Annotated in this window: 206 protein-coding genes, 1 tRNA gene, 1 other RNA gene and 3 pseudogenes (2 of these 211 running past the window's edge); 119 read left to right on the top strand and 92 right to left on the bottom strand. The window is 71.6% G+C overall.

The features are described from left to right. On the bottom strand, positions 1 to 453 hold the start of the coding sequence (locus tag ACWDGI_RS17345; RefSeq protein WP_450759838.1) for a peptidoglycan recognition protein family protein. The gene continues 651 nt to the left of window position 1, outside the view; 453 of the gene's 1,104 nt are visible here — the first part of the coding sequence; it begins with the start codon at positions 451 to 453; its stop codon lies beyond the left edge, outside the window. A gap of 190 nt (positions 454 to 643) precedes the next feature. Between ACWDGI_RS17345 and ACWDGI_RS17340 the strand changes: the two genes are divergently transcribed. Beyond that, entirely contained in the window at positions 644 to 1,828 is a 1,185-nt protein-coding gene (locus tag ACWDGI_RS17340) for a MarP family serine protease (RefSeq protein WP_450759836.1), read from the top strand. A gap of 17 nt (positions 1,829 to 1,845) precedes the next feature. On the opposite strand, the gene ACWDGI_RS17335 is transcribed toward ACWDGI_RS17340, so the two are convergent. Then, positions 1,846 to 2,334, bottom strand: coding sequence for an N-acetyltransferase family protein (locus tag ACWDGI_RS17335; protein ID WP_450759834.1), 489 nt, complete (start codon positions 2,332 to 2,334; stop codon positions 1,846 to 1,848). 72 nt (positions 2,335 to 2,406) lie between these two features. Here ACWDGI_RS17335 and ACWDGI_RS17330 point away from each other — a divergent pair, with 72 nt between their 5' ends. Both ACWDGI_RS17330 and ACWDGI_RS17325 read left to right on the top strand, forming a co-directional pair. Then, positions 2,407 to 3,300, top strand: a complete 894-nt coding sequence (locus ACWDGI_RS17330) for a TIGR01777 family oxidoreductase (RefSeq protein ID WP_450759832.1) — start codon at positions 2,407 to 2,409, stop codon at positions 3,298 to 3,300. 160 nt (positions 3,301 to 3,460) lie between these two features. Then, entirely contained in the window at positions 3,461 to 4,819 is a 1,359-nt protein-coding gene (locus ACWDGI_RS17325) for an NAD(P)/FAD-dependent oxidoreductase (protein WP_450759830.1), read from the top strand. A gap of 229 nt (positions 4,820 to 5,048) precedes the next feature. Here ACWDGI_RS17325 and ACWDGI_RS17320 read toward each other — a convergent pair whose 3' ends face one another. Then, complete coding sequence (locus tag ACWDGI_RS17320) at positions 5,049 to 6,518, bottom strand: regulator (protein ID WP_450759828.1); 1,470 nt, start codon at positions 6,516 to 6,518, stop codon at positions 5,049 to 5,051. Positions 6,519 to 6,766: 248 nt separating this feature from the next. On the opposite strand from ACWDGI_RS17320, the gene lipB reads away from it, so the two are divergent. From lipB to ACWDGI_RS17290, 6 genes are all read left to right on the top strand, one after another. Next, on the top strand, positions 6,767 to 7,564 hold the full coding sequence (lipB, locus tag ACWDGI_RS17315) for a lipoyl(octanoyl) transferase LipB (RefSeq protein WP_450759826.1): 798 nt from the start codon (positions 6,767 to 6,769) through the stop codon (positions 7,562 to 7,564). 127 nt (positions 7,565 to 7,691) lie between these two features. Then, the gene (gene lipA, locus ACWDGI_RS17310) at positions 7,692 to 8,657 is read left to right on the top strand and encodes a lipoyl synthase (RefSeq protein WP_450759824.1); all 966 of its coding nucleotides are present in this window, start codon (positions 7,692 to 7,694) and stop codon (positions 8,655 to 8,657) included. Positions 8,658 to 8,895: 238 nt separating this feature from the next. Further along, positions 8,896 to 9,093, top strand: coding sequence for an SCO2195 family GlnR-regulated protein (locus ACWDGI_RS17305; protein WP_351732150.1), 198 nt, complete (start codon positions 8,896 to 8,898; stop codon positions 9,091 to 9,093). 69 nt (positions 9,094 to 9,162) lie between these two features. Next, entirely contained in the window at positions 9,163 to 9,864 is a 702-nt protein-coding gene (locus ACWDGI_RS17300) for a DUF4191 domain-containing protein (protein ID WP_450759822.1), read from the top strand. Positions 9,865 to 10,011: 147 nt separating this feature from the next. Next, positions 10,012 to 11,115 (top strand): right-handed parallel beta-helix repeat-containing protein, encoded by a 1,104-nt coding sequence (locus ACWDGI_RS17295; protein ID WP_450759820.1) that lies wholly within the window; start codon positions 10,012 to 10,014, stop codon positions 11,113 to 11,115. A 43-nt stretch (positions 11,116 to 11,158) separates the two neighbouring features. Continuing rightward, positions 11,159 to 12,223 (top strand): methyltransferase, encoded by a 1,065-nt coding sequence (locus ACWDGI_RS17290; protein ID WP_450759818.1) that lies wholly within the window; start codon positions 11,159 to 11,161, stop codon positions 12,221 to 12,223. A gap of 78 nt (positions 12,224 to 12,301) precedes the next feature. Here the strand turns inward: ACWDGI_RS17290 and ACWDGI_RS17285 are convergent, their stop codons facing one another. From ACWDGI_RS17285 to ACWDGI_RS17255, 7 genes are read right to left on the bottom strand one after another with little or no spacing between them, the layout of a single operon-like run. Continuing rightward, positions 12,302 to 12,634, bottom strand: a complete 333-nt coding sequence (locus tag ACWDGI_RS17285) for a TcmI family type II polyketide cyclase (RefSeq protein ID WP_450759816.1) — start codon at positions 12,632 to 12,634, stop codon at positions 12,302 to 12,304. A gap of 34 nt (positions 12,635 to 12,668) precedes the next feature. Then, positions 12,669 to 13,148 (bottom strand): SRPBCC family protein, encoded by a 480-nt coding sequence (locus ACWDGI_RS17280; protein WP_450759814.1) that lies wholly within the window; start codon positions 13,146 to 13,148, stop codon positions 12,669 to 12,671. A gap of 1 nt (position 13,149) precedes the next feature. Then, complete coding sequence (locus ACWDGI_RS17275; RefSeq protein ID WP_360493705.1) at positions 13,150 to 13,401, bottom strand: acyl carrier protein; 252 nt, start codon at positions 13,399 to 13,401, stop codon at positions 13,150 to 13,152. A 46-nt stretch (positions 13,402 to 13,447) separates the two neighbouring features. Next, positions 13,448 to 14,692 carry a ketosynthase chain-length factor gene (locus tag ACWDGI_RS17270; protein WP_450759812.1) on the bottom strand — a complete coding sequence of 415 codons (1,245 nt, stop codon included), beginning with the start codon at positions 14,690 to 14,692 and terminating at the stop codon, positions 13,448 to 13,450. Next, complete coding sequence (locus tag ACWDGI_RS17265; protein ID WP_360493699.1) at positions 14,689 to 15,957, bottom strand: beta-ketoacyl-[acyl-carrier-protein] synthase family protein; 1,269 nt, start codon at positions 15,955 to 15,957, stop codon at positions 14,689 to 14,691. Before ACWDGI_RS17265 ends, ACWDGI_RS17270 begins: the two co-directional genes overlap by 4 nt. Then, on the bottom strand, positions 15,954 to 16,370 hold the full coding sequence (locus ACWDGI_RS17260; protein ID WP_450759810.1) for a cupin domain-containing protein: 417 nt from the start codon (positions 16,368 to 16,370) through the stop codon (positions 15,954 to 15,956). Before ACWDGI_RS17260 ends, ACWDGI_RS17265 begins: the two co-directional genes overlap by 4 nt. A gap of 40 nt (positions 16,371 to 16,410) precedes the next feature. Then, entirely contained in the window at positions 16,411 to 17,475 is a 1,065-nt protein-coding gene (locus tag ACWDGI_RS17255) for a SchA/CurD-like domain-containing protein (protein WP_450759808.1), read from the bottom strand. Positions 17,476 to 17,687: 212 nt separating this feature from the next. Here ACWDGI_RS17255 and ACWDGI_RS17250 point away from each other — a divergent pair, with 212 nt between their 5' ends. Next, positions 17,688 to 19,331, top strand: coding sequence for an FAD-dependent oxidoreductase (locus ACWDGI_RS17250; RefSeq protein ID WP_450759806.1), 1,644 nt, complete (start codon positions 17,688 to 17,690; stop codon positions 19,329 to 19,331). Between the two features lie 143 nt (positions 19,332 to 19,474). Here ACWDGI_RS17250 and ACWDGI_RS17245 read toward each other — a convergent pair whose 3' ends face one another. After that, positions 19,475 to 19,945, bottom strand: a complete 471-nt coding sequence (locus tag ACWDGI_RS17245) for an RDD family protein (RefSeq protein WP_450759804.1) — start codon at positions 19,943 to 19,945, stop codon at positions 19,475 to 19,477. Positions 19,946 to 20,156: 211 nt separating this feature from the next. On the opposite strand from ACWDGI_RS17245, the gene glnA reads away from it, so the two are divergent. From glnA to pspAB, 4 genes are all read left to right on the top strand, one after another. Further along, complete coding sequence (gene glnA / locus ACWDGI_RS17240) at positions 20,157 to 21,566, top strand: type I glutamate--ammonia ligase (protein ID WP_450759802.1); 1,410 nt, start codon at positions 20,157 to 20,159, stop codon at positions 21,564 to 21,566. Between the two features lie 105 nt (positions 21,567 to 21,671). After that, positions 21,672 to 21,929: an SCO2583/SCO2584 N-terminal domain-containing protein gene (locus tag ACWDGI_RS17235; RefSeq protein WP_450759801.1), complete on the top strand. Its 258-nt coding sequence runs from the start codon at positions 21,672 to 21,674 to the stop codon at positions 21,927 to 21,929. A gap of 185 nt (positions 21,930 to 22,114) precedes the next feature. Beyond that, positions 22,115 to 23,035: a zinc metalloprotease HtpX gene (gene htpX / locus ACWDGI_RS17230; protein WP_450759799.1), complete on the top strand. Its 921-nt coding sequence runs from the start codon at positions 22,115 to 22,117 to the stop codon at positions 23,033 to 23,035. A 2-nt stretch (positions 23,036 to 23,037) separates the two neighbouring features. Further along, positions 23,038 to 23,622 carry a PspA-associated protein PspAB gene (pspAB, locus tag ACWDGI_RS17225; RefSeq protein ID WP_450760069.1) on the top strand — a complete coding sequence of 195 codons (585 nt, stop codon included), beginning with the start codon at positions 23,038 to 23,040 and terminating at the stop codon, positions 23,620 to 23,622. Positions 23,623 to 23,650: 28 nt separating this feature from the next. Here the strand turns inward: pspAB and ACWDGI_RS17220 are convergent, their stop codons facing one another. Beyond that, entirely contained in the window at positions 23,651 to 23,935 is a 285-nt protein-coding gene (locus ACWDGI_RS17220; protein ID WP_450759797.1) for a hypothetical protein, read from the bottom strand. A 389-nt stretch (positions 23,936 to 24,324) separates the two neighbouring features. Next, on the bottom strand, positions 24,325 to 24,639 hold the full coding sequence (locus ACWDGI_RS17215) for a hypothetical protein (protein ID WP_450759796.1): 315 nt from the start codon (positions 24,637 to 24,639) through the stop codon (positions 24,325 to 24,327). A gap of 231 nt (positions 24,640 to 24,870) precedes the next feature. Here ACWDGI_RS17215 and ACWDGI_RS17210 point away from each other — a divergent pair, with 231 nt between their 5' ends. The 9 genes from ACWDGI_RS17210 (at position 24,871) to ACWDGI_RS17170 (ending at position 33,460) form a co-directional block, all read left to right on the top strand. Next, complete coding sequence (locus ACWDGI_RS17210; RefSeq protein WP_450759794.1) at positions 24,871 to 25,239, top strand: arsenate reductase family protein; 369 nt, start codon at positions 24,871 to 24,873, stop codon at positions 25,237 to 25,239. Positions 25,240 to 25,370: 131 nt separating this feature from the next. Beyond that, positions 25,371 to 26,081, top strand: a complete 711-nt coding sequence (locus ACWDGI_RS17205; protein ID WP_450759792.1) for a hypothetical protein — start codon at positions 25,371 to 25,373, stop codon at positions 26,079 to 26,081. A 273-nt stretch (positions 26,082 to 26,354) separates the two neighbouring features. Then, positions 26,355 to 27,386: a glutamine synthetase gene (glnII, locus tag ACWDGI_RS17200; protein WP_450759791.1), complete on the top strand. Its 1,032-nt coding sequence runs from the start codon at positions 26,355 to 26,357 to the stop codon at positions 27,384 to 27,386. Positions 27,387 to 27,470: 84 nt separating this feature from the next. Continuing rightward, entirely contained in the window at positions 27,471 to 28,409 is a 939-nt protein-coding gene (locus ACWDGI_RS17195) for a DUF6891 domain-containing protein (protein WP_450759789.1), read from the top strand. 329 nt (positions 28,410 to 28,738) lie between these two features. Continuing rightward, positions 28,739 to 29,347, top strand: coding sequence for a winged helix-turn-helix domain-containing protein (locus ACWDGI_RS17190; RefSeq protein ID WP_450759787.1), 609 nt, complete (start codon positions 28,739 to 28,741; stop codon positions 29,345 to 29,347). A 65-nt stretch (positions 29,348 to 29,412) separates the two neighbouring features. After that, positions 29,413 to 29,655, top strand: a complete 243-nt coding sequence (locus ACWDGI_RS17185; RefSeq protein WP_450759785.1) for a hypothetical protein — start codon at positions 29,413 to 29,415, stop codon at positions 29,653 to 29,655. 172 nt (positions 29,656 to 29,827) lie between these two features. Continuing rightward, positions 29,828 to 31,102, top strand: coding sequence for a sensor histidine kinase (locus ACWDGI_RS17180; protein ID WP_450759783.1), 1,275 nt, complete (start codon positions 29,828 to 29,830; stop codon positions 31,100 to 31,102). Further along, positions 31,087 to 31,737: a response regulator transcription factor gene (locus ACWDGI_RS17175; protein WP_450759781.1), complete on the top strand. Its 651-nt coding sequence runs from the start codon at positions 31,087 to 31,089 to the stop codon at positions 31,735 to 31,737. Before ACWDGI_RS17180 ends, ACWDGI_RS17175 begins: the two co-directional genes overlap by 16 nt. A 172-nt stretch (positions 31,738 to 31,909) precedes the next feature. Further along, on the top strand, positions 31,910 to 33,460 hold the full coding sequence (locus ACWDGI_RS17170) for a DUF1996 domain-containing protein (RefSeq protein WP_450759779.1): 1,551 nt from the start codon (positions 31,910 to 31,912) through the stop codon (positions 33,458 to 33,460). Between the two features lie 88 nt (positions 33,461 to 33,548). Here the strand turns inward: ACWDGI_RS17170 and ACWDGI_RS17165 are convergent, their stop codons facing one another. Then, complete coding sequence (locus ACWDGI_RS17165) at positions 33,549 to 33,956, bottom strand: hypothetical protein (protein WP_450759777.1); 408 nt, start codon at positions 33,954 to 33,956, stop codon at positions 33,549 to 33,551. Between the two features lie 159 nt (positions 33,957 to 34,115). Here ACWDGI_RS17165 and ACWDGI_RS17160 point away from each other — a divergent pair, with 159 nt between their 5' ends. From ACWDGI_RS17160 to ACWDGI_RS17145, 4 genes are all read left to right on the top strand, one after another. Beyond that, positions 34,116 to 36,044 (top strand): hypothetical protein, encoded by a 1,929-nt coding sequence (locus tag ACWDGI_RS17160; RefSeq protein ID WP_450759776.1) that lies wholly within the window; start codon positions 34,116 to 34,118, stop codon positions 36,042 to 36,044. A 94-nt stretch (positions 36,045 to 36,138) separates the two neighbouring features. After that, the gene (locus tag ACWDGI_RS17155; protein ID WP_450759774.1) at positions 36,139 to 37,044 is read left to right on the top strand and encodes a metal-dependent hydrolase; all 906 of its coding nucleotides are present in this window, start codon (positions 36,139 to 36,141) and stop codon (positions 37,042 to 37,044) included. Further along, complete coding sequence (locus ACWDGI_RS17150) at positions 37,044 to 38,072, top strand: PDR/VanB family oxidoreductase (RefSeq protein ID WP_450759772.1); 1,029 nt, start codon at positions 37,044 to 37,046, stop codon at positions 38,070 to 38,072. The genes ACWDGI_RS17155 and ACWDGI_RS17150 overlap by 1 nt, the downstream gene beginning before the upstream one ends. Positions 38,073 to 38,128: 56 nt before the next feature. Further along, a complete protein-coding gene (locus tag ACWDGI_RS17145; RefSeq protein WP_450759770.1) occupies positions 38,129 to 38,845 on the top strand; it encodes a TetR/AcrR family transcriptional regulator in 717 nt (238 codons plus the stop codon). Between the two features lie 91 nt (positions 38,846 to 38,936). Here ACWDGI_RS17145 and ACWDGI_RS17140 read toward each other — a convergent pair whose 3' ends face one another. From ACWDGI_RS17140 to pulA, 3 genes are all read right to left on the bottom strand, one after another. Next, the gene (locus ACWDGI_RS17140; RefSeq protein WP_450759768.1) at positions 38,937 to 39,302 is read right to left on the bottom strand and encodes a 5-carboxymethyl-2-hydroxymuconate Delta-isomerase; all 366 of its coding nucleotides are present in this window, start codon (positions 39,300 to 39,302) and stop codon (positions 38,937 to 38,939) included. A 35-nt stretch (positions 39,303 to 39,337) separates the two neighbouring features. Continuing rightward, the gene (locus ACWDGI_RS17135; protein WP_450759766.1) at positions 39,338 to 40,960 is read right to left on the bottom strand and encodes a SpoIIE family protein phosphatase; all 1,623 of its coding nucleotides are present in this window, start codon (positions 40,958 to 40,960) and stop codon (positions 39,338 to 39,340) included. A 72-nt stretch (positions 40,961 to 41,032) separates the two neighbouring features. After that, positions 41,033 to 46,399: a pullulanase-type alpha-1,6-glucosidase gene (pulA, locus tag ACWDGI_RS17130; RefSeq protein WP_450759764.1), complete on the bottom strand. Its 5,367-nt coding sequence runs from the start codon at positions 46,397 to 46,399 to the stop codon at positions 41,033 to 41,035. 226 nt (positions 46,400 to 46,625) lie between these two features. Between pulA and ACWDGI_RS17125 the strand changes: the two genes are divergently transcribed. After that, positions 46,626 to 48,698: a carbohydrate-binding module family 20 domain-containing protein gene (locus ACWDGI_RS17125; RefSeq protein ID WP_450759763.1), complete on the top strand. Its 2,073-nt coding sequence runs from the start codon at positions 46,626 to 46,628 to the stop codon at positions 48,696 to 48,698. A gap of 216 nt (positions 48,699 to 48,914) precedes the next feature. After that, on the top strand, positions 48,915 to 49,505 hold the full coding sequence (locus ACWDGI_RS17120; RefSeq protein ID WP_450759761.1) for a DUF4232 domain-containing protein: 591 nt from the start codon (positions 48,915 to 48,917) through the stop codon (positions 49,503 to 49,505). Positions 49,506 to 49,677: 172 nt separating this feature from the next. Here the strand turns inward: ACWDGI_RS17120 and ACWDGI_RS17115 are convergent, their stop codons facing one another. From ACWDGI_RS17115 to ACWDGI_RS17095, 5 genes are all read right to left on the bottom strand, one after another. After that, positions 49,678 to 51,051, bottom strand: coding sequence for an alpha-amylase (locus tag ACWDGI_RS17115; RefSeq protein WP_450759759.1), 1,374 nt, complete (start codon positions 51,049 to 51,051; stop codon positions 49,678 to 49,680). Between the two features lie 151 nt (positions 51,052 to 51,202). Next, on the bottom strand, positions 51,203 to 52,864 hold the full coding sequence (locus ACWDGI_RS17110; RefSeq protein WP_450759758.1) for a glycoside hydrolase family 13 protein: 1,662 nt from the start codon (positions 52,862 to 52,864) through the stop codon (positions 51,203 to 51,205). 220 nt (positions 52,865 to 53,084) lie between these two features. Next, positions 53,085 to 53,993 carry a sugar ABC transporter permease gene (locus ACWDGI_RS17105; protein ID WP_450759756.1) on the bottom strand — a complete coding sequence of 303 codons (909 nt, stop codon included), beginning with the start codon at positions 53,991 to 53,993 and terminating at the stop codon, positions 53,085 to 53,087. A 13-nt stretch (positions 53,994 to 54,006) separates the two neighbouring features. After that, positions 54,007 to 55,011, bottom strand: a complete 1,005-nt coding sequence (locus tag ACWDGI_RS17100; RefSeq protein ID WP_450759754.1) for a carbohydrate ABC transporter permease — start codon at positions 55,009 to 55,011, stop codon at positions 54,007 to 54,009. 103 nt (positions 55,012 to 55,114) lie between these two features. After that, positions 55,115 to 56,389, bottom strand: a complete 1,275-nt coding sequence (locus ACWDGI_RS17095; RefSeq protein WP_450759753.1) for an extracellular solute-binding protein — start codon at positions 56,387 to 56,389, stop codon at positions 55,115 to 55,117. A 393-nt stretch (positions 56,390 to 56,782) separates the two neighbouring features. Between ACWDGI_RS17095 and ACWDGI_RS17090 the strand changes: the two genes are divergently transcribed. Then, on the top strand, positions 56,783 to 57,805 hold the full coding sequence (locus tag ACWDGI_RS17090) for a LacI family DNA-binding transcriptional regulator (RefSeq protein WP_450759752.1): 1,023 nt from the start codon (positions 56,783 to 56,785) through the stop codon (positions 57,803 to 57,805). Positions 57,806 to 57,887: 82 nt separating this feature from the next. Then, positions 57,888 to 58,709 (top strand): phosphatase PAP2 family protein, encoded by an 822-nt coding sequence (locus ACWDGI_RS17085; RefSeq protein WP_450759750.1) that lies wholly within the window; start codon positions 57,888 to 57,890, stop codon positions 58,707 to 58,709. Positions 58,710 to 58,837: 128 nt separating this feature from the next. Here ACWDGI_RS17085 and ACWDGI_RS17080 read toward each other — a convergent pair whose 3' ends face one another. Beyond that, positions 58,838 to 59,731, bottom strand: coding sequence for a LysR substrate-binding domain-containing protein (locus tag ACWDGI_RS17080; protein ID WP_450759748.1), 894 nt, complete (start codon positions 59,729 to 59,731; stop codon positions 58,838 to 58,840). 71 nt (positions 59,732 to 59,802) lie between these two features. Between ACWDGI_RS17080 and ACWDGI_RS17075 the strand changes: the two genes are divergently transcribed. Continuing rightward, entirely contained in the window at positions 59,803 to 60,786 is a 984-nt protein-coding gene (locus ACWDGI_RS17075; protein ID WP_450759746.1) for a DMT family transporter, read from the top strand. Here ACWDGI_RS17075 and ACWDGI_RS17070 read toward each other — a convergent pair. Next, positions 60,774 to 63,788, bottom strand: coding sequence for a bifunctional [glutamine synthetase] adenylyltransferase/[glutamine synthetase]-adenylyl-L-tyrosine phosphorylase (locus ACWDGI_RS17070; protein ID WP_450759744.1), 3,015 nt, complete (start codon positions 63,786 to 63,788; stop codon positions 60,774 to 60,776). The two genes, ACWDGI_RS17075 and ACWDGI_RS17070, sit on opposite strands and share 13 nt — an antisense overlap. Before the next feature lie 146 nt (positions 63,789 to 63,934). Here ACWDGI_RS17070 and ACWDGI_RS17065 point away from each other — a divergent pair, with 146 nt between their 5' ends. The 4 genes from ACWDGI_RS17065 to ACWDGI_RS17050 all read left to right on the top strand — a co-directional run bounded on the left by ACWDGI_RS17065 (position 63,935) and on the right by ACWDGI_RS17050 (position 67,824). After that, complete coding sequence (locus tag ACWDGI_RS17065; RefSeq protein ID WP_450759742.1) at positions 63,935 to 64,465, top strand: pyridoxamine 5'-phosphate oxidase family protein; 531 nt, start codon at positions 63,935 to 63,937, stop codon at positions 64,463 to 64,465. 188 nt (positions 64,466 to 64,653) lie between these two features. Further along, positions 64,654 to 65,526 (top strand): alkaline phosphatase family protein, encoded by an 873-nt coding sequence (locus ACWDGI_RS17060; RefSeq protein ID WP_450760067.1) that lies wholly within the window; start codon positions 64,654 to 64,656, stop codon positions 65,524 to 65,526. Position 65,527: 1 nt separating this feature from the next. Next, positions 65,528 to 66,799 carry an MFS transporter gene (locus tag ACWDGI_RS17055; RefSeq protein ID WP_450759740.1) on the top strand — a complete coding sequence of 424 codons (1,272 nt, stop codon included), beginning with the start codon at positions 65,528 to 65,530 and terminating at the stop codon, positions 66,797 to 66,799. Between the two features lie 5 nt (positions 66,800 to 66,804). Continuing rightward, positions 66,805 to 67,824, top strand: coding sequence for a TolB family protein (locus ACWDGI_RS17050; protein WP_450760065.1), 1,020 nt, complete (start codon positions 66,805 to 66,807; stop codon positions 67,822 to 67,824). 65 nt (positions 67,825 to 67,889) lie between these two features. Here the strand turns inward: ACWDGI_RS17050 and ACWDGI_RS17045 are convergent, their stop codons facing one another. The 3 genes from ACWDGI_RS17045 to ACWDGI_RS17035 form a co-directional block, all read right to left on the bottom strand. Continuing rightward, a complete protein-coding gene (locus tag ACWDGI_RS17045) occupies positions 67,890 to 68,657 on the bottom strand; it encodes a calcium-binding protein (protein WP_450759739.1) in 768 nt (255 codons plus the stop codon). A gap of 181 nt (positions 68,658 to 68,838) precedes the next feature. Continuing rightward, the gene (locus ACWDGI_RS17040; RefSeq protein ID WP_450759737.1) at positions 68,839 to 70,200 is read right to left on the bottom strand and encodes a glutamine synthetase family protein; all 1,362 of its coding nucleotides are present in this window, start codon (positions 70,198 to 70,200) and stop codon (positions 68,839 to 68,841) included. A gap of 24 nt (positions 70,201 to 70,224) precedes the next feature. Continuing rightward, complete coding sequence (locus ACWDGI_RS17035) at positions 70,225 to 70,347, bottom strand: hypothetical protein (RefSeq protein ID WP_450759735.1); 123 nt, start codon at positions 70,345 to 70,347, stop codon at positions 70,225 to 70,227. 362 nt (positions 70,348 to 70,709) lie between these two features. On the opposite strand from ACWDGI_RS17035, the gene ACWDGI_RS17030 reads away from it, so the two are divergent. The 4 genes from ACWDGI_RS17030 (at position 70,710) to ACWDGI_RS17015 (ending at position 75,955) form a co-directional block, all read left to right on the top strand. Then, on the top strand, positions 70,710 to 71,372 hold the full coding sequence (locus ACWDGI_RS17030; protein ID WP_450759733.1) for a DUF3105 domain-containing protein: 663 nt from the start codon (positions 70,710 to 70,712) through the stop codon (positions 71,370 to 71,372). After that, entirely contained in the window at positions 71,372 to 71,998 is a 627-nt protein-coding gene (locus ACWDGI_RS17025; RefSeq protein WP_450759731.1) for a DUF305 domain-containing protein, read from the top strand. Before ACWDGI_RS17030 ends, ACWDGI_RS17025 begins: the two co-directional genes overlap by 1 nt. A 324-nt stretch (positions 71,999 to 72,322) precedes the next feature. Then, positions 72,323 to 74,236 (top strand): S53 family peptidase, encoded by a 1,914-nt coding sequence (locus ACWDGI_RS17020; RefSeq protein WP_450760063.1) that lies wholly within the window; start codon positions 72,323 to 72,325, stop codon positions 74,234 to 74,236. A gap of 444 nt (positions 74,237 to 74,680) precedes the next feature. Then, positions 74,681 to 75,955 carry a hypothetical protein gene (locus ACWDGI_RS17015; RefSeq protein WP_450759730.1) on the top strand — a complete coding sequence of 425 codons (1,275 nt, stop codon included), beginning with the start codon at positions 74,681 to 74,683 and terminating at the stop codon, positions 75,953 to 75,955. Between the two features lie 105 nt (positions 75,956 to 76,060). Here ACWDGI_RS17015 and ACWDGI_RS17010 read toward each other — a convergent pair whose 3' ends face one another. The 4 genes from ACWDGI_RS17010 to ACWDGI_RS16995 form a co-directional block, all read right to left on the bottom strand. Continuing rightward, entirely contained in the window at positions 76,061 to 77,281 is a 1,221-nt protein-coding gene (locus ACWDGI_RS17010) for an MFS transporter (protein WP_450759728.1), read from the bottom strand. 157 nt (positions 77,282 to 77,438) lie between these two features. Then, complete coding sequence (locus tag ACWDGI_RS17005; RefSeq protein ID WP_450759726.1) at positions 77,439 to 78,488, bottom strand: endonuclease/exonuclease/phosphatase family protein; 1,050 nt, start codon at positions 78,486 to 78,488, stop codon at positions 77,439 to 77,441. Between the two features lie 218 nt (positions 78,489 to 78,706). Further along, positions 78,707 to 79,366, bottom strand: coding sequence for a TetR/AcrR family transcriptional regulator (locus tag ACWDGI_RS17000; protein ID WP_450759724.1), 660 nt, complete (start codon positions 79,364 to 79,366; stop codon positions 78,707 to 78,709). Positions 79,367 to 79,452: 86 nt separating this feature from the next. Further along, the gene (locus ACWDGI_RS16995; RefSeq protein ID WP_450759722.1) at positions 79,453 to 81,051 is read right to left on the bottom strand and encodes an MFS transporter; all 1,599 of its coding nucleotides are present in this window, start codon (positions 81,049 to 81,051) and stop codon (positions 79,453 to 79,455) included. Positions 81,052 to 81,243: 192 nt separating this feature from the next. Between ACWDGI_RS16995 and panB the strand changes: the two genes are divergently transcribed. The 3 genes from panB (at position 81,244) to ACWDGI_RS16980 (ending at position 84,244) form a co-directional block, all read left to right on the top strand. Then, complete coding sequence (gene panB, locus ACWDGI_RS16990) at positions 81,244 to 82,119, top strand: 3-methyl-2-oxobutanoate hydroxymethyltransferase (RefSeq protein ID WP_450759720.1); 876 nt, start codon at positions 81,244 to 81,246, stop codon at positions 82,117 to 82,119. 287 nt (positions 82,120 to 82,406) lie between these two features. Then, positions 82,407 to 83,414 carry an ATP-binding cassette domain-containing protein gene (locus tag ACWDGI_RS16985; RefSeq protein ID WP_450759718.1) on the top strand — a complete coding sequence of 336 codons (1,008 nt, stop codon included), beginning with the start codon at positions 82,407 to 82,409 and terminating at the stop codon, positions 83,412 to 83,414. Then, complete coding sequence (locus ACWDGI_RS16980; protein WP_450759717.1) at positions 83,411 to 84,244, top strand: ABC transporter permease; 834 nt, start codon at positions 83,411 to 83,413, stop codon at positions 84,242 to 84,244. Before ACWDGI_RS16985 ends, ACWDGI_RS16980 begins: the two co-directional genes overlap by 4 nt. 22 nt (positions 84,245 to 84,266) lie before the next feature. Here ACWDGI_RS16980 and ACWDGI_RS16975 read toward each other — a convergent pair whose 3' ends face one another. Both ACWDGI_RS16975 and ACWDGI_RS16970 read right to left on the bottom strand, forming a co-directional pair. Continuing rightward, positions 84,267 to 87,533 carry a BTAD domain-containing putative transcriptional regulator gene (locus tag ACWDGI_RS16975; protein WP_450759715.1) on the bottom strand — a complete coding sequence of 1,089 codons (3,267 nt, stop codon included), beginning with the start codon at positions 87,531 to 87,533 and terminating at the stop codon, positions 84,267 to 84,269. A 67-nt stretch (positions 87,534 to 87,600) separates the two neighbouring features. Next, positions 87,601 to 88,080: a DUF6578 domain-containing protein gene (locus ACWDGI_RS16970; protein ID WP_450759713.1), complete on the bottom strand. Its 480-nt coding sequence runs from the start codon at positions 88,078 to 88,080 to the stop codon at positions 87,601 to 87,603. 146 nt (positions 88,081 to 88,226) lie between these two features. On the opposite strand from ACWDGI_RS16970, the gene ACWDGI_RS16965 reads away from it, so the two are divergent. Further along, complete coding sequence (locus ACWDGI_RS16965) at positions 88,227 to 89,027, top strand: site-2 protease family protein (RefSeq protein ID WP_450759711.1); 801 nt, start codon at positions 88,227 to 88,229, stop codon at positions 89,025 to 89,027. 3 nt (positions 89,028 to 89,030) lie between these two features. On the opposite strand, the gene ACWDGI_RS16960 is transcribed toward ACWDGI_RS16965, so the two are convergent. Both ACWDGI_RS16960 and map read right to left on the bottom strand, forming a co-directional pair. Continuing rightward, positions 89,031 to 89,678 carry a biliverdin-producing heme oxygenase gene (locus tag ACWDGI_RS16960; protein ID WP_450759709.1) on the bottom strand — a complete coding sequence of 216 codons (648 nt, stop codon included), beginning with the start codon at positions 89,676 to 89,678 and terminating at the stop codon, positions 89,031 to 89,033. A 145-nt stretch (positions 89,679 to 89,823) separates the two neighbouring features. After that, positions 89,824 to 90,681: a type I methionyl aminopeptidase gene (map, locus tag ACWDGI_RS16955; RefSeq protein ID WP_450759707.1), complete on the bottom strand. Its 858-nt coding sequence runs from the start codon at positions 90,679 to 90,681 to the stop codon at positions 89,824 to 89,826. Positions 90,682 to 90,739: 58 nt separating this feature from the next. Between map and ACWDGI_RS16950 the strand changes: the two genes are divergently transcribed. Beyond that, positions 90,740 to 90,973, top strand: a complete 234-nt coding sequence (locus ACWDGI_RS16950) for a hypothetical protein (protein WP_360493507.1) — start codon at positions 90,740 to 90,742, stop codon at positions 90,971 to 90,973. Here ACWDGI_RS16950 and ACWDGI_RS16945 read toward each other — a convergent pair whose 3' ends face one another. Both ACWDGI_RS16945 and ACWDGI_RS16940 read right to left on the bottom strand, forming a co-directional pair. Further along, a complete protein-coding gene (locus tag ACWDGI_RS16945) occupies positions 90,974 to 92,242 on the bottom strand; it encodes an MFS transporter (protein WP_450759705.1) in 1,269 nt (422 codons plus the stop codon). Between the two features lie 292 nt (positions 92,243 to 92,534). Then, complete coding sequence (locus tag ACWDGI_RS16940) at positions 92,535 to 93,134, bottom strand: hypothetical protein (protein ID WP_450759703.1); 600 nt, start codon at positions 93,132 to 93,134, stop codon at positions 92,535 to 92,537. Positions 93,135 to 93,214: 80 nt separating this feature from the next. Between ACWDGI_RS16940 and ACWDGI_RS16935 the strand changes: the two genes are divergently transcribed. From ACWDGI_RS16935 to ACWDGI_RS16925, 3 genes are all read left to right on the top strand, one after another. Further along, a complete protein-coding gene (locus tag ACWDGI_RS16935; RefSeq protein ID WP_450759701.1) occupies positions 93,215 to 94,294 on the top strand; it encodes a sialidase family protein in 1,080 nt (359 codons plus the stop codon). A 37-nt stretch (positions 94,295 to 94,331) separates the two neighbouring features. Then, positions 94,332 to 95,060, top strand: coding sequence for an NADPH-dependent F420 reductase (gene npdG / locus ACWDGI_RS16930; protein ID WP_450759699.1), 729 nt, complete (start codon positions 94,332 to 94,334; stop codon positions 95,058 to 95,060). Between the two features lie 82 nt (positions 95,061 to 95,142). After that, complete coding sequence (locus ACWDGI_RS16925) at positions 95,143 to 95,325, top strand: hypothetical protein (RefSeq protein WP_450759697.1); 183 nt, start codon at positions 95,143 to 95,145, stop codon at positions 95,323 to 95,325. Here ACWDGI_RS16925 and ACWDGI_RS16920 read toward each other — a convergent pair. Beyond that, the gene (locus tag ACWDGI_RS16920) at positions 95,315 to 96,025 is read right to left on the bottom strand and encodes a PhzF family phenazine biosynthesis protein (RefSeq protein ID WP_450759695.1); all 711 of its coding nucleotides are present in this window, start codon (positions 96,023 to 96,025) and stop codon (positions 95,315 to 95,317) included. The genes ACWDGI_RS16925 and ACWDGI_RS16920 overlap by 11 nt on opposite strands. 231 nt (positions 96,026 to 96,256) lie before the next feature. On the opposite strand from ACWDGI_RS16920, the gene efeO reads away from it, so the two are divergent. The 4 genes from efeO to ACWDGI_RS16900 are packed head-to-tail and all read left to right on the top strand — an operon-like array spanning position 96,257 to position 100,503. Beyond that, positions 96,257 to 97,393 (top strand): iron uptake system protein EfeO, encoded by a 1,137-nt coding sequence (gene efeO / locus ACWDGI_RS16915; protein ID WP_450759693.1) that lies wholly within the window; start codon positions 96,257 to 96,259, stop codon positions 97,391 to 97,393. 10 nt (positions 97,394 to 97,403) lie between these two features. Further along, complete coding sequence (efeB, locus tag ACWDGI_RS16910; RefSeq protein ID WP_450759691.1) at positions 97,404 to 98,657, top strand: iron uptake transporter deferrochelatase/peroxidase subunit; 1,254 nt, start codon at positions 97,404 to 97,406, stop codon at positions 98,655 to 98,657. 3 nt (positions 98,658 to 98,660) lie between these two features. Next, positions 98,661 to 99,554, top strand: coding sequence for an iron uptake transporter permease EfeU (gene efeU, locus ACWDGI_RS16905; protein ID WP_450759689.1), 894 nt, complete (start codon positions 98,661 to 98,663; stop codon positions 99,552 to 99,554). Then, positions 99,493 to 100,503 (top strand): hypothetical protein, encoded by a 1,011-nt coding sequence (locus tag ACWDGI_RS16900; RefSeq protein WP_450759688.1) that lies wholly within the window; start codon positions 99,493 to 99,495, stop codon positions 100,501 to 100,503. Before efeU ends, ACWDGI_RS16900 begins: the two co-directional genes overlap by 62 nt. A 9-nt stretch (positions 100,504 to 100,512) precedes the next feature. Here ACWDGI_RS16900 and ACWDGI_RS16895 read toward each other — a convergent pair whose 3' ends face one another. The 4 genes from ACWDGI_RS16895 to ACWDGI_RS16880 form a co-directional block, all read right to left on the bottom strand. After that, complete coding sequence (locus tag ACWDGI_RS16895; protein ID WP_450759686.1) at positions 100,513 to 101,256, bottom strand: bifunctional DNA primase/polymerase; 744 nt, start codon at positions 101,254 to 101,256, stop codon at positions 100,513 to 100,515. 93 nt (positions 101,257 to 101,349) lie between these two features. Then, positions 101,350 to 102,357, bottom strand: a complete 1,008-nt coding sequence (locus ACWDGI_RS16890) for a small ribosomal subunit Rsm22 family protein (protein ID WP_450759684.1) — start codon at positions 102,355 to 102,357, stop codon at positions 101,350 to 101,352. A 54-nt stretch (positions 102,358 to 102,411) separates the two neighbouring features. Beyond that, the gene (locus tag ACWDGI_RS16885) at positions 102,412 to 103,611 is read right to left on the bottom strand and encodes a serine hydrolase domain-containing protein (protein WP_450759682.1); all 1,200 of its coding nucleotides are present in this window, start codon (positions 103,609 to 103,611) and stop codon (positions 102,412 to 102,414) included. Then, positions 103,551 to 104,855, bottom strand: a complete 1,305-nt coding sequence (locus ACWDGI_RS16880) for a multidrug effflux MFS transporter (protein WP_450760061.1) — start codon at positions 104,853 to 104,855, stop codon at positions 103,551 to 103,553. The genes ACWDGI_RS16885 and ACWDGI_RS16880 overlap by 61 nt, the downstream gene beginning before the upstream one ends. Positions 104,856 to 104,999: 144 nt before the next feature. Here ACWDGI_RS16880 and ACWDGI_RS16875 point away from each other — a divergent pair, with 144 nt between their 5' ends. Continuing rightward, complete coding sequence (locus ACWDGI_RS16875; protein ID WP_450759680.1) at positions 105,000 to 105,995, top strand: Gfo/Idh/MocA family protein; 996 nt, start codon at positions 105,000 to 105,002, stop codon at positions 105,993 to 105,995. 98 nt (positions 105,996 to 106,093) lie between these two features. After that, positions 106,094 to 106,852, top strand: coding sequence for an SDR family oxidoreductase (locus ACWDGI_RS16870; RefSeq protein WP_450759678.1), 759 nt, complete (start codon positions 106,094 to 106,096; stop codon positions 106,850 to 106,852). Between the two features lie 238 nt (positions 106,853 to 107,090). Here the strand turns inward: ACWDGI_RS16870 and ACWDGI_RS16865 are convergent, their stop codons facing one another. Then, positions 107,091 to 108,284 (bottom strand): D-alanyl-D-alanine carboxypeptidase family protein, encoded by a 1,194-nt coding sequence (locus ACWDGI_RS16865; protein ID WP_450759676.1) that lies wholly within the window; start codon positions 108,282 to 108,284, stop codon positions 107,091 to 107,093. A gap of 200 nt (positions 108,285 to 108,484) precedes the next feature. Here ACWDGI_RS16865 and ACWDGI_RS16860 point away from each other — a divergent pair, with 200 nt between their 5' ends. Both ACWDGI_RS16860 and ACWDGI_RS16855 read left to right on the top strand, forming a co-directional pair. Further along, positions 108,485 to 109,954, top strand: a complete 1,470-nt coding sequence (locus ACWDGI_RS16860) for an ABC transporter permease (protein WP_450759674.1) — start codon at positions 108,485 to 108,487, stop codon at positions 109,952 to 109,954. A gap of 88 nt (positions 109,955 to 110,042) precedes the next feature. Then, positions 110,043 to 110,828: an ABC transporter ATP-binding protein gene (locus tag ACWDGI_RS16855; protein ID WP_450759672.1), complete on the top strand. Its 786-nt coding sequence runs from the start codon at positions 110,043 to 110,045 to the stop codon at positions 110,826 to 110,828. 18 nt (positions 110,829 to 110,846) lie between these two features. Here the strand turns inward: ACWDGI_RS16855 and ACWDGI_RS16850 are convergent, their stop codons facing one another. Further along, complete coding sequence (locus ACWDGI_RS16850) at positions 110,847 to 111,833, bottom strand: aldo/keto reductase (protein ID WP_450759670.1); 987 nt, start codon at positions 111,831 to 111,833, stop codon at positions 110,847 to 110,849. A gap of 59 nt (positions 111,834 to 111,892) precedes the next feature. After that, positions 111,893 to 112,219 carry a nuclear transport factor 2 family protein gene (locus ACWDGI_RS16845; RefSeq protein WP_450759668.1) on the bottom strand — a complete coding sequence of 109 codons (327 nt, stop codon included), beginning with the start codon at positions 112,217 to 112,219 and terminating at the stop codon, positions 111,893 to 111,895. A 120-nt stretch (positions 112,220 to 112,339) separates the two neighbouring features. Here ACWDGI_RS16845 and ACWDGI_RS16840 point away from each other — a divergent pair, with 120 nt between their 5' ends. The 4 genes from ACWDGI_RS16840 to ACWDGI_RS16825 all read left to right on the top strand — a co-directional run bounded on the left by ACWDGI_RS16840 (position 112,340) and on the right by ACWDGI_RS16825 (position 115,090). After that, positions 112,340 to 112,885, top strand: coding sequence for a DoxX family protein (locus ACWDGI_RS16840; RefSeq protein ID WP_450759666.1), 546 nt, complete (start codon positions 112,340 to 112,342; stop codon positions 112,883 to 112,885). Positions 112,886 to 112,916: 31 nt separating this feature from the next. Further along, on the top strand, positions 112,917 to 113,303 hold the full coding sequence (locus ACWDGI_RS16835; protein WP_450759664.1) for a MazG-like family protein: 387 nt from the start codon (positions 112,917 to 112,919) through the stop codon (positions 113,301 to 113,303). 119 nt (positions 113,304 to 113,422) lie between these two features. Then, positions 113,423 to 114,322, top strand: a complete 900-nt coding sequence (locus ACWDGI_RS16830) for a dihydrodipicolinate synthase family protein (RefSeq protein WP_450759662.1) — start codon at positions 113,423 to 113,425, stop codon at positions 114,320 to 114,322. Between the two features lie 135 nt (positions 114,323 to 114,457). After that, positions 114,458 to 115,090: a DUF1345 domain-containing protein gene (locus ACWDGI_RS16825; protein WP_450759661.1), complete on the top strand. Its 633-nt coding sequence runs from the start codon at positions 114,458 to 114,460 to the stop codon at positions 115,088 to 115,090. A gap of 197 nt (positions 115,091 to 115,287) precedes the next feature. On the opposite strand, the gene ACWDGI_RS16820 is transcribed toward ACWDGI_RS16825, so the two are convergent. Beyond that, complete coding sequence (locus ACWDGI_RS16820; protein WP_450759659.1) at positions 115,288 to 116,001, bottom strand: RNA polymerase sigma factor; 714 nt, start codon at positions 115,999 to 116,001, stop codon at positions 115,288 to 115,290. A 153-nt stretch (positions 116,002 to 116,154) separates the two neighbouring features. Between ACWDGI_RS16820 and ACWDGI_RS16815 the strand changes: the two genes are divergently transcribed. Further along, positions 116,155 to 116,712, top strand: a complete 558-nt coding sequence (locus ACWDGI_RS16815) for a PadR family transcriptional regulator (protein ID WP_450759657.1) — start codon at positions 116,155 to 116,157, stop codon at positions 116,710 to 116,712. Positions 116,713 to 116,786: 74 nt separating this feature from the next. Here the strand turns inward: ACWDGI_RS16815 and ACWDGI_RS16810 are convergent, their stop codons facing one another. Further along, positions 116,787 to 117,959, bottom strand: a complete 1,173-nt coding sequence (locus tag ACWDGI_RS16810) for a polyprenyl synthetase family protein (protein WP_450759655.1) — start codon at positions 117,957 to 117,959, stop codon at positions 116,787 to 116,789. Between the two features lie 289 nt (positions 117,960 to 118,248). On the opposite strand from ACWDGI_RS16810, the gene ACWDGI_RS16805 reads away from it, so the two are divergent. Together ACWDGI_RS16805 and ACWDGI_RS16800 are read left to right on the top strand one after the other, a co-directional pair. Continuing rightward, a complete protein-coding gene (locus ACWDGI_RS16805) occupies positions 118,249 to 118,800 on the top strand; it encodes an HD domain-containing protein (protein WP_450759653.1) in 552 nt (183 codons plus the stop codon). Positions 118,801 to 119,078: 278 nt separating this feature from the next. Beyond that, a complete protein-coding gene (locus ACWDGI_RS16800; protein ID WP_450759651.1) occupies positions 119,079 to 121,421 on the top strand; it encodes an FdhF/YdeP family oxidoreductase in 2,343 nt (780 codons plus the stop codon). A 144-nt stretch (positions 121,422 to 121,565) separates the two neighbouring features. Here the strand turns inward: ACWDGI_RS16800 and ACWDGI_RS16795 are convergent, their stop codons facing one another. Continuing rightward, positions 121,566 to 122,783 (bottom strand): prolyl oligopeptidase family serine peptidase, encoded by a 1,218-nt coding sequence (locus ACWDGI_RS16795; protein WP_450759649.1) that lies wholly within the window; start codon positions 122,781 to 122,783, stop codon positions 121,566 to 121,568. Positions 122,784 to 123,121: 338 nt separating this feature from the next. On the opposite strand from ACWDGI_RS16795, the gene ACWDGI_RS16790 reads away from it, so the two are divergent. Together ACWDGI_RS16790 and ACWDGI_RS16785 are read left to right on the top strand one after the other, a co-directional pair. Beyond that, the gene (locus ACWDGI_RS16790; RefSeq protein ID WP_450759647.1) at positions 123,122 to 123,802 is read left to right on the top strand and encodes a response regulator transcription factor; all 681 of its coding nucleotides are present in this window, start codon (positions 123,122 to 123,124) and stop codon (positions 123,800 to 123,802) included. Between the two features lie 10 nt (positions 123,803 to 123,812). After that, on the top strand, positions 123,813 to 125,342 hold the full coding sequence (locus tag ACWDGI_RS16785) for a sensor histidine kinase (RefSeq protein ID WP_450759645.1): 1,530 nt from the start codon (positions 123,813 to 123,815) through the stop codon (positions 125,340 to 125,342). 20 nt (positions 125,343 to 125,362) lie between these two features. Here ACWDGI_RS16785 and ACWDGI_RS16780 read toward each other — a convergent pair whose 3' ends face one another. The 3 genes from ACWDGI_RS16780 to ACWDGI_RS16770 all read right to left on the bottom strand — a co-directional run bounded on the left by ACWDGI_RS16780 (position 125,363) and on the right by ACWDGI_RS16770 (position 128,102). After that, positions 125,363 to 126,196, bottom strand: a complete 834-nt coding sequence (locus tag ACWDGI_RS16780) for a PIG-L family deacetylase (protein ID WP_450759643.1) — start codon at positions 126,194 to 126,196, stop codon at positions 125,363 to 125,365. 338 nt (positions 126,197 to 126,534) lie between these two features. After that, positions 126,535 to 127,077, bottom strand: coding sequence for an AMIN-like domain-containing (lipo)protein (locus ACWDGI_RS16775; protein WP_450759641.1), 543 nt, complete (start codon positions 127,075 to 127,077; stop codon positions 126,535 to 126,537). Positions 127,078 to 127,286: 209 nt separating this feature from the next. Further along, the gene (locus tag ACWDGI_RS16770) at positions 127,287 to 128,102 is read right to left on the bottom strand and encodes an SAM-dependent methyltransferase (protein ID WP_450759639.1); all 816 of its coding nucleotides are present in this window, start codon (positions 128,100 to 128,102) and stop codon (positions 127,287 to 127,289) included. Here ACWDGI_RS16770 and ACWDGI_RS16765 point away from each other — a divergent pair. From ACWDGI_RS16765 to ACWDGI_RS16755, 3 genes are all read left to right on the top strand, one after another. Next, a complete protein-coding gene (locus ACWDGI_RS16765; RefSeq protein ID WP_450759637.1) occupies positions 128,037 to 128,759 on the top strand; it encodes a DUF6879 family protein in 723 nt (240 codons plus the stop codon). The two genes, ACWDGI_RS16770 and ACWDGI_RS16765, sit on opposite strands and share 66 nt — an antisense overlap. 162 nt (positions 128,760 to 128,921) lie before the next feature. Further along, on the top strand, positions 128,922 to 129,194 hold the full coding sequence (locus tag ACWDGI_RS16760) for a type II toxin-antitoxin system Phd/YefM family antitoxin (RefSeq protein WP_450759635.1): 273 nt from the start codon (positions 128,922 to 128,924) through the stop codon (positions 129,192 to 129,194). Further along, positions 129,191 to 129,448, top strand: a complete 258-nt coding sequence (locus ACWDGI_RS16755) for a Txe/YoeB family addiction module toxin (protein WP_093503681.1) — start codon at positions 129,191 to 129,193, stop codon at positions 129,446 to 129,448. The genes ACWDGI_RS16760 and ACWDGI_RS16755 overlap by 4 nt, the downstream gene beginning before the upstream one ends. 271 nt (positions 129,449 to 129,719) lie before the next feature. On the opposite strand, the gene ACWDGI_RS16750 is transcribed toward ACWDGI_RS16755, so the two are convergent. From ACWDGI_RS16750 to ACWDGI_RS16735, 4 genes are all read right to left on the bottom strand, one after another. Then, on the bottom strand, positions 129,720 to 130,607 hold the full coding sequence (locus ACWDGI_RS16750; protein WP_450759633.1) for a hypothetical protein: 888 nt from the start codon (positions 130,605 to 130,607) through the stop codon (positions 129,720 to 129,722). 225 nt (positions 130,608 to 130,832) lie between these two features. Further along, positions 130,833 to 131,294: a hypothetical protein gene (locus ACWDGI_RS16745; RefSeq protein WP_450759631.1), complete on the bottom strand. Its 462-nt coding sequence runs from the start codon at positions 131,292 to 131,294 to the stop codon at positions 130,833 to 130,835. A gap of 540 nt (positions 131,295 to 131,834) precedes the next feature. After that, the gene (locus ACWDGI_RS16740; RefSeq protein WP_450759629.1) at positions 131,835 to 132,038 is read right to left on the bottom strand and encodes a DUF397 domain-containing protein; all 204 of its coding nucleotides are present in this window, start codon (positions 132,036 to 132,038) and stop codon (positions 131,835 to 131,837) included. After that, complete coding sequence (locus tag ACWDGI_RS16735; protein ID WP_450759627.1) at positions 132,035 to 132,865, bottom strand: helix-turn-helix domain-containing protein; 831 nt, start codon at positions 132,863 to 132,865, stop codon at positions 132,035 to 132,037. The genes ACWDGI_RS16740 and ACWDGI_RS16735 overlap by 4 nt, the downstream gene beginning before the upstream one ends. Before the next feature lie 176 nt (positions 132,866 to 133,041). On the opposite strand from ACWDGI_RS16735, the gene ACWDGI_RS16730 reads away from it, so the two are divergent. After that, positions 133,042 to 133,656, top strand: coding sequence for an ATP-binding protein (locus ACWDGI_RS16730; RefSeq protein ID WP_450759625.1), 615 nt, complete (start codon positions 133,042 to 133,044; stop codon positions 133,654 to 133,656). Here ACWDGI_RS16730 and ACWDGI_RS16725 read toward each other — a convergent pair. The 5 genes and pseudogenes from ACWDGI_RS16725 to ACWDGI_RS16705 form a co-directional block, all read right to left on the bottom strand. After that, positions 133,583 to 133,831, bottom strand: a pseudogene (locus ACWDGI_RS16725) (DUF7008 domain-containing protein); the annotation flags it as partial. The gene ACWDGI_RS16730 and the pseudogene ACWDGI_RS16725 sit on opposite strands and share 74 nt — an antisense overlap. 406 nt (positions 133,832 to 134,237) lie before the next feature. Then, positions 134,238 to 134,639, bottom strand: an RNA gene (rnpB, locus tag ACWDGI_RS16720) — RNase P RNA component class A. 18 nt (positions 134,640 to 134,657) lie between these two features. After that, positions 134,658 to 135,776 carry an EamA family transporter gene (locus ACWDGI_RS16715; RefSeq protein WP_450759623.1) on the bottom strand — a complete coding sequence of 373 codons (1,119 nt, stop codon included), beginning with the start codon at positions 135,774 to 135,776 and terminating at the stop codon, positions 134,658 to 134,660. Between the two features lie 16 nt (positions 135,777 to 135,792). Beyond that, on the bottom strand, positions 135,793 to 136,623 hold the full coding sequence (locus tag ACWDGI_RS16710) for a helix-turn-helix domain-containing protein (RefSeq protein WP_450759621.1): 831 nt from the start codon (positions 136,621 to 136,623) through the stop codon (positions 135,793 to 135,795). 36 nt (positions 136,624 to 136,659) lie between these two features. Next, a complete protein-coding gene (locus ACWDGI_RS16705; RefSeq protein WP_450759619.1) occupies positions 136,660 to 137,337 on the bottom strand; it encodes a TetR/AcrR family transcriptional regulator in 678 nt (225 codons plus the stop codon). A gap of 61 nt (positions 137,338 to 137,398) precedes the next feature. Here ACWDGI_RS16705 and ACWDGI_RS16700 point away from each other — a divergent pair, with 61 nt between their 5' ends. Further along, positions 137,399 to 138,973: an FAD-dependent monooxygenase gene (locus tag ACWDGI_RS16700; RefSeq protein ID WP_450759617.1), complete on the top strand. Its 1,575-nt coding sequence runs from the start codon at positions 137,399 to 137,401 to the stop codon at positions 138,971 to 138,973. Between the two features lie 104 nt (positions 138,974 to 139,077). Here ACWDGI_RS16700 and ACWDGI_RS16695 read toward each other — a convergent pair whose 3' ends face one another. After that, positions 139,078 to 140,514 (bottom strand): RNB domain-containing ribonuclease, encoded by a 1,437-nt coding sequence (locus ACWDGI_RS16695; protein WP_450759615.1) that lies wholly within the window; start codon positions 140,512 to 140,514, stop codon positions 139,078 to 139,080. A gap of 89 nt (positions 140,515 to 140,603) precedes the next feature. Between ACWDGI_RS16695 and yaaA the strand changes: the two genes are divergently transcribed. Further along, positions 140,604 to 141,386, top strand: coding sequence for a peroxide stress protein YaaA (gene yaaA / locus ACWDGI_RS16690; RefSeq protein WP_450759613.1), 783 nt, complete (start codon positions 140,604 to 140,606; stop codon positions 141,384 to 141,386). A 96-nt stretch (positions 141,387 to 141,482) separates the two neighbouring features. Continuing rightward, positions 141,483 to 142,130, top strand: a complete 648-nt coding sequence (locus tag ACWDGI_RS16685) for a bifunctional 4-hydroxy-2-oxoglutarate aldolase/2-dehydro-3-deoxy-phosphogluconate aldolase (RefSeq protein WP_450759611.1) — start codon at positions 141,483 to 141,485, stop codon at positions 142,128 to 142,130. On the opposite strand, the gene ACWDGI_RS16680 is transcribed toward ACWDGI_RS16685, so the two are convergent. Genes ACWDGI_RS16680 through ACWDGI_RS16670 form a run of 3 tightly spaced genes read right to left on the bottom strand, consistent with a single transcriptional unit; the run spans position 142,102 to position 144,944 of the window. Continuing rightward, positions 142,102 to 143,352, bottom strand: coding sequence for a bifunctional RNase H/acid phosphatase (locus ACWDGI_RS16680; protein WP_450759609.1), 1,251 nt, complete (start codon positions 143,350 to 143,352; stop codon positions 142,102 to 142,104). The two genes, ACWDGI_RS16685 and ACWDGI_RS16680, sit on opposite strands and share 29 nt — an antisense overlap. A 12-nt stretch (positions 143,353 to 143,364) precedes the next feature. After that, the gene (locus tag ACWDGI_RS16675; protein WP_450760059.1) at positions 143,365 to 144,108 is read right to left on the bottom strand and encodes a zinc ribbon domain-containing protein; all 744 of its coding nucleotides are present in this window, start codon (positions 144,106 to 144,108) and stop codon (positions 143,365 to 143,367) included. Beyond that, entirely contained in the window at positions 144,105 to 144,944 is an 840-nt protein-coding gene (locus ACWDGI_RS16670) for a Nif3-like dinuclear metal center hexameric protein (RefSeq protein WP_450759607.1), read from the bottom strand. The genes ACWDGI_RS16675 and ACWDGI_RS16670 overlap by 4 nt, the downstream gene beginning before the upstream one ends. A 187-nt stretch (positions 144,945 to 145,131) precedes the next feature. On the opposite strand from ACWDGI_RS16670, the gene ACWDGI_RS16665 reads away from it, so the two are divergent. Both ACWDGI_RS16665 and ACWDGI_RS16660 read left to right on the top strand, forming a co-directional pair. Beyond that, positions 145,132 to 146,337 carry a hypothetical protein gene (locus ACWDGI_RS16665; RefSeq protein ID WP_450759605.1) on the top strand — a complete coding sequence of 402 codons (1,206 nt, stop codon included), beginning with the start codon at positions 145,132 to 145,134 and terminating at the stop codon, positions 146,335 to 146,337. 117 nt (positions 146,338 to 146,454) lie between these two features. Continuing rightward, positions 146,455 to 146,607 carry a hypothetical protein gene (locus tag ACWDGI_RS16660; protein WP_450759603.1) on the top strand — a complete coding sequence of 51 codons (153 nt, stop codon included), beginning with the start codon at positions 146,455 to 146,457 and terminating at the stop codon, positions 146,605 to 146,607. A 59-nt stretch (positions 146,608 to 146,666) separates the two neighbouring features. On the opposite strand, the gene ACWDGI_RS16655 is transcribed toward ACWDGI_RS16660, so the two are convergent. From ACWDGI_RS16655 to ACWDGI_RS16645, 3 genes are all read right to left on the bottom strand, one after another. Further along, positions 146,667 to 147,701, bottom strand: a complete 1,035-nt coding sequence (locus tag ACWDGI_RS16655; RefSeq protein WP_450759601.1) for a 3-oxoacyl-ACP reductase — start codon at positions 147,699 to 147,701, stop codon at positions 146,667 to 146,669. An 11-nt stretch (positions 147,702 to 147,712) separates the two neighbouring features. Continuing rightward, positions 147,713 to 148,789, bottom strand: a complete 1,077-nt coding sequence (locus tag ACWDGI_RS16650) for a Zn-dependent alcohol dehydrogenase (protein WP_450759599.1) — start codon at positions 148,787 to 148,789, stop codon at positions 147,713 to 147,715. A gap of 81 nt (positions 148,790 to 148,870) precedes the next feature. After that, complete coding sequence (locus ACWDGI_RS16645) at positions 148,871 to 149,728, bottom strand: MaoC/PaaZ C-terminal domain-containing protein (RefSeq protein WP_450759597.1); 858 nt, start codon at positions 149,726 to 149,728, stop codon at positions 148,871 to 148,873. 363 nt (positions 149,729 to 150,091) lie between these two features. Between ACWDGI_RS16645 and ACWDGI_RS16640 the strand changes: the two genes are divergently transcribed. From ACWDGI_RS16640 to ACWDGI_RS16630, 3 genes are read left to right on the top strand one after another with little or no spacing between them, the layout of a single operon-like run. Continuing rightward, on the top strand, positions 150,092 to 151,099 hold the full coding sequence (locus tag ACWDGI_RS16640; protein WP_450759595.1) for an ABC transporter ATP-binding protein: 1,008 nt from the start codon (positions 150,092 to 150,094) through the stop codon (positions 151,097 to 151,099). Continuing rightward, a complete protein-coding gene (locus tag ACWDGI_RS16635) occupies positions 151,099 to 151,815 on the top strand; it encodes an ABC transporter permease (RefSeq protein ID WP_450759593.1) in 717 nt (238 codons plus the stop codon). Before ACWDGI_RS16640 ends, ACWDGI_RS16635 begins: the two co-directional genes overlap by 1 nt. 17 nt (positions 151,816 to 151,832) lie before the next feature. Continuing rightward, positions 151,833 to 153,110: a sensor histidine kinase gene (locus tag ACWDGI_RS16630; protein WP_450759591.1), complete on the top strand. Its 1,278-nt coding sequence runs from the start codon at positions 151,833 to 151,835 to the stop codon at positions 153,108 to 153,110. Here the strand turns inward: ACWDGI_RS16630 and ACWDGI_RS16625 are convergent. Further along, positions 153,088 to 154,656, bottom strand: coding sequence for an alpha-L-arabinofuranosidase B (locus ACWDGI_RS16625; protein WP_450759589.1), 1,569 nt, complete (start codon positions 154,654 to 154,656; stop codon positions 153,088 to 153,090). The two genes, ACWDGI_RS16630 and ACWDGI_RS16625, sit on opposite strands and share 23 nt — an antisense overlap. Before the next feature lie 260 nt (positions 154,657 to 154,916). On the opposite strand from ACWDGI_RS16625, the gene ACWDGI_RS16620 reads away from it, so the two are divergent. After that, entirely contained in the window at positions 154,917 to 155,549 is a 633-nt protein-coding gene (locus ACWDGI_RS16620; RefSeq protein WP_450760057.1) for a response regulator, read from the top strand. 22 nt (positions 155,550 to 155,571) lie between these two features. On the opposite strand, the gene ACWDGI_RS16615 is transcribed toward ACWDGI_RS16620, so the two are convergent. The 4 genes from ACWDGI_RS16615 to ACWDGI_RS16600 form a co-directional block, all read right to left on the bottom strand. Next, on the bottom strand, positions 155,572 to 156,405 hold the full coding sequence (locus ACWDGI_RS16615; protein ID WP_450759587.1) for a hypothetical protein: 834 nt from the start codon (positions 156,403 to 156,405) through the stop codon (positions 155,572 to 155,574). After that, positions 156,405 to 156,944, bottom strand: a complete 540-nt coding sequence (locus tag ACWDGI_RS16610; protein ID WP_450759585.1) for a SigE family RNA polymerase sigma factor — start codon at positions 156,942 to 156,944, stop codon at positions 156,405 to 156,407. Before ACWDGI_RS16610 ends, ACWDGI_RS16615 begins: the two co-directional genes overlap by 1 nt. Before the next feature lie 51 nt (positions 156,945 to 156,995). Next, on the bottom strand, positions 156,996 to 158,423 hold the full coding sequence (locus tag ACWDGI_RS16605) for an MFS transporter (protein WP_450759583.1): 1,428 nt from the start codon (positions 158,421 to 158,423) through the stop codon (positions 156,996 to 156,998). Between the two features lie 134 nt (positions 158,424 to 158,557). Then, the gene (locus tag ACWDGI_RS16600) at positions 158,558 to 159,793 is read right to left on the bottom strand and encodes a lipid-transfer protein (protein WP_450759581.1); all 1,236 of its coding nucleotides are present in this window, start codon (positions 159,791 to 159,793) and stop codon (positions 158,558 to 158,560) included. Positions 159,794 to 160,009: 216 nt separating this feature from the next. Between ACWDGI_RS16600 and ACWDGI_RS16595 the strand changes: the two genes are divergently transcribed. From ACWDGI_RS16595 to ACWDGI_RS16575, 5 genes are all read left to right on the top strand, one after another. Then, positions 160,010 to 161,764 carry an MFS transporter gene (locus tag ACWDGI_RS16595; protein ID WP_450759579.1) on the top strand — a complete coding sequence of 585 codons (1,755 nt, stop codon included), beginning with the start codon at positions 160,010 to 160,012 and terminating at the stop codon, positions 161,762 to 161,764. 185 nt (positions 161,765 to 161,949) lie between these two features. Next, a complete protein-coding gene (locus tag ACWDGI_RS16590) occupies positions 161,950 to 162,603 on the top strand; it encodes a class I SAM-dependent methyltransferase (RefSeq protein WP_450759577.1) in 654 nt (217 codons plus the stop codon). Positions 162,604 to 162,715: 112 nt separating this feature from the next. Continuing rightward, positions 162,716 to 163,624, top strand: coding sequence for an N-acetylmuramoyl-L-alanine amidase (locus ACWDGI_RS16585; RefSeq protein ID WP_450759575.1), 909 nt, complete (start codon positions 162,716 to 162,718; stop codon positions 163,622 to 163,624). A 129-nt stretch (positions 163,625 to 163,753) separates the two neighbouring features. Further along, positions 163,754 to 164,569, top strand: coding sequence for a hypothetical protein (locus ACWDGI_RS16580; protein WP_450759573.1), 816 nt, complete (start codon positions 163,754 to 163,756; stop codon positions 164,567 to 164,569). A 96-nt stretch (positions 164,570 to 164,665) separates the two neighbouring features. Continuing rightward, entirely contained in the window at positions 164,666 to 165,676 is a 1,011-nt protein-coding gene (locus ACWDGI_RS16575; RefSeq protein ID WP_450759571.1) for an LLM class F420-dependent oxidoreductase, read from the top strand. A 123-nt stretch (positions 165,677 to 165,799) separates the two neighbouring features. Here the strand turns inward: ACWDGI_RS16575 and ACWDGI_RS16570 are convergent, their stop codons facing one another. Continuing rightward, positions 165,800 to 166,360, bottom strand: coding sequence for a hypothetical protein (locus ACWDGI_RS16570; RefSeq protein WP_450759569.1), 561 nt, complete (start codon positions 166,358 to 166,360; stop codon positions 165,800 to 165,802). A gap of 136 nt (positions 166,361 to 166,496) precedes the next feature. On the opposite strand from ACWDGI_RS16570, the gene ACWDGI_RS16565 reads away from it, so the two are divergent. Continuing rightward, positions 166,497 to 166,784 (top strand): hypothetical protein, encoded by a 288-nt coding sequence (locus ACWDGI_RS16565; RefSeq protein ID WP_450759567.1) that lies wholly within the window; start codon positions 166,497 to 166,499, stop codon positions 166,782 to 166,784. Between the two features lie 156 nt (positions 166,785 to 166,940). Here the strand turns inward: ACWDGI_RS16565 and ACWDGI_RS16560 are convergent, their stop codons facing one another. The 3 genes from ACWDGI_RS16560 to ACWDGI_RS16550 are packed head-to-tail and all read right to left on the bottom strand — an operon-like array spanning position 166,941 to position 170,238. Beyond that, entirely contained in the window at positions 166,941 to 168,011 is a 1,071-nt protein-coding gene (locus tag ACWDGI_RS16560) for a prenyltransferase (protein ID WP_450759565.1), read from the bottom strand. Further along, on the bottom strand, positions 168,008 to 168,814 hold the full coding sequence (locus tag ACWDGI_RS16555) for a class I SAM-dependent methyltransferase (protein WP_450759563.1): 807 nt from the start codon (positions 168,812 to 168,814) through the stop codon (positions 168,008 to 168,010). The genes ACWDGI_RS16560 and ACWDGI_RS16555 overlap by 4 nt, the downstream gene beginning before the upstream one ends. Continuing rightward, a complete protein-coding gene (locus ACWDGI_RS16550; protein WP_450759561.1) occupies positions 168,808 to 170,238 on the bottom strand; it encodes a glycosyltransferase family 4 protein in 1,431 nt (476 codons plus the stop codon). The genes ACWDGI_RS16555 and ACWDGI_RS16550 overlap by 7 nt, the downstream gene beginning before the upstream one ends. Before the next feature lie 219 nt (positions 170,239 to 170,457). Here ACWDGI_RS16550 and ACWDGI_RS16545 point away from each other — a divergent pair, with 219 nt between their 5' ends. Next, positions 170,458 to 171,087 (top strand): TetR family transcriptional regulator, encoded by a 630-nt coding sequence (locus ACWDGI_RS16545; RefSeq protein ID WP_450759559.1) that lies wholly within the window; start codon positions 170,458 to 170,460, stop codon positions 171,085 to 171,087. Positions 171,088 to 171,616: 529 nt separating this feature from the next. On the opposite strand, the gene ACWDGI_RS16540 is transcribed toward ACWDGI_RS16545, so the two are convergent. Continuing rightward, positions 171,617 to 172,480, bottom strand: coding sequence for a tetratricopeptide repeat protein (locus ACWDGI_RS16540; RefSeq protein ID WP_450759557.1), 864 nt, complete (start codon positions 172,478 to 172,480; stop codon positions 171,617 to 171,619). Between the two features lie 267 nt (positions 172,481 to 172,747). Between ACWDGI_RS16540 and ACWDGI_RS16535 the strand changes: the two genes are divergently transcribed. After that, positions 172,748 to 173,374, top strand: a complete 627-nt coding sequence (locus tag ACWDGI_RS16535) for a maltokinase N-terminal cap-like domain-containing protein (protein WP_450759555.1) — start codon at positions 172,748 to 172,750, stop codon at positions 173,372 to 173,374. Between the two features lie 339 nt (positions 173,375 to 173,713). On the opposite strand, the gene ACWDGI_RS16530 is transcribed toward ACWDGI_RS16535, so the two are convergent. Together ACWDGI_RS16530 and ACWDGI_RS16525 are read right to left on the bottom strand one after the other, a co-directional pair. After that, a complete protein-coding gene (locus tag ACWDGI_RS16530; protein ID WP_360486839.1) occupies positions 173,714 to 173,947 on the bottom strand; it encodes a ferredoxin in 234 nt (77 codons plus the stop codon). A 9-nt stretch (positions 173,948 to 173,956) separates the two neighbouring features. Then, entirely contained in the window at positions 173,957 to 175,414 is a 1,458-nt protein-coding gene (locus tag ACWDGI_RS16525; protein ID WP_450759553.1) for an aldehyde dehydrogenase, read from the bottom strand. 99 nt (positions 175,415 to 175,513) lie between these two features. Between ACWDGI_RS16525 and ACWDGI_RS16520 the strand changes: the two genes are divergently transcribed. From ACWDGI_RS16520 to ACWDGI_RS16505, 4 genes and pseudogenes are all read left to right on the top strand, one after another. After that, positions 175,514 to 176,596 (top strand): MBL fold metallo-hydrolase, encoded by a 1,083-nt coding sequence (locus ACWDGI_RS16520; protein WP_450759551.1) that lies wholly within the window; start codon positions 175,514 to 175,516, stop codon positions 176,594 to 176,596. A gap of 7 nt (positions 176,597 to 176,603) precedes the next feature. Beyond that, positions 176,604 to 177,056, top strand: coding sequence for a nuclear transport factor 2 family protein (locus ACWDGI_RS16515; protein WP_450759550.1), 453 nt, complete (start codon positions 176,604 to 176,606; stop codon positions 177,054 to 177,056). A gap of 394 nt (positions 177,057 to 177,450) precedes the next feature. Further along, entirely contained in the window at positions 177,451 to 178,017 is a 567-nt protein-coding gene (locus ACWDGI_RS16510; protein ID WP_450759548.1) for an alpha/beta hydrolase, read from the top strand. 185 nt (positions 178,018 to 178,202) lie between these two features. Continuing rightward, positions 178,203 to 178,351 (top strand): annotated as a pseudogene (locus tag ACWDGI_RS16505) (IS630 family transposase); the annotation flags it as partial. A gap of 7 nt (positions 178,352 to 178,358) precedes the next feature. Here the strand turns inward: ACWDGI_RS16505 and ACWDGI_RS16500 are convergent. Then, positions 178,359 to 178,940: an XRE family transcriptional regulator gene (locus ACWDGI_RS16500; protein WP_450759546.1), complete on the bottom strand. Its 582-nt coding sequence runs from the start codon at positions 178,938 to 178,940 to the stop codon at positions 178,359 to 178,361. A 286-nt stretch (positions 178,941 to 179,226) separates the two neighbouring features. Here ACWDGI_RS16500 and ACWDGI_RS16495 point away from each other — a divergent pair, with 286 nt between their 5' ends. After that, complete coding sequence (locus ACWDGI_RS16495) at positions 179,227 to 180,258, top strand: hypothetical protein (RefSeq protein ID WP_450759544.1); 1,032 nt, start codon at positions 179,227 to 179,229, stop codon at positions 180,256 to 180,258. Positions 180,259 to 180,423: 165 nt separating this feature from the next. Here ACWDGI_RS16495 and ACWDGI_RS16490 read toward each other — a convergent pair. Beyond that, positions 180,424 to 181,109: pseudogene (locus tag ACWDGI_RS16490) on the bottom strand (phosphotransferase). Between the two features lie 335 nt (positions 181,110 to 181,444). Between ACWDGI_RS16490 and ACWDGI_RS16485 the strand changes: the two are divergent. The 7 genes from ACWDGI_RS16485 to ACWDGI_RS16455 all read left to right on the top strand — a co-directional run bounded on the left by ACWDGI_RS16485 (position 181,445) and on the right by ACWDGI_RS16455 (position 188,954). Further along, on the top strand, positions 181,445 to 182,659 hold the full coding sequence (locus ACWDGI_RS16485) for a prenyltransferase/squalene oxidase repeat-containing protein (RefSeq protein ID WP_450759542.1): 1,215 nt from the start codon (positions 181,445 to 181,447) through the stop codon (positions 182,657 to 182,659). A 35-nt stretch (positions 182,660 to 182,694) separates the two neighbouring features. Continuing rightward, positions 182,695 to 183,276, top strand: a complete 582-nt coding sequence (locus ACWDGI_RS16480) for an SCO2322 family protein (RefSeq protein WP_450760055.1) — start codon at positions 182,695 to 182,697, stop codon at positions 183,274 to 183,276. Between the two features lie 226 nt (positions 183,277 to 183,502). Next, complete coding sequence (locus tag ACWDGI_RS16475) at positions 183,503 to 184,579, top strand: energy-coupling factor transporter transmembrane component T (RefSeq protein ID WP_450759540.1); 1,077 nt, start codon at positions 183,503 to 183,505, stop codon at positions 184,577 to 184,579. Then, on the top strand, positions 184,576 to 186,492 hold the full coding sequence (locus tag ACWDGI_RS16470) for an ABC transporter ATP-binding protein (protein ID WP_450759538.1): 1,917 nt from the start codon (positions 184,576 to 184,578) through the stop codon (positions 186,490 to 186,492). Before ACWDGI_RS16475 ends, ACWDGI_RS16470 begins: the two co-directional genes overlap by 4 nt. Continuing rightward, entirely contained in the window at positions 186,489 to 187,298 is an 810-nt protein-coding gene (locus ACWDGI_RS16465) for an ECF transporter S component (protein WP_450759536.1), read from the top strand. The genes ACWDGI_RS16470 and ACWDGI_RS16465 overlap by 4 nt, the downstream gene beginning before the upstream one ends. 335 nt (positions 187,299 to 187,633) lie before the next feature. Then, positions 187,634 to 188,047, top strand: coding sequence for an aggregation-promoting factor C-terminal-like domain-containing protein (locus ACWDGI_RS16460; protein ID WP_384483070.1), 414 nt, complete (start codon positions 187,634 to 187,636; stop codon positions 188,045 to 188,047). Positions 188,048 to 188,267: 220 nt separating this feature from the next. Further along, a complete protein-coding gene (locus tag ACWDGI_RS16455) occupies positions 188,268 to 188,954 on the top strand; it encodes a YoaK family protein (RefSeq protein ID WP_450759535.1) in 687 nt (228 codons plus the stop codon). A gap of 128 nt (positions 188,955 to 189,082) precedes the next feature. Here ACWDGI_RS16455 and ACWDGI_RS16450 read toward each other — a convergent pair whose 3' ends face one another. After that, complete coding sequence (locus ACWDGI_RS16450; RefSeq protein WP_450759534.1) at positions 189,083 to 190,318, bottom strand: cytochrome P450; 1,236 nt, start codon at positions 190,316 to 190,318, stop codon at positions 189,083 to 189,085. A 275-nt stretch (positions 190,319 to 190,593) separates the two neighbouring features. Between ACWDGI_RS16450 and ACWDGI_RS16445 the strand changes: the two genes are divergently transcribed. Next, a complete protein-coding gene (locus ACWDGI_RS16445; protein WP_450759532.1) occupies positions 190,594 to 191,763 on the top strand; it encodes a steroid 3-ketoacyl-CoA thiolase in 1,170 nt (389 codons plus the stop codon). Between the two features lie 163 nt (positions 191,764 to 191,926). Here ACWDGI_RS16445 and ACWDGI_RS16440 read toward each other — a convergent pair whose 3' ends face one another. Then, on the bottom strand, positions 191,927 to 193,963 hold the full coding sequence (locus ACWDGI_RS16440; RefSeq protein WP_450759530.1) for a bifunctional glycosyltransferase 87/phosphatase PAP2 family protein: 2,037 nt from the start codon (positions 193,961 to 193,963) through the stop codon (positions 191,927 to 191,929). A 371-nt stretch (positions 193,964 to 194,334) separates the two neighbouring features. On the opposite strand from ACWDGI_RS16440, the gene proP reads away from it, so the two are divergent. From proP to ACWDGI_RS16425, 3 genes are all read left to right on the top strand, one after another. Continuing rightward, the gene (gene proP, locus ACWDGI_RS16435; protein ID WP_450759528.1) at positions 194,335 to 195,714 is read left to right on the top strand and encodes a glycine betaine/L-proline transporter ProP; all 1,380 of its coding nucleotides are present in this window, start codon (positions 194,335 to 194,337) and stop codon (positions 195,712 to 195,714) included. A gap of 201 nt (positions 195,715 to 195,915) precedes the next feature. Then, positions 195,916 to 197,049 (top strand): DUF2330 domain-containing protein, encoded by a 1,134-nt coding sequence (locus ACWDGI_RS16430; protein WP_450759526.1) that lies wholly within the window; start codon positions 195,916 to 195,918, stop codon positions 197,047 to 197,049. Between the two features lie 110 nt (positions 197,050 to 197,159). Further along, positions 197,160 to 197,831: an O-methyltransferase gene (locus ACWDGI_RS16425; RefSeq protein WP_450759524.1), complete on the top strand. Its 672-nt coding sequence runs from the start codon at positions 197,160 to 197,162 to the stop codon at positions 197,829 to 197,831. A 10-nt stretch (positions 197,832 to 197,841) separates the two neighbouring features. On the opposite strand, the gene ACWDGI_RS16420 is transcribed toward ACWDGI_RS16425, so the two are convergent. Next, positions 197,842 to 198,231, bottom strand: a complete 390-nt coding sequence (locus tag ACWDGI_RS16420; RefSeq protein WP_360486914.1) for a hypothetical protein — start codon at positions 198,229 to 198,231, stop codon at positions 197,842 to 197,844. A 91-nt stretch (positions 198,232 to 198,322) separates the two neighbouring features. Between ACWDGI_RS16420 and ACWDGI_RS16415 the strand changes: the two genes are divergently transcribed. Next, complete coding sequence (locus tag ACWDGI_RS16415; RefSeq protein WP_450759522.1) at positions 198,323 to 198,766, top strand: DnaJ family domain-containing protein; 444 nt, start codon at positions 198,323 to 198,325, stop codon at positions 198,764 to 198,766. Here the strand turns inward: ACWDGI_RS16415 and ACWDGI_RS16410 are convergent. Next, on the bottom strand, positions 198,752 to 199,351 hold the full coding sequence (locus ACWDGI_RS16410; RefSeq protein ID WP_450759520.1) for a hypothetical protein: 600 nt from the start codon (positions 199,349 to 199,351) through the stop codon (positions 198,752 to 198,754). The two genes, ACWDGI_RS16415 and ACWDGI_RS16410, sit on opposite strands and share 15 nt — an antisense overlap. A gap of 5 nt (positions 199,352 to 199,356) precedes the next feature. Then, on the bottom strand, positions 199,357 to 200,010 hold the full coding sequence (locus tag ACWDGI_RS16405) for a hypothetical protein (protein WP_450759518.1): 654 nt from the start codon (positions 200,008 to 200,010) through the stop codon (positions 199,357 to 199,359). A 152-nt stretch (positions 200,011 to 200,162) separates the two neighbouring features. Between ACWDGI_RS16405 and ACWDGI_RS16400 the strand changes: the two genes are divergently transcribed. Next, positions 200,163 to 200,660 (top strand): GNAT family N-acetyltransferase, encoded by a 498-nt coding sequence (locus ACWDGI_RS16400; protein WP_450759516.1) that lies wholly within the window; start codon positions 200,163 to 200,165, stop codon positions 200,658 to 200,660. On the opposite strand, the gene ACWDGI_RS16395 is transcribed toward ACWDGI_RS16400, so the two are convergent. After that, on the bottom strand, positions 200,653 to 202,686 hold the full coding sequence (locus ACWDGI_RS16395; protein ID WP_450760053.1) for a DHA2 family efflux MFS transporter permease subunit: 2,034 nt from the start codon (positions 202,684 to 202,686) through the stop codon (positions 200,653 to 200,655). The genes ACWDGI_RS16400 and ACWDGI_RS16395 overlap by 8 nt on opposite strands. Positions 202,687 to 202,909: 223 nt before the next feature. Between ACWDGI_RS16395 and ACWDGI_RS16390 the strand changes: the two genes are divergently transcribed. Next, on the top strand, positions 202,910 to 203,935 hold the full coding sequence (locus ACWDGI_RS16390; RefSeq protein WP_450759514.1) for a peptidoglycan-binding protein: 1,026 nt from the start codon (positions 202,910 to 202,912) through the stop codon (positions 203,933 to 203,935). Positions 203,936 to 204,132: 197 nt separating this feature from the next. Here ACWDGI_RS16390 and ACWDGI_RS16385 read toward each other — a convergent pair whose 3' ends face one another. After that, the gene (locus ACWDGI_RS16385) at positions 204,133 to 204,789 is read right to left on the bottom strand and encodes an HAD-IA family hydrolase (RefSeq protein ID WP_450759512.1); all 657 of its coding nucleotides are present in this window, start codon (positions 204,787 to 204,789) and stop codon (positions 204,133 to 204,135) included. A gap of 184 nt (positions 204,790 to 204,973) precedes the next feature. Next, entirely contained in the window at positions 204,974 to 205,555 is a 582-nt protein-coding gene (locus tag ACWDGI_RS16380) for a TMEM165/GDT1 family protein (RefSeq protein WP_450759510.1), read from the bottom strand. Positions 205,556 to 205,978: 423 nt separating this feature from the next. On the opposite strand from ACWDGI_RS16380, the gene ACWDGI_RS16375 reads away from it, so the two are divergent. The 4 genes from ACWDGI_RS16375 (at position 205,979) to ACWDGI_RS16360 (ending at position 211,234) form a co-directional block, all read left to right on the top strand. Next, entirely contained in the window at positions 205,979 to 206,623 is a 645-nt protein-coding gene (locus ACWDGI_RS16375; protein WP_450759508.1) for an HNH endonuclease family protein, read from the top strand. A 173-nt stretch (positions 206,624 to 206,796) separates the two neighbouring features. Further along, complete coding sequence (locus tag ACWDGI_RS16370) at positions 206,797 to 208,422, top strand: alkaline phosphatase D family protein (protein ID WP_450759506.1); 1,626 nt, start codon at positions 206,797 to 206,799, stop codon at positions 208,420 to 208,422. A 134-nt stretch (positions 208,423 to 208,556) separates the two neighbouring features. After that, positions 208,557 to 210,515: an FAD/NAD(P)-binding protein gene (locus ACWDGI_RS16365; protein ID WP_450759504.1), complete on the top strand. Its 1,959-nt coding sequence runs from the start codon at positions 208,557 to 208,559 to the stop codon at positions 210,513 to 210,515. A 107-nt stretch (positions 210,516 to 210,622) separates the two neighbouring features. After that, positions 210,623 to 211,234 (top strand): DedA family protein, encoded by a 612-nt coding sequence (locus ACWDGI_RS16360; RefSeq protein ID WP_450759502.1) that lies wholly within the window; start codon positions 210,623 to 210,625, stop codon positions 211,232 to 211,234. A 55-nt stretch (positions 211,235 to 211,289) separates the two neighbouring features. On the opposite strand, the gene ACWDGI_RS16355 is transcribed toward ACWDGI_RS16360, so the two are convergent. After that, positions 211,290 to 211,523 (bottom strand): DUF2277 domain-containing protein, encoded by a 234-nt coding sequence (locus ACWDGI_RS16355; RefSeq protein ID WP_360486953.1) that lies wholly within the window; start codon positions 211,521 to 211,523, stop codon positions 211,290 to 211,292. 93 nt (positions 211,524 to 211,616) lie between these two features. On the opposite strand from ACWDGI_RS16355, the gene ACWDGI_RS16350 reads away from it, so the two are divergent. Continuing rightward, complete coding sequence (locus ACWDGI_RS16350; RefSeq protein WP_450759500.1) at positions 211,617 to 212,576, top strand: ketopantoate reductase family protein; 960 nt, start codon at positions 211,617 to 211,619, stop codon at positions 212,574 to 212,576. 117 nt (positions 212,577 to 212,693) lie between these two features. On the opposite strand, the gene ACWDGI_RS16345 is transcribed toward ACWDGI_RS16350, so the two are convergent. Then, a complete protein-coding gene (locus ACWDGI_RS16345; RefSeq protein ID WP_450759498.1) occupies positions 212,694 to 213,269 on the bottom strand; it encodes a phosphoribosylanthranilate isomerase in 576 nt (191 codons plus the stop codon). Between the two features lie 393 nt (positions 213,270 to 213,662). Between ACWDGI_RS16345 and ACWDGI_RS16340 the strand changes: the two genes are divergently transcribed. The 7 genes from ACWDGI_RS16340 (at position 213,663) to ACWDGI_RS16310 (ending at position 223,367) form a co-directional block, all read left to right on the top strand. After that, complete coding sequence (locus tag ACWDGI_RS16340) at positions 213,663 to 215,000, top strand: alpha/beta hydrolase family protein (RefSeq protein ID WP_450759496.1); 1,338 nt, start codon at positions 213,663 to 213,665, stop codon at positions 214,998 to 215,000. A gap of 303 nt (positions 215,001 to 215,303) precedes the next feature. Then, positions 215,304 to 217,556 carry a HAMP domain-containing protein gene (locus tag ACWDGI_RS16335; protein ID WP_450759494.1) on the top strand — a complete coding sequence of 751 codons (2,253 nt, stop codon included), beginning with the start codon at positions 215,304 to 215,306 and terminating at the stop codon, positions 217,554 to 217,556. A 15-nt stretch (positions 217,557 to 217,571) separates the two neighbouring features. Beyond that, entirely contained in the window at positions 217,572 to 219,032 is a 1,461-nt protein-coding gene (pgsB, locus tag ACWDGI_RS16330) for a poly-gamma-glutamate synthase PgsB (protein ID WP_450759492.1), read from the top strand. Continuing rightward, positions 219,029 to 219,511, top strand: coding sequence for a poly-gamma-glutamate biosynthesis protein PgsC/CapC (locus ACWDGI_RS16325; RefSeq protein ID WP_450759490.1), 483 nt, complete (start codon positions 219,029 to 219,031; stop codon positions 219,509 to 219,511). Before pgsB ends, ACWDGI_RS16325 begins: the two co-directional genes overlap by 4 nt. 44 nt (positions 219,512 to 219,555) lie before the next feature. Beyond that, complete coding sequence (locus ACWDGI_RS16320) at positions 219,556 to 220,635, top strand: NlpC/P60 family protein (protein ID WP_450759488.1); 1,080 nt, start codon at positions 219,556 to 219,558, stop codon at positions 220,633 to 220,635. 56 nt (positions 220,636 to 220,691) lie between these two features. Next, complete coding sequence (locus tag ACWDGI_RS16315; protein ID WP_450759486.1) at positions 220,692 to 222,824, top strand: glycosyltransferase family 39 protein; 2,133 nt, start codon at positions 220,692 to 220,694, stop codon at positions 222,822 to 222,824. Positions 222,825 to 223,037: 213 nt separating this feature from the next. Continuing rightward, complete coding sequence (locus ACWDGI_RS16310) at positions 223,038 to 223,367, top strand: hypothetical protein (protein WP_450759484.1); 330 nt, start codon at positions 223,038 to 223,040, stop codon at positions 223,365 to 223,367. A 46-nt stretch (positions 223,368 to 223,413) separates the two neighbouring features. On the opposite strand, the gene ACWDGI_RS16305 is transcribed toward ACWDGI_RS16310, so the two are convergent. Continuing rightward, positions 223,414 to 223,485, bottom strand: a tRNA-Val gene (locus ACWDGI_RS16305). Between the two features lie 365 nt (positions 223,486 to 223,850). Between ACWDGI_RS16305 and ACWDGI_RS16300 the strand changes: the two genes are divergently transcribed. Both ACWDGI_RS16300 and ACWDGI_RS16295 read left to right on the top strand, forming a co-directional pair. Next, entirely contained in the window at positions 223,851 to 225,143 is a 1,293-nt protein-coding gene (locus ACWDGI_RS16300; RefSeq protein ID WP_450759482.1) for a hypothetical protein, read from the top strand. A 69-nt stretch (positions 225,144 to 225,212) separates the two neighbouring features. After that, positions 225,213 to 225,606: the 5' portion of a DUF4383 domain-containing protein gene (locus ACWDGI_RS16295; RefSeq protein ID WP_450759480.1), read on the top strand. The gene runs 149 nt beyond the window's last position; 394 of the gene's 543 nt are visible here — the first part of the coding sequence; its start codon is at positions 225,213 to 225,215; its stop codon lies beyond the right edge, outside the window.

Below are 225,606 nucleotides of genomic sequence, written 5' to 3'. Positions count from 1 at the left end.
GGCCCGCTCGGTGCCGCCCGCGCGGCCCTCGTAGATGGTGCCGCAGCGGTCGACGAGGAAGTTGTAGCCGATGTCGTCCCACGCCCGGTCGCCGGTCTGGCCGGTGTAGAGGCGGCGGATGATCTCGGGCACCTCGGCGCAGGAGTAGCCGTTGGGCGAGTCGGTGTGGTGCACGAAGACGGCGACGACCTTGTCGTCGTAGCGCGGCGGCGGCTGGGTGCGCCGGACGGTGGCGTTCAGCCAGGCCGAGCGCGGCACGATACGCGGCCGGGGCGCCCGGTAGCGGGTGGCGGGGCTGGCGGGCGCGGGCGCGGCGAGGTGGATCGCGACGGGGCGGTCGGTGCCCTGGGCGAACAGCAGCAGCGCGAGGGCGGCGGCGAGGCCGGGCAGACAGCCGAGCAGCGTCAGGACGGTGGTTCTGGTGCGCCGCCCTGCTCTGGGGAAGACACGCATGGCAACCACTCTCGGGTTGATCCACTCCGCCCGCGATGTGTGCTGTGCCACCTGGTGGAACCAACGTCCCGGTCCGAGGCGTTTCAGGGGGTACACGCACGCGTGGCCGGTTCCCGAGGTCCCCGCGCGTGTGGACTGATCACCGGACCTGTCCCGACCGTATTAAGGGCACCGAGAGAAAGGCGGCTCCGTGGACCTGCTCGACCTGGTGCTCGTACTGGTGGTCCTCGTCTACGCGGCGTCCGGTTACCGGCGCGGGCTGGTGGCCGGCTGCGTCTCGCTGGCCGGGTTCGTGGGCGGCGCGGTCATCGGCGTGTGGGTGCTGCCGTGGGTGATGGAACTGGTCACCCGCGGAACCGCGACGGCGACGGTGGTCGCGGTGCTGACGGTGCTGGTGCCGGGGGTGGTCGGGCACGAGCTGGCGGGGCGGCTGGCGCTGCGGCTGCGCCGCGAGCTGGACCAGGGGCCGCTGCGGGTGGCCGACGGGATCGGCGGGGCGGCGGCCAACTCGGTGGCGGTGCTGATCGTGGCCTGGGTGGCGGCGAGCGTGCTGGGCGCGTCCTCGTCGGCGGCGGTGACGACGGCGATACAGGACTCGAAGCTGCTGGGCGCGGTGCAGAACACCATGCCGGACACCACGCCGGCCTGGTTCTCGCGGGCCACCTCGGCGCTCACGGAGGCGGGGTTCCCGCAGGTCTTCAACCCGTTCGAGAACGAGTCGACGGCACGGGTCGCCAAGCCGACGGGCGACAGCGTCACGGCGGCCGCCACCGGCGCGGCCAAGCGCAGCACGGTCAAGATCGAGGGCGTGTCGGGCACCCAGGGCCGGGAGGGCAGCGGGTTCGTGTACGCGCCGGAGCATGTGATGACCAACGCGCACGTGGTGGCCGGCATCACCGACCCGAGCGTGCGGATCGGCGGGGTCGGGGCGTCGTACGAGGCGCAGGTGGTGCTCTTCGACCCGGACCGGGACGTGGCGGTGCTGTACGTGCCGCGGCTGCGCGCGCCGGTGCTGCGGTTCGACACCGGTGCGGCGCGCGGCGACTCGGCCGTGGTGGCCGGCTATCCGCAGGACGGCGACCTGAACCTGCAGGCGGCCACGGTGGCCGCCAAGGTGCCGGCCACCGGCCGGAACATCTACAACGACGCCACCGTGACCCGTGACATCTACTCGATCCGTTCCACGGTCCGCCCCGGCAACTCCGGCGGTCCGCTGCTGACCACCGGCGGCAGGGTGTACGGCGTGGTGTTCGCCCGCTCCACGTCGGACGACGAGACGGGGTACGTCCTGACGGCCGGCGAGGTGGCCTCGGACGCCACCCGCGGGGCGAACGCCACGGCGCCGGTGGACACCGGCGAGCTGATCACGTCCTGACCGTCACGTCCTGACCGTCACAGCGCCCGGCCCATGATCACGTCGTCGACGTACTCGCCGCCCAGCAGGAACTCCCCCGGCAGCACGCCCTCGACGGCGAAGCCCTCCGACTCGTAGAGCCTGCGCGCCGGACCGTTGTGCCCGAGGACACCCAGCCGGATCCGGCGGGCGCCGCGGCGGCGGGCCTCCTCCATCACCGCCCGCAGCAGCGCCCGGGCGACCCCGTGCCCGCGGGCCTCCTCGGCGACCGCGAGGCCCTGGATCTGCCGGACGTGCGCGTTGGAGGCGATGTTGTAGGCGAACCCGAGGCGGATGTAGCCGACGATGCGCCGGTCGAGCTCGGCGACCAGGGTGTCCTCGGGGGCGTGGCGCTCGTCGAAGAAGGGGTCGTACGGCGGCTGCGGCTCGGGGAGCACGGCGTGCAGGTACGACCAGGTCGCCCGGTCCAGGGCGCGGAGTTCCTGGTCGTCGTCGGGCAGAGCGGTGCGTATGTACGGTTCGGGCATGTGGTCACCCTAAGTCCGGCGGCACCCGGGTCCCACGCGTTTTCCGGCGCCGCTCCCGGCATGCTGGGAAGCATGGAACGCTCTCGTATCGCGGTGGCCGGCGCGTCCGGTCTGATCGGCAACGCCCTGGTGCGGTCCCTGCGGGCGGACGGGCACGAGGTGGTGCGCCTGGTGCGGCGCGGGGCCCACGGCTCCGGTGAGGTCTGCTGGGACCCCGAGGGGCAGTACGTGGACGCGGCCGGCCTGGCCGGCTGCGACGCGGTGGTGAACCTCGCCGGGGCCGGGATCGGCGACCGGCGCTGGACGGCCGCCTACAAGCGGCGGATCCGGGACAGCCGGGTCCTCGGCACGGCCGCGCTCGCGGAGGCGGTGGCCGCCCTGGAGGAGCCGCCGCGGGTGTTCGTGAGCGGCAGCGCGATGGGCTTCTACGGCGAGACGGGCGACCGGGTCGTCGACGAGGACGCGCCACCCGGGGACGGCTTCCTGCCGTCGCTGTGCGTGGAGTGGGAGGAGGCGGCGGCCCCGGCTCGGGAGGCGGGCATCCGGACGGTGTTCATCCGCACGGGTCTGGTGGTGGCCCGCGGCGGCGGGGCCTGGGGCCGGCTGTTCCCGCTGTTCAATGCGGGGCTCGGCGGTCGGCTGGGCGACGGCCGGCAGTACTGGTCGTTCATCGCGCTGCGCGACGAGGTGGCCGCGATCAGGTTCCTGATGGAGACCGAGGGTCTTGAGGGCCCTTTCAACCTCACCGCGCCGCACCCCCTGACGAACCGTGAGATCACCGAGGCGATGGCCCGGGTGCTGCGCCGCCCGGCCCTCTTCCCGGTCCCCTCGCAGGCGCTGCGGCTGGCGCTCGGCGAGATGGCCGGGGACGTGCTCGGCAGCCAACGGGTGGTGCCGAAGCGGCTGCTGGAGTCGGGGTTCACCTTCGCGTTCCCGGGCATCGAGGACGCGATCCGCGCGGCCTGACCACCGACGTGAGCGTATGCGACCGGTGTGCGACCGTGCCCTGTTCATGCGCGACTGTCCTTGACCGGTCACCGTCCTAACCTCGACCCGAACTCGGGTATCCCCAGAGCCGGTTGGGGGCATCACGTCTCCACCGGACGCGCAATCGAGGAGGGGCCTCGTGCATGAGCCCGCGTACCAGGCGGACGTCGTCATCGTGGGAGCCGGTGTCGCCGGTCTCTCCGCGGCTCATCGGCTGAACAGCGCAGGAGTAACGACCGCGGTCCTGGAGGCCGCCCCTTACGCCGGCGGACGTATGTCGACCGAGAAGGTCGACGGCTTCCGGCTCGACCGGATAGGGCAGCTCCTGTCCACGTCCTACCCGGAGCTGAAGCTGGCACCGGGACTGGACGCCCTGGTTCTGCGCCGGTTCGCGCCCGGCGTACTGCTGCATCGCGACGGGCGCAGGCACCGGGCCGGCGCTCCGGCGGGCGGCGGGAGCGCGAGGGGCGCACTGTATGCGGTGCGCGCCCTGGCAAGCGCCCCCAGGGGCGGCTCGGCCGTGTCGCCGGCGCGGGTGACGGCGCCGATGGGCGGCGCGGTCGACCAGGCGCGGCTCGGTGCGGCGCTGGGCCGGATCGCCACGACCCCGGTGGAACGCATCCTCGCCCGCCCCGAGCTCCCCGCGGCGCACGCCCTCGCGGAGCGGGGGGTGCCCGCCCGTACGATCGACGGCTTTCTGCGCCCGCTGCTCGCGGCCCTGCTCTGCGACCCGGAGCTGACGACGTCCAGCCGGTGCGCGGACCTCGCCCTGCGGTCCTTCGCGAGCGGGCGGCTGTGCGTGCCGGAGGGAGGCGCCGAGGTCCTCCCGGAGCTCCTCGCCCGCGCCCTCCCGCCCGGCACGGTGCACACGGGCGTACGGGTCACCGCGGTCTCGACGACGTCCGTGACGACGGCCGAGCACGGCGTGATCCGCTGCCGGGCGGTGCTGCTGGCGACGGACGCGCGGGCCGCGGCCGGGTTGCTGCCCGGTCTGCGGGTGCCGGACTTCCACCAGGTGACGGTGGTCCACCACACCACGGACGAGCCGGCGGCGCTCACGACGGGGGCGTCGCTCCTCCTCGACGCGGACCGGGGCGGGCCCGTCTCCCACACCTCGGTGGTCAGCAACATCGACCCGAGCCGGGCGCCGCAGGGCCGCGCGCTGATCTCCTCGACGGTCCTCGGGCCGCCGCCCTCCGACGTCGACACGGAGGTCCGGATGCACCTGGCCCGGCTCTACGGCACGTCGACGCACCGCTGGGAGACCCTGGCCGTCCACCACACGCCGGAGGCGATCCCGGCGATGCGCCCGCCGCACGACCTCCGCCGCCCGGTCCGCCTCCTGGCCGGCCTCTACGTCTGCGGCGACCACCGCGACACCAGCACGGTCCAGGGCGCCCTCCACTCGGCCCACCGGGCAACGGCGGCGATCCTGACGGACCTGGGTGTATCCGGCTCGATGCACACGGCGGAGCCGATGCAACGCCGGGCGGCGTAGACGCGCCTTCAGGGGCGCGGGGCCGTATTCGACATGTGGCTCCGCCGCGCCGGCGCGGCGGAGCCGCGACGGCGCGGCACCCGGCGACCAACCGGAACCGGCAACGGCGAGTGGCACCGGCCGGCCCGGCACCGCCGGACCACACCGTCGTGGCCGATCACCGCCTCGGCGGAAAGAAGCTTCAGCCGAGGCGGGAAAGAGAGCGGCCCGGCAGCCAGTCGCGCGGCGGTCAGTTCAGTGCGGCGACCTTGTCCCGGTAGCCCTTCACCGGTGCCGCGTCCTTGTACGGCTCCAGTCGGCGTTCGAAGTCCTTGACGTACTCGATCGCGCGCACCGAGCGCATCTCCGCCGCGGCGCCGGCCGCCTCCGCGCCGAGCGTGCACGCCTGGTCGAGTTCGCCGAGGCCCAGGCGGGCCGTGGCGAGGACGACCCGGCAGAAGAGGCGGCTGCGCGCATAGGAGGGCGCACGGAGTTGCAGCGAGCGCTCCGCGTGCTGCGCCGCCGCCCGGAACTGCTGGAGATCCCGGTGGCAGTGACCGAACTCGTCGGCGAGCTGCGCCTCGTCGAAGAAGCGGGCCCAGTAGGGGACTTCGTCGCCTGGCCGGGCCGCCTCCAGGGCGCGTTCGGCCCGGACCAGCGCGCCCGTGCACGCCCGTACCTCGCCGAGGACCCCGTGGGCCCGGGCCTCGGCCGCGTGCAGGAGCGCCTGCACGATCGGCGGGGCGTTGGTGCCCACGCCCTGCTGGGCCACCCGCGCCAGCTGCACCGCCTCCCGGCCGTGGCCGAGGTAGACGGCCTGGCGGCTCATCGTGACGAGGACGTAGGAGCCGTAGGAGCGGTCCCCGGCCGCCTGGGCGAGGCGCAGGGACTGGACGAAGTAGCGCTGGGCGAGCCCGTGCGCGGCGATGTCGTACGACGTCCAGCCCGCGAGCCGGGTCAGGTCGGCGGCCGCGCCGAACAGCTTGCGGCCGGTCTGCTCGCCGTACGTGCCACGCAGCATCGGCTCGCACTCGTGCTCCAGATAGCGCACCAGTGCCTGCCGGGCGTGCCCGCCGCCGTACGCGTCGTCGAGCGTGCGGAACAGTTCGCCGACCGAGCGCAGCGCGGCGATGTCCCCGCCGGTGACCCGCTGGCCGGGCCCGCGTTCGGCCTGACCGCGCGGGCGTCCCGGCGCGAGCGTCGGCTTGGGCACGGCGGGGCGGGTCTGCGCCGGGACCCGGGCCACCGCCGCCGGTGCCGGTTCACCGCGGGCCACCCGGTCGTCGGCGCGGCCGATCAGCCAGTCCCGGCTGGGCACCACGAGCCCGGCCGGGGTGAAAGCGATCTTGCGGAGTTCGGCGTGGCTGCCGGAGTCCTTGCGCCACAGCCCGCCGACGATGTCGACGGCCTCCTCGGGGGTGGCCGCGAACTCCAGCCCGGCGTACACCGGGGCGCAGGCGTCCAGGCCCAGGTCCTGGGCGGTGAGCCGGCGGCCGAGGCGCCGGGTGAAGACCTCGGCGATCAGGGCGGGGGTGGTGCCCCGGGGCTGCTGGCCACGTAGCCATCGGGTGACCGACGTCTTGTCGTATCTGAGATCCAGCCCGTGTTCGAGACCGAGCTGGTCGACCCGACGGGCCAGACCCGCGTTGGAGAACCCTGCTTCTGCGATAAGCGCGGCGAGCTGGCGGTTGGGGGTGCGCTGCGCGGGTCGGTCCGTCATCTGCGGTGCGGTCTCCTGCCTTCTGGCTCAGCTCGGTAGCTTGTGCCCGGATTGCCGGTGAGCAGCCCTTTTGGTGCTCGTGGACGGCGCGAATGTAGCGGAGAGTGAGCAGCCGATCGCACATTTCGACGTTCATTCATCCGATCGTGTGAGGATTGACCCCAGGGCTGACGCGCGACGGGCGGACGTACAGTGGCTTGGGCGCGTTATGTGCCTGACACACCCATCGCCCGAGGGAGGCGCTTGCCGTGAGTGAGTTGCGGTTCGTCCGCATGGGGTTCGGCGCGGACGCCGTCGAGTACCAGGAGGCGTGGGACGAGCAGCGCCGGGTGCACGCGGCGCGGTTCGCCGACGAGGCGCCCGACACGGTCCTGCTGCTCGAACACCCCCCGGTGTACACGGCGGGCCGGCGCACCGCGGACAACGAGCGGCCGCTGGACGGCACCCCGGTCATCGACGTGGACCGCGGCGGCAAGATCACCTGGCACGGCCCGGGCCAGCTGGTGGGCTACCCGATCCAGAAGCTCCCGCGCCCGGTGGACGTGGTCGCGCACGTACGGCGCCTGGAGGAGGCGCTGATCCGCGTCTGCGCCGAGTTCGGCCTGGAGACCACCCGGGTCGAGGGGCGCAGCGGGGTGTGGGTGCTCGGCGACCCGGTCGAGCAGCGGCCGGCGCTGGGCGGGCTGTCCCTGGACTTCGATCCCCGGCTGCACGACGAGGAGTTCGACCCCCGACTCAACGGCCCGGAGTACGCGCCCTCCAACGCCGGGCAGCGCCGCGAGGACCGGAAGATCGCCGCGATCGGCATCCGGGTGGCCAAGGGCGTCACGATGCACGGCTTCGCACTCAACGTGAACCCGGACAACAAGTGGTTCGACCGGATCATCCCGTGCGGCATCCGGGACGCCGGGGTGGCCTCCCTGGCGGGCGAGCTGGGCCGGGACGTGACGATCGAGGAGGTGCTGCCGGTGGTGGAACGGCACCTGAAGGACGTCCTGGAGAACGCGGAGCTCAAGCCGCGCGAGATCGAGAAGACCCCGGCCTGACGGAGAAGACCCCGTCCCGGCCCAGGGAATGCGCCCTGCGGCCGAGGGGTTGGCCTCCACGGAAGGGCCCAGCAATCACGGGCGTACCCTGGTGTACGCCGAGGAATCGAAGTTACAGGGAGCCGACGTGTCCGCAGTCTCACCCGACGGACGCAAGATGCTGCGCCTGGAGGTCAGGAACGCCCAGACCCCCATCGAGCGCAAGCCCGAGTGGATCAAGACCCGGGCGAAAATGGGCCCCGAGTACACGAAGATGCAGAGTCTCGTGAAGAGCGAGGGTCTGCACACGGTCTGCCAGGAAGCCGGCTGCCCGAACATCTACGAGTGCTGGGAGGACCGCGAGGCGACCTTCCTCATCGGCGGTGACCAGTGCACCCGGCGCTGCGACTTCTGCCAGATCGACACCGGCAAGCCCGAGGCGCTGGACCGTGACGAGCCGCGCCGCGTGGGCGAGTCCGTGGTCACCATGGACCTGAACTACGCCACCATCACCGGCGTCGCCCGCGACGACCTGGAGGACGGCGGCGCCTGGCTGTACGCCGAGACCGTGCGCCAGATCCACGCGCAGACGGCGGAGCGCGAGGCCGGCCGCACCAAGGTCGAGCTGCTCGCCCCGGACTTCAACGCCGTCCCGGAGCTGCTGCGCGAGGTCTTCGAGTCCCGCCCCGAGGTGTTCGCGCACAACGTCGAGACGGTGCCGCGGATCTTCAAGCGGATCCGCCCCGGCTTCCGCTACGAGCGCTCCCTGAAGGTCATCACCGAGGCCCGTGACTTCGGCCTGGTCACCAAGTCGAACCTCATCCTCGGCATGGGCGAGACCCGCGAGGAGGTCTCCGAGGCGCTGCGGCAGCTGCACGAGGCCGGCTGCGAGCTGATCACCATCACGCAGTACCTGCGCCCGAGCGTGCGGCACCACCCCGTGGAGCGCTGGGTCAAGCCGCAGGAGTTCGTGGAGCTGAAGGAGGAGGCCGAGCAGATCGGCTTCTCCGGTGTGATGTCCGGGCCGCTGGTCCGCTCCTCCTACCGCGCCGGGCGGCTTTACCAGATGGCCGTCGAGAAGCGGGGCGCGTTCGTCGCCGTGCAGGCGGTCTGACTCCGGCACCCGCCGAGCGTGTGAATTCGCGCACAAGTAACTACCGGCCAGTAATGTCCGAATGACCGCGGTCCTGACCGTCCTCGCTGATGAGGACGCCCGTCAGGACCGCGTCGGCGTGCGGGGCCCGCGTATCAAGGTTTCATTGGTGTTTGACCGGTCGGTCACGCCCTGGTAACACCAATCAGTGACCCTGGTATCACAGCACGTACACCCACTCCGAGGGGGGACCTTCACCATGCAGGCCGCGCCCGTTCGCGCCACCGCCATCCCGTCCTTCACCGACGCGCTGCGCGCCGTCGAGTCCCTCCTGATGAGCGGCGGCCAGCGCACCGCCCGCCAGAACGCCTGGACCTCCGTGCTGGAGGACCGCCGTCGCGCCAAGGACCGGGTCGAGGCGCAGCTCTTCCTGGAGCAGGCAGCCGGCCGCTCCTGACGGCCTTCTCCGGCCCTTCTCCGGGCACTGCCGTCGAAGGCACTCCCGGGGCCACGTAGACTTCGGGGCATGGCGAGGAAGGAACCCGCAGCGGACGCTGCGAATGCCGGGCGACTGAAGCAGATCGTCCTGACGTACAAGATGACCCGCAAGGCCGATAAGACGATCGGTCTTGTGCTCGCGGGTGTCGGTCTCGGCATCCTTGCCGTCTTCCTCGTGATCGGGTTCCTGATCGGCCACCCGGTCTATCTGGGCATCCTGGGCCTGCTGCTCGCCTTCCTCGGGACGGCGATCGTGTTCGGCCGCCGGGCCGAGCGGGCGGCCTTCGGCCAGATGGAGGGCCAGCCGGGCGCCGCGGCCGCCGTCCTGGACAACATCGGGCGGGGCTGGACGACGACACCGGCGGTGGCGATGAACCGCAGCCAGGACGTGGTGCACCGGGCCGTCGGCAAGGCCGGCATCGTCCTGGTCGCCGAGGGCAACCCGAACCGGGTGAAGACCCTGCTGGCCGCCGAGAAGAAGAAGATGGCCCGGATCGTGGCCGACGTGCCGGTGCACGACGTGATCGTGGGCATGGGCGAGGGCCAGGTCGAGCTGAAGAAGCTGCGGACCACGATGCTCAAGTTCCCGCGGGTGCTGACCGGCCCCCAGGTGACGTCGACCAACGACCGGCTGCGGGCGATGGGCGACCTGATGTCCAACATGCCGTTGCCGAAGGGGCCGATGCCGAAGGGCATGCGCATGCCCAAGGGCGGTCCCCGGGGGCGGTAGGCGTTCAAGAACACGAAGGCGGGGCGGTCGCGATGCGACCGCCCCGCCTTCGTGTTTCTCCGGTCCGGCCCGCCGCGGCCCGGATGACACGCCGCCGAACGGCCTATCCAGCGGGTAATCGGGTCATCGGCTCCTAACCTGCCAAATGTGACAAAACGCCATATCACATACCTCGCCTGTGCCGCCGCCCTGTGCGGCTCCCTGCTCGGCGCCGCCCCGGCGACCGCTGCCCACCGCATCCTCGAGGTGCATCCGGGTGAGTCGATCCAGAAGGCCGTGGACGCGGCCGAGCCCGGCGACACCGTCCTCGTGCTGGCCGGCACGTACCGCGAGAGCGTCAAGGTGACCACGCCCAGCCTCACGCTGCGCGGTGTGGGCCCGGAGACCGTGCTCCAGCCGGCCAAGAAGTCCAAGAAGGCCATGACCAAGAAGGCCATGACCAAGAAGGCCGCCGCCGAGAAGTCCTGCGCGGAGATGGGCAACGGCATCTGCGTGGTCGGCACCAAGAGCAAGCCCGTCGAGGACGTCACCATCGCCCACATGACCGTGACCGGGTTCTCCCGGACCGGCGTCATGGCGGTCGGCACGGCCAACCTGAACGTGCACGGCGTGGCCGCCGTGAAGAACGGGCAGTGGGGCATCGCCGAAGAGCGCTCCGTGCACAGCACCTACCGGTACAACGTGGCCAGGAGCAACGGCGACGCGGGCCTCTTCCTCGCCAACACGATCACCGCGGAGAAGGGCGCCACCGACACCGACGGCACGGTGGTCGACCACAACCTGCTGGAGAAGAACCGGATCGGCGTCACCGTGCGCCGGCTGCGCAACCTGACCGTCTCGGACAACTCGGTCACCGGCAACTGCGCGGGCGTGTTCGTCGTCGGCGACGAGAACAAGCCGAAGGCCGGTCACATCACCGTCGCCGACAACCAGGTCGTGAAGAACAACAAGTACTGCAAGAAGACCGCCCGGCTGTCCTTCCTGCAGGGCTCCGGCATCGTCCTGACCGGCGCCGAGGACACCCTGGTCACCGGGAACACGGTCACCGGGAACTCGGGCAAGTCCCCGATGTCCGGCGGTGTCGTGATCGTCAAGAGCTTCGTGGGCGCCACCAGCGACAAGAACCAGATCACCCGCAACAAGCTGTCGGGCAACGCCCCCGCCGACCTGATCAACCAGGAAGCCACCAAGCACGGCAACAGCTTCAAGACCAACACCTGCAAGAAGTCCAAGCCCGCCGGTCTGTGCTGACCTGACGGCCGTACGACACCCCCACAAGGAAGGAAGGCGGCACATGACCGCACCAGCACGCGACCTCTCGGCGCCGAAGGACACGGCGCGGGACGACGCACCGCCGCCGTCGATGCGGCTGCGCGAGCTCGTGTTCGGGGCGGCCTGTGCCGCCGCCGTCCGCGCGGCCGCCCGGCTGCGCGTCGCCGACGCGCTCGGGGACGCCCCGATGACCGTGGAGAGCCTGGCGTCCGCGGTGAAGACCGACCCCAGGCCGCTGCGCCGGCTGCTGCGCGCCCTGTCCTGCTACGGCGTCTTCGCCGAGCGCCCGGACGGGACGTTCGCCCACACCGAGACCTCCCGGCTGCTGCGCGAGGACGACCCGCACAGCCTGCGGTACATCGCCCTGTGGTGCACCGAGCCGTGGACCTGGGACGCCTGGCCGAAGCTCGACGAGGCCGTGCGCAGCGGCCGTAACGTCATCGAGGACCTCTACGGCAAGGAGTTCTTCGTCTACCTGAACGAGGACGCCCCGGAGTCTGCGGACGTCTTCAACCGGGCGATGACCACCTCGAGCGAGCAGTCGGCCCGTGAGGTCGCGGCCCTGCTCGACCTGTCCGGCAGCCGGTCGGTCGCGGACCTCGGCGGCGGCCAGGGGCACGTGGTGGCCTGTCTGCTGGACAAGTACCCGGCGATGAAGGGCTATCTGCTGGATCTGCCGAAGGTGGTGGAGAAGGCCCTGCCGCGGCTGCGCGCGGGCGGTGACCTGGAGGACCGGGCGCGCATCGTGCCCGGTGACATCCGGGAGGCCGTACCGGTCGACGCGGACGCCTACATCATCAAGAACATCCTGGAGTGGGACGACGAGTCCACCGCGCAGCTGCTGGCCAACGTGGTCGCGGCGGGCGGTCCCGGGGCCCGGGTCGTGGTGATCGAGAACCTGGTCGACGACACCCCGTCGATGCGGTTCAGCACCGCGATGGACCTGCTGCTGCTCCTGAACGTCGGCGGCGCCAAGCACACCACGGACAGCATGGTGCGCCGGCTGACCGACGCGGGTCTGAGCGTCAACGACATCCGCCCGGTCAACCCGTATCTGCACGCCTTCGACTGCACGGTGCCCGCCTGAGGCAGGTCCCGGACATGCCGGTGCCGGGCCCGCGTTCTGCGCGGGTCCGGCACCGTTGGCGTACGGCGGTACGACGGTTCACGCGCCGCCGTCGCGCTCCCAGAGGTAGAAGCGCTGGGCCATCGCGTCCTTCGGGGAACGCCAGGTCTCCGGGTCGTACGCGCTGACGTACGCCGTGAGACGCTCGCTGATGCCCCTGAACTCGGGGTGTGAGGTGACCTTCGCGATGGCGGGGCCCGGCTCGCGCTCGGACTCGACGAGGTGCATGTACACATCACCGAACTGGAAAAGGCTGCGCCGGACCACTCCGACGAGGTGCGGCAGCTCTCCCCGGTCGGACTCCGCGAACACCTTCGCGATGTCGGGGGCGGAGCCCGGTGCCATTCGGGCGACGATCAGGGCCTGATGCACGTGTCTCTCCGTTCCTGTCTTTCCGGCGGCCGGCTCAGTCGGCCAGGGCCGGGTCGGGGCGCCGGCCGGTGGCCGCCTTCTCGATCTTGTCCCGGATCAGGGCCATCTGGACCTTGGAGTTCCTGTTGATGTTGTCGGTCATCCACTCGTCGTCGACGGGGGCTTCCGGCTTCATCGCGAAGTCCTGGGTCCAGACCATCCGGGTGCCGGCGGGGACCTCCTCGTACTCCCAGAGGATGTCCATGTGCGCGAACGGGCCCGTCTCGACCCGGCGGGCCTTGACACGGAGGTGGGCGCGGTCCGCCTCGCGCTCGGAGACCCAGCTCCACACCTTGCCGTTCTCGTCGGGGTGCATGGTCAGCCGGAAGGTGACCTTGTTCCCCTCCTCCTCGAGGATGTCGGCGCTGGCGTACTCACTGAACAGCTGGGGCCAGTTGGCCACGTCGTTGGTCATGTCCCAGACCAGGTCGACGGGCGCGGCGATGGTGATCTCGTTCTGGGTGTGTCCGGTCATGTCAGGCTCCCGCGGGCATGGCGCTGTTGACGAGGTCGAGGAACTGGCGGGGGGTCTTGCACCGCTCGGCGTCCACCGGCATGGGCACGCCGTGCCGGTTCTCCAGTTCGCCGACGATGCCGAGCAGGCCGAGCGAGTCGACGCCGAGGGCGTCGAAGCCGCTGTCGGCCCGGTCCTGGAGGTCGGTCGGGGCGACGGTGACGCCGGCGGCCTTCTTCATGAGTTCGGACAGTTCGTCCACGGTGATGCTCATTGGGACTCCTTCTTCTTCGCTGCTGGGCAGCTGTTTCTTCGCCGGATCACCCGGCCGCGCCGTGGCGCAGCACGAGTGCCGAGTTCGACCCCATGAGTCCCCGGCTGAGGACCAGCGCCGTGCGTGGTGCGGCGGCGCGGGCGCTGCCCGTCACGAGGTCGAGGTCGTGGCAGATGTCGTGGACACCCGGGGTCGGCGGGATCAGGCCGTGTTCCATGGCGAGCACCGCCGCGGCGGTGTCCAGGACGGGGGCCGCGCAGTACCCCCGGCCGATCCCGGTCTTGGGCGCGGTGACGGGCACCCGCCTGCCGTGCGCGCCGAGGGCGTCGGTGATGGCCAGCGCCTCCGCCCGGTCGGCCGCCGGGACGCCGAGGGCGTCGGCGAAGACCACGTCGATCTCCTCCGGGGCACAGCCGGCCTCGGCGAGGGCGCCACGGATCGCCTGGGCGAGCCCGGCCCTCGACTCGGCCCAGCGGGAGGCCCCGGTGAAGGTCGACGCGTGTCCGTCGAGGGTGGCCCGTACCGGCAGCCCGCGTCTTTGGGCCGAGCCGATGTCCTCCACGACGAGCATGGCGCCGCCCTCGGCCGGCACGAACCCGCAGGCCTGCTCGGTGAACGGGCGGTAGGCGCGGGCCGGGTCGGTCTCCCGGCTGAGCTCCTCGTAGCCGAGCTGGCAGACCATCGAGTACGGAGCTATGGGCGCCTCGGTGGAGCCGGCCACGATGACGTCGGTGCCGCGTCGCACCGCGCGGGCGGCGTGCGCCAGGGCGTCCAGGCCGCCGGCCTCGTCGGCGGCGACCACCGAGCAGGGTCCCTTGAAGCCGCGCCGGATGGAGATCTGGCCGGTGCTGGCCGCGTAGAACCAGGCGATGGACTGGTAGGGGCCGACGAACCGGCTGCCCTTGCCCCAGAGTTGCTGGAGCTCGCGCTGGCCGAACTCGCCGCCGCCGGAGCCGGCCGCGGTGACCACGCCGACGTCGAACGGCGAGCCGTCGGTGTCGGCGCGGCCGAGGCGGGCGTCCTCGAGTGCCAGGTCGGCCGCGGCCATCGCGAAGTGCGTGAAGCGGTCGGTCTGGACGATGAGGCGTTCCTCGACGGCGGCCGTCGGGTCGAAGTCGCGGACCTCTCCGGCCACCTTCATGGGCAGGTGGTCGCAGCCGTCGCGGGTCACCTTGTCGAGGACGTTGCGTCCCTCCTGGACGGATTTCCAGAAGGTCTCGGTGCTGGTTCCGTTGGGCGCGACGACACCGATGCCGGTGACGGCGGCCCGTCGAGACCGGGGTTCGCTCATCGTGTCCGTCCTCTCTGCCGGGTCAGGATCACCGCGGACTGGAAGCCGCCGAACCCGCTGCCCACGGACAGGACGCCGCCGAGGCGCCGTTCGCGGGCGACGCGCGGCACGTAGTCGAGGTCGCACTCGGGGTCGGGGGTCTCGTAGTTCGCGGTGGGCGGGACGACCTGGTGGGCCAGGGCGAGCACACAGGCGACGACCTCGATCGCGCCGATGGCGCCGAGCGAGTGGCCCACCATGGACTTGATGGAGCTCATGGGCGTGCTGTACGCGTGCTGCCCGAGCGCCTTCTTGACGGCCGCGGTCTCGTGGCGGTCGTTCTGCCGGGTGCCGGAGCCGTGGGCGTTGACGTAGTCGATGGCGGTGGGGTCGAGGCGGGCGTGGTCGAGGGCGGTCTCGATGGCGCGGGCCATCTCCAGGCCCTCGCTGGTGAGACCGGTCATGTGGTAGGCGTTGCCGAAGGTGGCGTAGCCGTCGAGCTGGCAGTAGATGTGCGCGCCGCGGGCCTTGGCGTGCTCCAGCTCCTCCAGGACGAGCACCGCGCCGCCCTCGCCCATGACGAATCCGTCACGGCGGTTGTCGAAGGGGCGCGAGGCGTGCTCGGGGTCGTCGTTGTTCGGGGAGGTGGCCTTGATCGCGTCGAAGCAGGCCATGGTGATCGGGGAGATCGGGGAGTCCGAGGCACCGGCGATGCAGATGTCGGCGCGGCCCTCCTGCACGGTGTGGAAGGCGTAGCCGACGGCGTCCAGGCCCGAGGTGCAGCCGGTGGAGACGGTCTGCACCGGACCCTGGGCGCCGAAACGTTCCGCCACCGCGGAGGCGAGCGTGCTCGGCGAGAACGCCCGGTGCAGCTGGGGCCCCGCCTGCCGGTGGTCCACGTCCCAGTGCTGGCCGCCGGCGCTCACCAGGACGTAGTCGTGCTCCAGGCGGGTGGTGCCACCGACCGCCGTCCCCAGGGACACCCCGACCCGCCAGGGGTTCTCCCGGCCCAGGTCGAGACCGGAGTCCCGGACCGCCTCGTCACCGGCGACCAGGGCGAACTGTATGTAACGGTCCGCCCGTTCGATCTCCTCGGCGTCCAGGCCGTGCGCCGCCGGGTCGAAGTCGCACTCGGCGGCGATCCGCGACCTGAGGCCGGAGGGGTCGAAGAAGGTGATGCCGCGCGTCGCGGTCCGGCCGGAGGCGAGCAAGTCCCAGAACGCCGGTACGCCCACACCCCCCGGAGCCACGATGCCTATGCCCGTAACCGCCACGCGCCGGGTCACGACCGGACCTGCCCCACGGCGACGGCGGCTTCCGTCTCCTCCGTGTCGACATGACCCTGGCTCGGGCGCGGGGCCAGCGGACCGAGGTGGAAGACGATCCGGGCCTCGGCATTGCCCACGTTGCGGAAACGGTGGCGCATGTTGATGGGGATCATCAGACCCTGCTCGGGCCGCAGCGGGTGCGGCTCGCCGTCCAGGTCGACCTCCATCTCACCGCAGACCACGTACACGAACTCCTCGGAGAACGGGTGGTAGTGCTCGGCGATGCGGTCGCCCGGCTGCACGATGGCCACACCCATGAAACCGCTGGTGGAACCCACCGTGGCGGGGGTGAGCATGGCGCGCAGGTCGCCGCCGCGCCGCGTGTTGGGCTCGATCTCGCTGAGGTCCACGATCTTCGGAATGGGCTTCATCTCTACGTTCCTCCGTGAGGGTGATCCGGCGGTGGTGGGGTCAGGCGTCGGGCGAACGACGGTCGGTGAGGAGCTTCATCCGCACCGCTTCGCCGTCCAGCAGGGCGGTCAGCGCATGGGCCGGGACGTCGTCCACGGGGGTGCCGGGCCGCTGCTCGACCAGCCGTACGACGACGTCGTCGCGCTGGAAGACCGTGCTGTGCAGCACCGGGCTCGCCGGGTCCTCGGCCGCGGCCTCGTCCTGCTGCGCGAGCAGCTCGGCGAGCCGCATCCCGCAGCCCGGGCGGGCCGGGTAGTAGAGCGCGTGACGGTCGCCCTCGGCGAGGTCCTCGGGGCTGTTGACGTGGTGCACGGCCGGCAGCGCCGCCCGGGTGAAGAACACCCGTGCGGATTCCTGGTCGTCGAGGTCGCGGTCCTGCTCCAGGTAGGGGTTGATGGCCTCCTCGACGGCCCGCACCTCGGGCTGCTGGGCGACATGGCGCAGGGCGGCCATCAGGTCGCCGCGCACCTCGATGGCCCGCACCACCCGGTTGCCGTGCATGTACAGCGAGGTGCGGCACAGCCGGGTGGAGTCGTCGACCTGCGCCTTGGGCGAGGCGTAGTCCGACAGGATCTTCGCGACCTCGGCCTCGCTGCCCGGCCGGACCGTGAAGGTGAGCGCGTGGCGGATCACGCCGTCGCCCATCCGCGGCTCGGCCTGCAGGACCCGCACCGCGTCCGCCGCCGGCCCGCCGGTCTCGCGGACCACGTGGAAGCGGAGCGAACGGGTGTCGCGCACGCAGTTGTGGAGCGGCTTCACCATCTCCACGTGCTCCTCGCTGTTCACCCAGGCGAGGAACGGCGGGGCGCTCTCCCACTCGCTGGTGATCAGCCACTGCGAGGGGTTCTCGATCGACTGGCAGAGCTGGTCGCTGACGTGCCCGGGCACCTGGGCGACCTGGCTGCACAGCTGCTCGTAGGCCTCCAGGAAGTGCTGCTGCGCGCCGTCGTAGACGTCCACCAGCAGGACGACCCGGAGCCGGGAGCCGTCGAAGACGGACTGGGAGACCCGTTTCGACACCGGGCGGGTCAGCTTTTCCGAAACCTTTTCCGAGATCGTCGTCATGCTTCGCACATCTCCTTCGCTGGGGCAGCGGCCTACGCCTTCGCCGATGACGCGGCGTCAGCGCTTCTTGATCCTGTGCCGGTCCTCCGAAGCGCGCGACTCGCGTGAACCAGGTGGGTGATTGAGCACGCGGAACCCCTCCGAAAGGCGCGGAAGGGGCATGGAAGTTCCAAGGCACCTGACGCACCGCCACCCCGCCCCTGGAGTCCCCGATGCAGCACAGAACCGATCACCAGGTCCCCGTCCTCATCGTGGGCGGCTCGCTGGTGGGCCTGTCCATGTCCCTCTTCCTGGGCCGTCTAGGCGTACGGCACATGCTCGTCGAGCGGCACTCCGGGACCTCGATCCATCCCCGCGGCCGGGGCAACAACGTGCGGACCATGGAGCTGTTCCGTAAGGCCGGCATCGAGCCCGGCATCAAGTCCGCCGCCTCACTCCTCGCCGACAACCACGGCATCCTGCAGACCCCGACGCTGGTGGGCGACGCCGGCGAATGGCTGTTCAAGGAGATCGATCCCGGCGGCGGAATTGCGAAGTTCAGCCCTACGGGGTGGTGCCTGTGCAGCCAGAACGACCTCGAACCCGTACTCCGCCAGGCGGCCGAATCCCTCACCGGCGAGCTGCGCTACTTCCACGAGATGGAGTCCTTCGAACAGGACCCCGAAGGAGTGACCGCGTACGTCCGCGACCGTGACTCCGACCGGATGTACACCGTCCGCGCGGACTACCTGGTCGCCGCCGACGGCCCGCGCAGCCCGGTCCGGGGCCGGCTCGGCATCGGCCAGACGGGCCCCGGCGACCTGTTCGCCAACGTGAGCATCACCTTCCGCTCCAAGCTGCTCGCCCACACCGTCGGGGACCGGCGGTTCATCTGCTGCTACCTCACCGACCGGGAGGCGGACGGGGCGCTGCTGCCCGTCGACAACAAGGAACGCTGGGTCTTCCACGCCCCGTGGCACCCCGAACGCGGCGAAACCCTCGACGAGTTCACCGAGGAGCGCCTGACCCGGCACATCCGCCGGGCCGTCGGCGTCCCCGACCTCGACGTCGAGATCACCGGCCGGGCCTCCTGGCGGGCCGCCGAACGGGTCGCCGAACGGTACGGGTCCGGGCGCGTCTTCCTGGCCGGCGACTCCGCGCACGAGATGTCCCCGACCGGCGCGTTCGGCTCCAACACCGGCATCCAGGACGCGCACAACCTGGCGTGGAAGCTGGCGGCCGTCCTCGACGGCTGGGCCGGCCCCGGGCTGCTGGAGTCGTACGACGCCGAGCGCCGCCCGGTCGCCGTCGCCACCAGCGCCCGCGCCTCGGCCCGCTCGGTGGAGCACAGCCACCCCGGGTTCGCGCCCGCGCCGGGCATCGGCGCCGGCAAGCGCGGCGGCATCCTCAACATCGTCCTCGGCTACCGGTACCCGAAGGGCGCGGTCGTCGGCGCGGACCCCGGCCAGCAGGTCGTACCCGATGGGATGAACCTGACCGGGCAGCCGGGCAGCCGGGCCCCCCACCTGTGGCTGCGCCGCGCGGACGAACGGCTCTCCACGCTCGACCTGTACGAGCGGTCCCTGGTGCTGCTCAGCGACGCGGCCTCGGCGGCGGGCGCGGCCTGGCACGCGGCCGCCCGCCGGATCGCGGACACGGAGCGGCTACGACTGGACACGTACCGCGTCGGGACGGAGGGCGCGGACCTCGTGTACGACGAGGAGGGCATGGACTGGGCGGCGGCGCACGGGACGACGGCGGAGGGCGCGGTGCTGGTCCGGCCGGACGGATTCACGGCCTGGCGCTCGGAGGGCGCGGTACCGGACCCGGAGGGAGAGCTGCGGGACGTACTGGCCCGGCTGCTGCGGAAAAGGTGAGACCCGTGCCGCCCTGGGAGCACCTCCCAGGCCCTTGAGGCACTGGGGGAGGCAACGACTTGCCCGCGGCTATGGAGAGACGGCGGGGAAGCGCCCCTTCAGGGGCGCGGGGAACGGCGCGACCGGCCCCCGCTCACCCGCACTCAGATGCGGACCTCGACGGTCTTGGCGAGGCGATCGTGCAGCCCCCTGCCGTCCCGGTCCCACACCAGCGCCGGGATCGCGAGGCACAGCAGCACCGTGCGGGCCAGCGCGCGCAGCGGCTGCACCCGCCCCGTCTCCACGCCGACCACCCGCAGCCGGAACAGCCGCTTACCCGGCGTGAAGCCGATCGTACCGACGGTCAGGACCCCCAGGACGAAGAAGACCAGCAGCGCCCAGTTGCTGGTCGTCGCCGGGTTGTAGCCGTCGGTGATCAGGCCGTATGCGATCAAGACGCACAGGGCCCAGTCCACGATCAGCGCACCGAGCCGTCGCCCCGGGCGGGCGATGGAGCCCGGCCCGTCCTCCGGCAGACCGAGCTGCTCACCCCGGTACCCGAACTCCGCACCGGCCTCTTCCATGGCCGCACGGGGCCCCGAGAGCCACGATCCCATTGCTTGCCTGTTGTCCACCCGAACACGGTACTGCCCGGGCAGACACCCGGGGTCCGGCGGGGTGCCCCGGGGCTACGGTGGAACAAGGGCGGTTAACTTCAGCGAAACAAATGGGTCACGCCCGAGAAATCACCCGTCCCTAGGGTCGGGGACAGCGTGTGCCACCGCACTGGCCGCACGAACGAACTACCACCCCGGCGCGGGAACGCCCGGAAGTAGGAGGAGCTGGATGTTCCAGAACGCCGACGAGACCAAGAAGTTCATCGCTGACGAGGACGTCAAGTTCGTCGACGTCCGGTTCTGCGACCTGCCGGGCGTCATGCAGCACTTCACGGTGCCCGTCGAGGCGTTCGACCCGGACGAGGAGCTCGCCTTCGACGGATCCTCGATCCGCGGTTTCCAGGCGATCCACGAGTCCGACATGGCGCTCCGCGCGGACCTGTCGACGGCCCGGGTCGACCCCTTCCGCCGCGACAAGACGCTCAACATCAACTTCTTCATCCACGACCCGATCACGGGCGAGCAGTACTCCCGTGACCCGCGCAACGTGGCGAAGAAGGCGGAGGCGTACCTCGCGTCGACCGGCATCGCCGACACCGCGTACTTCGGCCCCGAGGCCGAGTTCTACGTCTTCGACTCCGTCCGCTTCGCGACCACCGCGAACGAGTCCTTCTACCACATCGACTCCGAGGCGGGTGCCTGGAACACCGGCGCCCTGGAGGACAACCGTGGGTACAAGGTCCGCTACAAGGGCGGCTACTTCCCGGTCCCGCCGGTCGACCACTTCGCCGACCTGCGCGCCGAGATCTCCCTGGAGCTGGAGAAGAACGGCCTGAAGGTCGAGCGCCAGCACCACGAGGTGGGCACCGCCGGCCAGGCGGAGATCAACTACAAGTTCAACACGCTGCTCGCGGCCGCCGACGACCTGCAGCTCTTCAAGTACATCGTGAAGAACGTGGCCTGGCGCAACGGCAAGACCGCGACCTTCATGCCGAAGCCGATCTTCGGCGACAACGGCTCGGGCATGCACATCCACTCGTCGCTGTGGGCGGGCGGCTCCCCGCTCTTCTACGACGAGGCGGGCTACGCGGGCCTGTCGGACACCGCCCGCTACTACATCGGCGGCATCCTCAAGCACGCCCCGTCGCTGCTCGCCTTCACCAACCCCACGGTGAACTCGTACCACCGTCTGGTGCCCGGCTTCGAGGCCCCGGTGAACCTGGTGTACTCGCAGCGCAACCGCTCGGCCGCGATGCGTATCCCGATCACGGGTTCGAACCCGAAGGCCAAGCGCGTCGAGTTCCGCGCGCCCGACTCCTCCGGCAACCCGTACCTCGCCTTCTCGGCCCTGCTGCTCGCGGGCCTGGACGGCATCAAGAACAAGATCGAGCCGGCCGAGCCGATCGACAAGGACCTCTACGAGCTGGCCCCCGAGGAGCACGCGGGCGTCCCGCAGGTCCCGACCTCCCTCCCGGCCGTCCTCGACCGCCTGGAGGCCGACCACGAGTTCCTGCTCGCCGGCGACGTCTTCACGCCGGACCTGATCGAGACGTGGATCGACTTCAAGCGCACCAACGAGATCGCCCCGCTGCAGCTGCGTCCGCACCCGCACGAGTTCGAGCTGTACTTCGACGTGTGACAGACGCCGTTCGCGGCTCTCGACGCCCCCGTTCCCGGTTTCTCGGGACGGGGGCGTCGTCGTATCGTGCGGGTGTACTCATGTTCGAGACGGGGGGGAACGGGGATGTCCCAACAGGACGACGACCAGCACGAGTTCGACTTCAGGTGGGCCGCCGAGGCGGAGCACAAGGAGCCGTCCGCGCGGGCGCGCATGCTGGCCGCGCGCTGGAAGGAGAACCCGCCGGAGCCGGCGCCGTTCCGGGCGGATCCGGGGCCGGTGCAGCCACGCCGGTCGTCGTGGGTGTCGACGGCCCTGGTTCTGGGGTGCGTGGCAGCGGTGATCGTGCTGCTGGGCTACATACAGACGCGTTCGACGTACTAGCGTCCCGTGAGGGGCGCGGGGCCCGGTCGATGCGCGGCTCCGCCGCGGAGGCGCGCCCAGCCCCACGGCGCCGCGCCTTCACAGGGACCTTTTGCCGCTACTAGGGACGTTCGGAACCTTTCCATGGGCCCCGGCAGGTGCACACTGGACAGCGGGACGAGTGCCTGACTGCGGGGTGATGGCAGATGCAGAGCCGCTTCCGGAGCGACCGGCGGCTGACCGTGCGGATGACGGTCACGCTGTTCCTGCTCGGATTGTTGTACGTCGGCTTCGTGGCCGCGTTGATCGTGTTGCTGAAGTCGTGGCTGCTGGTCGTCGTACTGGTGGGCGCGATGTTCGTGGCACAGTTCTGGTTCTCCGACCGGATCGCGATGTTCGCCATGCGCGGGCGGGTCGTGGAGCGTGAGGAGTATCCCGAGCTGCACGCGGTGGTGGACCGGCTGTGTGCCATCGCCGACATGCCGAAGCCCGTGGTCGCCGTGTCCGAGATGGACATGCCGAACGCGTTCGCCACCGGACGCAATCCCGATCACGCCGTGGTCTGTGTGACCACGGGCCTGCTGCGGCGGCTGGAGCCCGCCGAGCTGGAGGGGGTGCTCGCGCACGAGCTGTCGCACGTGGCGCACAAGGACGTCGCCGTGATCACGGTCGCGTCCTTCCTGGGTGTGATCGCGGGGCTGGTCGTGCGGTTCGCCTTCTACTCGCAGATCTTCGGCGGGGGCAGGCGGGACCAGAACACGGCCGCCGTCTTCGCCGCCGTCATCGGGGTCTCCGCCGCCGTGTACGCGATCAGTTTCCTGCTGATCAGGGCGCTCAGCCGGTACCGGGAGCTGGCCGCCGACCGGGCCGCGGCCCAGCTCACCGGGCGTCCCTCCGCGCTGGCGTCGGCGCTCACCAAGGTCTCCGGCGACATCGCCCGGATCCCGACCAAGGACCTCCGTACCGCCCAGGCCTTCAACGCGTTCTACTTCACCCCGGCGACCGGCAAGGAGCCCGGCATCGAGCGCTTCTTCTCCACCCACCCGCCCCTGGAGCAGCGGCTCGAGCAGCTGGGGCGGATGTCGGCGGAGCTGGGTGAGGCGGCGACGCCCGGGAAGGCCGGGTGAGCATGGGGTTCCTGGACATCCTGCTCGGCCGTACCAAGCCCGTCGCCCCCGACCTCGACCAGTTGTTCGCGCTGCCGTCGGCGGCGGTGACCCTGGAGGCGGCGGCCGGGTTCCGGCCCACCGGTCTGGGCGCGGTGTGTTTCGCCACCGTGGAGGGCGCGGCCTTCGAGCAGACCCACCACGAGGTGCAGGCGCTCCTCGACGCGGACGCCGAACGCAACGGCTCCCCGGTCGAGCTGAGCCAGGACCACTACGGCTACTCCTGGCTGGTCTCGCGGCGCACCCCCGACCAGCTTCCGGAACTGGTCAACGACCTGCACGCGGTGAACAGTTCGATGGAGGTCAACGGCTTCGGCCCGCAGCTGCTCTGTTCCCTGGCCTCCTTCGAGGACGAGCGCGGGCGCAGGCTCGCGCTCGTCTATCTCTACAAGCGGGCGACGTTCTACCCCTTCGCGCCGCTGCCCGGTTCCGGCGAGCGGCGCGACAGCGCGCTGGAGTTGCAGATGAAGGCGGCCCTCGCGAACGACCTGCGGATCGAGCAGGACCTGAGCCGCTGGTTCCCGGTGTGGGGTGCCCCCGGCCTCTGACGGCCGGGGACACCCGCCTGCCGCGCCCCTACTGTCCCTTGTTCCGCTCCTGACGCCGGAACTCCAGGGGGCGCTCGCGCCGGTAGCGGCGCTCCCACTTGGCCTGCCGGTCACGGCGGTCGCGGTACGTCTTGTAGTCGTTCGGCACGCCCCCGCCCCCGCCGGACGGGCCGCCCGACGAGGATGCCGACGACGAGCCGCGCCCGTAGTGGACGTACAGGAAGAGCAGGGCGACGGCGGCGAGCCACCAGTTGTGGTTTCCGAATCCGAGGATGACCAGGACGACTGTTCCAGATAGGACGATGGTGCCCATGACGGGCCTCCGTGGCGTGAGCGTGGGTGAGCGGTCGACGGATCCGACGGCACGCGGGGGACGGCGGCCGTCCGTCGGTGCGTAGCAGAGTAGCCCCGAGTCCGCAGGGCGCGGTCGGCCCTTCGGAAAGCGGTGGTGGACGGCTCCGGAACGCGTCTCCAGCGTAGGGATCCGGTCACTCGGCGTGCATCCCGTTTTCGGGAGCCACCGCATGAGTGACAGGTCCGGCTCAGACCCGCGGTGCCGCCGTCAGGACGTCCGCCGTGGCGGCCGTGCCGAGGACGGCGGGGGCCCCGGGGGCAGGTCGTCCAGCAGAGGAAGGGTGCCGGGGGGCTCGGCGACGAAGGCGCCGGGGCCGTGTCGGACACACGGCACCCGGCGCCGTCGGTTCACCGCGAATACCGCATCAGGGCCCGCACCATGTGGCACGTGGTGGCCGACGGCGGATGGACGCCGATGCTCTGCGCCGTGCTCCGGATCGTCTCGTCGCGCGCCTGGTTGGGCAGGTAGACGCCGGAGTCGAGCAGGGCGATGGCGAGGCGCATGGCCTTGAGGCGGCGGTTGTGCGTGACGTACCACTCGCGTGGCCGCCCGGCCGGCAGCGGGCGTTTCTCCGCCGGCGCGTAGGGCGAGTCGAGCAGGACGGCACGCTTCGCGGTGGACTGGGTCGGCAACGGCTTCGGCTTCAGTGCGGCAGCGGGCACAGGCATCCTCCTGTCGCGGTCAGAGGGCCTCCGGACACCCCGGCGACTCTCTCGAACACTGCTTCCAGTGTACCGGCCCCCACTGACAATCGGGGGCTCCGAACGGACCGTCAAAACAGCAGGTGGCAAAGGCAATTGCGGCTCCGTTGCAGGGGTTCCGGATGAGGCGGACGGGATCGCATGAATTCGAACAACGCGGCCTCCGCGGACTCGGCGGCTACCGTGTCCGGCATGGAGATCTGGATCAACCCGGCCTGCTCGAAGTGCCGTACCGCGATCAGCCTGCTCGACGCCGAGGGGGCCGACTACACCGTCCGCCGTTACCTGGAGGACGTGCCGGGCACGGACGAGATCAGGGCCGTACTGGAACGGCTCGGGCTCGAACCCTGGGACATCACCCGCACCCAGGAGGCCGTGGCGAAGGAGCTGGGGCTGAGGGATTGGGCACGGGACGAGGCGGCGCGCGACCGCTGGATCACGGCGCTGGCCGAGCATCCGAAGCTCATCCAGCGGCCGATCATCACCGCGGACGACGGGACCGCGCTCGTCGCCCGCACCGACGAGGCCGTGCGGGAAGCGCTGGCCAGGGGCACCGGGTGACAAGAGGTGAACAGGCTTCAACTCCATTGTGACGCAGGTTACTTAGGTGGCTCCTGTAACCACTGAGTAACTCCGTTCGGCATCTCGTACATAGCGACGTACGCTCCCCCACCCCTCTTCAGGAGGCGCGCATGTCGCGTAGGAGAACTCTCGGCGCCAAGAAGTCGATCGCCCTGCTGGTCGGCGCCGCAGCCGTCGCCGGCGGCGGGGCCTTCGTCCTGGCGTCCACCTCGAACGCCGCGCAGAGCCCGCAGAACGCGAAGACACTGTCCTCGGCCGCGGACTCGACCGTCTGCTCGGGGCTGGCCACCGCCCTCGGCAACAACCAGAAGTTCATCGCGGACCAGAAGGCGAACCCGGACGCCCAGTCGTCGGCCCGGATCGCCAACCGCGAGGCGGTCGTCGCGCAGATCAAGGTCCAGCAGAAGGCGTCCGGTTGCGTCGTTGGGGAGTCGGCTCAGGGCTCCCAGGCGGCGGGCGGCGCGCAGACGGGCCAGACCGGTCAGACGGGCCAGACCGGCCAGCAGGCCGCCACGCCGGCGCCCTCGAAGAGCGCGGCCACCGGGAACACCGGAGGCGGTGCCGCCGCCGCGGGCCAGCAGGTCTGCAACGGCTCGACCGTCACGCTGTCCGGCGAGGCCGGCGCCCCGGCCGCCTCCAGCAACCAGTTCCCGGCGGGAACCACGCTGAAGGTCACCAACCTGGACAACAACAAGTCCACGACGGTGAAGGTCACCTCGGTGTCCGGCAGTTGCGTACTGCTCAACAACGCCGCCTTCGAACAGGTCCGGGAACCCGGCAAGTTCCTGATCCGCCGGGCCCTGATCCAGAAGGTCGGCTGATCGACGGGACGGGCTGTGGCTCGGCCGCCGGCTTTCACGGAGGGAAAGCCGGCGGCCGCCGCGCACGGCGCCCGAAATGGGCTCCGTACCCCGCCAGCCCGCTCCTCACAACGTGAGTCGCACCACAGAACCGCCAGGTAACACCGGGTTCACATTCGAGCAATGATCGGGAAATCGCCTGTTGACAGGCTGCCGGGCAACACCGAGGCGCCCCAGTGCCGTAGCGCCGCTGCACCCGCAAGTGCGCCCGACCCACCCCGAAGGATGTGGCCCGTGACCTTCAAGGCTGAGTACATCTGGATCGACGGCACCGAGCCGACGGCCAAGCTGCGTTCGAAGACGAAGATCATCGCGGGCGCCCCCGCCGGTCTCGACGCGCTGCCGATCTGGGGCTTCGACGGGTCGTCCACGAACCAGGCCGAGGGGCACTCCTCGGACCGTGTGCTGAAGCCGGTCTTCACCTGCCCGGACCCGATCCGCGGCGGCGACGACGTACTCGTCCTGTGCGAGGTCCTGGACATCGACTTCACCCCGCACTCCTCCAACACGCGTGCCGCGCTGGCCGAGGTCGCGGAGAAGTTCGCCGCGCAGGAGCCGATCTTCGGCATCGAGCAGGAGTACACCTTCTTCGACGGCGCCCGTCCGCTGGGCTTCCCCGAGGGCGGCTTCCCGGCCCCGCAGGGCGGCTACTACTGCGGTGTCGGCGCCGACGAGATCTTCGGCCGCGAGATCGTCGAGGCCCACCTGGACAACTGCCTGAAGGCGGGTCTGGCGATCTCCGGCATCAACGCCGAGGTCATGCCCGGCCAGTGGGAGTTCCAGGTCGGCCCGGTCTCCCCGCTGGAGGTCTCCGACCACCTGTGGGTGGCCCGCTGGCTGCTCTACCGCACCGCCGAGGACTTCGGCATCTCCGCCACCCTCGACCCCAAGCCGGTCAAGGGCGACTGGAACGGCGCCGGCGCGCACACCAACTTCTCCACCAAGGCGATGCGCGAGGGCTACGACGCGATCATCACCGCGTGCGAGTCGCTCGGCGAGGGCTCCAAGCCCCTCGACCACGTCAAGAACTACGGCGCCGGCATCGACGACCGTCTGACGGGTCTGCACGAGACCGCCCCGTGGAACGAGTACTCCTACGGCGTCTCCAACCGCGGTGCCTCGGTCCGCATCCCCTGGCAGGTCGAGAAGGACGGCAAGGGCTACATCGAGGACCGCCGCCCGAACGCCAACGTCGACCCGTACCTGGTGACCCGGCTGATCGTCGACACCTGCTGCACCGCCCTGGACAAGGCCGGCCAGGTCTGATCCGCGCACTCCCCCCGCAGGGGCGTCCACCGTCGCGGTGGGCGCCCCTGCGGCGTTGTCGGTGGCGCGTGTCATGGTGGGCGCATGGAGATCGACGAGATGCTCGCCGTCAACGCCTGGACGGAGAACGGGCGGACGTACCTGTGGAGTGCGCCGGACGGACTGCGCGAGGCGGTGCGCGGGCTCGGCGCGGCCGGGAACCGCTTCCTGATCGCCCAGCGCATCCCGGACCTTCCGAAGGTGTTCGCGCAGGTGTGGCACGAGGAGGGCGGCGACTACCGCCTCGAACACCGGCGCGGCGCGGACGAGTTCTCCGGTACGAACCTCACGGACCCGGACCGGGTGGCCGGGCTGCTGGCCGGCTGGGCACGGGAGGACGACGGCTGGGACGCGGGCGTCGCCTGGGAGCCGGTCCCGGTGCCGCCGCACGAGGAGATACCCGCCCTCGCACCCGAGGTGGCGGCCCGCGCCGAGGACCAGGTGCACGCCCTGCTGCGGGACGGCTACCTGGGGATCGAGCGGCTCGTCCGGGAGACCGTGGACCTGATGGCGGACGACGACCGGGACGGCACCGCGCCGGTCTCCCCGGCGCAGGCCCGCGAGGTCGTGGAGCGGCTCTGGGTGGAGCGGGTCGCGGAGCAGCGGGCGTGGACCGGGCCCACCGACCCGGACCGGCTGACGCGGGCGTTCACGGCGCTGGAGCGCGAAGGCGTCGTCGCCCGCGAGGACTTCACCTGCTGCCACTCCTGCGGCATGGCCGAGATCGGCGCCGAGGCCGAGGACGCGGGCGGGGCCCGGGGCTTCGTCTTCTTCCACCACCAGGGCACCCGCTCCGCCGCCGAGGGCCACGGCCTCAGCCTCTACTACGGCGGCTTCGACGGCTCCGCGGAGACCACCACGGCCGTCGGCCGCGAGGTGGTCGCCGCCCTCACCGCCGCCGGGCTGTCCGCAGTGTGGGACGGCAATCCGGACAAGGCGATCGAGCTCACCCCGCTGACCTGGCACAAACGCCTGGTGGGATGAGGCGGGCAGGGTCAGGATCCCGCCAGGGACGCGTCCAAGCAGTGAGAGGAGGGTCCTGTTTCCGGGCTGTGTCTGCTTCAATGGGCGCATGGCCAGCTACCAGAAGTGCAGCGCGACGGGTCGCCATGACCTCGAGCCCTTCTGGCCTTCCCGTCAGCACCACGACTTCGACCGGGTGTGTTGCCGCGCGATGAACGCGCGGGCCCTCTAAAGCCGTACACCCCGGCCTTCGGCCAGCGCGGAACGCAGAACGTCCCCGGCGCGCCCGACCACGAATCGCGGCCGTCGTCCCGACCGACGAACTCCTCGCGCGAAAGAGCTGACGTCTCATGGCGACCACTCGTTCTCTCTCCCCCGCCTCCGCCCTCGCCGCCTCCTCCGCCGCCCGGCACCGGCTGCGTGCCGTCGACCGGGACGAGGTGGTGGACATGGCGGACTTCCTGCCGCCGGGGGCCACCTGGCTGCCGGCCCCGCAGCACACCGTGCCCACCCTGCCGGGCCAGCCGCCGATGATCGGCTACCTGGTGCTGGTCCCGGCGGACCAGCGGCCGCCGTTCCTGCCGGTCGCGGTGCCGGACCCGCAGCAGCCGGCCGACGAACCGGGCGCGACCACGGCGATCGCCGCGAGCGCCGCGACCGGTATCCGGCCGCTCGTCACCGTCGACTCCGTGCAGCGCACCGCCCAGGTCGACGGGCGTGAACTCGACCTCACCTACCTGGAGTTCGAGCTCCTCGCCCATCTGGTCGCGCACCCCAACCGGGTGCACACCCGCGACCAGCTGGTCACCACGGTCTGGGGCTACGGCCACGTCGGCGACGGCCGCACGGTCGACGTCCATGTCGCCCGGCTGCGCCGCAAGCTCGGCGCGGAGCACCGCAAGGCGATCCAGACGGTCCGCCGGGTCGGCTACAAGTACACCCCGCCGACCGGCCGCTGACGGGCCGCTCCGCCCTCGGCGGAGTCCCGTTCCGTCCGGCGCCTCTTCCGGGCGCGGTCACCGGCATGCGACCTCTCGTGCCGGGTGGTGCGGAATCCGTGCGGCGGGCCGTCGTGCGGCGGGCCGTCGTGTGGCGGCGGCGCTGGGGCGTGGCCGGGAGGTGGCCGTCCTCCACCGGGGACGGCACCGGCCCCCGGCGGGCGCACGGTCGCCGCACGGCGACCGCACCGCGCGACGGCCTGGCCGCGCTCGCCGGCGGCACCGAAGCCGAGGCGGGGGTGCTCGGCATCGGCTCAGGAAGGTCGTGATCAGTCCCCGGGCCGGCAGGGGCCTGTCGCGCCACGCGGCGGAGCCGCGTATCGGATACAGCCGCACGCCTCCGAGGGGGCGCGACAGTCCCCGGGGTGTAGGTAGCACCACCCCTTCACATGGGGCTTCGGGCCAGTGACCGCCGTGCGTGCGGTCGGACAGACTGGCGCCATGATGACGAACACGAACAGCGGGGGCTTCCGTGCCAGGGCGCGGGAGGTCGTGCTCGCCGCCGTGCGGGGGCTGGTGCTGGCGTTGGTGATGCCGGCCGTCTCGATCCTCTGTGTTGTCCTGACCGTGGTCTCCGTCGCGCTGATCCCGAGCGGCCTCGGCATCCTCACGACCCCGGCGGTCCTCGGCGGGGTACGGGAGGTGGCGGACGTGCGGCGGCGGCTCGCCCGGGAGTGGTGCGGGGTGCGGATCCGGTCGGCGTACCGGCCGGTGCCGGCGAACGCCAACCCCTGGACCCGCACCCTCGCGCTGCTGCAGGACCCGCAGGTCGGGCGGGACGTACTGTGGCTGCTGGTGGACATGACGGCCGGGTACGTGACCGCGCTGCTGCCGGCGTTGCTCGTGTTCTATCCGGTGGAGGGGTTCGCGGTGGCCGCCGGGCTGTGGCGGGTGCTGGGGGACGGTTACTGGTACGGCTTCGTGCCGGTCGGCGGGCAGGCCACGGCGTTCGCCGCCGCCGGGCTCGGTGCCGTCATCCTCGTCGCCGGCTTCCGCTACGCCCCGGCCCTGCTGGCCGTCCACTTCAAGCTCACCCGTGCCGTCCTGGAACCCGGGCAGGGCGAACTCACCGAGCGGGTGCGGGTGTTGACCGAGACCCGGAAGGACGCGGTGGACACCTCGGCGGCCGAGCTGCGGCGGATCGAACGGGATCTGCACGACGGGGCGCAGGCCCGGCTGGTGGCCATGGGCATGGACCTCGGCACCATCGAGATGCTGCTCGACAAGGATCCGGAGAAGGCGAGGCAACTGCTCGCGCGGACCCGGCAGGCGTCCGTGGAGGCCCTGGGCGAGCTGCGCGACCTGGTGCGGGGCATCCATCCGCCGGTGCTGGCCGAGCGCGGACTCGGGGACGCCGTACGGGCGTTGGCGCTGCGGCTGCCGGTGCCCACGGAGGTGACCGTGGACCTGCCGGGCCGGGCGGACGCGCCGGTGGAGTCGGCCGCGTACTTCGCGGTGAGCGAGGTGCTGACCAACGCGGTCAAGCACTCCGGCGCCGACCGGATCTGGGTGGACCTGCATCACGTGCCGGAAGGCGTCGGCATGCTGCGGATCTCGGTCACCGACCACGGCAGGGGCGGCGCGGTGACCGGCGCCGGTTCGGGACTCGCCGGGGTCGAGCGGCGGCTGGGTACATTCGACGGCGTCCTGGCCGTCAGCAGCCCCGCGGGCGGCCCCACCATGGTCACCATGGAGATTCCGTGCGCGTTGTCCTAGCCGAAGACCTGTTCCTGCTCCGCGACGGGCTGGTCCGGCTGCTGGAGGCCTACGGCTTCGAGATCGCGGCCGCCGTCGAGACCGGCCCCGATCTCACCCGGGCGCTGGCCGAGTTGGAGCCGGACGTGGCGGTGGTGGACGTACGGCTGCCGCCCACGCACACCGACGAGGGGCTGCAGTGCGCGCTCAGGGCGCGGCAGGACCGGCCGGGGCTGCCGGTGCTGGTCCTCTCCCAGCACGTGGAACAGCTGTACGCGCGGGAGCTGCTGGCCGACGGCAGCGGCGGGGTGGGGTATCTGCTGAAGGACCGGGTGTTCGACGCCGAGCAGTTCGTGGACGCCGTTCGGCGGGTCGCGGCGGGCGGTACGGCGATGGATCCGCAGGTGATCCAGCAGCTGCTGTCCCGGCGGGCCGGCGACCGGCCCCTGGAGGGCTTGACACGGCGGGAGCTGGAGGTGCTGGAGCTGATGGCGCAGGGCCGTTCGAACGCGGCGATCGCCGCTCAGCTCGTCGTCACGGAACGGGCCATCGCCAAACACACCTCCAACATCTTCACCAAACTGGGACTCGAGGTGTCGGACGATGACAATCGGCGCGTCCTCGCGGTGCTCGCGTATCTGGACCGCGACCGCTGATTTTCCAGAAATCGCCCTGCTCAAACGGCAGTTGTGGCCCAAGTGCGTAACAAATCTCTGATGAATTTGTGAGGCAGCTGAACACGTCTGAGGCGGGGTGCGTATGAAAGGACGCCGCTTCACTCCTGTCGGGCGCCTCGATGCTGCCCCGCAAGGAAGTCAGAGGAGTTCCATGGGACGCAACACACGCAAGCGCCGTTCGCCATTGGCCGTCAAGGCCATAGCCGCATCGGCGGCCATAGCGCTCGGCGGGGGCGGGCTGCTCTGGGCACAGATGAACGCTTCGGCGCATGAGTCGAACAACTCAGCCCAGAACTACACGAAGGCCGCCGCTGCCTCGGTCGCGACGATCTCCTGCCCGGACGTCGGCCAGAAGCTGTCGAACGTGCCCGCCAACGCCAAGATGGGGGTGGCGTCGGAACTGGCGAAGCTCGACAAGCAGATCACCGAGGCCTACGCCCGTCTCGCCTCCACTCGCCAGGCCCAGGCGAACGACGCGAACTTCGTGCAGAACGCGATCGTCGGCCCCCTGAAGGAGAAGCGGGCGGCCACGATCGACCGGATCCGGATCGATATCACCCGGGTGGGCGGCAGCTTCGACAGCTCGCTGGCCCAGCTCGCCGCCTGCACCACGCAGACCGCCAACCAGACCACCGCCGGCGGGGGCAACAACAACGGCGGTCAGAACAACAACAACGGCGGCCAGAACAACGGCGGCCAGAACAACAACGGGAACAACGGCCAGGCCACGGCCGCCCCGAGTGCCAGCGCCAGCGCCCCGGCCAACATCGGCGGGCAGGCGGGCAACGGCCCGGTCGCGGCCGACTTCGTGGACATCACGAAGGTCGCGCCGAACGTCCTGGCCAAGCCGCAGAAGCAGCAGACCGCCTCGACCGGTTCCTTCACCACCCGCTGCGGTGTGAACGCGAACAAGAACCACAACACCGACAACGTCATCGTGGCGCCCGGCGTGGCCAACGGCGCGCACCACCTGCACGACTACGTCGGCAACCAGAAGGTCAACGCCTTCGCCACCAACGACTCGATGCTGGCGGCGCCGAGTTCCTGCCAGAACCAGAGCGACCTGTCGTCGTACTACTGGCCGGTCGTGCGGGTGCAGGACGGCTCGCAGGACTTCGACCAGAACGCGGACGGCGGTGGCAAGGAAGGCAACGTCGGCAAGATCCTGACCCCGCAGTCGGCGCAGATCAAGTACGTCGGCAGCCCGGCCGCCAAGGTCGTCGCGATGCCGCAGTTCCTGCGCATCATCACCGGTGACGCCAAGACCACGACCAACGGTCTGGCCAACGCCAACGCGCACTGGAGCTGCACCGGCTTCGAGAACAAGGTCCAGCTGACCCAGCAGTACCCGATCTGCCCGCAGGGCAGCAACGTGGTCCGGACGTTCGCCTTCCAGAGCTGCTGGGACGGCGTCAACATCGACAGCGCCAACCACCGTACGCACGTGGCCTTCGCGGACCCGGCGAGCGGTGTCTGCGGGAACGGCTTCAAGGCCATCCCGCAGCTGACGATGCGCCTGGTCTACAAGATCACCCCGCCGGTCATCCAGAACGGCCAGGTGAAGAACGCCTACGCGGTGGACGGCTTCCCGGAGCAGCTGCACAAGTCGGCGACCGACCACGACGACTTCATCAGCGTCACCAAGAACAACCTGGCGGCGAAGATCGCCAACTGCATCAACTCCGGCCGCAAGTGCCAGTGAGCGACACACCCGGCTAGCCGGTAGCACGAAGAGGCGGGCGGTGGGAGATTCCCACCGCCCGCCTTCGTGTGAGCGGGTCCGGAAGACGTCAGCCGGTGTGCTTGCTGTGGTCGGTCCCGATCTCCTCCTCGCCGCCCAGCGTGGTCTGCAGCGTCTTGACCACCACGTCGTCGCCGACGGCGACCCACTTGCGGCCGACGAGGTAGAAACCGCCGTAGTCCTTGGCGTCGTTGATCCACTCGCGCTGGCCGCGGTCGGTGGCGAAGGTGGCGAAGACGAACTTGCCGGCCGCGGTCTTGCAGATGGCCTGGCGGACCTCGTCGGAGTCGATCTGCATGTCCGGGGTGCACTTCACCTTGGCGGCCAGGCTCTCCAGGCTGCCGGTGGCGGTCACCGGGACCTTCGCCTCCGCGCTGCTGTCACCGGATCCACAGCCCGCCAGCGCCAGTACGGCCGCCGCGCCGGCCACGGCGAGCATCGGTCGGGTCAACCTCATCTGTTCCTCCGGTCGCGTTGCCGGCCCCGGGAATGCCTTCGGGGCCCTCCCCTTCGATACGGCTGTGGGGCGCGGGGCGCTCAAATCGAGGAGAGGTCCAGGATGCCGCGGTCACCCGGGTGGCGGTGACCTCCGAACGGTTCGCTCGTTCTTCAGGACGTGCAGTCACAGGATGTAGCCCAGCGTCACGCAGCAGCCTCCGCCGGAGCCCTGGGTCCGGCCGTCGACGTCGAGCAGGCCGAGGCCGCGCTCGTCGAGCACTACCCACGGCTGGTCCGGCTCGCCTATCTGGTGCTCCCGCCGGGCCTGGCCCGGGGCCGCCGCGTCCTGACCGCGCACTCCCTGGTCCAGCGGGCGCTGCCGCGCGGCCGTAAGCAGGCCCCGGTGATCCCGGCCCAGTCCACCGGGCGGGACACCGACCCCGGGTACGCCCTGGTCCGCCTCGAAGTGGTGCGTACGGCGCTGGAGGCGGGCCTGCCGCTCAGGCTGACCGCGTGGCCCAAGCGGGCCCAGCTGCCGCCGCTGCTCCCCCAGGTGTGGGGCCTCAGGCTCTTCCCGCGCTCCGGCGGCGCCGACGAACTCGCCCTGGACCAGCGCCTCGCCACCCTGTCCGGCCCGGCCCGCGCCGCCTATGCCCTGCGCGGTCTCGAACAGCTCCCCGACGGCGAGGTCCGCAAGGTCCTGCGGGCGGCCGGGGCGGAGCACCCGGACGACGCGCTCGCCGAGGCGAACGGCGTACCGGCCGAGTACCCGCTGCTCGACTCCCCCGAGTTCGACCCCTGTTCCCTGCAGGCCCGGCCCACCGATCTGATGCGGCGCCGTCAGCACACCAAGGCCGCACTGGCCGCCGCGGCCGCGCTCGCGGTCTGCGGGGCGCTGGTCGCGCTGCCGGGCGGCGGCTGGGGCGCCGACGGCGCGGCGGCGCCGGTGTACGCGCAGAACCCGGCCGCCCAGGCCGCCCTGGACCCGGCCCAGCTGACGAAGGCGCCGTCCACCGCCTGGAAGACAGCCGCCCGTACCGACTTCTCCGCCTGGCCCGCACGTGGCGCCCTCACCGGCGACACCGCGCTGCTGCGCCGCGCCCTCGCCGTCTGGGCCCGCCCCGGCGAGACCGTCCGGGTCTCGGCGACCCCCGGCACCCAGACCGGCGGCCCGGCCGGACCGCCCCAGCTGCTGTACGCGGGCGTCGTCGACAGCGCCCGGGTGGTGATCTTCTACGACGGTCTGCGCATCGCCCGTTACGCCGAGCCCAAGGACGGCACCCAGGGCGCGGCCCTGGACTTCGCCCGCGTCGACGGCGCGACCGGCGTCGAGGCGGAGGCGATGGTGCTGGGCCGCTCCGACGGCAACGTCCGCTATCTGACGGCTCCCTGGGTGACCGGGGCGGCCGAGCGGGACCTGGTGAAACCGACCGCGGGGGCGATGGACCTCGGCCTGTCCCACGGGGTGACCGGTCCGCTGGCCAGCTCCGCCCTCCAGCAGGGGGCGTGCACGTCCTGGAACGTGCTCCAGCTGACCGACGCGCAGGGCGTGCACCTCTCGACCGACCTGGGCGAACTGGTGCCGGCCCGCCTCACCTCGGGCCGGCCCGGGTACACCGACGAGGCCTCGGGTGCGAAGGCGCTGCGCGACTGGGCGCCGTTCGCCTGCTCGCTGTCCGCCGAGCGGTCCGCCGGAGTGCGCAGCGTCAACGCCTGGGCGTTCGCGGAGCAGCCGCTGCCGGACGCCAGTGGCGCCGGGACGTGGGTGTGCACGCGCACGGAGACCTGGCGGGGCGACGGCACGATGTCGCTGGCCCAGTTCCGGACGCCGGGCAGCCGGTACGGGGCGGTGGCGGCGAAGGGGTCCGACGTGACGGCGTGCGGTCCGCGTGATCCGCACGTGCTGGCCGGGGTGTTGTGGAAGTCTGGGGCCGGGCAGTGGTACCTGCTGGCCGCGGGCGGTCGCGACACGGCGTCGATCCGGGCGACCGGCGGGGTCACGGCGTCGGCTCAGGGGACGCTGCTGGCGGCCAGGGCGAAGCAGGGCGCGCAGGCCTACCTGACGGGGACACTGGAGGACGGGAGCGGGATCAGCGGGCTGCGGTGAGGTCTCCCCTCGCGACCCAACCTTGCTGACACTTCCGTAAACAAGCTCTGCCGCAGGTCTTCTCACACTGCCTACCCGTCAGTACATTGACGCCATGTCCAACAAGCAGCCGCAACCGGTGGCGTCCGAGCACATCGCGCTCACGGCCCGCAACGTGTCCTTCGCCTGGCAGGACACCCCGCTGCACTGGGTGCCCGGCGACCCGCTCGCCACGCACACCATCAACGTGCTGCATCTGCTGCTGCCCGCCGGCGAGCGCTGGTTCGTGCACGTCTACAAGCAGGTGCTGCCCCTCATCCGCGACGAGCGGCTGCGCGCGGACGTCGTCGGGTTCATCGGGCAGGAGGCGATGCACTCCCAGGCCCACGACGAGGTGCTGCCCCACCTCAAGGAGCTGGGGCTCGATCCGACGCCGTACACCGCGCAGGTGGACTGGTTCTTCGAGAAGCTGCTCGGCGACCGCACGCTGCCGCCGGGCCGGGCGCGCCGCTGGTGGCTCCTCGAACGGGTCGCGCTGATCGCGGCCATCGAGCACTACACCGCCTTCCTCGGCGACTGGGTGCTCAACGCCGGCGAACTGGACCGGCGCGGCGCCGACCCGACCATGCTGGACCTGCTGCGCTGGCACGGCGCCGAGGAGGTCGAGCACCGGTCGGTCGCCTTCGACCTGTTCCAGCACGTCGACGGCGGCTACCGGCGGCGGGTGCGGACCTGGGCGACGGCGTTCACGGCGATCGTGTTCCTGTGGCAGCGCGGCGCCCGTTTCTTCATGGCGAACGACCCGACGCTCCTCGAAGGCCGGGCCCGGCTCCGGGACTTCTATCTCGCCGGGCGGCGCGGCACCCTGCCCGCCACCGGCGACATGCTCAGGTCCATACCGAGGTACCTGAGCCGCGGCTACCACCCCTCCCAGGAGGGCTCCACCGCCCAGGCGGTCGCCTACCTCGCCTCCTCCCCCGCCGCACTGGCCGCGGAGCACGCGGAGAAGGGGGCCGAGTGATGCCGAGGCTGCGGACCGTCGTCGCCGTCGCGGGCGCCGCGCTGCTCGTCAAGCGGGCCATGAGGCGCCGTATCGAGGTCTCCCCGCTGTGGCCGATGCCGGCCCTGGACCCGCCGACCTCCGGACAGCCGCGCTCCCGGGCGCTGCGGTTGCGGATCGCCTCGCGCGCGACGGTCGCGGACGGGGTCGTCCAACTGCGCCTGGAAGGCGAGCGGCTGCCGGGCTGGGAGCCGGGGGCGCATCTCGACGTGGTGCTGCCGTCGGGACTGGTCCGGCAGTACTCGCTGTGCGGGGACCCGGCCGACACCTCGTCGTACACGATCGCCACGCGGCTGGTCACGGACGGGCGGGGCGGTTCCCGGGAGGTCCACGAGCAGCTGGCCGAGGGCATGGAGCTGGAGGTGCGCGGGCCGCGCAACCGCTTCCCGCTCGTCGGGGCCGACGCCTACGTCTTCGTCGCCGGGGGCATCGGCATCACCCCGATCCTGTCGATGGTGCGGGCTCTGCCGGCGGGGGCGGAGTGGCGGCTGCTGTACTGCGGGCGGAGCCGGGCGTCGATGCCGTACGTGGCGGAGCTGGCCGGGGACGACCGGGTCACGGTCGTCGCGGAGGACGAGGACGGGCGCCCGGACCTCGACGCGCTGGCGGTCCCCGAGGGCGCGCTGGTGTACTGCTGCGGTCCGCAGGGGCTGATGGCGGCCGTGCAGGAGCGGTTCCCCGCCGTCCGGCTGGAACGGTTCGCGCCGCACACCGGTGGCGCGGGCGACCAGGAGTTCGAACTGGAACTGCGGCGCAGCGGCCGGACGGTGACGGTGCCGGCCGACTCGACCGTGCTGGCCGCGGTGCGGGCGGAGCTCCCCGACACCGCGTACTCCTGTGCCCAGGGGTTCTGCGGGACCTGCCGGCAGCGGGTGGTGGCCGGGGAGGTGGAGCACCGGGACGAACTGCTGACGGACGCGGAGCGTGCCGACTCGATGCTGATCTGCGTATCCCGGGCGCGCGGGGGGAGACTTGTGCTGGATCTGTGAACGCCCACGCCGGGTCAGGTCCGTTGGAGGCCGGATCCGATCGGTAAGGTGTTCGTATGAGTACCGGGGTACGCCGCAGATTGGGAGTCGAGGAGCGGCGGCAGCAGTTGATCGGCGTCGCCCTCGAACTGTTCAGCCGTCGATCGCCCGACGAGGTCTCGATTGACGAGATAGCGTCGGCCGCGGGCATCTCGCGGCCGCTCGTCTACCACTACTTCCCCGGCAAACTCAGCCTGTACGAGGCCGCGTTGAAGCGTGCCTCGGAGGATCTCGCGGGGCGCTTCGCCGAGCCGAAGGAAGGCCCGCTCGGGGCGCGGCTGCTGCGGGTGATGCGGCGCTTCTTCGACTTCGTCGACGAACACGGGCCAGGTTTCGCCGCGCTGATGCGCGGCGGCCCGGCGGTCTCCGTGGGCGGAGCCCAGTCCATGAGTCACGTGTCCGCGACCAACGCGCTCATCGACTCCGTACGGCAGGCCGCCTACGAGCAGATCCTCGCGCACCTCGACGTCACCGAGGCTCCGGCCCGCCTGGAACTGGTCGTCCGCTCCTGGATCTCCCTCGCCGAGTCGACCGCGCTGATCTGGCTGGACGGCCGGCACATCCCCCGCGCCGAGCTGGAGATCCAGCTCGTCCACGACTTCGCGGCGCTGGCCGCGGTCAGCGCCGCCCACGACGAGGAGATGAGCGCGCTGCTGAAGCGGATGGTCAAGGACGAGCCGGGCGACGGACCGTTCGCGGACCTGGCCGTCCGGCTGCTGGCGCTGGCGGGCTAGCCCCTTGGGGGGCGCCGTGTGCCGTCGGCGGCTGCGGCGCCGTGTGGGCTGGTCGCGCAGTTCCCCGCGCCCCTGGTCGGCGGAACCAGACCTAGCCCTCGTACTTCCGGTAGGACGCGTCCAGGTCCCGCACCTCCGCGGACGCGTGCAGGACGACCCCGTCCTCCGGTTCAATGTGCTTGCGGAGCAGCTCGAGCGTGGCCTGCGTCAGCCTCTCCTTCGTCTCGTCGCTGCGCCCGGCGAGGAGCCCGAAGGTCACATGCACGATGGCGTGGCCGCCCGCCTCCGGGTTCTCGTATCCGAACGCGCAGTAGTCGGTGGGCCGGAAGAGTGTCTTGCACGCCTCCGGCTTCGCCGCGGCGATCTCGACGGTCGCCTCGTGCAGTTCCCGCGCGAAGCCCTCGAAGTCGAAGGCGTCTTCCACCGGGTGCGAGTAGTCGACGGTGATCTGCGGCATGGGGCCCTCCTGGTCGGCTGGAACTGGGGTTCAGCCTAGTTCGCCAGGCTCAGTGCCAGCAGGGCGACGTCGTCCTCGCGGTCCCGGCCGAAACAGGCCAGGAGGGTGTCGCAGAGGGCCTCCAGGCCGGGCAGGGCGCCGACGGCGGCGGCACGGAGTTGTTCCATCGAGACCGTGAGGTCGGTGCCCCGGGTCTCGATCAGGCCGTCGGTGACCATGAGGAGCCGGTCGGTGGGTTCGAGGACCAGTTCGGTGGGCGGCGGGTGCGGCAGGCCCACGCCGAGCAGCGGACCGGAGGCCTTGACGTACTCGGCGCTGCCGTCGTCACCCAGTATCAGCGGCGGGATGTGACCGGCGTTGGCGATGCGGGTGCGCCCGGTCCGCGGATCGATCAGGGCCAGGCAGACGGTGGCGGTGACCTCGGCGTGGTAGTGCTGGAGCAGCCGGTCGAGGCGTTCGGCGAGCGCGGCCGGGTCGCTCTCCGCGAGGCAGTAGGCGCGCAGCGCGTGCCGCAGTTCGACCATGACGGTGGCCGCGTCCAGCGAGTGCCCGACGACGTCCCCCACCGCGGTGAGCACTCCGTCGCCGACCCGCAGCGCCGCGTAGAAGTCGCCGCCGATCTCCGTCTCCTGGGAGGCGGGCTCGTACCGCACCGCTATGTCGACGCCCGGCAGCTCGGGCAGCTGGTGCGGGCGGGGCAGGAAGCTGTGCTGGAGGGTGAGCGCGACATGCCGCTCCACCTGGTACATGAGCAGCGGCTCGGCGGCCAGCGCGGTGGCCTGCGCCAGTTGGGCCAGCAGCGCCTCGTTCTCGGGGCTGACCCGGTGCCGGCCGCGGGTGGGGGTGGCCAGGCAGACCGGCACCTTGCCGTCCTGGGTGAGGACCAGCGTCAGCCGGGCGTCGTGCTGCACCCCGGGCCGGAAGAACCCGGTGGGCCACAGCGGCGCCGGCACGGTGGTGATCTGGACCCCGGACTGCCCACGGGTGAGCCGCCGCAGCAGCCCGGCGACGTCCCGGTGGGCGCCCTCGTCGGGCAGGGCGAGGGAGGTGCGCTCGCGGCTCAGGCCGCGGTACAGCTCGCCGTCCCGGTCGAGGACGAAGACGGCGGCGGGGCAGCCGAGCAGCCGTGCGGCGCCGTCCGCCGTGGCATCGGTCAGTTCGTGCAGCGTCCGCGCCGACTGGATGGTGACGATCGTCTCCGACAGCTGCCTGAGCCGTCGCACCATCGCCTGGTCGTCGGCGCGCAGCCGGGCGGCGCGGACCGCGGCCCGGACCGCGGCCTCGATGTCCTCCGGTTCGGCGGGCACCGTCAGATACGCCTCGGCGCCCATCTCCAGACCCGCGCAGCGGTCCGCCGGGACGGCGGAGAGCGCCGAGAAGTGCACCACGGGCAGGCCGGCCATGTGCGGCCGCTCCTTGAGCCGGCGGCACAGCTCGAAGCCGCTCATGTCCGGCAGGTGCACGTCGATGAGGGCCACGTCGGGCAGCCGGCCCTTGCGCAGCCGTACGTCGAGTTCGCTGAGCGCCTCCTGGCCGCGGCCGACCGCGACGACCTCGTGACCGGCCCGGCGCAGCACGGTGCCCATCGCGTACCGGCTCGCGGCCTCGTCGTCCACGATCAGCACGGTGGTGTCGCTGAGATTGCCGTTCACGTCCATTTACCAGCCCCTGGACAACGCCGGTGGGGCAGCACCCGGTTCCGGGCCTGCCCCACCAAAGTAGTGCGGATGTCATGTGGTCCGGGAGAACACCGCCACAGTGCGTCCCGGAACGATGAACGTACCCGCTTCCCGCTCGTACGATGCGGACTTGACGACGGAATCGGCGCCCGCCGCCTGCACCGGGTGCAGCCGGTAACCGGTCCCGGCCAGCGCGCTCACCCGCTGCTCCTGCCGCTGCGGCGTCGCGTTGAACACGACGACGAGGTCACCGAGTTCCATGGTGATCACGCCAGGCGTCTCGTCCTTCCCGGACAACGGGAACGAGAGCTTCGACTGCACCTGTCCAGCAGTGTCCAGCGAGAACACGCTGTCGGTCGTACGGATTCTCAGCAGATCGCGGTAGGCGGCCGAGGCCCCGTCGATCTCCGCGCAGCCGACCCGCACCGAACTCAGCAGCGGCTTGGCGTACGGCCACTTGGACGCGTTGTCGGCGGCCATGGGCAGCCCGCGCCCGAAGCCGTTGCCTTCGGCGCAGTTCCAGTGGATGGCGTTGAACCAGTCGCCGCTGTCGAAGGAGTTGCGGTCCAGGGACTTGGAGCGGAGGAGATCCGTACCCGCCTGGGAGAGCGACGGGCCCTGCGACAGGGCTGCCGTGGCCATCGCCAGGACCTGCATCCGGGCCCGGTCGGCGGCGCTGGTGGTGGCCGGCAGCTTGTACGTCAGCGCGTCGAACAGGGACTCGTTGTCGTGCGCGTCGACATAGGCGAGGGCGTCGCCGGGCGCGTCCGCGTAGCCGGCGGGCGAGCCGTTGTAGTCGATCTCGGCGCCGGTGACCTCCTTGCCGTCGGTGTCGGTGAACCGGTACCTGGCGAGGTTGCCGCTCAGGCCGACCTTGATCAGGTCCTGGTAGTGCAGCAGCCGGGCCTTCTGCTCGGCCGGAGTGCCGTTGGCCGTGGAGGCGTTGGGGTCGGTGTAGAGCCCGGACGCGAAACCCTGGACGCCGGGGTCCTCGTCGAAGGGGCTGCCGCCGCGTACGGCGTCCCGGGCGCGGTCGGAGAAGGTGGCGATGCCGGTGCCGGCCATGTTGGCCTGGGTGGCCTGCACGAACCGGGCGTCGTCGGCGACCTCGCCGAAGTTCCAGCCCTCGCCGTAGAGGATGATCTTCTTGCCGTCGACGCCGTCCTTCTTCGGGGTCAGCGCGTCCAGGGCCTTCCTGACCGCCAGGATGTTGGCCTTCGGGTGGTGGCCCATCAGGTCGAAGCGGAAGCCGTCGACCTTGTACTCCTTGGCCCAGGTGACGATCGAGTCGACCACCAGCTTGCCCATCATGGCGTTCTCGGGCGCGGTGTTGGCGCAGCAGGTGCTGTTGGCGACCGAGCCGTCGGCGAGCAGCCGCTGGTAGTAGCCGGGCACGATCCTGTCGAGGACGGACGTGTCCGCCTGCCCGGCCGCCGCCGTGTGGTTGTAGACGACGTCCATGACGACCCGCAGGCCGTCCTCGTTCAGCGACTTGACCATCTGCCGGAACTGGACCGTGCGGGCGGTGCCGTCCGGGTCGGTGGCGTACGACCCCTCGGGGACCGTGAAGTGGTAGGGGTCGTACCCCCAGTTGTAGGCGTCCTTGGCGGCGGTCGCGGCGACGCACTCCTGTTGCCGGTCGGAGTCGGCCGGGTAGGAGGCGAGGTCGCAGCCGGGGCTCGCCTGGTCGGCCTTCTTCTCGGGCACGGTGGCGAAGTCGAAGGCCGGCAGCAGATGGACGTACGACGTCCCGGACTTCGCGAGTGCGCGCAGGTGCTTCGAGCCGTCGCTGCCCTTGTCGGTGAAGGCCAGGTACGTGCCCCGGTCGGCGGCCGGGACCGTGGAGTCCGCCACCGAGTAGTCCCGGATGTGCAGCTCCTGGATCTGGGCGTCCTTCAGCGGCACGGCCTTGGGCTTGGTGTAGGTCGACCAGCCGCCCGGGGTGAGGGACCTGTCGTGGAGGTCGACGACGAGACTGCGCTCGGAGTTCGCGGTGAGGGCGACCGAATAGGGGTCGGTGACCTTGTTGGTCACCAGTTTCCGGACGCTGGGCGCCCAGACCTTCACGACGTACCGGTAGGCCTTGTTCCGCCAGGACCCGGGTCCGGTGACGGACCAGACGCCGGTGGCGGAACTCCGCTTCATGGCCACGGTGGAGCCGTCGATCTCCAGGCGCACGCTCTGCGCGGTCGGCGCCCAGACGGAGAGGGTCGGCTTCCCGCCGTGGAAGACCGGACCGAGACCCGCCGTCGTGGCCTTGGCGTACACGTCGTCGAGCACCCCGGCGATCTGTACGCCGGTCGCGGCCAGCACCGCCCCGTTCGCGGCCCGCTGGGAGGCGACGAGCTGCCCGTCGAGGGCCCCGCGCACCCGGTCGCGGTCGCGCGGGTCGACCGACCAGGCCGTGTAGTCCTTCAGGTACGGGAACCTGGCCTTCTGGGCGTCGGTGAGGGTGGTCTTCGTGAGCCGCAGCCACCGCTCGTCGTCGCTCGTCAGCGCCCCGCCCGCGACGGCGATCGAACCGTCGTGGGAGTAGAGGAGCTGAGTGGAGGCGGCACCGTCGACGCCGTCCCAGGCGACGGTGTCCCGGTCGATCCAGATCGCCTTGGAGGTGGTCAGGTCGAGGGCGGCCGCACTGCCGGCGGGCTGCGGGAGCAGGTACTTCTCCTGGCCGTTCAGCAGCCACACCTCGTGGCCGCTGGAGGTGAGGTCCAGGGACTGGTCGGCGGAGAGGTCCTTCTCGTCACCGTTGTGGATGATGTAGCTGAGGCTGGTGGCACCCTCGGCGAGCGGTACCTCGAAGACCGCGCCGTAGGCGTCGGTCTTCACCGGCTTCAGGGGACTCGACCAGTCGGTGGGGTTCGCGGCGCCCGTCCAGACGTGCAGGCCCCAGCCGTCGTAGTTCCCGTCGGCGCGGTGGTAGTGGATGACCGCCTTCGTGGTGTCCTGGGCGGGGTACTCGGGTCGCTTCGTCAGTACGTCCGCCTTCCCCTGCTCGATCCAGACCTCGCCGGTCTTGGTGACGTCGATGGAGCGGTCGGCGGAGACGTCCTTGTTGCCGTCCTTGTCGACGACGAGGAAGCCGACGTTCGAGGCACCGGACTTCAGCTTGACGTAGGCGAAGGCGCCGTACGCGTCACGGCCGACGAACGGGTGACCGGCGGGCCAGGTGGTCGCCTCACCGTCGGCGAGGTCGCCCCAGGCGTACAGGCCCCAGTCGGCGTAGTCGCCGTCGGTGCGCTTGTAGTGGACGATCGCGTAGTCGCGGGAGGAGGCGGTGGGGGTCTCGGGGGCGGGCGGGGTGCCGGAGGTGCTCCCGGCCGTGGCGACGGCGCGGTGGCCCGCCGAGTCGACGACGACCGCCTTGTAGCGCAGGGCGGTGCCGGCCGGGACGTCCTCGGCGAGGGTCTGGGTGACCTTGTAGGGGGCGTGGTCGGCGGAGCCGAGGGTGGTCCACCTGCCGTTGCCGACCTGGGCGGCGAAGACGACCCGGTCCAGCTGACCGCCGGTGACGTCCGCGGTGAGGTCGACGGTGCCGGTGGCACCGGCGGCCGGGGCGGCGAGGGTGATCTCCGGGCTGGTGGCGGGCTTGTCGAGGGGGCCGGTGGCCTGGTAGACGAGGGCGGATCCGGCCGGGACGGTGACGGTCAGCCGGTCCGCGCCGTCGGAGGTCAGCGTGCCGTGCGTGCCGTAGAGCGCGCGGTAGCGCATGTCGGCGGAGGCGGTGGTGAAGGCCGCGGTCTTCGGCGCATCGGCGTTGTTGAAGGCGACCACGTACTCCTGGCCGGTCTTCGCGTCCGTCCGGGTGAACGCGTAGACGCCGGCGCCGTCGGCCGCGTAGCGCTCGGTCTGCACGCCGTCGGCGAGGGCCGGGTTGGCCGCGCGCAGCCTGGAGAGAGCACTGATCTGCCGGTAGAGCGGCGCGCTGGTGTCATAGGCGTCGCTCGCATGCGTGCGCGCGGTGCCGATCTCGTCGTCGTCGAGATAGTCGGCGACCTTCGACGCGAACATCGTCTGCCGGGCGTCCTTGTCACCGCCCGAGCCGGTGAAGCCCTGCTCGTCGCCGTAGTAGACGACCGGGTTGCCCCGGCTGAGGAACATCAGCTCGTTGGCGAGCCGGTCCTTGGCCAGCAGCTGGGCGTCGGTGGCCTTCGGGTTGTCCTGCTCCAGGAAGTACCCGATCCGGCCCATGTCGTGGTTGCCGAGGAAGGTGACCTGCTCGTAGGCGTTGGCCTTGTCGGTCGTGTACTTGTAGTCGTCGCCGAAGACCGACGCGAGCTTCTGCGCGCTGCCGCCCTGGGAGGCGTAGGCGCGGGCCGCGTCCTGGAAGGGGAAGTCGAGGGTCGCGTCCAACCGCCCCTGGGTGACGTACGGGGAGGTGACCGAGGTGTCGGCGGAGTAGGTCTCGCCGAACATGAAGAAGTTCTTACGGCCGTGCCGGGCCGCGTACTTGTCGAGCGCGGTCGCCCACTGGGTCCAGAACTCCATGTTGACGTTCTTCACGGTGTCGATCCGGAAGCCGTCGACGTCGTAGTCCCGCACCCACCGTTCGTAGATCTTCTCCATCCCGCTGACGACCTCGGGACGCTCGGTCCACAGGTCGTCGAGGCCGGAGAAGTCGCCGTAGGTGGCGGACTCGCCGGCGAACGTGGAGTCGCCCCGGTTGTGGTACATCGTCGGGTCGTTGAGCCAGGACGGCACCTTCGACCGGCTGGTCACGGTGGGCGTGCGCGGGAAGGAGGCGGCGGAGACGGCCGGGAACCTCTTCTTCCCGGCCGCGTAGTCGGCGTCGTCGAAGGGCTGCCCGTCCTTGGTCAGGTAGGGGAAGGCGCCCTTGGAGAGGTAGTCGTAGGACTTCTGCTCGTAGTCGACGACGTCGGCGGTGTGGTTGGTGATGACGTCGAAGAAGACCTTCATCCCCTTGGCGTGCGCCTTGGAGATCAGGGTCTCCAGGTCCTTGTTGGTCCCGAAGTGCGGGTCGACCTGGGTGAAGTCGGTGATCCAGTAACCGTGGTAGCCGGCCGAGGCGTTGCCGCCCGTGCCCTGCACCGGCCTGTTCTTGAAGATCGGGGCCATCCACAGGGCGGTGGTGCCGAGCCCCTTGATGTAGTCGAGCCGCTTGGTCAGGCCCTTGAGGTCACCGCCCTGGTAGAAGCCCTTGTCGGTGGGGTCGTAGCCGGTGGAGAGGCGGGAGCCGGTGAGGCCGCCCTTGTCGTTGCCGGTGTCGCCGTTGGCGAAGCGGTCCGGCATGACGAAGTAGAACTGCTCGCGGGTGTCGTCGTGCCGAGCGGGCTCGGCGGCGAGCTTCGCGTCGGAGGGCGGTGCGGGCGGCGCGGCGGCGTGTGCGGCGACGGGCTGCACCAGCGCGGCGGCGAGGGCGGCGACGGCGACGGCCGCGACCCGTCTGACATGTATCACCGGTGTGAACTCCTAGCGATGGCGGCTCTGTTGGGTCCGACCCCGCGCGACCGTACCGCCGCCGAAAGGCTTACAGCAAGAGGCTTGCAATTCACAGAAAGAACTTTCAACCATCGTATTGACGTGCCCTTCTCAACTGCCGCACGCTCACGGGTTGTTGAACCCCGACTCCTTCCTTCGGAGCCCTCTGAACCCTCTGCACCCCCGAACCCTTTCGGAGCCGCACATGACCACCAGACACCGGCCCCCGGGTGTCCTCCGCCGCACGGCGGGCGCCCTGACCGCGGGCGCCCTCGCACTGGCCGGCGTGATCGCCCTCCCGGTCTCGCCCGCGCAGGCGGACACCACCGCCAAGGGCGATGTGATCGCCAACCTGTGGGAGTGGAACTGGAACTCGATCGCGTCCGAATGCACCGACGTCCTCGGCCCGGCCGGCTACGGCGCGGTCCAGGTCGCCCCGCCCTCCGAGTCCCTCAAGCAGTCCAGTTACTACTGGTGGGACGTCTACCAGCCGTACTCGTACACCCTGAACAGCCGTTTCGGTACGGCGACCCAGTTCTCGTCGATGGTCGGCGCCTGTCACGCGGCGGGCGTGAAGGTCTACACGGACGCGGTGATCAACCACACCGCCGCACAGACCGGCACCGGCTACGACGGCACCACGCTCACCAGCAAGTACGACACCCTCGACTGGGACCCGAGCGACTACCACACCTCCGCCGACTGCCCCACCTCCGACCTGACCATCCAGGACTACTCCAACCTCACCCAGGTCCAGAACTGCGAACTGCTCGGTCTCCCGGACCTGAAGACCGGTGCGGACGACGTCCGTTCGGGTCTCGCCGCCTTCCTCAACAAGCAGATCGCGCTGGGCGTCGACGGCTTCCGGGTGGACTCGGCCAAGCACATCCCGGCCACCGACCTGGCGGCCGTCGTCGCCAGGCTGAACACCACGACGTCCGGTGCGGCGCCGTACGTCTTCGACGAGGTCTACCCGGGCTCGACCCCGCAGCCCGGCGACTACTACGGCTCCGGTGACGTCCTCGACTTCACCTACGCGAGCAGGATGAAGTCGGCGTTCCAGGGCAACGTCAGCGACCTGTCCTCACTGGAGAGCAGCGGCATCCTGCCGGCCGCGAACTCGGTGTCCTTCGTGACCAACCACGACACCGAGCGCAACGGCCTGCACATGAGCTACAAGGACGGCGACAGCTACAAGCTCGCCAACCTCTTCGAACTCGCCTACAAGTGGTCGACGCCGACCATCTACTCCAGCTGGCAGTGGACCCAGAGCGACCAGGCGCCGCCGAACTCGGCCGGGTTCGTCACGGACACCGACTGCTCCGGGGGCTGGAACTGCCTCGACCGGGACACGGCCGTCGTCGGCATGGTGGCCTGGCACAACGCGGCCGGCGGTGCGGCCGTCTCCAACTGGTCGACCAAGTCGTCCTCCGTCATCGGCTTCGGCCGCAGCGGCGCCGGCTTCTTCGCCGTCAACAACGGTTCCAGTGCGGCCACCTACACCTTCGCGACCGGTATGGCCGACGGCACCTACTCCGACGTCGTCGACGGCGGCGCCACCAAGGTCACCGTCTCCGGTGGCAACGCGTCGATCACCATCCCCGCGAAGGACGCGGTCGCCTTCTACGACGCCGACTACACCTGCACGGTCGGCTGCGACGACTCCGGCGGCGGTGGCTCCACCTCCACGGTGACGGCCACCTTCGACGAGTACGCTTCCACCACCTCGGGCACCGACGTCTACGTCGTCGGCTCGATCGACGCCCTGGGCGGCTGGGACACCTCGAAGGCGGTCCGGCTGTCGTCCTCCGGTTACCCGATCTGGTCGGGCGCGGTGAACGTACCGATCGACACGTCCTTCACCTACAAGTACCTGAAGAAGGACAGCTCCGGGAACGTCACCTGGGAGTCGAACGCCAACAGAGCGGCGGCCACGACGACTTCGGCGATCTCGCTGGACAACGCCTGGAACGTGGCGAGCGACTCGGCCACCGACGTCACCTTCGACGAGTACGCGACGACCGACTGGGGCACCGACGTCTACGTCGTCGGCTCGATCGCGTCCCTCGGCTCCTGGAACACGGGCGACGCGATCCCGCTGTCGTCGGAGTCCTACCCGACCTGGAGCAAGCTGGTGATCGTCCCGAAGAGCACGTCCTTCACCTACAAGTACGTGAAGAAGGACAGCTCCGGGAACGTGACGTGGGAGTCGGGCACGAACCGCTCGTACACGACGGGCACCTCCTCCGGCTACACGACGAGCGACACCTGGAAATAGCGGACGCAGGGGAACCCCGCTCGTCGCCGGCGGGCGGGGTTCCGGCGGGGCGCGCACCCCGCGGCGCCGGCGGGTGGGAGATTTCTCTGGGTTCCGGTGAACAAATCGGCTGCGTCCCGCATCGAACCTTGTGTAGGTCACCAGAGGACGGCGCGGAGAGCGGGTACGGATACCGCCGCCGACCGCGCCGCGGAGCACGAGTGGAGCACCGTCACCGTGAACGATCACCGGAACACCATCGACCGGACCGGCACTGCCGGGCACCGCACCCACCGCAGGGCCGGCCGCACGGTGCTCGCCGTGGCCGCCGTCGCCGGCCTGGGGCTCGCCTGGGCGGGCACCGCCGAGGCGGCGAGCCCGAGCGCCGCGAAGTCGGCGCCGACCTGCTCCGCCGCCGCGCTCAAGGCCACCTTCGGCCAGCAGCTCGCCGGCGGGATGAACCACCAGGGCGTCGTCGTCAGGCTGCGCAACCTCAGCGGCAGGACCTGCGCCCTGCGCGGCTACCCCGGACTGGGGCTGGAGAACTCCGCGCACCACGCGCTCACGACCCACACGCACTGGGGCAACACCTGGTACGCCAAGGATCCCGGCAAGAAGACCCTGGTCCTCAAGGACGGCCAGAGCGCCGAGGCCGTCGTCGCCTGGACGCACGCCAACACCGGCACCTCGGGCGCGACGCACGCCTCCTACCTGGAGATCACCCCGCCCGCGGCCACCCAGCACAAGACGCTGGCCTTCCCGCAGTGGGTCGACCACGGCGACCTCTCGGTCACCGCGCTGGCCAGGCACATCAACGTCACTCCCTGATCACGCACACCGCGTGGGCGGCGGGGCGCCGGCGGCCAGGCCGGCGCCCCGCCGCCCACGCATGGCGAGCCGGACGCCCCTGAGGTTCACGGCGGTGATCCGGTCCGCTGTCGGTGATCGGGACCCAGCGGACGGATCAGTGGATCGATCAGTGGATCGATCAGTGGATCGATCAGCAGGTCGGCTTCCCGGCGTAGATCGCCAGGGCGGTGTCGGCGGCCAGGGTGGCGGTGAACTGGCCGCTCGTGTTCACCGTCACCGAGGTGTTCGCCTGCACGTTGCAGTACGTCCCGGCCGGCAGCGAGGTCTGGTACGTGCGGGTCAGCGAGCCCGTCTCGTGGTTGATCGCGACGTAGCCCTTGGCGCCCCGCCCGAAGGCGATCGCGTCGGCGCCGTCGTCCCACCAGTTGGTCACCGACTCGCCGCGTACCGCGTTGCGGAAGGCGACCATGCGGATGATCTCCGGCCAGGCGTGCTGGCACTTCCAGCCGTCCTGCCAGCAGGCGTTGACGGTGCCGCCGTTGGGCGGGCCCGCGTCGGCGTCGGTCCACTCGTACCCGGAGTTGATGTCCGGGGCGCCGTAGGGGTAGGCGAGCATGAAGACGTTGGCGAGGGTGTACTCGGCGCCGTCCTTGTAGTTCAGGGTCGACCCGTTGCGCTCGGTGTCGTGGTTGTCGACGAAGACCCCGGCGACCGAGCTGCTCATGTACCCCCAGCCCTCGCCGTAGTTCTTCAGGTAGGCGAGGTTCTCGTTGTTGAAGACGCGCTTGAGGTCGTAGGCGTAGCGGAACTCCTGGACGTCCCCGTTGCCGGTGTACTCGGTCGGCTGGACGGCCTCTCCGGCGCCGTAGATGACCTCCTGCTTCCAGTAGACCGACGGGTTGGTGAGCCGGGTCTTGATGTTGGCCAGGTCCTCGGCCGGGATGTGCTTGGCCGCGTCGATCCGGAAGCCGTCGACGCCGAGGCTCAGCAGGTCGTTCAGGTAGCCGGCGATGGTCTTGCGGACGTACTCCTCGCCGGTGTCCAGGTCGGCGAGGCCGACGAGTTCGCAGTGCTGGACGTTCCAGCGGTCGGCGTAGTTCGAGACGGGGGAGGTGCAGTCGTCGAAGTCGTAGGAGGAGTACAGGCCGGGGTAGTCGTACTTCGTGTACGACGAGCCGCCGGTGCCGGTGCCACTGCCCGCCGACATGTGGTTGATGACGGTGTCGACGACCACCTTCACACCGGCCGTGTGGCAGGTGTTCACCATGTTCTGGAAGGCCGTGCGGTCGCCGAGCCGGCCCGCGATCTTGTACGACACCGGCTGGTACGACGTCCACCACTGCGAGCCCTGTATGTGCTCGGCGGGCGGGGAGACCTGGACGTATCCGTAGCCGGCGGGGCCGAGGGTGGCGGTGCACTCCTTGGCGACCGAGGCGTACTTCCACTCGAAGAGGACGGCGGTGACGTCCTTGGTGCCGGGAGGGGAGGCGGCCGCGACGGACGGGGTCATGACAATGCCGCAGGCGGCGAGGGCCAGCGCGGCGGAGAGGGTCTTGGGTGCCATGTGGGGGTTCCTTCGACATTGAAGGCGCCATGGAAGGCTCTTGCTGAAAGGTTGCTGAAACCTTGCGGTTGCGCAGATGTTAAGGGCCCGCTCCCCGGATGGGTAGCGGGCCCTCAGAAGTTGCAGCAAGAAATTACCGGATGACGGCCCGTCAGGCGGTCGTCCACCACACGGTGGTGTCGGCCGGCAGCTTCGCCTCGCCGTCCGCCTCGGTCACCTCACCGCTGGTGAGGAGCACCCGGCCGTACGCCGGAGTGGTCACCGACTCCCCGCCGGTGTTCGCCACGCACACGAACTCCCCGCGCCGGAAGGCGAGTACGCCCTCGGGAGCGCGCAGCCACTCCACCGACTCGCCCGCGCCCAGATCGGGTTGTGTACGACGGACGTGCAGCGCGGCGCGGTACAGCTCCAGGGTGGAACCGGCCACCCCGGTCTGCGCCTCGATGCTCAGCTCGCCCCAGTTCGCGGGCTGCGGAAGCCAGCTGCCCCCGCCGCCGAAGCCGTACGACGAGCCCTCCCGCGTCCAGGGGATCGGCACCCGGCAGCCGTCCCGGAAACCGTCCTGTCCCGCGCCGCGGAAGTACGCGGGGTCCTGCCGGACCTCGTCGGGCAGATCGACGACGTCGGGCAGCCCCAGCTCCTCGCCCTGGTAGATGTACGCCGATCCGGGCAGCGCCAGCATCAGCAGCGTCGCCGCGCGGGCCCTGCGCAGGCCCAGCTCCCGGTCTCCGGCCGTGCGGATCTGGGTGCCGAGGCCGGGCGGGTTGGCGAACCGGGTGGCGTGCCGGGTGACGTCGTGGTTGGAGAGGACCCAGGTGGCGGGGGCGCCGACCGGGCGCATCGCCTCCAGGGTGCGGTCGATGACGGTGCGCAGTTCCTTCGCGTCCCAGTCGGTGCTCAGGTACTGGAAGTTGAAGGCCTGGTGCAGCTCGTCCGGGCGGACGTAGTGGGCGGTGCGTTCGACGGTCGGGGTCCAGGCCTCGGCCACGAAGATGCGCTCGCCGGCGTACTCGTCGAGGACGTGCCGCCACTGCCGGTAGATCTCGTGCACACCGTCCTGGTCGAAGAACGGCATGACATCGTTGCCCAGCAGCTTCAGCTGGTCGGCGCCGCCGAGGTCCGGGAGGCCCGGCGCCTTCACCAGGCCGTGCGCCACGTCGATGCGGAAGCCGTCCACGCCCATGTCCAGCCAGAAGCGCAGGATGGAGCGGAACTCGTCGCCGACGGCCGGGTGTTCCCAGTTGAAGTCGGGCTGCTCCGGGGCGAAGAGATGCAGGTACCACTCCCCGTCCGCGACCCTCGTCCAGGCCGGGCCGCCGAAGATGGACTCCCAGTCGTTGGGCGGGAGTTCGCCGTTCGCGCCCTTGCCCGGACGGAAGTGATACCGCTCCCGCAGCGGCGAGCCGGGGCCCTCCGCCAGCGCCCGCTTGAACCACTCGTGCTGGTCGGAGGAGTGGTTCGGAACCAGGTCGACGATGATCCTGAGGCTCAGCTCATGGGCGTCCCGGATCAGCGCGTCCGCGTCGAGCAGGTTGCCGAACATCGGGTCCACGGCCCGGTAGTCGGCGACGTCGTAGCCGGCGTCGGCCTGCGGGGAGGCGTAGAACGGGCTGAGCCACACGGCGTCGACGCCGAGGTCGCGCAGATACGGGAGTCTGGACCGTACGCCCTCCAGGTCCCCCATGCCGTCGCCGTTGCTGTCGGCGAAGCTGCGCGGATAGACCTGGTAGATCACCGCGTCCCGCCACCAGTCGCGGCGACGGGCGACGGTGGTCGTGGCGGTGGCCGGTGCGGCGGATTGCTGCTGGCTCATGGCTTCCTTGATGCGTAACGGAGTCATCGGTCAGAGGTAGGTGGGTGGTGGGGCGGCCGCGGTGAAAGCGGGGTCGGATGAACACCGCGGCCGCCACCCCGCGCCCCGAAGGACAGCGCCCCGAAGGACAGCGCCCGAAGGGGCGCGGGGAACTGCGCGACCAGCCACTGCGTCGCCGCACCCGAACGACGGCCGAAGCGGCTTTTCTCGGCGACCGGCGTCAGCCCTTCGTGCCACCCGCGGTGAGCCCGGTCACCAGGTTCTTCTGCACGAGGTAGAAGAACACGGCCACGGGTATCGCGATCAGCACGGCCGTCGCGGTCATCAGGTTGCGCTGCGCGTCGTGCTCGCTGATGAAGCTCTGCAGCCCCACCGCGAACGTGTACTTGTCGTCGCTGAGCATGAACGTGGACGCGAACGCCACCTCACCGAAGGCGGTCAGGAAGTTGTAGAACGCGGCGACCGCGAGACCCGGCTTGGCGAGCGGCAGGATCAGCCGGGCGAAGGTGCCGAACGGCGAGAGCCCGTCGACCCGGCCGGCCTCGTCGATCTCGAAGGGGATCGTGTCGAAGTAGCCCTTGAGCAGCCAGGCCGTGTAGGGGACGACGGTGGTGCAGTAGACCAGGATCAGGCCGAGGTAGCTGTCGATGAGGCCGAGCCGCGACAGGATCTGGTACATCGGCACGATCAGGACGGCGATCGGGAACATCTGGGTGAGCAGCAGCAGCCACATGAACTTCCGGTAGCCGGGGAAGCGCATGCGCGAGACCGCGTAGCCGGTGGTGGAGGCGAGGATCAGTCCGATGACCGTCGTACCGCCGACGACGATCATCGTCGTCTTGAACCAGTCCCAGAAGCCGGTGTGCTGGAGGACGAAGGAGTAGTTGTCCAGCGTCATCTTGTGCCAGATGCCGCTCGGATGGAGGTAGTCGTCCTTGTCCGGGCCGAGGGACAGGAAGATCAGCCAGCCGACCGGGAAGAACGCGATCAGGCTCGCGACACCCAGCAGGCCGTGGGTGACGGCGGTACCGAGGGGGCCGCGCTCGCCCCGGCGGCGGACACGGGGACTGCTGGTCACAGGGGCCTCCTCGGCGACCTGGGCGGAGGTCTCGACAGTGGTCGTACTCATGGAAACTCCTGCCTCAGATCGCGAGCTGCTGGTCGTTGCGGTTGAGCCAGCGGCGGTAGAAGGAGGTGAAGACGATCAGGACGGCCAGCAGCAGCATGCCGTAGGCGGCGGACTGGGCGAAGTCACGCGGCTGCTGTCCGAAGCCGAGGTAGTAGGCCCAGGTGACCAGGATCTGCGCGTCGGGGGCGGTGTTGCCGAAGAGCAGGAAGATGACGGCGAACTGGTTGAACGTCCAGATGATGCCGAGCAGGACGACCGTGGAGCTGACGGACCGCAGCCCCGGCAGGGTGACGTACCGGAAGCGCTGCCAGGCGCTCGCGCCGTCCATCTCGGCGGCCTCGTAGAGCGTGCCGTCGATGGCCTGCAGGCCGCCGAGCAGCGAGAGCATCATGAACGGCACACCGCACCAGGTGTTGACCAGGATGGCGGCGGCCCGCTGCCAGAAGGTGTCCTCCAGCCAGTCGGGTTGCGGCAGATGGAGGAAGTGGAGCGTCGCGTTGATGATGCCGCCGTCGGCGAGCATGAACCGCCAGCCGAACACGGTGACGAAGGTCGGCACCGCCCAGGGCAGCACCAGGACCATGCGGTAGAAGGTACGGCCGCGGAACTTCTCGTTGAGCAGCAGGGCGAGGCCCAGACCGATGGTGTAGTGCAGGGTGACGCAGAGCGCGGTCCAGACGATCGTCCAGACGAAGTGCGACCAGAAGCGGTCGTAGGACGTCGGGCCGAACAGGATGTCCTTGTAGTTGTCCAGGCCGATGAACTTGTAGGTGGCGTCGATGTGGTTGACGCCGATGGTGCGGGCGGTGTTCAGGCTGTTGGCGTCCGTCAGCGTCAGGTAGAAGCCGTACACCAGCGGGTAGATGACGAGCGCCCCGAGCACGACGGCCACGGGGGCGATCATCGCGTAGGCGTACCAGTACTTCTGGTAGTTGCTGCGGATCCGCTGGCCCAGCCCGGGGCGGGGCGCGCGGTCGCCGTGGCGCTTGCCGGTCGCGCGGTCGATGGCGACTGTCATGGTTCGACACCTTCTGGGTTTTCCGGGAGGGGGCTGGGCACAGGCCGGTGGCCGCCGGATCCCTCCCCCCATGTCTCAGGGGGATCCGACGGCCACTCGGGGCTTACTTGCTGAAGTCGGGGACGAGCTTCTCGATCCCGAGTTCGGCGTTGCCCAGGCCCTTGTCGAGGGACTCCTTACCACCGGCGATCTTGGTCAGCTCGGTGCCGACCGGACCCCACAGGGAGGAGTACTCGGCGAGCGCCGGGCGCGGCTGCGCGGAGGAGAGGACAGCCTGGTAGCCGGCGATGCCCGGGTCGGCCTTGACCTCGGCGGTGTAGGCGTCGGAGCGGGTCGGCAGGGTGGAGTTCTTCAGGGCGATCTCCGTCTGGGACTTCGCCGAGGTCAGGAAGGCGACGAACTTCTCGGCGGCTTCCTGGTGGGCCTTGTCGATGCCGGCGTAGATGGAGAGGTTGTGGCCGCCGGTCGGGGCGCCCGCCTTGCCGGTGGAGCCGGCCGGGACGGTGGTGATGCCGAGGTTGGACTTGTCGCTGAACGCGGAGCCCTTGTAGAAGTTGGTGATCTCCCAGGGGCCCTCGATGGTCATGGCGACCTTGCCGTTGACGAAGGCGTCCTGGCGGTGGGCGTAGGCGTCGGCGGTGGTGTCCGCCTTCTGCAGGCCCTTGCCGGAGTAGAGGTCCAGCCAGGTCTGGTAGCCCTTCTTGGCCGCCGCCGAGGTGAGGGTGATCTTCTTGGCGGAGGCGTCGACCATGTCGGTGCCCTCGCCGTAGAGGAAGGGCTGCGTGTAGTACGCGGCCTCGGGGCCCCAGTAGCCGGTGACCTTGGCCTTGGCCTGGATCTTGGCGGCGTCGGTCTTCACCTCGTCCCAGGTCTTGGGGGCCTCGGCGATGCCGGCCTTCTTCAGCAGGGCCTTGTTGTAGACGAGCGCGAGGGTGTCCGTGACCAGCGGGACACCGTAGGTCTTGCCCTCGTACTGGGCCTGCGTCATCAGGCTGGGCTGGAACTTGTCCTTGTCCGCGAGCGCGCTGGTGCCGTCCAGCGGCAGGAAGTAGCCGGCCTTGGCGAAGGCGGGGGTCCAGCCGACCTCGGAGCGCAGCACGTCGGGGGCGCCCTTGCCGGACTGGGCCGCCGTGTCGAACTTGTTCTGCGCCTGGTCGAACTGGACGTCGACGTAGTTGACCTTGATGCCCTTGTTCGCGGCTTCGAACTCCTTGACCAAGGCCTTGTACGTCGGTGCCTCATTGGTGGCGTTGGAGGTGTCCCACCAGGTGATGGTGACCGGGCCGTCCGACTTGCTGTCGCTGTCGCTCCCGCCGCACGCCGTCGCCGTGAGGGCGAGGGACGCCACCAGCGCGGAGGCCGCTATGCCACGCCGCATGAGTTCTCCTTGAGGGTGAAAAGCCCGAGTGATGCGAGGCGGCCCCGTCCGCCGTCCTCGCCGTCGTGCCGACAGCGCCGTTGCGGCGGCCGGGCGTCAGGGAACGTAACAGCGATGTAAGCGCGACGAAAGACCTTGCAGCAAAAAAGTGCAAGAGATCTCCGAAGTTATCCGGGCGTGACCTGTCGGCGACCGCCGTGAGACGCTTGCTTGCTGCTTGTTTACGGCGGTAGAGCGCTACCACGGCCACTTGTGCAAGACTCTGCAAGCTCTTGCCATCACGTTTCACGAGGGAGTGCGATGACGCAGCAGCCCGCACCGGGCCGCCCCCCAGGCCGCATCAGGCGCCCGATCGGTGTGCAAGGGGACATACGGCCGGTACAGTCCAGTGCCGTGACCACACGGCTTGCCGACATCGCAGCGCAGGCGGGGGTGAGCGAGGCGACCGTCAGCCGGGTCCTCAACGGCAAGCCGGGCGTCGCCGCCACCACCCGTCAGTCCGTGCTCGCCGCGCTGGACGTGCTCGGCTACGAGCGTCCGGTACGGCTGCGGCAGCGCAGCGAGGGGCTGGTGGGGCTGATCACCCCCGAGCTGGAGAACCCGATATTCCCGGCGCTGGCCCAGGTCATCGGCCAGGCCCTGACCCGGCAGGGTTACACCCCCGTGCTCGCCACCCAGACCCCCGGCGGTTCCACGGAGGACGAGCTGACCGAGATGCTGGTGGACCGCGGGGTCGCGGGCATCATCTACGTCTCCGGCCTGCACGCGGACACGACGGCCGACATGCAGCGCTACGAGCGGCTACGGGCGCAGGACGTGCCGTACGTCCTCGTGGACGGCTTCTCGCCCAAGGTGCAGGCGCCGTTCATCTCCCCCGACGACCGGGCGGCGATGACCCTGGCGGTCACGCATCTGGTGTCGCTCGGGCACACCAGGATCGGACTCGCCCTCGGCCCGAAGCGCTTCGTCCCCGTGCAGCGCAAGATCGAGGGCTTCGTGCGGGCCATGCAGGACCAGTTGGGGCTGGCGGCCGAGGTGATCGAGACCGAGCTGGTCCAGCACTCCCTCTACACCCTGGAGGGCGGTCAGGCGGCGACCACGGCGCTCATCGACCGCGACTGCACGGCGATCGTCTGCGCCAGCGACATGATGGCCCTCGGCGCGATACGGGCGGCCCGGCAGCGGGGGCTGGACGTCCCCAAGGACATCTCGGTGGTCGGTTTCGACGACTCCCCGCTGATCGCGTTCACCGACCCGCCGCTCACCACGATCCGCAAGCCGGTCCCCGCGATGGGGCAGGCCGCGGTGCGCACCCTGCTGGAGGAGATCGGCGGGACACCGGCTCCGCACAGCGAGTTCGTTTTCATGCCGGAGTTGGTGGTACGCGGTTCTACGGCGGCGGTACCTGGGAAGTAGTCGCCCCGCCGTAGAACATGCACCGTGAACCCGACCTTGGGATGATCTGTCGGAGACTTCTTTTCTGGCAGACTCTGTGCCTATGAGTGACTCGACCGTGACAGAGCCGGAAGGTCGCGCACAACAGACCCTTCCGCGGACCGTCACGGGCGAGGGAGAACAGGGATTCCTGCGGCGGCTTCGCACTCCGCGCCGGCCCCGGCTCTGGTTCGAGATCCTGCTGATCGCGGTGAGTTACTGGACCTACTCGCTCATCCGCAACGCGGTCCCGGAGCAGAAGGCGCAGGCGCTGCGCAACGCGGACTGGATCTGGCGGGCCGAGCACCATCTGGGGATCGCCGTCGAGGAGTCGGTCAACCACGCCGTGAACTCGGCGGCTTGGCTGATCGTCGGGATGAACTACTACTACGCGACACTGCACTTCGTGGTGACGCTGGGCGTGCTGGTGTGGCTCTACCGCAGCCATCCCGGCCGCTACGCGGCGGCCCGCCTCGCCCTCTTCGCCACGACGGGCGTGGCCCTCCTCGGCTACTACCTGTTCCCGCTCGCCCCGCCGCGGCTGATGAACGGCGGCGGCTTCATCGACACGGTGTCGGTCCACCACACCTGGGGTTCGATGGCCTCCGGCGACCTCAAGCACATGTCCAACCAGTACGCCGCGATGCCGTCCATGCACATCGGCTGGTCCCTGTGGTGCGGCCTGACGGTCTTCGCCCTGGCGTCGGTGCCCTGGGTCCGCGTCCTGGGCCTCGTCTACCCGACGGCGACGTTGCTGGTCATCGTCGCCACGGCCAACCACTTCTGGCTGGACGCGGTGGGCGGCATGCTGTGCCTGGCGTTCGGCCTGGCCCTGGCCCGCCTGTGGTACGGCACGCTGCCCTACGCGCTGCCGAGACGAACGTAGCCCTGCGGCGGCCGGGACCCACTCGGCCGGGGCCGCCCGGCGGTGTCGGGCACGCCGGTTCCCACGGTGACCGCGCGGTCGGTCGCCGCCGGCACGCAGGGCTCATGAACCACGCGCGGGCCATGCCGTCACCCGGCGGCCGCCGCCCGCAGCGCGTCGAGGAACGCCTCCCGTGCGGGCTCCGCCGGTGCGGTCTCCCGTACCGCCGCGTGGATCGCGCGCACCGGCACGGGGTCGCGCACCTCCCGTACGACCACCCCCGGATGCCGGCTGCCGAGCCCCAGCCGGGGCACCAGGCTCACCCCGAGCCCGGCGGCGACGAATCCCTGCGCGGTGACGTAGTCCTCGCTCTCCACGACGAACCGGGGCCGGAACCCGGCGGCCCGGCAGGCGTCGAGCTGTGCGTCCAGACAGGGGCCGGGCCACTCGCTGCCGACGAACGCCTCCTCGGCCAGCTCGGCCAGCCGTACGCAGCGCCGCCCGGCGAGCCGGTGCCCGCGCGGCAGCACGGCGAGATAGGGGTCGTCGAGCAGCCGCACCAGCCGTACGCCGGTCTCCCGCCGTCCCTCGGCCCGCACCAGGAGCGCCAGATCCGCCCGGCCCTCCTTCACGTCGGCCAGCGGCTCCTCCGCGTCGCGGGAGAGCCGCAGTTCGATCCGCACGCCGGGGTGGTCCGCGCGCAGCCGGGCGACCGCCGGGGCGACCAGGGCCGCCCCCGCCGTGGCGAAGTACCGCACCGACAGCCGCCCGGTGCGCCCCTCGAGCAGGTCGGCCAGGGCGGTCTCGGCCTCGGCGACCTGCCGGGCCACCGTGTCGGCGTACTCGGTGAGCAGCAGCCCGGCGGCGGTGGGCCGTACCCCGCGTCCGACCCGCTCCAGGAGCGCGGCCCCGGCCTCCTTCTCCAGCGCGGCGATCTGCTGGCTCACCGCGGAGGGCGTGTAGCCGAGGGTGGCCGCCGCGCCGGTCACCGATCCGTCGGCCACCACGGCCCGGAGCACCTGCATCCGTCGCACATCAAGCATGCAGTACAGCTTAACGGTACGTGCATAACCTTTCACTTGTCCTCAAGGGTCGGGGCGGCCACGGTAGAGCCATGCCACTCGCCTCGACCGTCCGGACGGCCGCCCTGGCCCTGCTCTGGGGTTCCGGATTCCTCTGGATCAAACTCGCCCTGAACCACGGCCTGTCCCCCGCCCAGATCACGATCGTCCGCTGCGCCCTGGGCACCGCCGTCCTGGCCCTGCTGGCCCGCGGAGCCGGCCAGCGCATCCCCCGCTCCCGCGCCCTCTGGGGCCACCTGGCGGTGGCCGCCCTGTTCTGCAACGCCATCCCCTTCGCCCTCTTCGCGGTGGGCGAGCGGTCGGTCGACTCGGGCATCGCGGGCGTCCTGAACGCCACGACCCCGCTGTGGTCCCTGCTCATCGGCCTCACCGTCGGCACCGACCGCGGCCTGTCCCGCACCCGCCTGACCGGCCTTCTGCTGGGCTTCGCCGGTACGGTCCTGATCTTCGCCCCCTGGCACCGCTCGGGCCTGCTGAGCTGGGGCGCGCTCGCGCTGCTCGGGGCGGCGGCGAGCTACGCGGCGGCGTTCGCGTACATGGCCCGCCATCTCACCGGCAGGGGCGCCCCGTTGGCGGTCTCGGCCGCGCAGCTCCTGACGGCGACGGCGTGGAGCACGCTGGGGCTGCCGTGGGCGGGCCCGGTGGACACGGACCTGACCGGCGTGCTGGCGGTCACCGCCCTCGGCGCCCTGGCGACGGGCGTCACCTTCTACCTCAACTACCGCCTGATCGCCGACGAGGGCGCGACCAGCGCGGCGACGGTCGGCTACCTGCTACCGGTGGTGTCGGTGGCCCTGGGCGCCCTGATCCTGGACGAACACATCGGCCGGCGGGTGGTGACGGGCATGGCGGTCGTGTTGACCGGGGTGGCCCTGACACGCCGCCGGCCCGAGCGTCCCGAAGGGGCGCGGGGCCGTGCACATCAGCGGCTCCGCCGCGGGGCGCGACCGGCCCCGACGGCGCCGCACCCGAAACACGGCCGGACTCCCCCTGGCACAAGCCCTCAAGCCCCGTAGAAAAGCTCCTCCACAACCACCCGGGCCCGCCGCGCGGTCCGCCGGTAGGCGTCCAGCATGTCCCCCGCGTGCCCGTCCCCGTACCCCAGGTACCGGCCCACCGCGGCCAGCTCCCGGCTCTCCGGGGGAAACGTGTCGCCGGCCCGCCCCCGCACCAGCATCACCGCGTTCCGCACCCGGGTGGCCAGTACCCATGCCTCGTCCAGTATCGAGGCCTCCTCGGCCCCCAGCAGCCCCGCCGCGCACGCCGCGGCCAGCGCCTCCCGGGTCCGGGTGGTCCGCAGCCCCGGCTCGGCCCAGCCGTGCCGCAGCTGCAGCAACTGCACGGTCCACTCGACGTCGGACAGCCCGCCCGGCCCGAGCTTGGTGTGCAGCTTGGGGTCGGCCCCGCGCGGCAGCCGCTCGGACTCCATACGGGCCTTCAGCCGCCGGATCTCGCGGACCGCGTCCTCGCCGAGCCCCTCCGCCGGATACCGCAGCGGATCGATCAGCTCGATGAACCGGCGCCCCAGCTCCTCGTCCCCGGCGACCGGTTCGGCCCGCAGCAGGGCCTGTGACTCCCACACCAGCGACCACCGGCGGTAGTACGCCTCGTAGGCCTTGAGCGTGCGCACCAGCGGCCCGGACTTGCCCTCGGGCCGCAGGTCGGCGTCGATCAGCAACGGCGGGTCGGCGCTGGGGATCTGGAGCAGCCGCCGCATCTCGGAGACGACCTTGTTCGCCGCGTCGGCGGCCTCCCGCTCGGCCACGCCGTCCCGCGGCTCGTGCACGAACACCACGTCCGCGTCGGAGCCGTAGCCCAGCTCGTGGCCGCCGAACCGGCCCATGCCGATGATCGTGAACCGGGTCGGCAGGGTGTCGCCCCAGCCGTCGCGGACCACCGCCCGCAGCGTCCCGGCCAGGGTCGCCGCCGTGAGGTCGGAGACCGCGCCGCCGACCCGGTCCACCAGGGCGCCCTGGTCGGCCTCGGCGGGATTGGTCTCGGTGCCGTAGGAGTCGACGATGTCGGCCGCGGCCGTACGGAACAGCTCACGGCGGCGCACGCCACGCGCGGCCCGGACGCCGTCCTCGGCGTTGTACGCGCGGCCCACTGCGGCGAGTATCTCCCTTTCCAGCTGGGCGCGTTCGCGGGGTTCGAGGCCGCCGGAGCGGCCGCCCTCGCGGGCACTGTCGCCGTCGCCGAGCAGGGCGACCGCCTCGGGGGCGCGCATCAGCAGGTCGGGGGCGAGCCGGCCGGCCGACAGCACCCGGGCGAGGTTCTCGGCGGCGGCGCCCTCGTCCCGCAACAGCCGTAGGTACCAAGGGGTCTTGCCGAGGGCGTCGGAGACCTTGCGGAAGTTCAGCAGGCCCGCGTCCGGGTCGGCGGAGTCGGCGAACCAGCCCAGCAGGACGGGCAGCAGGGTGCGCTGGATCGCGGCCTTGCGGGTCACGCCCGAGGCGAGGGCCTCCAGGTGACGCAGGGCGGCCGCCGGGTCCGCGTAGCCGAGCGCCTCCAGGCGTTCCCGGGCCGCCTTCGGACTCAACCTGGCCTCGCTGGGGCCGAGTTGGGCGACCGCGTCGAGCAGCGGGCGGTAGAAGAGCTTCTCGTGCAGGCGTCGTACGACGCTCGTGTGCCGCTTCCACTCGCGGATCAGCTCGGCCACCGGGTCGGTGCGCAGCCCCAGGGAACGGCCGAGGCGGCGCAGGTCGGCCTGGTCCTCGGGGACCAGGTGGGTGCGGCGCAGCCGGTAGAGCTGGATGCGGTGCTCCATGGAGCGCAGGAAGCGGTAGGCGTCGTCGAGCTGCGTGGCGTCGGCGCGGCCCACGTAGCCGCCGGCGGCGAGGGCCTGGAGGGCGACGAGGGTGGTGCCGGAGCGGACGGTGGCGTCGGCCCGGCCGTGCACCAACTGGAGCAGCTGGACGGCGAATTCGACGTCGCGCAGGCCGCCGGGACCGAGCTTCAGCTCGCGGTCGACCTCGGCGACGGGGATGTTCTCCACCACCCGGCGGCGCATCTGCTGCACGTCGGTGACGAAGTTCTCGCGCTCGGCGGCCTTCCAGACCAGCGGTTCGAGGGCGTCGATGTACTCCTGCCCCAGTTCGCGGTCGCCGGCGACCGGGCGGGCCTTGAGCAGGGCCTGGAACTCCCAGGTCTTGGCCCAGCGCTGGTAGTAGGCGAGATGGCTGCTCAGCGTGCGGACGAGCGGACCGTTGCGGCCCTCGGGCCGGAGGTTGGCGTCGACCGGCCAGATCGAGCCCTCCACCGTGGTCTCGGAGCAGATCCGCATCATGTGCGAGGCGAGCTTGGTGGCGGAGCGCAGGGCCTTGGCCTCGTCGGCGCCGGTGGCGGCCTCGCCGACGAAGATGACGTCGACGTCGGAGACGTAGTTCAGCTCGTGGCCGCCGCACTTGCCCATGGCGATCACCGCGAGCCGGCAGGCGGCGGCGTCCTCGGGCGCGGCGCGCTCGGCGAGGGCGAGGGCGGCGCGCAGGGTGGCGGTGGCGAGGTCGGCGAGCTCGGCGGCGGTCTCGGCGACGTCGGTCGTGCCGCACACGTCCCGGGCGGCGATGGACAGCAGGCAGCGCCGGTAGGCGACCCTGAGGCCGACCGGGTCGCCTGCCTCGGCCAGCCCGCGCTCGAACTCCGCCACGCCGGGGTGCAGGTCCCGGGGCTCGTAGGTGACCAGGGCCTCCCAGTCCCGCGGGTGCCGGGCCAGGTGGTCGGCGAGGGCCGCGGAGGCGCCGAGGACGCCCAGCAGGCGGTCCCTCAGCGGCTTGGCCGCTATCAGGGTGTCGAGCAGTTCGCGGTGGGCGGTGGGTCCGGGCTGGGCCTCCAGCAGCCGTACCAGCCCGTGCAGGGCGAGATCCGGGTCGGCGGTGGCACCGAGTGCCTCAAGGAGGACCGGGTCGTCGCGTACGGCCACCAGCTCGGGGCTGTCCAGCAGGCGCTCGGCCGCCGAGGCATCGGTGAAGCCGTGCCGCAGCAGTCGCGTGAAGGTGCTGCTCCTGCGCCCCGGCGTCATCCGCGGCCTCCCCAGGGATCGAGAACCGGATCAAGGTCGTCCACGCCAGAGCCTAACCGCAGACCCCGGCACGGGCGCCGATGAGTTTCCGGCGGGATCGTGGTCTGTACCGGGTGTGCACCGGCAGGAGAACCGAAGGAGGCATCATGCGCGAACCCGAGGGTGTGCTGGACGCCCGCTACAGCAGCCCCGGCACCCGGGCCCACGACTGGTCCGAGGCGGAGAAGCTGCTCACCGGCGCCGAGCTGTTCTGGCTCACCACGGTACGGCCGGACGGGCGGCCGCATGTCACTCCGCTGCTCGCGGTGTGGCACGACGGCGCCCTGCACTTCAGCACCGGCCCCGGCGAACGCAAGGCGCACAACCTCGCCGGGAACCCGCACGTCGTCCTGACCACGGGCACCAACAGCTGGGCCCAGGGGTACGACCTGACCGTCGAGGGCGCGGCGGTGCGGGTCACCGACGACGGCCGGCTGCGCGAGCTGGCGGCGGCCTGGACGGCGAAGTACGGCCCCGCCTGGCACTACGAGGTGGCCGACGGCCACTTCCAGCACGGACCCGGCCGGGCCCTGGTCTTCGCGGTGCGGCCCCACAAGGTCCTGGGCTTCGGCAAGGGCGAGCCGTTCAGCCAGACGAAGTGGACCTGGCAGGACCGGGCGGACCGGGCGGACCGGTGAGCAGCCTCCGGAGAAGGGGGCCCGACTGACCCACTGACAGGAGCAGTTCACCCGCTCTTCATCAGTCTGGCCGGGCGCGGTGGGACGGGGGGATTATTGGCGTGTGCATGCTCTGTCCGCACCGCCACCACCCCTTCGCCCCCACAGCACCGGAGGTTGATGTGTCCGGCAGTTCCGCACGTTCGGCGATGCTGCGCCGCGCCCGTACGACGGTGGCCTCCGCCACCGCCTTCACCGCGGCCGCGATCGGCCTGTGGACCGGGCTCGGCGGCACGTCCGCGCACGCCGCGAGTGCCGTACCGACCCCGGACCACGTGATCGTCGTGGTCTTCGAGAACCACGCCTACAGCCAGGTCATCGGCTCCTCCAGCGCCCCCTACATCAACTCGCTGGCGACCGGCGGCGCCAACCTGACCCAGATGTACGCCGAGACCCACCCGAGCCAGCCCAACTACTTCGCCCTGTTCTCCGGCGCCACCCAGGGCATCACCGACGACGGCTGCTACACCGCGGGCTTCTCCTCGGCGGCGAACCTGGCCTCCGAACAGCTCGCGGCCGGCCGCACCTGGGCCAGCTACAACGAGACCCTGCCCAGCCAGGGCTCGACCACGTGCAGCAGCGGCGACTACGCGCGCAAGCACAACCCGTGGTTCGGCTTCAGCAACGTACCGACGTCGACCGCGAAGACGTTCACCCAGTTCCCCACCGACTACACCACCCTGCCCCAGCTCTCCTTCGTGACCCCCAACCTGTGCAGCGACATGCACGACTGCTCGGTGTCCACCGGTGACACCTGGCTGAAGAACAAGCTCGGCGCCTACGCGACCTGGGCCAAGACCCACAACAGCCTCCTCGTCGTCACCATGGACGAGGACAACCGCCTGGCCGGCAACCGCATCCCGACAGTCCTGTACGGACAGCCGGTCAAGGCGGGGTCGACCTCCTCCACCACCTACAACCACTACGACCTGCTGCGCACCCTGGAGGACGGCCAGGGCCTGAGCGCGCACGCGGGCAACGCGGCCTCGGCCGACGACATCACCGGGATCTGGGCGTCCTGACGTGTATGTAGCGGACAGCCGCGCGAGCACTCCGGCGGCGTCCGCGGAAGGTACCGCCCGGCCGTCACCGGCCGGGCGGTACCGCACCGCGGTCGCTCCCACCGTCCTCGCCCTCGGCACGGTCAGCCTGATCACGGACGTCTCCTCCGAGATGGTGACAGCGGTCCTCCCGCTGTACCTGGTGGCGGGCCTGGGCCTGTCGCCGCTGGGCTTCGGCCTCCTGGACGGCGTCTACAACGGCTTCTCGGCGGTCGTACGCCTGGTCGGCGGCCACCTCGCCGACCGCGGCGGCGGCCGGCACAAGTGGGTGGCGGGCGCGGGCTACGCCCTGTCGGCCCTCTGCAAACCCCTGCTGCTGATCGCCCACACCCTCACCCCCATCGGCCTGGTCCTCGCGGCGGACCGCACCGGCAAGGGCCTGCGCACGGCTCCGCGCGACGCCCTGATCTCCCTCTCCAGCACCCCCGAGACCCGGGGCCGTGCCTTCGGCGTACACCGGGCGATGGACACGGCGGGCGCCCTGCTCGGCCCCCTGGCGGCGTTCCTGATCCTGCGGGCGACGGTGGACGGCTACGACGCGGTGTTCACGGTGAGCTTCTGCGTGGCGGTGGTCGGGGTACTGGTCCTGGTGCTGTTCGTCCCGGGTGGCGGACGCACCGGCCCGGCCCCCTCCGCCACCCGCCCCACCCTCCGCGCGGCGCTCGCCCTGCTCACCCACCGCGACCTGCGCCGGATCACCGTCTGCGCCCTGCTCCTGGGCCTGGCGACCGTCAGCGACTCCTTCGTCTACCTGCTGCTGCAACGCCGGCTCGGCGTCCCGGACCGCTGGTTCGCCCTTCTCCCCCTCGGTACGGCGGCCGCGTTCCTCCTGCTGGCCGTCCCCCTGGGCCGCCTGGCGGACCGCTGGGGCCGCTGGCGGGTCTTCCTGACCGGCCACGGAGCCCTGCTCCTGGCCTACGCCCTGCTGCTCACGTCCTGGCACGGCACAGCCCTGCCCTGTGCGGTGCTCGCCCTGCACGGCACGTTCTACGCGGCGACCGACGGAGTGCTGATGGCGGCCGCCTCGGACAGCGTGCCGGAGGCGCTGCGCTCGTCGGGCCTCGCGCTGGTCCAGACGGGCCAGGCGGGGGCACGTTTCGCCTGCTCACTGGCGTTCGGTGCGGCGTGGACGCTGTGGGGCGACCGTACGGCGCTGCTGCTGGCCACGGCCGCGCTGGCCGCCTGCGCCGGGTACGCCGTCTCCCTGCGCCCCTTCCGGAAGGCCGCCGCATGACCCCGCTGACCCTCCGCTCCCGCGTCCTGATCCTGCTCTCGGCGCTCGCGGTGCTGGCGGCCGTCGCCCTGGCCGCCGTCCTGCACGCGTCGGCACGGGCGGAGCGCCGCGACCAGACCCAGGCGGGCGGCCCGAAGGTCACCGCGGGGACGGTCGCCCTGACCACCCCCGGCCGCATGGTCTTCCGCAACATGGCGTGGGGCCCGCACCGGGACGAACTGACGACGGTCCCGGCGTCGGCCCCGTCCGCCCCGCGCACCGCGTCGGGCGTCAAGTGCCTGCGTTTCTACGCGGCCGCGGGCACCGGCGTCTGCCTCCAGGCCGTCCACGGCCCGGTCTCGGACACCTACCGCGCCCTGATCCTGGACGCGAGGCTGCACGCCACCGCCCGCTACGACGTCCCGGGCATCCCGTCCCGCGCCCGGGTCTCCCCCACCGGCCACTTCGCGGCCTGGACGGCGTTCGTGGGCGGTGACTCGTACGCGGGCACGAACTTCTCCACGCGTACGGCGATCGCCGACACCCGGACGGGCGCCCTGATCCCCTCCCTGGAGGCGTTCCGCGTCGTGAAGGACGGCCACGTCCACCACTCCGCGGACACCAACTTCTGGGGCGTGACGTTCGCGTCCGACGACCGCACCTTCTACGCCACACTCGCGACCAAGGGCTCGACCTACCTGGTCCGCGGGGACCTGCGCACCCGCACGGTCACGACGCTCCACCCGAACGTCGAATGCCCGTCCCTCTCCCCCGACGGCACCCGCATCGCCTACAAGAAGCGCGTCAAGGGCCTCCCGAAGGACGCGCCTTGGCACCTGTACGTCCTGAACCTGCGCACGATGCGCGAGACCCCCCTGGCGGAGCCCCGCAGCGTCGACGACCAGGCGGTCTGGCGCGACGACCACACCCTGGTCTACGCCCTCCCCGGCGACTACGGAGCCGACCTCTACCGACTCCCGGCGGACGGCACCGGCACCCCCCACCGCATCGCCACGGCGGCGGTGTCACCGGCGTACATGCCCTGACCCAGGCGGCACGGACCGGCTCCCGAGCGCCTGGGAGCCGGTCCGCCACGGGTGGCCCGAGCGGGTCACTCCAGGGCCACGCCGTCCCCGGTCGCGGTGGCCGCGCCGGTGGTGCCGGTACCGGCGAACTTCCAGCGCCAGGTGCCGGCCGAGTTCGCGGTGACGGTCGTCCTCAGCTTCCCGCCGCCGTCCGTGGTCACCGTCCTGACGGTGCTGTAAGTCGAGGAGCCGGCCTTCTTGAACTGGAGGGCGACGTGCTGGGCGCCGAAGCCGACGTAGGCGCCGGTGTTCCAGTCGGCGCGGGTCAGGGTCCCGGTCACGGTGAGCGAGTGCCCCTTGACCACGGGCTCGGGGCCCGCCTGGGTGGCGGTGAGCTTGGCATAGCGCGTGACCTTGACCGACTTGCTGGTGTCCAGCGTGTAGAAGTCGCCGTCCTTGGCCGCGACCTCGGCGTCGAGGTGCCAGGTGCCCGCGTCGGCGTTCTTGAGGTTCTCGTAGTCGGCGCCGTTCGGGTCCAGGACGTACTTCCAGACGCACTTCATAGTCGTCGACGAGGGCCTGGTGCAGGAGGCGCTCTCGGGAAAGGCGATGCGGCGGTCAGGGCTGACCAGCTTGCCGCCGTAGATGCCCTTGATACCGGAGTTGTCCTTGGCGGTCGCCGTGACCGTCAGGTTCTGCGCCGCGCTGACGCCGAGGTGGACGGCGGACCTACTGAAGGTCACCGACGTGAAGGCGGTGTCGCCCTTGTGGGCGTCCGCCTGCGCGGCGGGGGCGTACAGGGCAAGCACCGCCAGGGTGCCCGCGGTGGCGGCCGCGGCCGTACGGATGTGCATTTCTCTCCCACACGATCAGCCGGATCTTCGTCCGGGCGTGCAGAAGACACGCGAGGTCGGGTGTTGGTTGTACGGCGGCCACGCCCTGTTCACCACGCGTCCGCCCCGAACGCGAAAGGGCCGGCGATCCACGACCGCCGACCCTCGCACCGAGGCCCCGAGAACGCGCCCCGACCCGCCCCTACAGCACCGGCAGGTTCTTCCGCAGCTCGAAGGCGGTGACCTCGCTGCGGTACTCGTGCCATTCGGCGCGCTTGTTGCGGAGGAAGAAGTCGAAGACGTGTTCGCCGAGGGTCTCGGCGACCAGGTCGCTGCGTTCCATCAGGGTGAGGGCCTCGCCGAGGTTCTGCGGGAGGGGCTCGATGCCCATCGCGCGGCGCTCCGCGTCGGAGAGGGCCCAGACGTCGTCCTCGGCGCCCGGCGGGAGCTCGTAGCCCTCCTCGATGCCCTTGAGGCCGGCCGCCAGCAGGAGGGCGTAGGCCAGGTACGGGTTGGACCCGGAGTCGATGGAGCGGACCTCGACACGGGCCGAGCCCGTCTTGCCGGGCTTGTACATCGGGACCCGGACCAGCGCGCTGCGGTTGTTGTGGCCCCAGCAGATGTAGGAGGGAGCCTCACCGCCGGCGCCCGCGGTGCGCTCGGAGCCGCCCCAGATGCGCTTGTAGGAGTTCACCCACTGGTTGGTGACCGCCGAGATCTCCGCCGCGTGCTTCAGCAGGCCCGCGATGAAGGAGCGGCCGACCTTGGAGAGCTGGAATTCCGCGCCCGACTCGTAGAACGCGTTCCGGTCGCCCTCGAAGAGGGAGAGGTGGGTGTGCATACCCGAGCCGGGGTGCTCGGAGAACGGCTTCGGCATGAAGGTCGCGTGCACGCCCTGCTCCAGCGCCACCTGCTTCATGACCAGGCGGAACGTCATGATGTTGTCCGCCGTGGAGAGCGCGTCGGCGTAGCGGAGGTCGATCTCCTGCTGGCCCGGGGCGCCCTCGTGGTGGGAGAACTCGACCGAGATGCCCATCGACTCCAGCATGGTGATCGCCTGGCGGCGGAAGTCCATGCCGACGTTGGTGGGGGTGTGGTCGAAGTAGCCCGAGTTGTCGGCCGGGATCGGGCGGGAGCCGTCCAGCGGGCGGTCCTTCAGGAGGAAGAACTCGATCTCCGGGTGGGTGTAGAAGGTGAAGCCCAGGTCGGAGGTGCGGGCCAGGGCCCGCTTGAGGACGTAGCGCGGGTCCGCGAAGGACGGGGAGCCGTCCGGCATCAGGATGTCGCAGAACATGCGGGCGGTACCGGGGGTCTCCGCGCGCCACGGGAGGACCTGGAAGGTGGACGGGTCCGGCTTGGCGATCATGTCGGACTCGTAGACCCGGGCGAAGCCCTCGATCGCGGAGCCGTCGAAGCCGATGCCCTCGTCGAAGGCCTGTTCCAGCTCGGCCGGGGCCACGGCGACGGACTTGAGGAAGCCCAGCACGTCCGTGAACCACAGGCGTACGAACCGGATGTCCCGCTCCTCCAAGGTCCGGAGCACGAACTCCTGCTGCTTGTCCATCTTCCGCTTCCCCATCCTTGCTGGTCAGGCCGCCTGCTCCCGGTCCCACAGGAGGCGGTCGGGCACCTGAGCATCACACCACAACAGCATTTCATGCGCGTTGCGGACCATGATCGCCCCGGCGTCCTCGGCCTGAACGGCTCCCATACGGCAGGTGTACCGCCCTGGCGCCCATCTTGCCTGCTCGCACCGACATCCGTAATGGCCGATTCGATTCCGGCGCACGTCACACCAGGGCCATGCACATGAATACAGCAGGCCCGTGAACATGAATATCAGTTGCAAACCCCCCGGGCACTCGGCTCCCGACACCCCGCACCCGCTCCTGACACCCCGCACCCGACGCCGGCCACGCCCACCCGCGCCCCCACGTCCCGGTTATCGGTTTCCTGTCGAACCACCGGCATTTCCAGGTCTTTCCTGTGCCCTCCCTACGGCTGACCCCCTCTCCCGATTACGATCAGCTGGCCCACCTTTCACACCCCTTACCCCCCAGAAGGACACACCCCATGGGTTCCGCGAAGAAGAGCAGCAACGCCGAACGCAAGGCGCGCATAGAGCAGATGCGGCGCGCGGAGCAGGCGCGTGAGCGTCGCAACCGGATCCTCACGATCGCCGCGAGCGTGGTGGTCGTCGCCGGCCTCGTGGTCGGCGGTGTGGTGCTGGTGAAGAACCAGTCCGGTGACGACTCCACGGCGGCCGACGCGAAGACCTCAGGGCACTTCGTGACCGGCAAGGACGGGGTGAACACCTGGAAGGGCACGCTGGGCCGGACGCACGTGACGACGACCGTGCACTACCCGACCGAGCCTCCGGTGGGCGGCAACCACAACCCGGTCTGGCAGAACTGCAACGGCGACGTCTACACCAAGGCGCTCGACGACATGAACGCCGTGCACTCGCTGGAGCACGGCGCGGTCTGGGTGACGTACAACAGCAAGGCGAAGAAGGCCGACGTCGACGCGCTCGCGGCGAAGGTGAAGCAGACGCCGTACACGCTGATGAGCCCGGACGACAAGCAGAAGGACCCGATCATGTTGACGGCGTGGGCGCACCAGCGCACCGTGACCGGGGCCGCCGACCCGAACGTGGGCAAGTTCTTCGAGGAGTTCGTGCAGGGCAAGCAGACGCCCGAGCCGGGTGCCGCGTGCACGGGCGGTAAGGGCCAGTGATGCGGTCGGTGCTCATCGCGGGCTCCGCGGTGGCGGTGCTGGTGGCGGCCGGCGCGATCACCTACGCGGTCGCGGGCGAGGACGGCGACGGCGGTGGCGGTGCGGTCCCGAGCGCCGGCTCGGCGGACGCCGGGTTCGCGCGGGACATGGCGGTCCATCACCAGCAGGCCGTCGAGATGTCGTACATCGTGCGCGACCGGACGAAGAACGCCGACGTACGGCGGCTCGCCTACGACATCGCGCAGACGCAGGCCAACCAGCGCGGCATGCTGCTGGGCTGGCTGGACCTGTGGGGGCTGCCGAAGGTGTCGGCCGATCCGCCGATGACCTGGATGGGCATGGGCGACATGGCCTCCGGCAAGGACGGTTCGCTGATGCCGGGCATGGCGACCAACACCGAGCTGAAGAAGCTGGGGACGCTGAACGGCAAGCAGGCGGAGATCTTCTATCTGCAGCTGATGACGGACCACCACAAGGGCGGCATCCACATGGCCGAGGGGTGTGTGGCCAAGTGCACCGTCGGAGTGGAGAAGAGCCTCGCCCAGGGCATGGTGGACGCGCAGCAGTCGGAGTTGACGGCGATGGCGCAGATGCTGAAGGAGCGGGGCGCCGCGCCGCGCGACTGAACTGACGTACAAGGTGGGGGATTTGTCGACTTAACGGCACCGCAAGGGCTTACGAGCAATCGCAATCGATCCGTAACGTTTGGTACGGCCTCGAAATCCGGCCAAAGGCCCCTAAGCAACGCTCACTTGGGGTTTCCTTGGCCTTTTCATTCCCCTGGCATGAACAGTTCACCGCAAGAGTGACCCCCATCGTGTGATCCATTCACGGGCCGTTCCGCCGCTGGCCTCCTGATGATCACGCCTGACCGACCACTCCATGCGTCGAACCGCATAGCAGGGGGCAGTATGAGATCGAACCGTGCCAAGGTGCGGGCCAGCGTGAGCATGGCAGCGACACTGCCGATGATCGCCGGCGCGCTCGCACTCGGCATACCCGCGGCGCACGCCGCGGACAGCCCGGCCCGTGACACCCTGAAGGGCACCAAGCCCACCTGGGCCACGGCCAAGGCGGACAAGGGCGCCACCTCCAACAGCGCGCAGGTCAAGGCCCGCGTCTACCTGGCCGGCCGGAACGCGAGTGGCCTCGCGGCCTACGCGAAGGCCGTGTCCGACCCCAGCTCGCCGTACTACGGCAAGTACCTCAGCCCCAAGCAGGCGCAGGCCCGCTTCGGCGCCACCGCGGCCCAGGTGAAGGCCGTCAAGTCCTGGCTGACCGCCTCCGGCCTGAAGGTCACCGACGTCACCCAGCACTACATAGCCGTCTCCGGCGACGTGTCCGCCGTCGAGCAGGCCTTCGGCACCCAGCTGCACAACTACGCCAAGGGCTCGAAGACCTACCGCGCGCCGCAGAAGACCGCGTCGGTACCGGCGGCCGTGAGCAGCTCGATCCTGACCGTCACCGGCCTGGACAGCGCGCCGCACACGGCCACCCACGACGACACGCTGCCGCCCCCGGACGCCGTGTTCAAGAACTCCGGCCCGTTCTCGTCGTACTACGGCTCGAACACCGCGAGCACGCTGCCGTCGGCCTACGGATCGAAGATCCCGTACGCCGTCAAGGGCTACACCGGCAAGCAGCTGCGGGCCGCCTACGGCGCCGGCAAGTACACCGGCAAGAACGTGCGCGTCGCGATCACCGACGCGTACGCCTCGCCGACCATCGCCTTCGACGCCGGCACCTACGCCAAGAAGAACGGCGACGCGGCCTGGAAGACCAGCCAGCTGCACCAGGTGCTGCCGGGCAGTTACACCAAGACCGACGAGTGCAAGGCCGCTGGCTGGTACGGCGAGGAGACCCTGGACGTCGAGGCCGTACACGCGGTCGCGCCGGACGCCGACGTCACCTACGTGGGCGCCGCCTCCTGCTACGACGACGATCTGCTGGACTCGCTCAGCAAGGTGGTGGACAACCACCTCGCCGACATCGTCTCCAACTCCTGGGGCGACATCGAGGCCAACCAGACCCCGGACCTCGCGGCCGCCTACGACCAGGTGTTCCAGCTGGGCGCGGTGCAGGGCATCGGCTTCTACTTCTCCTCCGGTGACAACGGCGACGAGGTCGCCAACACGAACACGAAGCAGGTCGACACCCCGGCCAACTCCGCCTGGGTGACGGCGGTCGGCGGTACCTCGCTGGCCGTCGGCAAGGGCGACAAGTACCTGTGGGAGACCGGCTGGGGCACCGAGAAGGCGACCCTGTCGACCGACGGCAAGAGCTGGACGGACTTCCCGGGTGCGTTCACCTCCGGTGCGGGCGGCGGCACCAGCGCGACGGTCGCCGAGCCCTACTACCAGAAGGGCGTCGTCCCGAACTCGCTCGCCAAGGCCAACAGCGCCTCCGGCAACCGCGTGGTCCCGGACATCGCGGCGATCGCCGACCCGAACACCGGCTTCCTCGTCGGCCAGACGCAGACCCAGGCGGACGGCACCCAGGCGTACAGCGAGTACCGAATCGGCGGCACCTCGCTGGCCGCGCCGACCATCGCGGCGGTCCAGGCGCTCGCCCAGGAGGCGGCCGGCGGCAAGGCGATCGGCTTCGCCAACCCGTCGATCTACGCCAAGTACGGCAAGAAGGGCGTCTTCCACGACGTCACCGACAAGCCGACCGGCAAGGACCTCGCGGTCGCCCGCGTCGACTTCGCCAACGGCTACGACGCCACCGGCGGCCTGCTGTACTCGGTCCGCAGCCTCGGCAAGGACAGCTCCCTGTCCGCGGTGAAGGGCTACGACGACGTCACGGGCGTGGGCTCGCCGGCGGGCGGCTACGTGGAGTCGTACAAGGCGCACCACAAGCACTGATCCGCTGCACGGCTTGACCGAGGGGCGTGGGGCCTTCTCTCCGGAGAACCCCACGCCCCTTTGCGTTGCCCCGACTTGAGGGAGGCCCCGAGGGGGCCTGATCGAGTTGTCCGGCCATGTCTTCGTCCGCGGGCGGAAGACCTGGACGGTCGCCCCAGAGGCTGTCGCGGCCTGTTGTCCAGTCACCGAAATAGGGACTCTTGACGATTCCCCATGTGCCGCTGGTAAACACGGGTGACTTCTATCGGCTGGCTTTCTCGGTGTCGAAATCGTTCCGACCAGCGTTCTTGCGCCCACCTGACACCGGGAATCTTGCCGCGCGTCGTCAAAGTCGATGACGGGACACTTCGGGTAAAGACTCGATGAACATTTCCTTGTGAACAGGGAGCGCTTCAAGTGGACTGGAAACACTGGAACAAGTGGATACTCGTCGAACTTCCCCAATTGAATCGCGCTGTCCTGTCCGGAGCCGGGAGCCCGGAGGCCTCGATAGCGCAGCTTCGCTTCGAGTTCCTCGACACGCTGCCGCCCGCGGAGGTCCTCCCGGCCGCTGACGCGCGCCGAATGCTGGTGCTGCTGGACCTGGTCGGCGCGTCGGTGGCGCGGCATCGCCAGGAAGCGGACCTGTCACTCAAGCAACGACCGAGCGATTCATTCGACCGACTCCCCGTCGGGGCGACCGGGACACCCTTCCTCGGATACTTCGCCGAACTCGCCGCGGCCACCGGCACCGGGCACGCCGATCGCGACTGCTATGCCTCGCTGGTCCGTTGGAACGCTCCGACCACGCGGGTGGAACTCGACGGCCAGACCCTCGCGGTCCTGCCCGGCAGCTTTCCGGATCTGAACATCAGAACGTACACCGGGAATCCCGGCGAGTACGCCTTCTTCGAGTTGCTGAAGAAGTCCGAGGCCCTTGAGCTGGCCGTCAACGACACACTCGAACCCGTGGCCCTGGGGACGACGGACATCCGGTCCCCGGAGGCGGCAGGGCGAGCGCTGGCAGCGGCACGGCTCATGTCCTCGCTGATTCGGCTCAGCGAGGACTTCCTGTCCACTCCGCCGGGGAACGGCGGACTGGACACCGGGCATTTCCTGGATGTCTTCAGGCAGTTCTTGGCGCACTGGCGACCGGGAGACATACCGCCCAGCGGGGCACAGGACTCGGAATTCCTCCGCCGGGACCTGCTGCTGGGTATCGACTTCCCCGAATACGACCGGCATGTCCGGCGTATGTACCCGGCACTGCTCGACAGCGAACGGACCGAACTCGACAGGTGCGTCACTCGCCCCCCGTTGCCCGTCAGTCTCCTCGGCTCGCTGGGAATCAGCGCCCCCGCTCTCACCGCGGCCTCGCCCGCCGACCTCGCCCGCACCGCCGACGAGCATCCACAACTGGCCGCCTGGTATTTCCTGCTCGCGGCGAACGCCAAGTACAGCGCCGTGCACCTTCGGCTCACCGAGAAATACATGTTCAAGCCCCAGCGAATGCGCGACCGCTCGGGCGTGGGTGACCGCCCCCTCGTCTCGAACCGCATCGGCTCCACCGGAATGGGGGAATCCCTGCTCGTGCAGCTGACCCGGGCCCGCCGGAACCATGTACTGCGCCCTTTCGCGCGAGTACCCCGCCAAAAGCTCGCCGCCCTCTGCGGCATGGACCGCGCCCAGTTCGAGAGGGAGGACCTGCCGAAGGCTCACTTCGTCGCCTCGGCACGATGAGCCTGGCTGTCCACGGCGGGCGACGGCAGACCCGCTGCCTCGCCCACGGCGCGGCAGCGCCCCCGGCCGGAGACGTATCGGTGTCCGGCACGGGGGCGACGTCGGTCAGGAGCGCACCGGCTCCGTGGAGTCCGGGACATACGACGCGATCACCCATTCGCGGCCCGCCGACGGGACATCACGCCGCCGGTCCACCGCGAACGCCACGCCGGCCACCCCCAGGCCCAGGACCGTGAGGGCCGCGCCCGCCAGGGCCGGGGACGTGACGCCGAAGCCCGCTGCCAGGGCGATGCCGCCGAGCCAGGCGCCGCCCGCGTTCGCGAGGTTGAAGGCGGCCTGGTTGGCGGAGGAGGCGAGGGAGGGGCCCGCGGCGGCGCGTTCCATGACCATCAGCTGGAGGGGCGAGCCGGTGATGAAGGCGGCCACACCGAGCAGCGTCACCGCAAGGGCCGCGCTCCACTGCGCGTGCATCAGGACGGGGAAGAGGAACAGCACCGCGACCATGGAGGCCAGGCCGCCGAAGAGTGTGCCGCGCATCGCGTGGTCGGCGAGACGGCCGCCGATCAGGTTGCCGGCGGTGGCGCCGACGCCGAAGAGCGCCAGCAGCAGGGTCACGTCGGAGTCGGCGTACCCGGCGGAGTCCGTCAGCATCGGCGTGATGTAGCTGTACGCGGAGAAGAGGGCGCCGAAGCCGACGACGGTCGTGGCGAGGGCGAGCCAGACCGGGAGGGAGCGCAGGGCGGTCAGTTCGCCACGCAGGCCGGAGACCGGGGCCGGGGTGTCGGCGCCTCGGATCAGCAGCGCGACCGCGGCCATCGCGGCGACGCCGATCAGGCTCACGCCCAGGAAGGTGGCCCGCCAGCCCAGGTGCTGGCCCATGAGGGTGGCGACGGGGACGCCCGCGATGTTGGCGACCGTCAGGCCCATGAACATCAGGGAGACCGAGCGGGCCTTGCGCTCCGGTGCCACCAGGCTGGTGGCGACCACGGCGCCGACGCCGAAGAACGCGCCGTGCGGCAGGCCGCTCAGGAAGCGGGCGGCGAGCAACCAGCCGTACGTGGGGGCCAGGGCCGACAGCGCGTTGCCCGCCACGAACAGGGCCATCAGGGAGATCAGGACCGTGCGGCGGGGCATGCGCGCGGTCAGCGCGGCAAGGAGCGGGGCGCCGATGACGACGCCGAGCGCGTACGCCGAGACCAGGTGCCCGGCGGTGGGGATCGATATGTGCAGGTCGTCGGCGACGTCGGGCAGCAGGCCCATCATCACGAACTCGGTGGTGCCGAGACCAAAAGCGCCGACGGCCAGGGCGAGCAGGGCCAGGGGCATGGGAGGGCTTTGCCTTTCGGGAAGCGGGGTTCCGTACTGACGTGTTTAAGTTCAGTTACGGAACAAAGCGTCCCAGGCGAAGTATTCCGGCAGGTTACAGCCCGGCGTCCGATTGTCCTTACAAAGACAGCAGAGCTGGCCTGACCAGGAGCTTTCGCTAATCCGATGTGGTCAGGTTCACACGTGCCGCGACCGGGAGGTGGTCGCTGCCCGTCCTCGGCAGGGTCCAGGAGCTCTCCGGTTCCACGCCCTTGACCATGATCTGGTCGATCCGGGCCATCGGGAACGCGGCCGGCCAGCTGAACCCGAACCCGCTGCCCGCCGCGCCCTGCGTGGAGCGCAGCTGCGAGGTGACGCCGTTGAGGGAACGGTCGTTCATCGTGCCGTTGAGGTCACCGAGGAGGATCACCCGCGGCAGGCTCTCGTCGGCGATGGCCTCGCCCAGCGCGTCGGCGCTCGTGTCCCGCTGCCGGGCGGTGAACCCGGCGTTCATCTTCACCCGCACCGAGGGGAGATGGGCGACGTAGACCGCGAGGGCCCCCTCCGGCGTGGCCACCGTGGCACGCATCGCACGCGTCCAGCCGAGCTTGATGTCGACGGCCTTCACGCCGGTCAGCGGGTACTTGCTCCACAGCCCCACGGTGCCCTCGACCGCGTGGTACTTGTACGTCGACGCCAGCGCCTTCTCGTACGCCGGTACGGCCGACGCCTTCAGCTCCTCCAGGGCCACCACGTCGGCACCGGACGTGGCGAGCCGGTCGGCGGTGCCGGTCGGGTCGGGGTTCTCGGCGTTCACGTTGTGCGTGGCGACCGTGAAGTCGCCGCCGGTACCGGACTTGTCGGTGAGCAGCCCGCCGAACAGGTTCAGCCAGACGATCGCCGGGAGAAGGACGGCGATGAGCGCGGTCGCCGACTTGCGCAGGACGCCGAGCAGCACCAGCACCGGGATCAGCAGGCCCAGCCAGGGCAGGAACGTCTCGGTGAGACTGCCGAGGTTGCCGATGGTGTTGGGGATACGGGAGTGCATCAGCATCACGCCGGCCAGCAGCAGGGCGATGACGGCGAGGACGAGGCCCCGGCGCCAGATGCGTGGGTCGTCGCGCCAGCCGGTCAGCAGGCGGTTCACCAGGCGCCGGAACCGGTCTCCCCGACGCTCGGGCCCCGAGCCGCCGTTGTCCGTCTCCGTCATGTACGCCTGCTGCGCCATACCGCCTGCCTCACAACCTGCCGTGCACACCGTCGTCCCCCGGGATACGACCCTAGGGGATGATCGGCTCCGATCCCGCCGTCACATGACGGCCGTACGGAAGACGAGGACGAACAAGTCGGCCGGAGGGGTTCCGGTTACCGCCCGGTCGGGGTGGACTGTGACAAAACGAGCACATTCCACCGAGCACATTCCACCGACGGCAACAGCAACAGCACTTACGGCTCCGGCTCCGGCTCCGGCTCCGGCTCCGGCTCCGAGGAGCTGACGGGCTGTAGGCCGGCCAGTACCGAGTCGACGATGTGTTCGGCCAGGCCCTCGGGGAGCTCCGCGTCCGGGCGCAGGATCGCCCTGAGCAGCATCGGGCCGGTGAACATGTCGTTGGCCAGGTCGATGTCGATGTCGGCGCGGAGTTCGCCGTTGCGCTGGCCGCGGCGCAGTACTTCCTTGCCGAGTTCGCGCCGCGGGTTGACGACGTTGACGTGGTAGGCGTTCCAGATGCGGGGGCTGCTCTTCATCTGGGCGTACACGTTGTGCAGGATCGCCGACGAACGGTTCATCAGCCCGCGTCGGCGCAGCGATTCGAGCAGGACGACGAGGTCGTCGCGCATGGAGGTGCCGGGGAGTTCGGGGTCGGGGGGCTCGGCGGCGCGCATGACGTCGACGAAGAGCTCCTCCTTGCCGTTCCAGCGGCGGTAGATGGTGGCCTTGCCGACGCCGGCGGTCCGGGCGATCCGCTCGATGGACAGTTCGGCGAGCGGGACACCGTCCTCGAGGAGCTTCATCACCCCTTCCAGGATGGCGCTCTCCACCGCCTCGCTGCGGGGACGGCCCCGGGCCGGACCCACGGACCGCGGCCGACTGTCGGCAAGCCTCACGTCATACCGTCCTCTCACTGGCTGCGGGAATTCTCCCGCAGCCCAAGCCTCCCCCCGTGGATCCGCGTCTTACCGTGTGTGCCCGCTCACTCCGCGGCGGCGACCAACTCCTGCTCCCGTTCGCCCTGCTGACCGGCCGGCGGCTTGCCCGGCAGGAAGAGGGCGGTGACCACGGCACCGAGCAGCGCGACGCCCACACCGCACAGGGCGGTCATGTGCATGGCGTGCAGGAAGGCGTCGTTGGCGGGCGTGACCAGGGCCTTGCCCTGCGCCCCGAGCTTCTGGGCGACACCCAGCGTGGCCTCGATGGACTCGCCGGCGGTCCCGCGCAGCCCGGGCGGCAGCGCGCCGAGCTTGCCCTCGATGCCGTTGCGGTACGACGTCGACAGCACCGAGCCGAGGACGGCGATACCGAGAGCGCCGCCGACCTGGCGGAAGGTGTTGCTGAGCGCGGAGGCGGAACCGGCCTTCTCCCGGGGCAGGGCCTGCATGATGACGACCGAGGTCGGCGTCATGATGTGCGCCATGCCGGTGCCCATCAGGAAGAAGACGACTTCCAGGAGCCAGATCGGGGTGTCGGCCTCGAAGGTGGCGAACATGCCCAGCATCGCCGCGATCAGCACCAGGCCCGCGGTGGTGGTGGCCTTGTTGCCGATCCGGTCCACGACCAGCCGGGCCCGCGGCGCGAAGATCAGCTGGGCGACGGCCAGCGGGAGCAGCAGCAGACCGGACTGCAGCGGCGAGTAGCCGCGCACGCTCTGGGTGTAGAAGACGGAGAAGAAGGTCACGCCCATCAGCGCGAAGAAGACCAGCGCGATGGCGGCCATGGCGGACGAGAAGACCTTGTTCTTGAAGTAGGTGACGTCCAGGGACGGGTGGTCGCTGCGCATCTCGTAGATCACGAAGCCGGCGAGCACCACCACGCCGGCGATGATGGTCGCGAGCACCTTGGCGTCGGTGAAGTCGGCGAGTTCGCCGCCCTTGATGATGCCGTAGACCAGCAGGACCAGGCCGACGACGGAGAGCACCACGCCGACGGGGTCGAGGCGGCCCGGGCGCGGGTCGCGGGAGTCGGGCACCAGCCACACCATCAGCGCGAGCGCGACGATCACGATCGGCACGTTGACGAGGAAGACCGAGCCCCACCAGAAGTGGTCGAGCAGCACACCGCCGGTGATCGGGCCGATCGCGATGGCGAGGCCGACGCCGCCGGCCCAGATGCCGATGGCCTTGGGCTGTTCCTGACGCTCGAAGACGTTCATCAGGACGGCGAGGGTGGCGGGCATCACGAAGGCGGCACCGAGGGCCATCAGGGCGCGGTAGGCGATCAGCTGGCCCGGGGAGCCGGACTCGGCGGCCAGGGCGGAGCCGACGCCGAACACGACGAGGCCGCCGATCAGCACCTTCTTGCGGCCGAGCCGGTCGCCGATGAGGCCGGCGGTGAACAGCAGGCCCGCGAAGACCAGGGTGTAGGCGTTGATCGCCCACTCCAGCTGGCTCTGGGTGGCGCCCAGGCCGGTCGGGGCGGGGGTGGAGATGGTCTTGATGGCGACGTTCAGGATCGAGTTGTCGAGCACCACGATCAGCAGGCTCAGCATGAGCACGCCGAGGATCGCCCAGCGGCGCCGGTGCACCTCCTCGGGTATGCGCGGGCCGGTTGGAGCGTGGTCGGCAGGAGTTGTCATGACGAGGAGCCTAGGGCCATTTCAATACGGCACCGTCTCGTATCTGAATTCCTTTACCGAGGCCTTACGCAAGAGGGGTGACCGATGGATCACACGACGGTCCTCTGGCCGAGGACGGCACGAAGTGCCACCATGGAAGCGATCCGGGGACACCGTCAGGGTGCCTCGAGATGAATTGAAGGAGCCGTTGCCATGACGCAGCTCTCGGCTGCCCAGCCTGCGCAGAACAACCCCTCCGACGGCAGCAGGACGCTGTACGGGGGAAAGGGCACCCGCCGCATCACGGTCCGCGACATCGCCCTCGCCAAGGAACGCGGCGAGAAGTGGCCCATGCTCACCGCGTACGACGCGATGACCGCGTCCGTCTTCGACGAGTCCGGGATCCCGGTGCTCCTGGTCGGCGACTCGGCGGGCAACTGCCACCTCGGGTACGAGTCGACGGTGCCCGTCACCCTGGACGAGATGACGATGCTGTCGGCGGCCGTGGTCCGCGGCACCCAGCGTGCCCTCATCGTCGGTGACCTCCCCTTCGGCTCCTACCAGGAGGGCCCGGTGCAGGCGCTGCGCTCGGCGACCCGGCTGGTGAAGGAGGCCGGTGTCGGCGCGGTCAAGCTGGAGGGCGGCGAGCGCTCGCACGAACAGATCCGGCTGCTCGTCGAGTCCGGCATCCCGGTGATGGCGCACATCGGCCTGACCCCGCAGTCCGTGAACGCGATGGGCTACCGCGTACAGGGCCGCGGCGAGGAGGCGGCCCAGCAGCTGCTGCGTGACGCCAAGTCGGTCCAGGACGCGGGCGCGTTCGCGGTCGTACTCGAACTGGTCCCGGCGGAGCTGGCGGCCGAGGTGACCCGGGTGCTGCACATCCCGACGGTCGGCATCGGCGCCGGTCCCGAGACCGACGCACAGGTGCTGGTCTGGACGGACATGCTGGGCCTGACCTCGGGCCGGGTGCCGAAGTTCGTGAAGAAGTACGCGGACCTGCGCGAGGTCATGGGCACCGCGGCCCGCGCCTACGCCGAGGACGTCGTCGGCGGAACGTTCCCGCTGGAGGAGCACTCCGTCCACTAGAGCCACTGCGGAAACACCACGGCCGGCCCGCCGATCTTCCCCCGTCGGCGGGCCGGCCGGCCTTTGCGCCTGAAACGGCGCCGCTCTCGCGGAGGTGGTACTCGCCGTAGGGGTTGCTCAATCGATGGTTGCGGTGGTCAGGGGGTTCGTGGTTACGGCGGTCGTCCCGGCGGCCGGTGTGCCGCCCCTGCAGGCGGGCCGCCGGTTCGGCGGGCTGTCGGCGGGACGTACGCCGGTGTCGGCGGCCTGTCGGCGGTTTGTCGGTGGGGCCTGGCACGGTTCTTCCCATGACGCGAATCGACAACACCGCCGTGACCGTACGGGGGCTGGTGAAGCACTACGGCGACACCAAGGCTCTCGACGGAGTTGATCTGGACGTCCGCGAGGGCACCGTGATGGGTGTCCTCGGGCCGAACGGGGCCGGCAAGACGACCATCGTCCGGATCCTGTCCACACTGCTGAAGCCCGACGCCGGGCAGGCGACCGTCGCCGGCTACGACGTCCTGCGCCAGCCCCGCCAGCTGCGCCGGGTGATCGGACTGACCGGGCAGTACGCCTCGGTCGACGAGAAGCTGCCGGGCTGGGAGAACCTCTACATGATCGGGCGGCTGCTCGACCTGTCCCGCAAGGACGCCCGGGCCCGGGCCGACCAGCTGCTGGAGCGGTTCTCGCTGACCGACGCCGCCAAGCGCCCGGCCGGCACCTACTCCGGCGGCATGCGCCGGCGGCTGGACCTCGCCGCCTCGATGATCGGGCACCCCCAGGTGCTGTTCCTCGACGAGCCGACCACCGGTCTCGACCCGCGCACCCGCAACGAGGTGTGGGACGAGGTCAAGGCGATGGTCGACGAGGGCGTGACCGTGCTGCTGACCACCCAGTACATGGAGGAGGCCGAGCAGCTCGCCTCCGAGCTGACCGTCGTGGACCGCGGGAAGGTCATCGCCGGCGGCAAGGTGGAGGAGCTGAAGGCCAAGGTCGGCGGGCGGACGCTGCGCGTGCAGCCGGTCGACCCGCTGCAGGTACGGCCGCTCGCCACCATGATCGACGAGCTGGGGATCACCGGGCTCGCCAGTACGACCGTGGACGCCGAGCGGGGCACCCTGCTGGTGCCCATCCTCAGCGACGAGCAGCTGACCGCCGTGGTCGGCGCCGTCACCGCCCGCGGGATCACCATCAGCTCCATCGTCACCGAACTGCCCAGCCTGGACGAGGTCTTCCTGTCCCTCACCGGCCACCGCGCCAGTGCCCCGCAGGACCCCACCCCCGCTGACGACCGCGAGGAGGTCGCCGTATGAGCGCCGTCACCACCACCCCGGCCGTCACCACCGCCCCGGGCGCCGACGACGCCCGGATCCCGCTGCGCGGGCATCTGCGGCACACCGGCGCCCTGATCCGCCGCAACCTGCTGTGGATCCGGCAGGACCCCGAGTCCATGTTCGACGCCCTGTTGATGCCGGTCGTCTTCACGCTGCTGTTCGTGTACGTCTTCGGCGGCTCGATCGGGCAGGCCCTCGGCGGCGGCCAGGACGGCTACGTCCAGTACGTCATCCCGGGCATGATCGCGATGATGAGCATGACGCTCTCGCAGGGCGTCGGCACCGGGTTCAGCCAGGACTTCAACTCCGGTGTGATGGACCGGTTCCGGTCGCTGCCGATCGGGCGCGGCTCGGTGCTGTTCGCGAAGATCTCCGTCGAGCTGGTGCGGATGCTGTTCGCGACCGCCGTACTGATGGTCGTCGCCGTGCTGGTCGGGTTCCACATCACCCACTGGGCCGGACTGTTCGCCGCCGTGGGCCTGTCCGCGGTGTTCGCCTCCTCGATCATGTGGGTGTTCCTCACCCTCGGCGTGATCCTGAAGAGCGCGCAGTCCGTCCAGGCGATGGGGTTCCTGGTGCTGTTCCCGCTGCAGTTCGGCTCGTCGATCTTCGCGCCGACGCGGTCGATGCCGGGCTGGCTGCAGGCCTTCACCGACTACAACCCGCTGTCCACGCTCGCCGACGCGGCCCGCGGACTGATGATCGGCGGCCCGGTCGCCCACGACCTGTGGATCACGCTGGCCTGGTCGGTGGGGATCACGGCGGTGGCGGCACCGTACGCGATCTACAAGTTCCGTACCAAGAGCTGACGTTCGGTGACCCGGTCCCGGGTCAGAGCAGGGCGGTGGCCTCCGCGAGGGAGAGGCCACCGCCCTCGGCGTACGCGGCCTCGTAGGCGGTGTCGTCGTCGAGTGCGGCGCGGACCTGGGCCTCGGCGCGGGCGTGCAGCCTGCGTTCCATGCCGGAGGAGACATGCCCGGCCGGCTGCAGGGCGTCGGCGGCGCCCAGACAGCGGGCGGCGTCCTGGGCGCGGGCGCCGTCGTCCATGCCGGCCAGGGCGAAGGCGGCGACGGTCAGGCTGGAGGAGCCGGAGTGCGGGGTGATGGTCTGGGCCAGCGGGTCGTCGGAGTGCGCTATCGCCTCGCGCAGCTTGGCCAGGGCGTCCGGGTGGTGGCCGTCGAGGGCGTCCACCCAGGCCTCCTGGATGAGGATCATGGCGTCGAAGACGACGAAGTGCGAGATCTTGAACTGGGCCCGCAACAACCGGAGTTGTTCGCGGGCCTCGGCGATCCGGTCGGTCAGCAGCAGCCACACGGTGAGGAAGAGCCGGGCGGCGGGCATCGCCTCGTTGTGACTGCTGTCGTGGTCGGCGATCACCTCGCGCAGCAGCCGTTCACCGCGCTCGATCTCACCCAGTTCGAGCAGCGCCATGCCGAGACGGGCGTTGAGCACGGCGACCTGGGTGCGCGCGCCGAGCCGTTCGGCGCACTCGATGGCGGCCTCGTAGTCGTCGGCTGCCTCCCGGTACTCCCCCATGCGTTCCCGGGACTCGGCGCGCGCGGAGAAGGCCTCGGCGGTCCCCCAGTCGTCCCCGAGGCCCCGGAAGATCTTCAGGGCCTCGTCGGCGTCGCGGGTGGCGGCACCGGCCGAGGTGGCGAAGTTGGCGAAGACGTTGGCGCGCAGCTGGAGGGCGCCGGCGAGTTCCCACTCGTAGCCGGGCGTACGACGGGAGGTCTCGACGCCGGCGTCGACGATGGTGCGCAGCTGCTCCAGGCCGCCGGTCAGCATCACGGCGAAGAACCAGAACATGCCCGGGGCCCGGCAGGTCTGCGGCTGGCCGGGCTCGTAGGCCTGGACGACGGCGCGCATCTTGGCCTGCGCGGCCGGGGTCTGCCAGACATCCAACTCGGTGTCCATGCAGGCCAGATGAGCCAGATGGACGCCACGCCGGGCCTCGACGAGGACTTCCCCGGTGTACGGCGGCGGGGTGTCGTGCACGCGCTGCCAGACCGGTTCCGCGCGGCGGACCGGCTCGGCGAAGGGGTCCGGGCCGAGGGCCATGATGTCGGCGCACCAGGTGCGGGTCTCGACCCGCTTGTCACGCAACTGCCAGTACCAGACCAGGGAGTGGGCCAGGCACAGCGCCTCCTGCTCGTCCCCGGTGGCGATGGCGTGGCGGATGGCGGTGCGCAGGTTCTCGTACTCCAGCTCCAGCCGGGCCACGGCGGCCCGCTGACCGGAGCCGCGCAGCAACGGGTCGGTGGTGCGGGCGAGTTCGCGGTAGTACGTCAGGTGCGCGCGCTCGGCGTCGGCGCGATCGCCGCTCTCGTCGAGGCGGGCCCCGGCGTACTCGGCGACGGTCTCCAGGAGCCGGTAGCGCATCCCCTGCCCGTCCGAAGGGGCGGCGACGACCAGGGACTTGTCGACCAGGGAGGCGAGCGCGTCGAGGGCGGCGAGGCCGCAGACCGCCTCGGCGGCGGCCAGGTCGCAGCCGCCCGCGAAGACGGAGAGCCGGCCGAGGACGTCCCGTTCGCCGGCGTCGAGCAGGTCCCAGGACCAGTCGACGACCGCGCGCAGGGTCTGCTGGCGGGGCAGCACGGTACGGCTGCCGGAGGTGAGGAGGCGGAAGCGGTCGTCGAGCCGGTCGGCGATCTGGCGGGGCGTGAGCATCCGCAGCCGGGCGGCGGCCAGCTCGATGGCGAGGGGCAGACCGTCCAGGCGGCGGCAGATCTCGGCGCAGGCCGCCGCGGTCTCCTCGTCGGCGTCGACCGTGAAGCCGGGCCGGGCCGCGCCGCCCCGGTCGGCGAGCAGCCGCAGCGCCACCGGATCGGGCAGCGGCTCCACCGGGCGCAGCAACTCCCCCGGGACTCCGAGGGGTTCACGGCTGGTGGCCAGGATCGTCAGGTCCGGGCAGCGCTCGAGGAGCCGGGCCGCCAGATCGGCCGCCGCGTCGACGACGTGCTCGCAGTTGTCGAGGACGATCAGCATCCGGCGCCGGGAACAGTGGTCGACGAGCCGCTCGACCGGGTCGTCGTGCCGGTCGGCGGCGGCCCGCATGCCCTCGGCGCCGGCGCCGTAGAGCACGGTCTCGCGGGCGCCGAGCGCGCTGAGCACCGCCTCGGGGACGTCGGCCGGGTCGTCGACGGGGGCCAGCTCGGCCAGCCACACCCCGTCCCGGGCGGCGTGCCGCACGGTCTCGGCGGCCTCCTGGGACAGCCGGGTCTTGCCGGCCCCGCCGGGCCCGAGCAGGGTGACCAGGCGGGCGGCGGCGAGGTCGCCCCGGATGGCCTCCAGGTCGCTCTCGCGGCCGACGAAGGAGGTCAGCCGGGCGCGCAGGTTGCCGGGCCGGGACGGCTCCTCACGCGCCGGTGCCGGGTCGAGCAACTCGAGGTGCAGGGCGCGCAGTTCGGGCCCGGGGTCGGAGCCGAGGCGGTCGGCGAGCAGGTGTCGTACGTCGTCGTAGGCGGCCAGCGCCTCGGCGGTGCGGCCGCAGCTGTGCAGGGCGCGCAGCCGCAGCGTCTGAAGGGGTTCGTCCAGGGGGTGGGCGTCGCACAGGGCGGTCAGCTCGGGCAGGGCCTGTTCGGCGTGGCCGAGGGCGAGCGCGGCGGTGTGGCGGGCGCGCAGCGCGTCCACGCGGCGGACGTCGACGCGGGCCGCCTCGGCGGTGCGGTCGGGCAGGTCGGCCAGGGCCGGGCCGTGCCACAGGGCGAGGGCGTCGTCGAGGACGGTCGCCGACTTGGCGGGGTCGCCGTCGGCGAGCGCGCGCAGGGCTTCGCCGGTGAGCCGCTCGAAGCGGTGCAGGTCGACGTCGTCGGGGGCGGCCGCGAGCCGGTAGCCGCCGTCGGTGGACTCGATCGCGTCCGCGCCGAGCGCCCGGCGCAGCCGGCCGACCAGGGCCTGGAGCGCGCCGGCCGCGTCGACGGGTGGTTCGTCGCCCCACACCTCGTCGACGAGCAGCCCGGCCGGCACCCCGCGCCCGGCCCGCAGCGCGAGCACGGTCAGCAGGGCCCGCAGCCGAGAACCGCCCACGGGGACGGCCGTGCCGTCGGGGCGGAGTACCTGGGTGGTGCCGAGGATCGCGTAGCGCACGGGGTCCATTGTCCCTGGGGGTGTCAGGAGCGGTCACGGGGTTCGGACGGCGGGGTGTCGAGAGCCGCCACGGAGGTCAGGGGCGCAGGACGTGCCTCGTGTCCGGGGCGACCAGCGTGACGAGGGCGCCGCAGATACGGCGGACCCGCCCCAGGCCGTCCACTGTGCCGAGGTCCACCTCCCCGAACCACTTCGGGCAGGCTTCGACGGACGTCGTCGTGACGGTCCCGGGCACCGGTTCCAGGCCGCGTCCGGTGCCCTGCAGCACCACCCCCTTCCCCGGCGGCGCCGGCACCGGGTCGGGCCGGTGGAAGCGGTACTCCTCCCGGACCAGGCCGACGGCGCGGACCCGGCCGGCGGTGGGGTGGTCGGGACCGCCATGGTTCTCCACCCAGGCCTCGGCGCCGTACCCGACGCCCTCCCGGCGGGCCTCGGCCCGGTAGGCGACGAGTTTCCAGGCCACCTCGTCGCCGACCGCGAACGGGGTGCCGCAGCACTCCATCTGCCAGTCCTCGTAGAACACCTTCAACACCCTCAACGCCTTCGGCGGTCGCATGTCCCCAGCCTTCCGGAACCGAACGGCGGTCGCGATCCGTTTTCACCTGCGCCGAGAGGTATTTCCCCAGCACCCGACGCGTTCTTTCGCCACGCCAGGTACGGTCGGACCCGCGTCGACCGCCCCAGCCCCCAGGAGCCCTGCCCATGACCGCCACCACCACCCGCCACAGCGACCGGCGGATCAGTCCCGTCTTCGTCGGGATCCTGGCCGTCACCGCCGTCACCGGGTGGGCGACCTGGTCCGGGTTCGCCGAGCAGCCCGGGGTCGCCGTCTTCCTGTTCGTGACGGCGGCCTGGATCGTGTCGCTGTGCCTGCACGAGTACGCGCACGCGCGCACCGCCCTGCACAGCGGTGACATCACGGTGGGCGCGAAGGGCTACCTGACCCTGAACCCGCTGAAGTACACGCACGCCCTGCTGAGCATCGTGCTCCCGGTGCTGTTCGTGATCATGGGCGGGATCGGTCTGCCGGGCGGCGCGGTCTTCATCGAGCGCAGCCGGATCCACGGCCGCTGGCGGCACAGCCTCATCTCGGCGGCCGGCCCGCTGACGAACGTGGTCTTCGCCGCCGTCTGCACCGCGCCGTTCTGGCTGCACTCGCTGGACGGCGTGCCGCGTGACTTCCGCTACGCCCTCGCCTTCCTCGCCCTGCTCCAGGTCACGGCCTCGATCCTGAACTTCCTGCCGGTGCCGGGACTGGACGGCTACGGCGTGATCGAGCCCTGGCTGTCGTACAACATCAAGCGTCAGGTGGAGCCGTTCGCCCCCTTCGGCCTGCTCTTCGTCTTCGCGCTGCTGTGGGTGCCGTCGATCAACAGCGCGTTCTTCGACGTGATCGACGCACTGCTGCGCGGCCTGGGCGTGGGCGACTTCGACCAGTACTGCGGTCAGGAGCTGTACCGCTTCTGGCAGGGGACGAACGAGTACTGCTCCGTGGCCGGCTGACCCTCACGCGGAGAGCGGGAACTCCTCGCCGAGCGCGTGGAACATGTCCGTGTTGAGGGCGAAGGCGCGCTTGCACTCGGTGACGACGCGCTGCTTCTCCAGGTCGTCGGCGTCGACCGCGTCGAGGAGTTCGCGGTAACCGCGCTTGAAGGCGGCGGGGTTGGCGATGTCCTCGAAGACGTAGAAGCGGACGCCGTCGCCCTTCTTCTCGAATCCCCAGGTCCGTTCCGCGCGGTCGCGGATGATCTGGCCGCCGGAGAGGTCGCCGAGGTAGCGGGTGTAGTGGTGGGCGACGTAGCCGGCCGGCCAGGCCTCGGCGCACTCCCGCACCCGGGCCGCGTACTCCTCGGTGGCCGGCAGCGCCGTGAGCCCCGTCCGCCACCCGGCGCCGCGCAGGTGCGTGAGGTCCCGCTCCAGCGCCGCCAGCCGGAACAGCTCGGGCCGCACGAACGGCCCGGCCACCGGGTCCGACGCCAGCCGCGCGGCCCCGCTCTCCAGTGCCTCGTACACGAACCACAGCTGCTCGGTGTAGCGCGTGTACGCCGCCACGCCGAGCCGGCCGCCCAGTAGATCACTCATGAACGTCGAGGTCTCCGCCGTCACGTGCTGCTCGTGGGACGCGGTGCGGATGAGTGTCGAGAGGGAGTCCATGGGCAACATCCTCTAAGGTAAGGCTTACCTAAGTCAATGCCTTGCCGACGCCTCGTCGGTAACGTTACCGACATCCTGTCGGTAAAAGCGTACCCGAGAAAGGCCCGCCCTCCGAGGGGAGAGCGGGCCTTGTGCCACGGCGGGGCTACGGCAGGGTGAGGATCTCCGCGCCGGTGTCGGTCACCACCAGGGTGTGCTCGAACTGGGCGGTCCGCCTGCGGTCCTTGGTGACGACCGTCCAGCCGTCGTCCCACATGTCGTACTCGTGCGTCCCGAGCGTCAGCATCGGCTCGATCGTGAAGGTCATCCCGGGCTGCATCACGGTCGTCGCGTGCGGGCTGTCGTAGTGCGGGATGATCAGCCCGGAGTGGAAGGAGGAGTTGACGCCGTGGCCGGTGAAGTCACGGACGACTCCGTAGCCGAAGCGCTTGGCGTACGACTCGATGACCCGGCCGATGATGTTGATCTGCCGGCCCGGCTTGACCGCCTTGATCGCCCGGTCGAGGGACTCCCGGGTCCGCTCGACAAGGAGCCGGCTCTCCTCGTCGACGTCCCCGACCAGATAGGTCGCGTTGTTGTCGCCGTGCACCCCGCCGATGTACGCCGTCACGTCCAGGTTGACGATGTCACCGTCCTGGAGGACGGTCGAGTCCGGAATGCCGTGGCAGATGACCTCGTTGAGGCTGGTGCACAGGGACTTGGGGAAGCCGCGGTAGCCGAGCGTGGAGGGGTAGGCCCCGTGGTCGCACATGTACGCGTGCGCGACCTTGTCCAGCTCGTCCGTGGTCACCCCCGGCGCGATGATCTTCGCGGCCTCCGCCATCGCCTGGGCGGCGATACGGCCGGCGGTCCGCATCGCCTCGATGGTCTCCGGGGTCTGCACCTCGGGCCCGGTGTACGGGGTCGGCGCGGGTTTGCCGACGTACTCGGGGCGGCGGATGTTTCCGGGTACCGGACGGGTGGGAGAGAGCTCCCCTGGTACGAGCAGCGACTGGCCAGACATGCCAGCGAGTCTAACCAGCGGGCATGCGGGAACATGTGGATGGCGAAAGGAGCCGGTCATGGCCCTGTTCAAGAAGCGGACCGTCGGCAAGCCGGGCGAGTGGTACTACTGCCTGGAGCACAAGAAGGTCGAGGAGGGCCCCGAGTGCCCTGCCAAGGACCGGTTCGGCCCCTACGCCAGCCGGCAGGAGGCCGAGCACGCGATGGAGAGCGCGCGGGAGCGCAACCTCCAGTGGGAGAACGATCCGCGCTGGCACGACGCCCCGGCGGGTGACTCCTCCGAAGAGGGGTGATCAGAGCTGGGTCGGTGCGGCCGCGCGCTGAGCGCGCAGCCGCACGGCGTGCTCGTTGGTCCGGGCGTCGTACGACATCAGGGCGGGCAGACACAGGGCCAGCAGGCCGACCGTGCCGGCGCACAGCAGGCCGCCCACGCCGACGGACGCCCGGACGCCCAGCCATCCGGCCATGCCGCCGGCCCGTACCTGGCCGAGGGTCGGGCCCACGGAGTACGACAGCAGCTCGATCCCGGCGAGCCGGCCGCGCAGCTCGTCGGGGATCGTCTGGTTCCACATGGCGCCCCGGAAGATCCCGCTGACCATGTCGCAGCCGCCGGCGACGGCCAGCAGGAGCAGGACCAGCCATACGTCACGCACGGCGCCGGCGGCGGCGATCGCCAGGCCCCACAGGGCCGCCGACAGCACCACCATCCGCCCGTGCCGGCGCACCCGCCCGGTCCAGCCGCTGACCAGGCTCACGAGAAGGGAACCGGCCGGGATGCTCGCGTACATCAGCCCCAGGGACCACTTCGCGTCCAACTCGTCGGCCAGGAACGGCAGGACGGCGAGCGGCATCGCCAGGAACATCGCCGCGAGGTCCACGGCGTAGGTGCCGAGGAGTTCCTTGCGGCCCCAGGCGTAGCGGGCGCCCTCCGCGATGGAGCGGAGGGAGGGCTTCACGGCCTCGTGCGCGGCGGGCGACGCGGCGATCGGCAGGATCAGTACGACCGAGACGGCGAACGTGACGAGATCGGCGCCGTACGCCCAGCCCAGGCCCGCGTACGCCACGACCAGGCCGGCGACGGCGGGGCCCGCGACGCCGCCGACCGTCCAGCGGAACGAGTTGAGGGCCGCCGCGGCCGGGAGGTCGTCGTGGGCGACGATCCTGGGCCAGAGCGAGTCGAGGGCGGGGCGCTGGACCGAGCCCAGTGCGGCGGAGAGCGCGGCGACGGCGTACAGCGGCCAGACGGCCGGGTGCGGCAGCAGCGCGTTGAGCAGCAGGGCCGCGCTGAGCAGGCCCTGACCTGCCTCGGTCCACAGGATGAGCAGCCGCTTGTCGAGGGCGTCGGCGAGGGCGCCGCCGTAGAGGCCGAAGAGGATGAGCGGGAGCAGCTCCACCGCGCCGATGGCGCCGACGGCGGTCGCGCTACCGGTGAGGTCCTTGATCTGCACGGGGAGGGCGACGAACGTCAGGAAGGTCCCGAAGTTGCTGATCAGGCCGGAGGCCCACAGCCGGCGGAAGTCGACGGAGGCCCGCCAGGGGGCGAGGTCGGGAAGCACGGTCACGCTGAGCCATGCTGACCGCCCACCGCCACCACCCTCAACCCCTTTTTCGCCCACCCACCCATCCGACTCGGTCGGCGGAGAGGCGAGGTTGAAGAGCAAAGGGAGACAGAGCTCGGCCGGCAGAGAGGCGAGGCGCAGGGGCTCGGCGAGAGGCTGCTCGGTCGGGATAGGGGGGCTCGCGGCGGGACGCTCGGCGGTGGGGGGTGTCGGTGGCGTCCCGGTCTTCATCCCCGCTTCTTCTCGGTGCTGCCGCAGGCAGGTGAGCAACCGATTCGGGTGGGTGGGCGGGCGATTACCAGGGCGTCGGCGGCGGGGCCGTTACCGTTTCGGCCAGCCTGGAGAGGCGGTCGCGGAAGCGGCGGTGGGTTCTCGGGGAGGGGCCGTTCTCCCCCGTCGCCGCGCTGACCAGGTGCTGGACCGTGTCCAGGTCCAGTTCCGCGCCGTCCGGGACCGTGAGCGTCTCGTGGGCCATCGCCGTCAGCGCGTCGTCGGCCGTGGTGGAGAGGGCCAGTACCGTCACCCCGGCCCGGCGGGCGGTGTGCACGTGGTCCAGGAGCGGTGCCGATCCGGCCGGCGCCACCACCAGCAGCGTCTCGCCCCGGCGGGCCGCCTCGATACGGCCGGGGCCGACCGCGAGGTGCGCCGGGTCGGACGGGCGCGCGTCGTGTCGTACGAGCGTCGGCGCCAGTTCCGGCGTACCGGACCACGCGGCCTCGTCCACCAGGTGCGCGGCGAGATGCCACGGCTCGTACTCCGGCGTGCCGAGCAGCAGCAGTCCGCCGCCGTGTGTCACGACCGAGCCCCGCAGGGCGCCCGCGAATCTCCGCGTCGCCCCCAACCACTCGGTCCCGGCGAGCACTTCACGCAGCAACGCGACCCGTACGGCGTCCATGCCCCCGCATACTGCCGCAATCGGTCACTCGTGACGCGGAGTTCACCCCGAATTCGCCCGACCAGGGGAGAAGGCGGCCCATGAGCGACGTAGAAGCAAGCATTCCCTTTCGCGCGGGCACCGAGGGTTACGCCAGTTTCCGGATCCCGGCCGTGGTGGTCTCCCGGGCGGGCACCGTGCTCGCCTTCTGCGAGGGGCGGGTCGACTCCGGCGCCGACTACGGGCACATCGACGTGGTGCTGAAGAGGTCCGGCGACGGGGGGCGTACCTGGGGGGCGCTCCAGGTCGCCGCGAACAACGGCAGCGACCTCGCCGGCAACCCCGCTCCCGTCGTCCTGGACACCGGCCGGATCCTGCTCGTGCACGTCCGCAGCGCCGCCTCCGCCACCGAGGACGCCATTCTGCGCGGGCAGGTGCCGGACGCCGACGGGCGCCGGGTGTGGGTGCAGCACAGCGACGACGACGGGGTGACGTGGTCCGCTCCGCAGGAGATCACCAAGACGGTGAAGAAGGCCGGGTGGCGGTGGTACGCGACCACCCCGGGGCACGCCATCCAACTGCGCACGGGGCGGGTCGTCGTGGCCGCGAACCACACCGTCGCGCCCGCCGGGACCGACAACGGCACCGAGGGCAAGTACAACAGCGGCCACTGCCTGCTCAGCGACGACCGGGGCGAGACCTGGTACCTCGGCTACATCGACGAGAACACCAACGGCTACATCAACGTCAACGAGACCACCGCCGCCGAACTCCCCGACGGGCGCGTCTACTTCAACACCCGCAACGACTCGCCGGCCCCGGGCAACCGGGCCGACGCGCACTCGGAGGACGGCGGGAAGACGCTGGTGAAGCCGTTCCGGCCGCAGGCCGGGCTCACCGCGCCGGTCTGCGAGGCCTCCGTACTGCAACTGCGGGATCCGGACCTGCTGCTCTACTCGGGCCCCGCCGACCCCGCCACCCGCGCCCTCATGACGATCCGTGCCTCCGGCGACGGCGGTACCACCTGGCGCCCCGTCCACGCGCTCGACGGCCTGCCCGCCGCGTACTCCGACCTGACCCGGATCGACCCGGCCACCGTCGGACTGCTGTACGAGACCGGGGACTTCGGCGCGTACGAGACGATCACCTTCCGCCGGGTGCCCGTGAACCGGCTCACCTGACCGGGTACGGCCGCCGCCACGGACGTAGAGTCGGCCCATGACCTCTTCCGACACTTCCGACAACGCACAGCAGGCGGCGGCCGAGAAGGCTCCCGCCAAGGATCCCTGGGACCTGCCCGACGTCTCCGGCCTGGTCGTGGGTGTACTCGGCGGCACCGGCCCGCAGGGCAAGGGCCTCGCCTACCGGCTGGCCCGGGCCGGCCAGAAGGTGATCATCGGCTCCCGGGCCGCCGAGCGCGCGCAGGCCGCCGCCGACGAGCTCGGTCACGGTGTCGAGGGCGCCGACAACGCCGAGTGCGCGCGCCGCAGTGACCTCGTGATCGTCGCCGTGCCGTGGGACGGACACGGCAAGACGCTGGAGTCGCTGCGCGCGGAACTGGCCGGGAAGCTGGTCGTGGACTGCGTCAACCCGCTCGGCTTCGACAAGAAGGGCGCCTACGCGCTCAAGCCGGAGGAGGGCAGCGCGGCGGAGCAGGCCGCGGCGCTGCTGCCGGACTCGCGGGTCACGGCTGCCTTCCACCATCTGTCGGCGGTACTGCTCCAGGACCCGGAGGTCGAGGAGATCGACACCGATGTGATGGTGCTGGGCGAGGTGCGCGCGGACGTGGAGATCGTGCAGGCGCTGGCCGGGCGGATCCCGGGGATGCGGGGCATCTTCGCGGGGCGGCTGCGCAACGCCCACCAGGTGGAGTCCCTGGTCGCCAACCTGATCTCGGTCAACCGCCGCTACAAGGCACACGCCGGGCTCCGCGTCACGGACGTCTGAGTGGATGGGGGACACTGGTGGCTGCCACCGGTGTCCCCCCTCGACCGGTTCGACCGGTTCGACCGATCCGAAAGCGACCGCCATGCCCCGCCTCGCCCTCTACGCTCTCGTCGTCTGCGTCCTCGCCGTCGCCGCCGCCGTCGTCTCGTTCGTCCAGGGCAGCTGGCTGATGGGCGTCGTCTGGGTGCTGCTGACGGGGCTGTCGTCGAACATGACCTGGTACTACGTGCGGCGCGGGCGGCAGGACACTTCGGTCACCAGCTGATCCCGGGCTGCCGCTCCGCGCCCTCCAGGAGGACCCGCCCGCCGATCTCCACCCAGCCGTAGGGCTGCGGTGCCGTGAGGATCTGCGAGCCCCTGCCCTGGGTGATGTTCAGGGCGCGGCCCAGCCGGTCGGTGAGCAGCAGCGCGGCCGCCCCGGTCGCCTCGTCCTCGTCGATGCCGTCGCCGCGCCCGGAAAAGGCGCGGGCGCGCACCCGCCCGGCCGACTCGTCCTCCCATGCCCAGGCGTAGACCCTCCCCCAGACTTCGTCCGGGGGCACCCCCATCTCGCTTCGCTCCCCCGGTGACGGCACCGGCAGGGCGTCCACCTCGGCGGCCGTGGCGTACTGGCGCAGGGTGCGCGGCGGGGCCCACTCGGGGAGCGCCTCGATCCAGCTGAACTCCCCGTCCAGCCGGGCGCCGACCACGCCGGCCGGGGTGACCAGTTCGGGCACGTCCAGCAGCCAGGCGGTGCCGACGCAGGGGTGGCCGGCGAAGGGCAGTCGCAGGGTCGGGGTGTAGATGTCGACCACCCCGCGCTCGGGGTCGTCGACGAACACGGTCTCGCTGAACCCGAGTTTGGCCGCCAGCGCCTGCCGGTCCTCCCGCCCGGGCAGCACCGAGCCGTCCCGGACCACCCCGAGTTCGTTGCCGTAGCCGCCGTTCGCCGCGCAGAAGACCCGCAGCACGTCGTAATCAGTCACTCCGGCATTGAAGCACTGCCTCCCTCCGCGTTCACCCGGCCATGCCATCGCCGACACCCATCCGCTTGACCTTCCCTTGACCTTCTCTTGGTGGCGGCTTTAAGCCGCCGAGATCAAGCCGTGCCTGTGATCTTTCTGTGCCTGGTCAATCCCGACCCGGCCGGGTATCAGTGAGGTAAGCCTCATGTAAGTTAGGCCAGCCTCACCACACCTCCCCCGCTTGGAGCCTGCATGCGTGCCGTCCGACTCACCGTCACCGCCGCCGCCACCGCGGCCGCTCTGACCGCCCTCTCGGCCTGCACGGCGAAGAGCGACGCCAAGGGCGACGACGCGATCCAGGTCACCGCCGCCGACTCGAAGTGCGAGACGTCGGCCAAGTCCGTGCCGGCCGGACACGTCACGCTCGCCATCGAGAACAAGGGCTCCAAGGCCACCGAGGTCGAGATCCTCTTCCCGGACGACCGGATCGTCTCGGAGAAGGAGAACATCGGCCCGGGGACCAGGTACACGCTCACCGCCGAGGTGAAGCAGGGGTCGTACGAGATCGCCTGCCGGCCCGGGATGAAGGGGCACGGCGTCCGGCAGAAGCTGACCGTCACCGGCTCCGGCGCGGTCGCCAAGCGCAACCCGCAGCTCGACAAGGCCGTCGCCGACTACCGCGAGTACGCGCAGGAGCAGGCCGACGCGACGATCCCGAAGGTGGAGACGTTCGTCAACGCCGTCAAGGCGGGGAACATGGAGGCCGCCAAGAACGCCTACGCCCCCTCCCGCGTCGGCTGGGAGAGCACCGAGCCGATCGCCGAGTCCTTCGGGGACATCGACCCCAAGACGGACACGCGCGTCAACGACCTGGAGAAGGGCCAGAAGTGGACCGGCTGGCACGCGCTGGAGAAGGCGCTGTGGCAGGACAAGAAGATCGGCGCCGAGCAGAAGACCCTCGCCGACGAACTGCTCACCGACCTGAAGGACTGGCAGAAGCGGGTCGGCAAGGCCGAGATCACCCCGACCTCCATGGCCAACGGCGCCAAGGAACTCCTCGACGAGGTCGCCACCGGCAAGGTCACCGGTGAGGAGGACCGTTACTCCCACACCGACCTCAGCGACTTCAAGGGCAACGTCGACGGCGCGCAGAAGGCCTACGAGCTGCTCAAGCCGGTCGCCCAGAAGAACGACGCGGCCCTGGCCACCGAGCTGGACAAGCAGTTCGCCGCGCTGAACACGCTGCTCGACAAGTACCGCACGACCTCCACCTCGGACGGCTTCGTGTCCTACGACAAGGTCACCAAGGACCAGCGCAAGGAGCTGTCCGACGCCGTCAACGCCCTCGCGGAGCCGCTGTCCAAGCTCGCCGCGACCGTCGTCAAGTAAGGGGCGGGACATGGCCGAGAAGACCAATCCCTCGCGACGCGCGCTCATCGGCTGGGGCGGGGCCGGGCTCGCGCTCGGCGCCGCCGTGGCGGGGGGCGCGGTGGCGATGGCCGAAGCGGGCGACGACCTGGACCCGGCCGCCGCCGACGCCGGTGGCGCGGTGGAGTTCCACGGCACCCACCAGGCCGGTATCGCCACCGCCGTCCAGGACCGGCTGCACTTCGCCGCGTTCGACGTGAAGACCGACGACCGGGCCGAGTTCGTCCAGCTGCTGAAGGACTGGACGGCCGCGGCCCGGCGGCTGACCGCCGGGAAGGCGATCGGCGACGGCGCGTACGGCGGGCTGGCCGAGGCGCCCCCGGACGACACCGGTGAGGCGCTCGGGCTGAAGCCGAACCGGCTGACGCTGACGATCGGCTTCGGGCCGTCGTTCTTCGAGAAGTTCGGACTGGAGGACAGCCGCCCGGCCGCCCTGGTCGATCTGCCGCAGTTCCCGGGCGACAACTTCGAGTCCGCCCGCACAGGCGGTGACCTGTGCGTCCAGGCCTGCGCCGACGACCCCCAGGTCGCCGTGCACGCCATCCGCAACCTCGCCCGGATCGGCTTCGGCAAGGTCGCCATCCGCTGGTCCCAGCTCGGCTTCGGGAAGACGTCCTCGACCACGCCGGACGCCCAGACCCCGCGCAACCTCATGGGGTTCAAGGACGGCACCCGCAACATCGCGGGCACCGAGACCGACCGGCTGAAGAAGTTCGTGTGGGTGGGCGACGGCGACGGTCCGGCCTGGATGAGCGGGGGGTCGTATCTCGTCGCCCGGCGCATCCGGATGAACATCGAGACCTGGGACCGGACCTCGCTCCAGGAGCAGGAGGACGTCTTCGGCCGGGACAAGGGCGAGGGCGCCCCGGTCGGCAAGGCCAAGGAGCACGACGCGCCGTTCCTGAAGGCGATGAAGCCGGACGCCCATGTGCGGCTCGCGCACCCCGACTCCAACGACGGGATCACCATCCTGCGCCGGGGTTATTCGTTCACCGACGGTACGGACGGGCTCGGCCGGCTCGACGCGGGCCTGTTCTTCCTGGCCTACCAGCGTGACGTACGCAAGGGGTTCATCCCGCTGCAGCGCAGGCTGTCGGCGTCCGACGCGCTCAACGAGTACATCCAGCACGTGGGTTCGGCGGTCTTCGCGGTCCCGCCCGGCGTCCGGGACAAGGACGACTGGTGGGGCCGGACGCTGTTCTCCGAGTCCTCCAAGGGGGCGTGATCCGTGTTCTCCAACTACCTGATCGGGCTGCGCGAAGGCCTTGAGGCCTCGCTCGTCGTCTGCATCCTCATCGCCTACCTGGTCAAGACCGGGCGCAGGGACGCCCTGCGGCCGATCTGGATCGGCATCGCCGTGGCGGTGCTGATCGCCATGGGCTTCGGCTGCGCCCTCGAATTCGGCTCCCAGGAGCTGACGTTCCAGGCGCAGGAGGCGCTCGGCGGGTCCCTGTCCATCGTCGCGGTCTGTCTGGTGACCTGGATGGTGTTCTGGATGCGGCGCACCGCCCGGCACCTGAAGACGGAGCTGCACGGCAAGCTGGACGCGGCCCTCGCGATGGGCACCGGCGCGCTGGTCGCCACCGCCTTCCTCGCCGTGGGCCGCGAGGGCCTGGAGACCGCCCTGTTCGTGTGGGCGTCCGTGCACGCGGCCAGCGACGGCACCCCGCGCCCCCTGATCGGCGTCGCCCTCGGCCTCGCCACCGCGGTCCTGCTCGGCTGGCTGTTCTACCGCGGTGCCCTGCGGATCAACCTCGCCAAGTTCTTCACCTGGACCGGCGGCATGCTGGTCGTGGTCGCCGCCGGCGTGCTGGCGTACGGCTTCCACGACCTCCAGGAGGCCGACTGGATCCCGGGCCTGACCAACCAGGCCTTCGACATCAGCGGCACCATCCCGCCGGACAGCTGGTACGGCACCCTCCTCAAGGGCGTCTTCAACTTCCAGCCCGACCCGACCGTGCTCCAGGTCACGGTGTGGCTGCTGTACCTGGTCCCGACGCTCGCACTCTTCTTCGCCCCGGTAGGGTTCGGCTCCGGGAAGGGGAAGGTGAAGGCACCTGATGACGCACCTGACGACCAGGGATCGCGGCCCTCGGCGGCTCCGCATACTCCGCAGGCGTGATCGGAACGCGCTCCTGGCGGTCTCGCTGACCGCCATGTCGCTGACGGCGAGCGGATGCGTGGTGGTGCACGGGGAGCGCGAGGTGCTCCCCACCACCACCCGCGCCGAGGCCGCCAAGGCGCTCAAGCAGTTCACGAACGCCTACAACAAGGCCGACGAGGCCTACGACGGGTCCCTGGACGCCGACTACACGACCGGCGCCCTCGCCGACATCGACTCCGCGCGTCTGAAGGCCGGGCACGTGAACAGCCCGAGCGGCAACTCCGGCCACTCGGCTCTGGAGTTCGACGACGTCACCTACACCATCCCCAAGAAGGCCGGCTGGCCGCGCTGGTTCCTCGCCGACGCGCACGGCAACAAGGGCGGCGACGACCGCTGGCTGCTGGTCTTCACCCGCAACAGCCTCTCCGAGCCGTTCCAGGTGGCGTATCTGACGCTGGTCGCGCCGGACGCCGTACCGAAGTTCACGACCGACAAGGACGGCTGGGCCGAGGCCGTGCCGGCCGACAGTGCCCAACTGGCCGTCTCCCCCGCCGACCTGGGCCAGGACTACACCACGTACCTGAAGAGCGGCGGCGCCGTCTTCGCGGACGGCGCGCACACCAGCGGCTGGCGCACGGACCGCAGGAAGTCGACCAAGCCGGGCCTCGCGACCCAGTACATCGACGAGCCGCTCACCAACGGCGACTACGCGCCGCTCGCCCTGCGCACCACCGACGGCGGCGCGATGGTGTTCTTCACCACCCGCTACTACGCCAAGGAGACGGCAGCCGCGGGCACTTCGGTGCCGACGCCGAACCAGGACGTGAAGGCTCTCACCAAGGGCGAGATCAAGCAGTCGCTGACCATGGAGTTCGTCTCCAACCAGGTCGCCCTGGACCCGGCGGGCACCGGGAAGGTCTCGGTCCTCGGACGCATCCAGGGCCTGACCTCCGCGGAGGGTTCCTAGGGCCAGGCCCTAGCGGCGGACCGGCCAGACGGCGCCCACCTGGTCGGACTCCTCGCCGGCGTGCCGCGCGCCGGCGTCGGTGAGGATCTCCAGGAGGGTCAGCGGGTCGGGCAGCGGGTGCTCGGGGCCGCGCACCCAGTGCACCCGCCGGTCGCCGTCACCGGGCAGCCGGGCGGGCGGTACGAGGACGTACGACCCCCGGCAGTGCCAGCGCAGGCCGGGGTGCTCGTCCATGGTCTCGGGTCGGCAGTCCAGCTCGCACGGCCACCACTCGTCCTCGTCCTCGGGGGTGCCGCGGGTGAGGGTGAAGAACAGCATGCGGCCGTCGTCGCTCTCGGCGACCGGACCGACCTCGACGCCGTCCGCGAGCAGCCGCTCCAGCGCCTGCCGGCCGGCCTCCACGGGGACGTCCAGGACATCGTGCGTCATGCCGGTCGCGGTGATGAAGTTGGCCTGCGGCTGGTGCCGGGCCCAGCGCTCGATCTGGGCGCGGTCGGCGGTGGACTGCGTCTGCCACGCGAACGACACCGGGTGCCGGGCCGGGGTGGGACAGCCGACGCGGTCGCAGGAGCAGCCGTAGCCGGGGGCGGGGTGCGCGGCGGGGGCCAGCGGGAGGCCGGCCTCGGCGGCGGCGAGCAGCAGGGCCGCACGGCTGTCGGCGTCGGTGGCGGCGGCATCCCTGGGGCGCCGTCCGAGCAGCCACTGGGAGAGCTTGCCCTGCCGGCCACTACGGCCGCGGAACGTCCCGCTCATGTATCGCCTCGCCTCGCTGTGGTCCCGACAGCATGCCTTATCGTCCCATCTGGGCGGGAAGGGGGGTACGCGAGCGACAAGGGATCGCGGGAGTTACACCCTCGAACCAGGCGAACCGGGCGGCGGCCACTCGTCGCCCCAGTCCGCGTCCCGCGCCGCCCTGTACAGGTCGCCGTGGCGTTTGGTGACCGTCGTCCGGCGCAGCTGCTCGTCCCTCTCGCACAGGTCGAGGAGGACCTGGCCCTTGCGGATCTGCGGGCGCCGGACCACCCGGGCCGGCGCCGGGGCGGCCGGCAGGCGGGTGGCGGCGACATAGCTGAACTTCTCGTCCTCGTAGGGCAGTGATCCGCCCTTGACCTGCCGGTGCAGGGAGGAGCGGCTGACCCGGGCCGAGAAGTGGCACCAGTCCGTGCCGGGGACGATCGGGCAGGCGGCGCTGTGCGGGCAGGGCGCGGCGATGCGGAAGCCGGCGGCGACCAGGCGGTCGCGGGCCTCGATGACCCGGGCGTAACCCGCCGGGGTGCCGGCCTCGACGATGACGACGGTCTGCGCTGCGGTCGCGGCGGCGTCGACGAGAGCGGCACGGGCGGCCTCGTCGAGTTCGTTGAGGACGTACGACACCGTGACCAGATCAGTGCTCTCGATGGTGAGCGCCGCTCCGATCCGAGAGCGCTGCCACACCGCCTCCCGCAGCTCCGGGTTGGCCGCGGCGATCTCCCGGCCGAGGGCCAGCGCCGGCTCGGCCCAGTCGAGGACCGTCACCGGCCGCACCCCGGCCCAGGTGTCGGTCACCGCCCAGGTCGCCGCGCCCGTCCCGCCGCCGACGTCCACATGGCTCCCCGGCACCCAGCCCTCCGGCGCCGCGTCGGCGAACGCCGCCAGCGCCGCCCGTACCGCCTCGAAGGTGGCCGGCATCCGATAGGCCGCGTAGGCCACCACGTCCGCCCGGTCCCGCAGGATCGGCGCGTCGGTCGGGGTGGCCCCCCGGTAGCTGGCGATCAGCCGCTCGACGGCTCCGGCGGCCTGCTTGGGAGGAAGGCCGTCGAGGAGTTCGGCGAGCGTGGCACGGAGCCGGTCGGCCGGGGATGCGGGGTGGTTCACCCGGCGATTGTAGGGGGCTCCGGTGCCACGCCGGCCGCCCGCAGGCCCGCACCCTCACACCCCCGCCGGGCTGAGGAACACCGCCCTCGCCAGCCGGGTGGCCGCCGCCGCTCTCGGGGCGCTGTCACCGGGCCGCCGCCGTGGATGCACGGTGTTGGCCAGCAGGACCAGGAACGTGTCCGTCGCCCGGTCCAGCACCAGGCTCGTCCCCGTGAACCCGGTGTGCCCGGCCGCGCCCCGGCCCGCCAGTTCGCCCATGAACCACCGCTGGTCCACCAGGAACCCCAGACCGGGCGGGTCCAGCAGCAGGTCCACGAAGTCGGGGCCGAGGATGCGCGCCGGGCCGTACGCACCGCCGGCCAGCAGCGCCCGGCAGAAGACGGCCAGGTCCCGGGCCGTGGAGAAGAGGCCCGCGTGCCCGGCCACCCCGCCCAGCGCCCAGGCGTTCTCGTCGTGCACGACACCGCGCAGCATGCCCCGGTCCGCCTTGGCCCACGGCCGCCGCTGGTCCTCGGTGGCCACCGCGCCGGGGCAGGGGCCGAAGTCGGTGGCGGTCATCCCGAGCGGGCGGGTGATGCCCTCGTGGATCAGGACGTCGAGGGTGCGGCCGGTGATCCGCTCCAGGACGGACTGGAGGAGGAGCATGTTGAGGTCCGAGTAGCGGTAGGCGCCGGGCGCGCTGCTCGGGGCCTCGGCGCGCAGCAGGTCCAGGCGGGACGCGTCGTCGGGGCAGTCGTGGAGCGGGAGTTCGGGGCGCAGGCCGGAGGTGTGGGTGAGGAGCTGGCGGACGGTGATGCCGTGCACGGCGGCCGCCCGGAAGTCGGGGAGGTAGGCGCCGACCCGGGCGTCGATGCCGAGGGTGCCGCGTTCGAGTTGCTGCACGGCGGCGACCGCGGTGAAGAGTTTGGTGAGGGAGGCCAGGTCGAAGGGGGTGTCGACGGTCATCGGGACCCGGGCGGCGGGCAGCAGTTCGACACCGGCGTCGGCCTCGGGGTCGTACGCGGACCAGCGCACCGCCCAGCCGGCCGCCTGCTGTACGGCGATCACGGGCCCGCGTCCGGCGACCACCACGGCTCCGGCCGCCCAGGGGCGCTCACCGACGGTGAGGGCCTGCACTTCGCGCACGAGGTGCCTGAGTTCCGCGGGGTCGAGCCCGGCCCGTTCCGGTGTCTCGACGCGCAGTCTCGGTACGCTCAGCTCCCTGCTCCCTCCATCCCCGCACGTGTGTTCCCACGTGTTCTCCAGGGACGGCACATTCCCACGAAGCAGGCCAGTGCCACCAGTGCCCCCGCCAGTTGGACGATCGCCATGGGCACGGCGGTTCTCTCTCCGGCGATCCCGACCAGCGGCGAGGCGACCGCGCCCACCAGGAACGAGGACGTCCCGAGCAGCGCGGACGCGGTTCCGGCGGTGTGCCGGGTGCGCAGCAGGGCGAGGGACTGGGCGTTGGGAAGGGTGAAGCCCATCGCGGACATCAGCACGAAGAGGGCGGTGGCGACGGGGGCCAGACCGACCGGGCCGAAGACCCCGGTCGACATGAGGAGCAGGGCGGTCGCGGCGAGCACGGTCACGGCCAGGCCCGCGCCCAGCACCCGGTCCAGGCTGACCCGGCCGACCAGCACCTTGCCGTTGACCTGCCCGGCGATCACCAGCCCGACCGAGTTGAGCCCGAAGAGCAGGCTGAAGGTCTGCGGGGAGGCGCCGTAGATCTCCTGGACGACGAAGGGCGAGGCCGATATGTAGGCGAAGAGCGCGGCGAAGGCGAAGCCGCCGGCGAGCAGGTAGCCGGTGAAGGGGAGGTCGGCGAGCAGGGCGCGCATGGCGCGGACGGCGGCGGCCGCTCCCCCGGCGTGCCGGTCGGCCGCCGGCAGGGTCTCCGGGAGCTTCGTCCACACCACCACGGCGAGGACCGCGCCGACGCCGGTCAGGACGACGAACACGCCCCGCCAGTCCGTCACCCGCAGGATCTGCCCGCCGATCAGCGGGGCGACGATCGGGGCCACCCCGGAGACCAGCATCAGGGTGGAGAAGAACCGGGCCATCGCGACACCGTCGTAGAGGTCGCGTACGACGGCCCGGGCGATGACTATGCCGGCCGCGCCCGCGAGGCCCTGGGCCAGGCGGAAGGCGACGAGCGTCTCGACGTTCGTCGCGAGGGCGCACAGGGCGGTGGCGGCGACGTAGACGGCGAGGCCGGCCAGCAGCGGGCGGCGGCGGCCCCAGCGGTCGCTCATCGGGCCGACGACCAGCTGGCCGAGGGCCATGCCGGCGAGGCAGGCGGTGAGGGTGAGCTGGACGGTCGCGGCGGGGGCGTGCAGGGAGCGGGTGACCTCCGGCAGGGACGGGAGGTACATGTCCATCGCCAGCGGGGGTGTCGCGGTGAGCGCGCCGAGGACCAGCACCAGCAGCAGACCGGCCCGGCGGGCGGCGGGGGTGGTCGTGGGGGGTACGGCGGTGTCCTGGGTGTCCGGCGTCGGCGGTGCCGGCCGCTCCGGCATCTGGCGCATGTGTCCCCCCGCTCCGTCGGTTCCCGGCGGTCTCGCCCTGCGGATCCGCTCTTGTTGAACCCCGATGTCCGCCGCCTATGCTCTCAGCTCGTACGGACTGCCTGGAAACACATGAGCGAGGGTGGGGCTGCCGGGATGGCTGAGCAGAGTGTGCGGTGGGGGATCCTGGCGACCGGCGGGATCGCGGCCGCGTTCGCGGCGGATCTGGTGGATCTGCCGGACGCGGAGATCGCGGCGGTGGCCTCGCGGTCGGCGGAGTCGGCGGAGGCGTTCGCCGAGCGGTTCGGGATCGGGCGGGCGTACGGCGACTGGGAGTCGCTGGCCCGGGACGAGGACATCGATGTCGTGTACGTCGCCACTCCGCACTCGGCGCACCGGGCGGCCGCCGGGCTGTGCCTGGAGTCGGGGCGGAACGTGCTGTGCGAGAAGGCGTTCACGATCGACGCCCGCGAGGCCGGGGAACTGGTGGCGCTGGCGAAGGAGCACGACCGCTTCCTGATGGAGGCGATGTGGATGTACTGCAACCCGCTGGTGCGGCGGCTGAAGGCGCTGGTCGCGGACGGGGCGATCGGCGAGGTGCGGACCGTGCAGGCGGACTTCGGGCTCGAAGGGCCGTTCCCGCCGGCGCACCGGCTGCGGGACCCGGCACTGGGCGGGGGCGCGCTGCTCGACCTGGGGGTGTACCCGGTGTCGTTCGCGCACCTGCTGCTCGGCGAGCCGGACGGGCTGTCGGCGCGAGCGGTGCTCTCGGACGAGGGCGTCGATCTCCAGACGGGTGCGCTGCTCTCCTGGGAGAGCGGTGCTCTCGCGTCGGTGCACTGCTCCATAGTCGGCGGCACCGGCACCACCGCCTCGGTCACCGGTTCCCGAGGCCGGATCGACGTCCCGGACGGCTTCTTCAACCCCGAGCGCTTCGTCCTGCACCGCGACGGCCACGACCCCGAGGAGTTCGCCCTGGGCCCGGGCGACGGCCCCCGCAACACCCTCCGCCACGAGGCCCGGGAGGTCATGCGCGCCCTGCGGGCCGGCGAGAGGGAGTCTCCCCTGGTCCCGCTCGACGGCACCCTGGCCGTCATGCGCACCCTGGACACCCTCCGTGAGTTGATCGGCGTCCACTACGGGCGCCCCTGAAAGGGGCGCGGGGAACCGCGCGACCAGCCCCCACGGCGCCGCGCTGGACCGACGACACGACCCCGCCCTCCCCAGCGGAGCGCCTAGGCTGCGGCTCCATGAACACCAAGCATTCGAAGATCGCGGTGGTCACCGGCGCCGGTTCCGGTGTCGGGCGGACCGTGGCCGTGGAGCTGCTGCGGGCCGGCTGGTCGGTGGCGCTGGCCGGGCGGCGGCCCCGGACGCTGGAGGAGACGGCGGGGCTGGTGCCCGAGGGCGCCCGCCTCGTCGTCCGCACGGACGTGGCGCAACCGGAGGACGTGGCCGGGCTGTTCGCGGCGACCGTGGCGCGGTTCGGGCGGGTGGACCTGCTGTTCAATAACGCGGGGACGTTCGGGCCCGGCGGGGTGCCCGTGGAGGATCTCGCCTACGACGCGTGGCGGCATGTCGTGGACACCAACCTCAACGGGGCGTTCCTGTGCGCGCAGGCGGCGTTCCGGCAGATGAAGGAGCAGGAGCCGCAGGGCGGCCGGATCATCAACAACGGGTCCGTCTCGGCGCACACGCCCCGCCCGAACTCCGCCCCCTACACCGCGACCAAGCACGCGCTGACCGGCCTCACCAAGTCGCTGTCCCTGGACGGGCGGCCGTACGGCATCGCGGTCGGGCAGATCGACATCGGCAACGCGGCCACGGACATGACGGCCCGGATGCAGACCGGTGCCCTGCAGGCGAACGGGGAGATCGCCCCGGAACCCGTGATGGACGTGGCCGATGTGGCGCGTACCGTCCGGCACATGGCCGAGCTGCCTCTGGCGGCGAACGTGCAGTTCGCGACGGTGCTGGCGACGACGATGCCGTACGTGGGCCGGGGCTGAACCACCGTTCAGCCCGGGCCTCCGGAACCTGCACAACCGGAATTCAAACGTCCGCGGTATTGCGGCCGGTAACGCGCCTATGCTCAACTTTCCTCCACCGGAGCTTCACAGTTGAGGCTCTGGTGTTCCGCCGACCACATCGAGGGGGAGGCGGCAGCCGTCCCACCGGACCGGGTGGGGGTGGACCCGTGTGGGACCGCGGGTACGCACCGGTGGGTGGGACGGCTGCCGCGTGACGTCAACTCGCCGGTGTGTCGGCCGAGTCGTCGCCGACCGCCCGGCGACGCCGGCGCAGCGCCCAGGCCCCCGCGCCCAGCAGCGCGAGCGTTCCCGCGCCGCCCTCCGCGAGCCGCCACGGTGACGGACCGGACGAACCCGAACCGGCCGCGGCCCCCGTCCCGGCCGCTCCCGCGGCGCCCTTGGCCGTGCCGGGCGACGGGCTCGCGCTCGCGCCGCCCTCGCTCAACGGGTCGACCAGGGTGCCGACCGGCTGTGCCGAACTCCCCCTGCCGAAGCCCCAGTCGAGCAGCGCGGCGGTCTCCTCGTAGACGGCGTTGCTGCCGCTGTCGGGGTGCATCACGGTGACCAGCAGGGTGCGGCCGCCCCGGGTGGCACCGCCGGTGAAGGTGTTGCCCGCGTGACTGGTGTAGCCGTTCTTGACGCCGAACAGCCCCTTGTAGACGCCGAGTCCCCAGGAGCCGGTGAGCAGGCGGTCGGTGTTCTGGATCTGGAAGGTCTTCTTGCCGCCGGCCGGGAAGTCCGCGGTCCTGGTCCCGCAGTAGCCCCGGAAGTCGTCGTCCTTCAGCCCGTGCCGGGCGAAGAGGGTCAGGTCGTAGGCGGAGGACAGCTGGCCGGGGTGGTCGAAGCCGTCGGGGCTGACCACGTGGGTGTCCAGGGCCTGCAGGTCGGCCGCCCTGGCCTGCATCTCGGCGACGGTCTTCGCGATGCCGCCGTTCATGTGGGCGAGGACGTGCACGGCGTCGTTGCCCGAGCGCAGGAAGACGCCCTGCCACAGCTGCTCGACGGTGTAGGTGATGCCGGGCTTGATGCCGACCAGGCTGGAGCCGGCCGGGACGTCGGAGATGTCGCTGTCCTTGACCCGGTAGCGCTCGGTCCGTTCGAACTTCTTCAGCACGGTGTCCGCGAAGAGCATCTTCAGCGTGGACGCGGGCGCCAGGCGCCGGTGCGCGTCGTAGGAGGCCAGCACCTCTCCGCTCGCGCAGTCGGCGAGCAGCCAGGCATGGGCGGTGATCTTCTTGGGAAGGCCGGTGGCACCGCGCACCTGGACGCCGCCTCGGGCGAGTCGCTCGCCGCCTACGGCGGTGGTCGCGGAGGCGGTGGTCGCGGAGGCGGTGGTCGCCGCGGAAAGGGGAAGAGCGGCGGCCGTCAGTCCGAAGACGGCACGCCTGGTCAGCCGGGAGGAATCGCGCACCCCGGGACCGTACACCGCATCGAACAGCGGATTCCTGGGTGGGCCCCCTCGCCGCGATAGGAATTTGCCGTCTTATGAAAGTTTGATAAGACTACGAGCTTTCTCAGCTCTGACACATCTTTTACCCAGTGTGACTCAAAGGTTTCTCCCTAGCTTGAGCCAGCGCCCACAGCGGGCGCCAAGAACCTTCGAGGAACGGGATGTTTGGCATCTATCTCAAGCGCGAGCTGGGCCGTAGAAAGAAGGCGGCCCTGGTCATCGCACTGGGTCTGGCGCTCGGAATCGCGTTGGTCATCACGGTCAACTCGGTGTCGGCCGGCATGACGCAGGCGCAGGACAAGGTCCTCAAGTCGCTGTACGGCCTCGGTACCGACATGACGGTCACCAAGGCCCGTACGGCACCGACGTCGGGCAGCTCCGGCGGCCCGAACTTCAAGTTCGGCGCCAAGTCCAGCAGCAGTTCCACGCAGAGTTCGGACCGGGTGCAGACGCAGGGAGGTCAGGCCCTGAAGTCGACCCTGGTCACCAAGGTCGGCGCGCAGCAGGGCGTGGCGAGCGCGGTCGGAGCGCTCTCCCTGAACGTCACCAAGGTCAACGGCTCCTTCACCCAGGGCAAGGCGCAGAGCTCCGGCAGCAGCGGCAACAGCGGTGGCGGCGGCCAGGGCCAGCCGGGCGGCGGCACCTCCACCGGCCAGCCGCAGGTCCAGGGCGGCGGCGCCAACTTCAACGTCAACAGCTACTCGGTGGTCGGCGTCGACGTGGCCCACCAGGGCCTCGGCCCGCTGTCCACGATGAAGATCACCTCGGGCAGGACCTTCACCTCGGCGCAGACCACTGCCAAGGTCGCGGTGGTCAGCAAGTCGTACGCCAAGGAGAAGAAGTACAAGGTCGGCTCGACCTTCAAGATCTCCACCACCAAGTTCACGGTCATCGGCATCGCGACCCCGGACAGCAGCGAGTCCGACACCGACGTCTACATCCCGCTGAAGCCGGCGCAGACCCTCGGCGACGCCAAGAACCAGGTCACCACGATCTACGTCAAGGCGACCGACTCCCAGCAGATCTCCACCGTGAAGAAGGAGATCACGTCCAACATCTCCGGTACGACGGTCACCACCTCCGCCGACCTGGCGTCCACCGTCTCCGGTTCCCTCTCCACCGCCTCCAGCCTGGCCACCAGCGTCGGCAAGTGGCTGTCCATCGCCGTCCTGGTGGCGGCCTTCCTGGTGGCGGCGCTGCTGACCTCCTCCGCGGTCTCCCGCCGGGTGCGTGAGTTCGGCACCCTGAAGGCGCTGGGCTGGCCCTCCCGGAACGTCACCCGGCAGGTCGTCGGCGAGTCCATGGTGAACGGCCTGATCGGCGGCGCCCTCGGGATCGCCCTCGGCGTCGGCGCGGCCTACGCGGTCACCGCGATCAGCCCGAAGCTGACGGCCCAGCTGGGCAGCACCGGCGGCGGAGGCGGCGGCATGGGCGGCGGCCCGGGCGGCGGCGGACCCGGCCAGCAGGCCACCCAGAACACCCTGGAGATCGCGCTGACCGCGCCCGTCTCCCTCACCACCATCGCGCTCGCGGTCGGCCTCGCGGTCACCGGCGGTCTGATCGCCGGCGCGATGGGCGGCTGGCGCGCCTCCCGGATGCGCCCGGCCGACGCCCTGCGCAGCGTCTCGTAACACCGGCAGTCCCCCTCGGACCGGGGCGCCGCTTCCGATCCCCCCGGGACGCGGCGCCCCACCCCACTCACCACCCAGTGGAGAACCCATGTACAGACTCACCGGAGTCACCAAGCGCTACACCCGGGGCAAGGAGACGGTCGAGGCGCTGCGCGGCATCGACCTGACCATCGAGGACGGCGACCAGCTCGTCATCCAGGGCCCGACCGGTGGCGGCAAGTCGACGCTGCTCCAGATGATCGGCGGCCTGGACCGGCCGACCGAGGGCAGTGTCGAGCTGGACGGCGTCGACCTCGCGCGGATCAGCGAGGCGAAGCTGACCCGGCTGCGGGCCGAGAAGATCGGCATCATCTTCCAGTCGTTCAACCTGATCCCGACGCTCACCGCGCAGGAGAACGTCGAGACGGCCCTGGTGCCGCTCGGCGTGAAGCCGGCCGAGCGGCGCGAGCGGGCGGCGGAGGCGCTGCGCTCGGTGGGCCTGGGCGAGCGCCTCACCCACGCCCCAGCGGAACTCTCCGGCGGCCAGCAGCAGCGGGTCGCCATCGCCCGTGCGCTGGTGAAGAAGCCGAAGGTACTGCTCGCCGACGAGCCCACCGGCAACCTCGACGAGGGCACCCGGGACGACATCATGGGTCTGCTGGAGGGCCTGTGGCACGAGTACGGGCTGACCTTCATCATGGTCACCCACGACTCCTCCATCGCCCGCCGCGCCCCGCGCCTGGCCACCATCAAGGCCGGCCAGATCACCCTCACCGAGCAGGGCCGCGGACAGCAGTACGCGCAGCAGGACGCGGACCACGGCGGCCCCCAGCAGGAGGGTTACGGCCGGCAGCCCTACGTGCAGCAGCAGTACGGCGGCGGACAGGGCTACTGACCCGTCCGCAGGGGCCGTTCAGCGCCCGAGCAGCCGGTCGATCTCGGCCAGCTGTCCGGCGGTGAGCGGCCCCTTCGCCATCGCCCCGGCGTTGTCCTCGGCCTGGGCGACGGACCGGAAGCCGGGGATCGGGACCGTACGCGGGCTGCGGGCCCAGATCCAGCCGAGGGCACCCTGTGCCAGGGTCCGGCCGCCGCTGGTGAGGACCGCCCGCAGCGCGTCGATCCGCGCCACCCACTCGGGATCGGCCCCGTCCCCGGCCCCGAACCCGGGCAGCCAGGCCGGCGGCCTGCTCCGGATGTCGCCCGCACCGGCCGCCTGCCGCCGGCCGCCGAGCAACCCCATGGCGAGCGGGCTGCGGTTGACGGCGGCAAGACCCAGGTCATCCGCGACTTGCAGGAGTTCGGGCGCGTCCTGGAGCACGTTGAGGGTGTGCTGCACGGCCGTACAGTGCGGGCCCTCGGCGAAGACGGCGGCACGGGCCGGGTCGTCCGTGCTCCAGCCGTAGGCACGGATGAGCCCCTCCGTCACCAACTCCTCACAGATGTCGCGGAGTTCGGCGGCGCGGGCCGGGTCCGCGTCGGAGAGGTGCAGCTGGTAGAGGTCGACGTGGTCGGTGCCCAGGCGGCGCAGCGACGCGGTGAGGGCACGGCGGACGTACTCCGGGGAGTCGTCGCTGCCGGTGAGGGTGCGGGTCTCCTCGTCGAAGACGTTGCCCCACTTGGTGGCGACGACGACCTCGTCCCGGCGCTTGCCGAGGGCGCGGCCGAGGACGCGCTCGCTGTGCCCGGCGCCGTAGGTGTCGGCGGTGTCGAAGAAGGTGACACCGAGGTCGAGGGCGCGGTGCACCGCCCGTACGGACTCCTCGTCGTCGACCTTGCCCCAGCCGAGCGGCTGCCCGGTGCCGTCCTGCCACTCGCCGCCGATGGCCCAGCAGCCGAAGCCGAGCGCGCTGACCTCGATGCCGGAACGTCCCAGGGTCCTGGTGGTGCTGTAGCTGTCCATGCCCGAGGACGCTAGGAGTTGAAGTGCACGCGAGGGCAAGGGGGCCGGCAAGCGGGTTGTCAGGCCTGCCCGGTCTCGAATCGGGAGATACGGCCGTCGTCCTCGACCGTGAATTTCCAGCGGGTGACCATCTCGCCCCAGGTGTCGTTGCGGTAGTGGGCGAGCAGCGAACGGCCGCCATTGGACTCGTTGTCGACGTCGAGGTGGCCGTTGGAGGAGAAGATCTCCCGGTCGATCCACTCGTCGAGGTTCCGGTCGGAGCCGTCGTCCGCCATGGTCGCGTCCGGGGTGAGGACACCCAGGAGGCGCTCGCGGTCGTTGGCGTTGACGGCGGTGACGAAGGCCCGGACCGCCGGGTCGCTGAGCTTGGCTGTCTTGATCGTCATGCGAGCCAGCGTCACACCGGGGCCGGGGGTCCGCCACCCGAACGGCGGCGCGGGCGGGCCACCCGGGTGGCCCGGTGCGACGGTGGAGACCTGATCGCACCCCCGGCCGGAGGAGCCACCGTGACCTGCTACGACCGACGTGATGTGGGCCTGCTGCTGCTTCGGCTGGGGACCGGCGGGGTGCTGGTGGCGCACGGCGCGCAGAAGCTGTTCGGCTGGTTCGGCGGCGGCGGGATCGAGGGCACCGGCCAGTTCATGGAGTCGGTCGGGTACGCGCCCGGACGGCAGAGCGCGCTGGCGGCGGGCCTGGCGGAGGCGGGCGGCGGCACACTGCTGGCGCTGGGCCTGGCGACCCCGGCGGCGGGGGCCGCGGCGGCCGGCGCGATGGCGGGCGCGGCCGCGCTGCACATGCCGAACGGGTTCTTCGCGGCGGAGGGCGGCTACGAGTACGCGGCGAGCCTGGGCCTGGCCGCCACGGGCCTGGCGGTCTCCGGTCCCGGCCGGCTCTCCCTGGACCACACGTTCGGGCATGTCTTCGACCGGGGCTGGATGGTGCCGGTGACGCTGGGAGTGACGGCGGCGGTCACGGCGGCGGTGATCGGGGCCCGGAACCAGCGGTTGCAGCGGCGGCGGGAGGGCGAGCAGGAGGCGTTGTTCGAGGAGTAGCGCCAGGTCGGTGCGGGGCAGACTACGGCCCATGAACGAACAGGACACCCCCGTCACCACCCCCGTCGCCGCCGTCGCCCCCGTCACCGCCGTCGCCCCCGTCGACCTGTGGCCCACCGTGGACGGCCTCTGGGCACGCCTGGAGGCCACCCGCGTCCACGCCGGACCGGAGGGCGTCCTCCTGCGCATCCTCAAACTCTCCGAGGAGGTCGGCGAGGTCGCCGAAGCGGTCATCGGTGCCACCGGGCAGAACCCGCGCAAGGGCGTGACCCACACCTGGGACGACGTACAGAGCGAACTGTGCGACGTGGCCATCACGGCCCTGGTGGCACTGCGGACGCTGACTCCGCAGGCGCAGGAGGTGTTCGAGGCCCACTTGAAGGGTGTCAGCGACCGGCCACTGGGTCCGTCGGCGTGAGGCCGCTCCCTGATCGGCGCCTGACGGCACGTCGGTCGCGCATCGCCGCACCCGCGGTGGACGGCGCTCCCGCAGGCCGCCGCGTGAGTCATCACTCGTACTGCTCCGAGGAGTTCTCCATGTTCCGCGGCCTCAGCGCCTTCCCCCTCACCCCGACCAGCGAGGACGGCATCGACGAGAACGCCTTCCGCACCCTCGTCTCCCGCCTCGCCGCCGCCGGCGTCGACTCCATCGGGGCCCTGGGCTCCACCGGCGGCTACGCCTACCTCACCCGCGAGCAGCGCGCCCGCGTGACGGCGCTCGCGGTCGGGGCCGCCGACGGTGTGCCGGTCATGGTCGGTATCGGCGCCCTGCGGACCTCGCAGGTCCTCGCCCACGCCGAGGACGCCCAGAGGGCGGGCGCGTCCGCGGTCCTGCTCGCCCCGATGACGTATCAGCCGCTCACCGACGACGAGGTGTTCGGCCTGTACGAGGACGTCACCCGCGAACTGTCCGTGCCGCTGTGCGTGTACGACAACCCCCGCACCACCCACGTCGACTTCACCGACGAACTCCACGGCCGTATCGCCGAGTTGCCGAACGTCGCCGCCGTCAAGATCCCGCCGGTGCCGGACGACCCGGCCGCGGCGGAGCAGCGCGTGACGGCACTGCGGGCACGGCTCCCCGGGACGGTGAGCATCGGCGTGAGCGGTGACTGGGCGGCGGCCGGTGGTCTGAACGCCGGTTGCGAGGCGTGGTACTCGGTGCTCGGCGGCCTGTTCCCACGAACCGCCCTCGCCCTCACCCGCGCCGCCCAGGCCGGCGACACCGAGCAGGCCACCACCCGCTCCGAACGCCTGGAACCTCTCTGGGAACTCACCCGCCGGTACGGCGGCCTGCGCGTGATGTCGGCGGCCGCCGCGCACCTGGGCCTCACCACCGAGCCCAACCTGCCGCTCCCGCTCCGCGGCCTGCCCGCCGACGCCCGAGGCCGGCTGGTCACCGTACTGGACGACCTGGACCTCGGAACGACGGCGTGACCCCTGCCCCGGGCAGGCCTCGCGACCACTGTGCGCTCGACGCGGTCCGCCAAGCGGACGGCACCGCGCCCCGCCGTGCCGACCAGACGCCGTAGAACGCGCTGACCGGCGGCGACGCCACTAGCGTGATGACGCATGAGACGCTCCCTGCCCCTGGACGCCGTGCCCCGCCTCGTCATCGCGGCGGTCGTCGGAGCGGTGGTCGGCGTGGCCGTGGCGCTGGCCACCGACGGAGCACTGGGCGCACTGGCCGCGATCGCCACGACGGAACTGTGCTTCGTCCTGGCGGGCTGGGCGGTGCTGTGGCCGATGGACGCCACCGCCACCCACCGCAATGCGCGGCGTGAGGACTTCCGTCCCGGGACCGAGGAACTCGTGGTGGTCGCGGTGGCCCTGTGCGCGCTGGCCGCCATCGTGCTGCTGCTCCTGCGCGGCAGGTCCGACCCCGGCCACGTGGCGGCGGCCATCGCCCTGTGCGGCGTCTTCACGGCCTGGGCCGCGCTGCATCTGATGTACGCCGCCCGGTACGCCTACGTGTACTACGACTCGGCGGGCGGGATCGACTTCAATTCGGACGCCCCTCCGGCGTACCGCGACTTCTTCTACTTCAGCTACAACCTCGGCATGACCTACCAGGTGTCCGACACCGATGTGTCGAGTTCGGCGATCCGGGCGATCGTGCTGCGCCACACCCTGCTGTCCTACGTCTTCGGCACCGGCATTCTCGCCACCGCCATCAATCTCGTCGTGGGCCTCGTCAGCGGCTGAGGCCTCGTCGTGGGCCTCGTCAGCGGCTGAGGCCTCGTCGTGGCCTCGTCGTGGGCCTCGTCAGCGGCTGAGGCGGCGGCCACGGGGCAGGGCCGGGCGGCGACTGCCCAGGGCCTGGTGACCGCGCGGCGTGAGCCGGTGTTTCCAACGCCGCCCGGAACAGCACGTCACCTCCCGGGCGGGTCGGCGCGGCGTGCTCATCGGCCTGGCGGCCCCGCAGCGGACCGCGTGAGCCGTCGGGAGACCGGCGTGGGAACGGCGGCTGCCCGTTCCCGGGCGGCGTCGAGCATCCGGCGGGCCTCGACGCGGCTGGCGCGGACCCGCTGCCTCGCGTCACCGTGCGCGACGTCCGCGGTCGCGGCCAAGGCCGCCGCCAACTCGGCCCGCCCCCGGCTGAGCCGGCTGCGTACGGTGCCCACCGGTATCCCGCAGGCGAGGGCGAGCTGCTCGTAGGAGGCGCCCTCCGCGGTGAGGTAGCGCAGCACCAGCGGCATGCGCAGGGCCGGGGACAGCTCCTCCATGGCCGCCCATATCCAGTCCCGCACGGCGGTGCGCTCCAGCCACTGCTCCGGGCCGGCGTCCGGTACCGGCAGGGGCACTTCCTCGACCGGCCGGACCAGGGCGGAGTGCCGCAGCACGGACCGGCTGCCGTTGCGCACGATCATCCGCAGCCAGGCGCCCACCGCCGCCGGATCGCGCACGTCCCCGATCCGCAGCAGCGCGGTGAGCGCCGCGTCCTGCAGCACGTCGTCGACGTCCGTGCCCGCCCCCAGCAGGCTCAGCGCCACCGCCCGCATCCCCGCCCGGTGCCGCTCCAGCAGCGCCCCCAGCGCGGCGACCTCCCCGGACTGGGCCGCCCGCGTCAGCACCGCGTCCTGCACACACACGGCCTCCGCGGCCTCCAGAAGCATCTCGTCCCCTTTTCCGGATCCCGGGCCATGGCGAGCGCGGCGAGGTTCCAATTTTGACAGGTGGAACGTAGAAGCTCCGTAACCAACATGTCAACACCGGAACGTGGGAGTTCGACCTGTCAGTACTGGAGGGAGAAGGGTTAAGGTGCGGGCATGAGTCTTCGTCACGCCCTCTTGGGTCTGCTTGTGTTCCGCCCCGGCAGCGGCTACGACCTGCTGAAGATGTTCAACACCTCGCTCGGCTACGTCTGGCCGGCCAAGCAGAGCCAGATCTACGGCGAGCTGACCAAGCTCGACGCCACCGGCCTGATCCAGGTCACCGACGAGGGCCCGCGGGGCCGCAAGCAGTACTCACTCACCCCCACGGGGCACGCGGAGGCGCGGCGCTGGCTGGCCGAGACGGAGGAGCACCGGCCGCAGCGCAACCCGATGCTGCTGCAGACGTTCTTCCTGGGACTCCTGCCGCGCGAGGAGGCCGTGGAGCGGCTCCTGCGGCACGCGGACACCGCCGCGAAGGAGTACGACGACCTGCTGGCGCTGCGGGATTCGGAGGAGTGGGACCGCGACGCGCTGACCGAGTGCGGCCGGCTCGTCCTGGAGCACGGGCTGCGCCAGCGCGTCCTGGAACAGGAGTGGGCCCACTGGGCGGCCGAGCAGCTCCGCGAGGGCCACGTCAAGGAGCCGGCCGACCGGCCGGAGGCACCGGACTAGAACCGGTACGGCCCTGCCGTACCGGTTCCAGGCGCGTGGGCGTCGTGAGTGAGCGGGTGAGCGGGCGGGAGGGTTCAGTGGGAGCGGTCGACGCTCCAGTGCGGCAGCAGCTCGAAGAAGGCGACCGCCTCGCTCCGCCAGCGCGGCCGCCAGCCCTCGGCCACCAGGGCGGCCTGCTCGGCGTGATCACGCATCCGCGCCCGTAGCCGGCCGGCCACCCCGCGCGCCTCGGCGATCTCCCGGATCGTGTCGATCGTCCCGGCGGTGCAGGCGGGGTCGCCGAGCGCCGTCTCCAGCACGGCCCGCTCCGACCGGGCGAGGCCGTCGAGGCCGGTGAGGCCGTCGAGGCCGGTGAGGCCGGTGAGGCCGTCGAGGCCGGTGAGACCGTCCAGGCCCTCGAGCGACGACAGCAGCGCGGCCACCACATAGCTGCGCTTCCCGTCACGGATGTCGGTCCCCGTCGGCTTGCCCATCACCTCGCCGTCCCCGAACAGGTCCAGATAGTCGTCCCGCATCTGCGCGCAGATCCCCACCAGGCGTGCGTAGCGGCGCAACTCCCGGTCGTGGCGCTCCGGTTGGGCGCCGGCGGCGAGGAGTCCCAGCCGCAGGGGGGCGAGCAGCGAGTAGCGGGCCGACTTGTAGTCCGCCACCTGGTCGATGACCTCGACGTCCGGGAGTCCGCCGGTGACATCGCGCTCCAGGTCGACGATCTGGCCGAGGAACGTCTCCGCCGCCGCCCTGGTCTGCGCCTCGATCATGGCCTGCCGTACCGGCGGCGCGGCCTCCGTGTCGAGGAGGACCCGCAGGGACAGGGCCAGCGCGAGGTCGCCCGCGAGCACGGTGAGGCCGAGCGCGGTCCTGGGGCGGCCGGGAAACCGCTCGCGGTAGGCGTAGTAGGTGGAGGGACCGCCTCGGCGGGTGGGGCTGTCGTCGATGAGGTCGTCGTGGATCAGGCCGTGGCTGTGCAGCAGTTCGAGGCTCAGGGCCGCGTGCTCCAGTCCCGGCACCGGCCCGTCCGTCACCAGTCGGGCCGCCTCGTTGAGGATGACCACACGGATCCGCTTGCCGCCGCGCAGGGACAGCTCCCTCAGCAGGTCCAGGCACTCCGGGGTGAACCTGCTGAACGAGGGGGTGTCGAGGGCACCGCCCAGGGAGTCGAAGTACTCCGCGAAGAGCTTCTCGAAGGCCTGGGTGTGGCCGGCGAGACGAGCGGTCAACTGGTCATGTCCACCGGCGGTGTCGGGCATGGCGGGGCTCCTGAGGAGGGCGTGCGGACGCGGGGTCCCATCATGCGCGACGGGATGCCGGCCGCCCCGCCGAAGGCATCGGGAGCCTAAGGAACGCGCTACGGCTGTCCGGACTGTTCACTTTCCGGGTCGGGGCCGTTGGCCGACGGCAAGTTGTCCGGACGAGTGGGACGGACACCGTTCCTGATGCGAGTACGGCCAGGTACCCGGAGAGCAGGGACCGGCCCGACACAGCTTCGCGCAGGGCTTCCGACACGGCTTCGCGCAGGGCTTTCGACAGGGAGAAATCATGAACACGCTCACGAGTGACCGACTGGCCGAACTGATCGAGGGGCTCGCGGGCCTCCCCTACGGCGGGGAGCCGGTCGACCAGCGCACCCACGCCCTCCAGGCCGCCCACCTCGCGGTGGCGGCGGGCGCCGACGACGAACTGGTGGTCGCCGCCGCGCTGCACGACATCGGCAGGGCGAAGCAGGTGCGGGCCGAGCACCCGGGCCTGCCGCACGAACTGGCGGGCGCCGAGTGGGCCCGCCGGCACCTGAGCGAACGCGCGGCCTGGATCATCGCCCAGCACGTCCCGGCCAAGCGCTACCTGGTGGCCACGGACCCCGCGTACCGGGCCCTGCTCAGCCCGGCGTCCATAGCGTCCCTCAAGGTCCAGGGCGGCCCGATGGACGAGGCGGAGACCGCCGCCTTCGCCGCCCACCCGATGGCCGAGGACGCCGTGTCCGTGCGCCGCTGGGACGACGCGGCGAAGGACCCGGACGGGCCGGTACTGGGGGTGGAGGAGCTGGTGGCGGCGTACGAGCGGTGCGTGGCGGGAGGGACCGGGGTGTCCTGACAGGGGTGCCAGGACCGGGGTGTCAGGACCGGGGTGTCAGGGCCGGGGTTTCTGACCTCGGTGTCCTGACAGGGGTCTCAGGACCGGGGTTTCCCGACCTCGGTGTCCTGACCGGGGGCGCCCTGCCCAGCCCTTCCCTCGCCTCCTCCCCCGCCTCCTCCTCGCCTCCTCCCCCGCCTCCTCCTCGCCTCGCGTCGCCCGATCGGCGTGCCTAGCATGACAAAAAGGGCGCCGCTGACTCCGGCGACGTGCACTCTCGACGGCGAAGGGCGAGAGCCGTGAGCACCTCCCACGACGAGCAGAAGCGGCTGCGGCAGGGCGCGGGGGAGCAGATCGAGCCGGAGGTGGGGCCGAGGCCGGAGGGGGAGCCGTTCTTCCACCCGTACCATCACCCGGCCGCCGGCTGGGGCGCCGCCAAGAGCGTCTCGAAGTTCCTCCTGCGGGAGCGGGCGCTCGTGGACGGCCCCCGGGCGATCATGAAGATGAACCACGAGAACGGCGGCTTCGACTGCCCCGGCTGTGCGTGGCCCGACGACACGAAGGGCCTGCGGCTCGACCTCTGCGAGAACGGGGTCAAGCACGTCACCTGGGAGATGACCCACAAGCGCGTCGGACGTGAGTTCTTCGCCGCGCACTCCGTCGCCGAACTGTCCGAGTGGAGCGATTTCGCGCTGGAGGACCAGGGCCGGCTGACCGAGCCGATGGTGTACGACGCCGAGTCGGACCACTACGTGCCGATCAGCTGGCGTGACGCCTTCAAGCTGGTCGGCGGTGCGCTGCGGGAGCTGGCCGACCCGAACCAGGCGTCGTTCTACACCTCGGGCCGGCTCGGCAACGAGGCCACCTTCCTCTACCAGCTCCTGGCCCGCGAACTGGGCACCAACAACCTGCCGGACTGCTCCAACATGTGCCACGAGGCGAGCGGTCGCGCCCTCACCGCCTCGCTCGGCACCGGCAAGGGGACCGTCGACCTCAAGGACTGGGGGGTCACGGACGCCCTGTTCATCATGGGGGTGAACGCGGCGTCGAACGCGCCCCGGATGCTGACCGCCCTGGCCGAGGCGTTCCAGCGCGGCGCGCAGATCGTGCACGTCAATCCGCTGATCGAGGCGGCGTCACGGCGCACGATCATCCCGCACGACTTCGTGGACATGGCGGCCTTCCACGCGACCCGCACCGGCACCCTCAACCTCCAGGTGCGCGTGGGCGGCGACATGGCCCTGATGCGAGGCATCGCGAAGGCGGTCCTGGACCAGTCCGCGAGCGACCCCAAGGCAGTGGACCGGGAGTTCATCGACCGCTACACCACGGGCTTCGAGGAGTACCGCAAGCTGTGCGAGGCCACGCCGTGGGAGGAGATCGAGCGCCAGTCCGGCATCAGCCGCGCCGACATCCTGCACGCCGCCCGGATCTACCGGGAGGCCGACCGTTCCATCGTCAGCTGGTGCCTGGGCGTGAGCCAGCACGAGCACGGCGTGGACACGGTACGGGAGATCGTCAATGTGCTGTTGCTGCGTGGCAACCTCGGGCGGGAGGGCGCCGGTCCCTCGCCCGTGCGCGGGCACAGCAACGTCCAGGGCAACCGCACCTGCGGCATCGACCACCGGCCCGCACCGGCTTTCCTGGACCGCCTGGCCGAGGTCTGCGGTATCACGCCGCCCCGGGAGCACGGCCTCGACACCGTCGGCACCATCGAGGCGATGCTGCGCGGTGACGTCAAGGTGTTCGTCGGCATGGGCGGCAACTTCGCCCTGGCCGCGCCCGACACCCGGGCCACGTACGAGGCCCTGCGCTCCTGCGACCTCACCGTCCAGGTCAGCACGAAACTCAACCGCAGCCACCTGGTCCACGGCCGGCAGGCCCTCATCCTCCCGTGCCTGGGCCGCACCGAGAAGGACCACCAGCGCAACGGATTCCAGAGCACCTCGGTGGAGGACTCGATGAGCATGGTGCACCTGTCGGTGGGCATGAAGAAGCCCGCCTCCTCGCACCTCCTCTCCGAGCCCGCCGTCATCGCCGGTATCGCCCGGGCGGCACTCCCCGACAGCGGCACGCCCTGGGCGTGGTACGTCGAGGACTACGACCGCGTCCGCGACACCATGGCCCAAGTCCTGGACGGCTTCGAGGACTTCAACCGCCGGGTCCGCCTCCCCCTGGGCTTCCGCATCCGCCAGCCGGCCCGCGAACTGGTCTTCCGCACCCCGTCGGCCCGCGCCGAGTTCTCCTCGGCACCCCTGCCGGACGTCGTCCCCCCGCCGGGCACCCTCGCCCTCGGCACGATGCGCTCCCACGACCAGTGGAACACCACGATCTACTCCGACAACGACCGCTACCGGGGCGTCAGGAACCTCCGCACCCTCGTCTTCATGAACCCGTCGGACATGCGCGAACGCGACATCACCGAGTTCGACCCGGTCGACATCACCAGCACGGCCAAGGACGGCACCACCCGTACCCTCAACGGCTACCTGGCCATCCCTTACGACCTCCCCCGAGGCTGCGCGGCCGGCTACATGCCGGAGATGAACGTCCTGATCGCCCTGTGCGACTACAGCGAACAGAGCGACCAGCCGCTGATGAAGCACATCAGGGCGACGATCAGCCGGGCGGCTGCTCCCTGAGATCAGCCGGGCGGCTTCTCCCTGAGATCGGCCGGGGCGGCTGCTCCCTGAGAGTTCCAGCGGGCCTGCGGCGCTCGCTCGGAGCGCGCCCGGGGGCCTTCCTCTCCGAGCGGGTCGGTGGCCCGGTGATCGTCTCCGAGCAGGTCAGTCGCGCAGGTGATCGTCGAGGAAGCCGACCAGCTGGTCGACGACCTTCCGGGTGGTCCACGGCTTGGTCATCGAGGCGGGCATCCCGACGGCCCCGTCGCCGTGACCGGCGCCCGTGACGAGGTAGCGGGTGCTGTCGACGCCCTTGGCCAGAAGCGTGTTGTTCAGCCGGAGGGTCTGGCTGGGCGAGACAAGGCGGTCCTGGTCGCCGTGGTAGATGAGGAAGGCGGGGTCGTTGGCGTCCGCGTACGTGGCCGGGTCGGCGGCCTTGACCGCGTCCGTGTAGTCGGCGACGGACTTCTTCGTGTCGGGGCCGTAGACCCATTTGGCCGTCATGTTGCCGGCGGCGACGTTCGCCTGCTCCGTCCTGTCGTCGAAGTCCGCGCCGATCCTGGAAAGGTCGGCCGGTCCGAAGTCGTCGATGACGGCCTGGACCTCGCTGCTCTGGTCGAGGTCGTCACCGACGTCGAACTTCTCGACCCCGCCGGTGGTACCGGCCATGGCGGCGAGGTAGCCGCCGGCGGAGTCACCCCACACGGCCACCTGATCGGGATCGATCCCGTACGTGTCGGCGTGGGCGCGCAGGTAGCGGATCGCGGACTTCACGTCGGCGAGGCCGTCGACGTAGTCGGCCCCGTCCGTGGTGGTGCGGTAGTGGATGCTGGCGACCACGTAGTCCTGTTCGGCGATGTAGGTCCGCCGGTTCAGCCCCTGTTCCTTCTGGGCCGTCAGGAAGCCACCGCCGGGGATGTAGACGACCAGGGGCTTCTCGCCGTCGGTCTTCGGGACGGTGATGTCCAGCTTCAGCTCGGTCTTCTTCCCGTTCGTGCGGGGGGTCGAGTACACGACGTCGTCGTGCGTCTCCACGTCGGTTTTGCCGCATTCGATCTGCGCCCCCGTGGCCGAGATCACCGTGCTGTTGGTGGTGTCGGGCTTGGCCACGGTCGAGGCCACCGGAAGCTGGCCACCGGCGCCCGCGCCACCAGCCGCACCGGAGGGCATGCCCGAGGGCATACCCGAGGGGGCTCCTGCTCCGGCTCCGGCGCCTGCACCCGGGCCCGGGCCTCCCTGCGGGGCAGGGGTGGTGGGGCAGCTGCTCGGCCGGGCGTCGGCCGTACCGGACGCCCTGGTCTCGCCGTCGGTGGAACAGGCGGTGAGAGCGAGCCCCAGCGCGGCTACTCCGACGAGTGTCCTGCCCAGCATGAACTTGGCCATGACGTTCCTCTTTCACGTACTCGGCTTCCACATGTCCGGCATCGAGACGGGCCCCGCCGTACAGGCCGCAGAAGACGGCTCACTCGGCCTCGCCAGCCGGTGGGACGGCTCTCTCAGCCTCGGTAGCCGGTGGGACGGCGATCGCGGCCCCAGCAGCCGACAGGACGGCGGCTCTCTCTGCCTCGGTAGCCGTTGGACCGGGCGTTTCCCGGCCGCCGCCGAGCATGGACGGGCCGTACGAGAGGGGTGTTCACGGATTGTTCGGGGAACGTAAGGATCGGCCGACCGGACCTCACGCGGCCGGGGCGCGGGAGCCGTGACCGCTACGCTCGGTGCACATGCCACAGGACAAGGGGCTCGTCCTGATCGTGGAGGACGAGGCGCACATCGCCGACCTGCAGCGGCTCTACCTGACCAGGGACGGGTTCGGCGTGCACGTGGAGAGCGACGGCCGCGCCGGCCTGGCGGCGGCCCGGCGGCTCCGCCCGGTGGCCATCGTGCTCGACCTCACCCTCCCCGGCCTGGACGGCGTGGAGTTCTGCCGACTGTTGCGGGACGGCGGCGACTGGACGCCGGTGGTGATGGTCACCGCACGGGACGAGGAAGCGGACCGGATCATCGGCCTGGAACTCGGTGCGGACGACTACCTGACCAAGCCGTTCTCGCCGCGCGAGCTCGTCGCCCGGATCAGGACGGTGCTGCGCCGGGCCGCGGGGCCGCCCGCCGAGCCGGTGCTGACGCTGGGCGCGCTCACCCTCGATCCGGCCCGCCGGACCGTCCACCACGAGGGCAGGCCGGTCGACCTGACCACGACCGAGTTCAACCTGCTCGCCTATCTGATGCGCCGGCCCGGCCAGGTCTTCACCCGTGCGCAACTGCTGTCCCACGTCTGGGGGTACGCCGACTACCGCGACGGCCGGGTCGTCGACGTCTACGTCTCCCAGCTGCGCGGCAAGCTCGGTGACGCCGGCCCCATCCGCACGGTTCGCGGGGTCGGCTACAGCGCCGGCCCGGCGTGAGGAACCCGGCATGCACAGGGCACCATGGCACCGGCTCAAGCTCCAGCCCCAGCCCCAGCCCCAGCCCCAGCCCCAGCCCCAGCCCCAGCTCCGGCCTCAGCCCCAGCTCCAGCCCCGGCCCCGGCCCCGGCTCCAGCCCCGGCCCCGGCCCCGGCCCCGGCCCCGGCTCCGGCTCCGGTGGCCGCTGCCCGGCTCGCTCGCCGGCGCCATCGTCCTGCTGGCGACACTGGTGGCCGCGCTCGCGGTCATGCTGACGGGGCTCGTGGCCGGACGTACGGCCCATTCGAGTGCCGAGGCCGAGGAGCGCCGCCGGCTCGCCCAGCAGGCCGCGGTCCTCAGCCGCGTCCCGGCGCTCCCCTCCCTCCTCCGCGAGGACGAGCAGCGGCTGGCCGGATCCAACGGGGTGCGGCTCGCCGTCGTCGCCCCGGACGGCAAGGTCGGCGGACCGGCCGCCCCGGCGCTCGCCGACGCCGACCGCGACCGGCTGCTGTCCGGCCGTCCCGTGTCCGCCACTGCCACGCTGAACGGCAGGAACGTCATGGTCGAAGCGCACCCGGCGCACGAGGGAGGCGCCGTCGTGCTCACCCAGCCGATGACCGACGTACGGCAGGCCGCCTCCCGTATGCAACGCAGCCTGCTGCTGCCGATGGGCACCGGACTGGTGGGCGCGGCACTGGCCGGGGCACTGCTGGCCCGCCGTATCGCCCGGCCGCTGACCTCGGCCGCGGCCGTGGCGCACCGGCTGGCCGCGGGCGAGCGCGGTCTGCACGGCCCGGTGGGCGGACCCGCGGAAGCGGTCGAACTGGGCAGCTCGCTGACCGTGCTCGACCGGGCGCTGACGCGCAGCGAGAACCGCCAGCGGGAGTTCCTGCTGTCGATCTCCCACGAGATCCGCACCCCCCTGACCGTCGTGAAGGGCTACGCGGAGGCCCTCGACGACGGCGTGGTGCCTGCCGAGGAACTGCCCGCGGTCGGACGCACCCTGCTGACCGAGACCAGGCGACTCGACGGTTTCGTCAGCGACCTGCTGCGGCTCGCCCGCCTCGAAGCGGACGACTTCCACCTCGACATCCAGCGCACCGACCTGGGCGCTCTGGTCGAGGAGGCCGCGGAAACCTGGTCGCGGCTGTGCGCACGGCACCACGTCGACTTCCGCCTGGAGCGCCCGAAGTCCCCGGTCCTCGCCGACACGGACGGCTTCCGCGTACGGCAGATCGCCGACGGACTGCTCGAGAACGCCCTGCGCGTCACCCCGGAAGGCGGACCCCTCGTCCTGGCGCTGAGCGCCGAAGGCGGCCACGCCGTCATCCAGGTCCGCGACGGCGGCCCCGGCCTGTCCGACGACGACGCCGGGGTCGCCTTCGAGCGTGGCGTGCTCCGCGACCGCTACCGGGACATCCGCCCCGTCGGCAGCGGCCTCGGCCTGGCCATCGCCCATCGCCTCACCACCCGGCTGGGCGGCACCATCACCGCTCGCGGCCAGGGGCCCGAGGGCGGCGCCTGCTTCACCGTCTCCCTGCCGGGCGGTACGGCGGGCTGACCTGGGACGGTCAGGGCGGATCAGCGCAGTCCGGCGAACAGGTCGTTCTCGGGCACGGCCGCGCCGGTGGTGTCCTGGACGCGGACGAAGGTCTCGACGCCCATCAGCTCGGTGAACTTCTCCGGGCCCATCCTGAGGAAGAAGATGTTCTCGCCCTGGCTGGCGTGCGCGGCCAGCGAGTCGAACTTCTGGCCGCCGAACCCGGTGGTGTCCACCCAGGTGGTGATCTCCTCGTCGGGGAGTCCGATCTCGGCCAGCGCGGCGGCCTCGGCGGGATCCGGCTCCGGCATCTCCTCACCGAACTCGCGCATGACCTCCCCGAACCGCTGCATCGCCGAGCGGGGCATCGTCGTCCAGTACACCTTCGACGCGGACTCGGTCATCGCCAGCGCCGCCATCGTGATGCGGTTGGCCTGGATGTGGTCGGGGTGCCCGTAGAAGCCGTTCTCGTCATAGGTGACGACCACATCGGGCTCGTAGTGCCGGATGAGCTCCGCGAGCCGTGCGGCCCCCTCCTCGACCGGCGTCTGCCAGAACGCCCCGGGGGCGTCGTTGGACGGCCAGCCCATCATCCCGGAGTCGCCGTAGCCCAGCGTCTCCAGGTGACTGATCTTCAAAATCTCGCAGCTGGCCTCCAGCTCCCGACGCCGAATCGAGGCGACGGCCGCCGGGTCATGCCCGGGATCACCCGGTTTGACACCCCCCGGCCCGTCACCGCAAGCGCCGTCGGTACAGGTCACGAGGACCGTGCGCACGCCCTCCGCGGCATACCGCGCGAGGACGCCTCCCGTACTCGTGGCCTCGTCGTCGGGATGGGCGTGCACGGCCATGAGCGTCAAGGGCCGGTCGTTCATGAAACAGTCCTCCTGCTGGGAAAATCCTCGGTCCGAGTCCACGGCGGGTACATGGTCAAGCGCCCGCCCCCTAATGAAAGACGACCGAGCACACCGATTTTCATCGCCCTCGCGACACCGCTTCCTCGACCGCTGCAACAGCGCAGGCCGAACAGACTGTTCCCGCCGCACACCGGCAGGTTCCCCGGCCACCCCTTCCAACGCCCGTCACGGAAGGCCGGAGCACCAGGCACCCGACCCCCGCACCCCGCACCGGTCTCGGCCCCGTGCCTGCGCCACCGCACCGCACCACACCACCGCATCACCGCGAAATACGACACAGTGGTGCCCATACGGGATCACCAGGTGTGAGCCACGTCCACCACGAGATGGTTGGCCGTCTGGAAGACCCGGAACGGCAGTCGGGCGCGGACGCCCAGTCCGGCCTGGGTGTAGCCCTCGGAGCCACCTGTGACTTTGAACTCCCGGAAGGTCCGGTACCCGGCGACATCGACGGCGGGAAGCGGCGGGTAGGGCTGTCCGGTCGCCGGGTCGTAGCGCGGGGCGAACAGCGAGATCTCCAGAATGGCTCCGCCCTTGATCGGAACCACGACGTCGGACGGGTCCTGGTGCAGCACGTCGACGTAGCGAACCGTGTACCCGATCGGGTCGGCCCCCGTCCCCTGGGCATCGAAGACCAGCCGGTCGAAGCACTCGTGCTGTCCGGCCCGCACGTCGGCCAGGCGCCGAGAGGCACCAGAGTCACCGCTCTTCTCCAGACTCCCCCACGTCACGGAGCAGTCCACGGCGGCCGTCGGCGCCGCCACCGCCGGAACCGTCCCGGCCAGCAGACCGCCGCCCGCCAGCATCATCGCGGCCAGTGCAGTACCTATCCGTCGCATGACTACCCCCGGTAGCTCGCGCAGGTGTGTGTCTTTTCAGACCGGCGGCGTTCCGGAAGGTTGTGCGCAGTGGAGCAGCCCATTGCGACGCAGAGGCCCGTCCGGCACCAGGCGCCCCGTGAGACCTCAGCGCTCTCCGCGCGCGCCGCCGCCTCCGGTTGGGCCGACCCGGTGCCGGCGGTTCCGACCGCACCGCACCACGACTTTCCCTACGGCTTACGCGCAAGCCCACCGTGCTCGGCGACGACCTCCGGGACGCCCGCCCCGGGCTCCGGACGCCACTCCGTCACCGAGACGACACCGGGCTCGACGAGCTCCAGACCGTCGAAGTACGCGGTGATCTCGTCGATGGAGCGCAGGTTGTACGGAACGGCGCCGCTCTTGTTGTAGGCGTCCTGGGCCTGCTCGAACACGGGGTCGACGCCACGGGACCCGTCGTTGATGGAGAGATAACTGCCCGAGGGCAGAGCGCCCATCAGCCGGGTGACAATGGAACGGGCCTGGTCGAGGTCGGCGACGTGCCCCAGGATGTTGCTGAGGATGAGCGCGGTGGGACGCCCGAAGTCCAGCGTCTCGGCGGCGACTTCGAGAATGCGATCCGGCTCCGTCACGTTGGCGTCGATGTAGGCGGTCGCACCCTCCTCGGTGGAGGTCAGCAGGGCGCGGGCGTGGGCGAGCACCAACGGATCGTTGTCGACGTAGACGATCCGCGCCTCGGGAGCGAGCCCCTGGGCGACCTCGTGGGTGTTCTGCGCGGTCGGAAGCCCGGTACCGACATCCAGGAACTGCCGGATACCCGCCTCGGAGACGAGATACGCGATGTTCCGCCGCAGAAAACCCCGACTGCTGCGAGCGATGGTGACAATCCCGGGAAACACCTCGGTATACGCGTCACCGGCCAGCTCGTCGACGGGGTAGTTGTCCTTGCCGCCGAGCCAGTAGTTCCAGATCCGGGCGGAATGCGGCACCGACGTATCGATCTTCTGCTGCTCAGCCGGCTCGGGCGCCGTCACAGGATCACTCATGAGTCGTGTACGTCCTTCTACTGGTGCGGGGACCATTCGCGGCACATCCTACGATCGAACTCCCTCTCAATGATTGCTAGTTCACGCCCGCACGGCAGAGCCGCGCGTCAGCCCTGGGCGTACACTCCGGCCGCCCGTAACAACCGGATCGCCGCGACTCGCTGGTGGCGCGGACGGTCAGCCGGTGACTGGACGAGGGCGTTTTCCCTCGCCGACGAAAGACGCGACGACTACGCACAGGAACTCCGGAATGCGGCGCGGCTCGACATCCCACATCGCCGTCTTCGGGTCGTAGAGTTCCCGATCACGCCCTACGTGCAGTGGGAGTTTTTCGTGCTTCGAGTGCGCGTGGACCTGGGCGACGACATCAAGGTGCTCGACGCCCGCAAGATCTCGGACATCGAGAAGGACCGCCCCGTTCCGGAGGTGGTGATCCTCGGGGACGTGGTCATGTACGAGGTGGTCTACGACGATGACGGTAACGCGGCAGGCGCCAACCGCTTCTCCGAGCGATCACTGATCCGGGAGACGTCTCTCGGATTCGACACGCTCTACGAGCGCGGTGAGTGTTTCTACGACTTCTTCGACCGGGACATCGCCCCGCTTGCCCCGCCCCAGGAGTCCGGCACTCAGACGGGTTCTCTCGGTTCGCACTGACATGCAGAGCGGGAGAGTCTGAAGCGAGGCAGGGGTGCGCGGCCCCCCCACACACACGCTCGAACCGTCCAGAGCGAGGTTCACAGCATCCGCGACTCGTACCAGAATCACGTACCAGTGCGGTACCGTTTTCGAGTACCATCAGGAAAGAGGTACCGCCAGATGACCATAAGCGCCAGCGAGGCCCGCAAGGACCTCTTCCCCCTCATCAAGCGCGTCAACGACGACCACACCCCCGTGCGTATCAGCTCCAAGAGCGGCGACGCGGTTCTGATGTCCGCCGAGGACTACGACTCCTGGCAGGAGACCGTCTACCTGCTGCGCTCTCCGGCCAACGCGCGCAGCCTCATGGAAGCCGTCGCACGGGACAGGGCCGGCGAGGTCGTGGTCACCAGGACCATGGCCGAGCTGGAAGAGCTGGCGGGTGACGGGTGAGGAGCGTCCACTTCGACCCGGCCGCGTGGGAGGACTTCCTGTTCTGGCTCGGCTCGGACCGCGCCATGGCCCGCAGGATCACCCGGCTGATCGGCGAGATCCAGCGCACTCCCTTCACCGGCATCGGCAAGCCGGAACCCCTGAAGGGTGACCTGTCGGGCTACTGGTCACGCCGGATCGACGACGAGCACCGGCTCGTGTACCGGGTGGACGAGAAGGAAGTGAAGATCCTCAAGGCCCGCTACCACTACTGAGGCCACCACTCAGCTCCGCGGCGGACACCCCTGCCAGGCCATTCGCCGGGCGGGGTGCGGAGCACGCCGTCACACTAGCCGCCTGACGAACGCCGCTGCCGCAAAGGAACGCGCTCATGACCCCGCTCACCGGCACACCGGCGGGCCGCTCATCCCCATGCCGGACAGGAACCCCGCCGCTGCCCGTGTCGCCGTCGCCCGACGCCGACCCGGACAGCGAGGGCTGACAGGCTCGCACCGCACCGCGCCCTCCCATAGGCATAGGTGAGCGCTAGGAGGAGTGAGGCTTCTCCGGCTCGTCGGCGGTGTCATCCGCGCCGTGGTGTTCAGCGTGCGCTGTCGCGAAAGACCCCTGGTCTTCCACGACTTCCACGACCTCGCCGTCCACGACTTCCCCGTCCCACGCCCGGTGCGACGGATCCGCCAGTGGCAGGCTGGAGAGGTGCTTCTTGAGCCTCTTGGCCATCGGAAGGTAGGTCGCGAAAGTGAGTCCGCCGGAGACAGCGGCCCCTACGAGAGGGATGGCCTTGGAGACGGTCTTCGCAAACGACTGCTTCGTCATCTGGACGCCGAGGTATGCCGCGACCTTTTTCACTATTGGGTAGACGACACCCTGGGTCAGCGCCCTCTGGGGCAGCTTCTTGGCGACCTCCTTCGACATCATCCCGGCGACCTTCCCCACGGCCGCGTTCGCCGACTGGGTACCGAACATCACGCCGAAGAACAGCGTGAGCACTCCCATGGTCGCGTCATCGAGGTCGTCGCCGTCCTCGGAGAACAGATCGGGCCAGCTGTAGAGGTAGGCGAGCTTCTGCGCGATACGCACCATGTGGCCGAAGTACTGGGCCATGTCCGCGGGCACAGTGGCGGGAAGGGCGAGGACGCCGGGTATTCCGGCGGCGGCGGAGAGGGCACTGACCTTGGCGGTTTCATAGCGGATGGAGTCGTTGGCCGCCTTGTCGAGAACCTCGACGCTGATGCCCGCCGCGGCCGGGGTCTCCTCTATCGCTCTTCGGATGTCGTCCTCGGAGCAGTGGCGAGCCAACGCGCTTCGGAGGTACGCCTCTCTGTGAACACGCACACCAGGGAGCTTCGCTGCCGCCAACAGCACCGCGGAGAAACGCGACTCGGGGTTCTCGACCTCTTTACCCTGTTTCATGGCAGGAACCTACAGTGGGTCCGCACCACAAGGGCCCTACTGTTCAGCTCTGTTGAGACCTCGTTATGTGAGTGGCGGTGGACTACACGCTGACGCCGATCACGATGTCGATCGGGTCCGCGACGGGACTTGTCGGGAGGATAAATCGCTGGTCAGGATAGAGGTGTGTCTGCGTCGGCCAGTCGGACTACCAACTCCCCGGCTGGGCCGCTCTCGCAGCCCGTCCTACTTGCGGGCTGCGGCCTCGTACCGGTCGACCTGGTCACGCAAAAGCTTGGTGGCCGTGTCGGCTGCCGCGTCCGCGAGGCCGCCGGTGCCAACGTTGACCAGCGTGGGCCCGTCGAGGGTGAACTGCTGGAGCAGCGTGGCGCCCTCGCTGTCGATGCGTACGCCAAGGGACCGGTCACCAAGCTTGTCCACGCTCATCGGCGAGTACTTCAGCACCGACCCCTGGTAGGTCTCCTGGTGACATGACTCGAGCGCCTTTTCCATTGCGGTGAACGACTCGGCAGCATCGCTCGCGCTCGCGTACTGCCGAATGCCCACAGTTGCAACCGTGGCGGTCAGCCCTCCGCCCTTTTGGAAGGTGCGAGAGACCTGAATCTGCGCCTTATGCGGCTGACGGTAGTCACAGAACGTCTTGTCGCCTGAGCCGGAGTCGCCATCGATGGACCAGCCGGCAGGCATTTGCGACAACGACAGCAGAGCTGATGTGAGCTGGGTCTTTGTGAGGAGCGCTGCCTGTGGAGTCAGAGAGGGGGATGCGGGGCTGGACGCGGCAGAGTTGGAGTTGTGGGACGCGACAGGCTTTGCAGCCGTGGGGGTGGCGGTGTCGCTGCAGGCAACGAGCGCCACGGACAGGGCAGCCGCGCCAAGCGCGCCGAAGCATTTCCGGTGAAGCACGAAGATCGTTCCCCCGAGAGCAATGACGAAACAGCGAAGAGCATGGATCTTATGTGAAGCTTATGCGCTCTTGAAAGCTGTACTACATCGGGGTGAGCCCTGACAGACGGGGCGGCCGGGTCTCAGCAGGTTGAGCACACCGCCGTGCCGGTTGCGGAGAGTAGCTGGCGGAGGGCGTGGAAAGGCGGGCGAGCCTCCCCGTAGGGCATGGGCCACCACACGATCACAAAGACGCCCGCCGCACTGTCTCCGATCTGACGCCCGTTCGGACGACAGGCAGGGCCCCTGGGCAAGCGCCCACGCCTGCCGAGGGCCCTACCTCTGTCAGAGTGCCGCGAACTCGATGAACGCGGTCCACGCCGTGGCGTCTACGGCCAGGGCGGCGCGGGTTGTGTCCTTTGAGTCGCGGACGTGGACTGTGCCGGGGAGAGTGGCTACCTCAAGGCATTCGCCGCCCGACCCCGTGCTGTAACTGCTCTTGAACCAGGCCGTCTCATGTACCTGCTTTATGAGCTGTTCGGCGTTCATCTCTCTCCAAGCAACTTCTCGACGAGGGCCAGCGACTCGCGCGGAGTGAGCGCCTGGGCCCGAAGGATGCCGTACTGCTCCTCGATCTCCCGAACCTGCCTCCGCTCGGTGTAGAGGCGACTGTCCTTGTACGCCTCCACGTAGGCGATCCTCTGCCCTTCGTGCGTCTCGATCAAGGTGAATGGTCCTTCCAACCCAGCATGTTCGTCCCGCTCGATCGGCATCACCTGGATCTCCACGTTGCGCCGGTGCCCGTGCAGCAGAATCTGCTCCAACTGGCCTCGCATCACGGCCCATCCGCCCAGCGGTCGCCGCAGAACGAACTCCTCGATGACAAAGCTGATGGTGGGCATCGGGGCCCGGGAGAAGATCTCCTGTCGTGCCAGGCGAGCCACGACCCGCTGGTTGATGGTCTCCTCGTCAAGCAGCGGCCGCCACATGGAGAACACCGCTCGTGCGTAATCTTCCGTCTGCAACAGCCCTGGGACCGCCTTCGTTGCGTACACGTGCAGGGCTGCTGCCTTGGCCTCCAACCGCGCCGCATCCCGAAAGAACGCCGGATACTGAGCCCGAGCCACCTCCTCTTTGCTCGCGCTCAACACCCCACCGGCATCCAGCACCTCATCCGCCTGATCGATGAACTTCGGCGGCGGAATACGTCTCCCCTGCTCGAACGACGCGATTGTGGAGGCCGAGTACCCGGTCAGCGAACCGAGCTTCGCGCGATCAATCCCCGCCCGTTCCCGGAACAGCTTCAGCTGCCGCCCGAAGACGCACAGCACGCCCGCGCCGAACTCGTGCTCCGACTGCTGAACCTCGTCGTCCACGCCGCAGCTCCTCCCGTACGACCATCACGGTCAGCGGACTCCGCCCGGCCAACGCACGGCCCGGAAACCGGTCACGCCCGACACCACGTACAAGCGCACCGCCCAGGTGTACAGCCCGTACCGGTCAGCGCGTCACTCCTGTTCAACGCTACCCACAGTCCCCGACCGTTGACGGCATGAAGTCAGCAACTCCCCCGAACGGTCATATGCCACAGCACCCCGCCCGCGACCGCGCGTTCACCATGCGCTTCACTTCAACCCCACGCGGTGCTCGCCTGGCCCGCCGACTCGTCTCGCACCGCCTCAACGACTGGGGCCACCCCTACACGACCCCGGTCAACGAGACACTCACCCTCATCACGGCCGAACTCACCGCCAACGCCGTACGCCACGGACACATCCCCGGCCGGGACTTCCACGTCCAACTCACCTTGGCCGAGGACACCTTCCGTATCGAGGTGACCGACACCCGCGCCGAGAAACAGCCCTCGCCCACTCCCCCGACCCCCGGCTCCCTGTCCGAGTCCGGCCGCGGCCTTCACCTCGTCGCCGCGCTCGCCGACGACTGGGGAGTCACCCCTCGCCCGGCCGCCCCCGGCAAGACCGTATGGGCAGAGCTGCGCGTACCGGCCGGAGGCCACCCGCACACGCACCCAGCGGCCCCTCGTCTGGCAGACTCGGTATCCGCGTACAGGCACAACACCGAGTCGATTACGGCTACTTCTTCACGGCTGCGCGACGGCCTCGGGTTGCGGCCTGGGGACGCCAGCCACGGAGGTCGTCGTCGGTGAGTCCGTGCTCGCCCTGCTTCTGCTGGCGATACCCGGCGAAGAAGTCCGCCGGGGAGCCGCTGCAGAGCATGTCGAACTCGTTGTGCCATTGGGACAGCCACGGTTGGAGTTCCAGCAGGCCGGCGAGGAACGGCGTGATCTCCTCAGTGGACAGCGCGGTGTTGGTGAAGTATGTACCGCCGCGAAGCGACAGAGCATGGTTGATGAGTTCTCCCAAGCCCGCCACGGGGCAGTCCTCGTCGCGCAGATCGTGGCAGGCGGCGTCGGCAAGTACATCGCCTACTCACCGAAGAAGGCGTCGACCAGCGGATCATTGAGATCCTGGCGCGCAAGAACCAACTCTTCGCGGAGTTTGCCCGCGTCTCCGAAACCGCCGACAGCGCCCCGGAAGCGTTCGACATCACGGACGCCGAGCTGGCACGGGAGATCGTGGCGGCCGAGCGCGAGCGCCTACTCACGGGCGGCTGACGGACGCGAGACACGGAGCCGACTACAGTCGGCCCATCCGGGCGCCCTCAAGGTTGGAAAGGGCCTCCGACGCAGACCAGAGGCCCTTTTCAAGGAAAAGCCGCAGGCAGCGGCAGACGAGTCGGGCTATACGCCGGGTTCTGTACCCCGGTCCCTCGCGGGTGCCGGGGTGACGGCCATCCATCTAGGGCCGGTGTTGCCACCGGCCTCGTGCGGTCTACCCGGGGGCTCGGGCGGGCAGCCCTCGAACGTCCCCGCAGAAGCACCGGGGTGCTTCCTTTTGACCTTGCTCCGGGTGGGGTTTACCTAGCTGCCCAGGTCGCCCTGGGCACTGGTGGTCTCTTACACCACCGTTTCACCCTTACCGAGGACCGAGGTCCCCGGCGGTTTGCTTTCTGTGGCACTGTCCCGCGAGTCGCCTCGGGTGGCCGTTAGCCACCACCCTGCCCTGTGGAGCCCGGACGTTCCTCGGGAAGCCCCCTGAAGGGACTCCACGCGGCCGTCCGCCCGGCTCGTCTGCCGTGTGGACCATGCTACCGGGCGCCGGCTTCGTCTCGTTCCGGCCGGGGGTCCGGGGCCGGTCCGCGGCGGAGCCACTGTCGGGCGGGGCGGCCCGGCACCGGGTCGGCCGACCCCTTCGGTACCGAGGCGTCCAGCACCGGGGCTGCCGGCTCCCTCGGTGCCGAGGCGTCCAGCACCGGGGCTGCCGGCTCCCTCGGTGCCGAGGCGTCCAGCACCGGGGCTGCCGGCTCCCTCGGTGCCGAGGCCCCCACCACCGGGGCTGCCTGCCCCCTCGGTGCCGAGGCCATCGTCGCCAGTACCGACCCTGCCAGGATCAGCGCGAAGGAGACCGCGATCGTCGCGGTGAAGGTCTCGTTCAGGAACAACGCGCCCGCCGCCACCGCCACCGCCGGGTTGACGTACGTGATCACCGTCGAGCGGGTCGGGCCTATCTCCTTGATGAGTTCCAGGAAGGCCACGAAGGCGACCGCCGTGCAGAGGACACCCAGGGCCAGGAGGGAGAGGAGGGCGCCCGAGGAGGGCATCGAGGTGGGCCAGGTGGCTGCTGCCGCGGGGGCGTAGACGATCGTGGCCAGGGTCAGGCAGGGGGCTATGAGCTGCAGGGTCGGGACGTCCTTCAGGCGGCGGGCCGCTATCAGGGGGGCCGTCGCGTAGCCGATCACCGTGAGCAGGACCTCGCCGAGGGAGCGGGCGTCGCCGCCGGTCAGGTGGGGGACGGTCAGGACGCCCACGCCGGCCAGGCCGATCAGGAGGCCCGCGATCCGGCGTGCGCCCAGGTGTTCCGTGTCGCCGAAGTAGCGCGCCGCGACCACGCCCACGATCGGTACGCCCGCGATCAGCAGGCCCGCCGTCGAGCTGGACAGGTGGCGTTCGGCGTCCGTGAGCGTGAACCAGGGGCCCATGATCTCTATACAGGCGAAGGCCAGCATCGGGCGCCAGTGGGTGCGGATGGTCAGCCACAGGCCGCCCTGGCGGATCGCCAGGGGGAGGAGGAGCAGGGCGCCCACGGCACAACGCGCGAACACCACCGTCGACGGGGACACCTCGTCCACCGCCACCTTGATCATCAGATAGGGGACGCCCCAGATCACTCCCATGAGGGAGAACAGGAACCAGCCTCGTGCAGTCATGTACAGAGCATCGGCGTCAGGGCCGTCCCGCGTCTTGAACGCTGTTGCGGTACGCCGCCGGGGTCACGCCCAGTACTCGGCGGAACCAGCGGGTGAGGTGCGCCTGGTCGGCGAAGCCCACCAGGGTCGCCACCTCCGCCGGGCGCAGGCCCGAGTCCAGGAGGGCGCGGGCCCGGGTCACCCGGTACTGGGCCAGCCAGGCGTACGGCGGGACGCCCATCGTCGTACGGAAGGCCCTGAGGAGCTGGTAGCGGGACAGGCCCAGGTCGGCGGCCAGGTCGGAGAGTGAGGGTGGGGCGGTGAGTTCGTCGGCGAGTCTGTCCCGGACGAGGAGGGATATCCCCTGCGCCCCGGGGACGTGGTCCTCTGCCGGGCGGGCCGTGGAGTGGCGGCGGGACAGAGCCGTCAGCAGCCAGGGGAGGCGGGATTCCGCTTCCAGTGGGTCGGGGCAGGTGGCCAGGTCGGTGTGGGCCTGGCGGAGGGCCGCGGCCAGGTCCGGGTCGTCCAGCACCGGCTCGCGGAAGTGCGGTGTGCCGGAGCCCAGGGTGCCCTCCGCCAGCAGGGACGACTCCGCGTACAGGGCGCGGTAGGCGTAGCCCTCGGTCGGGGTGGCCGGGCCGCCGGTGTGCATCTCACCGGGGGCCAGTACGACGATCGCGCCGGGGCCGTTGCGGATGTGGCCGCCCCGGTAGTCGATGATCTCGGAGCCGCCCACGCACACCCCGATCGTGAACTCCGCGTGCGCGTGCGGGGCGTAGATGTGGCGTTCGAACTGCGCCGTCAGCAGGTCGAGGGCCGGACCGCAGCGGCCCAGCCTTGCCCTTGTCCACCGTGCTTGTTCCGCCACCTTCGGTACCCCCTAGACCTCACAGCTGCAACGCGCTCAGGTGCCGGTTTCATGCCCCGTCCGCTGCGTCCGCTCCGTCCGCTCCATCCGCTCCATCCGCTCCATCCGCTCCAGCGCGTCGAACGCCGCCCCCATCCGCTCCCGGTGGTCCCGGGCGATCTCCGGGAACGGCTCGCCCGCCAGCTGGCGCCGCACGGAGGTGACGCAGACCGAGCGGTACGCGGCGACGGTCACGGCCGCCAGCAGCTCCGGGTCGGCCTGTCCGGCCTCGGCGAGCGCTCCGGCCAGCGCCCGCTCCACCTCCTCGGCCCCCTCGCGGGCGCGCGCCAGCAGCGCCGGCGAGGCGGCCACGACCGGCCAGAAGCCCTCGAAGCCCTCCCCCACGCCGCCCAGCGGGTGCCCCGCGTCGATGAAGCGGAAGGCCAGGTGGCGCAGGGCCGTGAGCGGGGGTTCGCCGGGGGTGCGGTCCCGTACCGCCCCGGAGAAGGCCTGGACGGCCTCCGGGATGCGGTCGAGGAACAGGTCCTCCTTGCGCGGGAAGTAGTTGAAGACGGTCATCGCCGAGACGCCCGCCGCCCGCGCGACCTCGGCGACGGTCACCTGGTCGAAGCCGTGTTCCCGGAACATCACCGTGGCGACGTTCGAGATCCGCTGCCGCGTCTGCCGCTTCTTGCGCTCCCGCAGGGACTCCCCTGGCCTGTTCTCATCGATCACAGGGAAATTGTAGCCGAGAAAAATGTAGCCGCTCGAAAGTTTTAGTGACTACAGTGAAGCCATGACTGCGACGACGACAGAACGCAAGAACATGGATGAACTGAACGAATACGACGTGGTGGTGGCCGGCGGCGGTCCCGTCGGCCTCTTTCTCGCCGGGGAGCTGCGGCTCGGTGGGGCGCGGGTGCTGGTCGTGGAGCGGCTGGCCGAGGTGGACGTGACCATCAAGGCGGGCGGCATCAACACGGCCGGCGCGGTGGCCCTCTACCGGCGGGGCATGCTGCCCGAGCTCGCGGAGGCCTGGGAGAAGAACCGCTGGCGGTTGCAGGCCTTCCTCGGGGACCGTGGTGCCGACGCGCCCCGCACTCCCCCGAAGTTCGCCGGGCACTTCGCCGGGATCATGATGCGCGGTGACCTGTTCGACGGTTCCGACCCGGCGTTCGCCGACATCGGCCCCGCCGACCGGGTCGGCCTCGGTGTTCCGCAGGCCGAACTGGAGCGGATCCTGGCGGCCCGCGCCGAGCGGCTCGGCGTCGAGGTCCGCCGGGGCGTGGAGCTGACCGGCTTCGACGCCGATGACGGCGGCGTGGTCGTACACCTCGGAAGCGAAGACGTCCGGGCCGGCTGGCTCGTCGGGTGCGACGGCGGGCGGAGCACCGTCCGCAAGCGCGCCGGGATCGACTTCCCCGGGAGCGAGCCGGAGATCACCGGGTATCAGGCGGTCGTCGAGATGAGCGGCGGTGAGCGGCTGGGGAAGGGGTGGAACACCACGGACGTCGGGACGTACGTCAACGGGCCGTTCCCCGGCCGGATCCTCACCGTCGAGTTCGACGGGCCGCCCGCGGACCGCTCCGCGCCCATCACCGGCGAGGAGCTCCAGGCCGCCCTGCGCCGGGTGTCGGGGGTGCCCGAGGTGACCATCCACGAGGTGCACTCCTCGACGCGGTTCACCGACAACGCCCGGCAGGCGAGCACCTACCGCAAGGGCCGGGTGCTGCTCGCGGGGGACGCGGCGCACGTGCACTCGCCGTTCGGCGGACAGGGGCTCAACCTCGGGCTCGGCGACGCCATGAACCTCGGCTGGAAGCTCGCCGCCGTGGCGCGAGGGCGGGCCCCGGAGTCCCTGCTCGACAGCTACACCGGCGAACGGCATCCGGTCGGTGCCTGGGTGCTGGACTGGACCCGCGCCCAGATCGCCGTCATGCGGCCCGACCGGCACGCCCGCGCCCTGCGCCGGGTGGTCACCGATCTCGCGCTGACACGGGACGGGACGACGTACCTCGTCAAGCAGATCTCCGGTGTCTGGCAGCGGTACGACCTGCCCGGCGAGCACCCGCTGACCGGGCAGAGCGCCCCTGACCTGGAGTTCTCCGACGGCACCCGGCTCGGCGACCGGCTGCACGACGGCCGGGCGGTCCTCTTCGACCTCGCCGACGACCCGAAGCTGCGCGCCCGGGCGGGGGGGTACGGCGACCGGGTGGACGTCGTCACCGCGGTCTGCCCGGGGCGGCCGGAGCTGACCGGCCTCCTCGTGCGGCCCGACGGGTTCGTGGCCTGGGCCGCGGACGGGGCGGACGGGAACGATCAGGGAGACGGCCTCGACGACACCTTGGTCCGCTGGTTCGTCACCGCCTGAGCCGCGCCTGACCCTGCTGGGCCGCCGCCGCGAGGTGAGCGTCGTGCGGTTCCACGCCGACGACGCCACCGGTCTCGTACGGCAGCTCACGACGGCACGGCGGCTCACGCGGGCGCGAACCGCACCTTCGTCGTCCCCGGATCGGCCTGGGTCAGCCGCACCGGCAACCGCTCGCCCAGCGGAAGAGGCGCGCCGGCCTCGATCCGGCCTATGACGGCGGGCTGCTGCAACAGCACCTTCCCCACGTTCGGCTGACGCGGCTCGACCTCCACCACGCAGCCGTCGAAGACCTCCCCGACCCGGTCCTTGAGCAGGGCCGCCTCGACGATGTCGACGCACTCCCGCTCCACCGTGCCCGCGCGTCGCGCACCCTCGGCCATCTCCTTGGGGAGCAGGTCGAGCGCCATCAGCACCCAGTCGGGCGGGGCCTCGCCTGCCGCCGCCGCCAGGCACAGCTCCGAGGCGTAGCGGTCGGCCAGGCGGCGCAGCGGCGCGGTGCAGTGCGCGTAGGGGGCGGCGACGGCCGCGTGGGTGCTGGCCGCGGGCAGGACGCCGTCCCGGAAGACCGTGTAGCCGGCCCCGCGCAGCAGCGTGGTGCACTCCTGGAGGAAGGCCGCGTGGCGTGGGCGGCGCGGGTTCAGGGAGCGGATCAGCGCGGCGTACGAGACATGGTGCGGCCAGTCGATGTGCAGGGCGGTGGCGGTGCGCCGCAGCCGCGCGACGGCGCCGTCGGGGGCGGTGGGCAGGGTGCGCAGGACGCCGGTGCCGTGGGCCAGCATCAGATCGGCGGCGGCCATGCCGGTGAGCAGGGAGATCTGGGCGTTCCAGGACTCGGCGGGGAGCGGGGCGCGGTAGCTGAGCCGGTAGGTGTGGTCGTACTCGACGATCTCCTGCTCGGGCACGTTGAGCGAGATGCCGCCGCGCTCCACCTCGAGGCGTTCGCGCGCCTCGCCGATCTCCTTGAGCAGGGCGAGGGGCTCCTCGGCGGTCCCCTCGTCGAGGTGCTGCTGCACGCCCGCGTAGTCCAGCTTGGCCCGGCTGCGGACGAGGGAGCGGCGGACGTCGGCGGTCAGGGTCCGTCCCTCCCCGTCCAGGTCGATGGTCCACAGGACGGCCGGGCAGGCCTGGCCGGGGAGCAGGCTGGCCGCGCCCTCGCTGATTACGGCGGGGTGCAGCGGGACCCGCTCGTCCGGGAAGTAGAGCGTGTTCACCCGGTGGTGTGCCTCGGAGTCCAGGTCGCCGCCGGGTACGACGAAGGCGGCGACGTCGGCGATGGCGTACCGGACGCGGTAGCCGCCGCGGCGCCGGGAGAGGTGCATCGCCTGGTCGAGGTCCTGGGCGGTGGGCGGGTCGATCGTGAGGAAGGGGATGTCGGTCGCGTCGTGGGCGGGCACGGCCGGGTACCTGGCGGCGCTCTCGGCCTCCGCGAGCACCTCAGGCCGGAAGCCGTCCGGGATGCCGAGGCCGTCCCGGAGCACGGCGAGCGCGGCCCGCAGGGGCGCCTCGGGGGCACCCTCGACGCGTATGTGGCGGCTGGGCATACGACGAGCGTAGTCACATCGTGCCGGTCCGGCGCTCTACGCTGGCGCGAAGCGTCAAACGAAGAAGCTGATGGTGAAGAGGAGTACGTGTGCTGGTCCTGCTGCCGCCCTCGGAGGGCAAGGCGTCCTCGGGCCGTGGTGCCCCGCTGGAGCCCCGGTCGCTGTCCCTGCCGGGGCTCGCGGACGCCCGCGAGGCCGTGCTCGCCGAACTGGTCGACCTGTGCGCCGGTGACGAGGAGAAGGCGCGCGAGGTCCTCGGACTGAGCGAGGGACTGCGCGGCGAGGTCGCCAAGAACGTGGAGCTGCGGACGGCGGGCGCACGGCCGGCCGGGGAGATCTACACGGGGGTGCTGTACGACGCCCTCGGCCTGGCCTCCCTGGACACGGCGGCGAAGCGGCGGGCGGCGCGGTCGCTGCTGGTGTTCTCGGGGCTGTGGGGCGCGGTCCGGGTGACGGACCGGATCCCCTCCTACCGCTGCTCGATGGGGGTGAGGCTGCCGGGGCTCGGGGCGCTGGGGGCGCACTGGCGGAAGCCGATGGCCGAGGCGCTGCCGGAGGCGGCCGGGACGGGGCTGGTGCTGGACCTGCGGTCGGCGGCGTACGCGGCGGCGTGGAAGCCGAAGGGGGAGCTGGCCTCGCGGACGGCGACCGTGCGGGTGCTGCACGCGCCGACGCGGAAGGTGGTGAGCCACTTCAACAAGGCGACGAAGGGGCGGATCGTACGGAGTCTGCTGACCGCCGGGATCGCGCCGCGCGGTCCGGGTGAGCTGGTGGAGGCGTTGCGGGACCTGGGGTACGAGGTGGAGGCCGCGGCGCCGGGGAAAGCGGGGCAGGCCTGGGCGCTGGATATGCTGGTGGACGAAATCCACTAGGAGACACCCCCACACCACCACATCATCACATCACCACACCATCATCTATTGCAGCATGCGCAACGGACTTTGCGCGGTGCGCATCGCCCCGGCAGGATGTCGGCCATGCCCACCTCCGTGCTGGACCTCGCCCCCGTCGTCCCCGTCGTCGTGATCGAGGACGCCGGCGATGCCGTACCGCTCGCGCGGGCGCTGGTCGCCGGGGGGCTGCCCGCGATCGAGGTGACCCTGCGGACCCCGGCGGCGCTGGACGCGATCCGGGCGATCGCCGCCGCGGTGCCGGACGCGGTGGTCGGGGCGGGGACCGTGCTGACGCCCGCCCAGGTCACGGAGTGTGTGGCGGCCGGGGCACGCTTTCTCGTGAGCCCGGGGTGGACGGACGGGCTGCTGGGGGCGATGGCCGCGTCCGGGGTGCCGTTCCTGCCGGGTGTGTCGACCGCCTCGGAGGTGGTGACGCTGCTCGAGCGCGGCGTGCGGGAGATGAAGTTCTTCCCGGCGCAGGCCGCCGGCGGCACGGCCTACCTGAAGTCCCTCGCCGGTCCGCTCCCACAGGCCCGCTTCTGCCCGACCGGAGGGATCGGCGCGGAGAACGCCCCGGAATACCTCGCCCTGCCCAACGTCGGCTGCGTGGGCGGCACTTGGATGCTCCCGGCGGACGCCGTGGCCGCCCGGGACTGGACCCGCGTCGAGTCGCTGGCGCGGGCCGCGGCGGGCCTCAGGGACGCAGGTGGGACGTGTCGTTGAAGAGCCGCACGCTCGCGTTGCCGTCCGCGTAGTACGCCACCGCCGACAGCGAGGCCGCCGACAGTTCCATGCGGAACAGGGACTTGGCCGGGGCACCGAGGGCGAGCCGCACGAACGTCTTGATCGGCGTGACGTGGGTGACCAGCAGGACCGTGCGGCCCGCGTAGGCCGCGACCAGCTTGTCCCGGGTGGCCGCGATGCGGGTCGCCGTCTCGGCGAAGCTCTCGCCGCCGCCGGTGGGGTGGGCCTCCGGGTCGGCGAGCCAGGCGTTCAGGTCGTCCGGGTAGCGCTCGCGGACCTCGCCGAAGGTGAGGCCCTCCCAGGTGCCGAAGTCCGTCTCCTTGAGCCCCTCCTCGATCGTGACGTCGAGGCCGAGACGCTCGGCGACGGCTGCGGCGGTCTGCCGGGTGCGGGTGAGCGGGGAGGCGAGGATCACCTCGATCGTGCCGCGCCGGGCGAGGGCGTCGGCGGCGCGCCGCGCCTGCTCCTGGCCGGCGTCGGAGAGGGCGGGGTCGGTGCCGCCGCTGCCGGAGAAGCGTTTCTGGGGGGTGAGGGGGGTCTCGCCGTGGCGGAGGAGGACGAAGGTGGCCGGGGCGCCCATGTCCGGCGACGCCCAGCCGGAGGTCGGCTGAGGTGCCGTCGCGACATTGCGTGCGGCGCGGGTGTCGGGGGCGGGTGCGTCGGCAGTCGTCACAGTGGCGGTGAGTGGGGGCTGGTCGCGCAGTTCCCCGCGCCCCTTGCGGGGCGCCGCAGTCGCCGCGGATCGAACGTCAAGCTCCGCCGTGGACCCCGCGGCCGACCACTGCTCGCCCCGCTTGCCCGCGTCCATCGCCTCGTTCGCCAGGCGGTCGGCGTGCTTGTTCTCGGCTCTCGGGATCCACTCGTAGGTCACCCGGTCCGCCGGGAACACCCGGCCCGCCTCCGTCGCCAGGGGCTTCATGTCGGGGTGCTTGATCTTCCAGCGGCCGGACATCTGCTCGACCACCAGCTTGGAGTCCATGCGGACGTGGACGGTCGCGGAAGGGTCGAGTTCCCGGGCCGCGCGCAGCCCCGCCAACAGCCCCCGGTACTCGGCGACGTTGTTGGTGACGACGCCGAGGTACTCGGCCGCCTCCGCCAGCGTCTCGCCGGTCGCCGCGTCGATGACCACCGCGCCGTAACCGGCCGGCCCCGGGTTGCCCCGCGAGCCGCCGTCCGCCTCGACGATGAACTCCCTTGCCACGTAAGCCCCTTACTACAGGCCGGACTCGGCCGTGCGGACCAGGATGCGGCGGCAGTTCTCGCAGCGCACCACCGTGTCGGGCGCGGCCGAGCGGATCTCGTTCAGCTCGGTGATGGCAAGCTCCTGGCGGCAGCCCTGGCAGCTGCGGGCGTACAGCTTGGCCGCGCCGATGCCGCCCTGCTGCTCGCGCAGCTTGTCGTAGAGCTTCAGCAGGTCCGCCGGGATCACGCCCGCGATGACCTCGCGCTCCTTGGTGACCGTGGCCGCCTCGGCGTCGAGTTCTCCGGACGCGGCGTTGCGGCGGGCGGTGGCCTCGTCGATGCGGCCCTGGACGGCGCCGGTCCGCTCGGTCAGTTCGGCGACCCGCTCCTGGGCGGACTCGCGGCGCTCCATGACCTCCAGGACGACGTCCTCCAGGTCACCCTGGCGCTTGGCGAGGGAGACGATCTCCTTCTGGAGGTTCTCCAGGTCCTTCGGGGAGGTGACCGCGCCGGAGTCCAGGCGCTGCTGGTCGCGGGCGGCGCGCTGGCGCACCTGGTCCACGTCCTGCTCGGCCTTGGTCTGCTCGCGGGCGGTGTCGCTCTCCTCGGTCTGCGCGGCCACCAGCAGGTCGCGCAGCTGGGTGAGGTCCTTCGTCAGCGAGTCGATCTCGGCGTGTTCGGGCAGCGACTTCCGCTTGTGCGCCAGCTGCTGGAGGCGGACGTCCAGGGCCTGGACGTCGAGGAGTCGGATCTGGTCGGCGGGCGCGGCGTTCAGTTGGGGGCTCCAAGGGAGGGGGTGTGGCTGGTCCAGGGATCGGTGACCGTCTTGGAGACGTGCACCCGGAGGTCCCAGCCGTGGCGGTCGGAGATCTCGTCGAGCTGGGCTGCGGCCAGCTCGCACCAGGGCCATTCGGTGGCCCAGTGCGCCGCGTCGAGCAGCGCGAGGGGGCTGTGGGCTACGGCTTCGGAGGCCGGGTGGTGGCGCAGGTCCGCGGTCAGGAAGGCGTCCACCCCGGCGGCGCGTACGACGTCGAAGAGGCTGTCGCCGCTGCCGCCGCTGACGGCGACCGTACGGACGAGGGCGTCGGGGTCGCCGGCGACGCGGATGCCCTGCGCGGTGGCGGGGAGGCGCTCGGCCGCCCGGCGCGCGAGTTCGCCGACGGTGACCGGGTGGTCCAGTTCGCAGACGCGGCCCAGGCCCCGGCGGCCCTCCGGGTCGGTGGGGTCCGGGACGAGGGGGCGTACCACCCGCAGGTCCAGGGCGCCCGCGAGCGCGTCGGAGACGCCCGGGTCGGCGGTGTCGGCGTTGGTGTGGGCGACGTGCAGCGCGATGTCGTTCTTGATGAGGGTGTGCACCACGCGGCCCTTGAAGTGGCTCGCCGCGACCGTGGTCGTCCCGCGCAGGTAGAGGGGGTGGTGGGTGACCAGCAGGTCGGCGCCCAGCTTCACCGCCTCGTCGACGATGTCACGCACCGGGTCCACGGCGAACAGGACCCGGGTGATCTCCTGGTCGGGGTCGCCCACGACGGTGCCGACCGCGTCCCAGGACTCGGCCCGCTCGGCGGGCCACAGGTTCTCCAGCGCGGCGATGACTTCTGACAGACGGGGCACGGGGAAAGGCTACCTGCCTGTTCCCCGGGGCCGTACCTGCTCGCCCACGGGAGGCGACGCCCAGCACACCCGTCCCCGTTTCCTCAGGCGAATCGTCGAGTGTGCACCCGTATGTGTGAAGCCGTCGGCCGCCGCTCCCCCGTCTGTGCGTGCGAAAACTAGCTTCGTGGCCGGAGGTGACCGAGCGATGACGGTCTGTGCGATCGAACCCTCGGCTGCGGACGAGGACGACAGCGCGCCGAGAGCGGGCTGCACCATCACGGCGGACGGGGCGTACGCGGCCCGGCTGGTCCAGCAGGAAGGTTCCTGGTACCCGGAGCGGTGGACGCTGGACGGCCCCGAGCCGTACGCCGTACCGCTGCCCGGCAACCAGCCCGAGGAGCCGGGCACGGAGGTGCAGCCGATGGGCGACGGGCGGGTGCTCATCCACCGCCTGGTGGACGACCGGCACCACTTCGCCCTGCTCTATCCGACCGGGCCCGGCACCGGTGAGCTGCCGCTGGGCGCGGTGGAGTGCCCGGACGCGGGGACGTCGCTACGGCTGCTGCCGTCCGCGCCGGGCGGCCGTGACGCGTATGCGCTGGCCGTGGGGGAACGCTCCTCCACCGTGTGGCTGGTGGCGGGCGGGGCCTTCGGGCCGGAGCGGCTCGCGGTGGTTCCGGGGCGCTGTTCGGGCGGGGTCTGGCTGGACCGCGGCGGGCGGATGCTGGCCCTGGACCGGGAGCTGGGCGGGCGGACCAAGGCGGTCGTCGTCGATCTGGAGCGGGGCGGCGAGGTGTCGCCGCTGCTGCAGATCGCGGCGGACAGCGACGACCGGCTGCTGGTCGCCGACCCGGACAGCGGGCTGATCCTGGTCGGCTCGGACGCGCCCTCCCCCGGGCAGGAACGATTGGGCTGGGGTGTCCTCGGCAGCACGCTGCCGGTGCGCTTTCCGGAGAGCCTGCGGCCGGCGGAGTGCACGGTGACGCCGTTCGCGATCCAGCCGGGGCTGGTGCTGATGCCGGAGAGCTGCGGGGTGGCGCTGCACATCGACGGTCCGCTGGGCAGCTGGGTCGGCGCCTGGCGGCCGAGGGCTCGCGGGGTGTGCCATCTCCCGGCGCCGGAGGGGTGGTTGGCGGGCGCCGGGCTGTGGACGCAGGACGGGGTGCTGCGGCTGCCGTACGCCACGGGGGAGGTCCCGTGCGGCGTGGCGGAGGTCGCGGTGCCCTGGGGGGGCTCGGGGGAGCACGGGGGGCTGGGGGACGCGGGCCCGGGGGATCCGGTTCGGGACGGCACGGCTGCCGGGGCGTCGGGTACGCCCGGGCAGCCGGCGGAAACGGATCCTCCGGAGCCTGTCGTGGCCCGGCCGGTGCCCCTGCAACAGGCTCCGCTGGGGCGGCTCGTAACGAAGTAGAGACGGCTTGTAACGAAGTAGCACCGGTCGGCGTGCCCGCCTGGATTCGCCCCGTGGTGGGTTGGTTAAACTCGCCGCGCTGTAAGAAAGATCATGTTGACGGGGTGAATTCTTCCGATGAGCGACACCAGCACGTCTCAGCACCTGTCCGCCGACCTGCAGGAGTCCGACAGCCACGGCAAGCACCGTGGTCCGGTCTCGGCCCAGGACGGCGAATCGGCCCCGAGCGGCCGGCACCGCAAGCCGGAGCCGGCCGAGACCGCGGCCTGACGGTACGTCGTACGACAGCGGCTCCGCCCTTGGGGGTGGGGCCGCTGTCGTCTGTGCTGCTACTGCCGTTTCAGCCCCAGTACCTCCGCCGCCGCGAAGGTCTCCCCCGGCGGCCGGTCGGCGTAGTGCGGGGTGAGCAGGGCGTCGAGTTCGTCGTAGCTGAAGGTGTCCTGCTTGCTGTCGAACCGGGCCTGGACCCGCGGCCGTTCGACGATCGCGACCATGCCGCCGTGCACGACCAGCAACTGGCCGTTGACCCGCTCGGCGGCCGGGGACGCCAGGTAGCCGACGAGCGGGGCGACATGCTCGGGGGCGAGCGGGTCGAGGCCCTCGGCGGGCTGTTCGAACCCGGCGAAGACGTCCTCGGTCATCCGGGTGCGGGCGCGCGGGCAGATCACGTTGGCGGTCACGCCGTACTTGGCGAGGGCGAGGGCGGTGGAGGTGGTCAGGCCGACGATGCCGCCCTTGGCGGCCGCGTAGTTGGGCTGGCCCGCGGAACCGGCGAGGAAGGCCTCGGAGGAGGTGTTGACGATCCGGCCGTACACCTTCGCGCCGCCGGCCGCCTTGGACCGCTCCCGCCAGTGCGCGGCCGCGAAGCGGGTGGTGTTGAAGTGGCCCTTGAGGTGGACCCGGATCACCGAGTCCCACTCGTCCTCGGTCATGGAGAAGACCATGCGGTCGCGCAGGATGCCGGCGTTGTTGACGAGGATGTCCAGCTTGCCGTACTGGGTTGTCGCCAGGGTGAGAAGGTCGCGCGCCTGTGCGAAGTCCGCGATGTCTCCGGTGTGGGCGACGGCCCGGCCGCCCGCCGCGCGGATCTCCTCGGCGACCTGTTCGGCGGGGCCGGTGGAGGCCGTCCCCGAGCCGTCCCGGCCCGGCTGCCCGAAGTCGTTGACGACGACGGCCGCGCCCAGCCGGGCCAGTTCGAGCGCCTCGGCCCGGCCGAGCCCCCGGCCGGCGCCGGTGACGATCGCACTGAGCCCTTCGAGCGGCTTCTCCGGCAGCGATCCCTCCGGCAGTGGCTTCTCCGGCAGTGGCTTCTCCGGCAGTGGCTTCTCCGGCAGTGATCCCTCCGGCATTGACCTCTCCGACATGCGGCGGCCCCTCAGATCTCTATGCAGGTGCGCAGCGCGGTGCCGGTGCGCATCTGGTCCAGGGCCTCGTTGATCTCCGCCAGCGGCAACCGGTGGGTGATCAGGCCCTCCAGGTCGACGCGGCCGGCCCGCCACAGGGCGATCGTGCGCTCGTAGGAGCCGACCACGTCGCCGCCGCCGTACATCGACGGCAGGATCCGCTTCTCGTCGAAGAACAGCTCGAACATGTTGAGCTGGAGGAAGTCGTCCATGGCACCCGCCCCGACGACCACGAGGGTGCCGCCGCGCCGGGTGTTCTCGTACGCCGTGCGGGCGGTCGCGGACCTGCCGACCACCTCGAAGACGTAGTCGAAGCCCTCGCCGGCGGTGACCTCCTGCTTGGCGCCGGGCAGTTCGTCGGGCGAGACCGCCCTGGTCGCGCCGAACCCGATCGCGGCCTCGCGCCGGGACGCGACCGGGTCGACGGCGACGATCTCGGCCGCCCCCTTGAGCCGTGCCCCCTGGATCGCCGAGATCCCGACCCCTCCGCACCCGATCACGGCGACCGACGAACCGGCCTCCACGTCGGCCGTGTTGAGGGCCGCGCCGAGCCCGGTGGTGACCCCGCAGCCGATCAGCGCGGCGATGTCGAAGGGCACGTCGTCCGGGATCGGTACCGCGCACCCGGCGTCGACCACGACCTCCTCGGCGAAGGTGCCGGTGCCCGCGAAGCCGAAGACGTCACCGCCGGAGCGCCTGAAGTTGGGGGTGCCGGCGTTCATGAACCCGGCCAGGCACAGCTCGGTCTGCCCGCGCCTGCAGGCCGGACAGGCCCCGCAGGCCGGCAGCCAGCAGACGACGACCCGGTCGCCGGGCTTGACCCGGGTGACGCCCTCCCCCACCTCCAGGACCTCGCCCGCGCCCTCGTGGCCCGGCACGAACGGGGCCGGCTGCGGCAGCACCCCGTTCATCGCCGACAGGTCCGAGTGGCACAGCCCGGTGGCGCGCACCCGGATCCGCACCCTGCCGGGGCCGAACCCGACCGCCTCGACGTCGTCGAGGACCTCAAGCTTCTCCTGGCCTGTTTCCTGCAGTACGGCTGCGCGCATGGTGCGGCTCTCCCCTCGACTGCGTTCCGGAACAAAGTGGATCAAGTTGGCTCAAGCACGATCAAGCGGGCTCGAGCGGGATCAGGAGTGTTCGACGATCGTGTCGGCGAGGACGGGCGCGTCCTCCCGCTCGACAGCACTGACGGCGACGCGGACCTGCGCGTCGCCCCGCCACATGCGGATGCGCAGGGTCTCCCCCGGGTAGACCACCCCGGCGAACCGCGTCGCGTACGACCGCACCCGGCTCACGTCCCCGCCGAGCAGCGTGTCCACGACCGCCTTGAGCGTCATGCCGTAGGTGCACAGCCCGTGCAGGATGGGCCGGTCGAAGCCGGCGAGCTTGGCGAACTCCGGTTCGGCGTGCAGCGGGTTGTAGTCGCCGGAGAGGCGGTAGAGCAGGGCCTGGTCCTCGCGGATCGGCCGCTCGACGGTCCGGTCGGGCTCGCCGGCGGGCGGGTCGAGCCGAGTGGACGGGCCGCGGTCGCCGCCCCAGCCGCCCTCTCCCCGTACGAAGATCTGCGCGTCGTTGGTCCACAGCGGCCCGTCGGCGTCGGCGACCTCGGTGCGCATCACCAGGACGGCCGCCCTGCCCTTGTCGTACACGGCGGCGATCCGGCCCGTGGCGATGGCCGAGCCCCGCACGGGGAGGGGGCGGTGGACGGTGAGCGACTGGCCGCCGTGCAGGACCTTGGCGAGGTCCACGTCGACGCCGGGCATGGACAGTCCGCTGATCACTCCGGGTGAGCCGGCCCCCGCGACGGTGGCGAAGCTGGGCAGGACGTGCAGCCGGGACTCCAGGGTGTAGCGCAGTTCGTCGGGGTCGGTGGCGGGGCGGCCCGCGCCGATGCCGAGGTGGTAGAGCTGGACGTCCCGGCGCTCCCAGCGGATCTCCCCGGACCGGGGTTCGGCGGCGAGGGCCTTGGCTGCGTCGATGGGCATACGGCTCCTGAGGTGTCTCAAGACCTCGGCACGACCGTCCGCACCGTCGGCCGCACCGAGGTCGTCCACGGGGCGGGTCCCGGGGGGCGTCCGGCGGATCAGGTCGGCGTCGGGCATCGGCCCGCGCGTCCGGCCCCGCTCGGCCCGGCCGAGAAGCGCTGTCCCCCGCAGCCGACCTGATCCGCCGGACCCTCCCTGGAACACGTTCCAGTCCAGCGCCCCTTGTATAGCCGAGCGCTCCACACTTGTGAAGACTCCTGACACAGTGTCAGATACTGCTGGGCCGGGCCAGGACATTTGTCCTGCCCGAGTCCGTACAAGCGCATCTGCCGCGCCGCGGGCCGGACTCGTAGCCTCCTAGACATGACATGGACAGGTGGGACGGCAGGCCGGACAGAGCGGGCCGTGTCCTTCGCGGGGGCGGTCAAGACCTTCGGGACGGTACGCGCGGTGGACGGGGTGGACCTGGAGATAGGGCGCGGTGAGACGGTCGCGCTGCTCGGCCGCAACGGCGCGGGCAAGTCGACGACGATCTCGCTGCTGCTGGGGCTGAACACGCCCGACGCCGGCACGGTCGAACTCTTCGGCGCGCAGCCGGCGAAGGCGGTACGCAGCGGGCTGGTCGGAGCGATGCTCCAGGAGGCACGGGCGGTGCCCCGGGTCACCGTCGGCGAGCTGGTCACCTTCGTGGCCCGGCGCTATCCGGCGCCGATGCCCGTCACGCAGGCCCTGGAGCTGGCCGGTATCGGCGAGTTGGCCGGGCGCCGGGTGGACCGTCTGTCGGGCGGCCAGACACAGCGCGTGCGGTTCGCCGTGGCACTGGCCGGGAACCCGTCGCTGCTCGTCCTGGACGAGCCGACCGCCGCCCTGGACGTGGAGGCGCGGCACGCGTTCTGGCGCTCGATGCGCGCGTACGCCCGGCGCGGCCACACCGTCCTGTTCTCCACGCACTACCTGGAGGAGGCGGACGCGCACGCCGACCGCATCCTCGTCATCGACCGCGGCCGGATCGTCGCGGACGGCACCGGTGAGCAGCTCAAGCGGGCGGCCGGCGGCAGCCTCGTCTCCTTCGACCTGGCGGGCCGCGGCACCGAGGGCCTGGCGCGGTTGCCCGGCGTGCGGTCCCTCGAAGTGCGCGGCGACCGTGCGCTGCTGCGCACCGACGACTCGGACGCGACCGTGATCGCGCTGGCCGCCCGAAACGCGATCCGCGGCCTGGAGGTCACCCCCGCCTCGCTCGACGACGCCTTCCTGGCCCTGACGTCCGGCCCGGGAACCGGAGACGGCGCGGTGCCCGGCCGGCCGCCCCGCGAAGCCGCCCCGAACGACACCTCCCCCACCCGCACCGCCGCCGAGACGGAGACCGTCTGATGCTCGACTACCTGCGCCTCGAAGTACGCCGGACCCTGCGCGACGTCGGCTTCGTGATCGGCGGGATCGCGATGCCGGTGATGATGTACCTGCTCTTCACCAACCTGGGCGGCGACGACAGCGGCTACCGGACCCAGGCCATGGTCGGCATGGCCGCCTACGGCGCGGTCGGCTCCGCCCTCAACACCGGCGGCGGGGTCGCCGAGGACCGGGCGATCGGCTGGCTGCGGCAGCTCCGGGTGACGCCGATGACCCCGCGCCAGGTCGTCCTCGGCCGGGCGCTGACCGGGTCGGTGACCGTACTGCCCGCGATCCTCGCGGTGCTTCTGGCGGGCGGCCTGGTCAACGGCGTACGGCTGGCGGCCTGGCAGTGGGCGGGGATCGCGCTGCTGCTGTGGCTGGGCTCGATCCCCTTCACGCTGCTCGGCCTCGCCAACGGCTACGGCCTGACCGCCCAGACCACCGGCGTGGCGAACATGGCCTGCAACCTGGGGCTCGCCGTGATCGGCGGCCTGTGGTTCCCGATCAGCCTGTTCCCCGGCTGGCTGCGCGCCGTCTCGGCGTACACCCCGACCAACCGCTTCGCCGAACTCGGCACCGCCGTCGCCGACGGGCACACCCCGGCGCTCGGCGCGATCGCGGTCCTGACGGGTTGGCTGTTCGCGTTCGGTTCGTACGCTGTGGTGGCGTACCGCCGGACCGGGCGGACCGTGTGACCGGGGGAGCGAGAAAGATGTCCTGGATGCGAGGGATCACCTGCCAGGCACGCCGCTGGCGGGCGGCGCGGGCTCAGTGGAAGACCGACATGGCGGAGTTCAAGGCCGCGCAGAAGGAGGCGCGCCGCAAGGGCGAGTGGCCCGAGAACCCGGGTCCGCCGCCGACCGGCTTCTCCCTGCTGCCGTGGCTGCTGCTGGGTCTTGGCTCCTTCTCCAACCTCCTCCAGGGCAAGACCCCCAACCCCTGGATCGGCGGCCTGGGCCTGTTCGCCTTCAACTCCCTCTACATCTACGTCGTGTTCCGCTCCTTCGTGAAGGAGAAGCGGGAGGCGGTCCCGACACGGGTGGCGCTCGGCCTGATGGGCCTGCTCACCTGCGGCCTCGCCCTCGGCTACGGCGGCAGCTGGCTGTACTTCTTCCCGCTGCTCGGCCTCGCCACCGGGGCCTGCCTGCGCGGCCCGCGGCTCGGTCAGATCGGCCTCTCGCTGACCGCCCTCGCGGCGGCGGTCTCCGTGTTCCGGGCGGGCTGGGACGCGATCAACGTCGCCTACGGCACCTTCCTGTCCACCATGGTGACCGCCGCGATCCTCTCCCTGTCCGAGGCGGTACGGGAGCTGCGCGCCGCCCGCGAGGAGCTGGCCCGGCGCGCGGTGGAGAAGGAGCGGCTGCGCTTCTCCCGGGATCTGCACGACCTGCTCGGCCACACCCTCTCGGTGATCGTCGTCAAGTCGGAGGCGGCCCGGCGCCTCGCCCCCCGCGACATGGACGCGGCCCTCTCCCAGATCTCCGACATCGAGTCGGTGGGCCGGCAGGCGCTCACCGAGATCCGCGAGGCGGTCACCGGCTACCGCGAGGGCAGCCTGGCCACGGAACTCGACCGGGCCCGCTCGGTCCTGTCGGCGGCGAGCGTCGAACCGGTCGTCCGACAGACCGGGACGCCGCTCGCCCCGCAGACCGAGACGCTGCTGGGCTGGGTGGTGCGCGAGGCGGTCACCAACGTGGTCCGGCACAGCGACGCGACCCGCTGCGAGATCACCGTCGACAGCGGCGCCGAGCGGGTCCGGCTGACCGTCGGCGACGACGGCACCGGCAGGAGCGCCGCCGAGCCCCGCCGTGCGGGCGTCGGCGGCACCGGTCTGAAGGGGCTGACCGAGCGCCTCGCGGCGGCGGGCGGCTCGCTCGAAGCCGGCCCGTCGCCACGCGGCGGTTTCACGGTGACCGCGGAACTCCCCACCGAGTCGGTGGAGTTGCTGGCCGCTATGACGGTGGCGCCTACGGCGCCCAGGGTGAGCTGACGACCCAGCTCACGTCGTCGGTCCACGAGGTGGCGCTGTCCCAGGCGTTGGAACCGCCGTCGCTCGCTATGTAGACGTTGTAGTTGTAGTGGCGCAGATATCGCGTCGGGTAGTTGTACGAGGCGAACGAGGTGCCCGTGCCGCTCTTGCCGGTCTCCGGGCAGAACGTGGCGTCGGCTCTGAACGTGGCGGTGCCGTCCATGGGCTGCCGCAGGAGCTTGAAGTTGTAGTGGCGCAGGAAGTCGCCCGGGTAGTTGCGCGACTCGAAGGAGACGCAGGAGCTGCCGGCCAGTCCCCGGCGGACGATCCAGGTGGCGTCGTTCTTGTCCAGGGCGGAGCTGCCGGCGGTGATGGCGGAGAGGACGGCCGCGTTGGCCTGGTGGCGGACGTAGTCGGTGGTGCAGCAGGACGTCGTGGCCTTCAGGGAGATCTCCGAGCCGGGGCTGAGCGTGCCGGTGGAGCCGGTCGCGCCGCCGTAGCCGACGGAGACGATGTTGGACTGGACGGCGTTGTCGGCGGCGTCGGTCGGGATGCCGGAGGTCATCACGCCCTCGAAGAAGGAGCCGATGGAGCCGTTGCTGTTGTCGCCGCCGGTGCCGAGGACGATCGCGCCCTCCTGGTGCATGGGCGAGTAGCCGCTGGTGGTGGGCTCACCGCCGGAATACGTGGTGGTGAGACCGCCGGATTGCGCGTTTCCCCATTTCAGTGCGAAATGGTCCTGGCCGTTGTTCTTCAGCAGCGCGGTGACGAAAGGTGTCGCGCCCGTGCCGGTGTTGGAGGAGTTGGTGCTGTAGCCGAGGTTGGACTGGAACAGCCCGTTCTCCAGGTCCGCCTGCACCCAGGGCCCCGAGCCGTAGCAGGGCGCGAACCAGCACTCGGTGCCGAAGTTGATGGCGTCCATGTGGCCGTTGCCGGTGTCCTTGTTGTTGGTCTCGGCGTTGCCGTAGTCGAAGCAGCAGCTGCCGTTGACATGGGTGCCGGAGGTGACCATGTACATCCCCTCGGCGGCGCCGTTGGTGGCGACACCGGAGGTGGAGTTGTCCCGGTAGCCCATGCCGGCCGAGATCTCCAGACCGTAGACCTGGTGGCCGCCGACGGTCACCGGCAGCGCGTCCGCCGGGGCTCCGACGTCGGCCGCGCCGGCGCCGCCCGCGCCCTCGACGGTGAGGTCGTTGTGCTTGCTGGACTGGTCGTAGATCTTGGTGACGATGCAGGTCGTGCCGGAGCAGAAGGAGTCCTGTGCGGCCGCGTTGGCGTATCCGCCGGCGGCCAGCAGGCCGATGTTCGCGGTGGCGCTGTCGGAGGCGCGCTGCACCTGGTAGAGGGAGCCGCTGTACGACGAGTACAGCGCCCGGACCATGCTGTGCGCGGCGACGCACGGCGTGCCGGCGCCGGCGTAGACGTCACAGGGCAGCGAACCCGCGGCGGCGGCCTGCGGGGCGCCGGCCCCGACGACGAGCGCGGCGACGGTGGCGAAGGCCGCGAGCGCGGAGAGCGCGGCTCTCCTGACCCGTGGCGGACAGGAGCGCAGAACTCGTGGGGACACTGAGAACACGATGCACCTCTTCTTCGGTTCCTCGTAGGGCGGTGCGGGTTCATGGCCGGTATACCGAACGTCGTTCGACCGAAATACCGAACCTATTCAGCGGTCGAAATACCGACCATTGACCGGGAATTCAGAGAATTGCAGAGGTGATTGTTTGAGCACGGTCAACCGCCGTCAAGCCCTGCGGCGCGGATCAATGACCACTCTTTAATTGCCGGGCCTGCGGCTAGGCTTGGGCTGTGTACGAGCCTGCGAACGAGATGCCCCGGGACCACCGGCCCGCCAAGTCCATCCGGGTGCTGCTCGCCGAGGACCAGGGCATGATGCGCGGAGCCCTCGCCCTACTGCTCGGAATGGAGCCGGACATCGAGGTCGTCGCCCAGGTCGCGGCGGGTGACGCGATCGTGGACGCCGCGCTGACCCACCGGCCCGACGTGGCCCTCCTCGACATCGAACTGCCGGGCATCAGCGGCCTGGACGCGGCGGCGGAGCTGCGCGACCAGGCGCCCGACTGCCGGGTGCTGATCCTGACCACCTTCGGCCGGCCCGGCTATCTGCGCCGGGCCATGGAGGCCGGGGCGGCCGGCTTCCTCGTCAAGGACGGTCCGGTCGAGGACCTGGCCCGGGCGATCCGGCAGGTGCTCACCGGGGAGACCGTGGTCGACCCGGCGCTCGCGGCGGCCGCGCTCAGCGCCGGGCCGAATCCGCTCACCGCCCGCGAGTGCGATGTCCTGAAGGCCTCGGTGGACGGCGCGACCGTCGCCGACGTCGCGGCGAAGCTGCATCTGTCGGAGTCGACGGTCCGCAACTACCTGTCCGCCGCGATCGGCAAGACCGGCACCCGCAACCGCACGGAGGCGGTACGGGAGGCACGGCAGCAGGGCTGGCTGTGACCTCCCGCCACGCTCCGCGGCGCTACTTCGTCACCTCCGCCGACTCGTAGGTGGTGCCCTGCGGGGCCACGCAGACGAACCAGTTGGCCCCCGGGTAGTCGCGGACCGGCCGGAGCTCCGACTCCCCGGAGTAGGACGGGGATTCGGCGGAAACGCGCGTGACCCGGGTCGAGGCGCCGTCCTTCCAGTGGCAGGTGACCTCCGCGGCGGTCGTGGCGACCTTGCCGACGACCAGCCGGCCGGCGCTCGCCGGATCGTCACCGAGCCTGGCGGCGGCGGCGTCCAGGTCGGTCCCCGAGAGCGGCTCCACCTCCCGCACCGTGTTGAACATGACCACCTGGCGGCGGAAGCCGGCGTAACTGCGGGCGGCGAAGAAGGACGTCTTGCCGATCAGGTCGGCGGGCTTGTCCGCGTCCGCGGGTTCGACCCCCCAGTCACCCATCGCCTTCCACTGCTTCTCGGCCTCGGCACGGGTGAGCGGCGCGCCCCACACCAGGACCCCGACACCCCACTTCTTGCCCTGGTAGTCGCCGAACGCCAGGTCCGTCGACTCCGGCGTGTACACATGGCGCTCCTCCGGTGACGCCGGCCGGACCGCCACCTCACCGCCCCGGTCCCCGTGACCCCCGCCCGGCAGCCCCGTCACCGCCAGCGTCCCCGCCGTCGCGCCGACGGCCAGTGCCAGCGCCGTGGCCCCCGCCACCGCCCACCGTCGGGCCCGGCGCCGCCTGCCGCCGCGCATCACCGCCTGGACAGGGGCTATGCCGATCTCGACCTCGTCCGCGGCGTCCGCGAGGAGGAAGGCGATGTCCGACTCCGTCTGTGTCATGCCGTGGTTCTCCCGGTTCGCGCTCATCAGCCACGCCCTCCCTGCGTCACCGTCTCGGCCAGTCCCGGTATGGCACGGAGTTTCGCGATCCCCTTGGCCGCGTTGCTCTTGACCGTGCCCACCGAGCAGCCCATCGCCTCCGCCGCCTGGGTCTCCGTCAGGTCCTCCCAGTAGCGCAGGACCACCGCCTCCCGCTGCCGCGGCGGCAGTTGGGCGAGTGCCTTGAGCAGGGCGCTGCGGTCGTCGGCCTGGGCGATCCGGTCCCCCGTGTCGGGCACCTCGCGCACCAGGCCCGAGTCGTCCCTGGGCGCGAGGAACTCCTTGAGTTTCCTTCTGTGCCGGCGAGCGTGCGCGTTGATCATCACGCGCCTTACGTACGCCTCCGGATCATCGGCCGAGCCGACCTTGCGCCAGGCCACGAAGACCTGTTCGAGCGTCGACTGGACCAGGTCCTCGGCGGCGTGCTGCTCCCCCGTGAGGAGAAAAGCCGTACGCATCAGCCGCGGCCAGCGGCCGGTCATGAAACTCTGGAACTCCTCGTTCCGAGCGTTCTCCCGCTCCCCCATGGGCACCTCCTAGATGTAATGAGGAGTCCACGAGCCGCCCGGACCGTTGCCTCATCCGGCAGACGTCGGCGCGATTCTTCCCGGCAGCCACAGCAGCATCAGCACCGCCCCGGCCAGCAGCACCCCGGTGCTGCTGCGGAAGGCCAGCGCGTACCCCTCGGTCAGGGCCGCGGCCCCGCCGCCCGTGCCGGTCCGGGCCGCCGCGACCGTCGACATCACCGCGAGCCCCAGCGAACCGCCCATCGTGCGCGAGGTGTTGATGAGCCCCGAGAGCAGTCCGGCCTCCGCCGGCGCCGCCCCGGAGGTGGCCAGTGCGGCCAGCGGGGTCGCGGCCAGGCCCGCGCCCAGCATCATCAGGATCCCGGGGAGCATGATCGCCGTCAGGTAGGCGCCGTGCGGACCCATGGTCGACTGCCAGCCGAAGCCGGTCGCCGCGACCAGCGTGCCCGCCACCGCCACCGTCCGCGCGCCCGCCCGCCGCATCAGCCGGGGTGCCGTCTTGGAGCCGACGAGCACCGCGACCGAGCTGGGTATCAGGGCGAAACCGGCCTCCAGCGGGGAGTAGCCGAGGACGTTCTGGGCGTAGAGCGTCATGAAGTACCACATACAGAACATCGCCGAACCGGACACCAGCATGGCCGCGTTGGCCGACGCCACCCTCCGTCGCGTCAGCAGGCCGAGCGGCATCAGCGGGGCCGCCGTACGCGCCTCGACGGCCAGGAACAGCCCGAGCAGCGCGAGCCCGGCGGCCAGCGGGACCAGGGTGGCGGCCGACGTCCATCCCTTGGCCTCGGTCTGCGAGACGCCGTACGCCAGGGTCGCCAGACCCGCCGTCACCAGCAGCGCGCCGGGCAGGTCGAGCCGCCGTCCGGCCCCGGCCCGGCTCTCCGTCAGCCACAGCACGGACCCGGCGAGGACCAGCGCGCCCACCGGCACGTTGATCAGCAGCACCCAGCGCCAGGACAGCGTGTCCACCAGCACCCCGCCGACCAGGCCGCCGGCCGCGCCGCCGCCGGCACCGACCGCCGTCCAGGTGGCGATCGCCCGCGCCCGGGCGGGACCCTCCGGCACGGCGGCCGTGAGCAGGGTCAGCGTCGAGGGCGCGAGGACCGCCGCGCCCAGCCCCTGCACGGCCCGGGCGAGCAGCAGCTGCCAGCCGTCCTGGGCGAGGCCGCCGCCGAGCGAGGCCAGCGTGAACAGACCGAGCCCGACCAGGAACATCCGCTTGCGGCCGTAGAGGTCACCGGCCCGCCCGCCGAGCAGCATGAACCCGGCGAAGGCGATGGCGTACGCGTTCACCACCCACTGCAGGCCGGACGCGCTCAGCCCCAGGTCCGCGCGCATCGACGGCAGCGCCACGTTCACCACGGACACGTCGAGCACCACCAGGAACTGCCCGGCGCAGGCCAGCGCCACCACCAGCCAGGTGGGGGGTGCGGTACGGCGGGATATTCGTGAGGTGTCCGCGGCTTCGAGCATGACCGTCATGCTCTCAAGCCGGTTACGGTCCTTGCATCGGCTTTTCGGCCCACCTGGCCTCGGTCGTGCGGCCTACACCGCCCCGTACCGCGACCTTCGCGGTCACAGGGCCTGCACCGTCTCGCGGAACATGGTCATGACGGCGCCCTGCGGAGCATGGTCACCACCGCCGCGCCGCCCAGCCCGATGTTGTGCGCGAGCCCCACCCGCGCGCCCGGCACCTGCCGCTCCCCCGCCGTGCCCCGCAGCTGCCACACCAGTTCGGCGGTCTGCGCGAGGCCGGTCGCGCCCAGCGGGTGTCCCTTGGAGATGAGCCCTCCGGAGGGGTTCACCACCCAGCGTCCGCCGTACGTCGTCGCCCCCGACTCGACGAGCTTGCCCGACTCGCCCACCGCGCACATGCCGAGCGCCTCGTACGTCAGCAGTTCGTTGACGGAGAAGCAGTCGTGCAGTTCCACGACGTCGACGTCCTCGATGCCGAGTCCTGAGCGGTCGTACACCTGGCGGGCCGCCGCCCGTGACATCGGCTGCCCGACGACGTCGATGCACGAGCCCGACGCGAAGGACTCCTCGGTGTCCGTCGTCATCGCCTGCGCGACGATCTCGACGAGGCCGGTGAGCCCGCGCCGTTCGGCGAACCGTTCCGAGACGACCACGGCCGCCGCCGCGCCGTCGGAGGTGGGCGAGCACTGGAGTTTGGTGAGCGGGCGGTGGACGGTGCGGGCGGCGAGGATGCCGGCCACGCCGTACACGTCCTGGAACTGGGCGTACGGGTTGTGCGCGGAGTGCCGGTGGTTCTTGGCGGCCACCGCCGCGAGCTGCGCCTCGGTGGTGCCGTACCGCTCCATGTGCTCGCGGGCCGCGTCGCCGAAGATCTGCGCGGTGGGCGGGGTCATCTCGAAGCCGTGCCGGGCGGCCATGACGCCGTAGTGCCGGGCGACGGGGGAGGTCGAACTCCAGTCGTCAGCGGCTCCGCCGCGGGCCCCCGCGCCGGCGCCGCTTCCGAGCGCGCCCTTCTTCATCTTCTCGAAGCCGAGGGCGAGGACGCAGTCGGCCGCGCCGCCCTCGACGAGCTGCCGGGCCAGCATCAGCGCGGTGGCACCGGTGGCGCAGTTGTTGTTGACGTTGTAGACGGGGACGCCGGTGAGACCCAGCTCATAGGCGGCGCGCTGGCCGGCGGTGGAGGGCTGGAAACAGTAGCCGACAGGAACCTGTTCCACATCGGCGTACGAGATCCCCGCGTCCGCGAGTGCGGAGCCGCCCGCCTCCCGGACCATGTCCCAGTACTGCCAATCACGGGTCTCAGGCTTCTCGAACCTGGTCATTCCGACCCCGGCGACATACGCCTTCGCGGCCCTGACGGAGCTCATCGCGGCACTCATGGCGCGTGAGAGTAGAACACGTTCCATAAATTGACCAGGGCCTGACGGCAGATCAGAAACCCATGGGACGGTCAAGAATTCGTTAGCAGCTCGAAGCAACGGAATAGTTGCCTGTGCATACGAGGTTTACCTACCACTTATCCGCGGCGGATCCCGCCTCTCCCCGCTCTGCCCGTCACTCTCTTGGCCCGGAGGCCTCACTCAATGACGCACACGACGACCGACCAGCCCGCCCGGGGCGCGAGCGGGGCCGTGGTCCCGGTGCTCGCCTTCGCGGGCATCGTGGTCGCGGTGATGCAGACCCTGCTCGTTCCGGTCATCAAGGACCTTCCGCAGCTGCTGGGCACCGAGCCCAGCAACGCCACCTGGGTGCTGACCTCGACGCTCCTGTCGGGCGCCGTGGCCACTCCGATCATGGGCCGCCTCGGCGACCTGTACGGCAAGCGGCGGATGCTGATATTCAGCCTCTCCGTGATGGTGGTGGGTGCGCTGATCAGCGCGCTCACCAGCGAACTGCTCACGATGATCGTGGGTCGTACCCTCCAGGGCTTCGCCATGGGCGCGATCCCGCTCGGCATCGGCCTGATGCGCGACATGCTGCCGCGCGAGAAGCTCGCCTCGGCGATGGCCCTGATGAGCTCCTCGATCGGCGTCGGCGGCGGCCTCGCGCTGCCCGCCGCGGCCCTGGTCGCGCAGCACGCCGACTGGCACGCCCTGTTCTACGGCGCCGCCGGCCTGGGTGTCATAGCCATCGTCCTCACCCTCGTCGCGGTACCCGAGTCCCCGGCGCGCGCCGCGGGCACCTTCGACGTGCTGGGCGCGATCGGGCTCTCCGTGGGCCTGGTCCTCTTCCTCCTCCCGATCACCAAGGGCAGCGACTGGGGCTGGACCTCCGGCACCACGCTCGGGCTCTTCGCCGCCTCCGCCGTCATCCTCGTCCTGTGGGGCGTGATGGAGCTGCGGGTCAAGGCCCCACTGGTCGACCTGCGCACCACCGCCCGACCGGCGGTGCTCTTCACCAACCTCGCCTCGATCATGGTCGGGGTCAGCTTCTACGTCGTCTCGCTGGTCCTGCCGCAGCTGCTCCAGCTGCCGAAGGCCACCGGCTACGGGCTCGGCCAGTCGATGGTCACCGCGGGTCTGCTGGTCGCCCCGCTGGGCCTGACGATGATGTTCACGGCCCCCGTCTACGCCCGGCTGTCCGCCAAGTACGGCCCCAAGACCACCCTGATCCTCGGCATGCTGATCATCGGCATCGGCTACGGCGCGGGCCTCGGCCTGATGAGCGCGGCCTGGCAGAGCCTGGTCATCGCCGTGGTGCTGGGCGCGGGCATCGGCCTCGCGTACTCCTCCCTCCCCGCCCTGATCGTCGGTGCGGTCCCCGCGTCGGAGACGGGCGCGGCGAACGGTCTCAACACCCTGATGCGGTCCATCGGTACGTCCGTGTCCAGCGCCGTCATCGGCATGGTGCTGGCCAACACGGCGAACCACGTGGGCGGCGTCGCCATCCCGACCATGCACGGTTTCCGGGTCTCCTTCATGATCGCGACGGGCGCGGTGGCCGTGGGCCTGGTCCTCGCCCTGCTGCTGCCCAGGCGGAGCCGGCCGGCGGCGGAGGCCGCCCAGCACACGCAGCTGCGCGCGAGCAGCGAAGAGGACGTCGCGCTGGCCCACGCCGAGGAGGTGCTGCGCGGTTTCCGCGGGCGCGTGCTCGACGCGGCGGGCGTTCCGGTGGCCCGCGCCAAGGTCACGCTGATCGACCGGCGGGGGCGGCAGGCGGGGGCGACGCTGTCCGGCGACGACGGCACGTACGCGCTCGCGGTGCCCACCGAGGGGGCGTACGTGCTGGCCGCGAAGGCACTGGGGCACGGGCCGTTGGCTTCCTCGGCGTCGCACGCGGGGGATGACCGGGCCGTCGACCTCGATCTCTCGTTGCCGGCGGAGACCGTCTCGGCCTGACGGGCGCGTTGCCGGCCGCGGGTGAGCGGGGGCCGAGGGCGCCCACGCGGCGGAGCCGCACATCGACACGGCCCCGCGCCCGGCACACCGACCCTGAGGACCTCGCATCCGCACCCCCTGTCGGACTCCGGCAGGGGGTGCGGCAGCATAAGCGACCGGAACGTCGTACGACCGAAGGGACCCCCATGGCCGTGGCCGCGCCCCAGCCCGAGACGCTCGCCGCGTTCGAGAAGGCCAAGGGGTTCATGCCCCTGCACGAGGGGCTGGCGCTGTACGCGGCCGCCGTCGAAGCCGGGGAACTCGGCCTGCCGCTCCTGGAGGTCGGGACGTACTGCGGGCGTTCCACGCTTCTCCTCGCCGACGCGGCGCGTGCCGCCGGCGTCACCGCTGTCACCGTCGACCACCACCGGGGCAGCGAGGAGCAGCAGCCGGGCTGGGACTACCACGACCCGGAGACGGTCGACCCGGAGCTGGGGCTGATGGACACGCTGCCCACCTTCCGGCGGACGCTGCACCGCGCCGGCCTCGAAGACCACGTCGTCGCCCTGGTGGGCCGCTCCCCCCAGATCGCCTCCTTCTGGAACTCGCCCCTCGGCCTCGTCTTCATCGACGGCGGCCACACCGACGAGCACGCCACCGCCGACTACGAGGGCTGGGCCCCCCATGTGGCGCGGGGCGGGCTCCTGCTGATCCACGACGTCTTCCCGGACCCGAAGGACGAGTTCACCGGCCAGGCCCCCTACCGCGTCCACCTCCGCGCCCTGGAGTCGGGCGCGTTCACGGAGGTCTCGGCGCAGGACTCGCTGCGCGTGCTGCGGCGAACGGGGGCGGGGATCTGAAGAGCGCGGTCGGAACCGGCGTCCCCTCTTGCCCGGGGCCGGTGCCGCGCCGTCATCCCATCGGCCCTCTTGGACCGCGTGGCCGCCGTGGACGGCCGCTAGGGTGGCTGATGTGTCGTACACAGGCCCCGAATTCGATTCCCCGCAGCAGCGGCGCTCCCGGCGAGCGCCCATGACCGTCGCTCTCGCCGCGCTCGTGCCCGGTGCGCTGCTCGGATGGGTGGTGTTCGAGGGGGTGGGGAAGCCCGGTGGGAGCGGTCGCGGGGAGGCGAACGCGGCGGCGCCTCGGTCGGCGCCCGTGTCACCCGGTGACGACGCCAAGGTGCCGAGCCCCAGTGCGGCCCCTCCGCTCAAGGGCAAGGTCGTCGTCATCGACCCGGGGCACAACCCGGGGAACTTCCAGCACACGTCCGAGATCAACCAGAAGGTGGATATCGGGACGAACTGGAAGGAGTGCGACACGACGGGGACGGCCACCAACGCGGGTTACAGCGAGGCGCGGTTCACGCTCGACGTCGCGCACCGGTTGCGGACCCTGCTGGAGCGGCAGGGCGCCACCGTGAAGTTCACCCACGACGGGGACAAGCCCGCCTGGGGGCCGTGCGTGACCCAGCGCGCCCGGATCGGGAACGACGCGCACGCGGACGCCGCCATCTCCATCCACGCCGACGGGGCGCCCGAGGGCGACCGAGGCTTCCATGTCATCCTCCCGGCCACCGTGCACGCCGGCGGCGCCGACACCCGCCCGATCGTCGGCCCCTCGCGCACCCTCGGCGAGCACATCGAGAGCGACTTCGCGAAGGTGACCGGCAGTTCCCCGTCCAACTACGTCGGAAACGGCACCGGCCTCGACGTACGCAAGGATCTCGGCGGTCTCAATCTGTCAACGGTTCCCAAGGTGTTCATCGAGTGCGGCAACATGCGCGACAGCAAGGACGCGGCACTCCTGACGAGCGGGACCTGGCGGCAGAAGGCGGCGCAGGGAATCTCTGAGGGAATCGTGAGTTTCCTGCGCGGGTAGGCATCGGCGGACTGGTCCGGGCGGACACGCCGATCGTACGAACGATAGTGTCCTTCCTGCGATTCCTACGATGAGGGGCACCCCCGCGACGCCTCCTCCGCCGACGAGACGACCTACGAAGGACCTGAAGTGAATATCCGCTCCCTCACTAGAGGCGACGGCGTGGTGATCGGAGCAGCGGTGTTGCTGTTCATCGCGTCGTTCCTCGACACGTTCGACAAGTCCGGCAACGGTGCCCCGAACGCCTGGGACAACCTCGGCCTGGTGATGAGCATGTACGTCGGCGGTATCGCCGGCGCGGTCCTGATCGTCCTCGCCCGCGCGCTGCCGCAGCCGCTGAAGTTCGTCGGTCTCGACCTGGGCCAGATCGGCGTCGGTCTCACCGTGTTCTCGGTGTGGACCGCGTTCTGGTCGACCATCGACCCGCTGGGCGCGTTCGACGACTTCAACACCCTCGACATCGGCGCCGGATCCGGTCTGATCCTCGGCCTGATCGCCGCCCTGCTGCTGGCCGCGGCCGCGATCGCCACCCCGCTGGTCCCGGCGCTCCAGGCGGCCCTGGTCCCGGCCCCCAAGCCGCAGGCTCCGCAGCCCTACGGCGCCCAGCCCTCCGGCGGCTACGGCTACCCGGGTGCCGCCGCCCCGCAGCCCGGCCAGCCGTACGGCGCCCAGCCGCAGGCCGGTCAGCCGTTCGGCCAGCAGCAGCCCCCGGCCGCCGCGCAGCAGCAGCCGGCCGGCCCCGCACCCGACTTCTCGCCGTTCTGGTTCGCCGTGCCGGTGGCCCGGCCGCTGTTCGCGGAGGACGGCTCGGCCGCGCCGATCGCCGAACTGGCGCCCGGCACCTGGTACTTGGCCGTCGAGCAGCGCGGCGGCGCGCTGGTGGCGCAGACCCAGGACGGCCGCCGCGGCGTACTGCAGGACACCTCCGGGATCCAGCGCGGCTGATCCGCGCAGGACCGCGCACGGCCCCTCTCCCTTCCGGGTGGGGGGCCGTTGTCGTACAGTCCGGAACTCGGTCTGACGTACTGTCAGGAGGCTCGCATGCGGCTCGGGTTGGCACTCGGATACTGGGGGCGGGGTCCCTCTGCGGACCATGTGCCGCTGGCGCGGGAGGCGGAGCGCCTCGGGTACCACTCGGTGTGGACGGCGGAGTCCTGGGGCTCGGACGCGTTCACCCCGCTCACCTGGATCGCCGCGCAGACGTCAACGATCCGGCTGGGTACGGCCGTTGCCCAGATGGCGGCCCGCTCGCCGACCACCACCGCGATGCACGCGCTGACCCTGGACCACCTGTCGGGGGGCCGGGTGATGCTGGGACTCGGCCTGTCCGGGCCGCAGGTCGTGGAGGGCTGGTACGGCCGCCCGTTCCCGAAGTCGCCGCTGACCGCGACCAGGGAGTACGTGGACGTCGTACGGCAGGTGCTGCGCCGGGAGGGGCCGGTGGAGGCGGCGGGGCGCTTCCATTCCCATCCGTACCGGGGGGCGGACGCCACCGGTCTCGGCAAGCCGCTGAAGCCGATCACCCACCCGCTCCGGGCCGATCTGCCGGTCCTGCTCGGCGCGGAGGGGCCGAAGAACGTCGCCCAGACGGTCCGGATCGCCGACGGGTGGCTGCCGCTGTACTGGGCTCCGAGCCGGCCCGAGGTGTACGGGCCCGCGGTGGCCGAGCTGCCGGAGGGCTTCCTGGTCGCGCCGATGGCACAGGTGAAGGTCTGCGACGACGTGGCCGCCGGGCTGCTGCCCGTGAAGGCCATGCTCGGCTTCTACATCGGCGGGATGGGCCACACGGCCCGCAACTTCCACGCCGACCTCATGGCGCGCATGGGGTACGAGGAGGAGGCGCGGCGGATCCAGGAACTGTTCCTGTCCGGGCGGCGCGAGGAGGCCGTGCTGGCCGTGCCGGACGCGTTCGCCGACGAGATCTCGCTGGTCGGCCCGCGCGAACGCATCGCCGAGCGGCTGGAGTCGTGGCGCAAGGGCCCGGTGACCGACCTGCTGGCGCTCGCCCCCGACCCGCACACCCTGCGGGTCCTCGCGGAGCTCAACTCCTAGCCGCCCCGGGCGGCGGACCGGCGGAGGGGCGAGCAGGACGCGGCGGGGCACGGCGCCGGGGTCAGCCTCGGACGGTCGCCGCCCGAGGCGGTTCGGACACTCCGGCGCCGAACCCGAACCACGTCAGTGGGTGAGCTGCGACGTCGAAGGCACCTTGTTGGTGACCGGGGCGCCGGCGCTCTTCCCGGCGTCCTTCACGTTGTTGATGACGTCGTTGAACGAACTGGCCGCGTTCCCGTCGCCCTTGCGGAGCTTGGACGGCAGGTCCTTCAGCGCGTCGATGCCGGACGAGAGCGGGGCGACGGCCTTGGACAGCAGCGGGTCGCCCTGGGCGTTCCGCTTGGCGGCCTGGAGCCGGTTGTACGCGAAGGTGCCCGCGAGACCGGCCTTGATGAGGGCGAGGGTGCGGCCGTGGGCGCCCTTCTTGAACTTGCCGGCCTTCCAGGGCTTGACGATCCACTGGTAGGTGGCACCGGCCGCGAGTGACGCGTTGGCGACGAACCGCGTCTTGGCGAACTTCTGTTTCTCGGCGGACGTACTCGGACTGGGCGTGTCGGCCACGGGCACCGCGGCCATGCCGGTGTCGGTGGGCTTGCTCTGCGTGCTGCTGCATGCGGTCACACCGGCGACGAGTGCGCAGCAGAGGGTCAGCGCGACGACCAGGCGCCGTATCGGTACGGGCACGGGGTCCTCCCGTGTGTCTCGATGTCCTCCCCGAGCGGTTGCTTCCTCCGGAAGCCTCACCCAGATGGCGGCGCTGCGCCACTCGGGGGAACCCCCGTTCAGGTTTCAAGGACCGATCGACGGCAACCCGGAGGGCATGTCCCCTCGATATCGTCACAATCAGGCCGGCACGGTCGTCGCGGTCGTCGCCGACATCATGGCCCTCATACTGGGCCTCTGGATAATGATGTACCTGTTGGACGCGAACCGGGCGAACAGCCTGGTCCAGTTCATCCACGACGCGGCCGCCTGGCTGGCCGGCTGGTCACGCGACCTGTTCACCTTCGACGAGGCGTGGGCGAGGGTGGTGGCAGGATACGGCCTGGCGGCGGTCGTCTACCTGTTCATCGGCCACGCGATCGCCAACCGGATGCAGCGGCACTGAGAATTTCCGGTCAGAACAGCGCCCGTAAGGGGCGCGGGGCTGTGCCGACGTGCGGCTCCGCCGCGATGGGGGTCCCCCCGCTCGAGCGGAGCCGAGAGTGGGGGAGCGACCAGCCCCCACGGCGCCGCACCCGCCGTACGCCGCACCCCCGCCCCCCTAGGCGCAGCAGTCCACCTCAAGCCCGGAAGGCAGCCGCCCTCCCCCGAACACCGCACACGTGGCGTCATGCCCTCCGAGCGCGGCGACCGCCAGCAGCAGCGACCCCGCCGTCCACGTGGTGAGCTCCCGCGGCCAGATCGCGTCGTCCTCGAAGACGTACCCGGTCCAGTACAGCCCCGACTCCGCGTCCCGCAGATGCTGGATCGACTGCAGGATCTCCAGCGCCCGGTCGGACTCCCCGACCGCCCACAGCGCGAGGGCGAGCTCGGCCGACTCCCCGCCCGTCACCCACGGATTGGGGACGACGCACCGCACCCCGAACCCGGGTACGACGAACCGCTCCCAGTCCTTCTCGATCCGCGCGGCCGCCTCCGCTCCGGTCAACGCCCCGCCCAGCACCGGGTAGTACCAGTCCATCGAGTACCGGTCCTTGTCCAGGAACCGCTCGGGGTGGCGCCGTATCGCGTGCCGCAGCGCGCCCACCGCCAACTCCCAGTCCGGCTGCGCCTCTTCCCGCTGCTCGGCGATGGCGAGCGCACAGCGCAGCGCGTGGTGGATCGACGAACTCCCGGTCAGCAGCGCGTCGTCGGTGGGCGTCCCCTCGTCCTCGCGCCGCCAGCCGATCTCACCGCCGGGCTGCTGCAGCCGCAGCACCCACTCGACGGCCGCGTACACGGCGGGCCACATCCGGTCGAGGAAGGTGTCGTCGCCGGTGGAGAGGTAGTGGTGCCAGACGCCCACGGCGATGTAGGCGACGAAGTTGGACTCGCGGGCGCGGTCGGTGACGTCGTCGTGCGCGCCGTCGGCGTAGGCCGCGTACCAGGAGCCGTCCTCGTTCTGGTGCTCGGCGAGCCAGATGTAGGCCCGCTCCGCGGCGGCGTGCTCACCGGCCGCGTCCAGCGCCATCGCGGCCTCGGTGTGGTCCCAGGGGTCGAGGTGGTGCCCCCGGAACCACGGGATCGCGCCGTCCTCCCGCTGTGCGGCGAGGATCCCGCGGACGGTCGCGGCAGCCTGCTCGGCGGTGAGGACCCCGGGCAGGACGAGGTGTTCTGTCCGGGGGGTGGTCACTTGGCGGCCACCTCGGCGTCCGACGGGGCGTCGGTCCCGGTCCCGGTCCCGGTTTCGGTCCCGGTCCCCGTTCCCGTCTCGGTCCGGGGCAGGTGCGGCTTGGTGGCGTAGACGACGAAGCTCTTGCCCATCACCGGGTTCAGCGCCTGCTCGGCCAGGCGCGTGGCCAGCGGCTTCTTCATGATGTCCCAGACGAGCAGCTTGTGGTACGCCCGTACCGGCAGCGCCTTGTCGTTGTCGACGCCGAACGCGCACTTCAGCCACCAGTAGGGCGAGTGCAGCGCGTGCGCGTGGTGGCTGCCGTACGGCCGCAGACCGGCTTCCTTGATCTTCCCGACCAGCTCGTCGGCCTTGTAGATGCGGATGTGGCCGCCCTCGACCTCGTGATAGGCGTCGGAGAGCGTCCAGCAGACCTTCTCGGGGCCGTAGCGCGGCACGGTGACGGCTATCCGCCCGCCGGGCCTGAGCACGCGCACCATCTCGGCGAGCACGCCCTTGTCGTCGGGGATGTGCTCCATGACCTCGGAGATGATGACGACGTCGAAGGACTCGTCGGGGAAGGGGAGCGCCAGCGCGTCACCCTCCATGGCGGTGGCCGTCGCGCCGGCCGGGGCCTCGCCGGCCTCCGCCATCGCCGCGAACCACTTGGCGACCTCGCGGATCTCCTCTCCGTTCTGGTCGAGCGCCACGACCTGGGCGCCGCGCCGGTAGCACTCGAAGGCGTGGCGTCCTGCCCCGCAGCCGAGGTCCAGGACGCGGTCGCCCGGGGCGAGCGGGAACCGGGAGAAGTCGACGGTCAGCACGTGGCCCTGCTTTCACTCTCGTGACGAACACCAGCTGAGGCCGCGGAGCGGCCGGGATTGCGGGGCGCGGAGCGGGCCACGGCCGCGGCCGCGGAGCGGCGGGAAGCGGCGTCCGTGCCGCCCGCGGAGCGGGCGATCGCCTCGCGGTACCGGGCCACCGTGCCCTCCGCGGCGCGCGCCCAGGTGAAGTGCCGTAGCACCCGCTCCCGGCCGGCCCGGCCGAGGCGCGCGCGGAGCTCCGGGTCGCCCAGCAGCCGGCTCAGCCCGGCGGCCAGCGCGCCGGCGTCGCCCGGCGGCACGGCCAGGCAGGTCTCCCCGTCCCGTCCGGCGACCTCGGGGATCGCGCCGCCCGTCGTCGCGAGCAGCGGGGTGCCGGTCGCCATCGCCTCGGCGGCGGGCAGCGAGAAGCCCTCGTAGAGCGACGGCACGCAGGCGACCTCGGCCGAACGGACCAGGTCGACGAGTTCGGCGTCGGAGATGCCCTTCACGAACTCGACGGCGCCCTCGAGGCCGTACCGCTCCACGGCCTGCGCGACGGGCCCCTCGGTGGGCTGCTTGCCGACGACGACGAGGTGGGCGGCGGGATGCTCGGTCCGCACCTTGGCGAGGGCCTCGACGAGGAACACCAGCCCCTTCAGGGGTACGTCCGCGCTGGAGGTGGTGACGATCCGGCCGGGCACCTGGGGTACGGCGGGATTCGGCGCGAAGAGGTCGGTGTCGGCGCCGATGTGGACGACGTGGACGCGGTCCTCGCGTACGCCGAGATGGTCGACGATCTCCTGGCGGGAGGTGCCGGAGACGGTGAGCACGGAGGGCAGCCGGCGGGCGACCCGCTTCTGCATCCGGGTGAAGGCGTACCAGCGCCGTACGGAGTACCGCCGCTTCCATCCCTCGGCCGCGTCCAGCTCCAACTGCCGGTCGACGGTGATGGGGTGGTGGATCGTGGTGACGAGGGGCGCGCCGACGTCCCCCAGCAGGCCGTATCCCAGTGTCTGGTTGTCGTGGACGACGTCGAACTCCCCGGCGCGGGCGCGCAGATGGCGGCGGGCGCGGAGCGAGAAGGTCAGCGGTTCGGGGAAGCCGCCGGTCCACATGGTGGCCACTTCGAGCGCGTCGACCCAGTCCCGGTACTCGTCCCGCCCGGGCGTCCTGAAGGGGTCCGGGGAGCGGTACAGGTCGAGGCTGGGCAGCTCGGTGAGGGTGAGCGCGGGGTAACCCTCGTCCAGGACGGGGTACGGCTGTGAGCCGATCACCTCGACGCGGTGCCCGAGGCGGGCCAGCTCGCGGGAGAGGTGCCGTACGTAGACACCCTGGCCGCCGCAGAACGGGTTCCCTTTATAGGTGAGGAGCGCGATGTCGAGCGGTCGCTCGCCGTCGGCGGCGGGTTCCTCGTCGGTACCCGTCCGCCTGGCCTCAGCGGTCACTCTGGGCCCCCTTCTCCCTGCACTTTCCCGCGAGATTACGCCGGGACGCTAATCTAGAACAAGTTTCAGACTTGATCGTTCAAGAGGCTCTGAATCTACCGGCAGGTAGGGGCGGAGTGAGCAGTGGATCAGGTGATTCGCGCCACGACGCGACCCCTGCCATGCTGTCTGATCACTCGCCCTGAGCACTGCCCTCACCGACTGTCACGGACGGGACCCATGCCTGCGGAAGCCAAGGTGGACATCGGCGCCAGATCGGCCACCCCGCCGCTCACCGAGCGGCAGGAGGCCCGGCGCCGCCGCATCCTGCACGCGAGCGCCCAGCTGGCCAGCCGGGGCGGTTTCGACGCGGTGCAGATGCGCGAGGTGGCCGAGTCCTCCCAGGTGGCGCTGGGCACGCTCTACCGCTACTTCCCCTCCAAGGTCCACCTGCTGGTCGCGACCATGCAGGACCAGCTGGAACACATGCACGGCACGCTGCGCAAGAAGCCGCCGGCGGGCGAGACGGCGTCCGAGCGGGTCGCCGAGACCCTGATGCGGGCCTTCCGGGCCCTGCAGCGCGAGCCGCACCTGGCCGACGCGATGGTCCGCGCCCTCACCTTCGCCGACCGCAGCGTCTCTCCCGAGGTGGACCAGGTCTCCCGGCAGACGACGGCGATCATCCTGGACGCGATGGGCCTGACCGACCCGTCCCCCGCCCAGCTCTCCGCCGTCCGCGTCATCGAGCACACCTGGCACTCGGCCCTGATCACCTGGCTGTCGGGCCGTGCCTCCATCGCCCAGGTGAAGATCGACATCGAGACGGTCTGCCGGCTGATCGACCTGACGGAGCCGGGCGGCAAGCCGTAGCCCGCGGGCTCGGGGTACGCGAAGACCTGCGGGGCGGCTGGCCGGGGACACGCGAAGACCTGCGGAGCGGGTGGCCGGGGGCACGCGAAGACCTGCGGAGCGGGTGGCCGGGGGCACGCGAAGACCTACGGGCGGGCTGCTCGGAGGCATGCGAAGACCTACGAGACGGGTTCCCTTCGCCGGCATGGTCCGGATCAGGTGATGGGGGTCGCCGTCCGGCTCAACCGCCGCCTTCCGACCTCTCAGCCCGACCGTCGACGTCGGCACCGGCGGATGCTTTGTGCATCTGCGTCACGCCAGAGTCGGCTACGCCGCTCGGACTCCCTCACTCGCCTCGTAGGCTGATTTCAGGATAGAACGCCCGAACGGGAATAGACCACCCCAATGGTGGATTTTTTCTACTTTTCCTGATACGGGCCACGCCCGAGTGCCTCCGGCGCGCAACCCCACCGCTCACGGCCCACAACCGCACCGCTCACGGCCCACCACCCCGCCGTTCACGGCCCACCACCCCGCCGCTTCCGGCCCGCTACCCCACCGTCGTCAGCCCGCTCCAGCTCCGCCCGAGCGCGGTCTCCCCCGCCCAGCGCTCCAGCAGCAGCCGGGCCTCGGCCTCCGGGGCCGCCAGGGACACCCGCTGGGCCCCCGCGTGGACCTTGCGCGACTGTTCGTGGGTGCCCTCGCTGCAGCAGGAACAGAGCATCTCCAGGCTGCTCGCGGGTTCCGCGCCGAAGTCGTGCTCGACGAAGAGGGCGAGCAGCGCGTCGAGGTCGGCGGCCTCCCCGGCGTTCACCGTCACCTCAAGGGTCGGCAGCTCGGACGCCCGGAGGAGGAGCAGTTCGTCGAAGACGGGGAACTCGCGGCCCTCGACCACCCGGCGCCCCGTGGGCTCGCCGTCGTGCACGACGATCTCCCCGAACCGCCGTCCCGCCGTCACCGGCACGTTCATCACCCTCCCCCGCGTCGGGCACAGCCGGTCGATCCACACGACCTCCCGCTCGCCGCCGGTGTCCAGCCGCACACAGGCCGCACCGAACCGCCCGTCGATCTCCCCCTCCCCCGCCGGGAGTTCGATGCCGAAGCCGGCCCAGGCGTCCCGGGCGGTGGCCCAGTCGCCCTGGATGGTGGCCGCGATGCCGAGGTTCCAGAACGCCGGGTCGCCCTCGCCGCGCGGCGCCCGGGCGGCGGCCTCGCGGCCCAGTGCGCAGGCCTTGGCCCAGTTGCGCAGGAACTTGTGGGCGAGCGCGGCGTCGTACCACCACACCGCGCTCCGCTCCTCGTCCGGGAACCGCGCGAGAACCTGCTCGAAGAGCCCGGCGGCGGACAGCCACTCCTCGGCCTCCCACGCCTCGTAGGCCGCTTTGATCAGGCCCTCGGCCTCGGTCTTGCGCACGTTCCCCACCCTGGTCGGCCCGTCGGACCGCTGGAGCGTATCCCAGGCCACCGACAGACCAGGCCGGGCCACCGAGGTGCCGCGCCGGGCACTTGGCAGGCGGCGCCGGACGGTTGGCAGGCCGCGCCGGACGGTTGGCAGGCCGGCGCCCAGCCACCGCGTGAGCTGCCGGATCAGCCCCGGATCAGCCGCCGAGTCAGCGCTCGGATCAGCCCCCGGGTGAAAAGCCCCTGGCGGGACCCCTGTCCCTGATCGGAGAATCTCCCCATGGCACTCATCCACCACACCACCCTCAAGCCCACCAAGGTCGAACTCCTCGCCGGCCGGCTTCCCGGCCGCCCCTGGTACCGCGGCCCCGCCGCACCGGAGTTGGTGAAGGCCGGCGGGTTCCGGCTGGACGACCCGGAAGGCGAGGTGGGGATCGAGTTCATGATCGTCACGGAGGGCTCGGACGCGTATCTCGTACCGCTCACCTACCGCGCCGCCCCGCTCGACGGCGCCGAGCACGCGCTCCTCGGCACCATGGAGCACGGTGTGCTCGGTACGCGCTGGACCTACGACGGGTGCCACGACCCCGTGCTGACGGCCGGGTTGGTGGCCCTGATCGAGGGACGTGCCGCGGCGCAGGCGCAGAGCATCACCGACACGCCCGACCGGGAGGTCGCCCGCGGGTACACCGCGGCGGGTCCGCTCCCCGGCCTCGGCGCCCCCGTCGACACCGCCGAGAGCACCGAGTTCGCCGTGGCGGACGAGGGTCTGGTCCTGCGGCTGCGTCGCGTACTGACCCCCGGCTCACTGCCGGCCGCCGACGCGGCCGGGTATGTCACCGGAGCCTGGCAGCAGCCGGACGGCATCCGGGCCAGGGCGCTGTTCGCCGCGCTTGAGCCTCGCTGAGTCCGCGGGCGGAAGCCAGTCCGTGGGCGGAAGCCAGTCCCCAGGCAGGAGCCGGCCCCCCGGGCGGAAGCCGACCCTCAGGCGCGAGCCGGCCCTCAGACGGAAGCCAGTCCCCAGGCGGGAGCCAGCCCAGGCAGGAGCCGGTCCTCAGCCAGGAGCTGGTCCTATGGCAGGAGCCGGCACTCAGGCGGGAGCCGGCCCCCAGGGCAGGAGCCGACCCTCTGCCAGGAGCTGGCCCTACGGCGGAAGCCGGTCGCCAGGCAGGAACCGGCCCTCAGCCAGGACCTGGTGCTAAGGCGGAAGCCGGTCCCCAGGCAGCAGCCGACCCTCGATCGGAAGCTACTCCTCGGGCGGGAAGACCGGTTCCCCGCTGTCCAGCAGGGTGATGGTGATCGCCTCCACCGGGCAGTTCTCCGCCGCGTCGAGGATCCTGCCGTTGGCGTCCGTCTCCGGGTCCACGGGGTGGGACTGCATGGCGGAGTCGAGCCGGAAGGCTCCGGTGGCGCGGTTGACGCACTGGGCCGAGCCGATGCAGATCGAACGGTCGACCTCGACGTGCCAGCGGTCCCCCATGGCGGCCTCTCACCCCGCCCAGCCGGCCGGGAGGTGGATCATCTTGTGTTCGAGGAACTCGCCGTAGCCCTCGGGCCCGAACTCCCGTCCCAGACCGGAGTTCTTGTAGCCGCCGAACGGACCGAGCATGTCCAGGCTGAAGGTGTTGACGGAGTAGGTGCCCGTACGGACCTGCCGCGCGACCTCGATACCGTGCTCCACGTCCGCCGTCCACACGCTGCCGCTCAGCCCGTAGTCCGAGTCGTTCGCGATCTTCAGGGCCTCGGACTCGTCGCCGTAGGGGAGGAGGCAGATCACCGGGCCGAAGATCTCCTCCCTGGCTATCCGCATGGAGTTGTCGACGTCGCCGAAGAGGGTCGGCTCGACGTACCAGCCCTTCTCCAGACCCGCCGGACGGCCGCCGCCCGTGAGGATCTTCGCGCCTTCCTCCTGGCCGATCCGGATGTAGTCCAGGTTCCGCTGCTGCTGGCGGCGGGCGACGAGGGGGCCCACCTGGGTGGCCGGGTCGAGCGGGTCGCCGACCTTCAGGGCGCTCGCCGCCGCCGCGAGGGCGTCGGCGAACTCGTCGTAGCGGGAGCGCGGGACGAGGATGCGGGTCTGGGCGACGCACGCCTGGCCGTTGTTCATCCAGGCCGCCGGGACGATCCCGGCGACGGAGGCGGCCACATCGGCGTCCGGCAGTACGACCGCGGCCGACTTGCCGCCCAGCTCCAGCGTCACCCGGGTGAGGTTCCTCGCGGCCACCTCCATCACCCGCTTGCCGGCCGCGACCGAGCCGGTGAAGGAGACCTTGTCGACGCCCGGATGCGAGACGAGATACTCACTCACCTCGCGGTCCGCCGGAAGGATGGACAGCACCCCGTCCGGCAGTCCGGCCTCCTTGGTGATCTCACCGAGTATGTAGGCGTCCAGCGGCGACTCCGGGGACGGCTTGAGCACCACCGTGCAGCCGGTGAGCAGCGCGGGGGCGAGCTTGGCGGCGGCCACGAACTGCGGCACGTTCCAGGGCACGACGGCCGCCACGACCCCGACCGGCTCCCGCCGGACGAGGATCTTCCCCAGCACCCCGTCGCGTGTCTCCTCGTACGTGAAGTCGCGTGCCACCCTGATCGCCGCGTCCCACACCATCATCGCGCCGAGCGCCTGCGCGAGCACGCTCCACGAGTACGGCGAACCGTTCTCGGAGGAGATCACCCGCGCGATCTCCTCGTGCCGTACGGCGATCGCGTCCTTGATCCGAGTGACGACCTCGACCCGCTCCGCAAGGCTCATCCGCGGCCAGGGCCCCTCGTCGAAGGCCCGCCGCGCGACCCCGACAGCCCGGTCCACGTCCTCCCGCGAGGCATGCGGCACCCGCCCGAAGACCTCCTCGGTGTGCGGCGACACCACCTCGATGACGTCCTTGCCCAGGGGGTCGGTCAACTCCCCGCCGATGAACAGCTGCCCATGTTCCAGGAACTCGGTCATGGCGCCCCGCCACCCTTCCTGACGATGTTTCAGAACTGATACCAGTTCTAGTTATAGTGAGCAATGGCCGTGCGGCGGTGCGGGGGCGGAGGGCGACGGATGGCGAACAGTCAGGGCGAGCAGGACGAGTCCGCGGCGGGGCGGGCGGAGGTGACCGTTCACGATCACGGCGGGGGCGTACGGTCCGTCGAGGTTCCCATTCCGGACAATCCCCTCGGCTACACGCTGGTGTACGTCGTGGACACCGACCGGGGGCCGGTCCTCGTCGACACCGGCTGGGACGATCCCGGGTCGTGGGACGTACTGGTGGCGGGGCTGGAGGCGTGCGGCATCGGCATCGGGGAGGTGCACGGGGTCGTCATCACCCACCACCACCCCGATCATCACGGGCTGTCGGGGCGGGTGCGGGAGGCGTCCGGGGCCTGGCTCGCCATGCACGCGGCCGACGCGGCGATCGTGCGGCGGGCGCGGGAGACCCGGCCCGAGCGGTGGTTCACCTACATGGCGGCGAAGCTGACGGCCGCGGGGGCGCCCGAGGAACACGTGGCGCCCCTGCGCGGGGGACCCCGCCGCCGCAACTCGCCGCCCGGACTGTCCCCCGCCCTCCCCGACCGCGAGATCCTCCCCGGCGAACTCCTCGACCTGCCCGGCCGCCGGCTGCGCGCCGTCTGGACGCCGGGGCACACGCCCGGCCATGTCTGCCTGCACCTGGAGGAGGAGCACCCGGACCGACTCCCCGGCCTGGGGCGCCTGTTCTCCGGCGACCATCTGCTCCCCGAGATCACCCCGCACGTCGGCCTGTACGAGGATCCCGACGACGCGACCGTCACCGACCCCCTCGGCGACTACCTCGACTCCCTGGAACGCATCGGCCGTCTCGCCCCCGCCGAGGTCCTCCCGGCCCACCAGTACGCCTTCACCGACGCGCCGGCACGGGTTCGGGAGCTCCTGGCCCACCACGAGGAACGCCTCACCGCGCTCCATGCCCTTCTCCAACAGCCCCTGACCTTGTGGCAGTTGGCCGTACGGATGGAGTGGAACCGGCCCTGGGAGCAGATCCCCTACGGATCGCGGAACATCGCCGTCTCGGAGGCGGAGGCCCATCTGCGGCGCCTGGTGAAACTGGGGCTCGTGGAGCCGGTGACGGGAACCGAGCCGGTCACGTACGTGGCGGTGCGGTAAGAAGCGCATGGACCCCTTGGAACGGCTCCTCGCCGAACGCGCCTGCGAGCGTCTCGTCGTCGACTTCGTCCGCCGCCTTGATCTCGGCGAACCGTCCTCCGTGGCCGAGTTGTTCACGGAGGACGGGTGGTGGGAGTGGCCGCCGCCGGGAGACGGACGGCGAGTGGTGGGGCGGGAGGGACTGGCCGCCTACTTCGGCTCCCGGCCAGGGGGCCGGCTGTCCCGGCGCATCATGTCCAACATCCTGGTCACGGTCACCGGACCGGAGGCGGCGACGGCCACGTCGTACTTCCAGACCTATCGCGTCGACGGGTACGCGGGGGGCATGGTCCCGGCCGCCCCGCCTGTCCAAGTGGGCCACTACGAGGACACGTTCCGGCGGGCCGGCGGACACTGGTTGCTGTCCTCGCGGTCCTTGGTGCTCCCCTTCGGGGGTCCCACCCCTGAAGCGAACGCCTGAAACATCCCGTGGACGGAGACCTCCCGCCGCGGCCGCCCGCCGCCGGCCCTCGGGGCCGCGGGACGGCCCCGTTCAGGCCTGGTTGGCGGGCCGGTGCCGCATCAGGCAAGGTTCGCCCTGTCCGCGAGGGCCTGGGTGAGCAGCCTGACCGGTAGGGTCGGGGCCTCGCGCGCGATGCGCCAGGACGTCATGCGGAACGGGGCGGGCAGAGTTGACCGTGGATATCGCTGTGGTGAGCGGGCTCGTGTATGGAGCCAGTGGACAGCGTTTGGACGTGTATCGGCCTGCGACTGCGTTGGCGGCTTCGCCGGTTGTGCTGCTCTGGCACGGAAGGGGCCCCGAGGAGCGGGACGTCCTCGCGCCGCTCGCCCGGGCTGCGGCTTCGCTGGGTGTCGTGTGCTTCGTCCCGGACTGGCGGCCGGACGCCGACGACAGCGGTCGAACCCACCTCCGCGAGTCCGCCATGTTCGTCCAGCAGAGCGCGGCCGAATTCGGCGGGGACACCGGACGGATCGCGCTCGCCGGCTGGTCCCTGGGGAGCAGGGCTGCGATGGCTGCCGCCATGGACCCCTGTGCACTCGACGGCTGGAGACCCCGTGCCGTCGTCGGCATCGCCGGCGGATACACCCGACCGGAACCGCTGACGGGCCGCGCCCCGATCGACGAACTGACAAGGGCCGAGGAATCGCTGTCGGCCATCCCTGTCTGGCTGGTCCACGGATCTGCTGATCCGGTCGTGGACGTCCAGCAGTCACGCCGACTCCATGCGGCTCTTCAGCACCGGGGCTGGCCGACCTCGCTCGACGAGCCCGACACCGACCACGCCGGTGTGATCATGACCGAGTACGACCCCGAGTCCCGCCGCTGCCGATCCAGCCACGCCGACCACGCCGTACGGGCCGGAAGCCACACAGCCCACCTCCTCGCCCGCGCCGCCGATCTCGCACCTCGCGTCTGCTGAACGGTCCGCAGGCCATCCTGAGCACGGACCGCACGGCGGACCGTAGTCGCCCTTGCCCGGAGGCGACATGACGCGCCTCTCGGATGCTGGGCCGGATGGCGCGGTGGCGTCAGGCTGTGCGGGTGGCAGAACGAGTACGCGCCCGGGAGATCGATGACGACGAGGGCAGGCGGCTGCCGCGGAGCACCGCCCTGCGCCACTTCGCGCTGGACGGCACTGACCACACAAGCCACAAGGAGCAGGGCGGCATGATCCGCCCTACATCACCTGGCGGAACGAGCACGCCGCCGCCAGACGCCTCCGCGGGATCGTGGACAGGGCGAACGTCGCCTGACGCGGCACTAGTTGGCGGCCGTCTCGGTCGTGATGAGCATCTCTGCCAGGTCGGCGAGGGTGGTGAGCTGGCGTGCGTTCATCTGCGGGGCGCGGGCGGCCAGCCGGACCAGGCCGCTCTCGCGCAGCCGGGACAGCGGGTCGGCCTGCGCCTCCAGCCCCTGCAACACGGGCTGGAGCGCCTCGTACAGCGCCTCGGGCTCGTCGGCGGTGAAGAAGCCGGGCGGCAGTCCGAAGAACCGCCGTAGCCGGTCGGTGTGTTCGAGGCCCGGCATGCCGCTCTTGCGCCATTCGCTCAGCCACTGCCTGCTGGTGCCGGCGATCGCCGCGAGCTCGCCCAGCGAGTACCGCTTGCCGTCGGGCCGGCGCCGGTTCTCGCGGATGAAGTCCAGCCGCTGGCGGACCCGTTCGGCCAGCCCCGCCTCGGGTGCGGTCCCGCCGGCGAGCAGTTCGGCGACGGTCCCGACGGGGATCCCGGTGCGGTGGGACAGGTCGGCCACGTCCAGCACCTCGGACAGCCGCCCGGGCCGTCCGGTCAGTTCCCCGAGCCGTGTCAGTACGCCGGTCAGCGGGGCATGGGCGTCACTCACCAAGGTCCCCCAGGAGACACGTCGTTGACCGGTCGGTCAGCCGAGCAGTCGGTCGGCCGAGCAGACGCGAGGTTATCCAATTCCCGCGCCCGGCCACCAGACATGACAAGGGTCACTGCGGAACGGGGCAGCAATCGTTGACATATGACGGCTCGCCAGAAAGGATCGGGAACGATCACGTCACCCTGGCCATGGTCGAACCGACCCGCCCCGGGTGCCGCCTATGGGGGAGCGGCATCCGGGGCGACCAGCCGCCCCGCCTCCTCCCGGAAGGTGAGGCGAACGGATGTCGCAGCCCGTCCTGCTCCTCGGTGCCGGCCGCCGGTGCGCGTACGACGAGTTCGTGCTGACGCGCATCGCCGCGGCCCGCCCCGTGGTGCTGGTGGACGCCGCGCCGCCCGACTGGGCACGTCCGTGCCTGGCCGGTCACCTGGCGGCAGACCCCGGCAAGGACGGGGCGACGGCCTCGGCGGTGGTGCGGTTCGCGGCCCGGCACCGGGTCCGCGGGGTGCTGGCCCGGTCGGCCGGGTACACGGTCGCCGCGGCCAGGATCGCCGGGCAGTTGGGGCTGCCCGGCCCCTCCCCCGCCACGGCCGCCGCCTGCGCCGACCCGGCCGCACTGCGTGCCTCGCTCGCCGCCGGCGCGGTCCCCGTCGACGACCCGGGTACGCCCAGGGTCTGCGCCGAGACCGTCGTCCTGGACGGCGAGATCCGTATCGTCGCCATCACCCGTACGACCCTGGGCCCGGCGCCCGCCCGGCAGCCGCTCCGGCACACCGTGCACGCCCACGACGGCCTGCTGCACAACCGTTTCCTGCGTCTGGCCGTCGACCGCACCGTGCACGCCCTCGGCCTCACCCGGGGTGTGCTGCACATCGGATTGCGGCTCACCGACCGCGGCCCCCGGGTCACCGACGTCACCCCGTGTCTCCCGGGCGACCTGATCCCGCTCCTCGTCAAACGCGCCACCGGCGTCGATCTCGCGCAGGCCGCCGCCGCCCTGGCCACCGGCGAGGTGCCGGACACCACGCCCACCCGGCAGCGGGCGGCCGCGATCCGGTTCGCCTATCCCGCCGCCACCGGCCGCCTCGACCACCTGACCCTGTCCCCCGACGCGGCCGGGGAACCCGGCGCCGACCGCATGATCCTCACCCGGGACGCCGGCCACCACGTCACCGCCGGGCCGCACGCGACCGTCGACGACCGGCTGGCGCTCTGGGTGGCCGTCGGCGAGGATCCCGCCGACTGCGACGACGCGCTGCGCCGGATGGGCCGCCACCTGTCCGCGGGCATCGCCCCGGTCGTGACAGCGGCCTGAGCGTCTCACCGCAAACGCCGTGATGTCCGACCGCGGTTCGGCCGAGGCACCGCCGTGGCCGGTCGCGCCTCGCGGCGGAGCCGCACCCCGATGCAGCCCCCGCGCCCCTGTGAGTCACCACCGGATCGCAGCCGAAGTGAGCCGGCGGTCACATCAGGGTTCGTGTCACATCAGGGTTCTTATCAACTTCTCCGCCGCGCCGAGCAGTTCGACCTCCCGGCGGCTCATCGTCGGATTGGCCGCCCGTCGCCGCAGGGCCTCCGCCAGCCCCTCCTCGGTCAGTTCGCCCGGATCGGCGAGCAGGCCCGCGAGCAGTTCGCGGGCCATCGGCAGCTCACCCACCGCGACCTGGGCGAGGATCACCGCGGACATGGCCCAGTCGAGGCCGGGCGGCCCGTCCTCGGCGTTGGTCCAGTCGATGACCCGAGGCCCGTCGGGGGTCAGCTCCCCCAGCTCTCAACTTCGTTCGAGCCGGGGGGACCCCCATCGTTGTCCGGATGCAGGTCGAGGTGGAGGACACGGGAACCGGCGTCGGCCGGGTCCCGTCCGGGCACCGCGTGCAGCCGCCGCAGCAGCGAGGCGAGCAGCGCCCCGCCCTCCGCCGCTCCCATCTCCCCCGCGAGCAGCGCCGCCAGCATGGTCGGCCCGGACAGCCGTTCCATCACCAGGTCGGTACGGGACCCGGAGGGCCGCACCCGGGGCACCGGATACCCGTGCTCCCGCACGTACGTCATCACCGCGCCCTCGGCGCCCGCGTCCCCCCAGCCGTCCCGGTCCCGGCGCAGCACCCACGCCTCGTCGATCTCGTACACGTCCGCCGAACGCCCCGTACCGAGCAGTCTCCCCGTCATGGCATGACCATAACCAGCGGCTACGACCCACAGCCGCCCCTAGGCTTCGATTCGGCGGCCGGTAAGGTAGCCGGGTCGTCATCACCCGTACGGGGGAAAGCCGGTGCAAACCCGGCGCCGCTCCTTCCCTGGTTCACGGCTTCGCCCGAACCGGGGGACACCCCTGTCCGTGAACCGTCGCACCGACGGTGAGCCGGACCGCCCCGCGCGGGACGTTGATCGGCTCATGTGCGCCGGCACCCGTCGGCGCACGGCACCGTCGAGGTTCACGGAGCCGAGCCGCCGGGGTGTCCCGTGCCGCCCGGTTCCCCCGCAGGGAGAGGCACCCGCCGATCATGACCGTCCTCCGCCGCAGCGCCGCGGTGCTGGCAGCCACCGCCGTCATCGGCGTCGCCACGCCCGCCATGACCGCGACGGCCGCCGACAGCCCGTCCCCGTCCGCCTCGGCGGTACTCCCGTCGGGGCTGTTCGGCAGGACGGACCCCAAGTACGACGGCGTCTGGCGCCAGTCGCTCGCCCTGCTCGCCCAGCACACGGTGGGCCTGACCCCGGCCGCGAAGGCGGTGGACTGGCTGGCCGGGCAGCAGTGCGCGAACGGCGCGTACGCGGCGTTCCGTGCCGAGCCCGCCGCGGCCTGCGACGCCAAGGTGACGGTCGACACGAACAGCACGGCCGCCGCCGTACAGGCGCTGGCGGCGGTCGGCGGGCACGACGACGCCGTCGGCAAGGCGGTGACCTGGCTGAAGGCGCAGCGGAACAAGGACGGCGGCTGGGGTTACACCCCCGGCTCGCCCAGCGACACCAACTCCACCGGCGTGGTGATCGGCGCGCTCACCGCGGCCGGCGAGAGCCCGGACAGGGCGGCGGCCGACCTCGTCGCCAAGTGGTCCATCCCCTGCGACGAGGACGGCGGCGGCGGCCTCGCCTACCAGCCGGACAAGAAGGGGAAGCCGGTCGCCAACGCGGACGCGACGGCCGCCGGGGTGCTCGGTCTGCTCGGCAAGGGGTTCGCGGCGACGGCCGGGAAGGCCCCGGCGGAGGGGGTGGGCTACTGCGCCAACTCCGACAAGGCGCTGTCGCCGGCGGAAGTGGCCCGCAACGGCGCCGCGTATCTGGGGGAGGCCATGTCCGAGCAGGGACACCACCTGGTCTCCGCGCTCGCCGGCGCCAAGCCCCAGCCGGACTACGGCAACACCGCCGACGCGGTCGTGGCCATAGCCGCGCAGGAGGGCCGGAACAGGCATGCACAGGAGCCGTACGCCTGGCTGGAGGCCCACGCCGTGCCGTGGGCCACGCAGAGCGGACCTGCGGCCTACGCGGAGCTGATCTTCGCGGCGCACGCGATGGGTGCGGATCCGCGTGACTTCGGCGGCACGAACCTGGTGACGGCGCTCAACGCGACGGGCCCCGCCCCTGCGGCCGCGGCCGGACACACCGAGGAGAAGAAGTCCTCGGGCACCAGCGTCTGGTGGATCGTCGGTACCGGGCTCGTCGCCGGCATCGGCATCGGCTTCCTGTTCAGCGGGCGCCGGAAGCAGCGGCAGCCGTGACCGGCGTCCGCTTCCGCCGCGCGGCGCTGCTGGTGATGGCCGCGCTGACCCTGCTGGCGACCGCGGCGCCGGCGGAGGCCGCCGGTTACCGCTACTGGTCGTTCTGGGAGCGGGACGGTTCGCGGTGGACGTACGCCACGCAGGGACCCGCCACGGCGCGGCCGGACGACGGCGCGGTCGAGGGGTTCCGGTTCGCGGTGAGCGAGGACTCGGGGGACGCGTCGCAGCCGCGCGGGACGGCGGACTTCGGGACGATCTGCGCCGACACGGCCGCCGTCCGGGGGAAGAAGCGGGTGGGACTGGTCATCGACTTCGGTACGGCGGCGGACGCGCCGTCGGCGCAGCGGCCACCGGTGCGGCGGACCGCGTGCGCGGTGGTGCCGGACGACGCGACGGCCGCGGACGCGCTGGCCGCGGTGGCCAAGCCGTTGCGGTACGACACGAACGCGTTGCTGTGTGCGATCGGGGGGTATCCGGAGAAGGGCTGCGGGGAGGAGATATCGGCGCAGGGCGCGTCGGACGGCGGGCCGTCCCTGGGGCTGCTGGCGGGGGTGGGGGTGGTCGTGGTGGTGGCTGCGGGTGCCTTCTGGCAGGCGCGGCGGCGGAAGAATGCGTGATGGTCACAGCGGGGGCCGGTGGGGGCCGGTCACGGCCACGCGGCGGAGCCGCAAACCGGTACGACCCGCACCCCTTTGGGGCGCTCCTCAGCCGTCGGCGGTCGTGTCAGCTCACTCAGCTGCGGGCAGTCGTGCCTCCCCCAGAGCCCGAAAGGCCTGGCGGGACCCCCAGGCGGCACCGGCGGGCGCGGCGGCACCCCGCGAGCGCGGGCGAGTGAAACCCCCCGTGCCCCGGCCGCGGCGTACCCGCACTCTGCATCCCGGTGCCTGGTGGCTCTGGGCGCTCTCGCTGGGGGTCGCCGCCTCGCGGACCACCAACCCGCTCCTTCTCGCCCTGCTCGTCACGGTCACCGGCTATGTCGTGGCCGCCTGCCGGAGCCGGACGCAGGGGGCCCGTTCCTACTCCGCCTTCGCCAGGCTCGCCCTCGCCGTACTGATCGTCCGGCTCGCCTTCACCGTCCTCCTCGGCTCTCCCGTCCCCGGCTCGCACACCCTCGTCACCCTCCCCGAGATCCCGCTCCCCCACTGGGCGCAGGGCATCCGGCTCGGTGGCCGGGTCAGCGCCGAGGCGCTGGTGTTCGCCCTCTACGACGGCCTCAGGATCGCCACCCTGCTGATCTGCGTCGGCGCCGCGAACGCGCTCGCCGATCCGGCCCGTCTCCTCAAGTCGCTGCCCGGCGCCCTGTACGAACTGGGCGTGGCCCTGGTCGTCGCCCTGACCTTCGCGCCGAACCTGATCGCCGACGTCCAGCGGCTGCGCGCCGCCCGCCGGCTGCGCGGCCGTCCCGACTCCGGTGTCCGGGGGCTGCTCCAGGTCGGGCTGCCGGTCCTGGAGGGCGCGTTGGAGCGCTCGGTCGCCCTCGCCGCCGCGATGGACGCGCGCGGTTACGGCCGCAGCGCCGACGTACCGGACCGGGTCCGTCGTACGACGGCCGCGCTGACCCTCGGCGGGCTGCTCGGCGTGTGCGCGGGAACGTACGGGCTGCTCACCGCGGAGGGCGGCGGTTACGGGCTGCCCCTGCTGCTGGCCGGGGTGGTCGCCGCGCTGGCGGGGCTGCGGCTCGGCGGCCGTCGTTCGCTGCGCACCCGCTACCGGCCGGACGCGTGGGACGCGCGGGCCTGGCTGGTGTCCGGGTCTGGTGCGGCCGTCGCCGGGCTGCTGGCGCTGGCCGCGGTGCGGGATCCGGACGCCCTGCAGCCCGGGGTCGTACCGCTGGTCGCCCCCACGCTTCCGCTGTGGCCCGCGGCCGCCGTGCTGCTCGGGCTGCTGCCCGCCCTCGTCGTACCGAAGGAGCCGTCGTGATCCGTTTCGAGGACGTCTCCGTGACGTACGAGGGCGCGGCCGGGCCGGCCGTCCAGGGCGTCGACTTCGAGGTGCCGGAAGGTGAACTCGTCCTCCTGGTGGGGCCGTCCGGTACCGGCAAGTCGACGATCCTGAACTCCGTCAGCGGGCTGGTGCCGCACTTCACCGGTGGCACCCTGCGCGGCCGGGTCACCGTCGCGGGGCGGGACACCCGGACGCACAAGCCGCGTGAACTCGCCGATGTCGTCGGCACGGTGGGGCAGGATCCGCTCGCCCACTTCGTGACCGCCACGGTGGAGGACGAACTCGCCTACGGGATGGAGTCGTTGGGGATCCCTCCGGCCGTGATGCGGCGGCGGGTGGAGGAGACCCTCGATCTGCTGGGGCTCGACGGGCTGCGGGACCGGGCGATCGCCACCCTCTCCGGCGGGCAGCGGCAGCGGGTCGCCATCGGGTCGGTGCTCACCCCGCATCCGGAGGTCCTGGTCCTCGACGAGCCGACCTCCGCGCTCGACCCGGCCGCCGCCGAGGAGGTGCTGGCCGTGCTCCAGCGGCTGGTGCACGACCTGGGGACCACGGTGTTCCTGGCCGAGCACCGGCTGGAGCGGGTGGTGCAGTACGCCGACCGGGTGGTGCTGCTCCCGGAGCCGGGGGCCGCGCCGGTGTGCGGCACTCCCGCCGAGGTGATGGCCGTGTCGCCGGTGTGTCCGCCGGTGGTGGAGCTGGGGCGGCTGGCCGGTTGGTCGCCGCTGCCGATGACCGTGCGGGACGCCCGGCGCCGGGCGGGCGGCCTGCGGGAGCGCCTCGCCGGACGGACGGCCCCGGACCATCGGGCTCCCGGCACCCCGGCGGCCCCCGCTCCCACCGCCACCACTCCCGGCCCCGGGTCGGCCGAAGCCCGGCGGCCCGCCGCCGCCCCCGCCACGGCTCCCCGCATCGGATCGCCCCAAGCCCAGCGGTCCACCGCCGCCCCCACCACCGCTCCCCGCACCGGGCGGGCGCCACACCGCCGGTGGCTCCCCGCCCTCGGCGCTCCCCGCGCCGGGCGGCCCGGAACCCAGCAGTCCGCCGCCCCGGCGGCCCCTGCCGGCCCTGCCGCCCCTGCCGCCCCTGCCGCCCCTGCCGCCCCTGCCGCCCCTGCCGCCCCTGCCGCCAGCGTCCCTCCGCTCGCCGAAGTCCGCTCGCTCGCCGTTCGCCGGGACCGGGTGGACGCGCTGTGCGGTGTCGGTCTCACCGTCACGCCCGGCGAGACCGTCGCTCTCATGGGCCGTAACGGCGCCGGGAAGTCCACGCTGCTGGGCGCCCTGGTCGGGCTGGTGGAGCCGGGCTCCGGGACGGTCCGGGTCGGCGGGGTGGTACCGCATCGCACCCGCCCGCGTGACCTCGTACGCCTGGTCGGCCTGGTCCCGCAGGAACCCCGTGACCTGCTGTACGCCGACACGGTCGGCGCCGAGTGCGCGGCCGCCGACCGGGACGCGGGGGCGGCCCCGGGAACCTGCCGTGGCCTGGTGTCCGAGCTGCTCCCCGGGGTCGCCGACGGCACTCATCCACGCGATCTGTCCGAGGGACAGCGGCTGGCGCTGGCACTGGCCGTCGTCCTGACCGCCCGGCCGCCGCTGCTCCTGCTGGACGAGCCGACCCGGGGCCTCGACTACGCGGCGAAGGCCCGGCTGGTCGGCGTGTTGCGCGGACTCGCCGCCGCCGGGCACGCGATCGTGCTGGCCACGCACGACGTGGAACTGGCCGCCGAGATCGCGCACCGGGTCGTGCTGCTCGCGGAGGGCGAGGTGATCGCGGACGGACCGACGGACGAGATCGTGGTCTCCTCGCCGTCCTTCGCGCCGCAGGTGACGAAGGTCCTCGCGCCGCAGCGGTGGCTGACCGTGGCCCAGGTGCGCGAGGCGCTGGCATGACCGGCCCGGTGCGGCTCGGCCCCCGCTCGCTGGCCGCCCTGCTTCTCGTCAGTGCCGTCGGCGTGGTCGCCGTCGGCTGGCCCCTCTTCGCCCCGCCCGGCTCCCGGATCACCTCCCACGCCCAGGACGCGCCCTGGCTCTTCGCGGGCCTGCTGCTCCTGCTGGTCGCGGTGCTCGGGGCGACGATCTCCGAGTCGGGGCTGGGTCCGAAGGCGGTCGCCATGCTCGGCGTGCTGGCCGCGACGGGGGCGGCGCTGCGGCCGATCGGCGCGGGCACCGCCGGGATCGAGCCGATGTTCTTCCTGATGGTGCTGAGCGGGCGGGTGCTGGGGCCGGGCTTCGGCTTCACCCTCGGCTCGCTCACCATGTTCGCGTCGGCGCTGCTCACCGGCGGGGTGGGGCCGTGGCTGCCGTTCCAGATGCTGGCGATGGGCTGGTTCACGATGGGCGCCGGGCTGCTGCCGGGGGCCGGGCGGCTGCGCGGGCGCGGTGAGCTGGCGCTGCTGGCGGGCTACGGCTTCCTGGCCGCGTTCGGCTACGGCATGGTCGTGGACCTGGCCGGCTGGCCGCTGCTGGCCGGCACCGCCTCGAACATCGCCTTCGACCCGCATGCCGGGCCCGCCGCCAATCTGGCCCGGTTCCTCGCCTACAGCCTGGCCACCGCCATGGGCTGGAACCTGGGCCGGGCCCTGTGCACGGTCGTCCTCACCCTCGTCCTCGGGCCCGCCCTGCTGCGGGCGCTGCGCCGGGCGACCAGGAGGGCGGCCTTCGAGACCGCGGTCACATTCGACGGCCCCGGGGCGTGAGGCACCGTACGCACCCGGTGACGAGACCGGTGAGGCACCCCACATGACGCACGTCACCTACGGCCCGGGCTAGTAGTCAGACCCTTCCCAAATGTCCGATTCGCCAACCCCCTGACCTGCGCTTTGAGAGCCACGCCACACAACGGGCCATCAGTACCTATGCGACCACAACTAGTAAAAGGGGTGATTGCGGACGGGTTGGCGGCCTGCTTCTCTGGACGACGTCGCCAGGCACCACCGGCTCCCAGCGGGCCACGGAGCCGACGCACACGGCCACCGCACACGGGTGGTTCCGGAGCACGGCGACCCCCTGTCCCCGACGAACGAGGTTCTCCGTGTCCGTGTCCATCATCCGCCGCATCGCCTCCCCGAAGAAGGTCCTCACCGCCGCCGCCGTGGCCGCCGCCACCGCCGGTATGGCGCTGAGCGCGGCGCCCGCCCAGGCCGCCACCGGTTCGGCCTCCTCCGCTCAGGCGATCGCGCACAAGATGATCCCGGACGCCGCACAGTTCAACGCGTTCAGCAAGATCGTCTCGCATGAGAGCGGATGGAACCCCAGCGCCACCAACGGCTCCTCCGGCGCCTACGGCCTGGTCCAGGCCCTGCCGGGCTCGAAGATGGCGTCCGCCGGGTCCGACTGGAAGACCAACCCGGCCACCCAGATCAAGTGGGGTCTGGACTACATGAACTCCCGCTACGGCAGCCCGACGGCCGCCTGGAGCTTCTGGCAGGCCAACGGCTGGTACTGAGCCGGCCGACCCGCTCCCCCGCACCTCGGCACCCTCGCCCCCTCCTCCCGGGCGAGGGTGCCGACGCATGTCCGGACGTGGTGGACTGATGTCCCAGAGCCGCCGAACCCGGAGCCCGTCGAACCCCGGGCCCACCGAACCCGGAGCCCGTCGAACCCCGGGCCCACCGAACCCGGAGCCGGCGAGCCGCCCGGTCCGGCGTGTCCCCAGCGGAGGAGCGATGCCCACGGCGACACCGACCCCCGATCCCGAGACCCGCGGTGTGCGGCTGGTGTTCGTGCTGCTGGCCCTGACCGTGCTGAGCGGCCTGATCGACGCCGTCAGCTATCTGGGGCTCGGCCATGTCTTCACCGCGAACATGACCGGCAACGTGGTGGTCCTCGGCTTCGCGGCCGCCGGGGCGCCCGGTTTCTCCGTGCCCCACTCGGCGGCCTCCCTGGCCGCCTTCCTGGTGGGCGCGGCGACGGGCGGCCGGGTCGCGGCCCGGTTCGGCGGCGGTTCCCGCCGGCGGTGGATGCAGGTGATCCTGGCCGCGGAGGCGGTCGTGATGGCCGGGGCGGCCGTGGTGGCCTTCGCCCGGCCCGGCGGGACGGCGACGACGTACACCCTGATCGCGCTGACCGCCTTCGCGATGGGGCTGCGCAACGCGAACGTCCGCAAGCTGGGGATCCCCGACCTGACGGCGACCACGGTCCTGACGACCACCCTGACCGGCCTGGTCTCCGAGTCCCACCTGGGCGATGCCACCAGGCCGCACTCCCCGCGCCGCGTGGCCGCGGTCCTCGCGCTGATCGCCGGCGCGGTCCTGGGCGCGTGGCTGGTCCTCCACGAGAACCTGGGGATCCCGCTGCTCGTCGCGGCGGCGGTCGCCGGGGTGCTGGCGGTGGTGGCGTCCGGGCGGGAGTGACCGCGGGGACGGGGGTGAGCGGCACCGGCGTCTCGGGGGAGGCAGGAACGGGGCGTAGGGAGGGGGTGCTCCTGCCTCCCTCGGGGCGGGCCGGCGGCGCCGGGAGCCGTCGGCCCGGGTCGAGGGGGTTACGCCGTGGTGACCCGGAGGTGCTTCACCCCGTTGATCCACGCCGAGCGCAGCCGGTCCGGGTCGCCGACCAGGCGCAGGGTCGGCATCGCGTCGGCTATCGCGTTGAAGATCAGGTCGATCTCCAGGACCGCGAGGGACTTGCCCAGGCAGTAGTGGGGGCCGCCGCCGCCGAACCCGAGGTGCGGGTTGGGGTCGCGGGTGATGTCGAAGGTGCCGGGGTCGGTGAAGACCTCGGGGTCGTGGTTGGCGGAGGCGTAGAAGACGCCGACCCGGTCGCCCTTGCGGATCAGCCTGCCGCCCAGTTCGGTGTCCTGGGTGGCGGTGCGCTGGAAGGAGTTGACCGGGGTGGCCCAGCGGACGATCTCCTCGGCGGTGGTCGAGGGACGCTCCCGCTTGTAGAGGTCCCAGGCCTCGGGGTGGGTGAGGAGGGCGTGCATGCCGTGGGTGATGGCGTTGCGGGTGGTCTCGTTTCCGGCCACCGCGAGCATCAGCACGAAGAAGCCGAACTCGTCGGAGTTCAGGTTGCCCTCGTCCTCCGCCGCCACCAGTGTGGAGACGATGTCCTTGGCGGGGCACTGCTTGCGGTCGGCGGCCATGTTCATCGCGTAGGCGATCAGCTCGGTGGCCGACTCGGCGCCCACCTCCTCGGTGATCGCGTACTCCGGGTCGTCGTACGAGATCATCTTGTTGGACCAGTCGAAGATCTTGGCCCGGTCGTCCTGGGGGATGCCGATCAGTTCCGCGATCGCCTGGAGGGGGAGCTCGCAGGCGACCTCGGTGACGAAGTCGAAGGGGCCCGAGTGGGCGCGGGCGGCGCCGGTGATCGCCCCGGCGCGGGCGCGCAGCCGGTCCTCCAGGGCGCGGATGGAGCGGGGCGTGAAGCCGCGCTGGACGATCTGGCGGACCCGGGTGTGCTCGGGCGGGTCCATGTTCAGCAGGATCAGCCGCTGGGCGTCGATCGCGTCCCGCGGTATGTGCTCGGTGAAGCGGATGATCGCCGTGTTGAGCCAGGACGAGAAGATCTCGGGGTGCGTGGAGACGTACTTGACGTCGGCGTGCCGGGTGACGGCCCAGTAGCCGTCGTCCGCGAAGCCGGCGATGCCGTGCGGCTGTTCGATCCAGCGGACCGGTTCCGCCCGGCGCAGCTCGGCGAACTCCGGGAGCGGTACCCGGCGATGGAGCAGATCGGGGTCGGTGAGGTCGAACCCGTCGGGCAGTGCGGGACAGGGCATGGCGACTCACTCCCACCGTGTACGGACCTGGATACGTATGCCTGACGACACCCATCTGACGGCCCATCAGAAAGGGTCGGCTGCCGTGAAGGTAGTAACGGGTTCTACAAGTCGCAAGGGGCACGGTCACCCCAATTGCGTGCAACCCTCTTGCGGTTGTGGACGGGCTGTCAGCAGACTGCACACAGAACTAGTACGCGTTCTAGTTCTGCGTGGCGGGCCGGGCCGGGACGCCCCTGCGCCGCGCGGGTGACCGAGGAGAGGACCGAGCCCCCATGGCCGCGGAACCCGTGATCGTCGAAGCCGTACGCACCCCCATCGGCAAGCGCGGTGGCGCGCTCGCCAATCTCCATCCCGCCTATCTCCTGGGCGAGACCTACCGTGAACTCCTCGGCCGCACCGGCATCCCCGCCGACTGCGTCGAGCAGATCGTCGGCGGCACGGTGACCCACGCCGGCGAGCAGTCCATGAACCCCGCGCGTACGGCCTGGCTGACCGTCGGGCTGCCGTACGAGACCGCGGCCACGACCGTCGACTGCCAGTGCGGCTCCTCGCAGCAGGCCTCGCACATGACCGCCAACATGATCGCCGCCGGGGTCATCGACGTCGGGATCAGCTGCGGGATCGAGGCGATGTCGCGGGTGCCGCTCGGCTCCGGCTCCAAGCACGGGCCGGGCAAGCCCTTCCCCGACGAGTGGAACGTCGACCTGCCCAACCAGTTCGAGGCCGCCGAGCGCATCGCCCGTCACCGGGGCCTGACCAGGGAGAACGTCGACTCGCTCGGGCTGCTCTCGCAGGAGCGGGCGGCGCACGCCTGGGCCGAGGAACGCTTCAAACGGGAGACCTTCGCCGTGCAGGTGCCGACGACGGAGGAGGAACAGCACGCCGGGCAGGGCATGTGGCGCCTGGTCGACAAGGACGAGGGCCTGCGCGACACGTCCATGGAGGCGCTGTCCGGCCTGAAGCCGGTGATGCCGACGGCGGTCCACACCGCGGGCAACTCGTCGCAGATCTCGGACGGCGCGGCCGCCATCATGTGGGCCTCGAAGCGGATGGCCCGCGCGCTGAAGCTGCGCCCGCGGGCCCGGATCGTCGCCCAGGCCCTGGTCGGCGCCGACCCGCACTTCCACCTCGACGGCCCGATCGACGCGACCCGGGCCGTGCTCGGCAAGGCCGGCATGACCCTCAGGGACATCGACCTGGTCGAGATCAACGAGGCGTTCGCGTCGGTGGTGCTGAGCTGGGCCCAGGTCTTCGAACAGAGCCTGGACAAGGTCAACGTCAACGGCGGCGCCATCGCCCTGGGGCACCCCGTCGGGGCCACGGGGGCCCGCCTGATCACCACCGCCCTGCACGAACTGGAGCGCACGGACAAGGAGTTCGCCCTCATCACCATGTGCGCGGGCGGCGGCCTGGCCACGGGCACGATCATCCAGCGGCTGTAGCGCCCAAAAAAATCGGCGCCCCCGCAGATCAGCGCCCCGAGCGTCAGCGCCCCCATGGGGCGCGGGGCTGTATCGAATGTGCGGCTGCCGCCGCGTGGGCGCGACCAGCCACGACGGCGCCGCAGCCGAACGACAACTCGGCGTTCAGCGCCCGCGCAAGGCCTCACCCGGGAGCCGGCACCGTCACCGGCTCCCGGTCCTCCTTGTCGGCCCCCGCCGCCCGCAGGGCCCGCGGCCCCTGGAGCAGGTAACCGACGCCGAAGCCCGCGCCGACCACCGCCGCGCCGCCCACCGCGTCCAGGACCCAGTGGTTGCCGGTGGCGATGATCGCCGAGACCGTCAGAAGGGGGTGGAGCAGGCCGAGGGCCTTCTGCCACCACTTCGGGGCGACGACGGCGATCACGATCCCGCACCACAGCGACCAGCCGAAGTGCAGCGAGGGCATCGCCGCGTACTGGTTGGTCAGCTGGGTGAGGGTGCCGTAGTCCGGCTTGGCGAAGTCCTGCGGGCCGTGCACCGTGTCGGTGACCCCGAGGCCCGGCATCAGACGCGGCGGGGCCAGCGGGTACAGCCAGAAGCCGATCAGGGCGAAGGCCGTGGCGAAGCCCAGGGCGGTGCGGGCCCAGCGGTAGTCGACCGGGCGGCGGACGCAGAGGACCGCGAGGACGGTCAGCGGGACGACGAAGTGGAAGGACTCGTAGTAGAAGTCGAAGAAGTCCCGCAGCCAGCCGATGCCGTGCACGGCGTGGTTGGCCCAGTGCTCGATGTCGACGTGCAGGAACCGCTCGATGCCGAGGATCTGGTGCCCGTGGTGCTCGGCCCGGGCCCGCCCGGAGGTGCCGTCCCCGTCCCCGGCGGCGGCCAGCCGGATCTGCTGGTAGGCGAAGTAGACCAGCCGCATCGCGACCAGTTCGAGGAAGAGGTTCGGCCGGGTCAGGACCCGGCGCAGCCCGGGGACCGGCGGCACCCGGCGGAAGCGGGCCGGCACCGGCTCCGCGTAGTCCGTCGGGATCGGGCGGGCGAACTCCGGGGCGGCACGTGACAGGAACGGTACGACCGTGGCCGCGGCCAGGGCGGCCAGCAGGACGGCGTTGTCACGCACCGGGACGAAGAGGGACTGGTTCGGCAGCAGCGCCTTGGCGGGCAGCGTCATCACCATGACCACCGCGACCGGCCACACCGACCGGTCGGCGGCGCGCCGTCCGGTCCGGCCGACCACCGCGAGCAGCACCCACAGCAGCTGGTGCTGCCAGGAGGCCGGCGACACCGCCACCACCGCGCAGCCGGTGATCGCGACCGCCAGCAGCAGCTGCCCGTCCCGGGCGTAGCGGACCGCGCGGCGCAGCGCGAGGACGGCCACGGCCGCGGCGAGCGCCAGGAACAGGACGATCTCCAGCGGGCCGCTCATCCCGAACCGCAGCAGGGCGCCGTGCAGCGACTGGTTGGCGAGCGCGTCGGCCGCGCCGCCCAGACCCACGCCGGCCGTGTGGTGGACCCAGTAGGTGTTCGAGTCGTGCGGCAGCGCCGCCCAGGCCAGCGCCGTGCACGCGGCGAAGGTGATGCCGGAGGCGAGGGCGGCCCGGCGCCGGCCGGTGAACCAGAGCAGCGGGGCGAACAGCAGCAGGGCCGGCTGGAGCGCGGCGGCCAGGCCGACGCACAGTCCGCCGTCGCGCTGCCCGCGGGCGGCGAAGCAGCCGAGCAGGACGAACAGCACCGGGATGATGCTGGTCTGGCCGAGCCAGAGGGTGTTGCGGACCGGCAGCGAGAGCATCAGCAGGCTGACGGCGACCGGGGCGGCCAGCAGCGAGGTGCGGCGGCTCACCGGCTGCGGCAGCGCGCGGGCGGCGACCAGGCCGAGGGCGACCACCAGGAGCAGCGTGCCGAAGGTCCAGCCCCAGCCGAGGGCCTGCTCGGCGGCCTTGGTGAGCGGCTTGAGCACCAGCCCGCCGAACGGGGAGCCGGTGAACTGGGTCGAGTCGTAGAGCGAGCCCTTGACGTGCAGCACGCCCTCCGGGCCGACCCAGGTCTCCAGATCCGTCAGCCGGTCCCCGCTCGGCGTGCCGAGGACGACGGCCATCTGCCGTACGGCGAGGATCGCGGCCATCGCCCACAGCCCGAGCCGGGCCATTCTGAACCGCGTTCCCGGCTCCGCTCCCCCGAACGCGTCTCCCGGTCTCCCACTGTGTTCCACGTCCGCCACGCCGCGCCGGCCTCCCGCCCCGCTCGTTCGCTCTGAGAACCCTGAGAACCGCTACGAGGCTCCCATTCCTTTCTGTGAGAGACGCGGGCAACCCGCTCCCCACCTGACGTCCGGCCGCGTTTTGTCCGGAAGGCGACAGCGCGGAAGGGGCGCGGTTGCCTCCGTGGAGCGCGACAAGGATCACAGTGCGTGGTCCGCATCCAGGCGCGGGAGCGGGCATACGTCCCTGCATACACCGCATTTAGCTGCACTATGCACGGATGCGTGTACGCGACGTAACGGGCCCAAGTCCTCCTATCGTCGCTTTTCGACCCGTCCGGCGCCGTGCGGGCCGCGCCCCCGTCCCCGTCGAAAGGTAGGCGAGCCCCGTTTTGGCGACCGCCACAGCCGTCACCCCGTCCGTCAAGATCCCCGGCCCCCGTACGGCCGCGCCCGCGCCGACCGTCACCGACCCCGCGCTGGTGAAGCGCGCCGTGAAGGCGGCCGCGCTCGGCAACGCCATGGAGTGGTTCGACTTCGGCGTCTACAGCTACATCGCGGTGACCCTGGGCAAGGTCTTCTTCCCGTCCGGCAACCCGACCGCCCAGCTGCTGTCCACGTTCGGCGCCTTCGCCGCGGCCTTCCTGGTCCGCCCGCTCGGCGGCATGGTCTTCGGCCCGCTCGGCGACCGCGTGGGCCGCCAGAAGGTCCTCGCCGTCACCATGATCATGATGGCGGCCGGCACCTTCGCGATCGGCCTGATCCCCTCGTACACGACGATCGGCGTCGGCGCCCCGATCCTGCTCCTCGCCGCCCGCCTGGTGCAGGGCTTCTCGACCGGCGGCGAGTACGCGGGCGCGTCCACGTTCATCGCCGAGTACGCGCCGGACAAGAAGCGCGGCTTCTTCGGCAGCTGGCTGGAGTTCGGCACGCTGGCGGGCTACATCGGCGGCGCGGGCCTGGTCACCCTGATGACGGCCCTGCTCTCCGACGGCGACCTCACCTCCTGGGGCTGGCGCGTCCCGTTCCTGATCGCGGGCCCGATGGGCATCATCGGCCTGTACCTGCGGATGCGCCTGGAGGAGACCCCCGCGTTCGTCGCGGAGGTCGAGAAGGCCGAGCAGTCCCGCCCGAAGGTCCCGCTGCGCGAGATGATCACCGGCCAGTGGAAGGCCCTGCTGCTGTGCATGGCCCTGGTCCTGGTCTTCAACGTCACGGACTACATGCTGCTGTCGTACATGCCGAGCTACCTGACCAGCGAGCTGAAGTACGACGAGACGCACGGCCTGCTGGTGGTGCTCGCCGTCATGGCCCTGATGATGATCGTGCAGCCGTTCGCCGGCGCCCTGACCGACCGCGTCGGCCGCCGCCCGGTGATCGCCGCGGGCTGTGCGGGCTTCCTCCTGCTCTCCGTCCCGGCGCTGCTCCTGATCCGCCAGGGCAGCCTGCTGGCGGTCGCCCTCGGCATGGGCGCCCTGGGCCTCCTCCTGGTCTGCTTCACGGCGGCGATGCCGGCGGCCCTCCCGGCCCTGTTCCCGACCCGGGTCCGCTACGGCTCCCTGTCGATCGGCTTCAACGTCTCGGTCTCCCTCTTCGGCGGCACTACCCCGCTGGTGGTGACCGCCCTGATCGGAGCGACGGGCAACATGATGATGCCCGCGTACTACATGATGGCGGCGGCCGTCATCGGCGGCTTCGCGGCCTGGCGCATGACGGAAACAGCGGGCAGGCCGCTGCCCGGTTCGGCGCCGTCGGTCGAAGCGCCCCGTTAGGGGCGCGGGGCCGGGCCGATGTGCGGCTCCGCCGCGCGGGCGCGCCCAGCCCCCACCCACCCGCACTGTGCGAACGATCCGCCCGTCCCGCGCGTACCGTCGGTGGACAGACGGTGGCTGTCCGGAACAGGCCCAGGAACCATGCCCTCCGCTATACCGTCTGCAGTCGGTGATCCACACACGGGCGGAGGGCATCGGTTCATGGTCGGGCGCGCACGTGTTCTCGCGGTCCTGCTCACACTCCTCGGTATCCAGCTGAGCTGGCTCGCCGCTCCCGCCTTCGCCTGCGGCTGCGGCGCCCTCGTCCCCGGCGACCGGCAGCGGGTCACCGTCGGCCGGGAGGAGTCGGTCCTGCGCTGGGACGGCACCCGCGAACAGATCGTGATGCGCCTGACGGTCGACGGCGACGCCGACCACGCCGCCTGGATCATGCCCGTCCCGCACCGCGCCACCGTCGCCCTCGGCGACCCGGCCCTCTTCGACGAGCTGCACACCCTCACCGCCCCGGTGCACCGCACCCGCTACCACCTCTGGCCGCAGAGCGGCGACTGGCCCCTCACCACCGGCCGCACGGCCGCAGGGCCGCCCGTCGGCGCCGCGAAGGCCCCTGGCGTCGGTGTGGTCGACCGCCGGCGACTCGGCCCGTTCGACGTGGCCCAGCTGACCGCCACCGACCCCGGCGCCCTGGACGGCTGGCTGCGCGGCAACGGCTTCCCGGTCCCGCCCCGCCTGGACACCGCGCTACGGCCCTACGTCGACCAGCGCTGGGAGTACGTCGCGGTCAGGCTCGCCCCCGAGACCGCGGGCTCCACGCTGAACGGCGCCCTCGACCCGCTGCACCTCGCCTTCGCCAGCGACCAGCCGGTCTACCCGATGCGGCTGTCCAGGCTCGCGGCCACCCCGCAGTCGCTGGGCCTGTACGTGCTCGCCGCGCACCGCATGGAGCCGCGCGCGTCGATCGGCGGCGAACCCCCGAGGGTCGTCTACGCCGGCCGTCTCGACCCTCCGGCCGGCGATCTCCGCGCACTCGCCGCCGGCACCCCGTATCTGACGGCCATCGGCCAGGAGTTCCCCTACCCGTCGCGGATCTCCGGCGACCACGTGCTGCGCCGGGCCTCCTCGGACGCCCCCTTCCAGCAGGTCGTCTACGAGGACCGGCTGCGCGAGGCGGCCGGGATCCCGCTGTGGCTGCTGACGGTCGGCGGCGCGCTGCTGCTGGTCGTCACGGTCACCTCCGTGGCGGCCGTACGGCGCTCCCGCCGCCCGGCCCCGCCGCCACCACCGCCGGTGCAGCCGCCCCCGCCCCCGGCCCGGCCCCCTGCGCCGATCGGCTGAGTTCCGTCCGGTACCGGGGCGGTGGATCACCGAGGCACCCGTCGTCTAAGTAGTGCTAAGCAGATAGCTGTCAGAGGGCAGTTACCGGATATCCGAAAGGCAGCGGACGCATGAGCGGCTCTCAGCTCTGGGACGACGTCGACTTCTACTTCACCAGCCACCTCTCGCCGGACGACGAGGCGCTCCAGGCGGCCCTGCGCGAGAGCGAGGCAAACGACCTTCCGCACGTCAGCGTGACCGCCAACCAGGGCAAGCTGCTCCAGCTCCTCGCACAGATCCAGGACGCCCGGAGCATCCTGGAGATCGGCACCCTCGGCGGCTACAGCACCATCTGGCTGGCCCGCGCGCTGCCCGAGGACGGCAGGCTGATCTCGCTGGAGTACAACGCCCGGCACGCCGAGGTCGCGGTCCGCAACATCGCCCGCGCCGGCCTGGAGCGGCTCGTCGAGGTGCGGGTCGGCCCCGCCCTGGAGTCGCTGCCCAAGCTCGCCGACGAGAACCCGGCCCCCTTCGACCTGGTCTTCATCGACGCCGACAAGGCCAACAACCCGCACTACGTGGAGTGGGCGCTGCGGCTCACCCGCACCGGCAGCCTGATCGTCGTCGACAACGTGGTGCGCGGCGGCCGGGTCGCCGACGCCGACAGCAGCGAACCGGACGTGGTCGGCACCCGCGCCGCGATCGAACTGATCGCCGCCCACCCGAGGCTGACCGGCACGGCGATCCAGACGGTCGGCAGCAAGGGCTACGACGGCTTCGCCCTGGCCCGGGTGCTCGACTGAGGGGTGTCGCTCAGCCCTCGTGGTAGAAGCCCACGTTGACGCTGCGCGGGGCGGTGCGGTCCCGGACGACGATCTCGCCGGAGCCGCCCCGGGGCAGTGCGACCGTGCCGCCGTACCCGATGGCCTGGGCGTACTCGCCGACGGTCAGCAGCACCTCGGAGGAGGGTTCGGCCTGGGAGCCGCGCAGCCAGGTGACCTGCCAGCCGCCCTCGGGCCCGCACAGGAACTCCAGGTGCACCCGGGAGACGAACAGCCAGTCGTCGGGCGTGGTGAGCCGGCAGGCGGAGGCATCGCGGCCCACTCGCAGCACGGCGCCCGGTTCGCTGGGCGCGTCGGCCATGAGCATTCCGGCCGTCTCGCCCGCGTCCCCGGACACGGAGGCCATGGTGAGTTCGAGCACGTGCGTTCCCCCTGCGCGGTTCCTGAATCGTTCCTGGATCTCCGGCGCATGATAAAACGCCCGGCGCGGTGGCGTCCGGCACAATGAAGTCATGACCGAGCGAAAGCCACCCGGGGTGCCGTTCGAGTCCTGGGTCGACAAGCAGATCCGTGATGCGCAGCAGCGCGGTGACTTCGATCAACTCATGGGCGCGGGCGAGCCGTTGCCAGCCGACCTGGACACGCCGTACGACGAACTGTGGTGGATCAGGCGGAAGATGGCCCGGGAGGGCCTGGCGATGCTGCCTCCGGCCCTCGCGTTGCGCAAGGAGGCCGAGGACGCCCTGGCGGCCGCCTACGCGGCCCCCTCGGAGCGGATCGTCCGGGGGATCATCACGGAGGTCAACGTGAAGATCCGGGACATGATGTTCAAGCCGCCGCCCGGGCCCCCGCTGGGCAAGAAGCCGTACGACGTCGATGAGGTCGTACGCCAGTGGCGGGAGCGCCGGGCGGCGGCCGGGTCGGAACCGGACTCGGGTGACTCAGATGTGCATTAGCCGGTCCGCCAGTTCGCGGTAGTCGCGCAGGGCCAGCCGGAGCTGCTCGGTGTCGGCCGTGCCGGGGTGGTCCCGGTCGGTCTCCTGCCAGCTGCCGCGCAGGGTACGGCGGCGCCGGTCGACGGCGTCGGTGAAGCGGGCGCTGAGTTCCTCGACGGCCCGGTCGGCCTCCTCCACGGCCGCGCGCGGCTCGTCGACGAAACCGGTGACCGCGTGCTGCAGGCGTCGCTCCAGCTGCCCGCACTCCTCGTTCGGCATCAGCCGGTCGTCCTGCGCCGCCGGCCGGTCGTCGTCGGGCGTCCGCCGGTCGTCGTTGCGCGCCGGCCGGTCGTCGCGGGCCGTGGCGGGCGCGTGGCCCGGGCCTTCGCCGGCCACCAGCACCGCCTGCCCGGGCGCCTCGTCCCGGTCGGCCCGACGCCCCGCCGCGATGTCCTCGCGCCCGGGGTCGGTCCCCCGGACGGAGGCGTCGCCCTGGCCGGTCGTGCGCTCGGCGGTGCGCTCCTCACGTCCCGGCATCGCCTCGTCGCCGGGGTATATGTCGCCGCTCCCCTGCGGGCGGCCCTTCTCTGTCCTCGCGTCGGTCATGTCGGTCAGCTCTCCTTCGGACGGCTCCGGTCGGCGGACCAGGGCAGATGCGGATGGGCGCCGGTGTCGGCACCGACACCGGCGCGCTGCCGGCCGGTCTCGCCGGTCGACGGGGTGACGAGGTCGTCGAAGAGGGAGCGGGCCTCGATCATGGCCGTACGCATCTCCTCGGTGCCCGCCTGGTCCTGCTGCGCCCCGTCCACGGGCGCCTGGGCGGCACGGTGGACGCGTCGGTAGCCGTCGACGTGGTCGGCGTGGTGCACCGACAGCGCGGCGACCTGGTCGTCGAACTCGGCACCGGCCGGGAATCCACGGGCGGCCGCCACTTCGGCGAGCAGCCGGTCGATCTCGCTCACGGACTCCCGCGGCGAGTCGACGAAGTGTTCCTGTGCGGTCGTCCAGCGGGCCGCGTAGCGTTCGCGCTCCGCCGGCTCCAGCGGCCGCTCGTTCAGGTCGCCGTGGCGCTGCACCCGTTCGGCCAGCTCCTGCTCGGCCGCCTTGGTGTCGCCGTTGTGCTGGGCCACGGCCCGCTCGTACTCGGGCCCGAAGCGCTGCTTCAGGCCGTGCGGGCCATGGCTCCTGGAGCGCGCGGCCAGTACGGCCGCGACGACGACCACGGCGGCCACGATCACGATCGCGATGATCAAGCCTGTGGACATGGTTGCCTTCCGGTGTCTCGGCCCGACGGGCCGGCTCGCCCTCCGGGTGACCCGTACGGCGCCCCGCAAACAGCCCCGGTTCACGCGGCCGGACCGGGCCCGCGCCGAATTCGGTTGCACGACCCACCCGGACTCACCCGAGACTGCCGTCCATGACCATCTGGACGATCACCCCGGAACGCCCCGACTCACCCGTGGCCGCCGCCCTGTGGCGGGCGTACTACACGGAGGTCAGCGACCGCTGGTACCTGCGCCACGAGGGCCGGCGCACCGACCCGGCCGAGCTGGAACGCGAGATCGCCGCCCACCCGGGACCCGAACTCGCCCCGCCCACCGGGCGGTTGCTGATCGCACGGTACGACGGTGCGCCGGCCGGCAGCGCGGGCGTACGGCTCCTGGACCCGGCCACCGCCGAACTCACCCGGGTCTTCGTGCACGAGGGGCTGCGCGGCCGGGGCGGCGCCGCGCTCCTGGTCGCGGCGGCCGAGGACGCGGCCCGCGCGCTCGGGGCCGGGCGGCTCGTGCTGGACACCCGCACCGACCTCGTCGAGGCCCGCGCCCTGTACGCACGGCTCGGCTACAGCGAGACCGCACCGCACAACGACGACGTCTACGCCGAGCACTGGTTCCGCAAGGAACTCGTCAACTGACCTGCCGGGGAGCCGGGTTCTGGGGCTGTTCGCGTTCGGTGCCGCACAGTTCGTCGGTCAGGTCGCGCACCAGGCGGTCCAGGTCGGTGGGCCGGTCGGAGCTCCACCAGTCGCCGAGCAGGTCGGCCAGGGACTCCTCGCGGGCCCTGGCGAGCCGTTCGGCGAGCGCGCGGCCCTCCTCGGTCAGGGTCAGGTCGAGGCCCAGGCGGTCGACGAGGTGCCGCTCCTCCAGCTGGCGGGCGCCCTCCAGGACGACGGTCATCGGGACGGCCCCGCGCTCGGCGAGCCGGCCCGGCTCCACCGAGCCGTACCTGCGGATCCGCAGCAGCAGCCAGCCGGCGGCGGGGAGCAGGTCCACCCCGGCCCGCTCGTTGATCTTCCGGTAGATCTCCCGGCGGCCCTCGCGGGTGCCGAGCAGCGACAGGGCCCGGCAGCACTCGTCGTACGACGAGCGCTGCACCGGGTTGGGCGGGATGGTCTCCGACGCGTCCGGCGCGGTGACCGAGCCGCGCAGCCGGTCCTCCTTGAGGAACCAGGCCAGGACGAAGCCGAGGGCGGCCACCGGGGCGGCGTACAGGAAGACGTCGGTGATCGAGGACGCGTACGCGTGCAGGGCCGCCGGGCGCAGCGCGGGCGGCAGTTCGGTGATGCCGCGCGGGTCCGCCTTGAGGGCGTCCGGGGTGACACCGGCCGGGAGGCGGACACCCTGGAAGGCGTCGGCCAGCTTGTCGGCGAGGCGGCTCGCGAAGACCGAGCCGAAGATGGCCACGCCGAAGGAGGCGCCGATGGAGCGGAAGAAGGTGGCGCCGGAGGTGGCGACTCCGAGGTCCTCGTACGAGACGGAGTTCTGCACGATCAGCACCAGCACCTGCATGACCAGCCCGAGGCCCAGGCCGAAGACGAAGAAGTAGCAGCTCATCTCGATCGTCGAGCTGTGTTCGTCGAGCCTGTGGAGCAGCAGCAGGCCGAAGGCGGTGACGGCGGTGCCGGCGATCGGGAACACCTTCCAGCGGCCCGAGTGGCTGACGATCTGGCCGGACAGCGTGGAGGACAGCAGCAGGCCGATCACCATCGGCAGCATGTGCACACCCGACAGGGTCGGCGAGATGCCCTGCACGACCTGGAGGAAGGTCGGCAGGTAGGTCATCGCGCCGAACATCGCGAAGCCGACGATGAAGCTGATCACGGCGGCGAGCGTGAAGGTGCGGATGCCGAAGAGCTTCAGCGGGAGCACGGGTTCGGCGGCCCGCCGTTCGACGGCCACGAAGGCGACGGCGAGCAGCACCCCGAGCACCGCCAGCCCGATGATCTGCGGCGACCCCCAGCGCCAGGTCGTCCCGCCCAGCGAGGCCACCAGCACCAGGCAGGTGGCGACGGCGGCGATCAGCAGCGTGCCGAGATAGTCGATCCGGTGCCGGGCGGTCCTGCGCGGTATGCGCAGCGCGACCGCGATCACGGCGAGCGCGACCACGCCGACGGGCAGGTTCACGTAGAACACCCAGCGCCAGCTCAGGTGCTCGGTGAGCACCCCGCCGAGCAGCGGCCCCAGCACGCTGGTCGCGCCGAAGACGGCACCGAACAGGCCCTGGTAGCGCCCCCGTTCGCGCGGCGGCACGAGGTCCCCGACGATCGCCATCGACAGCACCAGCAGGCCGCCGCCGCCCAGCCCCTGCAGGGCGCGGAAGCCGATCAGCTCCCCCATGTTCTGGGCCATCCCGCACAGGGCCGACCCGACCAGGAAGATCACGATCGCCGCCTGGAAGAGCCGCTTGCGCCCGTACTGGTCACCGAGCTTGCCCCACAGCGGGGTGGCGGCGGTGGAGGCCAGCAGGTAGGCGGTGACCACCCAGGACAGGTGCTCGAGCCCGCCCAGGTCGCTGACGATCGTGGGCAGCGCGGTCGACACGATGGTCTGGTCCAGCGCGGCCAGCAGCAGGCCGAGCAGCAGCGCACCGATCGGGACGAGCACATTGCCGGGCACGTGCTCCGCGTCCTTCGCCTGGGTGTGCGTCATGTCCAGGGCCATGGAGACCTCCCGGGTGCTTTCAGCCATCTTCCATCGTGGAGGTTGTCACCCGGTATGGCCCGTCGAGACCTCTTCGCCCCGGCCGAAACAAGGGGATCCGGCGAACGTACGTGTGGGTGTGCCGCATAACCTGTGGAGTTCGTGAGGGGACGCGGGGGGACCGCGAGGGGACACGAGCGACCACGAGCGACACGAGGGGACACGAGGGGAGGGGACGAACACCGTGACGGACACGACCGGAGCCCACCGGTGCCCGGAGTGCGGGGCGCCGAGAGGGGCGGACAACACGCCCTCCTGCGACTGCACCCGGCGGGCATCGGACGCACTGCGCGACGCCCGTACGGCAGAACAGGCGGCCGCGGAGGACTTCGACCCACTGCGGATACGGCCGTACGTCGATCTGTCCGGGGCCGGGACCGGAGCCGCGGCCGGGACCGGGGCCGCCGAGGCCGCCGAGGCGGAGGCCGACGGCAGGGACGGAGCCGGCGGCAGGGACGGTGGTGATGCCTGGCCCGACGAGGGGCAGACCCAGCCCCTGGCGGTGGTCGGGTCGGCGACGATGCCGTTGCGGGTGGTGCGGGAGCCGGCGGGCGCCGGTGCGGGGCTCGGGGAGGCGTCCGCGGCCTCTCCCGGCCGGGGAGAACCCGGTCGGCGCCGGCCCCGGTGGGTGCTGGTCCTGTCGATCGCCGCGGCGGTGGTCGGGATCCTCGCGGTGGCCGGTTTCGCGAGCGGGCTGTTCTCCCATGTGACGCCGACACGGGACACGGCGGCGCCGAAGGACGTCCGGGAGAGCGTTCCCGACGTGACACCGAGTACGGGGTCTCCTTCACCCACGACGCCGGTGACGTCGGCGGAGGCGCCCGCGCCGGCCGTGCCGTCCGCGTCCGCCGACGTGAGCGCGTCACCGACGGCCTCGCCCTCACGGACGGTGAGCGCGAGTCCGTCCGCGACCGCGTCCCGGTCGGTCGCACCGACCCGGTCGGCGTCGACGACCGGTACGGCCGCCTCCGCCCAGCCCACCTCGGCACCGGTCCTGCGCCTCGGCGACAGCGGCGCCGAGGTGACGGAGCTCCAGCTGCGGCTGGCGCAGCTGAGGCTCTTCTCCGGGAAGGCCGACGGCCACTACGACCGCACGACGGAGGGCGCGGTGCGGACGTACCAGCTGGCGCGGGGGATCCTGACGGACGGGTCGGGGGTGTACGGGACGGCCACCCGAGCGGCCCTGGAGTCGGAGACGACCGAGCCGTAGGGAGGGGGCCGGAAGGAGGTGCGGTTGTCGGTCAGGTGCGGGTGGCCGGGGGCAGAGCGCGCAGTTCCCCGCGCCCCTTACCGGCGTCGACCCTGAAGCCGGCTTCGAGGACGACCCTCCGGGGGGCGCGGGGCACTGCGCGACCAGCCCCCACCGGGCCCGCACTCGCCCACAACCGCACCACCCCCACCGCCGCCTCAGCCGACGTGCACCCGCAGCGAACCGTCGGCCGCAGTCTCCACGCGCACCCCCGTCAGGTCCCGCACCACCGCGTCCGGCCCGTGCACGCCCGCCCGGGCCCCGACGCCCACCACCCGCATGCCCGCCGCGCGCCCCGCCGCGATCCCCGCGCCCGAGTCCTCGAAGACCACGCAGTCCGCCGGAGCGACGCCCAGTTCGGCCGCGCCCTTCAGGAACCCCTCGGGGTCCGGCTTGCTCGCGCCCACCGACTCCGCCGTGATCCGCACCGCCGGCAGCGGCAGCCCGGCCGCCGCCATCCGGGCCGTGGACAACGCCACGTCCGCCGAGGTCACCAGGGCGTGCGGCAGCCCGTGCAGGGAGGCGAGGAAGGCCGCGGCGCCCGGGACCTCGACCACGCCGTCCATGTCGGCGGTCTCCTCGGCCAGCATCCGCGCGTTGTCCGCGAGGTTCTGCTGGACCGGCCGGTCCGGCAGCAGCACCGCCATGGACGCGTGCCCCTGGCGCCCGTGGACGACCTTCATGACCTCGTCGCCGTCCAGCCCGTGCCGCTCGGACCAGCGCCGCCAGATGCGTTCGACGACGGCGTCCGAGTTGACGAGGGTGCCGTCCATGTCGAGCAGGAGGGCGCGGGCGAGGAGGACGGTGGCCGTCATCGGGCAGCTCCTAGGCAGGCCGGGCGAAGCAAAACAGAGCGGCCCCGCCCGCCGGTCAGGGAAAACGGGCGGGAGCCACTTTGTTTCTCTACGGTACAAAACGGAGCGGCCATCCCGCCACCGCCGTCGCCGACCGTTCACCGACTCTTCAGCTCGCCGGACGCCCCGACGGGACGCGTCCGGCTCAGCCGGCGACCGCCTCCCACAGGCTCCAGACGCCCAGCGCCAGCATCAGCACGGCGGCGATTTGCGTGATCAGCCGCAGCGGCACCTTCTTCATCAGCGCCTTGCCGCCGACAATGCCGAGTCCGGCCACCGCCCACAGGCCGAGCACCGCGCCGAGGCCGACGGAGATCGGGTCGTCGTACCGGGCCGCGAGGTTCGCCGTCATGATCTGCGTGAGGTCACCGAACTCGGCGACCAGGATGAGCATGAACCCGGTGCCGGCGACCTTCCAGAAGGACTGGTCGGCGGGCTTGCGGACCTCCTCTTCCTCCTCGCCCTTCTTCAGCAGCAGCACGGCCGCGCCGCCGAGGAAGAGCACACCGGTCAGGGCGTGCACGACCTGCTGGGGCAGCAGGGTCAGCACACTGCCGGCCGCGACGGCGAGCACGACGTGCAGGAGGAAGGCGGCCGCGACGCCCGCGAAGACGTAGGACGCCCGGTAGCGCGTGCCCAGGACGAGGCCGGCGAGCGCGGTCTTGTCGGGCAGTTCGGCGAGGAAGATGACGCCGAAGACGAGCGCCGTCACGGTGATGCTGATCAAGAGTCCTCAATCGGTCGGGGCCACCCCACCGAGAGTGCTGCACTTCGCGCGGAACACACGACACCTCGGCACGGCAGCACACATGGATCGCCCGCGCCGCTGTGCGGCACAGGCGTGCACTGCTTGCCGAAGGTCTCGCTGGCGGCCTCGTGATCGAGGTCCGCCTCCGGGCGCCGGCTCAGACGGGCTGAGCAGTATGTCGACGGTCCGGCGAAGAGCTACTCCCCTTCAACGCCCTCCACGGTACGTGACCGCCACACCGATTTCCAAGGCCGAAGATCCCGCCTGTGAGTCACGTCGCACACCTTGTCGTGTCATGCACACGTCACTAACTTCTTACCCAACGCTCACTCCCCGGCAACACGACGGCGCGAGCATTCCCTCGCCCGCGCTCCAACATCCCACCCCCACAAGGGAGTTCCCATGCCGAAGTTCTACGCGCGTCGACGCCTCAGCATACTCGCGGCATTCACCGGCCTGATAGCCTCCGCCGCCCTTTTCAACTCCCCGAGCGCCTCGGCCGCCCTCCCGACCCCGGTCAGCGCGTCCACCGCCCGCACCTACCTCGCCTCGCTCACCGTGGCGACCGAGGTCAGGACCGGCTACGCACGCGACCTGTTCCCGACCTGGGACACCATCAGCGGCACCTGCAACACCCGTGAGTGGATCCTCAAGCGCGACGGTTCCAACGTCGTCACCAACTCCGCCTGCACCGCCACCAGCGGCAGCTGGTACTCCCCCTACGACGGCGCCACCTGGACCGCCGCCTCCGACGTCGACATCGACCACCTCGTGCCGCTGGCCGAGGCCTGGGACTCCGGTGCCCGCAACTGGACCACCGCGCAGCGCGAGGCCTTCGCCAACGACGTCACCCGCCCGCAGCTGCTCGCCGTCACGGACAACGTCAACCAGTCGAAGGGCGACCAGGACCCGGCCACCTGGATGCCCTCGCTGACGTCGTACCGCTGCACCTACGTCCGCGCCTGGGTCCAGGTGAAGTACTACTACAACCTCTCGGTCGACTCCGCCGAGAAGAGCGCGCTCACCAGCTACCTCTCCGGCTGCTGACCCGGCCGGCGGGCAGCCGGGCGCACAGAGGGTCCCGCTTCCCCCGCGTTCGGGCCACGCTCCACCCCCCTTCCCGCTCTCTTTCCCGCGTCGAAGCCTCCCCGCTGACCTCCGTCGTTCCGTACCGTACGGGGCGACGGAGGCGAACCGACCGGGAAAGAGGGCGGGCGAACGTGGCCGGACTGCGCCTGGGACCACTGCTGAGGTACACCGACGGCTCGTCGGCGACCGTCTGGGTCGAGACGAGCCGTCCGTGTACCGCCGAGGTGCGCTGCCCGGACGGGGCCGGCGGCAGCGCGCGCACCTTCCAGGTGGCCGGCCACCACTACGCCCTGGTCCCGGTCACCGGGCTGACGCCGGGGACTTCGACGCCGTACGAGGTGATCCTGGACGGCACGCGGGTGTGGCCGCTGCCGGACTCCCCTTTCCCGGCCCCGGTGATACGCGCGGCCGCCGAGGGCGACGAGCTGCGGGTGACCTTCGGCTCCTGCCGCTGGGCCGCTCCCCCGGCCGACGGCCAGGACCCGGTCGGCCCCGACGCCCTGGACAGCCTGGCCGCACGCGTCGCCGCCGGCGGTGAACGCCCGGACGTACTGCTGCTGCTGGGCGACCAGGTGTACGCCGACGAGACCTCGACGGCGACCCACCACTGGCTGGCCGCCCGCCGCGACCTGTCGGAGCCGCCCGGCGCGGAGGTCGCGGACTACGAGGAGTACACCCGCCTCTACTACGAGTCCTGGCTCGACCCCGAGGTGCGCTGGCTGCTGTCCACCGTGCCCAGTTGCATGATCTTCGACGACCACGACGTCATAGACGACTGGAACACCTCCGCCGCCTGGCTCGCCGACGTACGGGCCACGCCCTGGTGGCAGGAGCGGCTGCTGAGCGGGCTGATGTCGTACTGGGTGTACCAGCACCTGGGGAACCTCTCCCCCGCCGAGCTGGCCGCCGACCCGCTGTACGCCGCCGTATGCGGATCCCCCGACGGCACCGACGCGTTGCGCGCCTTCGCGGCCGAGGCCGACACCGACCCGTCCTCGGTGCGCTGGAGTTACCGGCGCGACTTCGGGCGGGTACGGGTGCTGATGGTGGACACCCGGGCGGCCCGGGTACTGGACGAGGACGACCGCGCCATGCTCGACCCCGGCGAGGCCGAGTGGCTGCGCGAACAGGCGCTGACCGACCGGGAGTCGTACGACCATCTCCTGGTCGGCACCTCGCTGCCCTGGCTGCTGCCGCATCTCATACACGACCTGGAGACCTGGGACGCGGCCCTGTGCAGGGGCGAACGGGGCGCCCGCTGGGCCGGGTTCGGGGAGCGGCTGCGCCGCGCGGCCGACCTGGAGCACTGGGCGGCCTTCCCGGCCTCCTTCGCCGAACTGGCCGGCCTGGTCGCCCGCACCGGCTCCGGCCCCGGGGCGCCCGCGTCGATCTGCGTGCTCTCCGGGGACGTCCACCACGCCTACGTCGCCGAGCCCGCGTGGCCGGCCGGCACCGGGCCCACCGCCCGTGTGCTGCAACTCACCTGCTCGCCCGTCCACAACTCGGTGCCGCCGACGATCCGGGTCGGATTCCGGTTCGGCTGGAGCGCCCTGGCCCGGTTCCTCGGGCGGCGGTTCACCCGGCACGGACGCTGTGCGGCACCGCCGGTGACATGGCGGAAGAGGGGCGGCCCGTGGTTCGGCAACCAGCTCATGACGCTGACCCTGCACGGCCGTTCGGCCCGGCTGCGGCTGGAGCGGGCCCGGCGCGACGGGACGCTGGAGACCGTGGAGGAGTCCGCCCTCACCACCCCATGAGGGACATCCGAGGCGGGTGGGGCGCGCGTTGGCTTCTGTTGAGCGCGGCGGCATGATGAGGCGGACCGTCCGCTTCCTGATCCCGTGCGGGCGGTGTTCCTGCCCAGCGCCCCACACGCCCGGGAGTCACGTACTTGTCTGCCTCGCCCCAGGAATCCGCCCCGGTCGCCGTCGCCCTGGTCGGCGCCGGCCCGCGCGGCACCGGCGTCCTGGAACGCCTCTGCGCCTCCGCACCCGAGCTGCTGTCCCCGGGAGCGCGTCTGACGGTCCATGTGATCGACCCTGCGCCGCCGGGCCCGGGCCGGGTCTGGCGTACGGCGCAGTCGGCGGAGCTGCTGATGAACACGGTGGCGAGCCAGGTGACCCTGTTCACCGACGACAGCGTGGAGTGCTCGGGCCCGGTCCGGCCCGGCCCCAGCCTGTACGAGTGGGCGGCCGGTGAGCTGGGCCCCGACGACTACCCGACCCGCGCCCACTACGGCCGCTACCTGGAGTGGGTGTTCGCGAGGACGGTCGCCCGGGCACCGGAGGCGGTCCGCGTGGAGACCCATCGCGGCCGTGCCGTACGGCTCACCGACGACCCCGACGGCCGCCAGACGCTCACCCTCGACGACGGCCGCGCCCTGCCCGGTCTGGCGGCGGTGGTGCTGGCCCAGGGCCACCTGCCGGCGACGGCGACCCCCGAGGACCGCCGCCACCTGGCACACGCCGTCCGGCACGGCCTGCGCCACATACCGCCCGCCAACCCGGCCGACGTCGATCTCACCCCGATCGCCCCCGGCGAACCGGTGCTGCTGCGCGGCCTCGGCCTCAACTTCTTCGACCACCTGGCCCTGCTCACCACCGGGCGGGGCGGCCGTTTCACCCGCTCCCCCGACGGCGCCCTGCACTACACGCCCTCCGGCCGTGAGCCCCGCCTGTACGCGGGCTCCCGGCGAGGCGTCCCGTACCAGGCGCGCGGCGACAACGCCAAGGGCCCGTACGGGCGGCACACCCCACTGCTGCTCACCCCCGAGGTGATCGCGGGCCTGCGCAAACGCGCGGACTCCGGCGAGGCACCCGACTTCCTCGCGGAGGTCTGGCCGCTGGTCGCCAAGGAGGTGGAGACGGTCTACTACACGGCCCTGACCGGCGACCCGGACCTCACCGAGCGCTTCCTCACGGCCGACGGCCGGCCCGCGGAGACCGCCGTGCTCGACGGCGCCCGCGTCCCGGCGGCGGACCGCTGGTCCTGGGACCGGCTCCAGCGCCCGTACGGGGGGCGGGAGTTCGCCGGCCCGGCGGACTGGCACGACTGGCTCCGCGGGCACCTGTACGAGGACGCGGCGCAGGCCGCCCTCGGCAATGTGCGCGGCCCGCTCAAGGCGGCCCTGGACGTGCTGCGCGACCTGCGCAACGAGATACGGCTGGTGGTCGACCACGGCGGCCTGACCGGCGCTTCCCGGCGGGCCCACCTGGACGGCTGGTACACCCCGCTCAACGCGTTCCTGTCCATCGGTCCGCCCCGCCGCCGCGTCGAGGAGCTGACCGCGCTGCTGGCGGCGGACGTGGTGGCGGTGCTGGGCCCCGGTCTGGAGGTGGACCGGGCGGACGGCGCGTGGCTGGCGCACTCGCCCAAGGTCCCCGGCTCGGCGGTCCGGGTGACCACGCTCATAGAGGCCCGCCTCCCGGAGCCGGACCTGCGCCGTACCGCCGACGAGCTGCTGGCCGGGCTGCTGCGCGAGGGCGCGTGCCGCCCGCACCGGGTGGACGGCCACGAGACCGGGGGGCTGGACGTGACACCGCGCCCGTACCGGCTGATCGACCGCGACGGCCTGCCGCACCCGAGGCGGTTCGCCTTCGGCGTGCCCACGGAGGGCGTGCACTGGGTGACCGCCGCGGGCGCCCGGCCGGGCGTGGACTCGGTCACCCTGTCGGACGCCGACGCGATCGCGCGAGCGGTCCTCCGAACGGCCACGCCGGGGGCGGAACGAGGAGAGCGGCGGGGGGCGGCGCAGGGAGTGCGACCGGAGCCGGAGCAGGGAGCGCGACCGGAGGCGGAGCAGCCGGACGCGGCGCGCGGCGCCGGACGGGACACGCCGGTGGCCGCTTAATCCTTTGCGGATTACGCAAACCCCCCGTGAAACTCCTGTCACACCCGCCGCGTACGCTGTATGGCTGACGTCGGGGGGCGCAACAGGACAATCACGGGGGAACCGTCGTGTGGGAAAGCATGGGGTCGCTGGAGGCCGGGCCATGGATATACGCCATGGTGGCGCTCTCCGTGCTGCTTGATGTGTTCCTGCCGGTCCTGCCCAGCGGTGTGCTGGTCATCACCGCGGCCACGGCAGCGGCGGCGGGCACCGGGGCGGCTCCCGGGCGCGTCCCGCACGTCGTACCCGACATCCTCGCGCTGACCTTCTGCGCCGCCGCCGCGTCGGTCCTCGGCGACCTGGTCGCCTACCGGCTGGCCTGGCGCGGCGGGGCCCGCCTGGACCGTGCGATCGCCCGCTCCCGACGGCTGAGCAGCGCGCAGGAACGTCTCGGCGAGGCCCTGTCCCGGGGCGGCGGCGCCCTGGTCGTACTGGCCCGGTTCGCCCCGGCCGGCCGCTCGATCGTCTCCCTGGGCGCCGGCGCCGCCCACCGCCGCGTCCGCGAATTCCTCCCCTGGTCCGCGCTGGCGGGCCTCAGCTGGGCGGTCTACAGCGTCGCCCTCGGCTACCTGGGCGCCCAGTGGCTGGGCGCGACCTGGCTGGCGACGGCGGTGTCGGTGGTGGCGCTGTTCGGGGCGGGAGCGGGCGCGGGGTTCCTGATGCGAAGACGCCCGGCCTGATCCGTACGTCCCCCGGAGCTTCGAGGGCCCGGGAGCGTCCGCGAGCCCCGTGTCCTCAGCCGGCGGCTTCGCGCACCGCCTGCCCCCGCACCTCCAGCCCCCCGAGCAGCGCGGCGGTAGCCTCCGCCACCGCGTCCACCGCCCGCTCGAACACCTCCCGGTTGTGCGCGGCGGGCGCCCGGAACCCGGACACCTTCCGTACGTACTGCAACGCGGCAGCACGGATCTCGTCCTCGGTGGCCTCCTCGGCCAGCTGAGGCGGACGCAGGGTCTTGATACTCCGGCACATGTCCCCAGTCTCCCGCAGTCCCCCTCCTTCCTGCGAGGATCGTCCTGAGGCGGCCACCGCTCCCGGGGCCGACCGACGAGAGGACAGCCCCCCATGACGAACACCCCGAACACCCCGGACAGCCCGGACAGCCCGGACAGCCCGGGCAGCGAGTCCGGTCCCCGGCTCACCGTCGCCGTTCTCGGGCCCGGCGGCGTGGGCGGCCTGCTCGCGGCCCTGCTCTCCCGCGCCGGCCACCGCGTGCTGTGCCTGGCCGGCGAGGACACGGCGCACACCCTGCGTACCGCCGGAATCCAGGTCCGCAGTGCCCTGTTCGGCGACTTCACCGCCCCCGTGGACGCCGACACGGCCCTGCGCGAACCGGTCGACGCCTGCCTGATCACCGTCAAGGCCACCGCCCTGGACGCGGCCCTCACCCGGATCCCGCCCACGGTCCTCGGCGACGCCCTCCTCGTACCGTTCCTGAACGGCGTGGAGCATCCCGCGCTGCTGCGCGCCCGCTACGCCCCCGACCGCGTGGCCCCCTCCGTGATCCGCGTCGAGTCGACCCGCACGGCCCCCGGCCTGGTCGAACACACCAGTCCTTTCGCGGAGATCGACGTGACCGGCGCCAAGGTCCCCCGCGCCCGTCTGGAGGACCTGGCCGCGGCCCTCACCGCGGCCGGGCCGGCCACCCGCGTCCTGGACGACGAGACCACGGCCCTGTGGGCGAAGATGTCGTTCCTCGCGCCCTTCGCCCTGCTCACCACCCGCTACGGTCTCCCCCTCGGCGAGGCCCGCACCCGGCACCGCGACGAACTGGCCTCGCTCGTCGCGGAGACGGCCGCGGTCAGCCGCGCCTGCGGCTCCCCGGTCGACCCGGCCCAGGCCCTGTCCCGCTACGACGCCTTCCCGCCCGCCGCCAAGTCCTCGATGCAACGTGACGCGGAGGCCGGCCGCCCCCTCGAACTCGATGCGATCGGGGGCGCGTTGCTGCGCGCGGCGGACCGTCACGGGGTACCCGTGCCGGTGACGGCCCGTATCGTGCGCGAGCTGCGCGACGCCGGGCACTGAGCCGGCCGGGCGGAGCCGGCTGCGGCGCGGTCACGCCCCCCGCCGGGGCGGGGGGCGACCGGCCGCGGCGGCGCCGCGGCCGGACGACGGCGCCTCACGGCGCCTCCGGCGAAGCGCTCAGCGGCTGTCCCGCCCGGCGGTCCGGGCGGCGGCGATGAAGGAGGCCATCTTCTCGCGGCTCTTGACCCCCGGCGCGGTCTCGACGCTGCTGGAGACGTCCACGCCGTAGGGCCCGAACTCCTCGATGACACCGGCCACGTTGTGTTCGTCGAGGCCGCCGGCGATCACCACCTTCCCCGGGACCTCACCGACCCAGCCGGGGATGTCCTCGAACACGCCGCTGCCCGCGCTGGCGTCGTAGAAGAAGTACCGCAGGGCCGCCGGCTTCTCGGGCGGGGTGCCGGAGGCGAGGGCGAGGTTCGGGATGTCGGCCGTCTCGTAGATCTGGATGATGTCGACGTGCTCGGCGACGGCCGCCGTCTCGGCGTGGGTCAGGGCCACGGCGAAGACGGTGACCCGTCCCCGGGCGTGGTCGGCGAGCGCCACGGCCCGTTCGGGCGGGCAGTACCGCTTGCTCTTCGGGGTCACGACGATCCCGACGGCGTCGTATCCCAGCTCGACGGCCCAGTCGATCTGCTGCTCCTGGGTGAGCCCGCACACCTTCACGAACGTCGGCTGCCGTTGCCCGCTCATCCGTCCCCTGCTCCGTTCTCCCGCCCAGCGGGAACGTGTTCGTGCCGTCGCCCCCCAGGCTCTCATCGCGGGCCGGGGCCGTGCGCGCCGCGCCGTGCGGATCCACGAGCCGACAGGTCGTCAGACCGCGGTTGCCCGTGTGGTCACCGACGTCGGCAACCGAATCAACCTGCCGCCGGTCGCCTCGACTTGACGCGTGTTCCCGGCCGCACCGCGGGGGGCGCGGCCGGTGCCGTGGAGCGCCGGATCAGCGGACCGTGACAGCGCTCGGCGTCCGGTACGTGAGGTCACCACGGGGTCGTCCGGGGCGCGTGGGTCCGTGGGCGGCTGTCGCGGTACGGTGTGCGGCAGTCGATCGCCCGTTCTGTGATCGCTGACCCACGAGGGGGTTTCATGAATCACCGCCGCCTGCGCCACCGCCGCAGAATGATCGCCGTAGCGGTCGGCTCGGCGGGTGCGCTGGCCGTTGTACTGGGTGTGGGGCTGTCCTCGGCGATGGCCACCGGGACGTCGTCCGCCACGCCTGCGCCCACCGCGTCCTCGTCCGCCCCGAGCACGCCCTGGGCACCCGAGAACGACGAGGCGCCGCTGGGCCGCCACAAGGCCCTACAGCCCAAGACCCTCGCGGCCGGCCGCACGGCTTCGAACGCTCTGCAGCTCAAGATGCCCGCGCCGTCGGGGAAGTACAGCGTGGGCATGGTCGGCCTGCACCTCGTCGACAACTCCCGTACGGATCCGTACGTGGGCGGGACTCGCGAGCTGATGGTGTCGCTCTGGTACCCGGCCACCTCCACGTCCGGGCACTACCAGGCGCCGTGGATGCCGTCGATCTCCGGCGCCCACTTCCTCGCCACCCGCGGGCTGTCGCCGCAGCAGGTGACCCTGCCGACCACGGCGGGCCATGTGCTCGCCCCGGTGAACACCAAGCTCGGCAAGCTGCCCGTCCTGCTGTACTCGACCGGGCTGCACTCGGACCGTGCGATGGGCACCGCGCTCGTCCAGGACCTCGCCAGCCGCGGCTACCTCGTCGTCACCGTCGACCACACCCACGACGCCAACGAGGTGCAGTTCCCGAAGAGCCGGCTCGAGGTCAACAGGATGCCGGCGGGCGCCCACTCCTCCGACACGCTCAAGGTGCGCGCGGCCGACATCAAGTTCGTCATCAACAAGCTCAACACGCTCAGCACGGGCGGCAACCCGGACGCCGGCAAGGCCACGCTCCCCTCCGGGCTGACGAAGTCGGTCGACATGTCGCGCATCGGGATGTTCGGCTGGTCGCTGGGCGGCGCGGCGGTCGACACCGCCATGCAGCTCGACAGCCGTATCGACGCCGGTGCCAACCTGGACGGCCAGTTCTTCGGGACGGCGCCGAGCAAGGACCTGAAGCGCCCCTTCATGCTCTTCAGCTCCGGCAGCCACAACCGCAACAACGACTCGTCGTGGCGCACGCTGTGGTCGCACCTGAAGGGATACAAGGTCGACATCAAGCTCAAGGGCGCGGCGCACCTGTCCTTCAGCGACAACGAGTGGATGATCCCCCAGGAGGCGCGCCTGCTCGGGCTCTCGCAGGCGCAGATCCAGCAGCAGTACGGCACGATCGACCCGGACCGCGCGGTCGCGGTCCAGCGCGTCTATCTCGCGGCCTTCTTCGACCAGGAGCTGCGCAAGCAGCACAGCACCCTGCTCGACGGGTCCAGCAGCAAGTACCCGGAGATCTCTTTCGTCCCCTGACCGAACAGCCGGCCGGACAGGTGGCCGGACATCCGAAGGGCGGGTCCTGCTCGTGGGTCCGCCCTTCGGCTCGCCGTGGGCCCGCATGTGCCGGCCGTCGTGTCAGGCGGCCCGGTTCACACGTACGAAACAGGCGTGAAAGTGTGATGGTTATGTAATCGCAGGACGCTAGAGTGTTCGGCCTGTAGAACATTCGGGCGCCCGGCGCCAATTGACAAAGGACCTCCTGCCCTGCCCTCCGCCCCTCGGGCGCCGCGCCGACACCGCACCCGCCGCCGCGCCGATATGCCGATACTTGGCGGGGTGCGCCCGCCGATCGCCTCACTCGTCGTACTCCTGCTGGTGGTCGCCGCCCTGACCATGATCGGCCTCGACGGCATCCGTTCCGCGGGTGTGCCGCAGGCCGTGGCGGACGGGGAGCAGCAGATCGCCGCCGACACCGCGCTGTCGATGCGCACCACGATCGACGCCGAGGCGAGCACGGTACGCCGTACGGCCAAGGCCTACCCGGCGACGAGCGCATCGACCCCCGCGACCACGCTCAAAGCACTGACCTCTGCCAGGAAAGGGATCCTGGGCAGCGCGCTGCTCGACCCGAAGACCGGCAAACTGCTGGCGGCCGGCGGCAAGACGGTGCAGCTCGCCGGGGTGGACGTCGCCAGGACGGCATCCGGGCACGGGGCGATCCCGCCCCGGCTGGTGACGTCGGACGGCACGCGGCAACTGCTCTACTTCGCCAAGGTCACGCTGCCCGCGCAGCAGGAGGACGCCAACCAGGACCAGAACCAGGTCCCCAGCGGGCCCGACCGGCAGTGGCTGCTGGTGGTCTCCGAGACGCTCCACGCCCCCACGGCGTACGGCGACGGACGCACCGCCGAGGTGCTGGACGCGAGCGGCACCGCGCTCGCCACCGCGTCCCACGGCACGGCGTCGCCTGCCGCCGCCGACAGCGGTCTGCCCTCGGCGGCGGCCCGCGCGGCGAAGGGGTCGGGGCATGACACCGACGCCTCGGGAAGCCTGCTGGGCGCCGGCACGGGCAGCCGGCGCACGGTGGCCGGCTGGGCCCAGGTCGCTTCGACGACCGGCCCGGGCGACACCGACGGCCTCGGTCTGGTGGTGCTCACCTTCCGCGCGGTGCCCGCCACGACCACCGCCGTCGACTACTCGGGCTTCGCGCTCCAGGCCGCGGGGGCGCTGGTCGTGCTCGCGCTGCTGCTCGGGCTGGCGCTGCACTTCTTCCTGCAGCGGCCGCTGCTGTGGCTCTACCTGTCCGCCGGCCGCCTGGCCCGGGGCGCGAGCGAGGACGGGCCGGCCGCGTGGGAGGAGCTGTCCCGGCCGGTGCCGGTGAACGGCTTCGGGGAACTGGCCCGGATCGGGCGGGCACTGGAGTCGCTGCGCCGGCAGTTGCTCGGCGAGAGCGGCCCGCAGGAGTTCCCGGTCCGGCGCGGACCGGGCTACCGGGCGCTGGCCGGGATCGGCGTGCTGGTGCTGGTCTGCTGGGCGGCGCCGATGATCTTCATGCTGAACCGGGCGGACACCGCGACCGCGGTGCCGGCTTCGGTCCTCGCCGTCCAGCAGACCCGCACCGAGATCGCGTCGAACCGGGTCCGGCAGTCCCTCGACCAGCTGTACACCGACCTGAGTGACGCGTCCGCGAGTCTGCCGGGCAGCAACCGGGCCGCCCAGACCGAGGTGCTGCGGCGCACCCTCGCCGACCACAAGCAGTTCCGCTCGCTGTACCTCCTGGACAGCTCGGGCGGCATCTCGCTGCGGGTGGGCGGGTCACCGCTGCGCACCATCGTCCACGTGCCCGGCGGCGGCGGGATCACCACCGTCAACACCTCGGGCCGGATCCCGGCGATCGCCGCCTACACCCAGGTCCGGGCCGTCCAGGGCAAGACCCCGGCGGCCGGCGTGGTCCTGTTCGGCGAGATCGACGTGAAGGCACTCAACTCCATTCTGTCCAGACCGAAACTGGGCAGCGTCTGGGTGACGGACGACGACGACAAGGTGCTGGCGGCGAACGTGGGCTACCGCGCCTTCCAGTCGCTGCCCGACTCCGGTCTGAGCCGCCTCGCCCGCGCCACCCAGGGCGCCCCGGGGACCGCGGGGACCGCTACCTCGCGGGTGCTCCGCACGTCCTCCGGCCCCTCCGTCGACGGTGCCGCGCCGCTGGCGCAGAGCGGTCCGACGGCCCGCCTCGGCTGGCACGTGGTGACCGCGGAACCCGCGGCGGCGCTCCAGATTCCCGCGGTACAGGCCGAGCAGCGCACCATGCTCGCGGGCATCCTCGGCCTCACCCTGGGCGCCGCCTGCCTGGGCTGGCTGCATGTCGTGGTGGTCCGGCCGCTGCGCTCGGTCGCGGTGCTCGTCGAGCGGCTCGCCGGCGGAGACCGCCGCACCGTGCTGCACCCGGTCAACCACGACGAGATCGGCTCGGTCACCCGCAGCCTGGAACTGATGCGCCAGGCCCTGGCGGAACGCGACCGGGCGGCCAGATCCGGCCATGCCGCCGGGCCCTCCCCGTCCCTGCCTCAGACCACCCTCCAGCGGTAGAAGGACGGAATCGGCATGCTTTTCCTTTATGTCATAGTCCTGCTGTGCTGCGCCGGGCTGTGGGTCGCCGGAATCGTGGAGCAGCGGCGGCACTTCGCCTCGCTGGAGCAGATACCGACGCGGGTGCTGGTCAACGGCATCCGCGGCAAGAGTTCGATCACCCGCCTGTGCGCGGGCGCGCTGCGCGGCGGCGACCTGGTCACGGTGGCCAAGACCACCGGCACCGCGGCCCGGTTCATCCATCCGGATGCCACCGAGGAGCCGATCTACCGCAAGTTCGGGCTGTCCAACATCGTCGAGCAGATCGGCATCGTGCGGCGGGCGGCGACCTACCGGCCGGACGCGCTGGTGATCGAGTGCATGGCGGTGATGCCCGCGCTGCAGGAGATCAACCAGGAGAAGCTGATCCGTTCCACGATCGGCGTGCTCTGCAATGTCCGCGAGGACCATCTGGAGGAGATGGGACCGACCCTGGACGACGTCGCCCGCTCGCTCTCCCGCTCGATGCCGGTGGGCGGGGTGTGCGTGACGGCGGAGAAGGACCGGCTGCACATCCTCCAGGAGGAGGCCGACAAGCGGAACTGCCGCCTGATCGCGGTCGATCCCGAGTCGGTGACCGACGCCGAGCTGCGCGGCTTCAGCTGGTTCACCTTCAAGGAGAACGTGGCGATCGCGCTGGCCGTCGCCGAACTGCTCGGTGTGGAACGGCAGACCGCGATGCAGGGCATGTGGGACGCGCCGCCCGACCCGGGCGTACTGTCGGTGGAACGTTACGTCACCCCCGAGGGCAAGCAACTGCGGTTCGCCAACGTCTTCGCGGCCAACGACCCCGAGTCGACGCTGATGAACGTCCAGCAGCTGGAGGATCTGGGCGCGATCAGACGGCCCCTCAACGTGGTCATCAACTGCCGCCCGGACCGGGTGGAGCGCAACGGCCAGATGGGCGCGATCGTCCCCGCCCTCGCCGCCGAGACGGTGTTCCTGATCGGCCACCCGACCAAGAGCGCCCGCGATGCGATTCCGGCCGGCTTCACCGGGCGGGTGGTGGATCTCGGGGGCGACCGCCGGGATCCCGAGGAGGTGACCGAGGCGATCCTCGCGGAACTCGCCCCGACTTCCTCGATGGTGGCGATCGGCAACATCCACGGCCAGGGCGAGCTGTTCCTGGAATGCCTCGCCGGGCTGCCGCTGGACGACTCCGAGGATCCGTTCGACGCCGTTCCCCAGGGCGACGGCCTGGACCAGGAGACGATGCAGATCGCGCTGGTCCGGCCGCAGGTCGCGATGGGCCGGCCGCCCGAGCCGGAGCCGTACAGCTGGGTGGCACCGCTGGAGACGACCCACAGCTTCCACATCCCGAATCAGCGGGAACTCGCCCGCCAGTTCGCCGCCCGCCACGGCCGGCCCGACAGTCAGGGCGCCGCAGAGGACCCGCGCCACTCCTACGATCAGCCCCAGTCCACGAGGAACCCGTGATCCCCGCCAACCTCACCGCACAGACCGCCGCACTCGGGATCGCCCTCGGGCTGGTCTTCTCGCTCGTCTGCTACCTGACCACCAACCTCTCCCCCGGAGGCATGATCACCCCGGGCTGGATCGCCCTCACGCTCGTCACCGACGTGCAGATGGCCGGGCTGATGGTCGTTGTAGCGGCGATCACGTACTTCACGACGAAGCTGCTGCAGCGCACCGTGATTCTCTACGGCAAGCGGCTGTTCGCCGCCGTGGTGCTGAGCGCGGTGCTGATCCAGACCACCGTGATGCTCGCCCTCAGCCACGAGTTCCCGCTGCTGTACACATCACAGACCCTTGGCTTCATCGTCCCCGGTCTGGTCTCCTACCAGATGGTCCGTCAGCCGATGGCGGCCACGGTCATCTCGACCACGGCCGTGACGCTGGCGACGTACGTGGTGCTGGTCTCCGGTCTGCTGATCGGCGTCCTGCCCACCGGGTGACCCGCCCACCACCCTCACACCCCGTACTTCCAGGAGGATCGGCCATGCACTCCCACTCCGCCGGCAGAGGCAGCCGCCCGAATCGCCGCGCTCTGCTCGGGACGATCGCGGGCGTGGCGGCCGCCGGGGTGACGGGCGGGTACGCCTGGAACCGCCTCGGGCACGGCAGCAGCGACGACGGCGACGGCACCGCCGCCGACGGCACGGGCGCCGGTTCGAGCGCCGGGAAGCGGACCTTCGAGCGGCTGTCCGCCCCCGACCGCACCGTGGTCCGTGCCGCCGACGGCGGCACCCTCGCCACGTTCACCGACGGAGCCCGTACGGCCGTGCTCACCGGACGCACCCGCAGCTTCAGCGAGCCGCGGACCACCGAGGCCAAGGTGACCACGGACGCCTGGGTGCGGGTGCTGCCGCACGCGTGGCAGCGGGGCATGGAGAAGTCCGCCTGGTTCGAAAGCTGGTTCGGCAAGACGCTCGGCGACACCAGCCCGGACGTCTTCGCGGTGGCGTTCCAGTACAGCAGCGCCGGGGCGCCCGACAAGCACAACGCCAAGGGCGTGCGCTACGCGGGCACCGCGCACTTCGGCCCGCGCAATTCCGAGGTCGACAACCCGTTGGACTTCGCCTACCACGACGAACAGTCCGACTTCTACGACTATCTGGGCGTTCCCTGGACCTTCCCGGACGGCTCCAGCGTGCAGCCGGAGCAGGCCCGCTACGGCGACGTCGACTGCTCCGGCTTCCAGCGTCTGGTGTGGGGCTACCGCATGGGCATCCCCCTGCACAACACCAACACCAAGGGCACCGGTCTGCCGCGCCGCGCCTTCGCCATCGCCGCCTATGGTCCCGGCCGCCTGGTGATCCCGCACACCGGCACGAAGCAGGCCACCGACCTGGGCACCCTGCAACCCGGCGATCTGGTGTTCTTCGCCATCATCAAGGACCGGCCGGACTTCATCGACCACTGCGGCATCTACATGGGCCTCGACGACCAGGGCCGGCACCGCTTCTACTCCAGCCGCTCCGCCGCCAACGGCCCCACCCTGGGCGACCTGTCGGGCCGCTCGCTGCTGGACGGCACCGACTTCTACGCCCGCGGCTTCCGGTCGGCCCGCCGCCTGTGATCACGCCGCCAGTGCACCGCGGCTCCACCTGACCTGCTGATCCAAGGACCACTGCCATGACCGCCATCCCCGCCGCCCGGCCCACCGGAGCGCACCGAGGCCGCCGGGCGGCGAACCGCCGATCCGGCCTGCCGGAAGACGCCCCGCGCTGGGAGCGCCCGGCGCTCGCCGCGGTGCTGGCCGTCGCCACGCTGCTGTACTCCTGGGGCATCGGGCACGCCGCGCTCCACCCCTTCTACGGTGCGGCGATACGGTCGATGGCCGGCAGCTGGCGGTCCTTCTTCTTCGGCGGGCTCGACGTCAGCGGTTCGGTCAGCATCGACAAGCTGCCCGGCGCCCTGTGGCCCGACGCCGTCTCCGTCTGGCTCTTCGGCCCGCACACCTGGGCGGCCGCTCTTCCGCAGGTCGTCGAGGGCGTGCTCACCGTATGGCTGCTGCACCGGATCGTACGGGCCTGGGCCGGGCCGTTCGCCGCGCTGATCGCCGCGCTGGCGCTCACCGTCACCCCGGTCACCGTGGTCCTCAACCGGGCCACCATCCCGGACACCGCGCTCACGCTGCTCCTGGTGGCGGCCGCCGGGGCGCTGCAGAAGGCGGTGCGCACCGAGCGGCTGCTGCCGCTGATCACCTGCGGGATCTGGGTCGGGCTCGCCTTCCAGGCGAAGATGCTGCAGGCGTGGCTGGTGCTGCCGGTCTTCGCCGCGGTGTACCTGGTCGTCGCGCCCGGAGCGCCGTTGAAGCGGGCTCTGCGCGTCCTGCTGGCCGGCGCGGTCGCGCTGGCGGTCTCCTGCTTCTGGGTGCTGATCGCCTGGGCGACGCCGGCGTCCTCCCGCCCCTACCTCGACGGAACGTCCGACAACAATCCGTTCGCCCTGGTCTTCGGCTACAACGGTCTGAGCCGCTTCAGCAGCGACTCGACCGCGTTCGGCGCCGTCGCGGGCACCGCCACCAGCCGCACCACCGGCAACACCGGCTGGGACATGCTGATCAACCAGACGGTCGGCCCCCAGGTCGCCTGGTTCCTGCCGCTCGCCGTGCTCGCCGCGGTCCTCGGCGTCGTCTGGCGCGCCGGTCAGCCGCGAACCGACATGGTGCGCGCGGGATTTCTGCTGTGGGGCGGCTGGCTGGCCGTGCACGCCGTGGTGTTCAGCGCCTCCAACGGCAACCACGCCTACTACATGGCCGTCATCGCCCCGGCGCTCGCCGCGCTGGCCGGCGGCGGGCTCGCGCTCTTCCGGTCGGAGTACGAGTCGTCGTACGAGCCGAAGGACGGGTCGGAGCACGAACCGGAACACGGATCGGAGTACGAGCCGGAGCAGGGATCGGACCACGGGCCGGACCACGGACCGGAGCACGAGCCGGAGCCCTGGTCGCCGTACCTGTCGGCCTACGGTTCGGAGGGCTGGTCGCCGCACGTGTCAGCGCACGAGTCCGAGCACGGGTCGGCGCACGAACCGGAACCCCGGTCCGAGGGCGAGTCGGGCGGCCGCCGGCACCTGGCGCTGCCGGCGGCGATCGTGCTGACGGCGGCATGGGCGCTGGTGCTGGACTGGCCCACCCGGTTCGTCTCCTGGCTGCTGCCGGTCGCCGTGATGCTCGCGCTGTGCGGCGTGGTGGGGCTGTGGACCCGTGGCCCGCGCACCTCCTCGCGGATGGTCCACGCGGCCCTCGCCTCCGGAATCGCGGCCACCCTGGTCGCACCGGCCGGCTGGGCCGCCTCCAGCCTCGACCCGCTCTACGCGGGCGCCGCCACCGCGCCGATAGCCGGTCCGGTCGGCAACGCGTACTACGACAGCGTCCGTCAGCACCACGCTCCGCAGCGGATAGGTCTCGGCAAGCCCAGCGCCCGCGACACCGCCCTGCTCGACTACCTCACCGAGCACCGCCACGGCGAGAAGTACCTGCTGGCCACCCAGGCCGCCTACGGCGCCGAGCCCCTGCTGCGTGCGAAGTCCGAACCCATCCTCGTCATGGGCGGCTTCACCGGCAACACCCCCTTCCCCACCGCCCGGCAGCTCGGCAGCCTCGTCGCCGCCCACCAGCTGCGCTATGCGCTGCTCACCAGCCAGCGCCCCACCACCGCGGTCACCACCTGGGTGAAGTCCCACTGCACCCGCGTCCAGCCCGCCGCCTACGGCCGCAGCGCCGGCGGCAGCTTCACCCTCTACGACTGCAACGCGCGGAAGTGAGACCGCCGGGCCCGCGCCCGGAGCAGCCACTCGATCCCCGCCGACCCGCGGAGCTCTCGGGGCCCGCCTGAGCCGGACGCGGTCAGCACCGCACGTCCGGTTCCGCGGGGCGCCGGGGATCAGCGCTGGTCCCCGGCCACCCGGCCATGCTCGAACACATGAACCCCACGGCCGAACTCGCCACTCAAATTCGAACAGGCGTACCATTGCCGCGTGGCTGCGACCTATGACTTTCCGAGTGACCTCCTCGCCGGTCAGGAGGAGCTGCATCAGGTCCGGGCCGAGCTGTCGGCCCTGCTGAAGCGGCTCCCCTGGTCGGTCGAGCCGCTGGACGGATTCAGTGACGACGGCGGCTGGCGCAAGGTGGAGCGCCCCGCCTCCCCAGGCTGGACCGAGGACGAACAGGCGGAAGTGGAGAAGCTGCGCCGCCGCGAACACGAACTCACGGTGTTCGTCAGTGGCCACCGCTTCTGGGCGGAGATAACGGCACCGGACCGCATGGACGCCCGAAGCCGCCTCAAGCACGCACGCGAGGAGGACTGAGAACACGAGAAGACCCCGGCCGATACGGCCGGGGTCTTCCTCGAAGTGGGCGCGGACGGTTTCGAACCGCCGACATCCTGCTTGTAAGGCAGGCGCTCTACCCCTGAGCTACGCACCCGAGACGATTCGACAGCCTACATCGTCCCGGACTCAGTCCCGCAATTCCGTTTTCCGGGCGGGGCAGGCGGCAGCGGTTCCCATGGGGTCCCGCCGCTCGAGCGGGGTCGAGAGTCGCGCCATCGTCTCCCGATCGCCTCCCGATCGCCTCCCGGCCGGTGAAGTGATCACGAGAACCGCGAACTGACCGACCCGTGTGTTCGTCTTTCCTGGGTGGGAGAATGTCAGCACCGCCAGCACACAGGGGCGCACCGCGGCACGGGAGAGGGAGAAGTGACGGCGACATCGGCGACTTCGGCGGCATCCGAGCCGTGTTCGCGTCCCGTACGGGCCCGGCGCTCCCCGCTCCGGGACGTCCTCGGCCTGATGAGTGTGCCGTTGCTGGCCGTGCTCGTGGTGCCCGGGGCGTTCGCCGGTGGCGGCACCCGGCGGTGGTTCGGGGGGCGGGCCGAGAGTCAGCGGGCCGAGGCCCAGGCGGCCAAGGACGCCGCGGCCGCCGCCTTCTACGAACTGGACACCGCCCAGCGGGATCTGCGGATCTCCATAGAGACCATCTCCGCCGTCGACGACTCGCCGGCCGCCCGTCGGGCCGTCTCCGACTTCGATGCGCTGGGGCGGCGGATCGACGAGGTGAGCAACCGGTACATCGAGGCCATCGACGCCTACGACCTGGACCGGGACGATCTGGAGGCCGCCGCCGCGTCGCGGGCCCGGGGGGAGATCACCCGCGCCAAGGACGAGCTCGTCGGCGTCAAGCGGGAACTGGACCGGTTCGGGGAGTCGCTCGGGCCGCTGCTCGGCAAGGCCGAGACGCAGCTGGCACGGCTGGCGCCCGCCGTGGAGCGGGCCCGGCAGGCGCTGCTGGCCGCCAGCAACGCGCTCGATGCCGTACGGACGACCCAGATCAGGGCCGACGATCTGGCGGCCCGGCTGGCCGCGCTCGCGCCCGAGCTGACCAGGCTCAATCAGGGCGCCGGACAGCATGGTGTGCAGACGACGCTGGAGCGGGCCGGGCGGGTGCAGCGGGAGGCCGAGGCCATCCGGGTGGAGGCCGAGCGGCTGCCGGAGCGGGCCGCCGAGATCGATCACCGGCTGGTGAGCCTGCGGACGCGGGCGCAGGCTCTGACCACCCGGGCCGGGCAGGTGGATCCCGTCCTCAGTGAGCTGCGCCGACGGTTCTCGGCCGCCTGCTGGCAGGATCTCCAGCAGGTGCCCGAGCAGGCCGCGCAGAACGTACGGCAGGCCGAGCTGAAGCTGCGGGATGCGCAGGCCGCGCGGGACGCGCAGAGGTGGGCGGACGCCACCTCGCTGCTCTCCACCGTGCGGGCGCTGCTCAACGGCACGGACGAGGCGGTGTCCGCCGCCGGGGACCGGCTGAGCCGGCTCAACGCCGTACAGAAGGATCCGCAGGCGGAGATCGAGCGGACCCGGTTCGCGATCCGGGACGCGCAGCGGCTGGCGATGGCCGGGCGGACCAGCCCGGATCCGCGGCACGCGCGGCCGCTGGACGACGCGGTGGCGCGGCTGGAGCGGGCGGCCGGGTCGCTGGAGGGGCGTCATCCCGACTACTGGCACTTCCTGACGGAGACGGAAGCGGTACGGCAGTCGGTCGCGCGGGTGGTCGCGCAGATCAGGGAGGACCGGGGCACCGCTCACTGAGGCGTTTGCCGATGACCCGCACCGGGCGGATATTGGAAGGCGACCCGCATTCGAGAGCAGGAGGCGGAGATGGCCTCACACTCACACGTATCGCACCCGGGGACACGGCAGCGGATCATGTTCGACGAGGCACTGCCCGTCGATCACCGCCTGAACAGGATCTACCGGATCGGTGCGGGCCTGATGGGCCTGTTCCTGGTGGCCTTCGGGATCCTCGGGCTCACCAACAACATCGGTTTCTTCGACACGGGCGGAAACACCGCGATCGGCCTGAACACCAACGGTGCGCTGAGCGTGCTGTCGATCTGTGTCGGGCTGCTGCTCTTCGTGGGCATGGTGATCGGCGGGAACTTCGCCTCGACGCTGAACATGGTGCTCGGCGTCCTGTTCATCCTGAACGGCTTCCTGTTCCTCGGCCTGCTCGGCACCGACTCGAACTTCCTGGCCTTCGGGATCCAGAACG

It is taken from the genome of Streptomyces sp. NPDC001220 (assembly GCF_053597895.1).
The sequence above is the reverse complement of the archived record's forward strand: the minus strand, read 5'-3'. Positions and strand labels throughout refer to the sequence as shown.

Coding starts and splice junctions, on each gene's coding strand:
- ACWDGI_RS17335 (WP_450759834.1), bottom strand. CDS start 2,334: ATGCCCGAACCGTACATACGCACCGCTCTGCCCGACGACGACCAGGAA.
- ACWDGI_RS17330 (WP_450759832.1), top strand. CDS start 2,407: ATGGAACGCTCTCGTATCGCGGTGGCCGGCGCGTCCGGTCTGATCGGC.
- ACWDGI_RS17320 (WP_450759828.1), bottom strand. CDS start 6,518: ATGACGGACCGACCCGCGCAGCGCACCCCCAACCGCCAGCTCGCCGCG.
- ACWDGI_RS17305 (WP_351732150.1), top strand. CDS start 8,896: ATGCAGGCCGCGCCCGTTCGCGCCACCGCCATCCCGTCCTTCACCGAC.
- ACWDGI_RS17300 (WP_450759822.1), top strand. CDS start 9,163: ATGGCGAGGAAGGAACCCGCAGCGGACGCTGCGAATGCCGGGCGACTG.
- ACWDGI_RS17290 (WP_450759818.1), top strand. CDS start 11,159: ATGACCGCACCAGCACGCGACCTCTCGGCGCCGAAGGACACGGCGCGG.
- ACWDGI_RS17280 (WP_450759814.1), bottom strand. CDS start 13,148: ATGACCGGACACACCCAGAACGAGATCACCATCGCCGCGCCCGTCGAC.
- ACWDGI_RS17275 (WP_360493705.1), bottom strand. CDS start 13,401: ATGAGCATCACCGTGGACGAACTGTCCGAACTCATGAAGAAGGCCGCC.
- ACWDGI_RS17270 (WP_450759812.1), bottom strand. CDS start 14,692: ATGAGCGAACCCCGGTCTCGACGGGCCGCCGTCACCGGCATCGGTGTC.
- ACWDGI_RS17260 (WP_450759810.1), bottom strand. CDS start 16,370: ATGAAGCCCATTCCGAAGATCGTGGACCTCAGCGAGATCGAGCCCAAC.
- ACWDGI_RS17255 (WP_450759808.1), bottom strand. CDS start 17,475: ATGACGACGATCTCGGAAAAGGTTTCGGAAAAGCTGACCCGCCCGGTG.
- ACWDGI_RS17250 (WP_450759806.1), top strand. CDS start 17,688: ATGCAGCACAGAACCGATCACCAGGTCCCCGTCCTCATCGTGGGCGGC.
- glnA (WP_450759802.1), top strand. CDS start 20,157: ATGTTCCAGAACGCCGACGAGACCAAGAAGTTCATCGCTGACGAGGAC.
- ACWDGI_RS17235 (WP_450759801.1), top strand. CDS start 21,672: ATGTCCCAACAGGACGACGACCAGCACGAGTTCGACTTCAGGTGGGCC.
- htpX (WP_450759799.1), top strand. CDS start 22,115: ATGCAGAGCCGCTTCCGGAGCGACCGGCGGCTGACCGTGCGGATGACG.
- pspAB (WP_450760069.1), top strand. CDS start 23,038: ATGGGGTTCCTGGACATCCTGCTCGGCCGTACCAAGCCCGTCGCCCCC.
- ACWDGI_RS17220 (WP_450759797.1), bottom strand. CDS start 23,935: ATGGGCACCATCGTCCTATCTGGAACAGTCGTCCTGGTCATCCTCGGA.
- ACWDGI_RS17210 (WP_450759794.1), top strand. CDS start 24,871: ATGGAGATCTGGATCAACCCGGCCTGCTCGAAGTGCCGTACCGCGATC.
- ACWDGI_RS17205 (WP_450759792.1), top strand. CDS start 25,371: ATGTCGCGTAGGAGAACTCTCGGCGCCAAGAAGTCGATCGCCCTGCTG.
- ACWDGI_RS17195 (WP_450759789.1), top strand. CDS start 27,471: ATGGAGATCGACGAGATGCTCGCCGTCAACGCCTGGACGGAGAACGGG.
- ACWDGI_RS17190 (WP_450759787.1), top strand. CDS start 28,739: ATGGCGACCACTCGTTCTCTCTCCCCCGCCTCCGCCCTCGCCGCCTCC.
- ACWDGI_RS17185 (WP_450759785.1), top strand. CDS start 29,413: ATGCGACCTCTCGTGCCGGGTGGTGCGGAATCCGTGCGGCGGGCCGTC.
- ACWDGI_RS17180 (WP_450759783.1), top strand. CDS start 29,828: ATGATGACGAACACGAACAGCGGGGGCTTCCGTGCCAGGGCGCGGGAG.
- ACWDGI_RS17170 (WP_450759779.1), top strand. CDS start 31,910: ATGGGACGCAACACACGCAAGCGCCGTTCGCCATTGGCCGTCAAGGCC.
- ACWDGI_RS17165 (WP_450759777.1), bottom strand. CDS start 33,956: ATGAGGTTGACCCGACCGATGCTCGCCGTGGCCGGCGCGGCGGCCGTA.
- ACWDGI_RS17155 (WP_450759774.1), top strand. CDS start 36,139: ATGTCCAACAAGCAGCCGCAACCGGTGGCGTCCGAGCACATCGCGCTC.
- ACWDGI_RS17150 (WP_450759772.1), top strand. CDS start 37,044: ATGCCGAGGCTGCGGACCGTCGTCGCCGTCGCGGGCGCCGCGCTGCTC.
- ACWDGI_RS17145 (WP_450759770.1), top strand. CDS start 38,129: ATGAGTACCGGGGTACGCCGCAGATTGGGAGTCGAGGAGCGGCGGCAG.
- ACWDGI_RS17140 (WP_450759768.1), bottom strand. CDS start 39,302: ATGCCGCAGATCACCGTCGACTACTCGCACCCGGTGGAAGACGCCTTC.
- ACWDGI_RS17135 (WP_450759766.1), bottom strand. CDS start 40,960: ATGGACGTGAACGGCAATCTCAGCGACACCACCGTGCTGATCGTGGAC.
- ACWDGI_RS17125 (WP_450759763.1), top strand. CDS start 46,626: ATGACCACCAGACACCGGCCCCCGGGTGTCCTCCGCCGCACGGCGGGC.
- ACWDGI_RS17115 (WP_450759759.1), bottom strand. CDS start 51,051: ATGGCACCCAAGACCCTCTCCGCCGCGCTGGCCCTCGCCGCCTGCGGC.
- ACWDGI_RS17110 (WP_450759758.1), bottom strand. CDS start 52,864: ATGAGCCAGCAGCAATCCGCCGCACCGGCCACCGCCACGACCACCGTC.
- ACWDGI_RS17105 (WP_450759756.1), bottom strand. CDS start 53,993: ATGAGTACGACCACTGTCGAGACCTCCGCCCAGGTCGCCGAGGAGGCC.
- ACWDGI_RS17100 (WP_450759754.1), bottom strand. CDS start 55,011: ATGACAGTCGCCATCGACCGCGCGACCGGCAAGCGCCACGGCGACCGC.
- ACWDGI_RS17095 (WP_450759753.1), bottom strand. CDS start 56,389: ATGCGGCGTGGCATAGCGGCCTCCGCGCTGGTGGCGTCCCTCGCCCTC.
- ACWDGI_RS17085 (WP_450759750.1), top strand. CDS start 57,888: ATGAGTGACTCGACCGTGACAGAGCCGGAAGGTCGCGCACAACAGACC.
- ACWDGI_RS17080 (WP_450759748.1), bottom strand. CDS start 59,731: ATGCTTGATGTGCGACGGATGCAGGTGCTCCGGGCCGTGGTGGCCGAC.
- ACWDGI_RS17075 (WP_450759746.1), top strand. CDS start 59,803: ATGCCACTCGCCTCGACCGTCCGGACGGCCGCCCTGGCCCTGCTCTGG.
- ACWDGI_RS17070 (WP_450759744.1), bottom strand. CDS start 63,788: ATGACGCCGGGGCGCAGGAGCAGCACCTTCACGCGACTGCTGCGGCAC.
- ACWDGI_RS17065 (WP_450759742.1), top strand. CDS start 63,935: ATGCGCGAACCCGAGGGTGTGCTGGACGCCCGCTACAGCAGCCCCGGC.
- ACWDGI_RS17060 (WP_450760067.1), top strand. CDS start 64,654: ATGCTGCGCCGCGCCCGTACGACGGTGGCCTCCGCCACCGCCTTCACC.
- ACWDGI_RS17045 (WP_450759739.1), bottom strand. CDS start 68,657: ATGCACATCCGTACGGCCGCGGCCGCCACCGCGGGCACCCTGGCGGTG.
- ACWDGI_RS17040 (WP_450759737.1), bottom strand. CDS start 70,200: ATGGACAAGCAGCAGGAGTTCGTGCTCCGGACCTTGGAGGAGCGGGAC.
- ACWDGI_RS17035 (WP_450759735.1), bottom strand. CDS start 70,347: ATGGGAGCCGTTCAGGCCGAGGACGCCGGGGCGATCATGGTCCGCAAC.
- ACWDGI_RS17030 (WP_450759733.1), top strand. CDS start 70,710: ATGGGTTCCGCGAAGAAGAGCAGCAACGCCGAACGCAAGGCGCGCATA.
- ACWDGI_RS17025 (WP_450759731.1), top strand. CDS start 71,372: ATGCGGTCGGTGCTCATCGCGGGCTCCGCGGTGGCGGTGCTGGTGGCG.
- ACWDGI_RS17020 (WP_450760063.1), top strand. CDS start 72,323: ATGGCAGCGACACTGCCGATGATCGCCGGCGCGCTCGCACTCGGCATA.
- ACWDGI_RS17010 (WP_450759728.1), bottom strand. CDS start 77,281: ATGCCCCTGGCCCTGCTCGCCCTGGCCGTCGGCGCTTTTGGTCTCGGC.
- ACWDGI_RS17005 (WP_450759726.1), bottom strand. CDS start 78,488: ATGGCGCAGCAGGCGTACATGACGGAGACGGACAACGGCGGCTCGGGG.
- ACWDGI_RS16995 (WP_450759722.1), bottom strand. CDS start 81,051: ATGACAACTCCTGCCGACCACGCTCCAACCGGCCCGCGCATACCCGAG.
- panB (WP_450759720.1), top strand. CDS start 81,244: ATGACGCAGCTCTCGGCTGCCCAGCCTGCGCAGAACAACCCCTCCGAC.
- ACWDGI_RS16985 (WP_450759718.1), top strand. CDS start 82,407: ATGACGCGAATCGACAACACCGCCGTGACCGTACGGGGGCTGGTGAAG.
- ACWDGI_RS16980 (WP_450759717.1), top strand. CDS start 83,411: ATGAGCGCCGTCACCACCACCCCGGCCGTCACCACCGCCCCGGGCGCC.
- ACWDGI_RS16975 (WP_450759715.1), bottom strand. CDS start 87,533: ATGGACCCCGTGCGCTACGCGATCCTCGGCACCACCCAGGTACTCCGC.
- ACWDGI_RS16970 (WP_450759713.1), bottom strand. CDS start 88,080: ATGCGACCGCCGAAGGCGTTGAGGGTGTTGAAGGTGTTCTACGAGGAC.
- ACWDGI_RS16965 (WP_450759711.1), top strand. CDS start 88,227: ATGACCGCCACCACCACCCGCCACAGCGACCGGCGGATCAGTCCCGTC.
- ACWDGI_RS16960 (WP_450759709.1), bottom strand. CDS start 89,678: ATGGACTCCCTCTCGACACTCATCCGCACCGCGTCCCACGAGCAGCAC.
- map (WP_450759707.1), bottom strand. CDS start 90,681: ATGTCTGGCCAGTCGCTGCTCGTACCAGGGGAGCTCTCTCCCACCCGT.
- ACWDGI_RS16950 (WP_360493507.1), top strand. CDS start 90,740: ATGGCCCTGTTCAAGAAGCGGACCGTCGGCAAGCCGGGCGAGTGGTAC.
- ACWDGI_RS16940 (WP_450759703.1), bottom strand. CDS start 93,134: ATGGACGCCGTACGGGTCGCGTTGCTGCGTGAAGTGCTCGCCGGGACC.
- ACWDGI_RS16935 (WP_450759701.1), top strand. CDS start 93,215: ATGAGCGACGTAGAAGCAAGCATTCCCTTTCGCGCGGGCACCGAGGGT.
- npdG (WP_450759699.1), top strand. CDS start 94,332: ATGACCTCTTCCGACACTTCCGACAACGCACAGCAGGCGGCGGCCGAG.
- ACWDGI_RS16925 (WP_450759697.1), top strand. CDS start 95,143: ATGCCCCGCCTCGCCCTCTACGCTCTCGTCGTCTGCGTCCTCGCCGTC.
- efeO (WP_450759693.1), top strand. CDS start 96,257: ATGCGTGCCGTCCGACTCACCGTCACCGCCGCCGCCACCGCGGCCGCT.
- efeB (WP_450759691.1), top strand. CDS start 97,404: ATGGCCGAGAAGACCAATCCCTCGCGACGCGCGCTCATCGGCTGGGGC.
- ACWDGI_RS16900 (WP_450759688.1), top strand. CDS start 99,493: ATGACGCACCTGACGACCAGGGATCGCGGCCCTCGGCGGCTCCGCATA.
- ACWDGI_RS16895 (WP_450759686.1), bottom strand. CDS start 101,256: ATGAGCGGGACGTTCCGCGGCCGTAGTGGCCGGCAGGGCAAGCTCTCC.
- ACWDGI_RS16880 (WP_450760061.1), bottom strand. CDS start 104,855: ATGCCGGAGCGGCCGGCACCGCCGACGCCGGACACCCAGGACACCGCC.
- ACWDGI_RS16875 (WP_450759680.1), top strand. CDS start 105,000: ATGGCTGAGCAGAGTGTGCGGTGGGGGATCCTGGCGACCGGCGGGATC.
- ACWDGI_RS16870 (WP_450759678.1), top strand. CDS start 106,094: ATGAACACCAAGCATTCGAAGATCGCGGTGGTCACCGGCGCCGGTTCC.
- ACWDGI_RS16860 (WP_450759674.1), top strand. CDS start 108,485: ATGTTTGGCATCTATCTCAAGCGCGAGCTGGGCCGTAGAAAGAAGGCG.
- ACWDGI_RS16855 (WP_450759672.1), top strand. CDS start 110,043: ATGTACAGACTCACCGGAGTCACCAAGCGCTACACCCGGGGCAAGGAG.
- ACWDGI_RS16850 (WP_450759670.1), bottom strand. CDS start 111,833: ATGGACAGCTACAGCACCACCAGGACCCTGGGACGTTCCGGCATCGAG.
- ACWDGI_RS16845 (WP_450759668.1), bottom strand. CDS start 112,219: ATGACGATCAAGACAGCCAAGCTCAGCGACCCGGCGGTCCGGGCCTTC.
- ACWDGI_RS16835 (WP_450759664.1), top strand. CDS start 112,917: ATGAACGAACAGGACACCCCCGTCACCACCCCCGTCGCCGCCGTCGCC.
- ACWDGI_RS16830 (WP_450759662.1), top strand. CDS start 113,423: ATGTTCCGCGGCCTCAGCGCCTTCCCCCTCACCCCGACCAGCGAGGAC.
- ACWDGI_RS16825 (WP_450759661.1), top strand. CDS start 114,458: ATGAGACGCTCCCTGCCCCTGGACGCCGTGCCCCGCCTCGTCATCGCG.
- ACWDGI_RS16820 (WP_450759659.1), bottom strand. CDS start 116,001: ATGCTTCTGGAGGCCGCGGAGGCCGTGTGTGTGCAGGACGCGGTGCTG.
- ACWDGI_RS16815 (WP_450759657.1), top strand. CDS start 116,155: ATGAGTCTTCGTCACGCCCTCTTGGGTCTGCTTGTGTTCCGCCCCGGC.
- ACWDGI_RS16810 (WP_450759655.1), bottom strand. CDS start 117,959: ATGCCCGACACCGCCGGTGGACATGACCAGTTGACCGCTCGTCTCGCC.
- ACWDGI_RS16805 (WP_450759653.1), top strand. CDS start 118,249: ATGAACACGCTCACGAGTGACCGACTGGCCGAACTGATCGAGGGGCTC.
- ACWDGI_RS16795 (WP_450759649.1), bottom strand. CDS start 122,783: ATGGCCAAGTTCATGCTGGGCAGGACACTCGTCGGAGTAGCCGCGCTG.
- ACWDGI_RS16790 (WP_450759647.1), top strand. CDS start 123,122: ATGCCACAGGACAAGGGGCTCGTCCTGATCGTGGAGGACGAGGCGCAC.
- ACWDGI_RS16785 (WP_450759645.1), top strand. CDS start 123,813: ATGCACAGGGCACCATGGCACCGGCTCAAGCTCCAGCCCCAGCCCCAG.
- ACWDGI_RS16780 (WP_450759643.1), bottom strand. CDS start 126,196: ATGAACGACCGGCCCTTGACGCTCATGGCCGTGCACGCCCATCCCGAC.
- ACWDGI_RS16775 (WP_450759641.1), bottom strand. CDS start 127,077: ATGCGACGGATAGGTACTGCACTGGCCGCGATGATGCTGGCGGGCGGC.
- ACWDGI_RS16765 (WP_450759637.1), top strand. CDS start 128,037: ATGCGGCACCGACGTATCGATCTTCTGCTGCTCAGCCGGCTCGGGCGC.
- ACWDGI_RS16770 (WP_450759639.1), bottom strand. CDS start 128,102: ATGAGTGATCCTGTGACGGCGCCCGAGCCGGCTGAGCAGCAGAAGATC.
- ACWDGI_RS16760 (WP_450759635.1), top strand. CDS start 128,922: ATGACCATAAGCGCCAGCGAGGCCCGCAAGGACCTCTTCCCCCTCATC.
- ACWDGI_RS16750 (WP_450759633.1), bottom strand. CDS start 130,607: ATGAAACAGGGTAAAGAGGTCGAGAACCCCGAGTCGCGTTTCTCCGCG.
- ACWDGI_RS16745 (WP_450759631.1), bottom strand. CDS start 131,294: ATGCCTGCCGGCTGGTCCATCGATGGCGACTCCGGCTCAGGCGACAAG.
- ACWDGI_RS16740 (WP_450759629.1), bottom strand. CDS start 132,038: ATGAACGCCGAACAGCTCATAAAGCAGGTACATGAGACGGCCTGGTTC.
- ACWDGI_RS16730 (WP_450759625.1), top strand. CDS start 133,042: ATGAAGTCAGCAACTCCCCCGAACGGTCATATGCCACAGCACCCCGCC.
- ACWDGI_RS16715 (WP_450759623.1), bottom strand. CDS start 135,776: ATGACTGCACGAGGCTGGTTCCTGTTCTCCCTCATGGGAGTGATCTGG.
- ACWDGI_RS16700 (WP_450759617.1), top strand. CDS start 137,399: ATGACTGCGACGACGACAGAACGCAAGAACATGGATGAACTGAACGAA.
- ACWDGI_RS16695 (WP_450759615.1), bottom strand. CDS start 140,514: ATGCCCAGCCGCCACATACGCGTCGAGGGTGCCCCCGAGGCGCCCCTG.
- ACWDGI_RS16685 (WP_450759611.1), top strand. CDS start 141,483: ATGTCGGCCATGCCCACCTCCGTGCTGGACCTCGCCCCCGTCGTCCCC.
- ACWDGI_RS16665 (WP_450759605.1), top strand. CDS start 145,132: ATGACGGTCTGTGCGATCGAACCCTCGGCTGCGGACGAGGACGACAGC.
- ACWDGI_RS16660 (WP_450759603.1), top strand. CDS start 146,455: ATGAGCGACACCAGCACGTCTCAGCACCTGTCCGCCGACCTGCAGGAG.
- ACWDGI_RS16655 (WP_450759601.1), bottom strand. CDS start 147,701: ATGTCGGAGAGGTCAATGCCGGAGGGATCACTGCCGGAGAAGCCACTG.
- ACWDGI_RS16650 (WP_450759599.1), bottom strand. CDS start 148,789: ATGCGCGCAGCCGTACTGCAGGAAACAGGCCAGGAGAAGCTTGAGGTC.
- ACWDGI_RS16645 (WP_450759597.1), bottom strand. CDS start 149,728: ATGCCCATCGACGCAGCCAAGGCCCTCGCCGCCGAACCCCGGTCCGGG.
- ACWDGI_RS16640 (WP_450759595.1), top strand. CDS start 150,092: ATGACATGGACAGGTGGGACGGCAGGCCGGACAGAGCGGGCCGTGTCC.
- ACWDGI_RS16635 (WP_450759593.1), top strand. CDS start 151,099: ATGCTCGACTACCTGCGCCTCGAAGTACGCCGGACCCTGCGCGACGTC.
- ACWDGI_RS16630 (WP_450759591.1), top strand. CDS start 151,833: ATGTCCTGGATGCGAGGGATCACCTGCCAGGCACGCCGCTGGCGGGCG.
- ACWDGI_RS16620 (WP_450760057.1), top strand. CDS start 154,917: ATGCCCCGGGACCACCGGCCCGCCAAGTCCATCCGGGTGCTGCTCGCC.
- ACWDGI_RS16615 (WP_450759587.1), bottom strand. CDS start 156,405: ATGAGCGCGAACCGGGAGAACCACGGCATGACACAGACGGAGTCGGAC.
- ACWDGI_RS16610 (WP_450759585.1), bottom strand. CDS start 156,944: ATGGGGGAGCGGGAGAACGCTCGGAACGAGGAGTTCCAGAGTTTCATG.
- ACWDGI_RS16605 (WP_450759583.1), bottom strand. CDS start 158,423: ATGCTCGAAGCCGCGGACACCTCACGAATATCCCGCCGTACCGCACCC.
- ACWDGI_RS16600 (WP_450759581.1), bottom strand. CDS start 159,793: ATGAGCTCCGTCAGGGCCGCGAAGGCGTATGTCGCCGGGGTCGGAATG.
- ACWDGI_RS16595 (WP_450759579.1), top strand. CDS start 160,010: ATGACGCACACGACGACCGACCAGCCCGCCCGGGGCGCGAGCGGGGCC.
- ACWDGI_RS16590 (WP_450759577.1), top strand. CDS start 161,950: ATGGCCGTGGCCGCGCCCCAGCCCGAGACGCTCGCCGCGTTCGAGAAG.
- ACWDGI_RS16575 (WP_450759571.1), top strand. CDS start 164,666: ATGCGGCTCGGGTTGGCACTCGGATACTGGGGGCGGGGTCCCTCTGCG.
- ACWDGI_RS16565 (WP_450759567.1), top strand. CDS start 166,497: ATGTCCCCTCGATATCGTCACAATCAGGCCGGCACGGTCGTCGCGGTC.
- ACWDGI_RS16545 (WP_450759559.1), top strand. CDS start 170,458: ATGCCTGCGGAAGCCAAGGTGGACATCGGCGCCAGATCGGCCACCCCG.
- ACWDGI_RS16535 (WP_450759555.1), top strand. CDS start 172,748: ATGGCACTCATCCACCACACCACCCTCAAGCCCACCAAGGTCGAACTC.
- ACWDGI_RS16530 (WP_360486839.1), bottom strand. CDS start 173,947: ATGGGGGACCGCTGGCACGTCGAGGTCGACCGTTCGATCTGCATCGGC.
- ACWDGI_RS16525 (WP_450759553.1), bottom strand. CDS start 175,414: ATGACCGAGTTCCTGGAACATGGGCAGCTGTTCATCGGCGGGGAGTTG.
- ACWDGI_RS16520 (WP_450759551.1), top strand. CDS start 175,514: ATGGCGAACAGTCAGGGCGAGCAGGACGAGTCCGCGGCGGGGCGGGCG.
- ACWDGI_RS16515 (WP_450759550.1), top strand. CDS start 176,604: ATGGACCCCTTGGAACGGCTCCTCGCCGAACGCGCCTGCGAGCGTCTC.
- ACWDGI_RS16495 (WP_450759544.1), top strand. CDS start 179,227: ATGTCGCAGCCCGTCCTGCTCCTCGGTGCCGGCCGCCGGTGCGCGTAC.
- ACWDGI_RS16485 (WP_450759542.1), top strand. CDS start 181,445: ATGACCGTCCTCCGCCGCAGCGCCGCGGTGCTGGCAGCCACCGCCGTC.
- ACWDGI_RS16480 (WP_450760055.1), top strand. CDS start 182,695: ATGGCCGCGCTGACCCTGCTGGCGACCGCGGCGCCGGCGGAGGCCGCC.
- ACWDGI_RS16465 (WP_450759536.1), top strand. CDS start 186,489: ATGACCGGCCCGGTGCGGCTCGGCCCCCGCTCGCTGGCCGCCCTGCTT.
- ACWDGI_RS16455 (WP_450759535.1), top strand. CDS start 188,268: ATGCCCACGGCGACACCGACCCCCGATCCCGAGACCCGCGGTGTGCGG.
- ACWDGI_RS16450 (WP_450759534.1), bottom strand. CDS start 190,318: ATGCCCTGTCCCGCACTGCCCGACGGGTTCGACCTCACCGACCCCGAT.
- ACWDGI_RS16445 (WP_450759532.1), top strand. CDS start 190,594: ATGGCCGCGGAACCCGTGATCGTCGAAGCCGTACGCACCCCCATCGGC.
- ACWDGI_RS16430 (WP_450759526.1), top strand. CDS start 195,916: ATGGTCGGGCGCGCACGTGTTCTCGCGGTCCTGCTCACACTCCTCGGT.
- ACWDGI_RS16425 (WP_450759524.1), top strand. CDS start 197,160: ATGAGCGGCTCTCAGCTCTGGGACGACGTCGACTTCTACTTCACCAGC.
- ACWDGI_RS16415 (WP_450759522.1), top strand. CDS start 198,323: ATGACCGAGCGAAAGCCACCCGGGGTGCCGTTCGAGTCCTGGGTCGAC.
- ACWDGI_RS16410 (WP_450759520.1), bottom strand. CDS start 199,351: ATGACCGACGCGAGGACAGAGAAGGGCCGCCCGCAGGGGAGCGGCGAC.
- ACWDGI_RS16405 (WP_450759518.1), bottom strand. CDS start 200,010: ATGTCCACAGGCTTGATCATCGCGATCGTGATCGTGGCCGCCGTGGTC.
- ACWDGI_RS16400 (WP_450759516.1), top strand. CDS start 200,163: ATGACCATCTGGACGATCACCCCGGAACGCCCCGACTCACCCGTGGCC.
- ACWDGI_RS16395 (WP_450760053.1), bottom strand. CDS start 202,686: ATGGCCCTGGACATGACGCACACCCAGGCGAAGGACGCGGAGCACGTG.
- ACWDGI_RS16385 (WP_450759512.1), bottom strand. CDS start 204,789: ATGACGGCCACCGTCCTCCTCGCCCGCGCCCTCCTGCTCGACATGGAC.
- ACWDGI_RS16375 (WP_450759508.1), top strand. CDS start 205,979: ATGCCGAAGTTCTACGCGCGTCGACGCCTCAGCATACTCGCGGCATTC.
- ACWDGI_RS16355 (WP_360486953.1), bottom strand. CDS start 211,523: ATGTGCCGGAGTATCAAGACCCTGCGTCCGCCTCAGCTGGCCGAGGAG.
- ACWDGI_RS16350 (WP_450759500.1), top strand. CDS start 211,617: ATGACGAACACCCCGAACACCCCGGACAGCCCGGACAGCCCGGACAGC.
- ACWDGI_RS16345 (WP_450759498.1), bottom strand. CDS start 213,269: ATGAGCGGGCAACGGCAGCCGACGTTCGTGAAGGTGTGCGGGCTCACC.
- ACWDGI_RS16340 (WP_450759496.1), top strand. CDS start 213,663: ATGAATCACCGCCGCCTGCGCCACCGCCGCAGAATGATCGCCGTAGCG.
- pgsB (WP_450759492.1), top strand. CDS start 217,572: ATGCTTTTCCTTTATGTCATAGTCCTGCTGTGCTGCGCCGGGCTGTGG.
- ACWDGI_RS16320 (WP_450759488.1), top strand. CDS start 219,556: ATGCACTCCCACTCCGCCGGCAGAGGCAGCCGCCCGAATCGCCGCGCT.
- ACWDGI_RS16315 (WP_450759486.1), top strand. CDS start 220,692: ATGACCGCCATCCCCGCCGCCCGGCCCACCGGAGCGCACCGAGGCCGC.
- ACWDGI_RS16300 (WP_450759482.1), top strand. CDS start 223,851: ATGAGTGTGCCGTTGCTGGCCGTGCTCGTGGTGCCCGGGGCGTTCGCC.